This window comes from Actinoplanes missouriensis 431, from assembly GCF_000284295.1.
GTDB lineage: Bacteria > Actinomycetota > Actinomycetes > Mycobacteriales > Micromonosporaceae > Actinoplanes > Actinoplanes missouriensis.
Map to the genome: position 1 here is coordinate 3845430 of NC_017093.1, position 228136 is coordinate 4073565.

A 228136-nucleotide genomic window follows, 5' to 3' on the forward strand; every position below is an offset into this window, starting at 1 on the left:
CATGTGGTTCAGTCAACCTGGGTGATGTTGAGCCGCGGCGCGTCTCGGGGGACCACCATCACCATCACGACGGCCAGGATCGCCGCCACCACGCCGAGCAAGCCGAGCGCCGGGCGCAACCCGCCCACCGCCGCACCCACTCCGGTGATCAGGATCGGGGAGAAGAACTCACCGATGAACAGGGTGCCGGTCCACAATCCCGTACCCCGGCCTCGTTCTTCGAACGACAATCCGTTGGTCGCCCAGGTCAGCAGCGTGGGCAGCAACAACCCGGTGCCCGCGCCGGTCAGCACCGCGCCGATCGTGATCACCGGGACCGACGGCGTCGCCGCGATCACCAGGAATCCCGCCGCTGACAGTCCGAAAGCGATCGGCAGCAACGTCCGCGGAGTCTGCCCCGACAGCTTCGCGAACGAGCCGGCCGCCACGGCGGTGGCCAGCGACATCAGGGCACTCAGCGCGCCGATCGTGGCGGTCGCGGTCACGCCGACCTCGTCCAGCACGAACGACAGTTCGACGATCAGCGCGTAGAACACGACACCGCCGGCGAGCGTGACCAGGCACGGAACGCGCAGCTGACGCCATGGGATCGGCGGCAGCGCGGCGGACACGGCGGGGCGGGCCGGCTGCCAGATCAGCATCGCCATCGGGACGGCGAGCGCGACGGCCACCGTGTAGAGCCAGAACGGCGTCCGCCAGCCGGACGAGCCGAGGGCGCCGCCGAGACCGAGGAACACGGTCGCGGAGACCGACGCGAGCAGGGTCTGCATGCCCAGATAGCGGCTGCGGCGCGGGCCGGACCAGTAGTCGGCGATCAGCGTGGTGCAGCACGTCATGATCGCGGCCTCGCAGAGTCCGACCAGGACGCGGCTGCCGATGATCGCAGGGAGTGAGTCCAGGTAGAGCGGGGCGGTGCCGAAGATCGAATAGCCGACCATGGCGGCGACCAGCACCCGTTTGCGGTCGATGCGGTCGGCGATGAAGCCGGCGAACGGGGCGGTCAGGCCGATGATCAGGGCCGGCACGGTGAGGACGATCGGCACCAGCGCATCGGCGCCGGGGACGCCGGCGAAGTGGTCGGTCATCTGCGGCAGGACCGGCGCGATCAGCACGGCGCCGAGGACGGACAGGCAGCTGCCCGCGAGCAGGAGCACCAGCTGGGTGAGGCCGGCCTGACGTATGGGTGTGGAGGCGGTGAGAGACAAGGGAGAGCCTTCCGGTGGTCCAGGTCACACTCGGTGGCCCCGACTATGGGCGGCGCTCCCTCTCCGGCGGAAGAGCGATTCGCTGATGCCGGGCATCACTCAGAATGATGGCCACAGCAGATCGGCGGCTTCGATCATCAGCTGGCGGAACCACGCGTGCACCGGGTCGTTGGTGTTCATCGGGTTCCACCAGAACGACTCGTTGAGGGTGACCACGTCGAACGGGCACTCCAGGATGCGTACCCCGGCGATCGGCGCCATCAGCGTGGCCAATCGTTCCTGGATGACCGCGACGCGCCCGGTGCCGGCGACCAGGAACGGCATCTGCATGAACCCGTCGACGACCACGTCGACACGCGCTTCGATCCCGAGCATGCGCAACTGCCGGACCGCCGGGGCGAACGCGGTGGGGCGGTCGAAGAGGACGACCCACGGCATGTGCTTCAGCTGGACCAGGCTGAGCGATTCTTCGACCTGCGGGTTGTCTGCGGAGACGATGCAGACCCAGCGGTCCTCGTAGAGGTCCAGATGGGGCAGTCCGGTCACGAAACCGTACGGGATGATCAGGCCGTCGGCGGTGCGCAGCGTGTCGGCGGCATGGTCGACCGCGGTCGGGGTGGTCTGTTGCAGCCTCAAGCGTGCGCCCGGCGCCCGTTCGGCGAGCATGCGGGCGAGGATCGGCCCGAGGATGGCGGCGGCGTAGTCGGACGTGACGAGGGTGAACTCTCGATCCAATTCGGACGGGTCGACCTCGGTGGTGGAGTCGAAGACCCGGCGCACCCCGGCGAGCGCCGGACCGGTGAGCGCCGCGACCCTGCTGGCGAGCGGGGTCAGGTCGTACCGGTTACCGACCCGGACCAGCAGCGGGTCCCCGAAATGCCTGCGTAGCCGGCTGAGGGCGCCGCTCACCGCGGGCTGGCTGAGGCCGAGGAGCTCGGCGCTGCGGGTCACGTTGCGCTCGCGGAGGAGCGCGTCGAGGGTCACCAGCAGATTCAGGTCCAGGTTCGCGAGCATGCGGTCGACGGCCATCCGGCCACTATAAGCGTGACCAATGGCAGCCATCACCAAGTCGAGCTTCCCTGATACCCCTCGACGGCGGGACAGTGGTCGCCATCACAGCGGGAAACAGAGGGGAAACAGCCGTGCCTGCAGTTCGTAACGTACTGGTCGTCGGTGGCGGCGCGGCCGGTGCCGCGGCGGCGATCCTGCTCGCCGAGGGTGGCGTGGCGGTCGACCTGGTCGACGTGAAACCCGACGTCGCAGCCATCGGCTCCGGGATCACCCTGCAGGGCAACGCCCTGCGGGTGCTGCGCGAGCTGGGCGTCTGGGACAAGGTCAAAGCCGAGGGGTACGCGTTCGACACACTCGGCATCCGTGCCCCCGACCCGGCCGGCACCCTCGTCGCCGAGCTCACCGACATCCGCACCGGCGGCCCCGACCTGCCGGCCACGCTGGGCATGTACCGCCCGGCCCTGGCCCGCATCCTGATCGACCGCGCCACCGAGGCCGGGGTGAAGATCCACTTCAACCGGTGCCCGGAGAGTCTGGAGCAGGACGGCGACACGGTGCGCGTCACGTTCGCGGAGTCCGGTGAGGAGCAGCGTTACGACCTGGTGATCGGCGCCGACGGGATCCGCTCGTGGACCCGCCGCCGGCTCGGCATCGACTGCGAGCCGCAGCCGGTCGGCATGGGCATCTGGCGCACGTTCACAAAACGGCCGGCCAGTGTGACCCGGACCGACCTGATCTACGGCGGGCCCTGCTACATCGCCGGTTACTGCCCGACCGGCGAGGACACCCTCTACGCGTACCTGGTGGAGGCCGTGCAGGACCGGTTCCGCCTCGGCCCGGAGGAGTCGCTGGCCACGATGCGGGAGCTCTCGCTCGCCTACCACGGTCCGTGGGACGAGATCCGGGAGCAGCTGACCGATCCGGCTCGGGTCAACTACACCGCGTTCGAGAGCCATGTGCTGGACGGCCCCTGGCACCGGGGCCGGGTGGTGCTGATCGGCGACGCCGCCCACTCCTGCCCGCCCACCCTCGCGCAGGGCGCCGCGCAGGCCCTCGAGGACGCATCCGTGCTCTCCCAGCTGCTGCTGACCGCCGGCAGCGTCACCGACTCGCTCTGGTCCGACTTCACCGGCCGCCGCCTGCACCGGGCGAAGACCGTGGTCGAGGCCTCCCTGCAACTGGCCGCCTGGCAGCTCGCCCACGAGCGCGGCGACGTCCCGGGCCTGATGGCCCGCGTGTCCCAGCTCGTGGCCGACCCGGCCTGAAAGGAAACCGCAATGACGAACGACGAACGGCTCATCACGCACCTGCGGCACGTCGACCTGGCGGTGCCGGACTACGACAGGCAGCTCGAGTTCTACACCGACATGTGGGGCCTCGACGCCGAGACCAGCGACGAGGGCATCGCGTTCCTGGCCGCCGCCGGCTCACCCGAGCAGTACTCGGTGCGGCTGCGCAAGGCCGCCGAGAAGCGGCTCGACCTGATCGCTTTCGGCGCCGCGAACGAGACCGACGTGAACGCGCTGGCCGAGCGTCTGGGCCGGGCCGGCGTCACACTGGTCAGCGAGCCCGGCAAGCTCCAGACGCCCGGCGGCGGTTACGGCTTCCGGTTCTTCGACATCGACGGGCGGACCGTCGAGGTCTCCTGCGACGTCGCGGTCCGGCAGCACCGCCGGCTGGAGGAGGGCGAGTCCGTCCCGGTCAAGCTCTCCCACGTGGTGATCAACTCGCCGAACCCGGAGGCGACCGTCGCCTTCTACGACAAGCACCTGAACTTCGCGCTCTCGGACACCCTCATGCACCCGCGGATGGGCGAGATGATGTGGTTCCTGCGGACCAACCGCTGGCACCACAGCCTCGCCATCGCCCGCGGCCCGCACGTCTCCCTGCATCACGCGTCGTTCGAGATGCGCGGCATCGACGAGTACATGCGCGGCACCGGCCGGCTGCTGCGCGGCGGGGTGGAGAAGGTGTGGGGCCCGGGCCGGCACATGGCCGGAAACAACACCTTCAGCTACTTCCTCGACCCGCACGGCAACACGATCGAATACACGACCGAGCTGGAAGAACTCGACGAGGACAGCTGGCACCCGCACCTCTACGACTTCTCCGACCCGACCGTCAGCGATCAGTGGGGCACGGCGAACCCGATGAACGAGTTCGTCGCCAAGCAGTCCTTCAACGACGTCGACCGCGGCGTCTTCGTCGCCCCGCCGGTCTGAGCCGGGCGGCCGACGACCATGCGGATCGCACGCTTCCGTCATGCCGGAGAAATCAAGACCGGACAGATTCACCACCATGGGGTACGGGTCTTCGCGGGCTCCCCGGAGATCGGCTCGATCATCGCGGGCGGGATCGCCGAGGCGCACCGGCGGGAGGTCGCTCAGACCGTACCCCTGGAGGAAGTGCAGTTGCTGGCGCCGCTGCAGCCGAGCTCGATCCGCGATTTCGTCGCGTTCGAGGAGCACGTCGAGGGCGTGCGGCGCAGCGTGGACGGGTCCGCCGGAGTGCCCGACGCGTGGTACGACGCGCCGACGTTCTACTTCACCAACCCGCACGCGATCTACGGCCCGGGCGACGACGTCCCGTTCCCCGCGGCCTCGGTGGCCCGCGACTTCGAGCTCGAGGTCGCGGCGATCGCCGGACCGGACCGGTCGATCTTCGGCTACACGATCTTCAACGACTGGTCGGCACGGGACCTGCAGAGCCGGGAGATGCAGGTGCGTCTCGGCCCGGCCAAGGGCAAGGACTTCGCGAGCAGCCTCGGGCCGTGGATCGTGACGGCCGACGAGCTGGAGCCCTACCGGGACGCCGACGGCTTCCTCGATCTGTGGTGCACCGCCGCGGTCAACGGCGTCGAGGTGGGCCGTGACCTGCTCAGCAACATGGGCTGGACGTTCGAGGCGATGATCGCCTACGCGGGGCGGGACAGCCGGGTCGAGCCCGGCGACGTGCTCGGTTCCGGCACGGTCGGCAACGGCGGCTGTCTCGCCGAGCTGTGGGGCCGCAACGGCACGCAGGATCCGCCGCCGCTGACCGACGGTGACGTCGTGACGCTGACCGTCGAGGGGATCGGCAGCCTGACGAACCGCATCACTTCCGGAGCAGAGAACACAGGAATTCCGCGCGTCCGCCGCCGTGACCCGGCGCAAGCGCGAGCAGAGAGGCAGAGCTGAATGTTCGAGTACTTTCCCGGCAACTACGTCTGGAACCTGGGCGTCGTCGCCACCCTGAACAGCGGCGGCCTGATCGACGAGGTGGACCGCGCCTGCCGCCCGATCCGCGACCTCGCGGCGCAGGGCTCGGACGTCGGCACCAAGGAATTCATGGCCTCCTGGGCCGCCGTCGCCGAGGACCTCGCCACCCAGGCGGCGGCCGACGAGAAGGCCGGCCACCTGCGCACCGCCGGGCAGAAATATCAGCGGGCCACCAACTACCTGGCCCAGGCCGAGCGGATGCAGAGCGCCAAGTCGCCCGGGCGCAAGGCGTTCTACCAGCGGCTGCTCGACCTGCAGCAGAAGGCGTTCGACCTGATCGACCCGGACACCACCCGGGTGGCGATCCCGTTCGAGGGCACCCTGCTGCCGGCGTACTTCACGAAGGCCGGTCCGGCCGCGGCGCCGACGATCATCCTGTGGAACGGGCTGGACTCGACCAAGGAGCACATGTACTCGTCCGGGTTCGCCCACGAGATGGCCGCCCGTGGCATCAACACCCTGATGGTCGACTGCCCCGGCAGCGGTGAGGCACTGCGGTTCCTCGGCCTGACCAGCCGGGTGGAGACCGAGGACTGGGCCACGGCGTGCGTCGACTACCTGCTGACCAGGGACGACGTGCAACCGGAGAAGATCGGTCTGATCGGGTGGTCGCTCGGTGGTTACTACGCGCCGCGGGCGGCAGCGTTCGAGAAGCGGCTCGCCCTCTGCGTCGCCTGGGGCGCCAACCACGACTGGGGCGCCGTGCAGAAACGCCGCCTGGAGCGCGAGGGGGAGAACCCGGTCCCGCACTACTGGGACCACGTGCTCTGGGTCTGGGGCGAGACCGACCTCGACACGTTCATCAAGAAGGCCGAGGCGGTGAACCTGGACGGCGTCGTCGAGCAGATCACCGTGCCGTTCCTGATCGCCCACGGGGAGAACGACCGGCAGATCCCCCTGCAGTACGCGCATCGCTCTTACGAGCAGGCGGTCAACAGCCCTCAGCGCGAGCTGCGGATCTTCACGAAGGAGGAGGGTGGCGCCGAGCACATCGGGCTGGACCACTTCGCCCACGTGCAGACGTTCATCGCCGACTGGGTCGACGACGTCTTCCGCGGTGTGTCCCGGAGCCCGCATGTGTCAGGGAGCCCGCATGTGTCAGGGAGCCCGCGGTGATCGATCCCAAGGACCCGGAGGGCGCGATCGCGGCGGCCGCGAAACGCTGCTCCAACTGGGGGCGGTGGGGCGCCGACGACGTACAAGGAACCATGAACTTCCTGACGCCGGAGAAGCGCACGCAGGGCGCGCGGCTGGTGCGACGAGGGGTGTCGTTCTCGCTGTCGCAGAGCTTCGACGCGAACGGGCCGCAGAAAGGCTGGCGGCGGCGCACCAACCCGGTGCACACGATGCTGGACACCGGCACCGACGCGGTCACCGGCGTGCAGGGCTTCCCGCACGGGCTCGGCGGCGCCGACGACGTGATCGCGATGCCGCTGCAGTGCTCCACCCAGTGGGACGGGCTCGGGCACATCTTCGACCACGGCATGACCTGGAACGGCCGGCGCGCCGACAAGGTGGTGACCAGCCTCGGTGACGCCGTCACCGGGATCGAGACCGTCGCCGGCGTGATCGCCGGCCGGGGCGTCCTGCTCGACGTCGGCCGCGTCCTCGGCGAGGACGGCGAGCTTCCGGACGGTTTCGCGATCACGGAGGAGCATCTGCGGGCGACGATCGCCGCGCACGGTCTGGAGGTGGGAACCGGAGACATCGTTCTGGTGCGGACCGGGCAGCTCGCCCGGGTGCGCCGGAACGGCTGGGGCGACTACGCGGGTGGTCCCGCGCCGGGCCTGTCGTTCACCACGGCGGACTGGCTGCATCGCACCGAGATCGCCGCGATCGCCACCGACACCTGGGGTTTCGAGGTGCGGCCGAACGAGTTCGAGGAGGCTTTCCAACCGCTGCACCAGGTGGCGATCCCGCACATCGGGCTCTTCCTGGGCGAGATGTGGGATCTGGACGCGCTCGCGGCGGACTGCGCGCAGGACGGCGTCTACGAGTTCTGGCTGACCGCCGCCCCGCTGCCGATCACCGGCGCCGTGGGCTCCCCGGTCAACCCGATCGCGGTGAAATAGCCGGCGGCCGACTCGCCGCCGGCGCCGCTCGGTGGCGGCGCGTACCGCTTTACCGGCGGTGCCGCGTCGCTTCGCGGCTCGGCGGCGGCGCTCGGTGGCGGCGCGTGCCGCTTTGCCGGCAGTGCCGCGTCGCTTCGCCGCTCGGCGGCGGCTCTCCGGCACTGCCACGTAGGTGGCCGGGGAGGGGCGGGCAGCGCCCCTCCCCGGCCCGCGGAGATCAGGCGGTGGCGGCCGCCGGCTCCGCTGCCGGGCGACGTTTCGCCACCCAGCGTTCGAAGATCAGTGTGGTGAGGGGAGGGATGGAGGCGGCCAGGCCGAACAGGGTCCGCCAGAGCGACCACCGCTCGGAACGCGCCACCCACAGGGTCGCGGCCAGGTAGGCCACGAAGAGCGCGCCGTGCAGCCTGCCGAAGAACCAGACGCCGGCCTCGGTCGTGTGCGTGACGTGCTTCAGGTACATGCCCACCAGCAGGCCTGTCCACGAGAACGCCTCGGCGACCGCGGTGATCCTGAAGACCCGGAACGCTTGCACGTGTTTCCCCCTCGATTTCGGCGGTGCTGACCGTACGCGATCAAAGATGAGTGTTTGCTGGCAGTGGGGGTAATTCCCTTCGGAGCGATTTGTCAGCATTAAAGGGGGTTCCGTGCCGGACATCGTGGAAGTCATCAAGGAGCAGCATCGCCAGGTCGACGAGCTGCTGGAGGAGGCGACGCACGACGGCGTCGACAAGGCCTCGCTCCTGCACGAGGTGCACCGGATGCTGCTGCCGCACTCCGAGGCCGAGGAGGACTTCGTCTACCCGGCGATCCGCGACAAGGCGGCCGAAGCGGGCGAGGAGGTCGTCGACGGCGCGGTCGAGCATCACCAGATCGAGGAGATGCTGCAGAACCTGCTGCGCGGCAACCCGGACGCCCCCGGCTACGACGGCACGCTGGCCGCGATCATCGGCGAGCTGCGGCACCACGTCCAGGAGGAAGAGGAGGAACTGCTCCCCATCCTTCAGGACAGCCTCACCACCGAGGAGCGCGAGCAGATGGGCCGGCGGTTCCTGGAGGCGACCACCGCGAAACTGCCCGAGGAGGAGCACCACACGAAGAGCGAGCTCTACGACCTGGCCCGCGAACAGGAGATCCCCGGCCGTTCCACGATGACCAAGGAGGAGCTGGCGGAAGCCCTCGGCGACGGCTGACGCGGGTGCGGACGCCGGCACTGAGACCGGGATCGACGCCGCCGACGGGAAGCGGCATCGCGGGATGTCGACTGTCGCGCGCATGGTTGCGGCGATCATCCGATAATCGGGGGATGGCCGAGATCTCTGCGGAGCGGATGCGCCCGTGCCGCCGGTGTGGGCACCCGACCCGGGTGGACCGCATGATCCAGGGGTACGGGCGTAACTGCGCCACCCTGCTCGGACTGGTCGGCGGCACGGTCGACACCGGGCACTCCGGCCCCGACCTGCTCGATCTCCTGGGTCGCTCGCCGACGCCGGCCGAGCCGTTCGAACCCGAACCCGAACCCGAGGACGAGTGCGACGGCGGGGACCGCCCGGCCGACGCACCGGTCGCCAGCGGACGTTCCACGCGCTAGCGGACGGCGCCTCCACTCGCTAGCGGACGGCGACCCCGGCCAGGGTGAGGAACTGCGCCGGGTCGTCGACCTCCTCACCCGGATCCGGACGCCACGACGGGCCGAAGACGACGCCCGGATCGACGAGTGTCCAGCCCTCGAAGAGGCGTTCCATCTGTTCCCGGTCGCGGGGGACCAGTGACGCCCCGGTGCGGTTGTAGAGGTCGGCGACGCGGTCCAGCTCGGTCGGCTGGGCGCTCGCGGAGACGTGCGAGATCGCCAGCACGCTGCCCGGCACGGCGGCCTCCCGGTAGATCCGCAGCGCCTCGGTGAGCACCGGGCTGTCCGGGACGAAGTGCAGCACCGCGACCATCAGGATGCCCAGCGGGCGGCTCAGGTCCAGCAGTCCCCGTACGGCGGGATCGTCCAGCACCGGCGCCGGCTCGCGGACGTCACCGTGGACCACGACGAGCCGGGGATCGTCGCCGAGCAGGTGACGGGCGTAGATCACCGCGGTCGGGTCGATGTCGACGTAGACGACCCGTGCCTCCGGCGCCACCTGGTGCACGTTCTGCTCGGTGGGGATGCCGGAACCGATGTCGAGGAACTGGTCGACCCCGCGGGCGGTGGCGAACCGGACGGCGCGGCGCAGGAACGCCCGGTTGTGCCGGGCGATCATCGGGGTCTGCGGCAGCAGTTCGGCGGTGCGGGCGGCGACCGCGCGGTCGGAGGCGAAGTTGTGGGTGCCGCCGAGGAACACGTCGTAGATCCGTGCGCTGCTGGGCCGGTTCGGGTCGATGGGCGGCTCTGCCGTAGTGCTCACCACGCCACGATGCCCAGATCGCCCATCCTCATAACCGGAATATCCGTAAAAAGGTATTTTTAGGAGGGGAGGGAACGGTGGAGTTCCGCGAGATCCCGGGGCTCCTGCTCGACACCGCCCCGGACGCGATCGTCGTCAGCCGCTCGGACGGCACGATCACGCTGGCCAACCGCCGGGCGCACGACATGTTCGGCTATCCCGCCGGTGAGCTCGTCGGCCGTGCCGTCGACGACCTGGTTCCCGAGGACGCCCGGTCCCGGCATCCGGCACGGCGATCGGCGTACCTGGCCGGTGATCATCCTCCGCTGCGCCGGCTGCCGCTGCGCGGCCTGCGCCGCGACGGCAGCGTCTTCCCCGTCGAGATCTCCCTCTCCGCGGTCACCCCGGCCGGAGACGAGACGTACGTGACGTCGGTGCTCCGCGACGACACGGCGCAACGGGAGGCGGCCCGGACCAGGGCGCTTCTCGCCTCGGTCGTGCAGTCGTCACACGACGCGATCGTCACGACCGACCTGGACGGCGTGGTGCTCTCCTGGAATCCCGGCGCCGAGATGCTCTACGGGCACCCTGCCGCTGACATGATCGGCCGGACCGTCGACGTGATCATCCCGGACGAGCGGCGCAGCGACGAGGAGCAGATCCGGATGCTGGTCCGGCTCGGCGGGCGGGTCGACAGGTACCGCAGCACCCGGCTCACCGCGAAGAACGAGCAGATCTCGGTCTCCACGCTGATCTCGCCGCTGCTCGACGAGCGCGGCAACATGATCGGCACGACGACGATCACCCGGGACATCAGCGACCGGGAGCGGGCCGAGGCCCGGGTGCAGGCGATCCTCGACGCGGCGCCGGACGCGATGCTCGGCGTCGCCGAGTCCGGCGAGGTGGTGCTGGTCAACGCGGAGGCGGAGCGGCTCTTCGACCATCCCCGCTACGACCTGCTGCACATGCCGCTGCCGCTGCTGCTGCCGGACGGGTTGCCACCGGTCTCGGCCGTCCTGCGTACCGGCAGCGACAGCACGCCGCTGGACACCGAACGCGCCGGCGACACTCCCGCCGAGTACGGCGACCAGCGCTGGGCCACCCGGCGGGCGCTGCGCCGGGGCGGGGCGGAGCTGCCCGTCGACCTCGCCTGCAGCTCGCTGCACACCGACAGCGGCGTGGTGATCGTCGTGGTGGTCCGGGACATCACCGAGCGGCTCGCCGCCGAACAGGAGAGGCGGCGGCTGCGCGAGGAGGCCGAGCGGCAGCGCCTGGAGGCCCGGATGCAGCAGGCCCAGCGCCTGGAGAGCCTCGGCCAGCTGGCCGGCGGCATCGCCCACGACTTCAACAACCTGCTCGCGGTGATCCTCAACTACGCCTCGTTCATCGTCGAGGACGCCACCGGTACGCCGTCGGCGGCCGACGCCGAGCAGATCGCCCGGGCCGCCCGGCGGGGCAGCGACCTCACCCACCAGCTGCTCGCCTTCGCGCGCCGCGAGGTGATCCGTCCCCGCCCGCTGAACCTGAACGTCGTGGTCACCGAGGTGCACCAGATGCTGGAACGGTCGCTGGGCGAGCACATCGCGCTGACCGTGCGCACCACGGCCGGACTCCCGTCGGTGATGGCCGATCCCGGTCAGCTGGAACAGGTGCTGGTCAACCTGGCCGTCAACGCCCGCGACGCGATGCCCACCGGCGGCCGGCTCACCATCGACACCGCTCCGGTGCAGGTGGACGCCGAGTACGCCGCCCGGCTCGACCTGAGGATCGGCAGCTATGTGCGCCTGCGCGTCTCGGACACCGGCACCGGCATGCCGCGCGAGGTGATCGACAAGGCGTTCGAGCCGTTCTTCACGACCAAGCCCAGCGGGCAGGGCACCGGCCTGGGGCTGGCCACCGTCTACGGCATCATCACGCAGGCCGGCGGCACCGTGCGGATCTACTCCGAGTCCGGGATCGGGACCACGTTCACAATCCTGCTGCCGGCCACCGACATGGAGGCCCGCGAGGCGTCCCCGGAGGAAACGGCCGAGGAGCTGAGCGGGCACGGCGCGGTGGTCCTGGTGGTGGAGGACGAGGCGGCGCTGCGCGAGGTGACCAGCCGGATCCTGCGGCGCGGCGGCTACACGGTGCTGGTCGCGGGCAGCGGCGAGGAGGCGTTGCGGCTGGCCGCGGAGAACACCGTCGACGTGCTGCTCACCGACGTGATCATGCCGGGGATGCTGGGACGGGACCTGGCGAGCGCGGTGCACCGCAGCTCGCCGGGAACGAAGGTCCTCTTCATGTCCGGTTATGCCCAGCCGGTGCTGACCACGCACGGCACCCTGTCGGCGGACGTCCACCTGCTCGAGAAGCCATTCACGAGTGCCGAATTGATGCGAGCGCTGCACGACGAGCTTCAAGCCCGCCCCTGAGGGGTAGAGCGCTCGTCATGGCGTACCGGAAAGTGGCGACCGCGTTGCTCGCGGTGATCATCGGCCTGGACCCCGTCGGTGCCCGGCCCACGCAGGCGGCTCCCTCGGAGCCCGCCGGTCCGGCGCCCGGCGCGCCGGGCACGGACCAGCAGTATCTGCCGGCCGACAAGGCCGGCCTCCTGACGGCGACCGGGACACGCAGCAAGGTGTGGGTCACCCTGCAGCGCGGCGGCGGCATCGGGGAGATCTTCTACCCCGATCTGGGTACGCCCAGCGCCCGCGCCCTGCAGTTCCAGGTGACCGGCCCGTCCGGCGTCGCCCGGATGCCGCAGCCGTCCACGGAACTGACCAGCGACCGCAGCCTCTCCTACCGGCAGACGTGGGAGGACCCGGCCGGCCGGTGGCGGCTCGTCGCCGACTACACGGTCGACCCCGACGCCGCGGTGCTGCTGGTGAGGGTGCGGCTGAGCGGGCACGGGCACCGGCTCTACACGATCTACGACCCGGCGCTGAACAACAGTCGTGGTGGCGATTCCGGCCGCACCGAGGGCAACGCCTTGATCGCCACGGACGGGCCGGTGACCAGCGCGCTCGTCGCGAAGCCCGGGTTCACCGCGACGTCGAACGGCTTCGCCGGGACCAGTGACGGCTGGACCGACCTGGCCGACGGGCGGATGGACTGGCGGTACGCGTCCGCGTCGGCGGGCAACCTGGTGCAGACCGCTGCCGTGGCGCCGGAGTCCACGCTGGCACTCGGGTTCGGATCGTCGGCGCTTCGGGACGCTTCGGCCGTACTCCATCGGGGTTTTGCCGGTGTTGATCGGTCTTATGCGCGGGGATGGGGGAGTTATCTGCGGACGCTGAGCCGCCCGCCGTCCGTTGCTGATCGGCGGCTCTGGCGGGTGTCCGCGATGATCCTGGCGGCCAGCGAGGACAAGACGCATCGAGGCGCCTACATCGCCGCGCCGGCCGCGCCGTGGGCGTTCGGGCGCGACGATCCGTCCGGGCCCTACCACCTGGTCTGGGCGCGTGACCTCTACCAGATCGCCACCGGACTGCTCGCGGCCGGCGATCGCGCCGGCGCCGAGCGTGCCGTCGACTATCTCTTCGGGGTGCAGCAGAAGCCCGACGGGTCGTTCCCGCAGAACTCACGGCTCGACGGAACCCCGGTGTGGGAGGGGCTGCAGCTCGACGAGGTGGCGCTGCCGATCGTGCTGGCGTATCAGCTGAACCGCGCCTCGGCGTGGCCCGGCGTGAAGAGGGCCGCCGATTTCCTGACCGGTTATGACCAGGCGCCGAACAGTCCGCAGGACCGCTGGGAGAACCAGTCCGGATATTCGCCGGCCACCATCGCCGCGTCGATCGCCGGTCTGGTGTGCGCGGCGTCGATGGCGCGGGCACACGGCGACACGGCGAGCGCCGCGCGCTACGAGGCCACCGCCGACGCGTGGCAGAAGAACGTGAAGGCGTGGACGGTCACCAGCACCGGACCCTACTCGGACAAGCCCTACTTCCTGCGGCTGACCAAGGACGGCCAGCCGGACCGGGGCACCACCTACGACATCGGCGACAGCGGCCCGTCCGGTGTCGATCAGCGCCGGGTGGTCGATCCCGGCTTCCTGGAGCTGGTCCGGCTCGGCGTGCTGCCGGCCGGCGACCCGGTGTTCGCGGACAGCCTCGCCGTGGTGGACGAGCAGCTCGGGGTGCCGGTCCGGGGTGGGCTGTACTGGTACCGGGCCTCCTTCGACGGCTATGGCGAGAAGGCCGACGGCAGCCAGTGGGACTACCCGCTGCCGGCCGACTCGCGGATCACCCGTGGCCGATTGTGGCCGCTGCTGAACGGGGAGCGCGGTGAGTACGCGATAGCGGCCGGCTCGCTGCGGGAGGCGCGGCAGCAGCTGCGGCTGATGGCGCGGGCGGCCGGGCCGTCGCTGGTGCTGCCCGAGCAGGTGTGGGACCGGCAGCCGCCCTATCGGCCGGCCGGCACGCCGACCACCTCGGCCACGCCGCTGACCTGGACACACGCGCAGTATCTGCGGCTGGCGGGGAACGTGGCGGCCGGTCGGATCGTGGAGCAGCCGCGGGTGGTGGCGCAGCGATACCAGCGTTTGTCCTCAGGACAGCGCTGACAGGATGATCCCTAGGCAGCCGCAGCCCAGCAGCGTCACCGCGAGCACCAGCAGGGCCACCGCGGCGACCAGCCCCGGATAACGCTGCGGCGGCACACCCAGGTTGCCGTGCAGGAACGACAGCAGGGGCGCACGGTACTCCAGCTCGACCGTGCGCCCGGAGACCGCGAGCACCGTGGTCTCCGCAGCGCCGATCCGGGACGGCATCAGATAGGGCACGTGGACGTGCACGTGGTGCTGGCCGAGCGCCACCGACGTGACGACCCGGCCCCAGCTCGCCGGCACCGGCTGCCCGTCGATCTCCAGGACCGGGACGAACATGCCGAGCAGGAACGCCAGCGGTGCGTACCGCATCGTCACGGCGATCGCGGAACCGCCGTTACCGTGCGCCGTGTCGTCCGGCGGGAAGCCGGGCAGGACCGGTCGGTAGGGCGGTGCTTGCGTGGCCACGACGCAGGATAAGCCGGAAGGCGAAGGGCTTTCAATGTCCGATGTGGACCCCATGGCGGCGATGGATCTCGATAGAATGCCGTCCATGAACCCGAGCGTCGACGACCAGACCGTCTCTCCGGCCCGGCGATGGAACTACTGGCTCGGGGGCAAGGACCACTTCCAGGTCGACCGGGAGTCCGGCGACCGGATAGCCGCGGCGTACCCGGCGGTGCGCACCGCCGCCCAGCAGGGCCGCGCCTTCCACAACCGGGCCATCCGCTACCTCGCCGGCGAGGCCGGGATCCGGCAGTTCCTGGACATCGGTACCGGCCTGCCCGCGCCGGACAACACCCATGAGGTGGCCCAGTCGATCGACCCGGCGAGCCGGGTGGTCTACGTCGACAACGACCCGATGGTGCTCGCGCACGCCCGCGCCCTGATGACCGGCGGCACCACGACGTTCGTGCACGGCGATCTGAACGACCCGGGCGCGATCCTCGCCGCCGACGAGCTGCGCGACACGCTCGACCTCAGCCGGCCGGTGGCGATCCTGCTGATCGCCGTCCTGCACTTCATCCCGGACGACGACAAGGCCCGGGCCGTGGTCCGCGAGCTGGTCGACGCGGCGGCGCCCGGCAGTTACCTGGTGGCGACGAACTCCACCAAGGATTTCGTGCCGCCGCACGTCGCCGCGGTCTACGACCAGATGCTGGCCGCCGGGCACGTCGACGCCTGGCCGCGCGACAAGGACACGTTCGGGAGCTTCTTCGACGGCCTGGAGCTGGTCGATCCGGGCGCGGTGGCGATCAGCGAGTGGCGGCCCGACTCCGAGGACCGCCCGGCGGCCGCCGAGGTGTCGATGTACGGCGCGATCGGCCTCAAGTCCCGGTGATCCTCAGGCGCCCGTGATGTAGACCTTGCGCAGCGGCTCGTCGACGTGCCAGACGGTCTTCGTACCGGCGGCGAGCCGCACCAGGTCACCCGCTTTGATCGCGAACCTGGCGCCGTCCGCCAGCTCGATCACGCCATGCCCGGCAAGCAGCAGGAAAACTTCCTCCGCCTCGACGTCGCGGACCGATCCGGAACTCATCTCCCAGACGCCGACCTCGACGCCGGTGATCCCGGTGACCGAAACTGATCCCGTGGTCGGCGTCCCGCTGACGATCACCGCAGGGTCGGCGGGCTGATGCGGCACGAGTACCTCGGCCAGGGGAAACACGGCGACACGCTCCATGACGTTGCACCCTAGCCGTACCGTGGCTGTTCAGGTCTTTCAGGGTTTCTTCAGCCTCCATTGCTACTTTTCCGATCAAGCTGGATTTCCGAGCTGCCCGGTTGTCGGGGCTCTGTCGAAGCGGGAGTTGAACGTGGTCTTCAAGAAGTTGCTGGGCGCCCTCGGTGTTGGCGGGCCGAGCGTGGACACCGTGCTGTCCAACCCCAGCACCTACCCCGGCGCGCCCCTGACCGGTCAGGTCAACGTCGTCGGCGGCACTCAGGATGCCGACATCGAGCACATCACGCTCGGCCTGGTCACCCGCATGGAGGTCGAGGGCGGCGGCGGTGACTACTCGGCGGTCGCCGACTTCCACCGGCTCACCGTGAGCGGCCCGATGCGCCTCGCGGCCGGCCAGCAGCTCTCCATCCCGTTCCAGATCGACATGCCGTGGGAGACGCCGATCACCACGGTCTACGGCCAGACCCTGCGCGGCATGGTGATGGGTGTCCGCACCGAGGTCGCCATCGCCCGCGCCGTCGACAAGGGCGACCTGGACGCGGTGCACGTGCACCCGCTGCCCATCCAGCAGAAGATCCTGGACGCATTCTCCCAGCTCGGCTTCCGCTTCAAGTCCGCCGACCTGGAGCACGGCCAGATCTACGGCGTGCACCAGACGCTCCCGTTCTACCAGGAGATCGAGTTCTACCCGCCCCAGCAGTACGCGCACGGCATCAACGAGGTCGAGCTGACGTTCGTCACCAGCCCGCACTCCGTCGAGGTCGTCCTCGAGTTCGACAAGCGCGGCGGCCTCTTCACCCAGGGCCACGACACCTACGGCCGCTACACGGTCCAGCACCAGGACGCCGACACCACCGACTGGCGCGCCGTCGTCGACGGCTGGGTCCGCCAGGCCCTCGACAAGCGCAAGTCGATGCCGGGCTTCGGCGCGGGGGGCGGTTTCGGTCAGCCCGGCCATGGTCAGCCGGGTTATGGCCAGCCTGGTTATGGTCAGCCCGGTTATGGTCAGCCCGCCTACGGTGCGCCGGGTTACCCGCCGCCCGGTTACGGCCAGCCCGGTTATGGGCACGGTCCGGGTCACCACGGCCACTACCGCCAGGGTCCCGGTCACCACGGTCACTACCGTCGCGGCCACCACGGCGGCGGCATGGGCGGCATGGCGATGGGCGTCGCGGGCGGTCTGGCCGCGGGCTACGTCGCCGGCGAGGTCTTCGACGAGATCGGCGACGCCTTCGAGGGCGAAGAGTAAGTAGTCCGGAGCCGGGCGGGGGTCATCTCCCGCCCGGTTTCTTTTTCCGGGGTACGCGCGACACCGTCCCCAACCGCACCGGAACCGTCCCGCTGCCGCGGACACCTGACGCCCCTTCCGCCGGCGCATCCCGCCGCCGGCCCCGGCGTCCCGTCGCCGTCCTTCCCGGATCTTGGCAAACGCGGCGGTTGGGGCAGGAGTTGCCAAGATCGGGCGCGGGTCTGGCGGGAGTCAGAGCTCGGCCGGGGCGGACTGGCGCCTTGCCTCCGTCACGTCGGCCATGAGGGCGTCCCACCGGGGATCATCGCGGAAGCGGGCCATCCGGATGGACTGGGCGGAGCGGGCTGACGTGTACTCCCACCACGCTGCCACCCGGACCGGCCAGAGGCCCACGCGCATGGCGCCCGCCAGGAAACAGCGGTGTGCCAGCAGCGTGGCCGCCAGGATCTCGGCCTCCAGCTCGACATCCGGATCGTCGATCGCCTTGCCGAGCGCTCTCACGTCGCGGTGCATCTCGGCGTACGAGATGAGGTTCGGCATCGCGGGGACCAGCAGCTCGTCCTCGGGGTGCACGAGGTCGTCGGCGTAGGCCGGGATGAACACGACGTCGTCGACCGTGATGATGAGCGGGATCGACTCGTGCTTGCGGCGGAGGTCGACCTGGACGGCCGGGGCGCCGGTGGGCACGTGGACCCATTCGGCGTCGAGGACGTCGCGGAAAGCGAGGCGGACGGTGTCGCCGATCGCCGGCACGTGGACCGTGACCAGGCCGGGGCCGTAGGACACCTCGGTACCCGGCACCTCCTGGATCATCTCGGCGAGCTCGTCAGTGCGCATGGCCCTGGTTATACGCGGTTTAGCGTTTTCCCGCGACGACCCTGTGACACGGGTCGCGGCCACCCCGATTTGGCGTTGCGCCGGAGCCCTTGTAATGTTGTCCGAGCCGCCAGGGAGACGGGCGAGCGAGCGGGACTCGAAAGAGGCCCGGAGCGGCCGTCCTGGAGGAACCCAAGGACTTGATCACGACCCAACGTCGTGTAATGTTCCGTGGGTCGGTTTTCGCATTGTTGAATTCGTCGGCTGTGCAGTTTGCAAACAGGCGGATTTGACGGGGCGGAAAACGAAGCAGTAAAGTTGAGCAAGTGCCCCGGAGCGGAGCGCGAACAGCGCGAAGTAATGGTGTGCGGTTGTTCTTTGAGAACTCAACAGGGTGCTTGATAAGCCAGTGCCAATTATGGCAATACCCCGGCCTGTCTTCGGATGGGTTGGAGATTCCTTTGGCAACATATCATGTTGCTGGGAATCAGATTTTCCACAGATTTTGTTGGAGAGTTTGATCCTGGCTCAGGACGAACGCTGGCGGCGTGCTTAACACATGCAAGTCGAGCGGAAAGGCCCTTCGGGGTACTCGAGCGGCGAACGGGTGAGTAACACGTGAGTAACCTGCCCCGAACTTTGGGATAACCCTCGGAAACGGGGGCTAATACCGAATACGACACGCCTTCGCATGGGGTGCGTGTGGAAAGTTTTTCGGTTCGGGATGGACTCGCGGCCTATCAGCTTGTTGGTGGGGTAATGGCCTACCAAGGCGACGACGGGTAGCCGGCCTGAGAGGGCGACCGGCCACACTGGGACTGAGACACGGCCCAGACTCCTACGGGAGGCAGCAGTGGGGAATATTGCACAATGGGCGGAAGCCTGATGCAGCGACGCCGCGTGAGGGATGACGGCCTTCGGGTTGTAAACCTCTTTCAGCAGGGACGAAGCGCAAGTGACGGTACCTGCAGAAGAAGCGCCGGCCAACTACGTGCCAGCAGCCGCGGTAAGACGTAGGGCGCGAGCGTTGTCCGGATTTATTGGGCGTAAAGAGCTCGTAGGCGGCTTGTCGCGTCGAATGTGAAATCTCGGGGCTCAACTCCGAGCTTGCATTCGATACGGGCAGGCTAGAGTTCGGTAGGGGAGACTGGAATTCCTGGTGTAGCGGTGAAATGCGCAGATATCAGGAGGAACACCGGTGGCGAAGGCGGGTCTCTGGGCCGATACTGACGCTGAGGAGCGAAAGCGTGGGGAGCGAACAGGATTAGATACCCTGGTAGTCCACGCTGTAAACGTTGGGCGCTAGGTGTGGGGACCCTCTCCGGGTTTCTGCGCCGCAGCTAACGCATTAAGCGCCCCGCCTGGGGAGTACGGCCGCAAGGCTAAAACTCAAAGGAATTGACGGGGGCCCGCACAAGCGGCGGAGCATGCGGATTAATTCGATGCAACGCGAAGAACCTTACCTGGGTTTGACATCGCCGGAAAACTCGCAGAGATGTGGGGTCCTTCGGGGCCGGTGACAGGTGGTGCATGGCTGTCGTCAGCTCGTGTCGTGAGATGTTGGGTTAAGTCCCGCAACGAGCGCAACCCTCGTCCCATGTTGCCAGCATTCAGTTGGGGACTCATGGGAGACTGCCGGGGTCAACTCGGAGGAAGGTGGGGATGACGTCAAGTCATCATGCCCCTTATGTCCAGGGCTTCACGCATGCTACAATGGCCGGTACAAAGGGCTGCGATACCGTGAGGTGGAGCGAATCCCAAAAAGCCGGTCTCAGTTCGGATCGGGGTCTGCAACTCGACCCCGTGAAGTCGGAGTCGCTAGTAATCGCAGATCAGCAACGCTGCGGTGAATACGTTCCCGGGCCTTGTACACACCGCCCGTCACGTCACGAAAGTCGGCAACACCCGAAGCCGGTGGCCTAACCCGTAAGGGAGGGAGCCGTCGAAGGTGGGGCTGGCGATTGGGACGAAGTCGTAACAAGGTAGCCGTACCGGAAGGTGCGGCTGGATCACCTCCTTTCTAAGGAGCAACTCTTACCGAAAGGTAAGCAGTAGCCCGTACCGCCCGAATGTGGTGGTGGGGTGCTCATAGGCGGAGACACTGGTTAGCTGAAGCCGGCAACGGCCTGAATCCTCTAGTACACACGCTTTGCGTGCAGGAACGAGCTCGGGTGCGGCTGGTGGAAGCGATAAGCACCCTGTTGGGTATCTGAAAGAACAACCTTGCCGGCTGGGCCGGTGGTTGTTTTTCAATGCCAGGCATGACCTGGCGCTCCATACCGATTGCCTGAGGGCTTTGCTGGTGGTGCGCCTTGATGGTTGTGGGTTGGTCGTTGGTTGAGAATTGCACAGTGGACGCGAGCATCTTGTTTTCTGTGGTTAAGTTGTCAAGGGCGAACGGTGGATGCCTTGGCACCAGGAGCCGATGAAGGACGTGGGAGGCCGCGATAGGCCTGGGGGAGCTGCCAACCTAGCTGTGATCCCAGGGTGTCCGAATGGGGAAACCTGGCACGAGTCATGTCGTGTCATCCGCACCTGAATTCATAGGGTGTGTGAGGGGAACGCGGGGAAGTGAAACATCTCAGTACCCGTAGGAAGAGAAAACAACCGTGATTCCGTGAGTAGTGGCGAGCGAAAGCGGACGTAGCCTAAACCGAATTCGTGTCATACCTGTCAGGGGTTGCGTTTTCGGGGTTGTGGGACCTGCTTTGATGTGCTGACACGCATCTAAAGAGTTACAAAGTTATAGGTTAGTTGAACGGTGTGGGAAAGCCGGCCGTAGAGGGTGAGAGCCCCGTAAGCGAAAATCTATGACCTCTTTGCAGTGTTCCCGAGTAGCAGCGGACTCCTAGAATCTGCTGTGAATCTGCCAGGACCACCTGGTAAGGCTGAATACTTCCTGGTGACCGATAGCGGACAAGTACCGTGAGGGAATGGTGAAAAGTACCCCGGGAGGGGAGTGAAATAGTACCTGAAACCGTTCGCCTACAATCCGTCGGAGCCTTTAGGGGTGACGGCGTGCCTTTTGAAGAATGAGCCTGCGAGTTAGTGGCATGTGGCGAGGTTAACCCGTGTGGGGTAGCCGTAGCGAAAGCGAGTCTGAATAGGGCGTTTTTAGTCGCATGTTCTAGACCCGAAGCGGGGTGATCTAGCCATGGGCAGGTTGAAGCGTGGGTAAGACTACGTGGAGGACCGAACCCACCAACGTTGAAAAGTTGGGGGATGACCTGTGGTTAGGGGTGAAAGGCCAATCAAACTCCGTGATAGCTGGTTCTCCCCGAAATGCATTTAGGTGCAGCGTCGCGTGTTTCTTGCCGGAGGTAGAGCACTGGATGGTCTAGGGGGCCCACAAGCTTACTGAAATCAGCCAAACTCCGAATGCCGGTAAGTGAGAGCGCGGCAGTGAGACTGCGGGGGATAAGCTTCGTAGTCGAGAGGGAAACAGCCCAGATCGCCAGCTAAGGCCCCTAAGCGTGTGCTAAGTGGAAAAGGATGTGGGATCGCATGGACAACCAGGAGGTTGGCTTAGAAGCAGCCACCCTTTAAAGAGTGCGTAATAGCTCACTGGTCAAGTGGTTCCGCGCCGACAATGTAGCGGGGCTCAAGCACACCGCCGAAGCTGTGGCATTCACACATTAACTTCGCTCCAAGATTCGTCTTGGTGTGCAGGTGTGTGGATGGGTAGGGGAGCGTCGTGTTGCGGGTGAAGCGGCGGAGTGATCCAGCCGTGGACGCTACACGAGTGAGAATGCAGGCATGAGTAGCGAATGAAGGGTGAGAACCCCTTCCGCCGGATGACCAAGGGTTCCAGGGGCAGGCTAATCCGCCCTGGGTGAGTCGGGGCCTAAGGCGAGGCCGAGAGGCGTAGTCGATGGATAACGGGTTGATATTCCCGTACCCGCGTAGAAGCGCCAACGACGAACCTCATGATGCTAACCGCGCAAAGCCGGCAAGGACTTCGGTCTGCGTTGGTGGAGTCCGGGACCCTCGTGGGTAGTAGTTGAGCGATGGGGTGACGCAGGAAGGTAGATGAGCCCGGCCGGTGGTTGTGCCGGGGTAAGCGTGTAGGCCGTACCGTAGGCAAATCCGCGGTGCACATGGGCTGAGACGTGATGCCGAGCCGTTCTGGTGAAGTCATTGATCCTATGCTGCCGAGAAAAGCCTCTAGCGAGCTTCGAGCGGCCCGTACCCTAAACCGACACAGGTGGTCAGGTAGAGAATACCGAGGCGACGGGTGAACTGTGGTTAAGGAACTCGGCAAATTGCCCCCGTAACTTAGGGAGAAGGGGGGCCGGACGCGTGAAGCCCCTTGCGGGTGGAGCGTGGTATGGCCGCAGAGAGCAGGGGGAAGCGACTGTTTACTAAAAACACAGGTCCATGCGAAGTCGTAAGACGATGTATATGGACTGACGCCTGCCCGGTGCTGGAACGTTAAGGGGACCTGTTAGCCCGTGAGGGCGAAGCGGAGAACTTAAGCGCCAGTAAACGGCGGTGGTAACTATAACCATCCTAAGGTAGCGAAATTCCTTGTCGGGTAAGTTCCGACCTGCACGAATGGCGTAACGACTTCCCCACTGTCTCAACCACAGGCCCGGCGAAATTGCAGTACGAGTAAAGATGCTCGTTACGCGCGGCAGGACGGAAAGACCCCGGGACCTTTACTATAGCTTGACATTGGTATCCGAATTTAATTGTGTAGGATAGGTGGGAGCCGGTGAAGCTCGGACGCCAGTTCGGGTGGAGGCATTGTTGAAATACCACTCTGTTGGGTTTGGGTATCTAACTTGCGGCCCTGATCGGGTCGAGGGACAGTGTCTGGTGGGTAGTTTAACTGGGGCGGTTGCCTCCTAAAGGGTAACGGAGGCGCCCAAAGGTTCCCTCAGCCTGGTTGGCAATCAGGTGTTGAGTGTAAGTGCATAAGGGAGCTTGACTGTGAGACTGACGGGTCGAGCAGGGACGAAAGTCGGGACTAGTGATCCGGCACTTGCGTGTGGAAGCGGTGTCGCTCAACGGATAAAAGGTACCCCGGGGATAACAGGCTGATCTTCCCCAAGAGTCCATATCGACGGGATGGTTTGGCACCTCGATGTCGGCTCGTCGCATCCTGGGGCTGTAGCAGGTCCCAAGGGTTGGGCTGTTCGCCCATTAAAGCGGTACGCGAGCTGGGTTTAGAACGTCGTGAGACAGTTCGGTCCCTATCCGCCGTGCGCGTTGGATACTTGAGAAGGGCTGTCCCTAGTACGAGAGGACCGGGACGGACGAACCTCTGGTGTGCCAGTTGTTCTGCCAAGGGCACGGCTGGTTGGCTACGTTCGGAAGGGATAACCGCTGAAAGCATCTAAGCGGGAAGCCTGCTTCGAGATGAGGTATCCCACCACCTTGAGTGGGTAAGGCTCCCAGGAGACTACTGGGTTGATAGGCCGGAGATGTAAGCACGGTAACGTGTTGAGTTGACCGGTACTAATAGGCCGAGGGCTTAACCACTCTAAACATTGCGCTTGCGTCCACTGTGTGATTCACAGCAAACGAACAACCACCCCCGAGAGATCGGGGTTGCTGGTTTGTTCTGCTGAAGGCTGTTTCGGTGGTCATAGCGGTGGGGAAACGCCCGGTTACATTCCGAACCCGGTAGCTAAGCCCTCCAGCGCCGATGGTACTGCACTCGGGAGGGTGTGGGAGAGTAGGACGCCGCCGGACTCAACGTAGAAAAGGCCCACCCGGGCGACCGGGTGGGCCTTTTTCTGTTGGCCCAGGAAACCACCCCACGCAGGAAACAGGGCGTCAATCGGCGCGGGCCAGCACGATCGCCTGACCGTCACGTTCGTGTTTCCCGGGCTGACGCACCAGCCGGCACACCTCGTGCAGGCCGACCGACTCCGCGTGGGCCACCACCTCGTCCGCCGTGTAGTTGTGACGCGTCAGCTGGAGGTCGTAGCCGTAGACCCGGTACAGCTCGCCGACATCGCGGGTGCCCCGGCCGTACTGGAATCCGGCGAGCAGATGCCCACCCGGCTGCAGGACTCGCGCGGCCTCGGCGAAGATCCGGGCCTGGCCCTCGGGCGGCGTGTGGATGATCGAGTACCAGAGCATCACGCCGGCGAACGAGCCGCCCGGGAACGGAAGCTCAGCGAGCGGCGCCACCGTGAACGACAGGTCCGGATGATCGCGGCGGGCCATGGCGATCATGCCGGGCGACAGGTCGACGCCCTCGACGCGGCAGCCGCGATCGGCGAGATAGCGGCTCATCCGCCCCGCGCCGCACCCGGCGTCGAGCACACGATCGGTGCCGGACGCGAGGCGGGCGACTCCGGTGGGGACAGGAAGGGCGCCGTCGTCGGTGGCGGGACCCTCGGCCGGGACAGGGAGGTCGCCATCGTCGAGGGGCACCGAGCTGTCGAACCTCACAGCCGAGATGAAGGCATCGACCATGGCGAGGTCCAACGCTGATTCGACACGGGTGTCCGGCATGCGCGCCGCGTACTCCTCCGCCACGGTGTCGTAGGCGAGCCGCACTCCGCTGAGATCCACGATCGACATTGTGGCATCGATCGGGGGCGTGCTCCGGCCGTACCCCATCGGGTTTTTCTTGACAAGGGGAGCGGGGTTCGGCATAGAGGTGTGTACGGTGCCGACCAGTGCAGGGAGGGACGATGCGGATCAGTGACATTCTCCGAGTCAAGGGTGATCAGGTAGTCACGGTGCCACCGGAGACGCCGGTGGTGCGGCTGCTCGAAGTTCTCGCACAGCATCGGATCGGTGCGGTGGTGGTGTCGCGGGACGGCACGACGGTCGAGGGCATCGTCAGTGAGCGGGACATCGTGCGGGCGCTCGCCGTGCGCGGGGCCGACGTGCTGACGGAGCCGGTGAGCATGATCGCCACCACGCAGGTGCGGACCGTCGCGCCGGATGCGCAGCTGGAGGACGTCGAGCGGTTGATGACCGAGCGGCGGTTCCGGCACGTCCCGGTGGTGACCGACGGGGTGCTCAGTGGCGTGGTGAGCATCGGTGACGTGGTGAAGAACCGGATCGACGAGCTGGAGACCGAGCGCACGACGCTCGCCGAGTACATCACCGGCGAACGCTCTTGACCGCGATCCGGGCGGCTCGTGGGATCGAGTCGCCCGGATCACGGGAGAAAGAGACTGGATCGCGGGGAAAGGGACCGCCACCGCCCGGGCGGGCCGGGCGGTGGCGGGGTGGTGCCGCGGAGAAGACGCGGCGTCGGTGGATCAGCGGTGCAGGAGGGCGGCCAGCCGGTTGCGGGGGACGGCTGCCTTGGCGGCGGTGCGCCGGCGGCTCAGGACGACCGCGGCCACCGCGGCGCCGGCGATGGCGAGTAAGGACGCCGTCGTCGACTTTGGATTCTGGCGGGCGGTCGTCGTCGCCTTCGTCCGCGCGGTCGACACCGCCTGACGGGCGCGAGAGCGGCTCGCCATGTCTCCGTTGTCCGACGGCGCGCTGCTGAGCTTGGTGGTCTGGTCAGTGGTGGTCATCGCTCACCTCTCCAGGGATGCGTAGTCCGGGCTTATGTCGGCTTATGCCCCTCGTGCGTCACTCTCCAACCATCCGATGCGTTTCATTCACGCTCTGGAACCGACGCTAATCGGACAGTTAGCCACGCGGTGTCCATGACTTGACAGGTGGGCGCGCCAATCACCGGACCACGGCAATCACCGGACCACGGAGAGTGGGCCGCGCCGAGGCTCCTTGCTGAGCCGGTACGAGCGCGCCGCCCACACCACCAGCATGATCAGGGCGGTGTCGCGGACCGCCGCGAAGGTCGCCCAGCCGGCCGTGGCGGCCTCCGGGTCGATGATCTCGACCAGCACGACGCCCGCGACCGCGGCCACCGCCGCCGACGCGGCGAGCCGTCCGGTGACGGCGTTGCGCCGGCGGAACCGGTCACCGTGGCCGAGCCAGTAGCCGGGCAGCATCCGGTTCAGCATCATCATGAACAGCACGGCGGGGATGGTCCCGGCCACGGCGTAGGTGAGGGCTAGCAGCAGGCCGGCGCCGTGCAGCGTGGCCGCGACAGCCGTCGCCGTGGCCAGCATGATCACGTCGTAGCGGTGCCTGCCGAACCGGGACTGCGCGACCAGCCAGAGCGCGGCGATCGCCACCGCCGGCAGCATGATCGGGCTCAGCGCGAGCGGCCCGGCGGCAGCCCACGCGACGGTGGTGTACACGGCGGCGAACACGGCTGATCGGAGGGCGTAGTTCTGAATGTTCATCGGCCTGCCTGGGGGTGAAGGGCCTGGGGGTGAAGGGCCTGGGGGTGAAGGGCCTGGGGGCGAAGGAGGAGCGGGGGACGGTCCGATCGGCGTCACCCGTGCGGGGATGAGAACTTTCGAGCACGAGGACGGGTCAGGATTGGAGAAGCAAGGGACCACGGGACGGCTCTAGCCTGACTACCGTTGACGGCGCTGCCGAACGAGGGGACAGGATGAGCACCGAAACGCACGTAGCGGACAGTCACGATCTGATCCGTGTGCAGGGCGCCCGGGTGAACAACCTCAAGGACGTGAGCGTCGAGATTCCGAAACGGCGCCTGACCGTTTTCACCGGTGTCTCCGGGTCGGGCAAGAGCTCGCTGGTGTTCGGCACGATCGCGGCCGAGTCACAGCGGATGATCAACGAGACGTACAGCGCGTTCGTGCAGGGCTTCATGCCGACGCAGGCCCGGCCGGACGTGGACGTGCTGGACGGGCTGACCACCGCGATCATCGTGGACCAGGAGCGGATGGGCTCCGACCCGCGCTCGACGGTCGGCACCGCCACCGACGCTAACGCGATGCTGCGGATCCTGTTCAGCAGGCTCGGGCAGCCGCACATCGGCTCGTCGCAGGCCTTCTCGTTCAACGTGGCGTCGATCTCCGGCGCCGGGGCGGTCACCATCGAGAAGGGCGGGACCACCACCAAGGAGCGGCGCAGCTTCAGCGTCACCGGCGGGATGTGCCCGCGCTGCGAGGGCCGGGGTTCGGTGACCGACTTCGACCTCTCCGCGCTCTACGACGACAGCAAGTCGCTCAACGAGGGCGCCATGACCATCCCCGGTTACAGCATGGACGGCTGGTCCGGCCGGATCTTCCGGGGCTGCGGGTTCTTCGACCCGGACAAGCCGATCCGCGACTTCACCAAGAAGGAACTCGACGCCCTCCTCTACAAGGAGGCCACGAAGATCAAGGTTGACGGGATCAACCTGACGTACCTCGGTCTGATCCCGCAGATCCAGAAATCGTTCCTGGCCAAGGACGTGGAGGCGATGCAGCCGCACATCCGGGCCTTCGTGGAGCGCGCGATCACGTTCACCGCCTGCCCGGACTGCGACGGCACGCGGCTGTCCGCGCTGGCCCGATCCTCCAAGATCAAGGGGATCAGCATCGCGGACGCCTGCCGGATGCAGATCAGCGATCTCGCCGCCTGGGTGCGTGACCTGAACGAGCCGTCCGTGGCGCCGCTGCTCGGCAAACTGCGGCACACCCTGGAGTCGTTCGTCGAAATCGGTCTCGGGTATCTCTCGCTCGACAGGCCGTCGGGCACCCTCTCCGGGGGCGAGGCACAACGTACCAAGATGATCCGTCATCTCGGCTCGGCGCTCACCGACGTCACCTACGTCTTCGACGAGCCCACGATCGGGCTGCACCCGCACGACATCCAGCGGATGAACGAGCTGCTCCTGCGGCTGCGCGACAAGGGCAACACGGTGCTCGTGGTCGAGCACAAGCCGGAGGCGATCGCGATCGGCGACCGGGTGATCGATCTCGGTCCGGGCGCCGGCACGGCCGGCGGCGAGATCTGCTTCGAGGGTACGGTCGGCGAACTGCGCTCGAGCGACACCCTGACCGGCCGTCACCTGGATGACAGGGCACAGGTCAAGGAGAAGGTCCGTACCCCGACCGGCAAGCTGGAGATCCGCGGCGCCACCCGCCACAACCTGCGGGACGTCGACGTCGACGTGCCGCTCGGCGTGCTCGTGGTGGTCACCGGGGTCGCTGGATCGGGCAAGAGCTCGCTGATCCACGGCTCGATCCCGGCGAGCGCCGGTGTCGTGTCGGTCGACCAGGTCCCTATCCGGGGATCGCGGCGCAGCAACCCGGCCACGTACACCAGCATGCTGGAACCGATCCGCAAAGCGTTCGCCAAGGCGAACGGCGTCAAGCCGGCGCTGTTCAGCGCGAACTCGGAGGGTGCCTGCCCGACCTGCAACGGCAACGGCGTGATCTACACGGATCTGGCGATGATGGCCGGGGTGGCGACCCCGTGCGAGGAGTGCGAGGGCAAGCGGTTCCAGGCCGCGGTGCTGGAGTACAAGCTCGGCGGCAAGGACATCAGCGAGGTGCTCGGCATGTCGGTGACCGATGCCGAGGTGTTCTTCGGCGCCGGCGACGGCAAGGTGCCGGCCGCGCACGCGATCCTCAAGCGGCTGGTCGACGTCGGCCTCGGCTATCTGAGCCTGGGCCAGCCGCTCACCACGCTCTCCGGCGGCGAGCGGCAGCGGCTCAAGCTGGCCACGCACATGGCCGACAAGGGCGGCGTCTACGTGCTCGACGAGCCGACCACCGGCCTGCACCTGGCCGACGTGGAGAACCTGCTCGGCCTCCTGGACCGGCTCGTCGACGCGGGCAAGTCGGTGATCGTCATCGAGCACCACCAGGCGGTCATGGCCCACGCCGACTGGATCATCGACCTGGGCCCGGGCGCCGGCCACGACGGCGGCAAGGTCGTCTTCGAGGGGACGCCCGCCGACCTGATCGAGGACCGGTCCACGCTGACCGGAAAGCACCTGGCGGAGTACGTCGGCGCGGTCGCTAGCGTCTGATCATCGCGGCCTGGGTGAGGTATCGCAGGAGTGGGCGTAGCTCGGGTGGCACGGTCGGCTCGGCGACCGTGCCCCGCCAATGCCGTCCGCCGCACTGGATGGCCAGGTCGTAACGGACCAGGTCGGCGGCGCACGGTGCCATGATCTTGGCAGCCAGGCGGGTCAGGTCGAGGCAGCGGACGAGCTGGGTCAGTCGGCGGGCTTCGGGCTCGGGCAGGGTGGGGGAGTCCATCACGACGTGCAGGGATCGACCGGCGTAACCGCCCGATCGTCGTAGCTCGGCGCGCACGGGTTCGGTCACTGTTCCTCCTCAGGCGGCAACCATCGGATGCTGGGAACTCTGGCACCGACCCGACGTGGGCGCTGTCAGTTCTTGAACAGTGGGTCGTCCGCGCACGGCGACAGCACACCGGGGCGACGCTGCTGACCGGCTGGTCCGGCCGGCTGTCAGCGCGTCCGGACAAGCCGCTGACAGCACTGTTGACCAGCTCGGCTTGGCCGGCTGGTCAACAGTGCCGTCGCGTGCAGGTTTTGCCCGCGGTGAGCGCCAGCCGGCAACGGCGGGGCGGTGATCGGCGGCGGGGGCGGGTCAGGCCGTACCCCATGGTGGAAGGTCAGGCAGTGACGGGGATCAGGTGGGTGACGCGCTCGACCAGCTCGGCGGGCGCGACCGGCTTGATCAGGTAGCCCTCGGCGCCGACGACGCGCCCGAGCTCCATGTCGGACGGCGCGCCGGAGCCGCAGATGATCACGGGGATCTGGGCGGTCTCAGGGGACGAGTGCAGCTCGTAGCAGAAGCCGATGCCGTTCAGCTTGCGGGTCGTCACGTCCAGGACGATCAGGTGCGGCCGCTCGTTGACCGCCATCGACATCGCGGTCAGCCCGTTGTCGGTGACGAGGGCGCGGTAGCCGGCGGCCCGCAGCTCCTCGGCGATCCGCTCGCGGATCTCCTCGTCGTCCTCGACGACCAGCACCGTCGGCGGCTCCAGCGCAGCGGCCCAGTCCTCCACCCGCCAGGCGCCGGCCGCGTGGGCGTCGCTGAACGTGATCGTGGTGGTGGATGACTGCGGCATCTCGGCTCCTTCTCTCCTGGGACTCTGCAGATCGGCGGCGACGGGGTGAGCTGCAGGAATCCGGGCGTTGCGAAAGGGGAGCAGGGGGCGGTGGTGCGAGCCGGACGAGTTAGGTTAGGGTTGCCTAAACACGCCGGAACACGCGTGAACACGATGCCTGGGAGGCGACCGTGACCCAGACCGCCGTGCCTGTCACCGAGGCGCCCCCGTTCCGATTCTTCGAGGTCGAGGTGAGCCGGGTGGTCCGGCTGAGCCCGAACTTCGTGCGGGTGACGTTCACCGGCGCGGACCTGGACCGGTTCGCCGACAACGGGTTCGACCAGCGGATCAAGCTGATCCCGCCGCTCGACGACTCCGGTTTCCGGCACCTGCCGGACGGCCTGGACTGGTACACGCAGTGGCGCTGCCTCCCCGACGAGCAGCGCAACCCGATCCGCACCTACACCGCTCGCGCCGTGCGCCGGCACCTGCGCGAGGTCGATGTGGACATGGTGCTGCACGGGGTGAGCGGCCCGGCGTCGCGGTGGGCGGTCAACGCCCGGCCCGGCTCGCAGGCCCGGCTGATGGGCCCGAACGCCGACTTCACCGGCGTCTCCGGCGGCATCGACTTCCACCCGCCGGTGAACACCCGGCGGATCCTGCTCGGCGGCGACGAGACCGCGGTGCCGGCGATCGCCGCGATCCTGGAGCGGCTGCCCGCCGACGCGTGCGGCGAGGCCGTGCTCGAGGTTCCGGAGCACGGCGACCGGCTGGAGATCAGCGCGCCGGCCGGCTTCCGGGTGACCTGGCTGTCGCGGGACGGCGCGCCGCACGGCAGCGGCCTGATCCCGGAGATCGAGGCGGCGGCCCAGCGGCTGCTCGGCGACTGCACGAAGCCGGTGCGGACCGACCTCGAGGACATCGACGTCGACAACGACATCCTGTGGGAGGTGCCGGACGGCACCGAGACCACGATTGACGGCTTCTACGCCTGGCTGGCCGGCGAGGCCGCGGTGATCAAGACGCTGCGCCGCCACCTGGTGACCGGCTGCGGTGTGGACCGGCGCGCGGTCGCGTTCATGGGTTACTGGCGTCTCGGCAAGGCGGAGTGCTGACGAGGCTAGACGCGAAGTGCTGACAGCCTAGACGCGGAAGGCCGACACGACCTCGCGCAGCTCACCGGCCACGGTGGTCAGTTCGCTCACCGACGCCTCGGCCTCGCCCAGGGCCGAGGTCGTGGCGTGGGCGGCACTGGCGACCGCGTTGATGCTGCCGGCGATGTTGGAGCTGCCGTGGGCCGCCTCGCCGATGCTGCGGCTCATCTCGTTCGTCGTCGCGGTCTGCTCCTCGACGGCCGACGCGATGGTCACCTGGTAATCGTTGATCTCGGAGATGATCCGGGAGATCTCCTGGATGGCGACGACCGCGCTCGCCGTGTCGGCCTGGATGGCCTCGACCCGGCGGGCGATGTCCTCGGTGGCCCGGGCGGTCTCCTGAGCCAAATCCTTGACCTCGGACGCGACCACCGCGAAGCCCTTGCCGGACTCGCCGGCGCGGGCCGCCTCGATGGTGGCGTTGAGCGCCAGCAGGTTGGTCTGCTCGGCGATCGCGGTGATCGCCTTGACCACGTTGCCGATCTCCTCGGACGACGTGCCCAGCTTGGCGACCGTGTCGTTCGTCGTCTGCGCCACCCCGACCGCGCTGGAGGCGACCTGCGCGGCGCTGTTGGCGTTCTGCGAGATCTCCCGGATCGAGGCGCCCATCTGGTCGCTGCCGGCGGCCACCGATTGCACGCTCGCGGAGACCTCGCCGGCCGTGCCGGCGACCAGGTTGGCCTGCTCGGCGGCCTCGCGCGACTCGGCGTCCAGACGGGTGGTGATCGCCCGGAGCCGATCGGTGACGTCGCCGAGGACCTGAGCGCCGTGGGTGAGCTTGCGGACGCTGGTGGTCAGGCCGTCCCGGGCCCGGTTGGTGGCCTCGGCCATCTGGCCCAGCTCGTCGCGGGAGCGGACCTCGGCCGGCACGGTGAGGTCGCCGTCGGCCACGGCGCGCAGCGCCTGGGAGACCGTGGCCAGCTGCCGCTTGATCAGCTGCATCACGCCGAAGCCGACGAACGCCGCGATGACGAAGCCGATCACCAGTCCGGCCAGCACGACGTTGCGCGCCCGCTCGTACGACTCGGTGCCGTGCACGGCCATCGCGTCGGCGTCGGCCTCCTCGGTCGCCTGGAGGTCGTCCATGGTGGTGCTGATCGTCTCGTCCGAGGTGTTGAACGCGGAGAGGATCTGGTCGGCGGCGGGCATCGTGAAGCCGGCCGGCGGCGCCTGCCCGAAGATGACGACGGTGCTCAGCCCGCGGTGGTAGACGACCGCCTCGGAGAACGCCTGGAGCTTGGTCAGCCGGTCGGTGGCGCCGGACTTCGTAGCGATCTGCTCGTAGAGCGCCACCGCTTCGTCGATCTTGGTGGAGGCGTCCGCGGCGCCGTCCAGCCCGGCCTGTTTGAGATCGGCGCTGTTGCCGTTCGTCCCGGCGCTGTATTTCAGGGCGCTGCGGAAGTACTCGGTGAGCCCGCCGCGCATGTCGGCGATCTGCTCCATGCTGTCGACGTGCTGGTCCTTCATCTTCTGCAGGTCGTCGCGGAGGTCGGAGAGCCGGGTCAGCGCCACCAGCGTCACGCCGAGGGCCACCACGGCGACGCAGACGGCGGCGACCGTGCTCTTGATCAGCAGGCTGCGGTCACCGAGCAGCCGCTCCAGCAGCCCGCGCTTCACCGTCATGTCGTTCACGATAGGGCGACTTACCGGTCATTTGGCGCGATTGCTCAACCTGCCGGGGTAGAGCCCTGCACCAGCGCGATGCTGCACCGAGCGCGATGCAACAGATGGCGGCTGATCGACGGGCGCAGCGCCATCCGCAGCGCCCGTCGCACCCGTGCGCCGGCCACCACGAGCTGAGCGCCGGCCGCGGCCTCCGCGAGGACCTCGCCGGGCGGCCCGACCAGCACCTCGGTGGTGACCGGGACCGCCGGGAAACGGCGCCGCCAGCAGTCGACGATCTCCTGGAGCCGGCGGCGCTCGGCGGCGACCGCGTCCAGGTTGCGTTCGCAGAGCAGGTCGCGGCCGCCGTCCGGCACCGGCCAGCCGTGCACCGCGCGGACCCCGACGCCCCGGACCGCGGCCTGCTCGAACGCGAAGCCGAGCACGGTGGCCGCGGTGGGGGAGTCGTCGACGCCGGCCAGGACCGGGTCGGTGGCCCGTGGTTCGCCGCGGACCACGACGACCGGGCAGCGGGCGTGTGTGCTGACCGAGGCGGCGGTCGAGCCGAGCAGGGCGCGGACGCCGGAGTGCCGCGGGCCGCCGACCACCAGCAGGCCGGCGTCGGCGCCGCGCTGGGTGAGCGCCACCGCGGCGGTCCCGTGCTCGACCCGGGCCCGCACGCGGACCCCGGGGTGGGTGTCGGCGGCCGTCGCGATGGCGCGGCCCAGCATGTCGCCGACCGCGTCGTCGGTGTCCGCGTCCGGGTAGACCGCAGCGGCGGGCATCATCGCCGCCGCGGGGACATAGGTGGGCCATTCGTACGCGTAGAGCAGCTCGACGGGCGCGTCCGTGCGCGTCGCCTCGTCCAGTGCCCACCGGGCGGCCTTGCGGGCGTCCGGTGAGCCGTCGTAACCCACCACGATCCGCTGGTCGGGCACCGCGCCCACCTCCTCGGCGTTCCTACCCACGATCGTCGTGTCTGGACGACTCGTGGGCAAGGCCGAAAGTCCTAGCTCTCGAGGACCTTCAGGACAGCTTCCGCCACCCCGGTCGAGGAGGCGGGGTTCTGGCCGGTGACGAGGCGGCCGTCGGTGACGACGTGCGGCTGCCAGTCCTCGGCGCCGGTGTGCTTGCCGCCCTGCTTCTCCAGGGTGGTCTGCAGCAGGAACGGGACCACATCGGTCAGACCGACGGCGGCCTCCTCGGAGTTCGTGAACGCGGCGATGTTTTTGCCGGCCACGATCGGCGAGCCGTCGGAGAGCGTGATGCCGGCCAGTGCGGCCGGGCCGTGGCAGACCGCGGAGACCACGCCGCCGCGCTCGTAGAGCTCCCGGGCGAGCGCCGCCAGGTCCGGGTCGTTCGGGAAGTCGAACATGGCGCCGTGACCGCCGGCGAACAGGATCGCGTCGTAGTCGGCCTGGTTCACGTCGGCGAACCGCGGGGTGGCGCCGACCTTCGCCGTGACCTCGGCGTCCTCGGTGAACGCCTTCTGGATCGGGTCGGTCAGGTCCTCGCCGTCGACCGGCGGCTTGCCGCCCGCGACGCTGGCGAAGTCGACCGTGTAGCCGGCCTGCTTGAACACGTGCCACGGGTGGGCGGCCTCGGCCAGGTAGTAACCGGTCGGCCGGACTCCGGCCAGATCGCCGTGGCTGGTCAGTGCGATGAGAATCTTGCGCGTCGAAGTCATGTCCCGATCCTGCCTCCGTCCAGCCATCGGTGACCAAGAGAAAACCATGGGGTCCGCCATAGGATTCCTGATGTGTCCGACCGCGTTTCGCTCGACCTGCTGCACACCTTCCTGACCGTCCACCGGTCCGGGACGCTGACTCGCGCCGCCGAGGTGCTCGGGCTCTCCCAGCCCACCGTGACGGCGCAGATGCGCAGCCTGGAGGCGCAGCTCGGGCAGTCGCTGTTCGTCCGGGGCGCCCGCGGCGTGACGCCGACGCCGGCCGCCGACGATCTGGCGCGCCGGCTGGACGGGCCGCTGGACGCGCTCGCCGGGGTGGCCGGATCGCTGGGCGCCGAGCCGGAGCGCACCCTGCATCTGGGCGGACCGGCCGAGCTGATGACGGCCCGGGTGCTGCCCGCCCTGGCCGGGGTGATCGCCGCCGGGGTGAGCGTGCGGGCGCAGCTCGGCCTCGCCGACGACCTGCTCGCCGACCTGTCGGCCGGCCGGCTGGACATGGTGGTCAGCGCCATCCGGCCACGCCGCGCCGGGCTGCACGCGGAGCCGCTCTGCGACGAGGAGTTCGTGCTGGTCGGCGCATCCCAGGAGACCGACAAATCACGTTTGATGTCATATGCCGAGGATATGCCTATTGTTCGCCGCTGGTGGCGTCACGTGCTCGGCGCCCCGCCGCCGAGACGGGCCGTCCTCGTGGTGCCGGACCTGCGGGCGCTGCGGGCGGCAGCCATCGCCGGGATCGGGGCCACCGTGCTGCCCCGCTACCTGATCGCCGAGGACCTGCGGACCGGCGCCCTGGTCGACCTGCATCCCACCGACGACCCGCCGATCAACACGCTCTACCTGGCGACCCGCTCCGCCGTGCACGACGCGCCGCACGTGGCGGCCGCCCGGAAGGCGTTACTTGAGCAGGGGCGACTTTGGTGAGCCGGTGACCTCGGCCAGCCACGGCTCGACCACGTCGCCGAGCAGCGCGGCCAGCGCCGCCGCCGCGCCCGGGCTCAGTGGGGCGAACGCGTGCCGGGCCGCGTCCCGGGCCATCGCCATGGTCTGCCGCACCATCGTCCCGCCCTTGTCGGTCGGGCAGAGCCACACCCGCCGCCGGTCGCTGTCGTCGCGGGCCCGCTCGATCAGACCGGCCGCCTCCAGCCGGTCGGCGAGCGGGGTGATCGAGGACTGCTGGACGTGCAGCAGCCGGGCGAGCGCGCCGCCGGTCAGCCCCTCGTGCTCACCGAGGATGTAGAGCGCGAGCAGATCCATGGCCGGCATGCCGGCTTCGACCGCGGCCTCCTCCACCGCGTTCTGTACCAGGCGCCCGGCGTGCAGGACCAGGTAGCCGAGCTCGTATCCGCGGGGCGAGCGACCCAATGGCTGCGTCACGACTGCTTCATCGGCCGAAACATTCGGTGGCTGAAAGGTAACCGGGATCACTTGTCCGAGGTGCGGGATCGGAAACAAGGATTTGATCTTCGGTGGATAGCATTCCCGCGCCGCTGTCAGGGTTGTCCGGCCTCGATGCACTTTCGTCGATGTGCCGGATTTTTCTATTTTGGGAGACATGAGATGGCTGTCAAGGCCGAGTACCTCTGGGTCGACGGAACCCAGCCCACCGCCAAGCTGCGCTCCAAGACCAAGATCCTGGCCGACGGCGCCGAGCCCCCGATCTGGGGCTTCGACGGCTCCAGCACCAACCAGGCGCCCGGCGACAAGTCGGACTGCGTGCTCCAGCCGGTCTTCGTGTGTCCGGACCCGATCCGCGGCGGCAGCAACATCCTGGTCCTGTGCGAGGTCGAGCTGATCGACGGCACCCCGCACCCGACCAACACCCGCGCCCCGCTGCGCGCGGTCGCCGAGAAGTTCGCCGACCAGGAGGCGATCTTCGGCATCGAGCAGGAGTACACCTTCTTCAAGGACGGCCGCCCGCTCGGCTTCCCGGTCGGCGGCGGCTACCCCGCCCCGCAGGGTGGCTACTACTGCGGCGTCGGCGCGGACGAGGTCTTCGGCCGTGAGATCGTCGAGGAGCACATGGACGCCTGCCTCGCCGCCGGCCTCAACCTCTCCGGCATCAACGCCGAGGTCATGCCGGGTCAGTGGGAGTTCCAGATCGGCCCGGTCGCCGCGCCGCAGGTCGCCGACGAACTCTGGGTCGCCCGCTGGCTGCTCTACCGCATCGCCGAGGACCACGGCGTCTCCGCCACCCTCGACCCGAAGCCGGTCAAGGGCGACTGGAACGGCGCCGGCGCGCACACCAACTTCTCCACCAAGGCGATGCGCGAGAACTACGACGCGATCATCGCGGCCGCCGAGGCCCTGGGCAAGAAGCGCCAGGAGCACGTCGACGGTTACGGCGCCGGCATCGACCAGCGCCTCACCGGTCTGCACGAGACCGCCCCGTGGACCGAGTACAGCTACGGCGTCTCCGACCGTGGCGCCTCGGTGCGCATCCCGTGGCAGGTCGAGCGGGACGGCAAGGGTTACATCGAGGACCGCCGCCCGAACGCCAACGTCGACCCGTACGTGGTCACCCGCCTGCTGATCGACACGATCTGCACCGAGCTGGCCTGATCCACCGCGGACGCGCGGGGACGCTTGTCCCCGCGCGTTAGCCTCACCTGCGATGAGCTACGAGATCATTCCCGGTGACCCGGCATCCCCGGTGATCCTGCACGTCCCGCACGCCTCCCGTGAGCTGATCGATTCCGGTCTGCTGCTCGGCCCGGCCGAGGTCGCCGAGGAGCTGGACCACCTCACCGACGCTTACACCGACGTGATCGCCTCCCGCGCCGCCGGCGCGGCCGCCCGCCGCCCCTGGACGCTCGTCAACCGGCTGTCCCGGCTGGTCGTCGACCCGGAACGGTTCCCCGGCGACGAGGAGGAGATGCTCGCCTCCGGCATGGGGCCGGTCTACACCCACGGCCATGCCGGGCGACGCCTGCGTGACGCTGATCCGGTCCGCGACGCGGCACTGCTGACGAGCCATTTCCTTCCGTACGCCGAAGCGATGACCACCCTGGTCACCCGGCGGATGACCGCAACCGGACGTGCCGTGATCATCGACGTGCACTCGTACGCGACCGAGCCGCTGCCCTACGAGCTGCACGGCGACGGCCCGCGCCCGCCGGTCTGCCTCGGCACCGACGAGGCGCACACCCCGGACTGGCTGCGCGACGCCGCCGCCACGGTGTTCCCGGAGACCGGCGTGAACAGCCCGTTCGCCGGCTGCTACGTCCCGCTGGACTACTGGGGCCGGGACCGCGCGGTCTCCGCCCTGATGATCGAGATCCGCCGTGATCAGTACATGCGGGAACCCGGCGGCGAACCCGGCCCCGGCCTGGACCGGCTCGCCCGCTCGCTCGCCGCGCTCGTCGATGCGATCCCCTGAAGGGGTTGACGACGGGAGGGGCGTTCCGGTGGGCCGGGTGACATGATGTGAGCCGGCATGCTGTTACCACGTCAGAAAGGGGTGGCGGTCGATGGCGAAATTCGAGGCGCGCACGTCCGCCGAACCCGGCCGGATCACCGTGTCGCTCACCGGTGAGTGCGACCTCTCGGCCCGTGAGCAGCTGACCGCCCTCCTGCTGGACGCGCTCACCCGGGCGCCCGCGGTCTTCGTCGACATGGGCGGTCTGACCTTCCTCGACTCCAGCGGCGTGCACAGCCTGGTCACCGCGCATCACGCCGCCAAGAACACCGGCGGCCGGGTCTACGTGGTGAACGCGGCCGGCCCGGTCGCCGCGGTCCTGGACCTCACCGGTGTCGGCGCCCTGCTGAGCGCACCCGCCGAAGAGCGCCGCCATGCCTGACACCAGCGGACCCGGCCGAAGCCGGCCGGAGACGGGCGGGCCGGAGGCGGGCGTGTCCGGTGACCGGGACGGGATGTCCTACGCCGTCCCGGACGACCTGCGGGCCGTGCGGGCGTTCGTCACCGAGCGGGCACACGCCCTCGGGCTGGCCGAGGCCCGGATCGACCTGCTCACCCTGGCGGTCAGCGAGCTCACCACGAACACGCTGCAGCACACCACCGGCGGCGGCCACATCCGGGTCTGGGTGAGCGACGGCCGCCTGGTCTGCGACGTGGTCGACCAGGGGACCGAGCGACCGTTCGGCCGGGCGATGCCGGCCGCCGAAGCGGTCCGGGGCCGGGGACTGGCGATAGTCGAGCGGGTCTGCGACGCGGTCTACACCACCGTTGTCCCCGAGGGCACCCTGGTCCGGATCTGCCTCGATCTTTAGCAGGTCACGGCGTACACGCCGGAGAAGCGGACGCATCGCAGGCGCGCGGCGGAGCGCAACCCCGCGCCCGGCTTGCGGGAGACGCCCACCGAGCAGGTCGGGCCCGCGGAGCCGGCGCTGCGATGGGTGCGGAAACGCGAGCGCGGAGCCGGGGTGACGACCGCGGCGCTGGGGACCGGGCCGCTCAGGCCGGCACGCGGGGCAGGCGCGCCGCGGAGCAGTTCCTTGCGGGCCTCGTCGAGCAGGTCCGGCAGGGAGAGCCCGAGCGCGCGGCAGATCGCGGCGAGGACCTCCGACGAGGGTTCCTTGGTGCCGCGTTCCACTTCGGAGAGGTACGGCAGGGACACCCCCGCGGCCTCGGCGACATCCCGGAGTGTGCGGTCCTGAGCCTGACGGACCCGCCGCAGAACCGCTCCGATGACCCGGCGCAACAGTGCCATGTCCGTCTCCTCCGTGATGCGTCGCTGGGATCAGCTTAAGTGCCGCCGGCGCGTGGGGGTGCTACGGTGGTGCACAGCGGTTCCCGGTGCGGGCGTTCCCCAGCCCCCGGGTGATCAGCTTTCTTTCCTTCATCGGGCGCTCCGCGCCGGATCTCTCACACGGCCGTCGTCCGTGCCGCGCTCCCGCCGACCGGGACGCGGCGATGCGGCCGTACCCATCAAGGAGTCACCGCATGACCCAGACCGCCATCCGTCCGGCCCGCAGCCGGACCGACCCCACCACCACCACCACCACCGCGGTGGACGGCCTGCTCGACGTCGTCGACGACAAGGCCTGGATCCGCACGAACGGGTACCTCCCCGGACCGGGTGACATCCCGCTGCCGGCCGCCGAGGTGCGCCGCCACGGGCTGCGCCGCGGCCACCACGTGACAGGCGTGTTCCGGCACGAGGGCCGCAAACTCGTCACGCTCGACGGCCCCCAGGACCGCCCCGACTTCTACCGCCTCACCCCGCTGCACCCGGCCGAGCGCCTCCGCCTGGAGAACGGCGACCTCACCACCCGCGTCATCGACCTGGTCATGCCGATCGGCAAGGGTCAGCGGGCCCTGATCGTGGCGCCGCCGAAGGCCGGGAAGACCACCGTGCTGCGGCAGATCGCCGCCGGCATCAGCCACAACCACCCCGAGTGTCACCTCATGGTGCTGCTGGTCGGCGAGCGCCCCGAAGAGGTCACCGACATCCGCCGCACGGTCCGCGGCGAGGTGGTCGCGGCGACCTTCGATCACACGCCGCGCGAGCAGACCGCGATCGCCGAACTCGCCGTGGAACGCGCCAAACGCCTGGTCGAGAACGGTCAGGACGTCGTCCTGCTGATCGACTCGGTGACCCGGCTGGGCCGCGCCTACAACCTCGCCGCGCCGGGCCGCGGGCGCACCCTCTCCGGCGGCATGGACGCGTCCGCCCTGCATCCGCCGAAACAGCTGCTCGGCGCGGCCCGCAACATCGAGAACGGCGGCTCGCTGACCATCCTCGCGACGGCGCTCGTGGAGACCGGCTCGGCGATGGACGGCCTGATCCACGAGGAGCTCAAGAGCACCGGCAACGCGGACCTGAAACTCGATCGCGGGCTGGCCGAGGCCCGGATCTTCCCGGCGATCGACGTCGCCGCCAGCGGCACCCGGCACGACGAGGCGCTGCTGCCGGCCGGGGAGCTCGCCGTCGTGGCGCAGGTCCGGCGCGCGATCGCGGGTCAGCGCGACGGCATGGAACAGCTGCTGAAGCAGCTGCGGACCACCCCGAGCAACGCCGCCTTCCTGCACCGGATCCAGGCCTCCCTTCCGTACGCGTGACCGCCGCCCCTCTTTCGGCAGGCGCTACGCTGTGGCGATGGCGGTTGAGGCCGTGGTGCGCGAACTGCTCGCCGTGATCCCCGAGGGGTGCACCTGGCTCGTGCCCGTGTCCGAGACCGGGGAGATCTCCGACTTCCGGATCGCCGCGACCAGCGGCCATGCCGCCGACCTGCAGGGCCGTGGCACCCAGCGCATCAACGAGACGCTCAGCGTGCTCTACCCGTCCATGGTGGGCGGTCCGCTCTGGCAGCTCTACCTCGAGGTGATGCGCACCGGCGAGCCCGGCCGGCTCGACGAGTTCCGCTACGAGGAACGCCAGCCCGGCGTCGTCGCCGAGTCCCGTTTCGAGGTCAGCGTGAACCGGGTGCTGGGCGGCCTGCTCGTCTGGTGGCAGCGGGTCGACGAACACCAGCGCCGCCTCGAGCGCACCGAGCTGCTCGGCAGCCTCGGCTGGTCCGAGTACGACCTGTCCACCGGCCGCACCGACTGGTCACCCGGCATGTACCGGATCTTCGAACGGGATCCGGGTCTCGAACCGCTGACCCGCATCGCCCAGGCACAGGCGATGCTGCCCGAGGACCGGGGACTCGCCGAAGCCGCCTGGCAAACCCTGGACTCCGGCGCCACCTCGGACGTGACGGTCCGGTTCCGGGTCGGCGACGCCGTGAAGCACCTGCGGATCCTCTCCGACGTGGCCCGCGACGCGACCGGCACACCGGTGAAGATCTACGCGGTCGTCCAGGACGTCACCGCCCGCGTCGAGGTGCGCACCGAGATCGAATCGTTGAGTGACAAACTCCGTACCCGTGAATTGACCGCCCTGGCCGAGCACCGCCTCGCCGGACAGCTGCAACGCATGATCCAGCCGGTGCCGCAGGCGCCGTTCGCCCTCGACGGCCTGGAGGCGATGGTCAGCTACCTGCCGGCCGAGAGCACCGTGCAGGTCGGCGGCGACTGGTACCACGCGCAGACCCTCCCGGACGGCCTGGTCCTCCTCGCCATCGGCGACGTGGCAGGTCACGGCCTGGAGGCGGCGAGCGGCATGGCCCACCTGCGGTTCGGCCTGGTCGCGTGGCTGTCGATCGGCATCCGCGAGCCCGGGACCCTGCTGCGCCACCTGAACCGTCTCTGCACCCAGCTCGACATCACCGGCACCGCGCTGGTCGCCGTCTACGACCCGCGGACCCGCACGCTGTCGTGGGCGCGGGCCGGGCACGTGGCCCCGCTGCTGTCCCGCGACGGGGAGAGCACCGAGCTGGACCGGCCGCCGGGGTTGCTGCTGGGCGCCGAGCCGGAGGAGGAGTTCCCGGTGGCCAGCGCGCGGCTACAGGTCGATGATCTGGTGCTGTTCTACACGGACGGGCTGGTGGAACGCCGGACGGGCGGGCGGACGGCTGAGGTCCGCGGTCATCTCGCGGCCGTTTCGGCCGAGCCGGGCGCGGATCCGCTGACGCGGCTCCAGCGCCTGTTGTATGCGCCGAGCCCCGACGACGACACCTGCACATTGACGGTACGGGTCCTGGCCTGACCCCTTGTTCGCGTGTGGATCGCGGGCGCGATGCGCCGGGCCGCTGCCGCGAAGCCGGGGAGACCGCTGGCTGGGTGACACCGCAGGCGCGCTGTGGTGGGATACCGCGCATGGCCGAATCGCATGCGCCGGTGCTGGAAATGTTGTGGGAGGCGCACGACCCCGGCGACACGCTGGAGGGACGGTTCGGTTTCAGCGACGGTGAATCGGCCGGCCGATGGGTTGCCGGCATGCTCGACGAGCACTGGGGTGTCCGGGTCGATACCTGCGAGCGGATCGTGATGAGCGGTGGCAACGCTCTCGCCTGGGTCGGCACGCCGGCCGGCCGGATGCTCGCGAAATGGTCGGTGGTGCCCGATCGCTTCCCGCGGCTGGCGGCAGTCGCGTGCCTGACGAACTGGCTGGACGGCCAGGGTCTGCCGGTCTCGGCGCCCGTTCCGGCGCGGGACGGCCGCCTCCAGGTCGAGGCCGGTCACGTCTCGATGGGCCTGCAGCAGGTGATTGCGGGCGAGCTCCTCGACACCGCCGACCCCGCTCACGTGCGGGCCGCCGGCGCGCTCCTGTCCCGGCTGCAGTCGGCGTTGGCAGCCTGGCCGCATCCCGACCCGGATCCCGTCTCCACACACTCCGTTCCGGCCGAGCCGCTGGCGGCTCGGGTCATCGGCTGGCTCGACACGTGCGGCGACCATGTGCCGGCGGCCGTCCGCGACACCCTGCGTGCTCTGGTCGCCGCCGCGCCCGCCGGCCCGCTGCCGCGGCAGCTCCTGCATTCCGACTACCGGGCGGCCAACATCCTGTGCGTGGGAACCGACATCGTCGCGGTACTCGACTTCGAGGAGGCCCGGCGGGACCACCGGATCGTCGAGGCGGCTCGGTCGGCGGTCCTCCTCGGCACCCGTTACCACGACTGGGGCCCGGTGCCGGTTGAGGTGCACGCGCAGTTCCGCGCCGGCTATGAGTCCGTGCGACGGCTCAGCCCGGTGGAGGCGGCTTGGTGGGACATCGTGCTGCTCTGGCAGACTCTGACCTTCGTGCCGCCCGGCCCGGACCCGACTGGCTGGGGGGGGCGTCGGCGCTGAGCCAGCTGGATAGAGATTGAGGACCGGGTGAGCCGTTGCCGCGTTGGATCAGATGCGGCAGCCGATGTCCGCAGTGCCGCCGCCGTGCCGGGGCCGGTTGCCGACGTGCCGGGGCCCACGTGCCGGGCGCCGGCGGGTCAGGCGACGACGAGGACCGGGGTGCCGGGGGCTATCTGCTTCAGCAGGGCCTTCTGGGCCGCCGCCGGCATGCGGACGCAACCGTTCGAGACGCTGCGGCCGAAGGCGCTCTTCCGGGACCACGCGTGGATGGCCGTGTGCGCCCCGCGCAGGGACGCCGCGAGGTTCTCCTTCTTCTCCGGGACGGTTCCCAGCACCAACGCGTCGAGACCTTCGTAGACCGGGCCGTCGGTCGTGGTCGTACCCATGACGAAGGTTCTGCCGAGGGGTGTCGGGGTGGCCGAGGAGCCGACCGAGACGGTCCACGTCTGCTGTTCGGCGCCCTCGCGCAGCCAGGTGAGCCGGTGGTCGCTGAGGTCGACGACGATGTGGTCGCGCAGCGGCTCCGGGTCCCAGCCGCCGGTGGGCACCCAGCCGATCCGCCGGTTGGACGACGGGGCGAGCACCGCGACCCAGCCGTCGGCGCGGGCGACGATCGGCGCGACGACCGGCAGGCCGCTGATCTTCTTCGGCAGGTAGGCGCGGGGTTCGCCGCCGGGCGCGTCGTAGAGTGCCATCCTCTTCGCCGGGCGCAGCGCCTCGGAGGGGACCTCGAGGGTGCTGGCGCCGGGGTCCTCGGGCAGCCCGTCCGGACCGTCCGCATAGCTGATCACGGGGAGGTCGGCGGGCGGCTTCGCGGCGGGCGGAGGGGTGGCCGCGGCGCTGGGCGACGCGGCGGGGGGAGGGGACGCCGGACGGGCTCACCCAGGTGCCGGCGGCCGGGTCGGCGTCCTTGCCGCGGGCCAGCGCGACCGCCGCGCCGAAGGCGACGAGCAGCGCGGCCACCAGCAGAATCAGCAGGTAGCGGCGGTTCCGGCTCGGCGGCTGCGCAGGATACGGCTCGCTCGGCATCCGACCAGGGTAGCGGTACCGCGGATCACCCGTCCGGGGCGGCAGTAATTCTGGTAACTCCTACCTGTGCGACGGGGAATGCCGGGGATAGGGTGCAGGGATGCTGCGCAAGCTGGGATTCCTCACGATCGGGCTGTTCGACGAGGCCGATCCGCGCCGGGGGCACGAGTCGACGTTGGAGATCATCGAGCTGGGGGAGCGACTCGGCTTCGACAGCGCCTGGCTGCGCCACCGGCACCTGCAGTTCGGCATCTCCTCGCCGGTCGCGGTGCTGGCCGCCGCGACCCAGCGGACCAGCCGGATCGAGCTGGGCACCGCGGTCACCCCGCTCGGCTGGGAGAACCCGCTGCGCCTCGCCGAGGACCTGGCCACCGTCGACATCCTCTCCGGCGGCCGTCTCAACCCGGGCATCAGCGTCGGCCCGCCGATGAACTACGAGACGGTGAAGGACGCGCTCTACCCCGGCACGGACGAGGACTTCGGCTACGCGCGGGTGGAAAGACTTCTGGCATGCGTACGCGGTGATCAGGTCACCGACTTCCAGGGGACGGTCGGCTTCGAGCAGTTCTCGAACCGCGTCCAGCCGCACTCGCCGGGTCTCGCGTCCCGCCTCTGGTACGGCGGCGGCAGCCTGCGGTCCGCGCAGTGGGCCGGTGAGCACGGCATGAACTTCCTGACCAGCAGCGTGGTGAAGGCCGAGGGCGACGAGACCGACTTCGCGGAGATCCAGCTGTCGCACGTGCGCGCGTTCCGGGCCGCGCATCCGGACGGTGACGAGGCGCGGGTGTCGCAGGGACTCGTCGTGATTCCGACCGACAGCGCGACGCCGGAGCAGCGGGCGCGGTACGCCGCGTATGCGGAGCAGCGCCTGCCCCGTACCCGATCGCCGCAGGGACCGGCCCGGATGATGTTCGCACCCGACCTGGTCGGGTCATCCGCCCAGATCGCCGAATCCCTCGAGGCGCACGCCGCGTTCCGCGCGATCGACGAGGTGGCGTTCGCGTTGCCGTTCACCTTCGAGCATGACGACTATGTGCAAATCCTGACCGATATGGCCCAGAGCCTGGGCCCGGCGCTCGGGTGGAAGCCGGCGAGTTAGCCCATCCGGGCGAGGCGTGCCGCCAGACCGTCCACGAAGACGGTGAGGGCGAACTCGAAGCTGTCCCGGTCGACCGCGTCGGCGTGCTCGCGCAGGCGGTGCGCGTCGCCGAGCGCCGGGTACCGATCGAGGTAGACCTGCACGTCGTCGACGAAGCCGCGGGAGAACGAGCCCATCGCGGCGCCCACCACCAGATATTTCGTCGAGGCACCGATCATGGTGGCCTCCCGGGCCGGCCAGCCGGCGGCGACCAGCCCGCCGTGCACCGCGTCGGCCCGGCGCAGGGAGGCGTCGCGCTGGCCGGGCCCGTGTGCCAGGAACGGCACGATGTTCGGGTGCTCGGCGAGCGCCGCGCGGTAGGAACGCGCCCACCCGAGCAGGCCCTCCCGCCAGCCGGCCACGAAGCCGCCGGTCTCCACCTTTTCCATGATCTCGCTGGCGACGTCGTCGAGCAGCTGCTCCTTCGTCGGATAGTGGAAGTAGAGCGCCGGCGCGCTCACCCCGAGCGCGGTGGCCAGCTTGCGCATGCTCAGCCCCTCCAGGCCGTCCCGGTCGATGATCTCGAGCGCGGCCGCCCGGATGCCGGCCTGGCTCAGCAGGGGAGTGGTCGGCCGGGGCATATGAGGTCCTTTCGCGAAGCTGCCTAACGGTGTTAAGTTAGCACCCGTCCAGAAACCTGACAGCGTTAGTTTTACGGCATTTCCGGGAGGCGTCGTGGACCTCGGTCTCACCCAGGAGCAGGAACAGTTCCGCGACCTCGCCCGTGACTGGGTGGATCGCGAGGTGGTCCCGCACGTCACGGAGTGGGATCGCGCCGAGCAGGTCGATCTGAAGATCGTCGGCAAGCTCGCCGATCTGGGATTTCTCGGTCTCGGGATCGCCGAGGAGTTCGGCGGCTCAGGCGGCGACTTCCTCTCCTACATCCTGATGATGGAGGAGCTCGGGCGCGGCGACACCTCGGTTCGCGGGATCGTCTCGGTCTCGCTCGGCCTGGTCGCGAAGAGCATTCAGGCCTACGGCACGGATGCGCAGAAGCGACAGTGGCTGCCCGGCATGTGTGCCGGGGACACACTGGGCTGTTTCGGTCTCACCGAGCCCGGGACCGGCTCCGACGCGGGGTCACTGACCACCCGGGCGGTGCGCGACGGCGACGACTGGCTGATCACCGGCGAGAAGATCTTCATCACGAACGGCACGTGGGCCGGCGTGGTGCTGGTCTTCGCCCGTACCGGAGGGCCTGGGCCGAAAGGGATCACCGCCTTCCTGGTTCCCGCCGACGCGCCGGGCCTGACCCGGCGGGAGATCAAGGGGAAGCTCGGCCTGCGCGGTCAGGCGACCGCCGAGATCAATTTCGATGGGGTACGGGTGAGCGACGCCAACCGCCTCGGCCGGGAGGGCGGCGGCTTCAAGATCGCGATGTCCGCCCTGGACAAGGGGCGGATCGCCGTCGCGTCCGGTTCGGTCGGCCTGGCCCGCGGCTGCCTCGAGGCGGCCGTCGCCTACGCCCAGGAGCGCACCCAGTTCGGCAAACCGATCGCGTCGTACCAGCTCGTGCAGGAGATGCTCGCCGACATGGCCGTGGAGACCGACGCCGCCCGGCTGCTGGTGTGGCGGGCCGCCGACCTGGTCGACCGGGGCCGCACGTTCGGCACCGAGGCGTCGATGGCGAAGCTGTTCGCCACCGAGTCCGCGGTGAAGGCCGCCAACCAGGCCATCCAGGTGTTCGGGGGGTACGGCTACGTCGACGAGTTCCCGGTCGGCAAGGCCATGCGCGACGCCCGCGTCACCACGCTCTACGAAGGCACCAGCCAGATCCAGAAACTGCTCATCGGCCGTGCGCTGACCGGGATCAGCGCGTTCTGAGGGAGATCGTTGTGAGTCGGGTAGCCATCGTCACCGGCGCCGCGCGGGGAATCGGCGCGGCCACCGCGCGGCAGTTCGCCTCGGAGGGGGCGGCGGTCGCGGTCCTTGATCTGGGAGACACCTCCGAGGTGGTCGAGCAGATCCGGTCCTCCGGCGGCACCGCCGTGTCCTTCTCCTGCGACGTGTCCGACGAGGCGCAGGTGGATTCGGTGATCGACAAGATCGCCGCCGAGCTGGGCAGCGTCGACGTGCTGGTGAACAACGCCGGGGTCCTGCGCGACAACCTGCTGCACAAGATGTCCGCCTCGGACTGGGACATCGTGATGAACGTGCACCTGCGCGGCGCGTTCCTGTGCAGCCGGGCGGCGCAGCGCCACATGGTGCCGCAGCGCTCCGGCAAGATCGTCAACACGTCGAGCGTGTCCGCCCTGGGCAATCGCGGACAGGCGAACTACGCTGCGGCCAAGGCCGGTATTCAGGGACTGACCCGGACCCTGGCGATGGAGCTCGGCCCGTTCGGGATCAATGTGAACGCGGTGGCGCCCGGTTTCATCGTCACCGAGATGACCGACGCGACGGCGGCCCGGGTCGGCGTCGCCGCCGCTGACATGCAGGCCAAGGCCGCCGAGATCACCCCGCTGCGCCGGGTCGGCCAGCCGTCCGACATCGCCTCCGTCGTCGCCTTTCTGGCCAGTGACGCGGCATCGTTCATCACCGGGCAGACCATCTACGTCGACGGCGGACGCCGCCTCTAACCCCGTACCCCTTGATTGGATCTTGAAATATGCGTCGCTCAGTTTTCAACGAGGACCACGAGGCGTTCCGGCAGACGCTGCGGACGTTCATCGAGGCCGAGGTGGTTCCGTACTACGACCAGTGGTTCGTGGCCGGCGAGGTCCCGCGCGAGCTCTACAAGAAGCTCGCCGAGCTGGGCCTCTTCGGCATCGAGGTGCCGGAGGAGTACGGCGGCGCCGGCATCGACTCGTTCAAGTTCGCCGCCATCCAGACCGAGGAGACGACCCGCGCCGGCGTCTCGTTCGGCGCGTCCGGGGCGCACGTCGCGCTCTGCCTGCCGTACCTTCTGGATCTCGGCACCGAGGAGCAGAAGCGGCGCTGGCTGCCGGATTTCGTCAGCGGCGACGCGATGTACGCGATCGCGATGACCGAGCCCGGCACCGGCAGCGACCTGGCCGGCATGAGCACGACCGCCCGTCTCTCCGACGACGGCACGCACTACGTGCTGAACGGCGCGAAGACGTTCATCACCGGTGGCGTCAACGCCGACAAGGTGATCGTCTGCGCCCGGACGTCGCCCGCCAAGCCCGACGACCGCCGCTTCGGCATCTCGCTGCTCGTGGTGGACACCAAGGCGCCCGGGTACTCGGTGGGCCGCAAGCTCGACAAACTCGGGCTGCGCACGTCGGACACCGCCGAACTGGCCTTCGTCGACGTCAAGGTGCCGGTCGAGGATCTGCTCGGCGAGGAGAACAAGGGCTTCTCCTACCTCGGCAAGAACCTGCCGAAGGAGCGCCTGTCGATCGCCTACGGCGCGTACGCGCAGGCCGCTGCCGCCGTCCGGTTCGCCAAGCAGTACGTGCAGGAGCGCAAGGTCTTCGGCCAGCCGGTCGCCACGTTCCAGAACACCAAGTTCGAGCTGGCCGCCTGCCAGGCCGAGGTGGACGCCGCGCAGGCGGTCGCCGACCGGGCCCTGGAGGCGCTCGACGCGGGTGAGCTCACCGCGGCCGAGGCGGCGTCGGCGAAACTGTTCTGCACCGAGGTGGCGCACCGGGTGATCGACCGTTGCCTGCAGCTGCACGGCGGGTACGGCTTCATCAACGAGTACCCGATCGCCCGCCTCTACGCCGACAACCGGGTCAATCGAATCTACGGCGGCACCTCCGAGGTGATGAAAATGATCATCGCGAAGGACATGGGCCTCTGAGTCATCCCTCGCAGGGGAGTGTTTTCTTGGGATGTATCGATGCTCGTCACTTTCCGCCTAGGGTCGGGGCCATTCCCCTCCCAGGCAGAAAGGACCCTCGATGCGCTCCGTTCCCCGGGTGCTCCTCGCGCTCGCGGTCGCCGTGGTCGGCCTCTTCGGGCCGGCTTCGGCGGCTTCGGCGGGCCCGTCCGACGAACCCTCCGTCGGGCCGCTCGTCGTCGGCGGCCAGCCCGCCAGCGAGAACTACTCCTTCATGGTCTACGTCTCCGGCTGCACCGGTTCCCTGATCAAGGCGAACTGGGCGGTCACCGCCAAACACTGCCCCACCCCCTCTTCGGTACGGGTGGGAAGCGTCAACCGGAGCAGCGGCGGCACCGTCGTCTCCGTCGTGCGAGCCGTCAACCACCCCCGGATCGACGTCAAGCTGCTCCAGCTCGGCTCCTCGGTGAGTTACGCACCGGCGCCGATCCCGACGGCGTCCGGCGCGGTCGGCACCGCCACCCGGATCATCGGCTGGGGGCAGACCTGCCCGCGGCGCGGATGCGGTTCCACCCCGCTCGTCGCCAACGAGCTGAACACGTCGATCGTGGCGGACAGCAGGTGCTCCGGCATCGACGCCGCGTACGAGATCTGCACCAACAACACCAACGGCAACTCCGGCGCCTGCTACGGCGACTCCGGTGGGCCGCAGGTCCGGTCGGTCAGCGGCCGCTGGGCGCTGATCGGCGTGACCAGCCGGGCCGGCAACAACAGCTCGACCTGTGCGACGGCGCCGTCCATCTACGGTGACCTGCCGTCCATCCGTACCTGGGTGAACACGCAGGTCGGCGGGCTGCCCGCCTGATTACACAGCGGGGTTGGGCGGGGTTGCCCGCCTGATCCCGCGGCGGGGTCGGGCGGGCCGGCCGCCTGATCCGCCGGCGGACCGGGCCGGTGCGGCAGACCGCGCCGGCCCGGTGCCGATACGCTGCCGTTCATGGCTCTCCTGCACAAGGCAACGATCACCCCGTCGAAACTCGAACTGCTCACCGCCTGGCTGCCCGGCCGGCCCTGGCAGGACGGCCCGATCGGTGCGGACCTGACCAGGGTGGCCGCCGCCCGCTTCGACGACCCGGACGGCGAGGTCGGCATCGAGACCATGCTGGTCCGCTCCGGCGACGGGCCGGTCCTGCACGTGCCGCTGACCTACCGCGGCGCCCCGCTCGACGGTGCCGAGCAGCACCTGATCGGCACCTGTGAGCACTCGGTGCTCGGCACCCGCTGGGTCTACGACGCCACCGGCGACCCGGTCTATGTCGCCGCGCTGGTCGAGGTGATCCGCTCGGGCGGCGGCGCGGCCGTCGAGGAGCTCGAGATCGACGGCGGGCGGGTCACCCGGGAGACCGATCTGACGCTGACCGGCAGCGGCGCCGAGGTCCCGCCGGCCGGCGCGATCACCGGGCACACCGACGGCGACCCCACCCTGATCACCGCCGGTCCGCTCACGCTGCACGTGAACCGGCTCCCGCTGATCGTCGTGGACCCCACCGACGACGGCGTGCTGACCGCCTGCTGGAGTGGGCAGGAGACGCCGGTGGTGCTGGCCCACCTCACCACCCACCCGGCCTGACCGGGCTCGGCTTCACCAGGCTCGGCGAGGCGGCCGGCGCCGCCGGCCGCTCGTCGCTCGCCGGCGCCCGCGTCAGAGGGCCTCGTCGGCCTTGCGCGCCGCGATCAGCACCGGATCCCACACCGGGGCGTAGGGCGGCGCGTACCCCAGATCCAATGCGGTCATCTCGGTGACCGTCATCCGGTTCCACACGGCCACCGCGAACGCGTCGATGCGTTTCGCGGCCTCGGCCCGGCCGACGATCTGGGCGCCGAGCAGCAGTCCGCTGTCCTTCTCGGCGATCACCTTCACGGTCATCGGGACGGCGCCGGGCATGTAGCCGGCCCGGTTCGTCGACTCGACGGTGGCCGTCACGTAGCGGAAGCCGGCGGCGTCGGCCTCCTTCGAGGACAGCCCGGTGCGGGCCACCTCCAGGTCGCAGATCTTGGTGATGCCGGTGCCCACGATGCCGGGGAACGTGGCGTACCCGCCGCCGAGGTTGATCCCGGCGACCCGGCCTTGTTTGTTCGCGTGCGTGCCGAGCGGGACGTGCACCTGACGGCCGCTCACCCGGTTGAGCACCTGCGTGCAGTCGCCGGCCGCCCAGACGCCCTCGACGGTTCCCTTCGGTCCGGTCACCCGCTGGCGCAGGTCGGTGGCGAGGCCGCCGGTGACGCCGAGCGGGATGCCCGCGGCTTCGGCGAGCGCGGTGTTCGGGCGGACGCCGAGTCCGAGGATGACCACGTCGGCGGGGATCGTGCCGGCGTCGGTGACGACCGCGCGGATCTGATCTTTCTCGGTCTCCAGGGCCTTGACCGTCACGCCGGTGCGCAGCTCTATGCCGAGGTTCTCGATGGACTTCGCGACGAGCGCGCCCATGTCCGGGTCCACGGTCGACATCGGTTGCGGTGACTGCTCGACGAGGGTGACCTTGAGGTCGCGCCAGATCAGGGCTTCGGCCATCTCCACCCCGATGTACCCGGCGCCGATCACGACGGCGGAGCGCACACGCACCGAGGAGAGCCACTCCTGCACGGCCGCGCCGTCGCCGAGGGTCTGCACGCCGAAGACGCCCGCGACGGGGCCGGCGGCCCACGGCGGACGGGTCGGGACGGCGCCGGCCGCGTACACCAGCTCGTCGAACCCCTCGGTGAACTCCCGTTCGGCGGTCCGCACCGCCACCCGTCGCGCTGCCAGATCGATTCCGGTCACCTCGTGGCCGGTGCGCACGTCGATCCCGCTCTGCTGGAAGGCCGCCGGGTCGCGGGCGATCAGCGAGTCCGGGCCGTCGACCATGCCGCCGACCCAGTACGGGATTCCGCACGCCGAGTACGACGTGAAGTCCCCCCGCTCGAACGCGAGGATCTCCAGCTCGCCGGGTCCGCGCCGTTTCCGGGCTTGCGACGCCGCCGACATCCCCGCCGCATCACCACCGATGACGATCAGTCGCACCCGTCCATTCTGCCCCGCGCGCGGAAACCTGGACGCCGGCACCACCGTGTTACGGAGGGATTTCCGGAAAGCTGCCGGTACCGGTTGCCTGTCACATCAGCCGGGATCTATGGTGACCCCACCGCAAGCAAAGCCCGTAGTCCCCTCGCGCAGCACTGTCGAAGCGCTTCGACAAACGCTCTTCGAAGCGCCCTCTCGCCATGCCTTCCCACGACGGAGACCCTCATGCGAAAACGCGGCCTAGCCCTGCTCGCCGCAGCCCTGCTGGCAGCACCTCTGGCATCCACCCCGGCCCACGCCGCCGACCCCGGATACCCCTTCCGTGACCCCGCCCTCCCGCTCGAGACCCGCGTCGACGACCTGGTCGGCCGGCTCACCCTGGACGAGAAGATCTCCCTGTTGCACCAGTACCAGCCCGCCATCCCACGACTCGGCCTCGGCGTGTTCAAGTCCGGCACCGAGGCGCTGCACGGCGTCGCCTGGTCGAACAGCTACACCCGGAACGGCGCGAAGATCGACGCCACGGCCACGGTCTTCCCGCAGGCGGTCGGCCTCGCCAGCACCTGGGACCAGGAGCTGCTGACCCGGGTCGGCGCGGCGGTCGGCGACGAGCTGCGCGGGTTCCACGCGCAGGACCCGGTCGTCTGGGGACTCAACACCTGGGCGCCGGTCGTCAACCTGCTCCGCGACCCACGCTGGGGACGCAACGAGGAGGGGTACTCCGAGGACCCGCTGCTCTCCGGGGCGGTGGCAACGGCGTACGGGAAAGGGTTGCAGGGTCCCGACCCGGACCACCTGAAGACCGCGCCCACGCTGAAGCACTACGCCGCGTACAACAACGAGACCAAACGCGACGTGACCTCGTCGAACGTGCCGCAGCGGGTGCTCAACGAGTATGACCGGGCGCCCTTCAAGGCAGCTCTGGAGAACGACGCCGCGACGGGCGTGATGGCGTCCTACAACCTGATCAACGGGCGGCCCGCGACCGTGGACCGGGACCTGGAGACGATCGTCCGGGACTGGTCCGACCGGCGGCTCTACAACGTCAGCGACGCCTGGGCGCCGACCAACCTGACCGGCTCGCAGGCCTATTACGCGACCCAGGCCGAGGCGAACGCCGCGATCCTCAAGGCCGGGCTGGACAGTTTCACGGTCAACGACACGAACGCCGCGCCGACCGTGACCGCGATCAACGAGGCGCTCCAGCAGCGACTGCTCACCGAGGCGGAGATCGACGAGTCGGTCGGCAACGCGCTGAGCATCCGGTTCCGGCTCGGCGAATTCGACCCGGACGGCGGTCCGCACGCCGACATCACCCCGGACGTGATCGACAGCCCGGCGCACCGGGCCCTGGCCCGCGAGACCGCCGCCGAGGCGGCCGTGCTCCTCAAGAACGACAGGAGCCTGCTGCCGCTCAAGCCCGGCGGTGACGTCGCGGTGGTCGGCCCGCTCGCCGACAAGCTCTACAGCGACTGGTACGGCGGGCAGCTCCCCTACGAGGTGACGGTCCTCGACGGCGTCCGGGAACGGGCGAAAGCCGTCACCACCAGCGCCGGCGCCGACCGGATCGCGCTGAAGGAGATCACCACCGGCCGTTACCTCACCGCCACCGACGGCCCGGCCGGCCTCGGCACGACGACGGCCACGACCGCCGCCCAGTTCGACAGCGTGGACTGGGGCGACGGCGTGTCCACGCTGCGCAGCGCCGCCAACGGCAAGCTGCTCGGTTACAACTGGGGGCCGTTCGTCACGGTCGAGGACGACCCGACCGGCTGGTACGTCCAGCAGCAGTTCAGGGTCGAGGAACAGCCGGACGGCACGGTCGTGCTGCGTTACGCCGGTTACGAGACGCAGGAGTCCTGGTTCGGCGCGAACACCTACGTCACGGTGGGTGCGGACGGCAACCTCGCGCTCGGCGCGGCGGACGCGGCGGGTGCGGCCCGGTTCGACAAGACGGTGATCAAGGACGGCGTCCGGGAGGCGGCGGACGCGGCGCGGCGGAGCCGGACCGCGGTGGTGGTCGTGGGCACGGATCCGTTCGTCGCCGGCCGTGAGGTGCACGACCGCACGTCGCTGGGCCTCGGCGAACGCCAGGAGGACCTGATCGAGGCGGTCCGCCGGGCCAACCCGAACACCGTGGTGGTGCTGCAGAGCAGTTACCCCCAGTCGATCACCTGGGCGCAGCGGCACGTGCCCGGCATCCTCTGGACCACCCACGCCGGCGCGGAGACCGGCCACGCGGTCGCCGACGTGCTTTTCGGCGCGGTGAACCCGTCGGGCCGGCTCACCCAGACCTGGCCGCGCTCGGAGAGCCGGCTACCGGAGGACCTCAACCAGTACGACATCGTCAAGACCGGGCAGACCTACCTGTACAGCGACGAGAAGCCGCTCTATTCGTTCGGCCACGGTCTCTCGTACACGAAATTCCGCTACGGCTCGCCGACGGTGAAGAACGGCCGGGTCAGCGTGACGGTCACCAACACCGGCAGCCGCGCCGGGGACGAGGTCGTGCAGCTTTACACCCGCCAGCGCACCTCGCGGGACGTGACGCCGCGGCGGCAGCTGCGCGGTTTCCAGAAGGTGCACCTCGGACCCGGCCGGTCGGCGACCGTCACCCTGGACCTGGACCGGAACGATCTGGCCCGCTGGGACGTCACCCGGCAGCGCTGGGTGGTCGAGAACTCGGTGCACGACATCCTCCTCGGCTCCTCGTCGAGCGACATCCGGGCGCGGGCCACGCTCGCGGTGCGGGGCGAGACGATCCCGGCACGGGCCCTCACTGAAGAGACGCGGTCGGAGACGTTCGACGATTACCAGGGCGTCCGTCTTCTTGACGAGACCAAGGAACGAGGCACGGTCGTGGGCGCGAGCGCGGCCGGCGACTGGATCGCGTTCAAGGACGCCGCGCTGCGCGGCGGCCGGACCCTCACGGTCCGGGCGTCCGGCGCCGGCACCGTCGAGGTCCGGCTGGGTTCGCCCTCCGGGCGCCTGCTGGGCACGGCCACGGTGAGCGACACCGGCGGCATCTACCGGTACGTGTCGGCGACCGCCCCGCTGACGCCGGCGACCGGCCGTCACGACGTCTACCTGGTGCCCAGCCCCGGCCTGCGCCTGGCGACGTTCAGCATCACCTGACCCACCCCGCGTGTGGAGTTGGGGCGCATTCCGCATTGCGCACCCGAACTCCACACGCGGGGACGGCGACCGCGTATCAGTAGGATTCGACGAGGGGAGCGGTCTTGGCGAAAGACCGGGCGACTTGGGGAGGCGCAGTGCCGACGATCAACGATGTCGCCCGAGCAGCAGGGGTCTCGCCCAGCACGGTGTCCTACGTTCTCAGCGGCCGCCGCCCGATCTCGGCGGAGACCCGCGCCCGGGTCCAGGCCGCGATCGCCGAGCTCGGCTTCCACCCGCACGCCGGCGCCCGCGCGCTGGCCAGCAGCAAGACCAACGTGCTGGCGCTCGTCGCGCCGCTGCGGGTGGACGTCAACGTGCCGGTCATCATGCAGTTCGCGACGGCGGTGGTGACCGCTGCCCGCGCGCACAACCACGACGTGCTGCTGCTGACCAAGGACGAGGGCACCGCCGGGCTGGAGCGCGTCGCGCACAGCACGATGGTGGACGCGTTGATACTGATGGACCTGGAGCGCGACGACCTGCGGATCCCGGCGCTGCGCCGGCTCAAGCAGCCGTCGGTGCTGATCGGCCTGCCCGCCGATCACACCGGGATCGCCTGCGTGGACCTGGACTTCGCGGCGGCGGCCCGGCTGGCGCTGGAGCACCTGGCCGGGCACGGTCACCGCCGGATCGGCCTGGTCGGCCCGTCCCCGGCGGTCTACAAGCGGCAGACGACGTACGCGGACCGGTTTCTGAGCGGCTTCCTGGAGGCGTCGGCGGAACTGGACCTGCGCACCGTCACGCACCCGTGCGAGCCGGGCGCGGCGGGTGTCCGGGACGCCCTCGCCGACATCGACGCCCAGCTGCCGGACCTGACCGCCCTGGTGGTGCACAACGAGGAGGCGCTCCGCCCGCTGCTCGACCTGTTGCACGCGAGCGGCCGCCGGGTTCCGGAGGACATCTCGATCGTGGCGATCTGCCCGCAGGACGTGGCGGTCAGCATGCCGGTCGACCTCACATCGATCGACATCCCTGCCCATGACGTGGGCACGCTGGCCGTGGAGACCGCGATGCGGTTGCTCGACGGCCGCACGGTGGAGTACACGCGCCTGCTCGCGCCTCGTCTCGTGGAGCGCCGGAGCTGCCGGGAAATCTCCCCGTCACACCGTTGACATGAATGGCGCTCGTTCCCTAGCGTCTCCCGCAAGGCCGTTGTCGAAGCGTTTCGACGCGACATCGTCGAAGCGCTTCGACGATCGGCCTCCTGAACCCGCAGACCCAGTCCCCCTGGGAGGACCTGTGTTCAAATCCCGAGCCGTCGCCGCCGTCCTGCTGGCGACGTCCCTGACTCTTGCAGCCTGCGGCGGCGGCGACAGCGCCGACGAGGGCGCCGATGCGAAGACCCTGACCCTCTGGCACTACGAGGGCCCCACCAGCGCGATGGGCATCGCCTGGAACAAGGCGATCGAGCTCTTCAAGTCCAGCCACCCCGGCGTCGAGGTGAAGTTCGAGGAGAAGGGCTTCGAACAGATCCAGCAGAACGCCCAGATGATCCTCAACTCGGACAGCGCGCCCGACATCATGGAGTACAACAAGGGGAACGCGACCGCCGGCCTGCTCTCCAAGCAGGGCCTGCTCACCGACCTGAGCGACGAGGCGACGAAGCGCGGCTGGGACACCAAGCTCAGCCCGAGCCTGCAGACCACCGCGAAGTACGACGAAGACGGCATCATGGGCAGCGGCAAGTTCTACGGCGTGCCCAACTACGGCGAGTACGTCATGGTCTATTACAACAAGGACCTGTTCGACAAGTACAAGCTCGCGGTGCCGACCACGCTGGACGAGTTCACCACCGTGATGGACACGTTCGTCCAGAACAAGGTGACCCCGCTCGCGGTCGGCGGCGCGGAGTACCCGGCCCAGCAGATCTTCTACGAGCTGGCGCTGTCGAAGGCGGACCGCGCGTTCGTCGACGACTACCAGCTCTACAAGAACAAGGTCGACTTCAAGGGGCCGCAGCTCACCTACGGCGCCCAGACGTTCGCCGACTGGGTGGGCAAGGGCTACATCAGCAAGGACTCGGCCGGGATCAAGGCCGAGGACATGGGCGTCTCGTTCACCCAGGGCAAGTTCCCGATCCTGATCTCGGGCAGCTGGTGGTACGGCCGCTTCGGCGAGGAGATCAAGAACTTCGAGTGGGGCAGCTTCCTCTTCCCCGGCAACACCCTGCACCCGGGCTCCAGCGGCAACCTCTGGGTGGTCCCGGAGAAGAGCAAGGCGAAGGCCCTGGCGTACGACTTCATCGACATCACCATGTCGCCGGAGGTGCAGGCGCTGCTCGGCAACTCGGGCGGGGTCCCGGTCGCGGCCGACCCGTCGCAGATCACCGATCCGAAGAACAAGGAGCTGGTCGAGACGTTCAACAAGATCTCGACCGGCGACGGGCTCGCGTTCTACCCGGACTGGCCCGCCCCCGGCTACTACGACGTGCTGGTCGCCGGCGTGCAGGGACTGATCAACGGGTCGAAGAAGCCCGACGCGTTCCTCGACGAGATCGCCAAGCCGTACCAGGAGAACCTGGCCGATCTGGGCAAATGATCCAGGCGCGGGCGGTGGGTGACCACCGCCCGCCTCGCGGAAGGAATCGGCCTTGGCCACCAAGACCAAGAGCCGCGGGTACGCGCTCTACCTGATCCCCGGTGTGCTCGCCTCACTCGCGGTGATCGTCGTGCCGCTCGTCATGACGGTCTATGTCAGCTTCACCAAGTGGACCGGTGTGGGCAGCCCGCGCTGGGTCGGCTTCGACAACTACACCCGGCTCTTCTCCGACACGCTCTTCTGGCAGTCGTTCGGGCACATCGGGCTGCTCATCCTCGCCATGGCGGTGGTGCCGACGCTGCTCGGGCTGGTCCTGGCGGCGGTCCTGTTCGACTACGTCGCCAAGCACTTCGGTGACCGCTGGGCCGGCGCGCTGCGCTCCGGCTACTACCTTCCGCAGGTGCTGCCGGTCGCGGTGACGGGCATCGTCTGGGGCTGGATCCTGCACCCGGACTACGGCGCCCTCAACAAGATCTTCGAGTCGATCGGGCTGGGCGGGCTCACCCGCAACTGGCTCGGCGACCCGGACTACGCGCTGTACAGCGTGATGGCGGTGATGATCTGGTTCCAGCTGGGATACCCGGTCGTCATGTTCATGTCCGGCCTGTCGCGGATCAACCCGGAGCTCTACGAGGCGGCCGACCTCGACGGGGCGAGCTGGTGGCAGCGGTTCCGCAAGATCACGGTCTACATGATCCGTCCCGAGTTCTACGTCGTGCTGATCACCACCACGATCGCCGCATTGAAGATCTTCGGTCAGGTCTTCGTGCTCACCCGCGGCGGCCCGAGCAACGCCACCCTCGTGCCGTCCTACTTCGCCTACAAGAACTTCTTCGAAAAAGCCCAGGTCGGGTACGGGTCCGCGATCTCCACGGTGCTGACCGTGCTGATCGTGGTGCTCGCCTTCGTGTTCCTGCGGCTGCAGCACCGGGCGGAGGACGCGAAATGACCGTCACGGCCGAACGAACGCCGGTGAAGACCGCCGCGCCGCAGGCCGCCAAGCGGCGCAACCCGGTGCGGTTCGCGGTGCTCGCCGCGCTGGTCGTCCTGCTCCTGCTCATGGTCGGACCGCTGCTCGTGGTCGCGGTCAACGCGGTGAAGAGCCCGGCCGACTACGCCGGGAGCGGCCCGCTGTCGATCCCCACGAGCCTCTACTGGGACGGGATCGTCGACTTCTGGAACCGGGTCGATTTCGGGCAGAAGCTCTGGAACAGCTTCATCACCAGCCTGGTCGTCGCGGTGCTCGGCGTGGGCTTGAGCATCCTGAACGCGTACGCGCTCGGCATCGGCCGGGTGAAGGGGCGGATCTGGTTCCTGGTGTTCTTCCTGGTCGCCAACCTGTTGCCGCAGGAGGTGCTGGTCTACCCGCTGTACTACATCGGCAAGGAGATCGGCCTCTACGACAACCTGATCTCGATCATCATCATCTTCACCGTCATCCAGAGCGCGTTCGGCACGTACCTGCTGACCTCGGTCTACGCGGAGTTCCCGCGCGAGCTGCTGGACGCGGCCTCGGTCGACGGCGCCGGGAAGTGGCGGACGCTGTGGCGGGTCGTCGTCCCGGTCAGCCGGCCCACCCTCGCCGTGCTCTTCACGTTCTTCTTCATCTGGACGTGGAACGAGTTCTTCCTGCCGCTGATCTTCCTGATCTCCAACGACAACCAGACCGTCCCGGTGGCGCTCGGCGTCCTCCAGGGCGACCGGATGATGGACGCCACGACGACCAGCGCTTCCGCGTTGATCGGCATCCTCCCGGCGATGCTCTTCTTCCTCCTCTTCCAGCGGACCCTCACGCGCGGCATCGCCGCCGGTGCCATCAAATGATCGTTTGCAAAGGACACTCATGAAGTTCACCGACGGCTACTGGCGCAAGCGGGACGGGCTGACCGTCCTGCACCCCGCGCACTACCTGGACAGCACGACCGGTCCGGACTCGCTCACCGTCTACGCCGCGGTGCGACCGGTCCGGCAGCGCGGGGACACGCTCAACGCGCCGCTGATCACGGTCACTCTCACCGCGCCGGCGCCGGACGTCATCCGGGTCACCATCGACCACTTCCAGGGCGGCGTGGCGAAATATCCGAACTTTTCGCTCACCGAGGAGCCGGTCGACGTGGCCGTCGACGCCGTCTCGCTCACCTCGGGCGCGCTGACCGCGCAGTTCCGCGACGGCGAGGAGTGGGGACTCGATTTCCTCGCCGGCGGCAAGCGGATCACCGGCAGCGGCTGGAAGGGGATGGGCGTCGTCGACACCCTCGACGGGGGTCACTACGTCCACGAGCAGCTCGACCTGGGCGTGGGGGAGACCGTCTACGGGCTCGGCGAGCGCTTCGGCCCGCTGGTCAAGAACGGTCAGAGCATCGACGTCTGGAACGAGGACGGCGGGACCAGCAGCGAGCAGGCGTACAAGAACGTCCCGTTCTACTTCACCACCGGCGGGTACGGCGTCCTCGTCGACCACCCCGGCAAGGTCTCCTTCGAGGTCGCCTCGGAGATGGTGTCCCGCACCCAGTTCAGCGTCGCCGGGCAGAGCCTGTCCTACCTGGTCATCCACGGTCCGACGCCGGCCGACGTGATCCGCAGGTACACCGCGCTGACCGGCCGTCCCGCGCTGCCGCCGGCCTGGTCGTTCGGTCTCTGGCTGAGCACGTCGTTCACCACCTCGTACGACGAGGACACCGTGAACAAGTTCATCGACGGGATGGCCGAGCGGGACCTGCCGCTAAGCGTGTTCCACTTCGACACGTTCTGGATGCGGGAGTTCTCCTGGTGCGACTTCGAGTGGGACACCAGGACGTTCCCGGACCCGCCGGGGATGCTGAAACGGCTCGCCGGCCGAGGGTTGAAGGTGTGCCTCTGGATCAACCCGTACATCGCGCAGCGGTCGCCGCTCTTCGCCGAGGCGCGCGAGAAGGGCTTCCTGGTCCGGCGTGCCAACGGCGACGTCTTCCAGTGGGACCTGTGGCAGGCCGGGATGGGTCTGGTCGACTTCACCAATCCCGGCGCGCGGGAGTGGTACGCGGACAAGCTGCGGTACCTGGCCCAGATGGGTGTGGACGCCTTCAAGTCCGACTTCGGGGAGCGGGTCCCGACCGACGTCGTCTGGCATGACGGCTCCGACCCGGAACGGATGCACAACTACTACACGCAGATCTACAACCAGGTCGTCTTCGACGTGCTGCGTGAGGTCAAGGGCGAGGGCGAGGCCGTGCTCTTCGCCCGCTCCGCCACGGTCGGCGGCCAGCAGTTCCCGGTGCACTGGGGCGGCGACAACTCCAGCACGTACGAATCGATGGCGGAGAGCCTGCGCGGCGGCCTGTCGCTGATGTCATCCGGCTTCGGCTTCTGGAGCCACGACATCGGCGGTTTCGAGGGCATGCCCGATCCGGCGGTGTTCAAGCGGTGGGTCGCCTTCGGGCTGCTCTCCTCGCACAGCCGGCTGCACGGCAGCACCTCCTACCGGGTGCCGTGGAACTTCGACGAGGAGTCCTCGGACGTCCTGCGGACCTTCACCCACCTGAAGTACCGCCTCATGCCGTACCTGTTCGCCGCCGCCCGCGAGGCGCACGAGACGGGCCTGCCGGTGATGCGCCCGATGGTCCTCGGCTTCCCGGACGACCCGGCCACCGCCTACCTGGACCGGCAGTACCTGCTCGGCCCGGACCTGCTGGTGGCCCCGGTCTTCAGCACCTCCGGCGAGGTCCGCTACTACGTCCCGGCCGGACGCTGGACGAACTTCCGCACCGGCGAGGTCGTCGAGGGGCCGCGCTGGGTCACCGAGACACACGGCTTCGACAGCGTCCCCCTGCTGGGCCGCCCCGGCGCGGTCATCCCGATCGGCGCCCGGACCGACCGTCCCGACTACGACTACCGCGACGGCGTGACATTGAGGCTCTTCGAGCCCATTGCCGAGGGTACGGGGTCAGCAACGGTCCCCGGCCCGTCCGGCGAGACCACCACGTTCACGATCGAGCGCAGCGGCACGACGGTGACCGTCTCCCGCACCGGCGATCCGCTCCCGTGGAACGTCCAGTGGGGGACCGAGGTGCTGGAGGTCCCCGCCGGCCAGGACAGCTGCGCTCTCACCGTCGAGTAGCAGCCCGGCTGACCGGCGGCGTCCACGAGCCGCCGCCGGTCACCGGACTATTCCCGGTGCCGTTCCTGCGCCTGCGCGACCCGGAGGGCCTGCTCACGGACAGCCCGGTCCTGCGGGTCCGAGCTCAGCTCGAGAGCCTCCTCCGCCGCGGTGACCGCCTCCCGGACGGCCGCCGGATCCCCCGTCCTACGGTGCAGCAGCACGAGCAGGCCGGACAGGTACGTCAGATTCTCGCCGCGCTGCTGCTGGTCCGGGGCCGACCCCACCGCGTACCGGGCGGGTGCCACCGCCTGAGCGAGCACCCCGGCGTCGTCGAGCTTGTCGCCCTTGACCTTGAGGGACGTCGAGAGGCCGACGTACGCCTGAGCCCGCTTCGGCGACTCGATGGCGGAACACAGGCCGTACCAGTGGGCCGCCTCGTCGAGGAGTTCCAGGCGCCCCGACAGGTTGCCGAGTTCGCGCAGGGCGGCGCCCAGCTCGATCAGGGCCGCCGGTCGCAGCCGATGCCCCGGCGGGATGTTCTGCCCCGCGCTGCGCAGCACCTCGACCGCTTCGACCAGCGCGCCCCGGTCGTTGGTCGCCAGATGTCGCTTCAGCAGCGCCTGACCGAGCAGGACCGACAGCCGGCGCCAGACCTCGATGTCCTTCTCGGCACGAACGAGTGCCCGCCCCTCGGTGATCGTGCGGTCGAGATCGGCGAGATCTTTGGTCTGCTCGTACCGTTGAACGCACTCCACCATCCTCGCCAGCGCGTCGGGAGCGGCCGCCTGCTGCTGCGGCGGCGGATCGTATCGCGTGGTGTCCGGTGCCGCGTCGTTCCTGCGCCGGGTGACGAACGCGGCCAGCCCTCCGCCGACGAGCAGCACGAACAGCAGGCAGGCCGCATCGGCGCCGATGGCGAACGACAATCCCAGAAGCACGACGAGCGACACGATGCCGATGAGGCGGTACAGCCACACATTGAGTGGTCTCGTCTCATTGCCGGTCGCCAGCATGATCCCTTTGTGCGCCAGCATGGCTCCCATGCTGGGCACCTCGACGAAGATGAAAAACAAGATCGGGAATGGCGCCATGTCTCCGAGACCTCGTTCCGCGATGGGCGTCTCAGGTCGTCTGGGCACCATACCCACGAGGCCGGTCGCCGGCAGGTCAGCGAAGTCGAAGACCGGAGCGAGGACGTGTAAACAAGCAAAGGCCGCGAGTCCTGCGTTTCCGCAGCCAACCGTCCACAATTCCGCCCGGCTCACTCACTCCGTTCCGGCCGCTGTCGCCCTCTGCTAAGTTACCTGCGGGTAACTTTCTCGGGAGGGCAATCATGACCACGCTGGAGCGACACGGCGACGTCTTCATCCTCGACCTCGGCGACGGTGAGAACCGTTTCCACCCCGACTGGATCGCCGCGGTCAACGGGCACCTCGACGAGGTCGTCAAGGCCGGCAATCCGGCGGCGCTGGTCACCACCGCGACCGGCAAGTTCTTCTCGAACGGGCTGGACCTGGACTGGCTCGGCAGCAGCGGCGCGGACTTCGGTGACTACGTGGCCGACGTGCACGCGCTCTTCGCCCGGGTGCTCGCGCTGCCGGTGATCACCGTGGCGGCGCTGCAGGGGCACACGTTCGCGGCCGGCGCGATGCTGTCGCTGGCTCACGACTTCCGGGTGATGCGCGCCGACCGCGGCTTCTGGTGCCTGCCGGAGGTGGACATCCAGATCCCGTTCAGCCGGGGCATGTCGGCGCTGATCCAGGCCCGCCTCACGCCGCAGGTCGCGCACGAGGCGATGACCACCGGCCGGCGGTACGGCGGCGCCGACGCCCAGGCCGCCGGCATCGTCGACCGGGCGCTGAGCGAGGAGGCGGTCCGGGCCGCGGCGGTCGAGATCGCCGAGGCGAACACGGCGAAGGCCGGTCAGACCCTTTCCACGATCAAGGAGCGGATGTACGCGCCGGCGCTGGACGTCCTCCGCGACCGGGCCACCGCGCTGACGTAGCGGGCAGTCCGTCCGTGGCCCAGCCGGCCAGGGACGGATTGAGGTGCAAAGCCTCCGGGTCGACCCGGAACGCCGCCAGATCCTGGTAGAAGTCTTTGCATGGGGAGTTCGCCCGGGCCGGCGCCGGCACGGTCGCCGCGAGCAGTGGGCCGCGACCGTCTCGGCGGGCTTCCCGGCATATCGGGCACGACTTTAACGTGACCTTCATTTTGCGGTCGACGCTTCCGGTCCGAGTCGGTGGGTAACGTGCCCTGGAGAGGCGGGACCAAAGACCCGTGCTCAGTAGATCTTGGACAGATACGTTGATCGTGACAAGTCAGGACTCTGGCGACATCACTCGGGAGGAATGACCGTGACCGCCGTTTCGGAGAACCGAGCCAGCGCGCTCGACCATGACGAACTCGTGCGCAAGCTGGCGGCACCGGACGATAACGAGGTCGCGGGCCTCGACGCCTGGTGGCGGGCGAACAACTACCTGACCATCGGTCAGATCTACCTTCAGGGCAATCCGCTGCTGAAGGAGCCGCTCACCACCGAGCACATCAAACCCCGCCTGCTCGGACACTGGGGCACCAGCCCCGGCCTGTCGTTCATCTACGCCCACGTCTCGCGTCTGATCAAGATGACCGGGCAGCAGGCGATCTACCTCGCCGGTCCCGGGCACGGCGGACCCGCCCTGGTGGCCGCCGGCTACCTCGAGGGCACGTACTCCGAGGTCTACCCGAAGGTCGGCCAGGACGAGGCGGGCCTGCTGCGCCTGTTCCGCCAGTTCTCCAGCCCCGGCGGCATCCCCTCGCACGTGTCGGTGACCACCCCCGGCTCGATCCACGAGGGCGGCGAACTCGGCTACGTGCTGGTCCACGCGTTCGGCTCGGTGATGGACAACCCCGACCTGCTCAGCATCGCGGTGGTCGGCGACGGCGAGGCCGAGACCGGCCCCCTCGAAGGCTCCTGGAAGGGCATCTCCTTCATCAACCCGGCGCACGACGGCGCCGTGCTGCCGATCCTGCACCTCAACGGCGCCAAGATCGCCGGCCCCACCGTGCTGGCCCGCAAGGACCCGGCGGAGGTCCGCAAACTTCTCGAGGGCCACGGGTACGAGGTGATCGAGGTCGGCGGGGACGACCTGCCCGGCATGCACCACCGGTTCGCCCAGGCGCTCGCCGACTCCTGGGGCAAGATCCGCGCCATCCAGACCGCGGCGCGCAGCGGTGACTGGGACGGCAAGCGCCCGCATTGGCCGCTGATCGTGCTGCGGACGCCGAAGGGCTGGACCGGACCCGAGAAGATCGACGGCATCACGGTGACCGGCACCTGGCGGTCGCACCAGGTTCCGCTCTCCGGCGTGCGGGGCAACGAGGACCACCTGCGGGAACTGGAGACGTGGCTCCGCTCGTACCGTCCGGAAGAGCTTTTCGACGCCGCCGGCGCACCGGTTCAGATGATCAAGGATCTGGCGCCCGACGGTGACCTGCGGATGAGCGCGAGCCCGCACGCGAACGGCGGCGTGCTCACCCGCGACCTGGACCTGCCGGACTTCCGTGACTACGCGGTCGACGTGAAGCGGCCGGCGCAGGGGCGGGCCGAGTCGACCCGCAAGCTCGGCGAGATGATGCGCGACATCTACGCGCGCAACGCCGACCGGTTCCGGCTGTTCTGCCCGGACGAGACGAACAGCAACCGGCTCGGCGCGGTCTTCGAGGTCTCCGACCGTGGCTTCATGGAGTCGGTCACCCCGGACGACGTGAAGATCAGCAACGAGGGCCGGGTCATGGAGGTGCTCTCCGAGCACAACTGCCACGGCTGGCTGGAGGGTTACAACCTCACCGGGCGGCACGGCATGTTCGCCACCTACGAGGCGTTCGCCATGGTCAGCGCGTCGCAGACGATCCAGCACGGCAAGTGGCTGCAGGAGGCCAAGCACCTGGAGTGGCGTGCCAAGGTCCCGAGCCTGAACATCCTGCTCACCTCGACGGCCTGGCGCAACGACCACAACGGCTTCTCGCACCAGGGCCCCGGCCTGATCCAGAACGTGCTGACCCAGCGCGGCGACGTGGCCCGGGTCTACCTGCCGCCGGACGCGAACACCCTGCTCTCGGTCGCCGACCACTGCTTCCGGTCCCGGTCGTACATCAACCTGATCGTGATCGACAAGCAGCCGCAGCTGCAGTGGCTCGACATGGACCAGGCGATCGAGCACTGCCGCCAGGGCGCCGGCGTCTGGGAGTGGGCCGGCACCGACGACGGCGCCACCGACCCGGACATCGTCCTGGCCTGCGCCGGTGACGTGGTCACGATGGAGACCGTGGCGGCCGCGCAGATCCTCAAGCAGAAGCTGCCCAACCTGAAGGTCCGCGTCGTCAACGTGGTCGACCTGATGACGCTGCCGCGCCCGAAGGACCACCCGCACGGCATGAGCGAGACGCTGTTCCGGGAACTCTTCACCGATCACGTCGACGTGGTCTTCTCGTTCCACGGATACCCGGGCGCCATTCACCAGCTGGTGCACGGCCGGCCGGACGCCGACCGGTTCCGGGTGCGCGGCTTCATCGAGCAGGGCACCACGACCACCCCGTTCGACATGACCGTGCGCAACCGGGCGTCCCGCTACCACCTGGTGATGGACGCGATCAACAACGCGCGGCGCCTGCCGACCGGGGCCACCGAGCTCAAGGCCTGGTGCGAGGCGCAGCTGGAGCGCCACGAGCGGTACGTCGTGGAGAACCTGGAGGACATGCCCGAGGTGCGGGACTGGTCCCTGGGGGACTGGGCCGAGCACTGATCAGTTGATCTTGTGAGTGGGATATTCCACTCCGGAGTGCGCGACTCTGCGCGTTTCCGGGGTGGAATTCTCACATTCACGCGCGTAAGCGCACCTGCTCTCCTAAGAATCTTTTGCAATGACATGTCTCACCCTTTTAATCAACGGCCGGGTTAAGCGAAAGTGAGGGGAGCACAACACCCGTCGCTCGACGATGAGGAAGGGGACCCCTCTATGGCCGCCACGCTGAGCCCTTGGCCGACGACCCGGCAGGGCGCGAAGGACCACGCGGTAATCACCCTGCAGTTCCTGTTGCTGGCCCACGGTCACACCGTCACGGTGGACGGCGTGTTCGGGGCGCAGACCGGTGACGCGGTCCGCGCGTTCCAGTGGGCGAAGGGCATGCCCGACAACGGCGTGGTCTGCCCGGCGACATGGGAGGCGCTGATCGTCGAGGTGCGTCCGGGCGCGCAGGGGAGCGCGGTCCGCGGATTGCAGCAGGAATTCGCCACCGAGGTGGACGGGGTCTACGGTCCCGAGACCGAGAAGGCGATCCGAGCGTTCCAGCAGAGAGCGGCGATTCCGGCGGACGGGGTGGTCGGGGCCACGACGTGGCAGGCCCTGGTCGGCGGGGCGAACACTGTGGAGTTGCAGCAGGCGGCCTGACCGACCCGCGCCCGACTTGCGGATCTTGGCAAGCGCTGCCCACCAGGGACCAGCGGTTGCCAAGATTGCGCCTGAAGGGGGCGGCGGCAGGGCGGTGCGGTGCCGTGGCCGCGCTGCGGCGCGGCGAGGCGGCTACTGGCGGGGGCGGCGGGAGGCGAGCGCGGCCACCGGATCGAAGCCGAACGGGAGTTCCAACCGGTGGGACTCCATCAGCGCGCGGTCCGAGAGCAACTCCACCGTGGAGCCGTCCGCCACCAGCCGGCCGTCGTCGAGGATCACCGCCCGCGGGCACAGCTCCAGCGCATACGGCAGGTCGTGGGTCACCATCAGCACCGTGACCGGCAGCGACTCCAGGATCTCCGCCAGCTCGCGGCGGCTGGCCGGGTCGAGGTTGGACGACGGCTCGTCGAGGACCAGGATCTCCGGGCGCATCGCCAGGACCGTGGCGACCGCGACCCGGCGGCGCTGGCCGAACGACAGGTGATGCGGCACCTTGTCGCGGTGCGCGGACATGCCCACCGCCGCGAGCGCTTCGTCGACGCGGTCGGCGAGTTCGGTACCCCGTACCCCCATGTTCGACGGACCGAAAGCGACGTCCTCCGCGACCGTGGGCATGAAGAGCTGGTCGTCCGGATCCTGGAAGACTATGCCGACCCGGCGGCGGATCTCGGCGATCGCAGCGCGGTCACCGGGGGTGACCGGCAGTCCGGAGATCTTCACGCGCCCGGCGCCGCCGTGCAGGATGCCGTTGAGGTGCAGGACCAGCGTGGTCTTCCCGGCGCCGTTCGGCCCGAGCAGCGCGACGCGCTCCCCCTGCGCGAGACGAAGATCAACCCCGCGGAGCGCTTCGCGCCCATCAGGGTACGAGAAATGCAGTCCCGTGATCAGCAGAGCGTCCACGTCGATCATGTTAAGTCCCGATGGTTGAAGCCCGACCCGGTGGCCCGTGCGGCGCCGGCCGCCCGGTCAGGTCAAGTCCCGATGGTTGAAGCTCGACCCGGTGGCCCGTGCGGCGCTAGCCGCCCGGGTCGGACCGTGCGGCGCCAAGCCGCCCGGTCAGGTTATGACGAGGCCCGCGACGGCGATCCCGGCGGCCGCCATCGGCAGAGTCGCGCTGACCGCCCACTCCCGCAGCACTGCGGGCTCCCCGGTGGTCTGCGGCAGGCGGCCGGTGTAGCCGCGGGACAGCATCGCCAGGTAGACCCGCTCGCCGCGCTCGTAGGAACGCAGGAACAGCGCGCCGACCCCGACCGCGAACGCCTTGACCTGCCAGAGGAAGCGCGGGTCGTAGCCGCGGGAGAGCCGGGCGATCCGCATCCGCCGCGCGTCGTCGGCGAGCACGTCGATGTAGCGCAGCATGAACGTCATGATCTGGGTGAAGACCGGTGGGGTGCGCAGCCGGTCCAGGCCGAGGACCAGGTCACGCATCGTGGTGGTGGCGGCGAGCAGCAGCGAGGCGAGGACGCCGAGGGTGCCTTTCGCGAAGATGTTCCACGCGCCGTAGAGGCCGTCGACCGAGAGCGACAGGCCGTGCCAGTCGATCCGCTCGCCGTGCCCGGCCAGCGGAAGCGCGATCGCGAGCAGCACGAACGGCAGCTCGATGGTGGCGCGTTTGGCGAGCCAGAGAGCGGGCACCCGGGCCAGGACCGCGACCGCGGCGATCAGCAGCGCGTAGCCGCCGAACGCCGCGAACTCGGTGCGCGGGGTGACCACCACGACGACGGTGAACAGGACCACCGCGACGATCTTCACCTCGGGGGAGAGACGGTGCAGCGGGCTGTCCCGGTCGAGGTGGAGCGGGTGGGCGTGCCCCGCGCTCATTCCGTGCGGGTCCCGGCGTCCGGAGCGGAAGCGTCCGGAGCCGCGGTGGAGGCGGCTGTGCCCGGCGCCGCGGTGGACGCGGCTGTGCCCGGCGTCGCGGTGGAGGCAGGGGCACCGGCGGGCCGGCGCCGGAGCAGCCAGAACAGGCCGCCGCCGATACCGAAGGTGATCAGCACGCCGAGGATGCCGGAGAGGCCTGTCGACACGTACTCGTTGTCGATGCCCTTGATCCCGTAGTCGGCGAGCGGGCTGTCGCCCAGCTGGTGCTCGCCCTCCTGCTGGGCCATGCAGGTGCCGCCGGTGATCTCGTCGTCGGCGTTGAACGTGCAGCCCTCACGGGCGGCGTAGTCCAGGCCGTCGGGGCTGCCGGAGGCGAAACTGGACACGACGCCGGCGAGCAGCAGGGCGACGAGCAGGCCGCCCGCGAGGAACCAGCCGAGCTTCTTGTTCATGCGGGGACCGCCTCGGTCTTGGCAGCGCGGAAGTGCCGGAGGGCGTAGACCAGGTCGGGGCGGACCCGGGCGACTGTCACGACGGTGGTGGCGGCGATCAGACCCTCACCGATGCCGATCAGCACGTGCACGCCGGCCATCGTGCCGGCGATCGCGCCGATCGACAGCTCGGTGGTGCCGCCCAGCGCGTACTCCAGGACGAAGCCCATCGAGGCGACGACGACGCCGACGACCGAGGCGATGAACGCGGTGGCGCCGAGCCCGCCGGGGTTGCGCGGCAGGATCCGCAGCAGCGCGGCGACCAGCAGGTACGCCGCTGCGGTGCCGATCAGCGCCATGTTCGTGATGTTCAGCCCGATCGCGGTGAGGCCGCCGTCGGCGAAGAGCAGGCACTGCACGATCAGCACCGTCGCGACGCAGAGCGCGCCGACCCACGGGCCGACCAGGATGACGGCGAGGGTGCCGCCGAGCAGGTGGCCGGAGACACCCGGCAGCACCTGGAAGTTGAGCATCTGCACGGCGAAGATGAACGCGGCGACCAGCCCGGCCATCGGCGCGAGCCGGTCGTCCAGGTCGGTCTTGGCCTTCGCGACGCAGAGTGCCAGGCCCGCGACCGCGACGACCAGGAAGATCGCCGAGACGGGGCCGTTGATGATCCCGTTGGCGATGTGCATCGCCTGTGTGTCCATGGGCGAAGCATATTGGTACAACCCTGTTATTGCATATGCCTGGCAACTAGCTGAGTGGTGATCTTCACGTCGCGATCACGGTGCTGACGTCGCGGCGCGGCGAGGGGTGGCCTGGACGCCCGTACCCGATGCGGATCGCCATCTGCGGGAAGCCGGTCCGGCCGAGCGAGCGGCGCAGCTGGTCACGCGCCGGGATCACCTCGATCGGCTGGGAGATCAGCGACGCGGCCAGCCCGGCGTCGGTGAGCGTGAGCAGCACGTTCTGCAGCGCCTGCCCGGCGACCACCTGGTCCAGCCGCCGGTCGCCCGCGGTGCCGAGGATGCCGATCAGCGGCTCCGGCTCGTAGTCGCGGCCCGGTCCACGTCGGCGCTGCGCGAACGCCCGCTGCGGGATCAGGTCCTGCGGCTCGCCGACCGGGGCGCCGACCGCCACCGGCATGCCGTCCGGCGCGTCCTCGGTGTCCGTCCAGGTGATCAGCTCGGCCTGGTAGCGCAGGTCGCGGCGGAGCACCCGGTCGGCGCTGTGCGCGATCTCCGAGAAGCCGGTCAGCGCGGTCATCCCGACCAGCAGGTCCAGCCAGGCGTTCTCGGACTGGGCCGCCTCGATCAGCCGAATCCGCACGTCGGCGGGGACCGGGTCGGGCCAGAACGGGTCCCGGTTGCTGTGCCGGTGCTCGATCGCGGCGTGCCTGTCACGCTCGGCGTAGGTAGGCGGCCGCTCCCGTCCCGGTGTCAGCCGGGCGATCACCTCGGGGTCGTCCGGCGGCAGCAGGCGCACCTCCGCCGGGGTGCCCGCCCAGGCCAGGGCGAGCCGGGCGTTCAGGGTGGCCGCCCCGCAGGCCAGCCGCAGCGCCCAGCCGCTGCGGTCGGCCACCTCGAGTTGCCGTTTCTCGTCCGCCAGCACCTCGATCGCGCCGTCGCGCAGGCGGAACGCCCACGGCTGGGTGTTGTGCATCGAGGGGGCCATGATCGCGGCTGCGGCTGCCCGCCGCAGGTCCGACTCGTCGTAGCGCGTCATCCTCCTACGGTCGCGCGCCGGGCCGCCCTTCGTTAAGGGGCAAAGGTCCCGAGCGGGACGCGCCAGGTGACCAGAGTCCCGCCGCCGGGCCGCGGTCCGGCCTCGAAGGAGCCGCCGAGATCGTGGGCGCGCTCGCCCATGTTCACCACGCCGCCCCGGGCCAGCGCCGGGTCCATGCCGACCCCGTCGTCCTCCACCTGCAGGATCAGCTCCCCGTCGGCGACCCGCACGGACACCCGCACGTCGGTGGCGCCGGCGTGCCGGGCCACGTTCGACAGGGCCTCGCGCAGCACCGCGGTCAGTTCCGGCACCACGTCGTCCGGCACCGCGCTCTCCACCGGCCCGGACGTCTCCAGGCTGGGCCGGAAGCCGAGCGTGGCGGCCGCGTCGTCGACGGTGTCGCGCAGATCGTTGCGCAGGGTGGCGCCGATCGGGGCGCGCAGCTCGAAGATCGAGCGGCGGATGTCGCGGATCGTGGCGTCCAGATCGTCGACGGCCGCGTTGATCCGCTTGGCGATGTCCGCGCGGACCGACGGGCCGGAGGCGGCCTGCAACTGCATGCCCGTCGCGAAGAGCCGCTGGATCACCACGTCGTGCAGGTCCCGGGCGATCCGCTCGCGATCCTCCAGAACGGCGAGCAGCTCGCGTTCCTCCTGGGCGCGGGCGCGTTCCAGGGCGAGGGCGGCCTGGCCGGCGAACGTGGAGAGCAGGACCGCGTCGTCGGCGTCGGCGCGGCTGACGATCAGCACGCCCTGCGGCATGTCCCGGCCGGCGAGCGGCGCGGCGAGGGCCGGGCCGGCCGGCACCGGGCAGGGCCACTCGGCGGCGGCCCGCAGATCGTCGAGCAGACCGTGGGGGAAGCTGTCGAAGTCACCGGCGAGCATCTGCCCGGCCAGGTCCGCGCACGCCGGGTCGGCGCCGTCGGCCACCTCGATGGTGAACCGGGCGTTCTCCTCGTCGTAGAGCAGGACCAGGACGAGCTCGGCGTCGGCGACCTCGCGGGCCCGGCGGGCGATCAGGCGCAGCGCCTCGGTGCGCCGGACCGTGCCGAGCAGCACGCCGGTGATCTCGGCGGTCGCCTCCAGCCAGCGCTGCCGGCGCTGGGCGACCTCGTAGAGCCGGGCGTTGTCGATCGCGACGCTCGCGGCGGCGGCGAGCGCCACCACGATCTCCTCGTCGTCCTCGCTGAACTCGTCGGCCCCGCGTTTCTCGGCGAGGTAGAGGTTGCCGAAGATCTGCTCACGGGTCCGGACCGGCACGCCGAGGAAGCTGTGCATCGGCGGGTGGTTCGGCGGGAACCCGTACGAATTGGGGTGTTTGGTGATGTCCGGCAGCCGGACCGGCTGCGGGTCGGTGATCAGCAGGCCGAGGACGCCCCGGCCGTGCGGCAGGTCGCCGATCTTCGCGTGCGCTTCCGGCGGGATGCCGTGCGTGACGAAGTCGGAGAGGTGGTCGCGGCCCGGCGCGAGCACGCCGAGAGCGCCGTAGCGGGCGTCGGCGAGCGCGCAGGCCGCCTGCACGATCCGCGCCAGCGTGCTGTTCAGATCGAGGTCGGTGCCGATGCCGACGACCGCGTCGAGCAGGGCACGCAGGCGCTCCCGGCTGGTGACGATGTCGCCGACCCGGTTCTGCATCTCCTGCAGCAACGCGTCGAGGCGGACCCGGGAGAGAGGGCTCAGGCCGAGCGAGGGGGTCGAGGCGTCGGACACGGACCCGAGGTTACCGCCGTGGCTGGACCTCACCGCGCCCCGGCCCCCTCGTGAAACAGGGCCCGACGGCGGCGCGGGACCTATGGCCCTAGGTGTTCGGGCCACCCGGGCGATAGAAATAAGACATGATCCGAGTCTTCCTCCTCGACGACCACGAAGTCGTCCGCCGCGGCCTCGTCGACCTCCTCCAGGCGGGCGGCGACATCGAGGTGATCGGCGAGTCCGGCTCCGCGCGTGAGGCGGCCGCGCGGATTCCGGCGCTCCGCCCCGACGTGGCGGTTCTCGACGCCCGGCTGCCGGACGGCAACGGCATCGACGTCTGCCGCGACGTCCGGGCCGTCGACTCGTCGATCAAGGGACTGATCCTGACCTCGTACGAGGACGACGAGGCCCTGTTCGCCGCGATCATGGCGGGCGCCTCCGGTTACGTGCTGAAGCAGATCCGCGGCACCGACCTGGTGGACGCGGTGCGCCGGGTCGCGGGCGGCCAGTCGCTGCTCGACCCGCAGGTCACCCAGCGGGTGCTGGAGCGGATCCGCAACGGCGTGGAGCAGCCGCGCGAGCTGGCGTCGCTGACCGACCAGGAGCGGCGGATCCTGGAGCACGTGGCCGAGGGCCTGACCAACCGGGAGATCGCGACGCGGATGTTCCTGGCCGAGAAGACCGTGAAGAACTACGTGTCGAGCCTGCTGGCGAAGCTCGGTCTGGAGCGGCGCACGCAGGCCGCCGTGCTCGCCACCAAGCTGCTCGGGGACCACAGCCACTAGGTTTCGCATGGGGTGTCCCCGGGGTACTGTCCGGCCGCACATCGGCGATTTCCCGGGGTTCTGTGTATGAGTGTGTTGACCGCCCATCTCGACGTTCCACTGGACCACAGCGCTCCCGGCGCGGCCCGGCGAGCGATGACAGCGGTCCTCTCCGGCTGGGGCTTCCGCGATCCGGACTGGCTGGACGAGGCCTCGGTCGTGGTGAGTGAGCTGGTCACGAATGCGGTCCGGCACGGCGGAGGCTGCGTCGAGCTGCAGGTGGAGGCCCACGAGTCCGCCGTCGTCGTCTCGGTGGCGGACGGCTCGTCGGTGGTGCCCCGGCGTCGCGACCCGGACGGGGTCGGCGGCCGGGGCATCGCGCTGATCGAGGCGCTCTCCGCCGGGTGGTCGGTGGAGAACTACAAGGGCGGCAAGCGGGTACGTGTGGAGCTGAACCCGCCGGTCACACCCTGAACCCGCCGGTCACACCCTGAACCGGTTGGCCGCGTCGCGCAACCGGTCGGCGAGCAGCTGCACGTCCTCCGCGGTCCGCGCGGCAAGTCCGACCGCCTCCCGGCTGGACGCGGTGCTGTGCGCGACGCTGGCGATGTTGTTCGCGATGTCGGTGACGCCGGCCGCCGCCTCGCCGACTCCCCGGTTCATCTCGGCGGTGGTGGCGCTCTGCTCCTCGACCGCGGACGCGATGGTGGTCTGGAACTCGCTGATCTGCTCGATGATCCGGCTGATCTCGTCGATCGCGGTGACGGCCTGATCGGTGTCGTGCTGGATCGCCTCGACCCGGCGGGAGATGTCCTCGGTGGCCCGCGCGGTCTCCTGCGCGAGGTCCTTCACCTCGGACGCGACGACGGCGAAGCCCTTGCCCATCTCGCCGGCGCGGGCCGCCTCGATGGTGGCGTTCAGCGCGAGCAGGTTGGTCTGCTCGGCGATCGCGGTGATCGTCTTGATCACGTCGCCGATCTGCGCGGACGACTCGCCGAGCCGGTTGATCGTGGAGCTGGTGGCGGAGGCGGCGCCGACCGCCTCGGAGGCGACCCGCGCGGCGTCGGCGGCGTTGCGGGAGATCTCGCTGATCGCCGCGCCCATCTCGGTGGAGCCGGCGGCGACCGTGTTGACGTTGCCGGAGACCCCGGCGGCGCCGGTGGCGGCGAGCCCGGCCTGCTGGTCGGCCTCCGCGATGGCCGCGTCGATCTGCGTGCTGACCTGGCGCATGGTCTGGGAGGCGGCGGTCAGCTGGCCACCGTTGTCGAGGATCTCCACGACCGTCGCGCGGACGCCGGCGACCGCATCGTCCACGGCCCGGCCCATCTCGGCCATCTCGTCGCTGCCGGCGCTGTCGACGCGGACCGTGAGATCGCCGGCGGCCATCCCGCGCAGCGCGCCGACCAGGCGGGTCACCGGCACGACCACGCTGCGGGTCACCGCGATCGAGAAGATCACCGCGGCGATCACGGCCAGAACGAAGACCACGATCATCACGGTACGCAGGGAGGAGGCCTCCGCCCGGGCGTCCGTGGCTGCCGTGTCCGCCCGGGCGGTGACCGACGTGACCAGGCTGTTCGTGCCCTCCACGATCTTGAAATAGGTCTCGTAGCCGGCGCCCAGGATGAGCGCGTTCGCCTCCTTGACCTTGTTGGCGTTGAAGAGCGCGACGACTTGCTCGTCGGTGGCCATGTAGTCGTCCCACATGCCGGAGAGGTCGTCGAAGATCGCTCGCTCGTCGTCGGTCATGGCGCCGGTGTCGGTCGCGGCGAGAACCTTCTTCAGCGAGGCGACCGAGTTCAGGAAGCCGGCCCGGTTCGCGCTGGAGTCCTGCACGGCCTCCTTCGGGCTGAGCAGAAAGGCGTCCCAGGCGTACGCGATCTGCCACCCGGAGACGTCCGCGTTGTAGAACTTCTGCTCGTCGACCTGGTGCATCAGCCCCTGCAGCTCGTGCAGCTCGGCGATCGAGTCCCGCTGCCGGGACAGCCCGACCGCGCCGATGCCGACGGCGACGCCCAGCAGCACGAGCACCACGGCGAAGGCGACCCCGAGCCGCCCGGCCAGCCGAAGCCGTCGCAAGATCGCCATGCCGTCCCTCTCCCGCCTCGAACAGGCTGTCGACAGCCCATTCGGCAGGTTCCGGGCGGGACTGAGTGACAACGGGATCAGGGCGACAACGGGATCAGGCGGGCAGAACCATCCGGACCGTCGTTCCGCGATCGGCGCCGGGGGAGGTGATGGCGAACGAGCCGTCGTGCGCCCGCATGATCCGATCGACGATGCTGAGTCCCAGTCCTACCCCGGGAACGGCCTGCTGCTGGGCGTGCCGGCCGCGGTAGAAGCGGGCCGTCACGTGCGGCAGCTCGTCGGTGGGGATGCCCGCGCCCTGGTCGGCGACCTCGAGCCCGGTGTCGAGCACCCGGACGGTGACCGTCGTGCCGGCCGGGCTGAACAGGACGGCGTTGCGGATCAGCTGCTCGGCGGCCTGGCTCAGCCGGGTGAAGTCGCCGGACACCCGTACCCTCCGGTCGGTCGTCTCGACCGCGATGCGCACGTCGCGTTGCGTGGCCTCGGCCCGGCAGGCGGCCGCGCCCGCCTCGGCGACCGCGACCAGGTCGGTGCCGCCCCGCAACAGCGGCAGGGGAGTGGCCTCGGGACGGGTGCCGGCCAGCAGGTGGTCGACCATCCGGACCAGGCGTTCGCCGTTGCGCCGGATCGGGTCGATCATCTTCCGGTACGGCTCCAGCTCCTCGTTGTCGACGAGCAGCTCCAGATAGCCCTGGATCGTGGTGACCGGCGTGCGCAGCTCGTGCGAGACGCTCGCGACGAAGTCCTCCTCGCGGCCGACCGCCCGGGACAGCTCGTCGCCGACCTCGGTCAGCAGCAGCCGGGTGCGGATCGCGGCGAGGTGCCCGGCGGCCTGCCCGGCCATCGTGGTGAGCAGCTCCAGCCGCTTCTCGTCGATGTTCCGCGGCTTGTCGTCGACCACGCACACGGTGCCCAGCAGGTGCCCGTCCTCGTCGATCAGCGGGACGCCGGCGTAGAACCGGATGTGCGGCGGACCGCTGACGTTCGACCAGGTGCTGAACAGGGGGTGTTCCCGCGTGTCCGGGACGACCAGCGGCGCGCCGGTGCTGACCACCTCACGACAGAAGGAGGTGGCGAGCGGCTCCTGACCCTCGGGCAGGCCGGTGTTGCCGGCGAGCCACTGGCGGTCCCCGCCGACCAGCGTGACAGCGGACATCGGGGTCTCGAAGAGGGCGGCGGCGAGCCGGGTCAGCTCGTCGAGCACCACCGGGCGCGGGGCGTCGAACAGGCGGTAGCTGTGCACCGCCGTCAGTCGGGCGTCGTCGCCGGGTGTGCTCACGTGGTCATCCGTTTCTCCAGGCCGCGGTGGCGGCGCTCCGTCGGGACGTGGCATGGAGTTCGGCTGTCCGCCACCCGCGCTTGAGGAGTTCCGGGCGAACACTTAGTGGATCTTCACGGGTGGCGATAAGTCCTGCGTAGGACACCGCCGCAGGCAAGTGAGGGATCGGATGGGGACCGAGGGGAAGCCCGTCGTGCTGCTCGTCGACGACGAGGAGGCCGTGCTGCAGACGCTCGCGCTGCAACTGGGACCGGACCACACGCTGCTCACCGCCTCGAACGGCGCCGACGCGCTGCGGATGCTCGCCGAGAACGGCCCGGTCGCGGCGGTGGTCAGCGACATGCGGATGCCGAACATGGACGGTATCGAGCTGCTGCGCCGGGTCCAGGTCGAGTACCCGGACACCATCCGGGTGCTGCACACCGGGCACGGCGACATCGACACGGCGATCGCCGCGATCAACTCCGGCGGCGTCTACCGTTACCTGCCGAAGCCGGCCGGCACCGGGGAGCTGCGCAGCATCGTCGGCGACGCGGTGGCCCGGCACGGTCAGGCGATGGCCGAGCGGGAGTTGCTCGACAAGACCCTGCGCACCAGCGTCCAGGCGCTCTTCGGCTGCCTCGAGCTGGCCAGCCCGGTGGCGTTCGCCCGGGCCGGCCGGATCCGCGCCCTGGTCGCCGAGCTCTGTCATGAGCTGCAGCTCGACGGGCTCTGGGAGATCGAGGTGGCCGCGATGGCGTCGCAGCTCGGCGCGGTGACCGTGCCGCCGGCAGTGCTCAAGAAGCTGGACCGGGGCGTGCCGCTGGGCCCGGACGAGCAGGCCATGGTCACCGCGATGCCCCGAGCCGCGGTCCGCCTGCTGCGCGACATCCCGATGCTGCACGACGTGGTCGCGATGGCGGAGGGCCTGGCCGGTGAGCCGGAGCCGGAGAGCGGGCGCTCGGCGCTTGTCGAGGCCGGGATCAGCGTGATCCGGACGGCCATCGAGTACGAGATCGTCGAGTCCCGTTCGGCGAACTCGGCGACCGCGATCGGGGTCCTCGAGGAGCGCGGCGACGGCGCGCCGCACGTGCTCGCCGCGCTGCGCCGGATCAAGGGCGTCCGGGCGCACCAGGAGGTGGTGAAGTCGCTGCGGATCATGGAGCTGGAGGTCGGGATGCGCCTGGCCGAGGACGTCGTGGCCCTCAACGGCCTGGTGCTGATCGGCCGGGGGACCGTGGCGACCGAGGTGATGCTGGACCGGCTCGCCAACTTCGCCCGGGTCGTCGATATCGTGGAGCCGGTCCTGGCGGCCGTGCCGGACTTTCACCGGTACCTGGTCCGGCGCTCCTCGTAGGCGTCCGCCACCTCGGTGACCGCCCGCAGGACCGCGGCGGTCTCGGCGCGCAGCATCTCGGCGGTGGCCACCGGGTCGGGCCGCACACCGGCCCGGGCGTCCTGCTCGATGCTCGCGCAGAGCGCCGACAGGCCGGCCGCGCCGATGTTGGCGGCCGACCCCTTCAGTGCGTGCGCACGGTCCCGGAGATCCTCGGAGCCGCTGGACAACAACGTGATCACCTGCTCGGCGGCCTCCGGCGCCCGCACCGCGAACGCCCGCAGCAGCCGGACCAGCAGAGCGAGCTCGTCCGGTCCGGGCTCACCGCCGGTGACGTCGTCCAGACGGGCCCGGACCGCCGTCACCCGGGCATCGTGGTCCGGGGGCGCGATGCTTCCCATGAAGACCATGGTGCGCCGCGTCCCCGGTTCCACGCCGGGTTTTTCAGGCTCCCCAGCTGGCCTGCGTGCCACCGGCGCGGTCGGTGGCGGCCTTCTGCGCGTACCCGGAGGCCAGGAAGGCCGCCACCGGATCGCGCGGCAGGCCCCGCTCCTCGCGCCGGTCAGCGAGGGCCGTGCGGACGTCGGTCTCGTAGGCGTCCATCAGGATCGCGTTCGCGCCCAGCACGTCGCCGTCGCGCTGCGCCACGGCCAGCGCCTCCTGGTCGATGAGCAGCGCCTTGGCGAGCGCCTGCTCGACGTTGAGCACCGAGCGGATCTGACCGGGGATCTTCTCCTCGATGTTGTGGCACTGGTCGAGCATGAAGTTGACCTTGGATTCCGGCCGGTGCGCGCCGGCCGCCACGATCTCCGACATGATCCGGAAGAGCTGGAACGGGTCGGCCGAGCCCACGATCAGGTCGTCGTCGGCGTAGAAGCGGGAGTTGAAGTCGAACGCGCCGAGCCGGTTCTGCCGCAGCAGCTGCATCACGATGAACTCGATGTTCGTGCTCGGCGCGTGGTGACCGGTGTCGAGCACGACGGTGGCCTGCTCGCCGAGGGCCAGGCAGTGCAGCAGCGAGGTGCCCCAGTCCGGGATGTCCATGCTGTAGAAGGCCGGCTCGAACAGCTTGTACTCCAGCAGCATCCGCTGGTCCGGGTCAAGAGCGTCGTAGATCGCGCGGAGCGACTCGGCGAGCCTCTCCTGGCGGCCGCGCAGCGAGTCCTGACCGGGATAGTTCAGGCCGTCCGGCAGCCACACCTTGATGTCGGTGGAGCCGGTCTGGCGCATCACGTCCAGGCACTGCAGGTGGTGGTCGACGGCCTTACGGCGTACCGCCGGGTCGGGGTTGCAGAGCGACCCGAGGCGGTAGTCGTCCTCCTGGAAGAGGTTCGAGTTGACCGCGCCGATCGTGACGCCGTTCTCCTCGGCGTGCCTGCGCAGGTCGGACCAGTCGTCGACCAGGTCCCACGGGATGTGCAGGGAGACCCGCGGCGCGAGGCCGGTGAGACGGTTGACCTCCGCGGCGTCCGAGATCTTCTCGTACGGGTTCCGCGGCACGCCCTTCGTGGTGAAGACCTTGAAGCGCGTTCCCGAGTTTCCGTACGCCCAGCTCGGGACCTCGATGCTGAAATCATTGAGACCGTCGAGGTTCATTGCGCCCCTCCATATTTCCGGTTGGTGAGCCCGTTCAGCAGTGCCGCGAAGACGAGGACCGCGCCCAGGGCGAGTAGCTGGTACTGCGAGCCCTCGTTGCCGACGAAGGCGAGCAGGATGCCGGCGTTGAGCCAGACGATGAGAAGGGTGGCGAGCACCACGCCGGCGACCCGGCCGATGCCGCCGGTGATCGCCACGCCGCCGAGGACGGCGATGGTGATCGCGGGCAGGGCCATGCCGTTGCCGGAGACGCCGGCGTCCGGGCGGGCCGAGGCGAACTGCGCCACGGTCACCACGGCGACCAGGCCGGAGATCAGGCCCGCGTAGACGTACGCCTTGAAGCGCGTGTCCCGGACCGGCAGACCGGCCCAGCGGGCGGCCACGTCGTTGGTGCCGATGCCGTAGAGGCGGCGGCCGTACGCGGTCCGCGCCAGCAGCAGCCACACCGCGACCACGGTGGGCAGCAGGAACGTGAAGATGCCCAGCGGCACGTCCGGGATGTACTGCCCGATGATCGGCAGCTCGACCGACTTGCTCAGCGAGAAGAGATCCTGGATCGGCGCGGTGCTGATCGGCTGCTGGTTGTTGATCACGATGGCGATCGACTTGAAGGCGTAGAAGGTCGCCAGGGTCGCGATCAGGGCCGGGAATCCGATGTAGGAGACCAGGAACCCGTTGATCGCGCCGCAGAGCGCGCCGAAGCCGGCCGTCGCGATGATCGCCATCCAGAGCGGCCAGCCCCACTCGCCGTACGCGAATCCGAAGACCATGCCGGCCAGGCTGACGATCGCCCCGACGCTCAGGTCGATGCCGCCGCGCCCGGAGAGGATCACCAGCATCTCGGCGAGGCCGAGCATCGCGAGCGGGACCGCGTTGATCAGCGAGGCCGACATGTAGTCGAAGTCGTAGGGGGCGGTCAGGTAGCCACCGGCGTCGTTGATGAAGAACGTGACGACGACGATGACGATCAGTACGGCGAGCAGCGGGATACGCTGCGTCAGGAAAAGACGCGTGATATCCGTTTTCTCGCGCTTTTCTACGGTAGCTGCCGTCATCGGGACCTCCGTGCACGAGCCCGCAGCAGGTCGGCGCCGACCGCCACGATGATGAAGATGCCGACGAACAGGTCGGAGAGCTGCGAGCGCCAGCCCAACTGGGTGACACCGGACGACACGGTCTGCACCAGCAGCGCGCCGAGCAGGGTGCCGAGCACCGAGCCCCGGCCGCCCATGATCGAGGTGCCGCCGATGACCACCGCGGCGATCACCGCCAGCTCCTTGCCGGAGCCGACCGACTGGTCCAGCGTGGACGTGCCCTGGGCGATCACGAAACAGGACGCCAGGCCGACCAGCAGACCGGTGATCACGTAGGCGAGCAGCACCCGGCGCTGGACGCGGACACCGGCGAGCCGGGCCGCCTGGGCGTCGCCACCGATCGCGTAGAAGTGCCGGCCGCCCGCGGTGTGCCGCAGGTACCACCAGCAGGCCGCGGTGATCAGGATGGTGACCAGGAACGCGTGCGGCACGCCGAGCGTGCGCCCGTCCTCGCCGCGGCCGAAGAAGCCCAGCGTGGCGGGGATCCCGTTGACCGTCCCGGAGCCGAAGATCTGCAGGCCGAGGAACATGAAGATGTTCGCCGTGCCGAACGTGATGATGATGGCGTGCACCCGGCCGTAGGCGATCAGCACGCCGTTGATCAGGCCCAGCACCCCGCCGGAGAGCAGCGAGATCAGCACCGCGACGCCGAGGCTGACGTCCGAGCTGACAAGCGTCTTCGCCGTGATCACCGAGCAGACCATGATGGCGCCGCCGACCGAGACGTCGATGCCGCCCGTGATGATCACGATCGTCATGCCGACGCCGACCAGGGCGATCGGCGCGGTCGCCACCAGCAGCGGCTGGATCGAGCCGGCGGTCAGGAACGCCGGGGTGCTGACCGCGAGAGCGGCCCAGAGCACCGCGATCACGCCGACCAGGACGATCTCCTGGCCGGTGATCGGGTTCGTCAGGACCCTCGGCTTGGTCCTCTCCGTCACGAGGGTCATTCGCTTCCTCCCGCGGCCGCCGCCAGCAGGTCGACCTGCTTGGCGTCCGGACCGAACTCCTCCGTCGTGGTGCCGCCGCGGACCACCTGGATGCGGTCGGCGATGCGCAGCGCCTCCGGCAGGTCCGAGGTCACCACGAGAACCGCGGTGCCCTCCTCGGCCAGCTCCGTGATCAGCCGGTGGATCTCCTCCTTGGCGCCGACGTCGACACCCTGGGTCGGCTCGGCGAGGATCAGCACCTTCGGACGCTCCACCAGCTGCCTGGCCAGCACCACCTTCTGCGCGTTGCCGCCGGACATCGCGCTGATCGGCTGGCGCTCGTGCGGGGTGCGCACGGCGAGCCGCTTGATCATGTCGAGCGCGACGACCTTCTCCCGGCCCCGGTCGACGAAGACGCCGAGCTTGGAGAGGAGCTTGAGGTGGCCGGCCGAGATGTTGAACGCGATCGACTGAAAGCCGAACATGCCCTCGACCTTGCGGTTGGCGGGCAGCAGGGCGATCCCCAGCTTCTGCGCGTGCTCCGGGCTCCTCGGGCTCTGCGCTGTTCCGTTGATCTTGATCGTGCCGCTGGTCGCCCGCTCGATGCCGTAGCAGCTCGCCGCGATCTCCGAGACGCCGCTGCCGACCAGGCCGTAGAGCGCCACGATCTCGCCCGCCCGGACCTGCACGTCGACGTCGCGGAACTTGCCGGTCCGGGTGAGACCCTGCAGCTCCAGCACGGCCGGTCCCTCCGGGACCTCCCGGTGCGGCCGGTCGTCGGAGAGCTCCTCGCCCACCATCAGGTGAGCGATCTGCCGCACGCTCAATTCACCGATCGGGTACGTCCCGATGGTCCGCCCGTCCCGCATGACCGTCACCTCGTCGGCGATGCGGAACAACTCGTCCAGCCGGTGCGAGATGTAGATGACGCTCACCCCGGAGGCGGTCAGCCGCCGGACCACGGTGAACAGCGTCTCGATCTCGGCGTCGGTGAGGATCGCCGACGGCTCGTCGAGGATCAGCACCTTCGCGTCGCCGGAGAGCGCCTTCGCGATCGACACCTGCTGCTGCTCGGCGATCGAGAGGTCGCCGACCGTGGCCGTCGCGTACTTCGCCGGCAGGCCGAGCAGTTCGAGCAGCTCGACCACCTTGGCGTTCTGCGCGGCCCAGTCGACCTTTTTGAGAAAGCCGCTTCGCTGCTCCTTGCCGAGGAAGATGTTCTCGGCGACGGTGAGCTCGGGGAAGAGCTGCGGCTCCTGGTAGACGGTCGCGATGCCGAGGGCTATCGCGTCCGTCGTGGAGCCGATCCTCACCGGGCGCCCGTCCCACTCGATCTCGCCGGTGTCGGACTGCTCGGCCCCGGCGACGATCTTGATCATCGTGGACTTGCCGGCGCCGTTCTCACCGACGAGCGCGTGCACCTGGCCGGCTCGTACGGTGAGATCAGCGTGCTGGATGGCCCGGACCGCGCCGAACCGCTTGGAGACAGCAGTCAGGCGCAGCCGGGGCGTTTCGTTTTCCTGGGTCATCGGCTCAGTAGTTGAACTGGTCGACGTTCTTGTCGGTGATCGCGAGCGCCGGGCCGAGGAGCAGCATCTTGTCGGCCTCGGTGTAGGCGACCGCGGACAGGTCGCTGGAGACGTTGTTGGTGGCCGCGAACGGCTTGCCCTGCGCGAGCTGCGCGCCGGCCCACGCGGTCAGGTAGCCCAGGTTCTCCACGTCCCAGAGGATCGCGGCGGTCGACGACTTGTCGGTCAGGTACGGCTTCATCGACTGCGGCGTGCCCAGGCCCACCGTGAAGACCTTGCCGATCTTGCCGGCGTCCTTGACCGCCTGCGCCACACCCGGCGCGGACGAGGTGCACTCGCCGACCAGGCCGGTCAGGTCCGGGTGCGCGTTCATCAGGTCGGTCGCCATCTGCGTCGCCTTCGCCTGGTCCTCACCGGCGTAGACGATGTCGACGATCTCGGCCTCCGGGTACTTCTCCTTCGTGTACGCCTTCTGCACCTCGATCCAGGAGTTCAGGTTCTCGGCGGTCTGGCCGCAGGAGACGATCGCGTACTTGCCCTTGCCGCCCATCGCGGTGAGCAGCGAGTCGGTGAGGCCCTGGCCGATGCCCTCGGCGGTCGCCTGGTTCACGAACACCTCGCGGACGCTGGACGGCGCGTCGGTGTCGGCGGTCGCCACGTGGATGCCGGCGTCCTTGGCCTGCTGCAGCAGCGGCGCCATGCTGTCCGGGTCGTTCGGCGCCACGATCAGCGCGTCGACCTTCTGCTGGATGTAGGAGCGGACGATGTCGGCCTGCGCGGCCGCGTCCGCCTGGGTCGGACCCTGGTAGAGCCACTCGACGTTGCCGAGCGCGGCGGCCGCCTCCTTGCCGCCGGCGTTCATCGCCTCGAAGTAGGGGACACCCTGAAGCTTCGGGACGAAGGCGACCTTGTATGTTTTGTCGCCGCTCGCGTCGCCGCCGGCGGCAGTGTCGTCGTTCTTTTTGGTGCACCCGGTGAGAGCCAGTGCGGCAGTCGCGGTGAGCGCGACGGCGGCAGTGAACCGAGGACGCATGACGCCTCCAATGAAGGACATTCTTGAAACGTTCTAGCTGGGGTGTGACTCACGTTACGATCCTGTTAGAGCTGGGTCAAGAGTTGAGTGCGGATGCGCTTGGAACCTGTGATGTCCGCGTGACGAGCCGAGCTCAGGGGATGGGTGAGACGTTTCAAAGAATGGGTGTCCGGCACCGGCTTCTCGGCGCTGCTCCCGCGCTGGCTCCCGGCGCTGCTCCCGCGCTGGCTCCCGGCGCCGCACCCCGGGCTGGCTCCCGGCGCTGTTTTCCGCGTTGGCTCCCGGCGCTGGGCCGGGCAGCACTGAGCCCCAGCCGGTCTTGCTTCGGCTGGGGCTCACGAGACGTTGCGACTCGGCGTGCCTTGACGACTAGCGCGGTTTGACGACTCAGCGTGCCTTCCGGATCAGCACCACACCGGCTGCCGCGGCAGCGACCGCGGCGCCGAGCAGAGCGTACCGCTGCGGTTCCGCACCCACCCTCCGCGGAACCGATCCGATCGCCGCCCGCGCCTGCTCGGCCGCCTCGGCGACGCCTTCGGCAACGTGTGTGCTGGTCTCGGCGGCCCCCTGGCGCACCCGGCCGGGCACGTCCGCCTTCGCGGCCAGGGCCGCGGCGGTCTCGCCCATCTCGGTCCGGGTCCGTGCGATCTCGTCCTTCAATTCCCGGGTACGGCGGGAAGGGTCCCCCTCGTCACCGGCGGAGTCCCGGGCCGTGTCGCGGGCCGTGTCCCGCTTGCCGTCCGCGCCGCTGCCGTCGCTGCCGGCCTTGCCGTCCGCGCCGCTGCCGGTCTTGCTGTCCGCGCCGTTGCCGGTCTTGCTGTCCGCGCCGTTGCCGGTCTTGCTGTCCGCGCCGTTGCCAGTCTTGCCGTCGGCGCCGCTGCCGGCCTTGGTGTCGGCTGTCGTCTTCGGGAGCGGCGTGGAACCCGTCGTCCCGATCTTCGCGGGTTCGGCGGGCTTCCCGGTCGTAGCCGCCGATGCCGTGGCGCCACCCTTGGCGGCCTCGGTCACGGGCTCCGGTTTGGCTGCCGCGGTGGTGTCCGTTTCCGGTTTGCCAGGGGCGCCTGCGGTGGCCGTACCCAGGGAAGTGGGGTTGGCCGGTTTGCGGCCGGTTCCCGGTGGGGCGTCGCCGCGGGCCGGCTTCGCGGGACCCGGACCGGTCCGATTCTGATTAGGCGGCGGCGCCGGCTTGGGGCCGCCCGGCTTGGAACTGTGCTGCTTCGCGTTCCGCCCCTGCGCCGGACGCGCGGTGGCGTTCACGCTCCCGGACCCGGCCGGCCGCGGCGACGGCTTGCCACTCGCGGCGGGCGGATTCGACGACGCGCCGTGCGTGGGTGTCGGCGTCCCCGGACTGTGCTGCCGCGAACCCGGCTTGTCGTCGCTCATGAGTGCCTCCCGTTACGGGCCGCCGTCATCAGCGCGTCGACGTCCCGGCGGCCGCTCTCCATCGCCTGCTCCGGCGACGGTGGCACGGCCTGCTGCACCTCTTTCTTCCCGATCAGCGCGGCGACCCCGGCGCCCGCGAAGAGCACCACCGTCACGATCAGGGCGGCCGCCCACACCGGCATGACCAGCGCGAGCGCGGCGCCGATGGTGACGAACAGGGCACCGAGGCCGTATGCCGCGATCACCCCGGCCCCGCCGAGCAGCCCCGCGCCCTTGCCGGCCTTCTTGCCCTTCTCGACCATCTCGATGCGGGCGAGAGCGAGCTCGTCCCGGACCAGCGTGGTCACCTGTTCGCTGAGCCGGCTGACCAGTTCAGCGGTAGACGCCTGTTCGGTTCGTGCGTCTGTGTGGGTCATCGTCCCCTCCGTCCTGCACGTTTCTCCCGGCAGTTGACGTACCCCTGCGAATCCCGACTAATCGCCCTTGCCCTGGTCAGAGGGGTCGCTGCGCTGGGGTGATCGTTATCGGGGGGCGGTCAGCCTAGATTCCTAGGATGCTCAGGGGTGATCCGGAGCCCAGCCCGAGACGGCCAGCGGCGTGGATGGGGCCACACGGAACATCGGCGCCGCTTGGATGGGGTCACACGGAAGGCCGGTGCCGCATCGATGGGGCCACACGCAACGCCTGCGTGGCGATCCATCAACGCCAGAGCAGGGACGAGAGCACACGAACCGTTTCGGTGTGACTTCATCACGGCCGGCGTGAACGTCGGTGCGCCGCCGCCCCCACGCCACACCGCATCATGAGCCGCCACCCGGACACAAGCCCACCGTGACCCACCGTGACCCGCCTTGTCGCTCACCACCCGAACTGGAGATCAACTGAGGCTGAGTGGCATTGCGGCTCCCCGAGCCGTAGCCGGGGCAGGCTGGACCGGCGTGATCACCGTGTTCGGCTACGGCCCGGATTCGCGAGCCGTCGCTGGGGCAGGCTGGACCGGTGTGATCACCGTGTTCGGCTCCGGCCCGGGCTCGCGAGCCGTCGCTGGCGCAGGCTATACCGGCTTGATCACCGCCCAGATGCACTGCCTGTCAGGCGGCGGGGGACCAGGAAGCGATCACGAGGTCGCGGAGTTCGGCGTGGGTCGCGGCGTCGGCGGCCACCAGCAGGCCGCCCGGTCCGGTGTGCAAGGGCTGGCCCTGAACGCCGGTGACCACGCAGCCGGCCGCCTCGCAGATCGCGATGGCGGCGGCGAAGTGGACGCTCTCCCGCACGCTGCCGTAGGTCACGTAGGACGCCCGCTGACCCGTCGCCACCCACACCAGCGCGAGCGTCGTCGAGAGGACCCGGGGCCGGAACCGTTCGGTGAACCCGGGCGCGGACAGCAGGCGCGCGGGGTGACTGTCGAACGGCGGGTCCAGGTTCACGTCGACCAGCGCGGAATCGGGGGAGGGGGTCAGGGGGTGGTCGTGGCGGTCACGGCGTACCCGGGAAAATTGTCCTCCGGTCCAGAAGGTCTCGCCGGTGAAGGGGTCGGCTGATGCGGCCGCGCGGGCGGAGCCGGCGTCGTGGAGGGCTACGTTGACGGCTACCAGTGGGTTGCGGGCCGCGTAGTTGAGGATTCCGCACAGCGGGTCCACCAGCCAGCGCCGGCGGGCGGCCGCGGGGCCGGTTGATCCGCTCTCCTCGCCGGTGATCGCGTCGTCGGGGCGGTGTTCGCGCAGCACGGCGAGGATCGCCTGCTCGGCGGCGATGTCCGCCTCGGTCGCGAAGTCGCCGCCGCCCTTGTCGACCCGGCCGAGCGCATTGCCGTAACGCGCCCGCACGACGGCGGCTCCCGCCTCGGCAGCGGCAATGGCGACTTCATGATCATCAATAGGCATGCCGCCACCGTAAACACGCCCGTCAATCCCGTCGGTGGATGCTGCTTGGCGGCGCGCCAACCGCAGTGTGTGGCTTCGGGGGTGCGGAGCGTGCCTGAAGTCGACGCGCTCGCGTGGTGCGGGGGGCGTCCGGCTTGAGGTGCGGGTGGATCTCTGGGCGGGGCGGTTTTGGTGTCGGCGGGGCGGGCGGCACAATGAGCAACGCGGCAGGGGCAGCAACCTAGAGTCCTAGGATGGCCTAAGGGCTGTGCGGGGCGTCTCGGGCAGCCCGGCGACGGTCGATGCGGCGAGTTCGGAAAGAATCAGCCCGCGCCGGTAGTGGCAGCGTCGGGCCGGTGCCGTGCGGGCGATCAGCCGTAACCGGGCCGAGCATGAGCGGGATGTGCACTGGGCAGGTTTGGACGGGCCGGTGTGCACGGGGCCGGTGTGCACGGGTGGGAGCGCGCACGTGCGCAGAGCGGGACGGCGCGGGCAGGCTCAGGCGACGACGGCCTGAACGGGGAAAGGCCCGGGCGGCGCTCATCGCCCTGGCAGCACGGGCAGGGCGGGCAGAAACAGGCAGGGCAGGAACGGGCACGGCGGGCGGGAACGGGCACGGCGGGCAAGAACAGGTAAGGCGGGCGCGCGTCGCCCGGGCAGGAACGGGCGGAAGCGGGCGGGATGCTGCCCGGTGGAGTGACTAGCGGGCCGGGGACGGTCCGGGCGGGCGGGGCCATGGACGGCCTGCGACACGCGGGCCGTGGGCGGCCTACGTTGGGGACGCTCGCGGAAAGGGTAAGACGGAACCTATGCCCGATGCGCCGACGATCCTTGCCGGACGGTACCGGCTGGGCGAACTGCTGGGTCGTGGCGGTATGGGCGCGGTGCGCCTGGCCCGCGACGAGACGCTGGAACGCGATGTCGCGATCAAGGAGATCGACCAGCCGCCCGGTGAGGAGGGTGGCGCCGCGGCGCGGCGGACCCTGCGGGAGGCGCGCGCGGCGGCCCGGCTCAGCCATCCGGCGGTGGTTCAGGTGTACGACGTTCTGCAGCTGGACGGGCGCACCTGGATCGTCATGGAGTACGTGCCGTCCCGCTCGCTGAAGCAGGTGATCAGCGAGGACGGTCCGGTGGATCCGGGACGTGCCGCGCGGATCGGGCTGGAGCTGCTCGGGGCGCTGCGGGCCGCGCACCGCAACGGCGTGGAGCACCGGGACGTGAAGCCGGCGAACGTGCTGCTCGCCGACGACGGGCGGGTGATGCTGACCGACTTCGGCATCGCTGCCATGGACGACGACTCGGTGATCAGCCGGTCCGACGTGGTGGTGGGCTCGCCGCACTTCATGGCGCCGGAACGCGCCCGGCTCGGTGTCAGCGGGCCGGAGGCGGACCTGTGGTCGCTGGGCGCGACGCTGTACGCGGCGGTGGAGGGCCACTCGCCGTACGAGCGGTCGTCGACGATGGCCACGCTGACCGCTCTCGCCACCGAGGAGCCGGAGCCGCCCGCGCATGCCGGGCCGCTGCGGCCGGTGCTCGACGGGCTGCTCCGCAAGGATCCGAAGCAGCGGATCGGGATCGAGGAGGCCGAGCGCCTGATCCGGGCGAGTGTCGAGGAGACGGGAGCTCTACCCGTACCCACGGAGGAGGAAGCGCGACCGGCGACGGCCTCGCGCATACCCGCTCAGCGCACCGCGCCTCTGCCCGGTGAGGTGCCGGATGACGTGCGCCGGCGCAATCCGCGGTTGCTGGCGGCGCTCGCCGCTGTGGTGCTGGTGGCGCTGGCCGGGCTGGCGTTCGTGCTGACCCGGCCGGACGCGGAGAACACGGCGCAGCGGGATCCGCAGCCGAGCACGACGACCACGACCACGACGGGTGCGCAGGGCGCGAACCCGCCGGCCGCGACAGGTGGCGCCACGACCACCGCGGTGCCGTCGGCGAGCAGCGCGCCGGCGTCCGCCTCCCCGTCACCGTCGGCGGCGTCCTCGGCGAGCAGCAGCGCGGCGGGTGGGCGTCCGCAGCTTCCCGCGGGGTGGAAGAACTACACGGATGCGACGGGTTTCTCCGTGTACGTGCCGGAGGGCTGGAAGAAGTCGGAACGCGGGACGATGGTGTACTTCCGCGGGGACGGCCGGGTTCTCGGCATCGACCAGACCGACGAGCCGAAGTCGAACCCGGTGAAGGATTGGGAGAACCAGTCGCAGTACCGGGTGTCGCGCGGCGACTTCCCGAACTACGACGAGATCAAGATCGACCCGGTGAAGTACTTCCGCAAGGCGGCGGACTGGGAGTTCACGTTCACCCGGAGCGGCACGCGGGTGCACGTCAACAACCGGGGTGCGGTCGTGGCGGACGACAAGGCGTATGGCTTCTACTGGGAGACCAAGGACTCGGAGTGGAACGCGGCCCGCAAGGACCTGCAGCTGGTCTTCGACAGCTTCGTCCCGGCGAAGTGAGTCAACGGCCGAGCAGACCGGTGGTGTTTATCGAAAGCGGGAAGGCTGATCCGAGCTCAGGGTCTCGCCGGATTCCGCGGTCGCATGCGGGTGGTAGCGGCCGCCGGTCAATCGGAAGAGATCCGACCCGACGATGCTGTCTGCCCCAGGCGGATGGGCCGACCCACAACGCGCCCTCGATGAGGTCGACCCGGCTGACCGTTTCGCCGAGCGCCAGGTACTCCTCCGCAGTCCAGAGCATCGGATGATCCAGCGGGGAGAACGACATCGCTCAGAGGTCCAGAAGGTTGTCGACATCGATCGTCGCCGGAAACGGCTCGGTAAGGATCAGGCTCGTTCCACTGGTCGCTACCGCGTCCTCGAGGTACTTGTCACCGTCCAGACGGAACAGCCTCAGGGTGAGCGACTCGTAGTCGGCCATGTCGGGTTCGATCAGCAGGTACCACTCGATCTTCGCGGCAGCGTAGAGCTCCTTCTTCAACAGCCGGTCCGTCGCTGCGTTGCCCGGTGAGGTGATCTCGCTGACCAGCAGGACATCGGAGGCCTCGGCGACCGTGATGACCCGGGGGCCTCGGGTGACGATGAGGTCGGGGCGGAGGATGCGACCCGGTGCCAGGCGGACGTCGAGGTCCTGTCGCACCCGAAGGCCGGCGGGTCGTGCCGTGGGTCGGAGTGCCTCGCGGAGTTGACCGCTGATGTCCTGGTGCGGTCCGTTGGCTGAGGGGGTCACCCAGAGGCTCCCATCGACGAGCTCGATCCGGCTGTTGGTCTCGCCGAGCGCGAAGTAATCCTCCTCGGTCCACGGCCCGGGGTGATCCAGCAGCGTTTCCTCGCTCATAGGCAGAGTGTCGCATGCGCTCATGCCCACGACCGTCTCACGACTAGATGGCGTGGGTCAACGGGGGATTCCCGGGGTTGCCGCTCGGGCGGCGCGTGCGAGCTGGGCGGACACCTCCTCGTGGCCGTCCGCCACCAGGCCCACTGTCACCCTCAGGTGGGGCTCGGCGGCCGGGCCGACCGCGAACGCCGTGCCCGCCGCCGCGCCGATGCCCGCGGTCGCGAGGCTCAGCAGCGCGGCCTGTTCGTCCTGGACCGGCAGCCAGACGTTCAGGCCCTCGCCGGGCGGCAGCGTGATGCCGTGGGCGGCCAGGCCGGAGGTGATCAGGTGGCGCCGGCGGGCGTACTCGTCGCGGGCGGCCCGGACCGCCCGGACCGAGGCCGGGTCGGTGAGCAGGGAGAGCAGCAGGTGTTGCAGCAGGCGGCTGGTCCAGCCCTGGCCGAGCAGCCGGCGTTCCAGGATCGGGTCGAGGACGGTTGCCGGGCCGCTGACGGCCGCGAGCCGCAGGTCCGGGCCGTGTGACTTGGAGAAGCTGCGGACGTGGACGACCTGGCGGGGCAGGTGCGCGCCGAGCGAGCGGAGCGGTCCGGCGGACAGGTCGCCCGCGGAGTCGTCCTCCACGACGTACACCTGGGGGTGGCCGGAGAGGACCGCCGCGAGTGCGTGGGCCCGCGAGGGTGACCACGACGCGCCGGTGGGGTTGAGGGCGCGTGGTTGCAGGAAGACGGCGGCCGGGCGGCGGGCGAGGGCCGCGCCGAGTTGGTCCGGGAGCATGCCGCTGGCGTCCGTGCCGACGCCGATCACGGAGACGCCGAGGACTTCGAGCAGGTCCAGCAGGGGCGGGAAGCAGGGGTTCTCCACCACCGCGAGGTCACCGAGGCGCAGCAGGGCGGAGGCGACCTGGTCGACGGCGTCCATCGCGCCGTCGAAGACCGCAAGACGATCGATCGGGTACGGCCACCGCTCCCGCAGAAGCGTGCCCAGCTCCGGCAGCACCGGCTCGTCGAGATAGCTGGTCGGCGCGGGGGAGAGCCCGTGCAGGGCGGGGATCGGCGGCAGCAGCGCCGGATCGGGCACCCCGGTGGAGAGGTCGAGGCCGAACCCGGACGTGCCGCGCAGCGCCGCGCGGTAGCGGCCGGGACCGCCGGTGCCGGCCGTGGCGACGACCGTGCCGCGCCTGCCGTCCGTCCGGATGGTGCCGGAGCGGCGCAGCAGCTGCCAGGCTGCGTTGACCGTGCTGGGGGAGAGGTGCAGCTCGGCGGCGACCCGGCGGACCGGGGGGAGTTTGACGCCGGGGGCGAGGGCGCCGTCGCCGACGGCTCGGCTTACCGCTTCCGCGAGGCCGCGGGCGCTGGGATCGAGCAGGCGTTCCATCACCGCGTTGAGCACTTTGTGACAGTACATTTCAAGCATTGTTCGGTCCAGGGTCGTCACATAATCTCTGGCCCATGAGTCACATTGCGCACTGGGTCAGCGGTTCGGAAACGCCGGGGACGTCCGGCCGGGTGGGACCGGTCTTCAACCCGGCCACGGGCGAGCAGATCGCCACGGTCGACCTCGCCTCGAAGGCGGAGGTCGACGCGGTCGTCGCGGTGGCCGCCGCGGCCGCGAAACAGTGGCGGGCGGCGTCGCTGTCGAAGCGCTCGGCCGTCCTCTTCAAGTTCCGCGAGCTGCTCGCGGCGCACTCCGGCGAGCTGGCGAGGATCGTCACCACCGAGCACGGCAAGGTGCTCGCCGACGCGGCCGGGGAGATCGCCCGCGGCCTGGAGAACGTCGAGTTCGCCACCGGCATCCCGAACCTGATGAAGGGCAGCTTCTCGGAGCAGGCCGCGACCGGCGTGGACGTGTACTCGATCCGCCAGCCGCTCGGTGTGGTCGCCGGCATCACCCCGTTCAACTTCCCGGCGATGGTGCCGCTCTGGATGTGCGCCACCGCGATCGCCGCGGGCAACGCGTTCGTGCTCAAGCCGAGCGAGAAGGACCCGTCGGCGTCGCTCTTCCTGGCCCGGCTCTGGAAGGAGGCCGGCCTGCCGGACGGCGTCTTCAACGTGGTGCACGGCGACAAGGAGGCGGTCGACGCGATCCTGCTGAACCCGGAGATCGCCGCGGTCAGTTTCGTCGGCTCCACCCCGATCGCGAAGTACATCTACGAGACCGGCACCGCACAGGGCAAGCGGGTGCAGGCCCTCGGCGGCGCGAAGAACCACATGATCGTGCTGCCGGACGCCGAGCTGGACGCGGCGGCGGACGCGGCGATCAGCGCGGGATACGGCGCCGCCGGTGAGCGGTGCATGGCGATCTCGGTGGTGGTGGCCGTGGGGGACATCGCGGATCCGCTGGTGGACGCCATCGCGGCCCGTATCCCGAAGATCAAGATCGGCGACGGGGCGGACCCGGCGTCGGAGATGGGTCCGCTGATCAGCGCGCAGCACCGGGACAAGGTCGCGGGTTACGTGGCGGCAGGCGCATCCGAAGGTGCCACGGTCGTCGCGGACGGCCGCGAAACCACCGACATTTCGGACAAGGGCTTCTTCCTCGGCGCCACCCTGCTCGACAACGTCACCCCGGAGATGACCGTCTACACCGACGAGATCTTCGGCCCGGTGCTCAGCGTGGTCCGCGTCGGCACCTACGCCGAGGCCGTCCAGCTGGTCAACGACAACGAGTACGGCAACGGCACCGCGATCTTCACGCGGGACGGCGGCGCGGCCCGGCAGTTCCAGTTCGACGTCAACGCCGGCATGGTCGGCGTGAACGTCCCGATCCCGGTGCCGGTCGCCTACTACTCGTTCGGCGGCTGGAAGGCGTCGCTCTTCGGCGACACCCACATGTACGGCCCGGACGGCATCCACTTCTTCACCCGCAGCAAGGTCGTCACGTCGCGCTGGCCCGACCCGGGGACTTCGTCGATCGACCTCGGCTTCCCGCAGACTCGATAAGGATCAGCACGTGACCAACGAGGCTCAGGTACGCGCGGACGACCGCGCCCACGTCTTCCACTCCTGGTCCGCTCAGGGCCTGATCGACCCGCTGCCGATCGAGAAGGCGCTGGGCAGCCACTTCTGGGACTACACCGGCAAGAAGTATCTGGACTTCTCGTCGCAGCTCGTCAACATCAACATCGGGCACCAGCACCCGCGGCTGGTCGCGGCCATCCAGGAGCAGGCCGCGAAGCTCTGCACGATCCAGCCGGCCTTCGCCAACGACAAGCGCGGCGAGGCGGCCCGGATGATCGCCGAGGTCGCGCCGGACGGCCTGAACAAGGTCTTCTTCACCAACGGCGGCGCCGAGGCCAACGAGAACGCGATCCGGATGGCCCGGCTGCACACCGGCCGCCACAAGGTGCTCTCCACCTACCGCAGCTATCATGGCTCGACCGCGACCGCGATCACCGCGACCGGCGACCCGCGGCGCTGGCCGAACGAGCCGGTCGCGATCGGGGTCGTGCACTTCTGGGGACCGTACCCGTACCGGTCGCCGTTCTTCTCCGCGAACGAGCAGCAGGAGTCCGAGCGCGCCCTGCAGCACCTGCGCGACACGATCGTCTTCGAGGGCCCGGGCACGATCGCCGCGATCCTGATCGAGACGGTGGTCGGGACGAACGGCATCCTGGTCCCGCCGCCCGGCTACCTGGCCGGCGTCCGGGCGATCTGCGACGAGTTCGGCATCGTCTTCATCGCCGACGAGGTGATGGCGGGCTTCGGCCGGTGCGGCGAGTGGTTCGCGATCGACAGGTGGGGCGTCACGCCGGACCTGATCACGTTCGCCAAGGGCGTGAACTCCGGGTACCTGCCGCTCGGTGGCGTGATCATCTCGGACGCGATCGCCGAGACGTTCCGGGAGCGGCCGTTCCCCGGTGGCCTGACCTACTCCGGTCACCCCCTCGCGGCGGCGTCCGCGGTGGCGAGCATGCAGATCTTCAAGGAGGAGGGGGTCATCGAGCACGCCCGGATGCTGGGCGAGGACGTGATCGGCCCGGCTCTCTCCGAGATCGCCGCGAAGCACCCGAGCGTGGGCGAGGTTCGCGGACTGGGCGTGTTCTGGGCGGTCGAGCTCGTCAAGAATGAGGACAAGACGCCACTTGTCCCGTTCAATGCGGCCGGAAAAGACGCGGCGCCCATGAACGCGGTCGCCGCCGCCTGCAAGGAACGCGGCCTCTGGCCCTTCGTCCACTTCAACCGGATCCACGTCGTGCCCCCGTGCACGACCAGCGTGGACGAGGTTCGGGAGGGCCTCGCGATCCTGGATGAGGCGCTGACCGCGGCGGATGGTTACACCACCGGGTGAACCCCGGATTACGTCGTCTGAACCGGGGTCAAAGTTCTGATTCCGTTTCAGGCTTGGAAATTACTTCGGATTCCCTTGCCCCTCAATGCACCGGTGTGGAATGGTCTCGCCAGTCGGAGGTGAGATCCCCGGCACACCATGAACCGGAAGGCTCCATCTTTCGTGAGTACCGTGCTGCGCAACTTCGTCGGCGGGTCCTACAGCGACACCGCCGACGGGATCACCACGCCGGTCATCGACCCCAGCACCGGGGAAGCCTACGCGCAGGCGCCGGTCTCCTCGCCACGGGACGTCGAGCGGGCGGTGGCCTCGGCCGCCGAGGGTTTCGAGGTGTGGCGGGACAGCACCCCCGCCGAGCGGCAGCGGGCGCTGCTGCGGATCGCGGACGCGGTCGAGGCGCGGGCCGAGGAGATCATCGCGGCCGAGTGCCGTAACACCGGCAAGCCGGTCGCGGCGACCCGCCAGGAGGAGATGGCGCCGATCCTGGACGAGCTGCGCTTCTTCGCCGGCGCGGCGCGCATCCTGGAGGGCAAGTCGGCGGGGGAGTACCTGCGCGACCACACCTCGTTCGTGCGGCGTGAGCCGATCGGCGTGGTCGCGCAGATCGCCCCCTGGAACTATCCGATGGTGATGGCCGTCTGGAAGTTCGCCCCGGCGATCGCGGCCGGCAACGCGGTGGTGCTCAAGCCGTCGGACACCACGCCGGTGAGCACGCTGCTGCTCGCCGAGATCGCCGCCGAGTTCCTGCCGCCGGGCGTGCTCAACGTGGTCTGCGGCGACCGGGACACCGGCCGCGCGCTGGTCGCGCACCCGACCCCGCAGCTGGTGTCGATCACCGGTTCCACCCGGGCCGGCATGGAGGTCGCCGCGTCGGCCGCGCCCGACCTGAAGAAGGTGCACCTGGAGCTCGGCGGCAAGGCGCCGGTCGTGGTCTTCGACGATGTCGACATCGAGGCCACCGCGGCCGCGATCGCCGGTGCCGGCTTCTTCAACGCCGGGCAGGACTGCACGGCGGCCACCCGGGTGCTGGTGCACGAGCGGATCGCCGCCGACTTCACCGCCGCCCTCGCGGCCGCGGCGAGGGCCACGAAGGCCGGTCCGCCGTCGGACACCGAGGCGTACTTCGGCCCGGTCAACAACGCGAACCAGCTGGACCGGGTCACCGGTTTCCTGGGCCGCACCCCGGATCACGCGGACGTGGTGGCCGGCGGCAACCGGATCGGTGACCGTGGGTACTTCCTCGAGCCGACCGTCGTGACCGGACTGCGCCAGCAGGATGAGATGATCCAGGACGAGATCTTCGGGCCGGTCATCACGGTGCAGAGTTTCACGGACGAGCAGCAGGCGGTCCGCTGGGCCAACGACGTCCGGTTCGGTCTCAGCGCCAGTGTCTGGACCCAGAACCACGGCCGGGCGATGCGGGTCTCCCGCCGGCTCGACTTCGGCGCGGTGTGGATCAACACGCACCTGCCGTTCGTCTCCGAGATGCCGCACGGCGGCTACGGTCACTCCGGTTACGGCAAGGACCTTTCCCTGTACGGCTTCGAGGAGTACACCCGGATCAAGCACGTCATGAGTTTCAACGGCTGATCCGGTCACCACCGATTCGATAAAACCGCCCCGCCTTGAGGTGATAGATGACCACTTCTCCCCCGCACCACGCCACGAGCGCGCCGACCGGCGACGGTCAGCGCGCCGGGCACCCGGCGATCGAGTTCGCCGGCGTGCGCAAGGACTACCTGTCGCACGGTGAGGCGGTGCCGGCCGTCAAGAGCCTGGACCTGGCGATCGGACAGGGGGAGTTCTTCTCGCTGCTCGGCCCCTCCGGCTGCGGCAAGACCACCACCATGCGGATGATCGCGGGCTTCGAGGAGCCCACCGCCGGCAAGGTGTTCCTGGACGGTCAGGACGTCACCGGCGTCGCGCCGAACAAGCGCGACGTCAACATGGTCTTCCAGTCGTACGCGCTCTTCCCGCACCTGAACGTGCTGCAGAACGTGGCGTTCGGGCTGGAGCGCAAGAAGGTGGCCAAGAGCGAGATCCGCCGGCGGGTCGGCGAGATCCTCGAGATCGTCTCGCTGACCGGGATGGAGAAGCGGCAGCCCAAGGAGATGTCCGGCGGCCAGCAGCAGCGTGTGGCGCTGGCCCGGGCGCTGGTGAACCACCCGCGGGCGCTGCTGCTCGACGAGCCGCTCGGCGCGCTCGACCTGAAACTGCGCCAGCAGATGCAGGTGGAGCTCAAGCGGATCCAGCGCGAGGTCGGCATCACCTTCGTCTACGTCACGCACGACCAGGGCGAGGCGCTGACGATGTCGGACCGGATCGCGGTCATGAACGGCGGCCTGATCGAGCAGCTGGGCTCGCCGCGGGCCATCTACGAGCGCCCGGCGAGCCGGTTCGTGGCCGGCTTCATCGGCACCTCCAATCTCATCGACGGCCAGGTCAGCTGGGTCGAGAACGGCCTCGGGGTGATCGACCTGGGGTCGGGGGAGCGGGTCCTGATGCCGCTGCCGGCGAGTGTGGCGGCCGGCCGGGCCATCGAGGTCTCGGTGCGCCCGGAGAAGATCGACCTGCACCGCTCGGCGCCGCACGCGCCCGGCCTCAGCGTCGTCTCCGGCACGGTCTCCGAGGTCGTCTACCACGGCACATCGACGAACTACACAGTGGCGACCACCGCTGGATCAGACTTCGTGGTGTTCGATCAGAATGCACACGATGCCGAGGACGTCGCCTCGCGCGGCGAGCGTGTCTTCCTCACCTGGGCCCCGCAGCACTCGTACCCGATCGGAGTCTGAAGTTGTTCCCCACCAATAAGCCGGACCCCTCCGTCCTCCGGGGCATGACGCAGCGGCGGTTCGGCCGCCGCGACGCGATGCGCCTCGGCGGGATGTCGGCGATGGGCGCTTTCCTCGCCGCGTGTGGCGTCGAGGGGCAGGGCAAGCCGCAGGCCAGCGTCGCCCCCGACGCGGTCGCCAAGTTCTGGAACGGCAAGGTCAAGAACGGCACCGTCGATTTCGCGAACTGGCCGCTCTACATGGACCCGAAGAGGCCGGAACTCAAGAAGTTCACCGCGAAGACCGGCATCAAGATCAACTCGTACGACGAGGTCATCCAGGAGATGGGGCCCTGGTTCGCCAAGGTCCAGCCGCAGCTGTCCGCCGGGCAGTCGATCGGCTACGACCTCATGGTGATCACCAACTCGATCCAGTTCGGCCAGTTCCGCGACGCCGGTTTCCTGGCGCCGCTGGACCACTCGAAGCTGCCGAACTACGTGGCGAACGCGGCGAAGTCGTACTCCCAGTCGGCCTACGACATGGGCAACGTCTTCAGCATCCCGTGGGCCTCCGGCATCACCGGCATCGCCTACGACGAGAAGAAGACCGGCCGGCCGATCACCAAGCTCGCCGACCTGTGGGACCCGGCGTTCAAGGGCAAGGTCGGCATGTTCCGCGACCTGCAGGAGCTCGGCAACTTCGGCCTGCTCGCGGCCGGTATCAAGCCCGGCGAGTCGGGCGAGGCCGAGTGGAAGAAGGCCGCCGCCAAGCTGCGCGAGCAGAAGGACGCCGGCATCGTCCGCCAGTACTACGACCAGACCTACATCGACGCGCTCGGCAAGGGCGAGGTCTGGATCACCCAGGCGTGGTCCGGTGACATCTTCCAGAAGAACGTCTCCGACGGCACGGACTTCAAGTTCGTGGTCCCCGAGGAGGGCGGCACGATCTGGACCGACAACATGACCATCCCGATCACGGCGGCCAACCCGGTCGACGCGATCACGCTGATGGACTTCTTCTACGAGGTGGAGAACGCCGCCACCCTCGCCGAGTACATCAACTACGTGTGCCCGGTGCCGGGCGCGCAGGCCGTGATGAAGAAGCACGCGGCCGAGGCCTCCGGCGAGGACAAGGAGTACCTGACCTCGGTGGCCGAGAGCCCGCTGGTCTTCCCGAGCGAGGCCGATTACGCGAAGCTGCACTATTACGTCGACTTCAACACGGCTGAGGAGCAGCAGGACTTCAGCAAGATCTTCGACCCGATCGTGCTGGGCTGAGCCATGGGCCGGGTAAAACGTACACTCGCGCCCTACCTGCTCGTGCTGCCCGGCGGGTTGTGGCTCCTGATGTTCTTCGCGGTGCCGATGGCCACCATGCTGTCGCTGTCGCTGCAGGAGGGCGACATCGTCAACGGGTACGTCTTCACGGGTCACTGGCAGACCTACGTCGAGGCGATCTCTGATTACCAGACCCAGTTGATCCGCTCGCTGGTGTACGGCGTCATCGCCACGATCATCCTGATCGTGCTGGCGTTCCCGGCCGCGTACTGGATCGCCTTCTACGGCGGCAAGCGGAAGGCGACCTATCTCTTCCTGCTGCTGTTGCCGTTCTTCGTCTCGTTCGTGCTGCGCACCATCTCGTGGCGGCTGATCCTGACCGACGACGGCTTCCTGCTCAGCCCGCTCAAGGACGTGGGTCTCCTCCCGGAGAACTTCCACATCCTCGGCACGTCGGCCGCGGTGATCGGCGGCCTGGTCTACAACTTCCTGCCCTTCATGGTGCTGCCGATCTACGTGGCCCTGGAGCGCATCGACCCGCGGGTGGTCGAGGCGGCGCGGGACCTGTACGCCACGCCGATCACCGCGTTCCGCAAGGTGATCCTCCCGCTCGCCCTGCCCGGCGTCTTCGCCGGCGTGCTGATGACGTTCATCCCGGTCAGCTCGGACTACGTGAACTCCGAGGTGCTGGGCAGCTCGTCGACCACGATGATCGGGCAGGTCATCCAGAGCCAGTACCTGTCCAGCTCCAACTATCCGACCGCCTCGGCGCTCTCCTTCACCCTGATGGCGGTGCTGCTGGTCGGCGTCTTCTCCTACGCCAGGGCGCTCGGCACCGAGGACGTCATGAAGGTGGCGACCCGATGACTCAGGTTTCGACGGCGACGCCCCTGGAAACACCGCCGACCCGGACGGTCACGGTCCGCAAGAGGTTCGGCGGGGTGCAGTTCATGCACGCCTACACCTGGCTGATCATCCTCTGGCTGGTCCTGCCGATCTTCGTGATGATCCTGTTCGGGTTCAACAACCCGAGCGGGCGCTACAACCAGACCTGGCAGGGCTTCACGCTGAAGTGGTATCGGGAGCTGTTCGCCCTCGACGACCTCACCTCGGCGCTGGTCCTGTCGCTGGTCATCGCGGTCGCCGCCTCGATCGTCTCGACGGCGCTCGGCACCGGCATCGGGTACGCGCTGGGCCGCTACCAGTTCCGCGGCTCCGGCAGCATGAACCTGATCATGTTCGCCACGATGAGCTCCCCGGAGCTGGTGATGGGCGCGTCGCTGCTGACGCTCTTCGTCTCGCTCGGCATCGGCCTGGGCCCGGTGACGATCACGATCGCGCACGTCATGTTCTCCATCTCGTTCGTCGCGACGGTGATCCGGGCCCGGGTGATCACCCTGGACCGGTCCATCGAGGAGGCAGCCGCCGATCTCGGCGCGAACGCGTGGACGACGTTCTGGAAGGTCACCTTCCCGATCATCCTGCCGGCGGTCTTCTCCGGCTTCATGCTCGCGTTCGCCCTCTCCGTGGACGACTTCGTGGTCACCAACTTCACCGCGGGCACCAGCATCACGTTCCCGCTGTGGATCTGGGGCGCCACCCGGGTCGGCCTCCCGCCGCAGGTCAACGTGATGGGCACGCTCATCTTCGCGACAGGCGTGCTGATCGCCGTGATCACCAACATCCGGTCCCGGCCGAAGAAGCAGAAGATCTGAGCGGTACTCGCGCGCAGGGAGGCGCCATCCGGCCGGGTGCCGGGTGGCGCCTTCCCGCATGGGTACGGTCCGAGCCGTCGCCCGGTCGAAACGGCGCGGAAATAGTGGTTGCTGGTCTTGTGCGCAACGGATTCCGTAGGCAGGATCACTTGTAACAGTAGTAACTAGTGGCGTGCAGGAGAACAACGTGACAGACCTACCAGCCGACGTGGACGCTCTCTCCGCGACCGCCCGTGACCACCTGTGGATGCACTTCACCCGCCTCTCCGCGTACCAGAACGCACCGGTGCCGGTGATCACCCGCGGCGACGGCTGCTATGTCTGGGACGCCACCGGGAAGCGCTACCTGGACGGTCTCTCCGCCCTGTTCGTCGTCCAGACCGGCCACGGCCGCCAGGAGCTCGCCGACGCCGCCGCGAAGCAGGCCGCCGAGCTGGCGTACTTCCCGATCTGGTCCTATGCGCACCCCAAGGCGATCGAGCTGGCCGGCCGGCTCGCCGACCTCGCCCCCGGCGACCTGAACCGGGTCTTCTTCACCACCGGTGGCTCGGAGGCCGTGGAGAGCGCCTGGAAGCTGGCCCGCTCCTACTTCAAGCGCGTCGGCAAGCCGCTGAAGACCAAGGTCATCTCTCGCGCGATCGCGTACCACGGCAGCTCGATGGGCGCCCTGTCGATCACCGGCATCCCGCCGTTCAAGCAGGACTTCGAGCCGCTGATCCCGAGCACCATGCGGGTGCCGAACACCAACTACTACCGGCGCCCCGACGAGAACATGACGCCGGAGCAGTTCGGCATCTGGGCCGCCGACCGCATCGCCGAGATGATCGAGTTCGAGGGCCCGGACACCGTCGCCGCCGTCTACCTGGAGCCGGTGCAGAACGCCGGCGGCTGCTTCCCGCCGCCGCCCGGGTACTTCCAGCGGGTCCGCGAGATCTGCGACCGCTACGACGTGCTGCTCGTCTCCGACGAGGTGATCTGCGCCTTCGGCCGACTCGGCGAGACCTTCGGCGCCGACAGGTACGGGTACCAGCCCGACATCATCACCGTCGCGAAGGGCCTGACCTCCGGGTACGTGCCGCTCGGCGCGATGATCGCCTCGGACCGCCTGGCCGAGCCGTTCCTGGACGGCGCCAACTGGTTCGCCCACGGCATCACCTACGGCGGCCACCCGGTCGGCGCCGCGGTCGCGCTCGCCAACCTGGACATCATGGAGCGTGAGGGTCTCAACCAGCACGTCACCACGAACAGCCCGCTGTTCCGCTCGCACCTGGAGAAACTGCTCGACCTGCCGATCGTCGGCGACGTCCGCGGCGACGGGTACTTCTTCGGCATCGAGCTGGTCAAGGACAAGGCCACCAAGGAGACGTTCGACGCCGACGAGTCGGAGCGGCTGCTGCGCGGCTTCCTGTCCGGCGCGCTGTTCGACGCGGGCCTCTACTGCCGCGCCGACGACCGGGGCGACCCGGTGATCCAGCTGGCCCCGCCGCTGACCGCGACCGAGACCCAGTTCGCCGAGATCGAGCAGATCATCCGCGGCGTGCTGGTCGAGGCGCAGAAGCTTCTCTGACCCCGTTTCCCCCGGAGCTCGCCGGTGACTACCCGTCGCCGGCGAGCTCTTTCATGATCTTCTCGACGTCGCCGCGCAGCATGTCGCGCATCTCCTGCTCGGTGGCCGACCAGCCGGCGGGCTCGGTCACGAAGCCCGAGTAGTGGTAGGAGAGAACCAGGGCGCCGTCGCGGACCACGTACTTGAACACGCTCAGGTCCTGCGGGCTCCACGGCTTGCTGTCGTCGTGCCAGCGCCTCAGATAGGCCGCCTCGCCGAGATCGTCCAGCTCGTCGACCGTACCGTCGGCGGTCTTGAATTGATCGAACTTGGTGGTGGCCGCCGCGGCGTCCGGGAACACCTCGGCGTAGAGCAGCAACGTGACGCTGCCGTTGGCATAGACCAGCTCACACTGCCCGTTGGCCGGGTCGGACGTCTGTTTCGGCGGCTCCGGGATGCGGGCCTGCACCTGGTTCTGCGCGATCAGCTCGCAGACGTCGCCCTCGATCCGGTAGTCCGGGGGATCGTCCGAGCAGCCCGCCAGCAGCGCAGACGCCAGCAGGAGCGTGATCACGGCACGGCGGGCGGTCGACGGCATGCCCGCGATCGTGGCACATGATCACCACTCGCGCGTCCCCTCGCTGGCTCGGCGGGGTCGTGATCGCGGTGAACGGGCAGAAATCCTGTATACCCGCCCGGCGCGTCGGGCGCAGGGGCATGCTGAGTTCAGGACCGTTTGATGGAGTCGAGATGCCCGTTTTGCTGATCGCCGAGGACGACGAGGACATCGCGCTGGTTCTGACCAGGGTGTTCAAGCGTGCCGGGATGACGGTGCTGCGTGCGGCGGACGGCCAGGCCGCGCTGGAGCTCATCGTGGAGCACCATCCGGACGTGGTCGTCACCGACCTGGGCATGCCCCGGATGGACGGCTGGGAGCTGATCGCCGCGGTCCGCTCCCGTCCCGAGGTGGCCGACACCCCGATCGCGATCCTCAGCGGTCACCTGCGCCCGGGCGACCCTCGGGCCGGCACCGCGCAGTGCTGCGCGATCCTGCTCAAGCCGTGCCCGAACGACCAGCTGCTCGCCACCGTGCGGGAGCTGCTCGCGATCGGCCCGCACGACCACGACAGCAGCGAGTCCCGCTGCCCAGCCGAAATGCCAGTTTCAGTCTGAGATAAGGGGGTATGCGAGTAGATGGCCCGCTGTCCGCGGGCCTTGCTCGGGCTCGCTCTCCGCGGGGCTTGCTCGGCTCGCTGAGAGCAGGCTGATCATGGTGATGCTGGACGCGGCGGTGCTCGCGAATCCGGTGCGGCTGCGGGCGGTGGAACGCGCTCTTCGCACCCTGCAGGGCCGGGCCGCGCGGGCCGACGACATCGCGCTGCTCGCCGCCCGCCTGCTCGACGCCCCGATGGCCGCCGTCACGCTGGTCGGCAACGACGAGGAGCACTTCCTCGGCATGCACGGGCTGCCCGAGGAGTTCCAGCAGACCCGGCGGGCGCCACTGGAGTACTCGGTCTGCAAGTACGTGGTCTGCGCCGACCATGTGATGCTCTCCCGGAACATGAGCGCCGAGCCCGACGAGGCGCTGCGCCATCACGCGATAGTCCGGGAGTACGGGATCCGCGCCTTCGTGAGCGTCCCGGTCCACAACGACGACGACCGGCCGATCGGCTCGGTCACCGTGCTGGACCGCCGCACCCGCGACTGGACCGGCGAGCAGGTCGACATGCTGGTGACGATCGCCGAAACCCTGATCGTCACCGCGCCGACCGCCGTCGCCGGGCTCGACGAGGGCGCGTTCCTCGGCGCGTTGCTGCAGAGCCTCGACGCCGGTGTGGTCGCCTGCGACGCGGCCGGCCGGGTGGTCTTCGCGAACCGGGCCATGCGGGAACTGCGCGGCCTGCCGCTGGACGGCCCGTTGCCCGACGACTACGAGGACAGCGCGGTCGCCGTGCTGACCACCCCCGACGAGCGGTCGATGCCGTGGGAGCAGACCCCGCTGATCCGTGCCCTGCACGGCGAAACGGTGATCAACGAGGACGTGCACGTGCACGTGCCGGGCCACCGCTGCCGGGTCTCGGCCACCACGGCCCGCCCGATCATCGGCGCCGGCGGCCGGCTCGTCGGCGCCGTCGCCGTCGCGCACGAGGCCACCGCGCTGCGCCGGGCCGAGAAGTTCCGGGCCTGCCACCTTGCCGTCGAACAGGTCCTGAAACGCTCCTGGTCGGCGGCCGAGGCGGCGCCCGACGTGCTGCGGGCGGTCACCGGCGCGCTGGGCTGGCCGGCCGCCGAGCTGTTCCTGGTCGACGACGCCACCGGCGTGCTGGAGGCGGTCGGCCACTGGGACGCCTCCGGATTCGACCCCGACGACTTCTTCGGGCACAGCCCGGTGCCCGGCGAGGGCATCACCGGGCGGGCCTGGCAGACCGGGCGGGCGATCTGGGTGCCGGACATCGCGCTCAGCCCCGAACTGCGCAGCGCCCACGAACGGGAACGGGTCGAGATCTGCCTGCGGCGTGGCGTGCGCACCGCCCTGGCCGTGCCGGTCCGCGACGGCGGGACGCTGTTCGGCGTGCTCACCTGCTACGCCGGCACCCAGGAGTACGAGCCCGACCTGCTCACCGTGCTGCTCGACGGGGTCGCCGCGCAGATCGGCGGCTTCGTCTCCCGGCGCCGCGCCCAGGAACTGAGCCGCCAGCTGGCCCGCGCCCAGAGCGACTTCGTCGACCTGGTCGGGCACGAGCTGCGCACCCCGCTCACCTCGATCACCGCGAACGCGACAATCCTCGCCGAGGAATCCGCCGGGCTCGACGCCGACGGCCGCCAGATGGCCACCGTGATCGCCCGCAACGCCGCCGCCCTGCAGCGCATCGCCGACACCCTGCTCGACCTGGCCGGCCTGGACTCCGGGCACCTCGGGCTCGACCTGCGCCGGGTCGACCTCGCCGCCCTGGTGGCCGAGGCGTGCACCCGCGCCCGCCGCGGCGCCGACCGCCTCACCCTGATCACCGAGCTACCCGCCGAACTGCACCTGCTCGCCGACCCGGAACGCCTCCGGCAGATGGCCGACGACCTGCTGTCGAACGCCGTCCGCTACAGCCCGCCCGGCGCCTCCGTGCACGTCACCGTACGGGCGGAGGGCCAGATGGCGAACCTGTGCATCACCGACACCGGCATCGGGACACCGGCCGATGAGCGGGCGCGCGTCTTCGACCGGTTCTACCGGGGGAGCAATGTGCGCCATCAGGGGACGACGGGGAGCGGTCTGGGGCTGAGCTTGGCGCGGGCGATCGTGCTGCTGCACGGCGGCACGATCCGCCTGGAGGAGAACCGTCCCACGGGAACGGTCGTCGACGTCCGCCTTCCCCTGGCCGGCCCACCCACCACCTGAAGTCACCGGCGGCTTTTCGCTCGCGCAGCCGGCTCCAGCCGCCGGCGCGATCCTGGCAGACCGGGCGATCCTGGCAGACCGGGCCTACCAGGGCGAGGCTTTTCGCCTTGATCAGTGCCGCAAGCCAAGCCCGAGCACACGGTGACCGCTGGGCATGGTGAGAGCACAGCGTGGTCGCCGGGGTGGGGGCACACGGTGGGCGCCGGGCGCGGTGAGAGGGCACCGTGGCCGGTGGTGGCGGGCCGCAGCTGGCGGATGTGCTGCGGCCGTGAGCGGGCGGGTGTGCTGCAGCCGCGAGCGAGCAAGCGGGCGGGCGGGAGAGGGCGGGTCCGGCGTCAGGCTGCTCTTCGTGTCAGGCCGCGGGTCGGCGGTCCCAGGCGTCCAGCAGCGCCGTTGCGCGCAACCCGACGTTGATGCCCAGCCAGCGGGCGGGCTCCGGCTCCCAGCGCCGCGAGCGGTGACCCACCCACGGCAGGCCGGTCCGCTCGGTCGACTCGCCGCGGATCAGGTCGGCGAGGGTACGCCCGCCGAGGTTGGCCGCCGCGACCCCGTCACCGACGTACCCGCCGGACCAGCCGATGCCGTCGCGCAGGCCGACCGACGGCATCCAGTCGCGGGGGATGCCGAGGGGGCCGCCCCAGCGGTACGCGATGGGCGGGTCGATGTCGAACAGCTCACCCAGGGTGCGCCGCAGCGCCTCGAAGACCTGCGGCACCCGGTCGTACTCGGGCCGGATCTTGGAGCCGAAGTGGTAGGGCGCGCCTCGCCCGCCGAAGGCGAGACGGTCGTCGGCCGTACGCTGGCCGTAGATGACCATGCGCCGTTCGTCGGTGAAGGTCTCCCGCCGGGCCAGGCCGACCCGTTCCCAGAACGCGGCCGGCAGCGGCTCGGTCGCGATCATCAGGCTGTAGACCGGCGCGAGCCGGCGGCGGTGCCCGGCCAGCGCGGCCGTGTATCCCTCCAGCGCGCGGACCACGGTGCCGGCGCGTACCGTGCCGTGGTCGGTGACGACCGTGCCGCGGCTGATCCGCAGCGCCCGGGTGCCCTCGTGGATCGTGACGCCGAGCCGCTCGGCGGCGGACGCCAGGCCGCGGGCCAGTTTCGCCGGGTGCAGCGCCGCGCAGTGCTCGCTGTAGATGCCGCCGAGCACGTCGTTGGCGCCGCAGATGGCCCGCGCCTCGTCCGCGCCGACGAAACCCGGCGCCGACCGGGCCCGCCGCAGCTGCGCCGGGCTGCGGACCAGCGAGATCGTGCCGCCCTTGGCGTAGTCGCAGTCGATGCCCTCGGCCGCGGCGACCCGGCCCACCTCGTCGACGGCGTCGCCGAGCGCGATGTGCATGGCCGCGGCCCGCTCGCCGCCGTACCGGCGGGCCAGTTTCTCCTCGGCGACCGGGAACAGCCCGGACGCCCAGCCGCCGTTGCGGCCGGACGCGCCGAACCCGCAGTACTCCGCCTCCAGCACGACGATCGACAGCGTGGGGTCGGCCTTCGCCAGGTAGTACGCGGTCCAGAGGCCGGTGTATCCGCCGCCGACGATCGCCACGTCCGCGGTGCGGTCACCGGGCAGGGCGGGGCGGCGGTCCAGTGGGCCGAGGGAGTCGAGCCAGAACGAGGGGCTGGTGGCGCTCAATTTAACGTGTTCCCCAGGCGTAGGTCTGTTTGGCGAGTTTCAGGTACATGAAGGTGTCGGCCTCGGTGACGCCCTTGACCGTGCGGATCTTCTCGTTGAGCAGGTCCAGCAGGTGCTCGTCGTCGGTGCAGACCAGCTCGACGAGCAGGTCGTAGCGTCCCGCGCAGATCACCACGTAGTCGACCTCGGGGATGGCGGCGATCTCGTCGGCGATCTGCCGCAGGTCGCCGGTGACGCGCAGGCCGACCATCGCCTGCCGGGCGAAGCCCAGGGTCAGCGGGTCGGTCACGGCCACTATCTGCATGAGGTCGTTGTCGAGCAGACGCTGCACCCGCTGGCGCACCGCCGCCTCGGAGAGGCCGATCGTCTTCGCGAGCGTCGCGTAGGACATCCGGCCGTCGCGCTGTAGATGCTCGATGATCTGCTTGTTGATCTCGTCCAGAGCCACGTCGGTCACTACGCGATTCTTGCCTGCGGAGATTGGCGAGAGCAAAGTGACCGAGCCTTTCGGGGGAGTGGTCCCGGCGCCCACGCACAGGTGAGCGCCGGGAACAGGTCAACTCAGGGCGGACCGCAGGATCTCGATACCGCGCCCGAGGTCCTCATCGGAGATCACCAGCGGCGGCAGGAACCGCAGCACGTTGCCGTAGGTGCCGCAGGTCAGCGTGAGCAGCCCGGCCTCGTGACAGGCCTTGGACACCGCGGCGGTCCGCACCGGGTCCGGCTCCAGCCCGCCCGGCTGCACCAGCTCGATCGCGATCATCGCGCCCCGACCGCGCACCTCGGCGATGCCGGGATCCGTCTCGGCCAGCGAGCGCAGCGCCGGGACCAGCACCGACTCGATGTGCCGCGCGGAGGCGGCCAGGTCGAGCTCGCGCATCGTCTCGATCGCGGCGAGCGCGGCGGCGCAGGCCACCGGGTTGCCGCCGTAGGTGCCGCCGAGCCCGCCGGCGTGCACCGCGTCCATCAGCTCGGCCCGGCCGGTCACGGCGGCGATCGGCAGCCCGCCGCCCATCCCCTTGGCCGTGGTGATCAGATCCGGCTCGACGCCCTCGTCCGCACAGGCGAACCACGATCCGGTACGGGCGAACCCGGTCTGGATCTCGTCGGCGATGAAGACGACCCCGTTGTGCTTCGCCCACGCCGCCAGCGCCGGCAGGAAGCCCCGGGCCGGCACCACGAACCCGCCCTCGCCCTGGATCGGCTCGATCAGCACGGCGGCCACGTTGTCCGCGCCGACCTGCTTCTCGATCACGTCGATCGCCCGGCGGGCCGCCTCCGCGCCGTCCAGGCCGCCGTCGCGCAGCGGGTAGGACATCGGCGCCCGGTAGACCTCCGGGGCGAACGGCCCGAACCGGTGCTTGTACGGCATGTTCTTCGCGGTCAGCGCCATGGTCAGGTTGGTCCGGCCGTGGTACGCGTGGTCGAACACCACGACCGCCTGCCGCCCGGTGGCGTGCCGTGCGATCTTGACGGCGTTCTCCACGGCCTCGGCGCCGGAGTTGAACAGCGCCGCCCGCTTCTCGAACGCGCCGGGGGTCAGCGCGATCAGCTGCTCGCAGACCGCCACGTACGACTCGTAGGGCGCGACCATGAAGCAGGTGTGCGTGAACCGCTCGACCTGCTGGCGGACCGCCTCAACGACGCGCGGCGCGGCGTTGCCCACGTTGGTGACCGCGATGCCGGACGCGAAGTCGATCCACTCCCGGCCGTCCACGTCGGTCAGCGTGCCGCCGCCGGCGTGGTCGATGTAGGAGGAGATGGTGGATCCGACGCCGCGGGCCACTGCCGCGAGCCGCCGCTTGTGCAGTTCTTCGGACGACGAGGAGGAGGACATGGCTCAGGCTCCGACGTTGTGCATGACGTGCTTGATACGGGTGTAGTCCTCCAACCCGTACACGGAAAGGTCCTTGCCGTGCCCGGAGTGCTTGAAACCGCCGTGCGGCATCTCGGCGACCAGCGGGATGTGGCAGTTGACCCAGACGCAGCCGAAGTCCAGCTTCTGCGTCATCCGCATGGCGGTGCCGTGGTCCTTGGTCCAGACGCTGGAGGCCAGCGCGTACTCGACGCCGTTGGCGTAGGCGAGCGCCTCGTCCTCCCCGGTGAACTTCTGGACCGTGATGACCGGGCCGAACACCTCGTTCTGGATGATCTCGTCGGTCTGCTGGAGGCCGGAGACCACGGTGGGCGACCAGAAGTAGCCGCGCTCGCCGACCCGCGCGCCACCGGCCTGCAGCACCGCGTGGTCCGGCAACCGGTCGATGAACCCGGCGACCCGGGCCAGCTGGCCGGCGTTGTTGACCGGGCCGTAGAGCACGTCCTCGTCGTCCGGCGCGCCGGTGCGGATCCCCTTGGCCTGCTCGGCCAGCGCCGCCACGAACTCGTCGTAGACGCCGGCCTGCACCAGCACACGGGTCGCGGCCGTGCAGTCCTGACCGGCGTTGAAGTAGCCCGCCTCGGCGATCGACGCGGCGGCGGCCGCCACGTCGGCGTCGTCGAAGACCACGACCGGGGCCTTGCCGCCCAGCTCCAGGTGGGTGCGCTTGAGGTCGGCGGCGGCCGAGCCGGCCACCTCCATGCCGGCCCGGACCGAGCCGGTGATCGACACCATCTGCGGGGTCCTGTGCTCGACCAGGGCGCGGCCGGTGCCGCGGTCGCCGAGGACCACGTTGAAGACGCCGGCCGGGAAGAACTCGGCGGCGATCTCGGCCAGCTTCACCGTGGTGACCGGGGTGGTGTCGGACGGCTTGAGCACCACCGCGTTGCCCGCGGCGAGCGCCGGCGCGATCTTCCAGACCGCCATCAGCAGCGGGTAGTTCCAGGGCGTGACCTGCGCGCAGACGCCGATCGGCTCGCGCCGCACGTAGCTCTCGAAGCCGTTCATGTACTGCCCGGCGGAGCGGCCCTCGAGCAGGCGGGCGGCGCCGGCGAAGAAGCGGATCTGGTCGATCGCCGGTGGCAGCTCCTCGCTGGCGGTCAGGCCGAGCGGCTTGCCGGTGTTCTGCGACTCGAGGGAGACCAGTTCGTCGGCGCGCGCCTCGATCGCGTCGGCGAACTTGAGCAGCGCCCGCTGCCGGTCGCTCGGTGTGGTGGCGCGCCAGTCCTCGAACGCGGTCGCGGCGGCCTGCATGGCCCGATCGACGTCCTCGGGCCCGGAGACGGGCGCCGACGCGAACACCTCGCCGGTCGACGGGTCGATCAGATCCTCGTAGCGTCCCTCGGCGGGCGCGACGGCCTCGCCGGCGACGAAGTTGTGCAGAACCGTCTTGGCGCTCATCCGGCCTCCAGCTGTGGTATCAGTGCATGCGGCCCCATCTTTTCCGCTGAATCCGTGGCGAACAAGAGGGTTCAGAGATTTTTCCGTACCGGAAACAGGCGCGCTATGGATGGCGCCGCAGCGCGAGGACCGCCACGTCGTCGGCGGGCTGGTCCACGCCCGCATCCGCCATGACGGTAACGCACACGTCTTCCGCAGGGGCCGCCCGAACCGTGCCGGTCAGCCGGTCGAGCCCGATGTCGATCACCTGATCGCGGCGCTCGACGAGGCCGTCGGTGTAGCAGAGCAGCACCGCGCCGGGCACCAGCGCCAGCGTGCTGCTGCGCCGGGAGCGCGCGTGCCGGCCCACGCCGAGCGGCGGGTCCACGATGCAGTCGGCGAGCATGGCCGGCCGGCCCGGCACGGCGACGACCGGGCGCAGGTGCCCGGCCGAGGAGAGCACCACCCGGTCGCGCGACGGGCTCACCATCACGTAGAGCGCGGTGGTCAGGCTGCCCGCCTCGAAGTGCTGGACCTTGCGGTCCAGCAGGGTCAGCGCCTGCGCCGGGTCGTCGCAGATCATCGCGTACGCCCGGAGCGCGCTGCGGATCCGTCCCATCACCACCGCCGAGGCGAGCCCGTGACCCGACACGTCGCCGATCACCACGCCGAGCCAGCCGGAGGGGAGCAGGAAGACGTCGTACCAGTCGCCGCCGACCCCGGCCGCGTGGCCCGGCACGTAGCGTGCGGCCAGCTCGACGCCGGGCACCTCGGGCAGCCGCGCCGGCAGCAGGCTGCGCTGCAGTGCCAGCGCGGCCTGCTGCTCCAGCTTCGCGGAGCGGATCCGCCCGGCGAGCCCGGCCCGGTCGGCGACGAGTTCGAGCAGGGCCACGTCGTCGTCGCTGAAGTCGCGCCGGCTCAGCGAGCCGATGTGCAGCACGCCGATCAGGTCGGCGCCGGCCACGATCGGCACGCCGAGCAGCGAGCGGATCCCCTTCTCCAGCAGCAGCGGGTTGACCACGTCGCCCTCGGTCACGTCGGGCAGGCGCACCGGCCGGCGGGTGGCCGCGATCCGCCCGGCGAACCCCTGCCCGACCGCGACCCGGAAGCCCTCCCGGACCTCCTCCTCCAAACCCTTCGCCGCGGTCGCGACGAGCTGCCGCGCGTGCTCGTCGAGCAGCAGGATCGCCGCGGTGTCCACGTCGAGCAGGTCGCGCACCCGGTCCAGCAGCTCGTCGAGCAGATCGGAGACGTCGAGCCGGGACAGCGTCGCATCGGTGACCGCCTCGAGACGGCGCAGCCGCTCGTCGTCGTTGATGCGTCGGGGCACACCGAAAGCCTAGTGTTCACCGTGGTCCGCGCGATGCGGCAACCCGTCACGAATCAGCGGGACGCACCTCCGCCCCGGTGATCAGCTGCCGCCCCGGTCCGGCCTCGCGGATCGCGCCGGTGAGCTCGACGGATCCCGCGCAGGGCAGCTCGCCGGCCGAGACGCCGACGGAAATCCGCAGCTCACCGGGTTCCACGATGCGCCGCATCCGGGCGCCGGTGAACGCGGTGCGGTCGGTGTGCACGGTGAACACCACGTCGGCGGCCGCGCCCGGCGCCAGCTCGACCCGCTGGAAGCCGGTCAGCTGTTTCACCGGACGGGTGACCTCGGCGACCGGGTCGGTGAGGTAGAGCTGGACCACCTCGGCCCCGGCCCGGTCCCCGGTGTTGGTGACCCGCACGGTCGCGGTGAACGCGCCGTCGGTCGGCACCCGCGCCTCGCTGAGCCGCAGATCGTCCACCGTGAACGTGGTGTAGGAGCGGCCGTGACCGAACGGGAACAGCGGCGTCGGGTCCAGGTTGCTGGTGCCGGTGTGCACCACGCCGAGGCGCGGCTGCAGGTAGGTGCCCGGCTGCCCGCCCGGGTGCCGGGGGATCTGCACCGGGAGCTTGCCGCTGGGCTGGACCCGGCCGGAGAGCACCCCGGCGATCGCGGCGGCGCCCTCCTCGCCCGGCATGAACGCCTGGACCAGCGCGGCCGCGCGACCGGCGACCTCACCGAGCGCGTACGGCCGGCCGGAGACCACCACCACGACGACCGGCTTGCCGGTGGCGAGCAGCGCGCCGAGCAGCTCGGACTGCACGCCGGGCAGTCGCAGGTCCGCGGCGTCGCAGCCCTCGCCGGAGGTGCCCGCGCCGAACAGCCCGGCCAGGTCACCGACGAAGGCCACCGTCACGTCGGTCTCCTCGGCCGCGGCCACCGCCCCGGCGAAACCGGAACGGTCCGGGTCGCTGACGTGACAGCCGGCCGCGTACACGATGGCGCCGGCGCCGAACTCGGCCTCCATCGCCTCGCGCGGGGTGGGCAGCGCGATGCCCGCGTCCACCCCCGGATAGCGCGGCAGGACGTGGTTGGGAAAGGCATAGCAGCCCAGGAGGGTACGGGCGTCGTCCGCGCACGGGCCGACCACGGCGATCCGGGCGGGCATTGCGGTCTTGGTGGGCATTGCGGTCCCGGTGGGCATTGCGGTCTCGGTGGGCATGGCGAGCGGCAGCACCGTGCCCGGGTCGAGCAGCACGATCGAGCGTTCGGCGATGTCCCGGGCGAGCGCGCGGTTGGCGGCCGAGTCCAGGTCGACGGTGGACGCGCCGGCCACGGCGGCCTCCGGCGTCCAGTCCGCGTCGAGCAGGCCCAGCTCCGCCTTCTGGGTGAGCAGGCGGCGGGCGGCGCGGTCGACCAGACTCTCGGGGACCTCGCCGGACCGTACCCGGGAAATGAGCTCGTCGCCGTAACCGATGGTGTCCGGAAGCTCCACGTCGATGCCCGCCTCGAGCGCGCGGACGCCGGCGCCGCCGGCGTCCGCGGCGATCCCGTGGTTCATCGCCAGGAACGGGACCGCCCAGTAGTCCGAGACGACCGTGCCGGTGAAGCCCCACTCGTCGCGCAGCAGGTCGGTGAGCAGCCACGGGTCGGCGCCGGCCGGCACGCCGTCGATGTCGGAGTAGGAGTTCATCACCGAGCCGGCGCCGCCACCGTTGCGGCTGACCGGGGCGATCGCGGTCTCGAACGGCGGCAGGATCACGTCGAGCAGCTCGCGGCGGCCCATCGGCACCGGGCCGTGGTTGCGGGCGCCGCGGGAGGCGCTGTATCCGGCGAAGTGCTTCAGCGTGGCGATCACCCCGGCGCTCTGCAGGCCGCGCACGTAGGCGGCGCCGACCAGCGACACCAGGTACGGGTCCTCGCCGATCGCCTCCTCGACCCGGCCCCAGCGGTAGTCGCGGACCACGTCGAGCACCGGGGAGAGTCCCTGCTGGACGCCGAGCGCCGCCATGTCCCGCCCGATCGCCGCGGCCATCCGCTCGATCAGGTCCGGGTCGAACGTCGCTCCCCACGCGGTGGCCGACGGATAGACGGTGGCGCCGTGCGCGGTGAAACCGGTGAGGCACTCCTCGTGGACGATCGCCGGGATGCCGAGCCGGGACGAGGCCATCACGATCCGCTGCTGGCGGACCAGTTCGGCGGCGCCCTCGGCGACGGTCACCGGGTAGCTGCCGTAGACGCGGGTGAGGTGACCGAGACCGTGCCGGCTCGCGTCCTCGAGGGCGGCTCCGGTCGAGAACTCGTCCTCCATCGGTGCCACATTGTGATTCGTTTCCGGTTCCGGGCCGGCCGCTCCGGTGGCACCTTTGTCCTTGCCGAGCCAGCGGCTGCCGAGTTGCGCAACTTTTTCTTCCAGGCTCATCTCCGCGAGCAGCAACTCCACACGCTGGGCTATCGGGAGCCCAGGGTCGCGCCAGGGCTGATTCGGCTGATCTGTTGTCAAGGAAATCCTCCGAAACTTTCAGTTTCTGCGGTTCAGCGGCGCGGGGGTCCTGCCGCGGCTTTCGACGGTGCGCCGACGATGCCTACTCTCGCGCTGTGAGCACTGTTACGGCAAGGGTCTTGACACCTGTGACGGCGAAACCCTACGTTAACGAAACCTCGCGTCAAGTTGCGGCGGGTACCCGAAACTTTCGAAACTTAACCGGTTCGGAGAAATCGGCGCCCGCCATCGCCATATCGCCAGCCGTGCCCCGACGCGGCTTCTTCGAATACGGAGACCAGCGTGAAACGCAGGAATTTCTTGACCCTCTCCGCCGGAGCCGCGGCGGGTGCCGCCCTCGCCGCGTGTGGCAGTTCCGGTCCCTCCGAGAGCACCACCGGCACCGGTTCCGGCGCCGAGGCGAGCTACTGGTTCCTCAGCGGCCCACCCGGTGAGCCGATCCGCCAGGGCGCGGTCGACCGGTTCAACAAGGCGAACTCCGGCGGCCAGATCAAGGTCACCACGTTCCAGAACGACGCCTACAAGGACAAGCTGAAGACCGCGCTCGGCGCCGGCCAGGCCCCCAGCATCATCTGGGGCTGGGGCGGCGGCGGCCTCAAGAGCTACGTCGACAACAACCAGGTCGACGACCTCACCGACTGGTTCGCGCAGAACGCCGCGGTCAAGGACCGGCTCTTCCCGGCCTCGTTCGGCCCGGCCACGATCAACGACAAGATCTACGCGATGCCGTGCGAGACGGTCCAGCCGATCGTCATGTTCTACAACAAAGAGGTCTTCGAGAAGAACAAGCTCACCCCGCCGGAGACCTGGGGCCAGGTGATGGAGCTGGTGCCGAAGCTGAACGCGGCCGGCGTCGCGCCGTTCTCGCTCGGCGGCCAGTCCCGCTGGACCAACATGATGTGGCTGGAGTTCCTCTTCGACCGCATCGGCGGACCCGAGGTGTTCCAGGCCGTCTTCGACGGCGAGGCCAACGCGTGGAACAACCCGGCGTCGCTCAAGGGCCTCACCGAGATCCAGAACCTGATCAAGGCGAACGGCTTCGTCAAGGGCTTCTCCTCGATCACCGCCGACTCCAACGCCGACCAGGCGCTGCTCTACCGGGGCAAGGCGGCCATGATGCTGCACGGCTCCTGGTCCTACGGCATCATCTCGGCCGAGGGCGGCAGCTTCATCAAGGACGGCAAGCTCGGCTACATGAGCTTCCCGACCGTCGAGGGCGGCACCGGCGACCCGAGCAACACCGTCGGCAACGCCGGCCAGTTCCTCTCGATCTACTCGAAGGCCAGTGACGCGCAGAAGGAGACCGCGAAGAACTTCTTCAAGAGCCTCCTCGACGACACCGAGCAGCAGGGCTGGATCGAGACCGGTGGCGTGCCGATCGTCAAGGGCGCGGACGCCAAGCTCGCCGCCTCGCCGGACAAGGACTTCCTGAACTTCATCTACCAGGTGTCCAGCAACGCGAAGTACTTCGGCCAGTCCTGGGACCAGGCGCTGAGCCCGACGGCCGCCGAGACGCTACTCGACAACATCGCGAAGCTGTTCCAGATGCAGATCTCCCCGCAGCAGTTCGCCGACAACATGAACCAGGTCATCGGCAAATGACGATCGCTCCGCCCGTAGTGCACACCGCTCCGCCTGCCGCGTCCAGCGGCGGGCGGAGCGGTTCCGTCACCTGGATGGCGTGGCCGGCCGTGGTCGCGTTCGTGGCGTTCGGGGTCGTACCCCTGATCGGTGTTCTGCTCCTGAGCTTCACCTCGTGGAACCGGCTGAGCCAGGACATCCCGTTCACCGGCCTGGACAGCTGGCGCACCGTGCTCAGCGACCCGCAGCTGCCGCACGCCCTCTGGGTCACCTTCCTGATCATGGCGCTCTCCTGGCTGTTCCAGACGCCGATCTCGCTGCTGCTCGGCGTCTTCATCGCCGCACAGAAGCGGTACCGGTCGGTGCTCGCCGTGCTCTTCTTCATCCCGCTGCTGCTCAGCCAGGCCGCCATCTCGATCACCTACAAGGCGCTGCTGGACCCGAACTTCGGTCTCGGCGCCGGCCTCGGGTTCGAGTTCCTCCAGCAGGACTGGCTCGGTGACAGCACGCTGGCGCTCTGCGTCGTGGTGTTCGTGGTGTCCTGGCAGTTCATCCCGTTCCACACGCTGATCTACCAGGGCGGCATCCGGCAGATCCCGGCGTCGATGTACGAGGCCGCCCAGATTGACGGGGCGAACCGGGTACGGCAGTTCTTCAGCATCACGCTGCCGCAGCTCAAGTACACGATCATCACGTCGTCGACGCTGATGGTGGTCGGCTCGCTGACGTTCTTCGACCTGATCTGGGTGCTCACCGCCGGCGGCCCCGGCGACGCGACCCGGGCGCTGGCCGTCGACATGTACCAGCGCGGTTTCAAGGCCGACCTGATGGGCCCGGCCAGCGCCATCGCGGTGATCCTGGTCCTCGTCGGCCTGGCGCTCGCGCTCGGCCTGCGCCGGCTGGGCGGCCGGGACGCGTCGGCGAGCCAGCTCGAGGGGGTCTGAGGATGACGACTCTGATGGACAAACGGGACGTGTCTCGCACCGAGCGTGCCGCCCCCCGGAAGAAGCGCGGCCTCGGTCTGCGTCACTACAACTACCTGGGCGGCCTGGGCGGCTGGCTCTGGCTGATCGTCGTGCTGCTGCCGATCTACTGGATCGTCATCACCAGCTTCAAGCTGCAGTCCGACTACTACGCCACCAACCCGCTGGTGCCGCCGTCGAACCCGACGCTGGAGAACTACCGGTTCGTGCTGGAGAACGACTTCGTCCGGTACTTCGTCAACAGCGTGATCGTCACCGTCGGGGCGGTCGGACCGGCCGTGCTGGTGTCGTTCATGGCGGCGTACGCGATTGTCCGCGGCAGCGCGGCGAGCCGGTTCCTGCGCGGGGTCAACGGCCTGTTCCTGATGGGCCTGGCCATCCCGCTCCAGGCGGTGATCATCCCGATCTACCTGCTCATCATCAAACTGCAGATGTACGACACGCTCGGCGCGATCATCCTGCCGTCGCTCGCGTTCGCGATCCCGCTCTCCGTGCTCGTCCTCGGCAACTTCGTCCGTGACGTGCCGAAGGAGCTCTTCGAGTCGATGCGGATGGACGGCGCCACCGAGTGGGGCACACTGTGGCGGCTCGCCTTCCCGCTGACCCGCCCCGCCCTGGTGACGGTCACCATCTACCAGGGACTGACCGTGTGGAACGGCTTCATCCTGCCGCTGATCCTGACCCAGACCCCGGAACAGCGCACGCTGCCGCTGGCGCTCTGGAGTTTCCAGGGTCAGTACAGCGTGAACATCCCGGCCGTGCTCGCCTCGGTTGTGCTCACCACACTGCCGATCCTGACGCTCTACATCATCGGGCGCCGGCAGCTGCTCAGTGGTCTAACCGCGGGTTTCTCCAAGTGAGGCCGTGCTCTCTCGCACCATCAACTTGGTGACCAGCTCCACCCGGGGAGTCTCGATGGTCTCGCCGCGCGACAACCGCAGGACGGTGCGCGCGGCGAGCGCCCCCATCTCAGCGAGCGGCTGCCGGACCGTGGTGAGCGGGGGAGAGGCCCACCGCGACTCCGGCAGGTCGTCGAACCCGACCACGCTGAGCTGATCCGGCACCCGCAGCCCGCGCCGCCGCGCCGCCTCGCACGCGCCGAGCGCCATCAAGTCGCTGGACGCGAAGATCGCGGTCGGCGGGTTCTCCAGCCCGAGCAGCTTGTTCGCGGCCGCGAACCCGGACTCGTGCCGGAAGTCGCCGGTCTCGATCAGCTCCTCCTCGGCCCGCAGCCCGGCCGCCTCCAGGGCCGCGCGGTACCCGTCCAGCCGGGCCCGGCTGCAGAGCAGATCCTTCGGCCCGGCGACGAACCCGATCCGCCGGTGCCCCAGCGACAGCAGATGATCGGTGGCGGTCCGCCCGCCGGACCAGTTCGTCGCACCGATCGTCGGCACGTCCGCGGCCGCCCCACCCGCCGGATCGATGATCACCACGGGCACCTTGAGCCGGTGCAGCTCGGCGTGGATCGGCTCGGCCACGTCCGAGGTCACGAAGATGACGCCGTCCGACGCGCGCGCCCGCAGGTTCTGCAGCCACTGCCGGGCGGCGGTCGTCCGGTGATGAACCTGGGACACGACGGTGCCGACCCCGGCCGCGTGGCTGACGTCCTCCACGCCGCGGATCAACTCGAGCGCCCACGGGCTGTCCAGATCGTTGAAGACCAGGTCGACGAGCCGGGCCCGGCCGGAATGCCGAGAGTTGCGGGGCCGATAGTCGTGCTCGCGGAGAAGCCGCTCGATCAGCTCCCGGGTCTGCGGCGACACGTCGGAGCGACCGTTGAGCACGCGGGACACCGTCGGAACCGACACACCGGCGGCTTCCGCGATGGCCGCGATGGTCACACGTTGCCTGGCCATGGCCATGGGAGCGCTCCTTACGGCCGGGCGCTGCCCGCTGCAACTTCCGGTCCCGGCATCGAAATCATGCCACGCCGCGTCCGCGCACTCCACCGCCCCGTCCGCGCGTTGTCATCGCACCGCCATCTTGAGCGATGAGTCGTTGTCGAGCAGCTTCTTCCTCATCTGGTCGGCCTGGAGTCCGCTGAGCCGACCGGGGGCGATGCCCGACCACCGCCGCCTCTGCGCAGATGGCCCTCACCAGCGGCAACGACCTGCTCTATCGGGACTACCGCGGCGACGGACAACTCGTCTTGGTCATGCCGCAGCGGGTCATCGCTGATGACGAGCGAGGGGCGCTGACCTGGCGGCCGATCGGCACACCATGGCTGTGCCGCCGGACCACCGACACGTTCGACCACGCCCTCGATATCGTGGTAACCCCGGACCGGCAGTGGCGCTGGAAAGATGAGCACGAATACCTCGAACGCGCCGGACATCCCGACTACTGGACCGTTGAACAGGCCGCCGATATCCGGGCCGAAGGCGATTGCGTCACTCGAGACATCAATGCCGCTGCGTTCCCGTTCGACGGCACATGGTGCGACTTCCGCCCCGACGTAACCTGGGTATCGCCTACCCTGCCGCACACAGGATGGGACCGGCCCCGCGTCAGCTAAACGCCCGAGCGGTGACTTCGAAGGGTGACTAGCCTTCGGCAAGTTCAGGAAAGGCTGCACGAGTATCGGCGAACGCCTGCTGATATCCGTCTCGGCCATAGACGAAGGCGAGACCTACGAGCACTTCCAGAACCGCGGCGAGCGAGTCGTCCAACGCCGAGCGGAACACGGTGCTGGCCGCCCAATCCTCCGGCGATTCCTCATAGTCACCGTCCGGAGGCACCGGCACGGACGTCCGAGCCGGCGGCGAACGGTGAAACAACAGGTTGATGTGGGCGGGTTCGTCGAACGGCGCGGGAACACGCTCCCCACGACGCAGCGCGGCGACCGCGGGAGCGAAGTCAGGCCGGTCGATCAATCCAGTTTGCTCAAGGCATCGCAACGAAGCCCAGGCGGCGACCCGGCGGTGCACCTGGTCGGGGAGTTGCGACAGCGTGAACTCAAGGTCGATGTCCAGCTTCGAAATCAGCGGCAAGGCGAGGCCTTCGACCTCACGCAGACGTTTGTTCGGCACGCGGTCGCCCCAGCGGTCACCAACTTCGGCGTCATCCCATTCGTGCAGGTCATCCTCGCCGGCCTGTGCGTGACCATCGGCCGGCCGGTGCCTGTGGTGCCACGCCGCCCATGAGGTGGACTCTTTCACGATGCGGTCCGGTGCGAGAGGTGCTGGCCAGAACTGCAGCAGGTACGAGGAGTCCGGGGCATCCTCGGAAACGTCAGCGCCGTCTACGCCGCGCACGTTGTATCGGACCATGTAGGCGCCGGGCGGTAGCGCGAGCCGATAGAGATCACCGTCGCCGATCTCGAGGTGAACCTCTCCGTGAGCCGGCCGGAACAGCGCTTCCACGATCTCGTCCCAGGCATCGTCAACCGGCGGTTCGCCATCGTGCAGCTCCACCCGTAACGGAACCCATCCAGTGTGCGTGGCCATCCGCAACTCAAGTTGCCCCGGAACCGCGGCACCGCAGAGTCCGTTCTCCTGACCGAGCCACGCCGCGCCCGAATCGACCGGTTCGTCGCCGCTGAAGACCGACCCCATCCCATAGGTGACGAACAGCCGAGGTTCGTCCAACAGAACCTTCGTGAGCATCGGCAACAACCTTGCCACCTGCGATTCCTGGCCGTTGGCAATCAGAGGAACAAGCAACCCACAGACCGATCAAACTAAGATCAATCACTCTCCGTGGGACAGAACCGAGTTCGGGAGCCAGATATACGCGACTTCCGATGCCACGCCTGTTAGCACCGCCTGAGGTCTCTCGGAGCACGGACGCGCGGAACTGTCCAGGAGAGTGCACAGCTCCATGGCTCAAATCGCTTGCGGCTGTCCGCCTCCGGCGGTGACCGTGGCGACTGTGATAGATCGGACTGATGCCCCGCAGCTGCTATCCACCCTCTCTTCAGAGCACCGGGACCTACTCGCGGGCTTGGTGCGTCGCCACGAAGCGGACTACGGAGAGGATTTTGTGGGACTGGTCTTGTCCGGCTCGGCAGGTCGCGGCATGGCGACGGAGAGGTCCGATCTCGATGTCTTCACCGTGCTCGCCGACACCGGCGGACGTGGGCCCCAGACGAGCCGTTCCGCGGAACTGGACGAGACCATCGTTGCGATCTCTGACCTCGAGCGGGTGCCGTCATTCGGCACTGAGGGATGGTGGTACCGCTGGTCGTTCGCTTGGGCCCCGGTGCTGTTGGATCGCACCGAAGGGCGATTGGCATCGGCGCTTCATCGGCAAGCCTCGGTCACCGCTGACGAAGCCGAATCAATTCTCGTCGAGCATGACCGGCTCGACGGCTGGCTCAATTTCGCCTATCGCACTCTCAAGAACGACCGCGACGGACGCTCGCTGGAACGACGCTTGGACGCCGCCGAGTCGATCCCTTGGCTCCTGGATGTCATCTTCACGCTGGAAGGACGTGTGCGCCCCTACCACAAGTACCTTCCCTGGGAACTCCGCCAGCACCCCCTTACCCTCTGGCCCGCCGAGGAACTGATCGCCTTGCTGACCGCCACCCTGGATGGTGACCCATCGGCGATCCGAGCGACTTTTCAGCGTGTCGAAACGTCGTGTGCTGCCTTCGACAGTCAGGTCGCGATCCCCGTCCTCACCCCGATCATCGAAAGCTGGGGCGACGCGTTGCAGATTCTGAGGCACTGAAACCACGTGGCCCTGGCGCCTGCGCTCGTGACTTGCGTCTTCCGGGGCCATCAACCGCTGCATGGTTGTCCACGCATGGCTCATGTGTGTCAACACGTGGCTGAATCGGGCGCCGACCGGGGGAGTGCGCCGAGTGGGGTTGAGCCGCCGGGCCGGTGTCCGCGATCTTGTCCGATAGGTTGGCAGCATGAGCATGCGTTTCGGGGTTTTCGTCCCCCAGGGCTGGCGCAACGATCTGGACGAGATCGCGGACCCGGTCGAGCAGTACGAGGCAATGACACAGGTGGCGAAACTCGCCGACGCCGGCCCGTGGGATTCCGTGTGGGTGTACGACCATTTCCACACGTTCCCCGAGCCCACGATGAACACCACGTTCGAGGCGTGGACGGTCAGCGCCACGCTGGCCCGCGACACCAGCCGCGTCAACATCGGGCAGATGGTCGGCTGCAACGGTTATCGGCACCCGGCGCTCTATGCCAAAATGGCGTCCACCGTGGATGTGGCAAGTCGCGGCCGCCTTTACGCCGGTCTCGGCGCCGGGTGGTACGAGCACGAGTGGAAAGCCTACGGATACGTTTGGTCCGAGGTCCCCGAGCGGATGGCCGCATTCCGCGAGGCCGTGCAGATCGTGCACAAGATGTGGACCGAGGACCGGCCCGTCTTCACCGGCAAGCACTACCACATCGACCAGCCCATCAACGAGCCGAAGGGCGTCCGCAAACCGCATCCGTCGTTCTGGCTCGGCGGCGGCGGCGAAAAGGTGACGCTCAAACTGGTCGCGCAATACGCCGACGGCTGCAACCTGGGCAACGGCGACCCCGAGGTGATCGCCCAGAAACTGGCGGTCCTGCGCCGGCACTGCGACAATCTCGGCCGCGATTACGACCGCATCAACAAGTCGACCAGCCTGAATCTGACGCTGAACGACACGACCGCCGACATCAAACGCAAGGTCGAGCAGATCGCCGGGGCCGGCGCCGATTACGTCATCGTCTACTTCCCCCGGGTGGCCTACGACCACGAGCCACTGCTCCGCTTCGCCGAAGAGGTCGTTCCGCAATTCTCATAAAACCATTTCCGGTACGCGTGACAGAAGTCCCCGAGAAGCCGCGCGGCCATTCCGCCCACGCCGGGCCGTCCGGCGAGTTTCGCTATCGGTGCAGGGGCACGCCCGCGACCCCCTGCCACGCCGGGCCGCAGCGCGGCCCCGGGCAGGGGCCGGGGCGTCGGACGGCGGCACCGTGTGGCGGGTGCGTCACGTCTGGGGTGGAAGCGCCTCACTCGCCGGATAGACTTGCGTCTGCGCCTCACCGATTGTGTGAGGCGTTTCGCATGTTGACCAGGTGAGGGTGGACTGATTTTGGGTAGGCGGCGCCGATGCGGATAGCTGTGCTCGACGTCGGATCCCAGGCGGTCAACCTCGTCGTCGGCCGGAGTGGTTCCGGGCCGGACGCCAAGACGGTGCACTCCTGGAAGCTGCGGACCCGCGTCGCCACCTGCATCGCGCCGGACGGCACCATCGACACGGACGGCCGGGCGCGGGTCGCTGCCGCGGTCGCCGAGGCGTCGAAGTACGCGCGGCAGGCCGGCGTCGAGGAGATCTTCGCGTTCGGGACGGCGGCGATCCGTGACTGCGCGAACCGGGATCGGGTGCTCGACCAGATCGAGAGTGAGTCCGGGATCCGGCTCGGGGTGCTCTCCGGGGTCGAGGAGGCCGAGCTGACGTTCCTGGCGGCGCGCAGCTGGCTGGGTCCGAAGGCGGGGCGGATGCTGCTGCTCGACATCGGCGGCGGCACACTCGAGGTCGCGTCCGGCAAGGCCCAGCTGCCCGAGTCGGCGTTGTCGCTGCCGCTCGGCGCCGGCCGGATGACCAGGGAGTTCCTGCTCGACGGGGATCCGCCGTCGAGTGCCGCGGTGCGACGCCTGCGCCGGCACGTGCGGGACCAGATCCGCGAGGTGATCGTGCCCGGTGACTGGCCGGAGCCGCGTACGGTGGTGGCCGCGTCCCGGACGTTCTATCAGCTGGCCCGCCTCACCGGGGCCGCTCCGATGCGGCACGGCGCACGTCAGTCGCGGCACGTGCAGCGCAAGCCGCTGCGGAAGTGGATCGAGCGGCTGTCCCGCCTGCCGAGCGCCGAGCGGCAGCGCCTGCCGGGCGTGTCGCCGCACCGCGCGCACCAGATCCTGGCCGGGGCGATCATCGCCTACGAGCTGCTCACCGCGTTCGGCGAGAGCAGCGCCCGGATCTGCCCGTGGGGTCTGCGCGAGGGCATCCTGCTGCGCCGCCTGACGGACGAGTCCTGGTCGGCCGGCGGCGCGTCGTGGTGGCCGGCCCCGTGGTCCGCCCGCTGCCTCACGCCGGCGTAAAAGCAGCGCCAAACGGAGAAACCGCCCGAACCAACCCGGCGACAGCCCCGCCACGATTCCTACTTATCCTAGCGAGTATGGACTGTTGCACCCCGTCGGCCGGAAGGCCGTCCACCCCCGTCGCCGCACCACCGCCCGGCTCCGGCGACCACCGGATCGAGCAGGTCTCCGTGCCCGCGCAGACCTTCGCGATGGGTGACGCCCACGGCGACGGGGCACCCGGCGACGGCGAGCAGCCGGTCCACGACGTCCGCGTCCCCGCGTTCACCATCGACGCCACGTCGGTGACGGTCGCCGACTTCCGGTCCTTCGTCACCGCGACCGGTTACCGCACGGACGCCGAGCAGTACGGCTGGTCCGCCGTCTTCCACCTCGCGCTGACCGACCCCGATCAGGTGATCGGCCAGATGCAGGGCACCCCGTGGTGGCTGGGCGTCGAGGGCGCCGACTGGGCACACCCGGGCGGCCCCTCCGATGTGGCCGCCGACGACCACCCGGCCGTGCACGTGAGCTGGAACGACGCTCAGGCGTACTGCGCGTGGGCGGGCCGCCGCCTGCCGTCCGAGGCGGAGTGGGAGTGCGCTGCCCGGGCCGGGCTGCCGTCGCGGCGATACCCGTGGGGCGACGAGCTGCCGGCCGCCGGTCACGCGCTCAACATCTGGCAGGGCAGCTTCCCGGCCGTGAACACCGCCGCGGACGGGTTCGTCACGACCGCCCCGGTGCGGACGTTCCAGCCCAACGGGTACGGCCTGTGGCAGCCGGTCGGCAACGTCTGGGAGTGGGTCGCCGACTGGTTCTCGCCGGCGTACTACGCCGCAGCGCCGGTCGAGGACCCGCAGGGACCGCCGGACGGCACCGCGAGGGTGATCCGCGGCGGCTCCTACCTGTGCCACGACTCGTACTGCAACCGCTACCGCAACGCCGCCCGATCGTCGAACACGCCGGACTCCTCGACCGGCAACACGGGCTTCCGCACCGCCTCGAGAAAATCTTGAGGAAACGGTTGGCACTCACCCCCGTACAGTGCTAAAAAATGTCTTGTCGCCACAGGTCAGAGAGCTGTCGGAGGGCCCGGCAGCTGTGTGTGAGGAGGTGGATCCGTGGTGCTGACGTTTGATCCTTTCCGTGATTTCGACCGGCTCGCCGGGCAGATGCTGAGCGCGCCCGTCGCGGGTGCGGCCGCCACCGCGATGCCGATGGACCTCTACCGCTCCGGCGACCACTTCGTCCTGCACTGCGACCTCGCGGGCATCGACCCGGGCTCGGTGGCGGTGGATGTCGACGGCCGGGTGCTGACCATCCGGGCCGAGCGGTCCGCGCGTACCGACGCCGACGTGCAGTGGGTCCGCAGGGAGCGGGTCACCGGCACCTTCGAGCGCCGTCTCACGCTGGGCGAGGGTCTCGACCTCGACAAGATCTCGGCCACCTGGCAGGACGGCGTCCTCACCCTGACGATCCCGGTGGCCGAGGCGGCCAAACCGCGCCGCATCGAGATCACCACCGGCCGGGCGCCCGCCCTCGAGGGCGTCACCACCAGCTGATTTCCCCCGCACATGATCGGGCCGGCGGTGCGCCGGCCCGATCGTCGTCTATATCGGAGGGATAACGGTCTGCGGCGGCGGGACAGACGGGAGCCGCGCGCGGCGTGAGGCTGTCCTCAGAGGACGACACGGGGGAGCGCTGCCGCATGTTCAGAATCGTCGCCGGGGCCGTGCGGTTCCGTGCGGCGCAGGCCCTCACGCTGCTGATCCTGACCGCCCTGCCGGCCACGGTCGCCGCCGCCGCGCCCTGGTACGTGCGGCTCGCCGACGCCCGGACCGCGGAGGCGGCGATCGGCGCGGTGCCGGCCGGCGACCGCATGGTCACGGTGCATCAGGCCGGCGACGGCTCGGCCGGCGATCCGGTCCTCGCGCTCGACGCGTTCCGCGACGCCGTCGCCTCCGCCCTGCCGATGCCGGGCGCGCAGCCGGTTCTCGGGCTGGCCCTGCGCAGCACGATCGACATCCCGGGTGGCGGCAGGGACCAGGTGGGGGTCGTCTCCCGGGACGGGTTCTGCGATCAGGTCCGGCTGGCCGGGCGTTGCCCGGCACAGGCCGGGGAGGGGGCGCTCTCCACGGAGACCGCACGCCGATTGGGGGTACGGGCGGACGACCGCGTCACCGTGCGGGCCAACCCGGAGTCCGCCCCCGAGCCGATCACGGTGACCGGGATCTACCAGCTCGCCGACCCGTCCGCCGGATACTGGGCGGACCCGCTGTTCCGGGCCGGGAGCGGCCTCGACCCGATCTTCACGGTCCCCGCGACGTTCTCCGGCGGTGCGCTCGGCCCGCCGACGCTGGCCTGGGCCGCCGAGCTGCCCGTGCCGCTGCTGCGCGGCGACGACGGATACGACCTCGGCGAGGTGGTGGAATCGGCGGGCGGGTTCTCGGTCACCGACCCGACCGGTCCGCTGCGGGCGGCGTTGTCCGGGGAACGCGAACGGCTGGTCCGCGGCGTCCTGCTGGCCGTGGTGCCGGTGCTGCTGCTGGCCTGGTTCGCGATCGGTCTCGCCGGGCGCTACACCGCGCGGGACCGCCGCCGGGACGCCGGTCTGCTGAGGCTGCGCGGCGTCACCCGCACCCGCCTGCACGCCCTGCTGGCCTGCCAGGAGACCCCGGCCGTCCTCGGCGGCGCCCTGCTCGGCCTGATCGCCGGCCCGGTCGCCGCCACCCTGCTCACCGGCACTCCACCGACCCTCGACCAGGCACCGGCGGGAATGACGGGCGCGGCGAGCGCCGGGCAGGGGGCCTGGGACGCGGGCGCCGCGCTGCTCTCCGCCGGCGCGGCCGCCACCGTCGCCGTCGTCACCCTGCTCACGCTGCTCGTCGCGGATCTCGCGCTGGCCCGCGCTCCGGTCGCCACGCTGCTGCGGCGGGTCACGCCGGCCCGGCGTGGCTGGGCGGCCGGCCTGGTCGACGTCCTGCTCGTCACGGTCGCGGTGGCGGCCGCGTACCAGGCGCGCTCGCCCAGCCCGGACGCCGGTGTCGGCGCTCTCGCTCCGGCGGCGGTCGCGGTCGCCGTCGCGGTGCTGCTGGCCCGCCTGATCGCCCGGGCAGCCGACCGGGGCGGCGGCGCCGCGCTGCGGTCCGGGCGCCTCGGCGCCGGCCTCACCCTGGTCCGGATGTCGCGGCAGCCCGGCGCTGATCGGCTGTTCGCGCTGACCGCCGCGGCGGTGGCGCTGCTCGCGGTGGCCCTCGGCGCGGCCGGCGCGTCCCGGGCGGCACGCCTCGACCGGGCCGCCGCCGAGCTGGGCGCCGACCGGGTGCTGACCGTGCGCGCCGCGAACTGGACCGCCCTGACCCACGCCGTGCGGGTGGCCGACCCGTCCGGCCGGTACGCGGCCGCCGCCGTGATCGACCGCGGTGGCAACCCGCCTCTGCTCGCCGTCGACGCCACCCGCGCCCCGGCGGTCGCCGCCTGGCGCCCCGAGTACGGTCCGGAGCCCGTCCCGCAGCGGGCCACCACCGAGCCGCTGCGGGTCGACGGCGCCCGCCTCGCGGTCCGGCTGGACAACGGCCGCGCGATCGCCGCCTCCCTCGAGGCGGTCCTGCGTGCCGAGGACACCGGTGCCACCGTTCGGGTGCCGTTCGGCCGGATCCCGCCCGGCGAGCACACCGTCACCGCCGGGGTGACCGGCTGCGCGGCCGGCTGCCGCCTGGTCCGCTGGGAGCTGCCCACCCTGCCCGGCCCGGACGGCGCCCCCGACCGCGCGCCGGTCACCCTGCACGAGCTCCGGCAGCGCGGCCCGGACCGGACCCTGCTCACCCCGGCCGCGTTCGCGGACAGCACCCGCTGGCGCACCGCCGTCGGCGGCGCCGGCCTGGAGCTGGCCGGCGGACCGGACGGCCTGGCCCTCGCGGCCGCTCCCGGCGAGGGCGGCGGCACCAGCCGGGACACCGTGTACGCCGCCGACACCGCCCTGCCGCTCGCCGTCTCCCTGGCCGGCCCGGCGCCGGCCACCTGGCGCTTCGACGAGTCCCGCCTGGAACCGGCCGGTGTCGGCGCGGTCCCGGTCCGGGTCACCGCCACCCCGGCGGTGCTGCCGGTCCTCGGCGTGACGGGCGTCCTGGCCGACCTGAACGCCCTGCGCCTGGTGGCCGGCGACGCGGCGCCGGGCGGGGTGACCCAGGTTTGGCTGGCCCCGGACGCGCCGGAGTCCGTGGTGGACGCGCTGCGCGGAGCCGGTCTCACCCTGCTCGCCGACGACTCGGTTCGCGAGCGGGCCGGCCGCCTGCCCGCCCGTGGCGCCACCGCCGCCGGACCGTTCGCCCTGCTCACCGCCGTTGTCGGGGTGCTCGTGGCGGCGGCGGTCACGGCGGTCGCCGCCGCCGTCGACCGGGAACCGCGCCGGGTCATGCTGCGAGCGCTGCGCGCCCAGGGGCTGTCCCGCCGGACCGCGGCGGCGACCCGGAACACCGGCACCGCGGCGATCGCGCTCTCCGGGGCGGGCGGCGGGGTGCTCGCCGCGATGCTGGCGCGGTGGGTGACCGGGATACCGGATTCGCTCTTCACGGACGGCTGGCGGCTTCTCGCCGTACCGGAGATGCTGGGTCCTGTTCCGCTGCTGACCGCCGGGCTGGCGGCGCTCCTGGTGCTCGCCGTGACCGGCTGGACGGCGGCCCGATGATCGCGCTGGTGCTGACCATGGTGTGGGCCCGGCGCGGGCAGGCGGTCGTGCTGGCCCTGCTCACCGCGCTGGCGGTCGCCCCGGCGGTGGCCGCGCCGGCCTACGTGCGCGCCGCTGACCGGGTCGTCGCGGCCGGTGAGGCTGCCGCCGCCGACCTGCCGGAACGAACCGTCACGATCGGGTTCACCGAGAACGCCGGGCAGATCGGCGATCCGGCCACCGACGGCGGCGGCCAGGTCAACCTGTCGTCGACCGGCGGCGCGCTGGTCTCGCTGCCCGGTTTCGACTACGTCTACGCCGCCGAGTACCCGACCGTCGGCATCGAGCGGGACGACCGGTACCGCACCCGGCTGGTCTACCGGCAGGACGCCTGCGCCCACCTGCGGATGGTGACCGGGCGCTGCCTGATCGGCGCCGGTGACGTCGTGCTCGGCGAGCAGACCGCGGCCCGGCTCGGCCTGGCCGCCGGTGACTCGATCGCGCTGAGCTCCGCGACGTTCGTCGCCGATCCCGAGTTCCAGATGTACGTGGCGGACGGCGCCCCGAAACGGCTCTTCGTGGCCGGGATCTATACGGTTCCCGAGCCGGCCGCCCTCTACTGGGGACGGCAGGGCTACTTCGCCGCGGATCCCGGTGACCGGCCCGGCGAGCCGGCGTTCGTCGGCCTGGGCTCGATGTCCACGATGCAGCGCCGCAACGTGCAGGTCACCATCGACGGCTCGGCCGGGCCGGGCGCGATGGGCGTGGACCGGCTGCCGGCCGTGCGCGCGGCTCTGGACCAGCTGCACCGCGACGTCGCGGACCTGGGCGGCGGCCTGACGCTGACCACCGCGATGCCGGCCCTGATGCACCGCATCGACGCCGGCCGGGAGGCGGTCCGGGCCATGGTCCCGGTCCCCGCCCTCGCGCTGATCCTGCTCGCCTGCCTGACCCTGTTCCTGGTCGTCGGCTACGGCGCCGAGGCCCGCCGCCCGGAAGCCGCGGTGATCGCGCTGCGCGGCGCCCGCTGGTGGCATCGCTGGTGGCTGGCGACCGGGGAGAGCCTGGTCGCCGTCCTGGCCGGTGCGCTGGCCGGCGTCGTGGGCGGCCAGCTGCTGGTCACGGCGGCCGTCGCGGTGCGCTATCCGGGGGTGGGGGCGGATCCGGATCCGGCGTCGCTGAGGTACGCGCCGCTGGCCCTGGCCGCCGCCGCGCTGACCGTGGTGCTGGCGCAGCGCCGCCCGCTGCTGCGTCCGGTCGCCACGCTGCTGCGCCGGGCGCCGCGTCCCGGCCGGGCCGCCGGGCTGCTCACCGACGTGCTGGTCGCCGCCCTGGCCGCGGCGGCCGTGGCCCAGCTGCTCGCCGGCGGTGGCGTGGCCGGGGCCGGGGCGGCGGCGCCGGCGCTGGTGATGGTGGCGGGCGCGCTGCTGGTGGCCCGGGCGCTCGGCCCGCTCGTCGCGCGGTTCGGGCGGCGGTCGATCACGCGGGGCCGGCTCGGCAGCGGGCTCGCCGGGTACCAGCTGTCCCGGCAGCCGAGGTCGGTGACGGTCTTCGCGGTGCTCGTCGCGTCGGTGGCGGTGAGCGGGTACGCCGCGTGCGCGGCCGACGTGGCGTCCCGCGGCCGGCAGCTGCAGGCCGGCCTCGGCACCGGCGCCGACCGGGTGCTGACCGTGGCGCCGATCGGGCGGACCCGGCTGATGAACGCGGTCCGCGCCGTGGACCCGGACGGCGTCCGGGCGATGGCCGTGGTCCCGATCGTCACGCCGGAGAGCGAGCGCCCGGCCCTGGCCGTCGACACCACCCGGCTCGCCGCGGTCGCGGCGTGGCCGTCCGGATCGGACCCGGCGCGGGTCGCGGCGTCGCTGCGCCCACCGGCGCCGGACCCGGTGGTGCTGCGCGGCGCCGACGTGGCCCTGGACCTGACCGCCGCCGAGTTCCGGGCCGGCAAGGCGGTCAGCCTGGACGCGGTGCTCACCCCGCTCGGCGGCGAGCCGGACGTCGTCACGCCGATGGGGGTGCTCCGGGACGGGCGGCACACCTACCGCCAGCGGCTGCCGCAGTGCATGGCCGGCTGCCGGCTGAACGCGCTGAAGATCGCCGGTGGCGCCGCGGTCCTCGACGTGACCGGGGTGATCACCCTGCACGGGCCGGCCGCGGGCGGCGGCGATCCGGCCCGGTGGCGGTCCTCGCCGGGCGGCGAGCTGTCGGCCGGCCCGGACGGGCTGCGGATCGCGCTCACCGGTCTGGAGGGCCTGCCCGAGGGGGTGATCGTGCAGCCGGTCAGCACGCCCTACCCGCTGCCGGTGGCGATCGCGGGCGGCGGGCGGCCAGGCACGATCACCGGCCTGGACTACCGGAACATCCCGATCACGATCGCCGCCCGGCTGCCCGCGCTGCCGTCCGCCGGGAGCCCCGCCGTCCTGGTCGACCTGGAGTACGCGGACCGGCTCGCCGCCGACGGCGCCGCGGCGACCGGCGCGCAGGTCTGGCTGTCGGCCTCGGCGCCGGACGACATCGTCGCCCGGCTGAGCGACCAGGGGGTGAAGGTGGTCGGCGACGTCCGCGCCGAGCAGTTGGCGCGGCGGCTGGACCGGCAGGGACCGGCCGTCGCGATCGGCTACTTCGTGCTAGTCGCGGTGCTGGTCGCCGGCCTGGCGGCGGGGGTGCTGGTGCTCACGGCGGCGGTCGACCGGCAGCGCCGGGCCGAGGACCTGGCGGCGCTGCGGGTGCAGGGGCTCGGTCGCCGGGAGGCCCGGGGCGCGGTGCTCTGGGCGTACCCGTGGATGGTGGTGCTCGCGGTGGTCGCCGGGACGGCGGTCGCGCTCGGAGGGTGGGCATTGACCGGCTGGGCGCTGCCGCTCGCCGGGCTGGAGCCGCCCCCGCTGCCGTTCCCCGGACGGCCCGGCGTCGCCCCGCTGGCGCTGACCGCCGGCACGCTGCTGATCGTGCTGCTCGGCGCGGCGATCCCGGCGGCCCGGGGAGTGCTGCGCCAACTCCGATGAACGCGCGCCCCCGACCAGGAGGCCGGGGGCGCGGTCGTCGCTTCACCTGTCAGAGCGTCAGGAGCCTGTCAGAGCGTCAGAGCCTGTCAGAGCGTCAGGAACCCTGGGAGGATGCGGCCGGCTTGAGCAGCGGCATCCGCTCCCAGGCCCGGTGCTTGCCGAGCGCGGCGGCGAGCTGCTCCGCGTACGCCTTACCGGCGTCAGCGCTGCGCAGGATGCCCGGGGCCGCCGGGTCGATCCCGGCCGTGAGCAGCAGCTGCTCGCCGTCACCCCAGGCGCCGATCGCCTTCGCGTGCCGGAACGCCTCCTGCAGCAGCACCGTGGCCTGCAGGTCGACGAGCTTGCCGGCGCCACCGGCGATGACGATCGCGTCGAACTCCACCGACCGCGCGGTCTGGAACGTCCGCTCGACGATCTCCTTGCCGTCCAGGATCCCGCCGATCGGGGCGATCACCCGCAGCACCACGCCGTGCGCCTTCATCGCGGTGCGCAGCGAGTCGATCCCGTCCAGGTCGGCGCCCGGACCGGCGATCACGCCGACGATCCGGCCGGTGATCGGCCAGACCCGGTCGGTGACCTGGGCGAGCGCCGGGGACGGCACGACCTCGGCGGGCGTGGTGTCCTGCGGCGCGGGCAGGCCGAGACCGGCGGCGACCTTGGCGGTCAGGCCGGCGTCCACCTTGGCGAGGACGGTCAGCATCCGCTCCCGGATCGGCGTCTCGTAGCACTTGCCGAGCTCGAACGTGAACGCCTCGACCATGTGCTCCTGCTCCACCGGGCTGAGGCTGTGGTAGAAGAGCGCGGCCTGGGAGTAGTGGTCGGCGTAGCTGGCCGGGTTCTCCCGGATCTTCTCGCCCTTGACCGGCTTCGGCAGGTGGACGTAGGCGCCCTTGTCCGGCGGGGTGGCCTCCGGCGCCGCGCCGTTGCCGAGACTCGTCGGCAGGTAGGGGGCGATGCCGCGGTGCACCACGCTCTGGTGCATGCCGTCGCGCAGGTTGTCGTTGACCGGCGCGTGCGGCCGGTTGATCGGCAGCTGGTTGAAGTTCGGCCCGCCCAGCCGGCTCAGCTGGGTGTCCAGGTAGGAGAAGAGCCGCGCCTGCAGCAGCGGGTCGTTGGTGACCTCGATGCCGGGGACCAGGTTGCCCATGTGGAAGGCGATCTGCTCGGTCTCGGCGTGGAAGTTGTCGGTGTTGCGGTTCAGCACGAGCTTGCCGATCGGCTGCACCGGCGCCAGCTCCTCCGGCACGATCTTCGTCGGGTCGAGCAGGTCGATGCCCTGGAACGTCTCGTCCGGGGTGTCCGGCATGACCTGGACGCCCAGCTCGTACTCGAAGAACAGGCCGGCGTCGATCGAGTCGGTCAGGTCGCGGCGGTGGAAGTCCGGGTCGACACCCGCGGCGATCTGCGCCTCCTCCCACGCGAGGGAGTGCACGCCCGCCACCGGCTTCCAGTGGAACTTGACGAGGGCCGTCTCGCCGGCCGCGTTGACCAGGCGGAACGTGTGGACGCCGAAGCCCTCCATGGTCCGGTACGACCGGGGGATGGCCCGGTCCGACATCGCCCACATCACGTGGTGGGTGGCCTCGGTGTGCAGCGAGACGAAGTCCCAGAACGTGTCGTGCGCGGTCTGCGCCTGCGGGATCTCCCGGTCCGGGTGCCACTTCGCGGCGTGGATCAGGTCCGGGAACTTGATGCCGTCCTGGATGAAGAAGACCGGCATGTTGTTGCCGACCAGGTCGAAGTTGCCCTCGTCGGTGTAGAACTTGGTCGCGAACCCGCGCGTGTCACGCACGGTGTCGGCGGACCCGCGGGAGCCGAGGACCGTGGAGAACCGCACGAAGACCTCGGTCTGCTTGTTCTTCTCGGCGAGGAAGCCGGCCCGGGTGATGGAGGCGGCGTTGCCGTACGCGGTGAACACCCCGTAGGCGCCGGTGCCACGCGCGTGCACCACCCGCTCGGGGATCCGCTCGTGGTCGAAATGGGTGATCTTCTCGCGGAGGTGGAAGTCCTCCATCAGGGTCGGTCCCCGCGTGCCGGCCTTGAGGGAGTGATCGGTGTCCGGCAGCCGCACACCCTGACCGCTCGTCAGGTACTCGCCGGTCTGCAGGCCGCGTTCGGGCGCGAGCGAGGCCTTCAGGGGCGTCGAGTCGGCAGGGTCGAGCGCGGCCGGGCTGGGAAGTGTCGGTTCAGGCATCGCTCTCTCTTTCCGGGCGTCCGTATGTGATCGCGATGCCCTGCATACCCACGAAAAACCGGACGGAACGTCTGCGTAGGGTCGAGATTCATGAAACCGCAACTGCTGACCGCGTGGGCCGGGCACTGGACCGGTGACGGCACCGGCGTGACCGTGATCCTCCCGCCGCCGGGCACCGTCGGTTCCGGCGAGGTGCGCGGCGGAGCCCCCGCCACCAGGGAGTTCGCCCTGCTCGACCCGATCCGGACGGTCGACCGGGTGGACGCCGTGGTGCTCTCCGGCGGCTCCGCGTTCGGCCTCTCCGCCGCCGACGGCGTGATGGAGGTGCTGCGCGCCCGCGGCCTGGGCTTTCCCACCCCGCTCGGCCCGGTCCCCATCGTCGTCGGTATGTCGATCTTCGACGCCTCGGTCGCGGCCACGCCACCCACCGCGTCGGCCGGCCGCGATGCCGCGCTCGCCGCCTTCCGCGGCGACACATTCACATCGGGTACGGTCGGAGCAGGCGCCGGCGCAACATCCGGCAAATGGCGGGGCGGCGTGGCGCCCGGCGGTCTCGGCGTGGCACACGGCCGCTGCGGCGACGCGTCGATAGCGGTGGTGGCCGTGGCGAACCCGTGGGGCGACGTGATCGGCGCCGACGGCAGTCCGCTGTTCGTCACCGGCGGAGGCGGCGAGCCGGTGTCCGACCCGTTCGGCATGACCAACACGACGATCGCGGTGGTGCTGACCGATGCGGCCCTGACCAAGACGGAGTGCCAGTTGCTGGCGCAGAGCGGGCACACGGGTTTCGCGAGGGCGTTGTACCCGGCCCATTCGCGCTTCGACGGCGACGCGGTGGTGGCCCTCTCCACCGGCGATCTGACAGCCGACCTGGACATGCTGAGAGTGGTGGCGGCCGACGTGACAGCAGCCGCCATCCGCGCGGCCGCCGACCGTTGACGACCCCGGCGGCGCCACGGGCCGGTCCGCCGGAACGGGGCACCGTACGATCTGGGAGCGCGGGCGATGTTCCACCCATGCTCCTCGCCTTTCTGCTGATCGTTCCGGTGCTCTGCGTCCTGAGCGGAGCGGTGTTCCGGCGGACTGTTCCCGGCTCATCGGGATGGCGGCCGGCCTCCGAACAGTCCCGGCTGGCCTTCGGCGGGTCGGCGGGGTCCGGTGGCGCCGGACCACTGACGGGGCCGGCGGCGGGCCGCGCCGGACCGCGCCCGTCAGGTGCGCAGAGCCACGGGACGGATTAAGTGCGGTTGGTGAGGCGGTGCGCGTACCCGTTCTGATAGTCATTAATGATGTTGGTTGACTTCGCCGCGCCGGTCGCGGCCTCACCGGCCGAGGCAGAGACGGCCGCCGTGTCGGCGGAGCAGGTCGGCTATGACGGATTCTTGGCGGCCGAGACCAAGCACGACGTCTTCACGACGCTCGCCCTCGTCGCGCGCGCGACCTCCCAGATCAGCCTGCAGAGCGCGATCGCCGTCGCTTTCGCCCGGAACCCGATGAATGTCGCGGTCCTCGCCAACGATCTCCAGCTGATCAGCGAGGGCCGGTTCCGGCTCGGGCTCGGGTCGCAGGTCAAACCACACATCGAGCGACGCTTCGCGATGCCGTGGAGCCGCCCGGCCGCGCGGATGGAGGAGTTCGTGGGCGCGCTGCGAGCGATCTGGCACTCGTGGGCGACCGGCGACCGGCTGATGTTCCGCGGCGAGTTCTACAAGCACACGCTGATGACCGACTTCTTCAACCCGGGACCGAATCCGTTCGGCAATCCGCCGGTCGAGGTCGCGGCGGTCGGCGAGCGGATGATCACGACGGCCGGGCGCGTGGCGGATGGTCTGCTCGTGCACCCGCTGACCAGTCCGGCATATCTGCGGGGGCGGATCCTGCCGTGTCTTCGCGACGCGCGCGGTGGCAGCCTCGACGGGTTCACCCTGCAGATGAGCGCCATGGTGGTGCTCGGCGCGGACCCGGCAGCGCGGGCCCGCGCCGAGCAGGCGGTACGCGGGCAGATCGCCTTCTACGCGTCCACTCCGGCCTACCGTCCCGTGCTCGAGCTGCACGGATGGGGCGATCTCGCGGACCGGCTCACCGCGCTGTCACGGCGCCAGCAGTGGGGGGAGATGGCCGCGGAGATCACCGACGACGTGCTCGACGCGTTCGCGGTGGCGGGCGACGCGGCAGCGGTGGCCGCCGGCTTGAAGGACCGCTTCGGTACGGCGATTGATCGCGTTTCGCTGTATACGCCGTACGAGGCGGACCGCTACCAGATCGCCGCCGTCCGATCCGCCATCCGCGCGTGAGCCGCCGGCGACCCTAATCGCGCGTGACGTCGATCGAATCCACCCGGTCCGGATAGAACGCCACGTGATTGGTGATCGGCGCGACCGCGTCATACGGCGCGGTGTACTCCCAGATCGCATCCACCGACTTCTCCCCGCCGGCCGGGATCGAGTAGTACCCGGCCTCACCCTTGTACGGGCAGTAACTCGTCGTCGCGGTCCGCTCCAGCAGGGACTGATCCACGTCGGTCAGCGGCACATACCGCACCGGCGGATAGTTCGCCTCCTGCACCAGCAGCGCGTTGCGGGTGTCGGCGACCACCTTGCCGGCGACCGTCACGACGACCCGGTCGGTGCTGGGCTTGATCGTGATCGGGTGGTCCGGTCCTGGCTGCAGCCGCGGCTTCCCGGTCATGGCTTTCCCCTCTCGTCGATGCTGTTCGAGCCTATTACGCTGATCTTGTGTCGACCCCCGCGATCGAAGCCGCAGCCGCCGCCGGAATCCCCCACGAGGTGGTCCGTCACGGGCCGGTGAGCAGCGTCGAGGAGGCCGCCCGGGTGCAGGGTGTCGAGGTCCGTGACCTGGTCAAGACGCTTGTCGTGCGCCGGGCCGAGGGCGAGTACCTGTTCGTGCTCGTCCCCGGCGACCGGTCGATCTCGTGGCCGAAACTGCGCACCCTGCTCGGTGTGAACCGGCTCTCCATGCCGGACGCCGCGACCGCCAAGGACGCCACCGGTTACGAGCGCGGCACGATCACGCCGTTCGGCTCGGCGACGGCGTGGCCGGTGATCGCCGACGAACGCACCCGGGGGCGGACGATCAGCCTCGGCGCGGGGGAGCGCGGCCTGGGACTGCGGGTCGCGGCTGACGCCGCGATCAAAGCCCTTTCCGGTACGTTCGCCGACGTCACCGATTAGCCCTTGAGCGCTGCCGCTCAGCCCTTGAGCGCTGCCGCGACGGCGTCGGACAGCGGCGTCACCGGGCGGCCGATCAGCTTCGCCAGGTCGTCGCTGCCGGTGTCCAGGTGTCCGTCGACGATCAGGCCGTCGGTCTCCGCGAGCATCTGCGCGTAGCCGTCCGGCAGACCCGCGCCGACCAGCACCTTCTGATACTCGGCGACCGGCAGGTTCTGGTACGACACCGGCTTGCCGCTCTGCTTCGCCACCTCGGCGGCCAGCTCGGACATGGTGAACGGCTCGCCGCCCAGCTCGTAGACGCCAGGGTTGCCGGCGAGCAGCACCGCAGCCGCCGCCTCGGCGTAGTCGGCCCGGGTGGCGGCGGCGATCCGGCCGTCGCCGGCGCTGCCCGCGATGGCGCCGGTGGCGAGCGCCCCGGCGATGCTGCCCGCGTAGTTCTCGGTGTACCAGCCGTTGCGCAGCAGCGCGTGCGGGATGCCCGTCGCGGCCAGCTTCTCCTCGGTGCCCTTGTGCTCGGGGGCGAGGCCGAGCGGGCTGCTGCCGGCGCGCAGCAGGCTGGTGTAGGCCACGAAGCCGACGCCGGCTGCCTTCGCCGCGTCGATCACGGCGGTGTGCTGCGGGAGCCGCTTGCCCACCTCGTTGCCGGAGATCAGCAGGAGCCGGTCGACGCCTGCGAACGCGGCGGCCAGGGTCTCCGGCCGGTCGTAGTCGGCCTCGCGCACCTGCACGCCGCGCGCCGCGAGGTCGGCGGCCTTGGCGGTGTCGCGCACCGTGGCGACGATGTCGCGGGGGGTGGCGCCCCGCGCGATCAGCGCGTCGACGACGAGGCGGCCGAGGTGGCCGGTGGCACCGGTGACGGCGATGGTGGTCATGGGGAGCTCCTTCTGGGTGAGTGCTGCGTTGAAGCATGCACTAACTTTTTGAAAGTGCCAACTCCGAGACGGTATCGTCTTTCTCATGAGCGACCCGGTTGATGACCTGATCCCGAGCGTCTTCGCCCGTGACTGCGCGTCCCGGGGCGTGCTGACCGACGTGACCGGCCGCTGGGGCACCCTCGCTCTCGCCGCCCTGCACGAGGGGTCGTTCCGATTCAACGCGCTGCGCCGCAAGGTCGACGGCGTGAGCGAGAAGATGCTCGCCCAGACGCTTCAGTCGCTGGAACGCGACGGCCTGGTCCGGCGCGAGGTGCAGGCCACCATCCCGCCGCGGGTGGAGTACAGCCTGACCGATCTCGGACAACGCGTCGCCGCCCAGCTGGTAAACCTGATCGAACTGCTGGAGGGTGAGATCAACACCATGCGAGCGGCGCAGGAACAGTACGACGAGCTGAGATAAGTTTCGGTCGTGAGCACTTCTATTCAGACCGACGTCCCGCCCTCCGGCACCGGCTGCGCCGAGTGTCTCGAGACCGGCGGATGGTGGTTCCATCTGCGCCGATGCGCCGAGTGCGGCCACATCGGCTGCTGCGACACCTCGCCGTCCCAGCACGCCACGGCCCACTACCGGAGCACCGGGCACCCGATCATCCAGTCCTTCGAGCCGGGAGAGGACTGGTTCTGGGACTACGCGACCGAGGAGGCCGGCAGCGGTCCCGAGCTCGCCCCGCCGACCAGCCGGCCCGAGTCGCAGACGGTCCCCGGACCGGCCGAGGCGGTTCCGGCGGATTGGCGCAGCAAGATCCATCGGTGACGTAGGATCAGATCGTCTGCTTTCGAACTTCCTGTTCTCCGAAACTTCAGCCCTCAGATGCATCCGTGCGTGGCCGATGGAACGTGCGTCGGACCATGGATGGAGGGCAGATGCGCGGCTTACAGAACATCGGCACAGCCAAGAGGCTTGGTGCCATCGTCGCCACGGGCGCCATCGCCCTCGGGGCGATGGCAACGATCACGTTGACCGGCCAGGACAGGCTGGCCGACCAAGCCGAGGAGATCCGCAGCCTGGAAGCCGGCCTCGCCGCGCTCAACCACCTGAACAACAGGCAGAGCGAGCTCAAGGTCGACGCGTACCGGTCCGCCCTCGGGCACGACGTCAGCGGTGACGTGAAGGACGACGTGCAGTCGGCCGTCGAGGCCGCCGACGCGGTGGTCACGTCCGGTCTGCCGTCGTCCATCGTGACCGAGTTCAATGGCTACCGAGGCGACTTCGACGACTTCAACACGTTCATCAGCGAGTTCGTGACGGCCGGTGTGGCCGACCCGTCCTCGGTGGTGAACCGCACCGACGAGATCGCCGAGCGCAACGACACGACCGACGGCGAGCTGGACAAGCTGACCGAGACGGTGGAGACCCAGGTCGAGGCGCAGAAGGCCGAGATGGCCAGCACCAAGTCGTCGGTCCGGAACACCGCGATCATCGTGGCGCTCCTCGCGCTGGCCCTGCTGATCGGCATGGCGGTCCCGATGGTCCGCTCGATCCTGAACCCGATCCGCAAGCTCGGCGTCGTGATCGACGCCCTGGACCGGGGTGACCTCACCGTGCGCAGCGGCATCACCAGCCGCGACGAGCTCGGCACGATGGCCGCCGGCCTGGACCGATCGCTCGACAAGGTGCAGACCTCGATGCAGACCATCGCCAAGGACGCCGACAAGCTGGCGACCGCGTCGACCCAGCTCGCCGCCGTGTCCGGCCAGATCGCCGACGCCGTCGACAACACCGACCGGCAGAGCAGCTCGGCCACCGTCGAGGCCGACGAGATCTCCCGCAACGTGCAGACCGTCGCCGCCGGCTCCGAGGAGATGGGCCTGTCGATCCGCGAGATCTCCCGCAACGCGGCCGACGCCGCCCAGGTCGCCTCCATCGCGGTCTCCGAGGCCGCTTCCGCCTCCGAGGCCATCCGCAAGCTCGGCGAGTCGTCCGCCGAGATCGGCAACGTCATCAAGCTCATCACCAGCATCGCCGAGCAGACCAACCTGCTCGCCCTCAACGCCACCATCGAGGCCGCGCGGGCCGGCGACGCCGGCAAGGGCTTCGCGGTCGTCGCCTCCGAGGTCAAGGACCTGGCCCAGGAGACCGCCCGCGCCACCGAGGACATCGGCTCCCGGGTGAACGCCATCCAGCAGGACACCGGTGGCGCGGTCGAGGTCATCAACCGCATCTCCGAGGTCATCGCCCAGATCAACGACTTCCAGACCACGATCGCCTCGGCGGTCGAGGAGCAGACCGCCACCACCGGCGAGATGGCCCGCAGCATCGCCGAGGTGGCCGCCGGCTCCAGCCGGATCGCTGCCAACATCAGCGACGTCTCGTCGGCGAGCGCGGCCACCGTCGGTGGCGTCGCGCAGACCCGCGAGGCCAGCGAGGAGGTCTCGCGCACCGCTGAGGAACTGCGCGGCCTGGTCGGCGCGTTCAAGTTCTAATTCTTCCGGTACGGAGTAAGAGCCGGTCGCCCGTCAGGGCGGCCGGCTCTTTTCTCATACCGTCGTCCGCTCTGCCGATGAGGGGCGTATGCGGACCGCGATCGACGACTCACTCCGGTCCCGTCGCCGCACCATCGAGACCGCCGCCCTGGTGTCCCGCAGCATCGGACTGATCTACACGATCGTCTACGTGGCCGGGGTCGGCAGCTGGGCACCCCCGCACATCAGCTCGGGGATGCAGGTCGTCTGCTGGCTCGGCATCGCCGCGATGTCCACGGCGAACGTGCTCGCCTGGTTCGGGCGCCGCCGGCCGCAGTCCCGCTGGTACTCCCCGTTCAGCGCCGTGCAGATCGCCCTCGACACGCTCACCATCGTGGCGTTCGTGGTCGTCTCCACGCGCGAGACCTCGCAGGCCACCTGGCCGTTGCTCGGCCTCACCATCACGATCGCCGCGATCCGGCACCGCCTGCTCGGTGCCGTGCTGGTCTACCTGGTGACGACCGTGGCGTTCGCCGTGATGGCGCCGGAATCGGCTCGGCACGACATCGCCTTCGTCGCCGGCATCGACCTGATGCTCGCCGTGATCACCGGAACCCAGTCGACCGCCTTCTCCCGGCAGCTCCTCACGTTGCAGGAGACCCGGCAGGCGCTGCACCACCAGGCCCACCACGACGCGCTGACGGGTCTGCCCAACCGCAGCCAGCTCGCCGAGTACGCGGCGTCGCGCTCCGGGCAGCCGATGGCCGTGCTGCTGCTCGACCTGAACGGGTTCAAGCAGGTGAACGATCATCATGGGCACGCGGCGGGGGATCAGCTGCTGCACGAGGTCGGTGTGCGGCTGCGTGGGGCGCTGGGCGCCGGGGGCCTGGCGGATGATCTCTCCGACGACGGCCGCGGCGATCTCGCCGGGCGTCTCGGGGGCGACGAGTTCCTGGTGCTGCTCCCGGACGCGGACGCGGACCGGGCCGCGCAGGTGGCCGGCCGCATCCGCGAGGCGATCCGCCGCCCGATCCGCATCGCCGGGGACCGCGAGGTGACCGTGGGGGTGAGCATCGGCGTGGCCCTGCGCCCGGCCGGTGCCGACACGACTCTCGACACGCTGACCGCAGAGGCAGACGGCGAGATGTACCAGGAGAAACGCGCCCGCAACCTGGCCGCCTGACCGCTCCCGGGTGCGCCACTCGACCCGTAGCCGGCGCAGGTTTCCCGTACACCTGGCTTGAGTTGATCTCGGCTTGGGCCAGGTGCGGCTATCGGTGGGCTGTCGGGCGGCTACTTCCAGCTGGTCAGCACCTCGGACACGGTGGTCTCCTGCGGCGCGCTCGGAACCGCCGCCGGCGTGCGGGCGAAACGCGGCGCCGGCGCGGGCTGGCGTACCCCGTTCACCTCCACGAACGTTCCGCGGATCGCGTTGTGCGGGTGCTCCGCCGCTTCGGCCGGGGTGAGCACCGGGCTCACGCAGGCGTCCAGCTCAGCGAAGACCGCTGCCCACTCGTCCCGGGTCCGCGTCGCGAACCGCTCGGTGAAGATCCGCCGCAGCTCCGGCCACTCGGACCGGTTCATCTGGGCCGGCAGATTCGCCTCGGCGAGTCCCAGCCCTTGCAGCAGAGCCGCGTAGAACTGCGGTTCCAGCGCGCCGACCGCGAGATAGCCGCCGTCCGACGCCCGATACGTGTCGTAGAACGGCGCCCCGCCGTCGAGCAGGTTCTCCCCGCGCCCGCCCCGCCACATGCCGCCCGCGATCATGCCGTGCAGGAACGTCATGAGCAGCGCCGACCCGTCCACCATCGCGGCGTCCACGACCTGACCCCGCTGAGAGCGCTCCCGTTCGTGCAGGGCGGCCAGGATGCCGACGGCCAGCAGCATGCCGCCACCGGCAAAATCGGCCAGCAGGTTGATCGGCGCGTGCGGGGGCTGCCCGGGCCTGCCCAACGGTTCGAGGGCGCCGGCGATGGCCAGGTAGTCGATGTCGTGTCCCGCGGCAGCGGCCAGCGGACCGGTCTGGCCCCAGCCGGTCATCCGCCCGTACACCAGTCGGGGGTTGAGCTCGAGGCAGGCGTCGGGGCCGAAGCCGAGACGCTCGGCGACCCCCGGCCGGTAGCCCTCGACCAGGACATCTGCCTGTGCGATGAGGCTGAGCAGCGCTTCGCGTCCCTCGTCGCTCTTGAGGTCGAGCGTGACGACGCGGCGGCTGCGCTGCAGCGGACCGGGCAGTCCGGTTCCGCCCGGGCGGTCGACCAGGACGACGTCGGCGCCGAGGTCGGCGAGGATCATGCAGCCGAACGGGCCGGGGGCGAGGCCGGCGAGTTCGACGACCTTGATTCCGTGCAATGGCCCTTCACGGTCAGAGGACACGCGCGATCAGCTCCCTCATGATCTCGTTCGTGCCGCCGTAGATCTTCTGGACCCGAGCGTCCGCATACATCTTGGCGATCGGGTACTCGGTGGTGTACCCGTAGCCGCCGAAAATCTGCAGGCAGCGGTCGACGACCTCGCACTGGCCCTCGGTGAGATAGAGCTTCGCCATGGCGGCGGTCGCCACGTCCAGCTCACCACGCCCGTGGCGCTGGATGCAGTCATCCAGAAAGATCCGAGATGCCCGGGTACGGGTGGCGCAGTCGGCCAGCACCATCCGGGTGTTCTGGTGACCCAGCAGCGGCTTGCCGAACGCGTGACGCTCCTTGGCGTACGCGGTCGCCAGCTCCACCGCACGCTGCATCGCGGCGACCGCGCCCACGGCGATGACCAGGCGCTCCTGGGGGAGCTGCTGCATCATCTGGATGAAGCCGAGGTTTTCCGCGCCGCCCAGCAGGTTGGCGGCCGGCACCCGCATCTCATCGAAGAACAGCTCTGCCGTGTCGTTGGAGTGCAGGCCGATCTTCTCGATCGTGCGGCCCCGGCGGAAGCCCTCCGGCTCGTTCCGCAGGTCGCAGATCAGCAGCGAGATGCCATGGGCTTTAGCGGACTGATCGGTCTTCACCGCCAGGACCAATAAGTCCGCCAGATACCCATTGGTGATGAAGGTTTTGGAGCCGGTGACCAGGTAGTCGTCGCCATTACGGACCGCACGGGTCCGTATCGCCTGCACGTCCGAACCGCCGTCCGGCTCGGTCATCCCGATGGCGCCGATCAGCTCGCCGCTGACCAGACCGGGCAGCCACTGCTGTTTCTGCTCGTCCGTCCCGTAATGCCTGATGTATCCCGTGACGATGCCGCTGTGCACGGCGATCCCGAGGCTACCCTCGCCGGCCAGAGTCTGTTCGTGCAACAGCACGGCTTCGTGGGTGAAGTCGCCGCCTCCGCCGCCGTACTGTTCCGGCACCGAGAGGCCGAGCAGGCCGAGCTCGCCGGCGCGCAGGTAGTGCTCGCGGTCCGGGTGGCCCTGCTTCTCGAGGCGGCCGGCATGCGGGACCACCTCCTTGGTGAAGAAGGTGCGGGCCAGCTCGGCAAGGTCATCGTGTTCCGGCTTGCGCCACGGCTCGGTGTAGCCGTCCAGTCCAGGCGTCGACATCGATACACTCTCGATCGCTATTGGCGATGTGTCAACAAGCGACGTATGAATTGTTCAGATTCATCTGCACACCCGATCAACCGTTGATTAATCACCTCGACGCGATCGTGTTGACTGATCAACCCATCGATGCAGCCAACATCGCAGGCCGCGATGAATCGACGTGACGCGGTGACGGTGCCAGGTGATGTGACCAGAGGTGACGTAGTGTCACGAGGTGCATGTCGAGGCGAGCCGCCGCCGGCGGATGGAACCGGACACCCGTCGAGGTGAGATTTTGACGGTCGCTGTCCGGTTGTTCGGGCGGCGTCCCTATTCGGACGTTTCGACAACAGATGTGGCTCGTGCGGCCGGAGTGGCCCGTGGTCTCGTCAACCACTATTTCGGGACGAAAAAGGACCTGTACCTCGAAGTCGTCCGCATCATGTTGACGGTGCCCGCCGTGGCACTGGAGCAGATTCCGCGGGACGAACCGCTTGAACAACGTGTTGACGCGATCGTCAACTGGTTCCTCGACGTCGTCTCCCGGCACAGCACGTCATGGCTTGCGGCTGTCAACGCCGGCGGCATGGCCGGTGATGCTCAAGTTGACGCAGTGATCGCTGAGGCCATCGATGTCGCTGCGGACGATGTGCTCGATGCGGTCGGACTGGGCGATGGGGCCAGTGAAGCCTTACGGGGCATGGCGCGGTCATACGTGGGGCTGGCGGTGTTCACGGGACGCGAGTGGCTGCAGCGCGGTGTGTTGAGCCGCGAACAGGTCCACGCGTTGCTGGCGACCACCCTGCTGACCTTGGTGGAACAGGTGTTCCCGCAAGCGCGCTGACGGACCGTGCAGTCCGGACCATCCGTTCCCGCGTGCGGACTGGACATCGCGGGTGGACCGGCGGAATGTCGGTGCATGGCGAACTATCGGGAGGCATACACCCGCAGCATCACCGATCCGGACGGTTTCTGGCGCGACGCGGCAAGCGCCATTGACTGGGAACGATCACCCGACAAGATCCTTGACGACACTGAGGCGCCGATCTTCCGGTGGTTCTCCGACGGGACGCTCAACACCTGCTGGAACGCTCTGGACCGGCATGTCGAGACGCGCGGGGACCAGCCTGCCCTCATCTACGACAGTCCGGTCACGACAGTGGTGCGCTCGTACACGTACCGGGAAATGCGCGACCAGGTGGCGCTCTTCGCCGGCGCCTTGCGCCGCATCGGGGTCGAGGCGGGCGATCGGGTCGTCATCTACATGGCGATGGTGCCGGAAGCGGTCGTCGCCATGCTGGCCTGTGCCCGGATCGGCGCGGTCCACTCTGTCGTGTTCGGTGGTTTCGGCGCCCGGGAACTGGCAGCCCGCATCGACGACGCGCGTCCGAAAGTGATCGTCGCATCGTCGGGCGGGATCGAAGCGGGAAGAATCGTCGCCTACCAGTCCATGCTGGATGCGGCGTGTGATGAGGCGACCCATGTCGCCGAGCGGCGGATCATCCTGCAGCGCCCGCAGGCGCCGTTCGACCTCAGGGACGGCGACCTCACCTGGGAGGACGCCCTCGACGGCGCGGAACCGGCCGGCTGCGTGCCGGTGCGCGCCACCGATCCGCTCTACATCCTCTACACCTCCGGCACCACCGGGCGCCCCAAGGGCGTGGTCCGCGACAACGGCGGCCACGCGGTGGCCCTGCGCTGGTCGATGGAGAACATCTTCGGCGTCCGCCCCGGCGACGTCTTCTGGGCCGCCTCGGACGTCGGCTGGGTGGTCGGGCACTCCTACATCGTCTATGCGCCGCTGCTCACCGGAGCCACCACGATCCTGTACGAGGGCAAACCCGTCGCCACCCCGGACGCCGGCGCGTTCTGGCGGGTCGCCGAACAGCACCGGGTGTCCGTGCTGTTCACCGCGCCGACCGCGATCCGGGCGATCCGCCGCGAGGACCCGGACGGCAGGCTGACGGCGGGGCGCGACCTGAGCGACCTGCGGCTGCTGTTCCTCGCGGGGGAGCGGCTGGACCCGCCGACGTACACCTGGGCGGGTGATCTTCTCGGCATCCCGGTGATCGACAACTGGTGGCAGACCGAGACCGGCTGGCCGATCGCGGCCAGCCCGCGCGGCATCGAGGAGCTGCCGACGCGGCCGGGCTCGCCGTCGGTGCCGATGCCCGGATATCGGGTACGGGTCGTTGACTCCACCGGCGCGGACGTGCCGGCCGGGCAGGAGGGCTCGATCGTGATCGGGTTGCCGCTGCCGCCCGGCTGCCTGCCGACGCTCTGGGGTGACGACGAGCGGTTCGTGCGTTCCTACCTGTCGACGTTCCAGGGCAACTATCTGACCGGCGACGGCGGCCGCTTTGACGACGACGGATATCTGTACGTGCTGGGCCGCACCGACGACGTGATCAACGTGGCGGGTCACCGGCTGTCGACGGGCTCGATGGAGGAGGTGCTGTCCGCGCATCCGGCGGTCGCGGAGTGTGCCGTGATCGGCGTCAGTGACCCGTTGAAGGGTCAGGTGCCCCGCGGCCTGGTCGTGGCGAAAGCCGGCGTGACAGTGGATCCGGCGGAGCTGGTCGCGTTCGTCCGGGAGCGGATCGGCGCGGTGGCCGCGTTGCGCCGGGTGGACGTCGTGACGGCGCTGCCGAAGACCCGCTCCGGCAAGATCCTGCGCGGCACGATGCGGGGGATCGCGGACGGGCGCGACGAGGCGGTCCCCTCCACGATCGAGAACCCGGACGTGCTGGACGCCTTGCGCCCGGTCCTGCGCCGTCAACATTGACGGGCCAATCAATATTGCCTGGGCATCAACCTTGCCGGCTCATCAACCTTGCCGGCTCATCAACCTTGCCGGCTCATCAACCTTGACGGCTCATCAACCTTGACGGGGCGTCAACGTTGAAGGGGCGGTGTGCGGCGCCGACGGTGACCGGGGAGCCGGCGCCGCACACCGGGTCAATGGGTGGAACCGTTCGGCCCGTACGCGGTGAAGAACTTGTCCCGGAAAGCGTTCATCGGCCACACCGGCGCGTCCGTCGCCGGCTTGAGCCCGTCGGTCCAGCCCCAGCTGTCGATCCGCTTGAGCACCGCCGGATCCTTGGCGACCACCGTGATCGGCACGTCATGGCTGGCGTTCTCACCGGAGATCACCTTGGACGGCTGATGATCACCGAGGAACACCAGCACGAGGTTGTCATCGCCGTACGTCTTGACCCAGTCAACAAGTGTCGTCAGCGTGTATTGAATTGACTTGCCGTACTCGGCGCGGACCTTCGACGTGCTGCCCCAGATGTCAGCCTTCTTCGTGCCGTTCGCGACGATCCCGTCATAGACCGACCCGTCGCCCACCTTCTCCCAGTCCATGAACGACGGGATCGGCGCCCACGGCGTATGACTGGACACCAGCGGCATCTCCACCATGAGCGGCTGCCGGCCGGGCTTCGCGTACTCCAGTTCGGTGAACTTCTTCAACGTGTACTGATCGGGCATCGGCGCCCAGCTGAACTTCGGCCCCTGGTATCCGAGGTTCCGGCTGTCCCAGACCCGGTTGTAGCCGTAGAACTTCCCCTCCGGCCAGGCCCGGGTCGCACCAGGCATCACGCTCACGGTGTCCCATTGGGCACCCCGGAACGCGCTGGTCAGCGTGAGCCGGTCACTCGCGGTCAGGTTCCGGTACCGGCTCTGGTTGTTGATCCACAGGCCGGAGAGCAGCGTCGAGTGGGCGAGCCAGCTGCCGCCGCCGAAGGTCGGTGACGTGAGCCAGCCGCTGCGCGCCGCGAAGCCGGCCGCGGTGAGCTGTGCGGTGCCGCTGTCCAGGACGGCGTCGACGCCGGGGGCCAGCTCGGGGGATTCGACAGCGTTGCGTCCGTAGCTCTCCACGAAGGTGAAGATGACGTCCTTGCCGGCCAGGCCGGTGAGCATCCGGTCGGCGGGGGTGTTCTTGAACGGGTCGTTCTTGATCTCTTTGGCGAAGGCGGCGCTGTTGGCGATGCCGGCCTTGGCCTGCCGGGCCCGGTCGTAGGCGTACGTCACGCTGCTGCGGGCCGCGATCGGCACCTTCGGGACGACCTGCACCCCCACCAGGAAGGCGGCGATCCAGGCGGCGGCGATACCGCTCGCGGTGTACGCGGAGATCCGCCGATGCCGCCCGATCAGCGACGTCACCCGCAGGACCGCCCAGGTGGTGAGGCTGAGCACGGCGATCGGCAGCAGCACGACGGCGGCGATCGCCCCGTACGCGGAGGCTTGGCCGTAGGAGTCGCGGATGAAGCCGTACGTGTCGTCGAAGAGGATCCAGTCGAGGACCGGGTCGAACGGGCGGTTGAGGATCTCGAACCAGCCCATGTCCAGGGATTTCTCGACGATCAGCCAGCCGAGGGCGAGGCCGGCGACGGTGGCGAGGATGCGGCGGGGGCGGCGTGGCACCGCGATCAGCAGCGCGATGCCGAGGGCGGCCTCGATCGGGATGCGGGCGAAGCCGCCGACGGTGAGCCGTTTGAGCACGTTCGGATAGACGAGTGCGGCGAAGACGATGACGCAGGCCAGGACGGTCAGGGCCAGCTGGAAACGCGGGTGGCCGAGCAGCCGACGTACCCGATGGGGCTCTTTCGGCGGCGAGGCCGCAGCTGAAAGATCCGAGGCCTCAGCTGAAAGATCCGAGGCAGGCGCTGAAAGATCCGAGGCGGGCGCGGTCTCCGAGGGGATCTCGGAGTCGGAAGCGGGCGGATCGGCGAGGTCTGTCGGCTGCACGTCATGGGGAACGGACAGCCCGCCGCGATGGTTCAAAACCGGTCTCACCCCTTGCGTATCTCCTAGTTTAGCTATAGGAATAATGGCCTACGGCGTAACTGGAGGTTCCCGCATGACACTGCAATTGGCTGTCGCCTTGGACGGGGACTCGTTCGCCGCCGCCGACTGGGTCGGCTGGGCGCGGCAGGCTGACGAGGCACTGCTCGACTTCGTGACCTTCGACGACCGGTTCGGGCGACGCGGGCCGGACGCCGTGCTGACCGCGGCCCGGGTCGCCCCGCTGACCCGCCACGTCGGGCTGGTCCCGGTCGCCACCACCACGCACACCGAGCCGTTTCACCTGTCCACGGCCCTGGCCACCCTCGACTACGCGAGCCGGGGCCGGGCCGGCTGGCAGGTGCGGATCTCCGGCGATCCGGCCGAGGCGGCGCTGCTCGGCCGGCGGCCGCCGCTCGGCGCCGACGAGCTGTTCGAGGAGGCCGTGGACGTGGTCGAGGTGGTGCGCCGGCTCTGGGACAGCTGGCAGGACGACGCGATCATCAAGGACGTCGCAACCGGGCGGTTCATCGACCGGGACCGGCTGCACTACATCGCGTTCGACGGCAGGTACTTCTCGGTGAAGGGCCCGTCGATCGTGCCGCGGCCGCCGCAGGGCCAGCCGGTGGTGGCCGCCCTCGCGCACGGCCCGGCGGCCTGGCAGTTCGCGGGCACGGCGGCCGATCTGGTGTTCATCACGCCGGCCGACGCCGGCGACGCCGCGAAGATCAAGTCCAGGCTGGACCCGGAACTGAAGGTGTTCGCGGACATCGCGGTGTTCTTCGGACCGGGCGCGGCGCCGTCCGACGCGGCCGTCTTCACCGGTACGGTGCCGCAGCTCGCTGACCTGATCGGCGCCTGGGCCGGGTCCGGCATCGACGGCATCCGTCTGCGGCCCGGCCTGCTCGGCCGTGACCTCGGCGAGATCACCCGGGAGCTGGTGCCGGAGTTGCGCCGCCGCAGCCTGTTCGCGCCGTCGGCCGCCGTTACCCTGCGCGAGCGTCTGGGCCTGCCGGTCGCGATCAACCGTTACGAGCGGCCCGCTGCCTCCGGCGGCGCCGAGGGCGCCCCGCGCCCGGAGGGAGTCCCCGTTGCCTAAGCAGATCATCCTCGCCGCGCACTTCCCGGGCGTGAACAACACGACGGTCTGGAGTGACAGCCGCTCCGGCAGCCAGATCGAGTTCGACTCCTTCGAACACCTGGCCCGGACCGCCGAGCGCGGCAGGTTCGACTTCTTCTTCCTCGCCGAGGGCCTCCGCCTGCGCGAGCAACGGGGGCTCATCCACGACCTGGACGTGGTCGGCCGGCCGGACACGCTGACGGTCCTGGCCGCCCTCGCCGCGGTCACCACCCACCTGGGCCTGGCCGGGACGCTGAACGCCACCTATCACGAGCCCTACGAGCTGGCCCGGCAGCTCGCCACCCTGGACCACCTGTCCGGCGGGCGAGCCGCGTGGAACGTGGTCACCTCGCCGGGGGCGTTCTTCGGGGAGAACTTCCGGCGCGGCGGGTTCCTCGACCATGCGGACCGGTACGTCCGGGCCGCCGAGTTCATCGAGGCCGCGCGGACGCTGTGGGACAGCGACGGCGGGGATTTCTCGATCACGTCGTCGCAGTTCGGCATCGCCGGCCGCTTCGGGGTCCCGCGCAGCCCGCAGGGGCACCCGGTCGTGCTCCAGGCCGGCGACTCCGAGGGCGGCCGCGAGCTGGCCGCCCGGCACGCCGACGCGATCTTCTCCCGGCACCATCAGCTGGAGGACGCGCGGGTCTTCTACCGCGACGTCAAGCAGCGGGTGATCAGACACGGTCGCGACCCCGACAGCCTGAAGATCATTCCGGGCGTCTCGTACGTGCTCGGGGACAGCGACGCCGACGCCCAGGAGAAGGCGCACCACATCCGCCGTCAGCAGGTCAGCCCGCAGACGGCCATCCTGCTGCTGGAGCAGCTCTGGAACCGGGACCTCTCCGGCTACGACGCGGACGGGCCGCTGCCCGAGATCGACCCGCGGCTGGACGAGGACGACACGATCATCAAGGGCCGGGCCGGCATGTACCCGGACCGGCTGGCGACCGCCGCCGAGTGGCGGGCGCTCGCCGAGGCCAAGAAGCTGTCGATCCGCGACCTGATCATCGAGGTGACCGGGCGGCAGAACTTCATCGGCACGCCCGCGCGGGTCGCCGAGCAGCTCGACGAGTACGTCCAGACCGGCGCCTGCGACGGCTTCATCCTGGTTCCGCATCTGACCCCGGCCGGCCTGGACGACTTCGTGGACCAGGTGGTCCCGCTGCTGCAGGAGCGCGGGGTCGTCCGGACCGAGTATTCCGGCGGCACCCTGCGCGACAACCTCGGCCTTGCGAAAGGACGGTAAGCCACCATGTCCGTTCCCCTCTCCGTCCTCGACCTGTCGCCGCTCGTCTCCGGGGACGACGGCCCCGCCGACGCCCTGCGCCGGACCCTCGACCTGGCCCGCAACGCCGAACAGTTCGGCTACCACCGGTACTGGGTCGCCGAGCACCACTTCACCCCCGGCGTCGCCAGCTCCCAGCCGGCGCTGTTGCTCGGCCAGATCGCGGCCGTCACCGACAACATCCGCCTCGGCTCCGGCGCGGTGCAGACCGGCCACCAGACCGCACTGACCATCGTGGAGCAGTTCGGTCTGCTCGACGCCCTCTACCCGGGCCGCTTCGACCTCGGCATCGGCCGCTCCGGCCAGGCCAAGAACGAGGTGCTGCGGGAGGAGGCGAAGCACGCCGAGCCGCAGGAGGAACGGATCGTCGACGGCCTGCTCATCCCGAAGCCGTTCTCCTGGGCCCCGATCTTCGCCTCCCAGCGGACCGCCCTCGCATCGAGCCTGCTCACCCTGCCCGGAGCGTCGTCACTGCCGCTGAACGAGGTCCTCGACCAGATCGTCGCGCTGCTCGCCGGACCGGTCGGCGACGGCGAGGGCAACGAGGTGACCGCGGTGCCCGGCGCCGGCGCCGACCTCGAGGTGTGGCTGCTCGGCTCCAGCGGCGGCGAGAGCGCCCGGACGGCCGGCGCCCGGGGACTGCCGTTCGCCGCGAACTATCACGTCGCACCGGCCAAGGTCCTCGAGGCCGCTGACGCGTACCGGGAGAGCTTTGTGCCCTCGGCGACGCTGAGCGCGCCGCGCCTGATGGTCTCGGCCGACGTCCTGGTCGCGGAGGACGACGAGACGGCGCGGCGCCTGGCGGCGCCGTTCGCCAGGTGGGTGCACAGCATCCGGACCGGGTTCGGCGCGGTGCCGTTCCCCAGCATCGAGGAGGCCGACGGGTACGCCTGGACGGCCGAAGCCCGTGCGCTGGTGGCCGACCGGGTCGACACGCAGTTCGTCGGCTCGCCGCAGACGGTAGCCGAACGGCTGCGCACCCTGCAGCGGGTGACCGGCGCCGACGAACTGCTGATCACGACGATCGCCCACCGGCACGCCGATCGGGTCCGCTCCTACGAGCTGCTGGCCAAGGAGTGGCACGGCTAGACTCTGTTTCCAGGAAGGCTTAGACGGTCAGCACGATCTTCCCGCGGGTCCGGCCGGTCTCCAGCGCCCGGTGCGCCTCACCGGCCCGGTCCAGCGGAAAGACCTCGGCCACCTCGACCCGCACCACACCGGCGTCGATCAGCCGGCCGATCTCGGCGAGAGCCGGGCCGTCCGACTCCACCAGGAACGGGATCGCCGACTTCCCGGACCGTCCCGCCGCCTCGACGATGCTGCCCGCCACCCCGGACGGCACCGCGATCAGCAGACCGCCGGGCGTCAGGGTCTCCAGCGACCGCAGCCCGGTCTCCTCGTCGCCGACCAGGTCGATCACGAGATCCACGTCGCGGACGGCGTCCTCGAACCGCACGGCGGTGTAGTCCACCACCTCGTCGGCGCCGATCGACCGCAGCCACGCGTGCTTCCCGGACCGGGCGGTCCCGATCACGTGGGCGCCGAGGTGCTTGGCGAACTGCACCGCGAAGTGCCCCACCCCGCCGGCCGCGGCGTGGATGAGCACGCGCTGACCGGGCTTGACCGTGGTGGCGGCGGTCAGCGCCTGCCACGCCGTCAGCGCCGCGAGCGGCACCGCCGCGGACGCCTCATGACTGATCGACAGCGGTCGCCGAGCGAAGTGACGTGACGGCGCCGTCACGTATTCGGCGTAGCCGCCGGCTTGCCGCGGGAACCACGGCATCCCGTAGACCTCGTCGCCCGGCTTCAGCGTGTGCACGCCGAATCCGACAGCCTCGACGACGCCCGACACGTCCCAGCCCAGGATGAACGGCGGCTCCCCGAGCACGCCCGCCATTCCACCGCCCTCGCGCGTCTTCACGTCGACCGGGTTGAGGCCCGCCGCGACGACGCGGACGAGGACCTCGGTGGGCAGTGGCTCCGGCCGTGGCACCTCGGCCACCTGGAGAACCTCGGCGCCGCCGAACCGCTGCTGGGTGATCGCTCGCATGACAGTGAACCTCTCTCTCGTGACAACGCGCTGAAGCTATCCCCGAGGTGGTAGTTACCCGCAAGAGCTACTACTATCCGAAGGGAAGTAAGGAGCTCACGACCATGCCGACCGCCTGTGCCACCGGTCATCACGACCACCATGACGTCTACGCCCAGCTGTGCCCCTGCCGGCACCTGCTCGACCTGATCGCCAACAAGTGGACCACCCTCGCGGTCGGCGCCCTGGAGGACGGGCCGCAGCGCTTCGGCGTCCTGCAGCGCACGCTCGAGGGCGTCAGCCCGAAAGTGCTCACCCAGACGCTGCGCCGCATGGAGGAGGCCGGCCTGGTCACCAGGACGGTCTACCCGGCGGTGCCGCTGCACGTGGAGTACGAGCTGACCGAGGTCGGTCACAGCCTCAACGTGCCGTTGCGAGCCTTGCGCCACTGGGCCGAGAACCATCTCGACGAGACCCGGGTCGTTTCCCCCGGATGATTGACGGATCCGGATCCTGCCCGGCTGCCGGGCCGGACCACGCCACCATCAGCGTGTGGAGTTACGGCAGCTGAGCTACGTGGAGGCGGTGGCCCGTTACGGCGGGTTCACCCGGGCGGCCGAACGACTGCACGTCGCCCAGTCCGCGGTGTCCGCCCAGATCAAGGCCCTGGAGGCGGAGCTCGGGCTGGCGCTGTTCGCCCGTACCACCCGGCGGGTGGCGCTGACCCCGGCGGGGGAGCTGTTCGTGGCGCGGGCGCGGCGCGTCCTCGCCGAACTCGACGGCGCGCGGACCGAGATCCACGAGATCACGTCGGTGGTGCACGGCCGGGTCAGCATCGGGGCGACGGCGGCGCTCGGACCGTACGATCTGCCGCAGGCCCTGACCCGCTTCCGTGACCGCTTCCCCGGGATCGCGGTGCGCCTGCGCAGCGGCCTGGTGACCGGCCTGCTCGGCGCGCTCGACGAGGGTGAGCTGGACCTGGTGGTCGGCCCGGTGCACGCCGATCTCCCGCCGCGGTTCGACGCGCTGCCGCTCGCCGACGAACACCTGCTGCTCGCCCTCCCGATCGGCCACGCGCTGTCCCGCGCCGGCCGGCTGACGCTGGGCGAGGCGCGCGACGAGCCGTTCGTCAGCCTGCCGCCGGGCAGCGGGCTGCGCTGGATCCTGGAGGACGCGGCCCGCTCGGCGGGTTTCACGCCCCGGGTCGAGTTCGAGACCGCGAGCCCGGCCGGCATCCGCGATCTCGTGGCGGCCGGACTCGGCGTGGGATTGTTGTCGAAATCGGTCGCCGAGGCGCCGGGGCCGGCCATCACGATCCGCAGCCTGCACCCGGCGCCCGTTCATCCGCCGATCGGCGTGATGCACTCCCGGGACCGGCCGCTGAGCCCGGCCGCCCAGTCCTGCCGGCACCATCTCGTCGAGGTGGCGGGCCTCCAGCCCGACCCGTCGCACCGCCCCGACCCCACCGAAGAGCCTCTGTGACCCGGTCCGTCCCGGGCCTTCTCAGCTCAGCCGGCGGTACGCCGTGAAATCCGTCTGCTTCCGCAGCTCGAATCCGATCGACTCATACAGCCGGATCGCCGTGACGTTGGCCGCCGACGTGTGCAGGAACGGCGTCTCCCCGCGCTCCCGGATCCCGGCCGCCACCGCCCGGACCAGCCGCGTCGCCAGCCCCCGGCCCCGATGAGCCGGATCCGTGCAGACCGCGCTGATCTCCGTCCATCCGGCCGGGTGCAGGCGCTCCCCGGCCATCGCGATCAACGCGCCCGCGGGGGAACGCAGCCCCAGATAGGCGCCCAGCTCCACGGTCCGCCGCAGATAGGGCCCGGGCCGGGTCCGCTCGATCAGATCGAGGATCTCCGGCACGTCCCCGGCGCCGAGCCGGTACGCGTCCGGCGACGGCGACGCCCGCAGCGCCACGTCGACCAGCTGGACACCGGGAATGCTCCCGGCGACCTCCCAGCCCCGGTACGCGACCCCGCCCGCCCCGGCGATCGTCACCGCCGCACCCGGCTCGACCAGCGCGGTCAGGTCGTCCCACGCCTGCGGATCCGCCGGATCGGCGAGCGCGTGGAAGGGCGCGACGTCGGACTGGTAGCGCGCCGCCTGCCCGTGGAGCACCGCGAACCGTGCGTGCGCTCCGGCAAGCGACGACCACGCCGGGTTGTCCAGGACGGACGCGACGACCGCGCCCGTCACTTGCCCTCGATCGGCAGGCCGGGTGGGTTCACCTCAGCGGCGGTGACACCCTCGTTCGTGAGGTTCCACCGCTGAAGGATCTTCGTGTAGTCCCCGGACGCGATCAGCTTGTCGAGCGCCGCCGCGTACGCCTTGACCAGCCCGTTGTCCTTCTTGGTGGTCAACGCGATGAGCCCTTGCAGGCCGGCGCCCGCGCCGGAGTAGGTGCCGACGATCTCGGTCTGCCCGGTGGTCGCGACGTGGTAGGCAGCCGACGGGTTCGGGCCCAGGTAGAGGTCGATCTGCCCCGAGCCGAGCGCCAGATAGGTCGCCTGGTTGGTCTGGTAGTACTTGATCTCCACCGGCGCGAGGCCCGCCTTCTTCACCTCGTCCGCCCACTCGACCAGGATCTTCTCCTGATTGGTCCCGGAGCCGACCGCGACCTTCTTGCCGGCGATGTCGGCGGGCTTCGTGACGGTCAGCCCGGAGCCCTTCTTGGCGAGCCAGCCCAGGTCGTCCTTGCGGTAGCTGACGAAGTCGTACTTGAGTTTGCGCTCCTCGGTGACCGTGATGTTGGAGGCGCCGAGCTGGTACTTGCCCGAGTCCAGGCCGATGAACAGGTTCTCCCAGGAGGTGTTCTCCAGGACCGGTTCCAGGCCGAGGGTGCTGGCGATCGCGACCGCGATGTCCGGCTCGTTGCCGATCAGCGTCTTGTTGTCCGAGGCGGCGAACGCGAGCGGCGGGAATCCGGAGCCGGCCGCGCCGACGCCGATCACCAGCTTGCCGCTCTTCGCGACGTCGGGTGGCAGCAGCGCAGCGGCCGCGTCGTCCTTGGGTGGCGTGATCCGGTTCTGCTCCGGGCTGTCGTTGAACGTGACGGTGGTCGCGGCCGAGGCGTCACCGGCCGCGGGAACCACGGCCTGCTCCTCCTCGGGCGCGGCGCAGGCGGCAAGGCTCAAGGTCACAGCGGCAAGAGCCAAGACCCATCTGGTACGCATGAAAGAGCTCCGTTCTCAGGAAAGGACCTTGGACAGGAATGCCCGGGTCCGGTCGTGCCGTGGGTTGTCGAGTACCTGCGCGGGTGGTCCCTGCTCGACGATCTGGCCCTCGTCCATGAAGATCACGTTGTCGGCCGCCTCCCGGGCGAAGCCGATCTCGTGAGTCACCACGATCATCGTGGTGCCGGCACGGGCCAGGTCGCGCAGCACGTCGAGGACTTCGCCGACGAGCTCCGGGTCGAGCGCGGACGTCGGCTCGTCGAAGAGGATCAGCTGGGGTTCCAGGGCGAGGGCGCGCGCGATCGCCACCCGCTGCTGTTGACCGCCGGAGAGCTGCCGAGGGTATGCGTCCGACTTGTCGGACAGGCCCACTCGATCGAGCAGCTCACGGCTCCGCTCGTACACCAGGGATTTGGGTCTGCCCTGTGCGGAGACGGGCGCCTCGGCGACGTTCTCGAGCGCGGTCAGATGCGGGAAGAGGTTGAAGTTCTGAAAGACGAAGCCGATCCCGGCCCGCTGCTTGAGGATCTGGCGTTCGCTCAGTTCGTGAAGCTTGCTGCCCGACTGGCGATACCCGATCAACTCGCCGCCGACCCGGACGAGTCCACGATCGACTTTCTCAAGATGATTGATCGAGCGCAGCAACGTTGACTTGCCGGATCCGGACGGCCCGAGGATGACGGTGACGGTCCCGGCAAGTGCAGTCAGGTCAACACCACGCAACACGTGCAGTGAGCCGAACGACTTGTGAACACCGGTCACTTCAACAACGGGTCTGCTCAACCCGTCAACGCGACTCAACCCGTCAACGCGACTCGACACGTCAACGCGACTCGACACGTCAACGCGACTCGACACGTCAACGCGACTCAATCCGTCAACATGCGCGTCGGGGCTGGTCAGCTTGTCGATGTTGGTCATCGGGACAGCACCGCCTTGAGCCGCTGGAACGGGGTGGGCGGGAGCGTTCGCACGGCGCCTCGGGCGAAGTAGCGCTCGGTGTAGTACTGCAGGATCGACAGGGCGGCCGTGAGGATCACGTACCAGACCGTGGCGACCATGAGCAGCGGCACGACACGGCCGCTGCGTCCGTAGATGACCTGGACTTGATAGAACAGCTCGCCGATCGCCAGGACGTACACGATTGACGTGCTTTTCAACAGGTTGACCAGGAGGTTCGCGGCGTTGGGGAGGATCGCGCGCATCGCCTGCGGGACCACGATCGTGAAGAACTGGCGGCGCTTCGGGATGCCCAGCGCGGCGGCGGCCTCGTGCTGACCCTGATCGACCGAGAGCAGGCCGGCCCGGATGATCTCGCCGGCGAAGGCGGCCTCGTGCAGGGCCAATCCCAGCAGCGCCGCGCCGAACGGGCTGATCAGGTCGGCCGTGGCGAACGACCAGCCCGGCCCGAACGGGATGCCGATCTGCAGCCGGTCGTAGAGGTACCCGAGGTTCGCCCAGAACAGCAGCTGCACGAGCAGCGGCACGCTGCGGAACACCCAGATGTAACCCCAGCTGACCGTGGAGAGCACCGGATTCTTCGACAGCCGCATCGCCGCGAGCGGAATGCCGCCGAGGAAACCGAGGATCGCGCCGGCGACGGTCAGCTGCAGCGTGACCAGCAGCGCCTCCATCACCGACTTCTCCAGGAAGTATCCGGCGAAGGTGCTCCAGTCCCAGCCGGGGTTGGTGGCCAGGCCGTGCACGAACTGGGCGAGCAGCACGACAACCAGTGCGGTGCCGGCCCACCGCCACCGGTGGCGGGCCGGCACCACGGTCAGGATGTCGTCGTCGGCCGGTGGGCCGGCGTTCTTGGGCTGGATGGGAGTCAGGACACTCACGAGGACCTCCGTGGTTCAGTGCCGCAACGCTAAGCAGCGCCGGGCATTACCCACAAGTCCTACCGGGTGTATATGTTTAAAGAGGTGGTTACACGGTCACGCCTTCTTCACGACCACCTTCGTGCCGGAGGCCTTCACCGTGTACGCCGTGGTCTTCCGGGTCCACGGATTCGTCGCCTGCACCTTGACGCCACCGGTGACGTTGCTGACCTTGACGGCCACCGCGGCGGACCGGTTGTGGGCGGTGACGTTCTTGCGGATCACCGTACGCAGGGCGGTGACCTTGACCTTCTTGCCCTTGGCGGCCTTGCGGGCGGCGGTCGCGCCGGAATTCGCCACGGTGCGCACCACGGCGTCCATGCTCAGGTACGCCACACCCGTCGCCAGCGCCGCCGAGCCGATCGTCGCCGACGCGGCCGGCAGTGTCACCGCCTGCGGCCCGTACGCGTAGGCGAGCGTCACCTCGGACGCCCCGTCCTCGCCCTCCAACTCGGCGTGCGCCCCGGTCAGCGCCCCGGTGGCGTCGACGTTGAGCGTGACGAACGCGCCCTCCTGGTCGACCGCCGTGTAGTCGGCCGTCCCGTCGGCGTGGGCGACCCGGGTGGCCGCGTCGGTGAACTCGGCGGCCACGCTCTGCGGGCTCTGCGCGTTCTCCGCCACGTGCGCGGCCAGCGTCAGTTTCGGGTCAGCGGTGAACGCGTACTTCACCGCCGTCCGTTTCATCATCTTCAGCGCGGCCACCTGCTCGGGGTCGCCGACCGACTCGTAGACGCCCCGGCCGGCGGCGGCGAACGTGGTCACCGACCCGTACCCGGCGGTGGTGAACGTGTCGGTGAAAAGGCCCTTGATCGGGTCGACCACGGTGGTCGACGTGCCGCTGAACGAGCCGATCGTGCCCGGGGCGTCGACCGCGTACTTCTGGTCGGCCCGCCATCCGCCCGCGCCGGCCGTGGTGGAGGCTGCAGCCACCTGCTTCATGGCCGCGGCCATCTCGGCGGCGCTCAACGTCGTGGTCGTGTCGGCGGCGCCCGAAGCCGTGGCGGCGACCGGGGACTGCGGAGACGCGTGCGCGGCGCTCGGGGCCACGATCAGGCCGGCGGCGACCGAGGCGGCGGCGAGCAGGACGGCGGGCCGGGTGAGAACGGGCATGCGGCAACCTCGGGCGTCGACGGGTTCAGGCGCCGCAGTGATCGGCTGCCGAGCGGGCGAGGTGAGGGATTCGTCAGAAGCCGCCGCCGGTGAAGCCGGAGTCACCTCCGCCCCGGGTGTCGTCGGTGTTCATGATGTTCCGGGCCCAGGTGTCGTCCGGGCGTTTCCCGCCGCGGGTCGGCGGCGGGGTGCCCGGTGCCCGGCGGCTGCGGCGCAGATCGCGGGCGAACAGCAGGATGATCACGAGAATCGTCACGATGGCCGCGGCCAGGGCGGCCCAGAGAAGCCACTGCACGCCCTCGACGGTAGAAACCGTCCGCCACGGGTAATCAGCTGATCATGAGCGATCTCAACCCTGACAACTTTGCCGAGTTCACCACGCAGGACGGGCCGGGTTCGCCGGAGAGCGACGAGGAGCGACTCAGCCCTCCGCCGGAGCAGGAGGCGCACGGCGGCAGCATGGCGCCGGGTCTGGTCGACGACACCGGCGCCCGTACCGCCGAGGACTTCCCGGGCGAACGCGACCTGTAGGACCGTCTCGGGAGGGGAGCCGGGCTGCGACGTGCGGGCGGACGACATCGGGACCGCGCCTCGCCCCGGCCCTCCTTCTCGACACGGGGCCCGATCCTGCGTTCGTGTCGGGCGGCCACCCCAGAAGATCGATCATCCCCGAATCGGCTGCCGTTGATGAGGGTATGGCAGGCTTCATGGGCTTCATGGGGTGGATCAATCTGGTCATGTCACTGATCGGCGCGTGCTCGTTGTGCCTCGGCATCCGGGCGTTGGCCACGGGCAAGCTGCCGCGACGGCTGTCGGAGCAGTACAGAGACCCCGTCGCCGGGGGCAGGTACCTGGTCGGCTTCGGACTGTTCTGCCTGTTGCAGGTCGTCGGCTACCTCGGGGTCGAGTTCGGTCTCTTCGGCAGCCTCGTCCGAGGGGCGATCGTCGTGCTGGCCTTCGTCCTCGCCGCCGTCACGGTCCTTCTCCACCGGCGCCGTCGCGATGTGACATCGAGGCCGTGACACGCCAGGCAGGCGGATGCCCTGTTGCGCGCTGACGGGCCGGGCGCCACGCCGGCCGGTCGACGGCCGCCGGTGCCGGCCGTCGACGTCGCGCCGTGGCTACGCCCGGATGTTCACCGCTTGCGGCCGACCGCGCCGTACTCGTCGACGGCGCGTGCCTCGTCGCCGGTGGCGCCCGCGTCCGGGCGCCACTCGGCGCACGGCACCAGACCCGGCTCGAGCACCTCCAGGCCCTCCAGGAAGCGGCTGATCTGGTCCGGGTGGCGCAGGTTGTAGCTGAGCGGCGCGTTCGCGTTCCACACCCCGATGGCTTCCTCGAACGCCGGCCCGTCGATCACGTTGGTGCCGTCCGCGGTGACCAGGTAGCTGCCGGAGGGGAGCCCGTCGAGCAGCGCGCGGACGATCGAGACTGCCTGGTCCAGGTCGGGCACGTGTCCGAGAATGTTCATCAGGATCAGGCCGACCGGCTGGTCCAGGTCGAGGGTGCCGCGGGCCGCCTCGAGGATCGCGCGCGGGTCGTGGAGGCTGGCGTCGACGTACTCGGTGCGGCCCTCGGCCGTGCCGGTCAGCAGGGCCCGCGCGTGGACGAGGACCAGCGGGTCGTTGTCCACGTAGACGATCTTGCAGTCGGCGGCGGCGGCCTGCGCCACCTGGTGGGTGTTCTCCGCGGTCGGCATGCCGGTGCCGATGTCCAGGAACTGCTTGACGCCCTTGTCGGTGACCAGGTGGGTGACGGCCCGCTTCAGGAACGCCCGGGACTGCCGGGCCACCACCGCGATGTCCGGGTACAGGTTCGCGAAGTCGTCACCGACCTGCCGGTCCACCTGGTAGTTGTCCTTGCCGCCCAGCCAGTAGTTCCACACCCGTGCGGAGTGCGGGACTGAGGTGTCGAGCTTGGCGTCGTTGTCGGTCATCTCCGGCTCCCTGGACGTCGGTGACGCAGAGCATAGCCGGGTCCGATAAGGACAGTGGTGCCAGTCGGTCTACCGGGGGAGAACGACCGCCTAGGCCCTACACCTCCGCGGTGAGGAGATCTTCGAGTACGGAGAGACCGCGCTGCTCCGCGGTGGCCCACGGGCTCAGTCCCGTCCCGAGATCACCGAGCGCCTCCTCGATCCGCTGCTCGTCCCGGTCGGCGAGGGCCTCCACGAGCAGTAGGGTCCGTTCGCGCGCCGTCCCCGCGTACCCCCGCCGCAGCTCGCCGATCGCCCGGCGCAAGCCGGCCCCGGCCTCCGGTTCGGCGGCGACCAGCGCGGCCAGGAAGAACCGCCCGATCTCCACCTCGGCGTCCCACCGGCGTAGCAGCCGGGGGAGACCCGCCATGACGGCCTGCCGGGCCGCGACCGCGTCCGGGGACTCCTCGAGCGGCCGTCCGAAGGCGTGCTCGCGGTCGGCGGTCGAGCAGAGGTACCGCCGCCCGACCGTGGAGATCATGAAAAGGTCGAGATAGACCCAGGCGCGGGCCTGGTCGCCGAGACGCTCGTCGAGGGCCAGGGCGACGAAGTCCGGCACCGTCCCGGCGGTGTGGGCGTAGACCGTGCCCTGATGCATGGCCGCGTTGAACAGCTCGCCGAGCAGGTCGCCGGAGTCGGCCGGCTCGTCGTCGTCCTCCTCCCACGGCTCGTCGTCACCGGCCAGCGCCTCCATGATCGCTGCCAGCTCGGCCGCCTCGTCCGGCGTCTCCCGGTAGGCGAGCGGCGCCGGCGGTACGACGGTGGGGCCCGGCGGGACGACGGCCGGTCGCCGGCGGGCGGCCTCGTCGGCGCTGAGCTCGTGCACCAGTCCTTCGCGGTTGAAGAACCGGGACAGACCCTCGATCTTGCCGCCGCCCGGACCGGCCGTCACGCCGCCGTGGTGGCGGGCGATCTGACGGACCGCGGCCGTCTCGGCGCCGGCGGGGGCCGGCTCGGTGGTGACCACGCTGTAGACGTCCCACCAGCCGGCGAACTCGGGCCGATGGGTGTCGGTGCTGAAGTGCCCGACGGCGCGGACCGCGACCAGCCAGTGCCCGCGGTCCGCCAGCTGGTCGGCCACCGCGCGGGCGGCGGACTCGGTGGGCAGGGTCAGCGAGTACGAGGAGACCATCATGATCGCATCCAAACACAGTGCGGGCGTGACACGTCCCCCGTCCGTGTCACGCCCGCGTTCTTCCCGCCCACCCCCACCGTCCTGGGGTGGCCGGAAGCCTCAGTCCTGGATGGACCACCAGACGGTGGTGTCCGGCGGCAGCACCACGTTGTCCGCGGTCCCGTCGAGGGCGCCGCTGGACAGCAGCAGCTCGCCGGGACGGCCGACCGCGACCGGCTGGCCGCTCATGTTGACCGTGCAGCGGAACACCGGCCGGCCCTCGACCGCCCGCTCGAACGCGAGCACCCCGTCCGGTGCCGGCACCCAGCGCAGGTTGTCGGTCGGGGCGAGCGCCGGCATGCCGCGGCGCACCGCGAGCGCGGCCCGGTACAGCTCCAGCGTCGAGCCGGGCACGCCCTCCTGCGCGGCGACGCTGAGCTGCGCCCACGAGTCCGGCTGCGGCAGCCAGCTGCCGCCGCCGTCGGGTCCGAAGCCGTACGGCGCCTCGGTCCCGCTCCACGGGATCGGCACCCGGCAGCCGTCGCGGTAACCGTCCTGGCCGGTGGCGCGGTGGAACGCCGGGTCCTGGCGCACCTCCGGCGGCAGGTCCACGACCTCGGGCAGGCCGAGCTCCTCGCCCTGGTACAGGTAGGCGGAGCCGGGCAGCGCCAGCATCAGCGCGGACGCGGCGCGGGCCCGGCGCAGGCCGGCGACCGGGTCGACGGCGGTGGGGCGGCGACCGGCCACCTCACCGTCACCGGTCTGCAGCAGCCGGTTGCTGTGCCGTACGACGTCGTGGTTGGAGAGCGTCCACGTGGTGGGGGCGCCCACGACCCGCATCGCCGCCAGCGAGTCGTCGATCATCTGCTGCTGGGCGGGGACGTTCCACGCCGTACCCAGATAGCTGAAGTTGAAGGCCTGGTGCAGCTCGTCGTCGCGGACGTAGTCGGCGACCCGGGCCAGGGTCGGCGCCCACGCCTCGGCCACGGCGATCCGCTCGCCCGGGTACTCGTCGAGGATCTTGCGCCACTCGCGGTAGATCTCGTGCACGCCGTCCCGGTCGAAGCAGGGGCTCTCGCCGACGCCCAGCAGGTGCCACTCGGCCGCGTGGCCGACGTCCGGCAGGCCGTCCTCCTTGACCAGGCCGTGCGCCACGTCCACCCGGAAGCCGTCGACGCCCAGGTCCAGCCAGAACCGCAGGATCGTCTTGAACTCGTCGCGGACCGCCGGGTGCTCCCAGTTGAAGTCCGGCTGCTCGGGGGCGAACAGGTGCAGGTACCACTCGCCGTCCTCGACGCGCGTCCACGCCGGGCCACCGAAGATCGACGGCCAGTCGTTCGGCGGCAGCTCGCCGTTCTCACCCTTGCCGGGGCGGAAGTGGTAGCGGTCGCGGAACGGCGAGCCGGGACCCTCGGCGATCGCCCGCTTGAACCACTCGTGCTGGTCGGAGGAGTGGTTCGGCACCAGGTCGACGATCACGCGCAGGTCGAGCTCGTGCGCGCCGGCGATCAGCTTCTCGGCGTCCGCGACGGTGCCGAAGATCGGGTCGACCGTGCGGTAGTCGGAGACGTCGTAACCGGCGTCGGCCTGCGGGGACGAGTAGAAGGGGGAGAGCCAGACCGCGTCGACGCCCAGGTCCCGCAGGTACGGCAACCGGCTCAGGATGCCGGGCAGGTCGCCGATGCCGTCGCCGTTGGAGTCGGCGAAGCTGCGCGGGTAGATCTGGTAGATGACCGCGTTGCGCCACCAGGATGCGGGCGGCGCCTCCACGGCGGGCGGTGCGATCAGTTGATCTGTCATGACGACGAACGCTAGCAGGTTACTAACACGTGTTACATAGCCGGACGGCTGCTTTCTTTCAGCAAGTTCTTGCAGGGCTGCCTTATGCCGGTTTTGCGGTGGAATCCCGGATGATCAACGAGGTGCCCAGCATCTGGTGGGGATGCTGGTCCTCACCCCGAATTGCCGAGATCAGGAAGTCTGCGGCGATCCGTCCCTTGGTCACGATCGGCTGCCGCACCGTGGTCAGCCGCGGCCGGAACCAGGCCGACTCGGCGAGGTCGTCGAATCCGGTCACGGAGACCGCGGAGGGGACGTCGACCGCAAGTTCTTGCAAGGCATCCACGGCACCGTAGGCGAGCACGTCGGAGAGCGCCACGATGGCCGTCGGCGGGTCCGGCTGCGCCATCAGATCCTGCGTCGCCCGGTAGCCGTCGGTGCGGGTCACCGGGACCTCGGCCAGGCGCACATCGCTCAGGTCCAGACCGAAATCGGCCAGCGCGTCGCTGATCCCCGCCAGCCGCCGGGCCAGCGGACCTCGATAGCCGCGCTCGGACACCCGCGGCCCCGGATCGATGCTCAGCACCGCGAGCCGCCGGTGACCGAGCTCCAGCAGGTACCGGGCCACCTCACCGGCGCCGCCCCGGTCGTCCACCTCGACGCTCGGCGCCCCCTCGTGCCGGTCGCTGTCGATCAGCACGAACGGGATGCCGCGCCGATCCAATTCGGCCACCTCACCCCGGTCGACCTCCAGCCCGCAGACGATGAAACCGTCCACCGCGGCGTACGGGATGGCCTTGAGCACCGAGTCCTGCAGCGGCGGGGTGAGCAGCAGCGTGTACCCCTCGCGGTCGCAGACCTGTCCGGCGCCCATCAGGAATCGGGAGTAGTACGGGTTCTCCATCACCTGGGCAAGACGCTGCGGAAACAGCACCCCGATCGAGTTCGTCGTGCCGGCCTGCAGCATCCGCCCCAGCGTGCTCGGCCGATACCCGAGATCCTCGGCCACGCTCAGGATCCGCTCCCGCGTGGCCGCCGCGATCCGCTGCGGATTGTTGAACGCGAACGACACCGCCGAACGCGAGACACCAGCGGCCGCTGCCACATCACTGGACGTGGGCTTCCTCGACCGCATGAGCGCTCCCTAGGTTCGGCGACCACCATAACTTTCGGTCAAAACTCCTATTGGGTACGGGGTAACCGCCGCTCACCGAGGAAGCCGCCGATCACTTCGCTGATCTCCGCCGGTGGCGTGGCGAGGCATCGAGCGAGCCCTCCGGCGTCCGTGGTCTTCCGATATCCCCGGCCGAGAAACTCTTGGAATACCGCCCGTAGTATCTCTTCACCCGGCGCGAGGGTCACCCAGTCGATCTCCCAGCGCGCCCCGATAGCCGCTTCGACCTCGAGCCATGCCTGCCTGATCTGTCCTTCCAGCTTCTGCCGGTCGGGCACCCTCGTCAGCACGGCCTCGACCGGGTCGCCAGCAGTCTGTACCCGCTTGACCAGTCGGCTCCGCTCCCGATCATCGACGAGCCGTACGACGTCGAGCCGGGCCACGACCGACTTGATGATCACCGTTCGCCGCAGGTCCCCGGCGGCCTGGCGCAGGGCGTGAGCGATCGGCGCGGGATCCCACTGCTTGCCGAGCTCGGCGAAGTAGACGGCCAGCGTTTCCGGGTTCAGCAGATAGTTCTCGATCTCGCGGCGCTCCAGCACGTGGACCGCGGGCACCGATCGCAGCTTCGTGACGGCGTCGTCGTCGAGTTCATCGCGGTCCCGCAGGTAGAGGATCGGTCGCTCGACCCGGTCAGCGGCCCGGATCCACTCGTCGAGCATGCCCGCGAACCGCGCATTGCGACCGCCCTGACCGATGATCACCACGTTACGCGGGTCTTCGAGCAGTTCCGGGAACCACGCAGCGAGGACGTCCCGATCACTCGGTCCCTCGACGAGCAGGATCCGCTCGGCGGACAGGACGTCGCTGGACCGGACGCCGAGCGCTGCCAGCACGTCACCCAGCCCGGACTCGGCCTTCTCGATCGAGGATTCACCACCGGACCGGCGCAGCAAATAGGTATCGGCGTGCTGGCTGTCCAGGAAGATCGGTGAGTGGGTGGTCAGAGCAAAGACCCGATCGCTGGACCACCGGCGGAACAGGCCGAGCATGGCTCGCTGGGCGGCCGGATGCAGGGCGGTCTCCGGCTCCTCGATCGCGACGAACGTAGCGGCCGGCTGCGCGATGCCGATGACTGCAGCCAGAAGTACCTGCTCGACGCCGGTTCCCAGGTCGCCCCGCCGTCGGTGCTCACTTCGACCGTGCGGATCGGGGCGTGCGCCGAAGTGGACTATCGGGACAGCGGGCTGTCCCAGGGTGCCGATGACATGTTTCAGTTGCGCCGGCCGAACCGGTCGACCTCGTTCGGGCCAATGCCAGGTCTTCGGTCTACCCCCGAGTACGCGGCTACTGTTCTTGAGACGGCTGGACGTCTGCGGGGCCGCCGGGCGATGGGAGGTGCTCCCGGCCGCCGGCATGCGCGCGCCGACATCCTGCTCGATCATGCAATTGGGTGAGTGAGGCCTGCTAGACGACCACCACGGGCACATCGTGCCCGCCGTACAACTCCGGGATCCGGGTCACGATCGCCGCGTTCAATGCCCGTGCCTCCGTCACCACCTGCCCCACCATCTGCGGGCCCGTCAAGGTCGGCTGCATCGGATGATGCTCCAACCGGGCTGCCGCGATAACCCCCGCATCCAGGGCGCCGTGACCGGTCAGGTCCAGTACGGTCAGGCCGGGGAAGCGGAAGAAGTGATGCCACATCGACGGTGCCGCCCGTAACGCTGCCTGCGCCTCCAGGACTGCGGTGGCGGGCAGCGCCACCAAAGCTACGCCCGCCTCGGCGTCGTTGAGCATCCGCATGACCTGCGGGTTGCCGGCGAACAACTCCACCATCGCCGACGCATCAAGGATGCGAGGGGATCGGAAGGAGGTCACGCGGGAGACTGCTGCCGGCGCCGCACCATCGCCTCCACCTGGGCGTCACCATCATCCATCCACCGCTGGTAGGCGGCTTCTTCCTCAGGCGTGAACGGCTTGGGGTCGGGGATGCCGAGAATCCGCGCCCAGCGGACGCTGGCGGGCAGCCGGGTCGGCTGCTGCTGGTCGGTCATGGCATTCAGGTTAGCGTCGGCGGGGTTTCCGGCAAGTCCTCGTTCACCTGCAGGAGGTGCTCCATCAGGGCGGCAGGGCAATCGTCGTTCCAGATCATCGAGATGGCTGCTATCAAAGAGTGCCGGTGTCGGTGGGCTCGTCAGTCAGGGGCACGCTCAAGAGGGGCGATCACGAAGAACTGGCAGATCACCTGATCGCGTTCAACACGGTAATGGCACTGCACACCGCGGTGGCCCTCGCCTTTGTCGGGCAGGATGATGTCCGCAACCCACGCGAAGCGCACGCCCGGCTGCCCGGGTACGGCCCGGCCCCGGCGCCGCGGTTCGACCGCGAGGCTGGGCCACCATGCCCGCACCTTGGCAACAACGGCCGGAGGGGGATGTTCCTCCTGCTCCCACGCTTTGAGTTTCGGTTCGAACAGGTGCAGCCTGGGGTCCGTGCCGGGGTCACGAATGTCGGTCACACATCCCCCTCCATGAAGGTCAGTCGGGATTCCGTCCCGCCCACAGCGATTCGGCGAACGCCGATTCGGCGCGGTTTGGCCTTTCGTCGTCAGGGTCGTCGGTTTCGTCGGGTCGCCGGAACCAGTCGCGTAGGTGCGCCCACTCGATACGGGCGCCGGCGCCGGGCTTGGTTGCCGCCTGCCAGGGCTGCGATGCCTGGATGAGCGTTCGCAGGTCGGCGGGGCTCAGTGCGGCGTACCGCTCGACGACGTAGCCGATCGAGTCGAGCTGGGCGGTGTCGGTGGGGGCGCCGGTCGAGGCGCCGGGTGCGTCTTCGACGGCGACGCCGCGGTCGGTGGCATATATGGGTTCGGCGAACAGGGGTTCGTCGTGGGTTGCCAGGTGGTGGCCCTGGGCGAAGAACAGGAGGAGCTGTTTCTTGCCGAGTCGCAGGCCGGGCCGTTCGAGCTCTATGGCCGTGATGACGGAGTTGGCGCTGGTGGTCATCGGCGCAACGTAGCGAGACGTTAGCGCGTGGTCCATCCCCTCAGCCGGTGACGAAGTCGGCATGATCGTTGAAGGCGTCACAGCGATCATGTGCGCCTCCTCAGCGTTGGTGGCTGAACTCAATACATCACGAAAAGTATCGATGTCGTGACGTTGGGTGTGTCGGATCTGGGACTCCTCGGGCATGGTCATGATTTCTCCATCTGTAAGCCGGCAGGGTTGCGGTCAGTTGCCGCTCCCGGCCTTCCCGGCATGAGGGCGTTGCTCCTCGACCTCCGCCGGTGCGCCTGCTCCCTGGAGACTTGCTCCGGAGTCGGATCCGGCTACCTGGCATGGCTGGCAGCGAACCCTGACGGCTACGTGTTCAATTCCGATCCGAACTGGAACCCGCACTCGTTGACGTCGTACCGGGCGGGCTGCCCCTTCATCCAGGGAGTGCCTGCGAGCTGCTGGCCATACTCCATGGTTCCTATGGATTAGATAGAACTCGTGGGTAGCCTGATGCCCATGGACTTCCACTGGTTTCTGCCCACCAACGGCGACTCCCGGGACATCGTCGGCGGCGGCCACGGCGTGCCGGTCGGCGCGGCCGGCGGGGTGCGCCCGCTGACCATCGGATACCTCGGGCAGATCGCGCGCAGCGCCGAGCAGCTCGGCTTCGTCGGCGCGCTCACCCCGACCGGCGCCTGGTGCGAGGACGCCTGGCTGACCACCGCGATGCTCACCGAGGCCACCGAGCGGCTCAAATTCCTCGTCGCGTTCCGGCCCGGCCTGATCTCGCCGACCCTGGCGGCCCAGATGGCCTCGACGTTCCAGCGCCTCTCCGGCGGGCGGCTGCTGCTCAACGTGGTCACCGGCGGGGAATCGCACGAGCAGCGGCAGTTCGGCGACTTCCTGGACAAGGACGCCCGCTACGCGCGCACCGGCGAGTTCCTGAGCATCGTCAACCGGCTGCTGCGCGGTGAGACGGTCACGCACGCGGGGGAGCACCTGCGGGTCGAGAACGCGGTGCTGTCACGCGTTCCGCAGACACGTCCGGCCATCTACTTCGGCGGATCGTCCCCGGCGGCCGGGCCGGTCGCGGCCGAGCACGCCGACGTCTATCTGACGTGGGGCGAGCCACCGGCGAAGGTGGCGGAGAAACTGGCCTGGATTCGCACCCTCAAGCCGGACATGCGCTTCGGCATCCGGCTGCACGTGATCACCCGGGACACCGCCGAGCAGGCCTGGGCCGAGGCGGACCGGCTGCTGCAGAACGTCTCCGCGCAGGACATCGCCACGGTGCAGGCCGGGCTGAACCGCAGCGAGTCCGTCGGCCAGCGCCGGATGCTGGAACTGCACGGCGGCAACCGCGACGGCCTGGTCGTCTCGCCCAATCTCTGGGCCGGTGTCGGCCTGGTCCGCGGCGGCGCCGGAACCGCTCTGGTCGGCAGTCACGCCGAGGTCGCCGACCGGATCGAGGAGTACGCCGCGCTCGGCATCGACGAGTTCATCCTCTCCGGCTATCCGCACCTGGAGGAGGCGTACTGGTTCGGCGAGGGGGTGCTGCCCGAACTGCGCCGGCGCGGGCTCTGGAGCCACCCGGCCGGGGACCGGGGCACGTCGGCCGGCGCCATCCCGTTCGCCGGCGTGCCCATCCCGACGCCGTCATAGAAAGACGCCGTCATAGAAAGACGCGGTCATAGAAAGACGCGGTCATGAGAAAACGACCCGGACGCCATCCACGAGCGTCCGGGCCGTTTCGGTCCTGCTCAGCTGTCGGCGTGCTCGCCGATCTTGGTGCGGTCCTTCGAGTCCCAGTCGTGGCGGGGCTTGTGCGGCTCGTTGCCGCTCTCGCCGCCCTTCACGGCCTTGGCCTGCGGGCGGCCCGGCCACCAGAACTTGTCCCCGGTCAGCGTCGCCAGCGCGGGCACCAGCACGGTCCGCACCAGCAGGGTGTCCAGCAGGACGCCGATGCCGACGATGATGCCGATCTGGGTGAGGGTCACCACCGGCAGCACGCCCAGCACCGCGAACACGGCCGCGAGCAGGATGCCCGCGCTGGTGATGACGGCGCCCGTCACCGCGAGGGCGTGGACCATGCCCTCCCTCGTACCCCGGGCCGGGGTCTCCTCTTTCGCCCTGGTCACCAGGAAGATGTTGTAGTCGACGCCGAGCGCCACCAGGAAGAGGAACGCGAACAGGGGAACCGAGTTGTCCAGCGCGGGGTAGTCGAGCACGTGCCGGAACAGCCACGAGCCGGCGCCGAGCGACGCCATGAAGCTGAGCACCACGGTCGCCATCAGCAGCACCGGCGCGACGAGCGCCCGCAGCAGCAGGACCAGCACCACGAACACCACGCCCAGGATCACCGGGACGATCGTCTTGAGGTCGTGGCGGGCAGCGTCGCGGGTGTCCAGCGCGGTCGCCACGGTGCCGCCGACGAGGGCCTCGCCGTCCAGGTTCTCCCGCAGGTCACGGATGGTCTGGAAGGCCTCGGCGGTGTCCGGCGCGGCCTGCAGGACGGCGCTGATGCTGGCCAGGTCGCCGTTCTGCTCGGCGACCCGGGCCTGCACGACGCCCGGCGTCTCGGAGACGGTCTTCAGCACCTGCTCGGCCTTGGCCGGCTCGGTGAGCACCGTGGCCGGACCGGCGGCGCCGGCCGGGAAGTACTTGCTGAGCGTCTCCAGGCCCTGCACCGACTCGGCCTCGACCCGGAACTGCTCGGTCTGCGACAGGCCCACCTTCGTGCCGAGCGCGCCGAGGGAGAGGATCCCCAGGACGACGATGGAGAAGGCGGTGACCGCGACCGGGCGCTTCACGACGGCCCGGCCGACCTTGCCCCAGAGGCCGCGCTCGTTCTCCGCACCCTCCTGGCCGACCCGCGGGATGAACGGCCAGAACAGCTTGCGGCCGCAGATGACCAGCGCGGCCGGGAGCACGACCAGGGCGAACAGCGCGGCGATGGCCACACCGACGGCCGCGGTCACGCCGAGCGCGGCGTTGCTCTTGAGGCTCGCCAGCAGCAGCGTGAGCAGGGCCAGGAAGACCGTGCCGGAGCTGGCCAGGATCGCCGGGCCGGCACCGCGCAGGGCGACCCGCATGGCCTCGAAGCGGTCCTCGTACCTGTGCAGCTCCTCGCGGTACCGCGAGATCAGCAGCAGCGCGTAGTTGGTGCCGGCGCCGAACACCAGCACCGTCACGATGCCCGTGGTCGACCCGTTGATCGCCAGGTCGGTGTGCTGCGAGAAGAGCGCGATGGCCTTCGCCGCGAGCTGGTCGGCGAAACCGACCACGAACAGCGGGACGATCCAGAGGATCGGGCTGCGGTACGTGACGAGCAGCAGGATCGTCACCACCACGACGGTGACGATCAGCAGGCGGGTGTTCGCCCCGCTGAAGCTGTCCGACAGGTCGGCGCTGAATCCGGCGCCGCCGGTGACCTGCGCGGTGACGCCGGCCGGGAGCCCGGCCTTGGCCTTGTCCCGCAGCTCGGTCACGGCGGTGATGGTCTCGTCCGCGTTGCCGGTGGCGGCCAGCGGGACGGTGATGATCGCGGCCTTACGGTCCTCGGACAGGATCGGCTGACCCAGCTCCTTCACCGAGGAGAGGTCGGCGTCGGTGAGCGCCTCCCCACCCTTGGCGATCACGATCAGGGCCGGGTTCGTCCGACCGGAAGGCAGTTCCTTCTGCAGCTGCGCGACCTTGGTCGACTCGGCGGAGGACGGCAGCGACGAGGTGGGGTCGTTGTCCGTGGTCGTCGAGCCGGCGAAGGCAAGAATCGCCCCGCCGATGACGAGGGCCAGCAACAGCGTTGCCCATGCCCTTCTCATGAAACCTCCAAGACTGAGAATCTTTACAATCGAGATTGTTCACGACGAAGCACGGATCTGCAACACTTACCCCCGTGGAGGGATCTGAGACCGCCGAACGCCAGCGGTTACGCAGGGCGCTTGTCGACCTGCTGAACACGTACAGCAGTGAGGCACAGCACATCGGGCACGCGTTCGCGAACCGCAACCATCTGCACGCCACCGACATGCACGCGCTGCTGGCCGTGATGCACGCCGAGCGTCACGGGACCCCGCTCACCCCGGGCAAACTGGGGGAGGCGATCGGTCTGACCTCGGGTGCCACCACGGCCCTGATCGACAGGCTGGAGAAAGGCGGGCACCTGCGCCGGAGCCGGGAGAGCACGGACCGGCGCGTGGTCCACCTGCGCTACGGCGACGCGGGGATGTCGCTGGCGATGGCCTTCTTCACACCGCTGCGCCCGCACACCGACGCCGTGATGGATCAGTTCAGCGTCGACGAGCTGCAGGTCATCGAGAAGTTCCTGAACGGGATGACCGGCGCCCTCGTCGAGTACCGGGACGAACTGCGCGGCCGGTGAGGCTCACCGGGCCAGGCCGGCGTACCGGCCACCCTGGTCCAGCAATGACTCGTGGGTGCCGGACTCCAGGATCCGGCCGTGGTCGATCACCGCGATCTGGTCGGCGTCGCGGACCGTCGACAGCCGGTGCGCGATGGTCACCGTGGTCCGGCCCACCGCGAGCGCGTCGAACGCCCGCTGCACGGCCCGTTCGGTCTCGGTGTCGAGCGCGCTCGTCGCCTCGTCCAGAACCAGGATCCGTGGATCCCGCAACAGGGTACGAGCGATCGCGATGCGCTGTTTCTCGCCGCCGGAGAACCGATGCCCGCGTGAGCCGACCATCGTGTCGTAACCGTCCGGCAGATTCGCGATCAGGTCGTGGATCTGCGCGGCGCGGGCCGCCGTGACGATCTCCTCGTCGCTGGCGTCCGGTTTCGCGTACCGCAGGTTCTCCCGGATGGTGGTGTGCAGCAGATACGTCTCCTGGCTGACCACACCGACGATGCTCGCCAGGTCCGCGAGGGACAGATCGCGCAGGTCGACACCGTCGATCGTCACCCGGCCCGACGTCGGGTCGTGCAGGCGGGCGATCAGCGACGCGATGGTGCTCTTGCCCGAGCCGGTCTCGCCGACGAGCGCCACCGACGAACCCGCCGGGACGTCCAGGCTCACACCGGCCAGGGCGGCTGTCTCGCTGTCCCCGTACACGAAAGTGACGTCCTCGAAGCGCAGGTGGCCCCGCACGTGCTCGATTCGCACGGGCCTGGCCGGCTCCTCGACCTCGACCGGAAGGTCGAGATATTCGAAGATGCGCTGGAACAGCGCGAGCGAGGACGTGAGCGTGACGCCGACGTCGAGCAGGCTCATCAGCGGCCGGAACAGGCCGGCCTGCAGCCCGGTGAACGCGACGAGGGTGCCGATGCTCATCGTGCTGAACGGCAGTCCCGCGGCGAGATAGATGGCCGCCGGGATGGCCGCGAAGACGATGTTCATGGTCGCCATCCGCCAGCGTCCGGCCAGTTCGGAGCGGAGCTCCAGGTCGATCAGCCGGTGCGACGACTCGGTGAAACGGGCGATCTGCGCGTCGCCGGCGCCCATCGTCTTGCTCAGCTGAATGCCGCTGATCGACAGGCCCTCGTCGATGATGACGTTGAGTTCCGCCAGTTCGCGCTGCCGCTGCGCGGTGATGGCCTGCCGCATCCGCGCGACACGCCTGGTCCAGTAGACGGCCGGCGGCAGCGCCACCAGCGAGACCAGGGTCAGCTGCCAGGAGAGGGCGGCCATCGCGACGAGCGTGGCGATGACGGTGGTGGCATTCGACGCGATCGAACCGGCGGTCGACGTGACCACCTGCTGCATGCCGCCGATGTCGTTGGTGATGCGGGACTGCACCTCGCCGGTGCGGGTGCGGGTGAAGAAACCGACCGACTGCCGCTGCAGATGGGCGAAGACGTCGGTGCGCAGCCGGTGCATGACGCGCTGGCCGACCCGGGTGGAGATCCACGTCTGCACCACGCCGAGCGCGGAGGTGGCGGCGGCGACCGCGACCATTCCGGCGACCAGCCAGACCAGCAGGGTGAGGTTGTCGTCCGGCAGCGCGACGTCGATGATCTCGCGCAGCAGGAACGGGGACACCATCGCGAGAACCGACGAGATCACGATGACGCCGACAACGACGGCGAGCTGCCGCCGGTGCCCGATGAACAAGGCGCCGATCCGGCGCAGGGAGACGGCGCGTGCTTGCGCCTTCTCCGCGGGGGTCACGGTCCGTGCCGCCCGCCCTGGGCGTTCCGCCAAATTCTTTTCCTCTCGAACAGGGATCCTGAGGTTACCTCAACATGAGGGTACAACCGCAACCGCTGTTACGTTGTTCCCGTGCATGAAGGTCAGGATGAGAGCCTGTTCGAGGTGTTCTGGGCGGTCGCCCGGCGCCTGCGCCACGGGACGCGGGTGGCGCTGGAGCCGTGGAACGTCACCCCGTCGCAGTCCCGGGCGATAGCCGTCCTGTCCCGGCACGGCGAGATGCGGCTCAGCGCCCTCGCCGAGCACCTGCGGATCGCGCCGCGCTCGGCCACCGAGGTGGTCGACGACCTGCAGGAGCGGGGCCTCGTGTCGCGCAGCCCGGACCCGGCCGACCGGCGGGCGACGCTGGTGACGCTGACCGAGCAGGGGGCGGCGACGGCGACGGCGATCCACCGGGCGCGGGCGGAGGAGGGGGAGCGGCTGTTCGCGGCGCTGGACCCCGAGGATCGCGCCCAGCTGTCCCGGATCCTGCGCATCCTCCGGGACTGACCGTGGAAAAGCCGCGAGACCCGGCCCGGGGGGTGGCAGGGTCTCGCGGCCTTCCGGGGAGAATCAGGTCAAAGCGGGCCGGGCGAGCCGCGCCACCAGCGCGAACATCCCCGCCGAGCACAGCAACGTCAGATATAGCCCGTCCGGAACGGTCACCAGGTTCATCAGATCGAGCGCCCCCACACCGAGCAGCGCCGTGAAGAACCACACGAACGACACCCGCATCACATAGGCGAAGGCGTCCCGCGCCGCCCCGGGCCGCCGCGCGCCGCCCGGGCGCACCCGCAACGACTCCGCGAACACGTCGGCCGCCTCGGCCAGCGACGGCGCGTCGATCACCCCGCGCAGGGCGGTCTCGAAGCGCGCCAGCGTCTCCCGCGCGCCACGGTGCGCAGGCTCCAGGATCAGCGCCCGGTCCACGGCCTCCCGCGCGGTCAGCGGACGCCCGGCCGCGAACAACGCGAGCCCGTAGGTGACGTGCAGATCCGCGTCGTACCCGGCCAGCTCCACCGCCACCTGCAGGTTCGCCACCGCGTCGGCGATCCGGCCGTCCGCCAGCTGCGCCCGGCCGAGCAGGTCGTGCAGCCGCGGGTTGCCCGGATCCTGCCGGCACGCCGACACCGCGGTGGCGATCGCCTCGTCGTGCTCACCGGCCGCCGTGCAGGATCGGCTGATCCAGTAGAGCGACTCGGTGCCGTCGGGGTCCTGCTGCCAAGCCGCCCACGCGGCACGCATCGCACCCCGCGCGTCGCCGAGGTCCAGCCGCGCCCGGGCCATTCGGTGCCAGGCGGCGACGTCCTCCGGCTCGCGCCCGACATGGGGCGCGAGCAGGTCCACGACGTCGCCGGCCCGTCCGCGGGCAAGCAGGGTGTCGGCCTCGTCCAGGATCGAGGATCCGGCGGGCGGGTCGAGAAGCGGCTGCTGCGTCACGCCGCCCTATTCGGTCGCGACACCCCCGACTTACGGCTCAGGCGCGTTGCACTCCGGTTGCCCCTTTTCCGGTACGCGGATCCCCGCCCCCAGAAGCGATTCCCCGTCCCCGGGTTTCCCGGTTCTGGCGAACCCGGTCCGGCGCGACCCGCCGCCGGCACCGGCGGGAGGTCAGCTCCACCCCCGTACCCGGTGAACGCGTGCCGTTTTCGGATAGCTCCCGGACGGCGGGCCGATCTCGAACAGATCGATGAGCAGGAACAGCGGATATCCCGGCGCCTGCGGCAGTTTCCGGACGACCCGGCCCTCGCAGCCGATGACCGTTCCGTCCGGTCCCCAGGCCGCGGTCCAGGTGTGCGGCGCGGCGGCCGAGAACGGAATCGTCACCTCGGCCATATCCGTCGTGAGCCGGTCGTCGGCATGGGCTTTGATCCCGCTGCGGGCGACCGTCGCCTCCGCCGTGACAGCCGACGCGTCGATTTCGAAGAGACAGATCTCCCCGGCGTCGCGGGCCGACAGATGTTCTGTTCCGACGAGCCACGCGGCGAGCATGCAGTTCTCGTCGAGGCTCGCGGAAACCGTCACCTCGACCCGGCCGGCGGACGGCGCCCAGAGCAGTTCCGTCGCCGTGGCGGTGCGGATCTCCAGCCCGTCGGGCCGGTGCCGGTGGGTGCCCGCGTGACTGCCCGTCTGGATGTTGGAGACCCGCAGCGGCGCGTCCTCCGGCCGCCAATCCGGCTGGTCAGCGTCGATGCGAAGACGCAGGCCGTGGGCGTCGAGGTCGTAGCGTGCCCGCGACCGGTCCGGCGTGGTCCAGTGTGGCAGGTAGTGATCGACCCACCGTTGCGGGCTCAGTCCGGAGCCGCGGAAATCGTCGGCGAAATCGGGCTCGCGATTCACTTCGCGAATTTCTCGAAGTGCACGACCTCGTCGAGCGGGCGCCGTTTCGGCTCGGACCAGCGGCCCTTGGTCGGGAATCCGAGCGGGATCAGCGCCATGGTGAGCGCGTCGTCGGGCAGGCCGAGCGCCCTGCGCACGTCCTCCTCGTGGCTGATGTGCAGCGTGGTGAGCGTGGCGCCGATGCCGTAGGCGCGGGCCGCCAGGATGAGGTGCTGGACAGCGCCGTAGATGGACGATCCGAGCCGCGGGTTGGTCGATTTCCCGGCGCCCAGCAAGACCGGGAAAATCCACACCGGAGCCTCCTCGATGTGGTTGGCCAGGTGCTCGGCCGCGAGGAAGCTGGCCTTGCTCATCGGGCCGCCGTCCGGCGCGTTGAGAATCTCGTCGCGCCGTGACCCGTAATGGCGTTCCCAGCCCTCTCGGTACCACGCGGCGATCTGTTGTTTCGTCGCCTCTTCGCGCACGACGATCCAGGTCCAGAACTGCCCGTTGCCGGCCGACGGCCCGCGGATCGCGGCGTCCAGGATCGCGCGGATCACATCGTCCGGGATGGGCTCGGTCGAGAGGAATCGCCGGGCCGGGGTGGAATGCAGCGCCGTCAGCAGCGGCAGATCTTCAGGGGTCATGCCGGCAGCCTACGGTTCGGTGTGCCGCGCACCACGTGATAGGCGGCGATTCCGGTAAGCCACGCCAGTCCGGCCACGAAGAACGGCGGCCAGAAGAACGGGCCGAACGTGTAGAGGACGACCAGGACCAGGGGAATCCAGGTGAGACGGAACGGCCACCAGGGCAGCCACGGAACAGCCAGAAAGAGCACCGCCGCGATGACGGTGGATATGCCGTAGTTGACGCATTCGTACACCACGAGTGCGGCCAGGAACAGCCCAGCCATCGCCCAGCCCACTCGTGGAGCGTCCACAGATCCGACGGTATCGACGCCCGCGAAATCCGCCCGTCACGTGGGCGATTCGCCCGCGTATCGACCACTCGGCCGGTACCGCAACGGTCGATCCGCGTATTCTTCCAGCGCGTGCGCGAGCCAGCCCGCGGTCCGCGCCACCGCGAAGATCGCCTCACCGGCGTCCGCCGGCATGCCGTAACTCAAGGTGAGCGCGGCGAGCGCCAGGTCGATGTTGGGCAACACCCCCGACCGGGTACGCATCGTCGCGGCCAGTTGCTCGGCGGTCTCCACGGCGGGGCCCTTCAACAGGGCGAACAGCGCCGTGGCACGCGGGTCGCCCCCTGGATAGAGCGGATGACCGAACCCCGCGACGGCGCCGCTCGACGGCGCCGCCCGCAGCCGGTGCGAGATCGTCGCGACCGGGTCGATCATCGCGTCCGCGAGCATCGGATACGCCAGCGCGCTCGCCGCGCCGTGCAACGGCCCGTCGAGGGCGGCCAGTCCGGCGCTGACGACCGCGTACGGGTGGGCGCGCGTGGACGCCGCGATCCGGGCAGTCAGGGTCGACGCGGCGATGTCGTGGTCGGCGAGCAGCACGAGAGCCGCGCTCAGCGCACGCAGCGACGCCGTGGTCGGGCTCTCCGGGGTGAGCCGGTACCAGAGCGCCTCGACCAGCGGCATCGGCTTGCCCGGCGGGGCGGCGCGGAGCGGCAACGCGTGCACCATCGTCGACATCAGCTGCCGCCCGGTCGCCACGACGGCGGCGGGGGAGGTGTCGAAGCGCAGCGGGTCGGCGGCGGCGACGGCGGCGACCGTGACGCGCAGCCGGTCGGTGAGCCGGGCGCTGTGCGGCAGCGGCTCGGTCGCCCGGTGCGCGAGGTGCAGCATGTCCCGGTTGATCGGGAACGGCGCGCTGTCGTAGTCGCCGGTCCAGAGCAGCGCCGACACGGCCTCGAACTCCTCCGTGGTGGCGAGCACGACGGCGTCGCGCCCTCGGTAGTACAGCTGACCGTCCTTGATCAGCGTGATGGCGGTCTGGATCGTCGGGGTGGTCGTGCGTTTACGGGAGGCTTCGAACGCCTCGACGTCCGCCCGGGCGAACAGGCTGCCCTTGCCGTCCGCGTTGCGGATGCTGGTCAGCTGGCCGCGACTCACGTACGCGTACAGGGTGGGGATCTTGACGCCGAGCCGCTCAGCGACTTCCTCGGTCGTCATCAGTTGATGGGGATGGCTCATGTCTCGCAGGTTCTCCCATGTGAGGGCGCCGCTGCCACGCGAAGTTCAGGGCTGTGGATAACCGGCCCGGACTGGGCCTGTGAGCGGGCCTTTCAGTGGGCCCGTCAGCTGTTTCGAAATCTTGTGCGCATCCTCTCATGTTGACTGGATCAACATTGACATCAAATCGCGTTGATTTCAGATTGAAGTCATGTTGACTGTCAATCCAGGGCTTGCCGGTGTCGTCGCGTTCGACACCCAGATAGCGGAACCGGACCGGGACGGCGGCTCGCTGCGGTATCGCGGCGTCGACATCCGCTCGCTCGCCGGTCATGTCTCGTTCGGCGACGTGTGGGGTCTTCTCGTCGACGGCGACCTCAACCGTCCGCTGCCGTCCGCCGACGCGTCGTCAATACCCGTCAACACCGGCGACCTTCGTGTTGACGTGCAAGCCGCCGTGTCAATGTTGACGCCGCGTTGGGGCGCCGGTCAATTGATCGACATCAGCGCTGAGCAGGCACGTGACGACCTGGCCCGCGCGTCGGCGAGCGTGCTGTCATACGTCGCCCAAGCCGCTCGCGGCGTTGATCGTCCGGTCGTGCCGCAGCATCGTGTCGACGCGGGCCGCAGCGCTACCGAACAGTTCTTGATCCGCTGGCAGGGCGATCCGGACCCGCGTCACGTCGTCGCGATCGATCGCTACTGGATCTGTGCGGCCGAGCACGGCATGAACGCCTCCACGTTCACGGCTCGGGTCGTCGCCAGCACCGGCGCCGACGCGCCGGCCTGTCTGTCGGCTGCCATGGCCGCGCTCTCCGGTCCACTGCACGGCGGCGCGCCGTCACGGGCACTCGGGATGATCGAAGCAGTCGAGTCCGGGATCGACGCGCGAAAGTACGTCAAGCGGGTGCTCGACAGCGGCCGGCGGCTGATGGGATTCGGTCACGCGATCTACCGTGCCGAGGACCCGCGAGCCCGCATCCTGCGCGACGCGGCCCGGGAACTCGACGCGCCACGGTACGAGGTGGCCCGTGAACTGGAGATCGCCGCGCTGACGGAACTGCGGGAGCGCAAGCCCGACCGGGTTCTCGAGACCAACGTCGAGTTTTGGGCCGCCGTGATCCTCGACTTCGCGGGCGTCCCCGCCGACATGTTCACCGCGATGTTCACGTGTGCGCGCACTGCCGGTTGGAGCGCGCACATCCTGGAGCAGAAGGCGCTCGCCAAAATCATCCGCCCGTCGGCCGACTATGTCGGGCCGGCCGAACGGGACGCTTCCGCGGTCCACGGCTGGCAGGCCGCCCTCGCCCGCAACGCCGCACCCGCCCCGGCGGCGTGATGCGCCCGCAACGCCGCATCCGCCCCGGCGGCGTGATGCGCCCGCGACGCCGCATCCGCCCCGGCGGCGTGATGCGCCCGTCCGGCAGGGCCTGCCGCGGTGGGCGAGCGGACGGGCGCGAACGGTCAACACGTGCACACAGTGTCCGACTTGACCGTTCTGCCCGCATCTAACGAAGCATCATAGCGTTTATCGGGTCAAAAGCCGCCGCGCACTGCGGCTCGGCGAACGTGAGACGCGGAAGGCGCTTGATGGCTGTCACCCCGCGGGCACCCGGTGACCCGCATCCTTATCCGGACGACGCCACCCAGGTGGTTCAGCGCGACGCTTTCGCGCTGAACGGCCCGCAGTGGGACGCACCGGCGCCCGGCACTTCCGGACCTGCGGGAACCGGCCGCCACCCCGATCCACAGCCGACCGGCTCCGGTACGGGACCGGTCGGAGCGATGGACGTGACGATGGTCATGCCGAGGCTTGACCGGCCGCGGTGGCGGGCTGTCGAACCGGGCGACCTGGAGCGGGTCGCGAAGCGGCGGCGGAACCGGCGGGTGGCGAGCACCGCGCTCGCCGCCACCGGGCTGATCGCGGTGGTCTCGGCGGCGTTCACGGTGCTGGACACCGAACCCGGTGACCCGACGTTCGCCGTGGCCGTTCCCACGGTCGTGGCCACGGGAATGTCGCCGAGCGCCGAGCCCTCGGAGCTTCCCCCGCTGCGGACGGTCACGGCCGGGCCGGTGGACAGCCCCGACGGGACGCCGTCGCCTGATCCGGATCAGTCGTCGGCGGCTCCGGGGCACTCGCCGAGCAGTCGCGCCGGAGCTCGCCGTACCGCGCAGGCACCGCCGGCCGGTCGCCGGGCGACGCGGGCGACCGTGGCGCCTACCGCGACCGTGGACCCGGACGAGACCGAGGTGAGCATCTCGTCCCCGCAGGACGGTGAGACCGTCGGCGACAGCGTCACGGTCAGCGGCGAGTCGCGGGCGCCCGACGGGTATCAGGTCTGGCTGCTGACCCGTTCCGGTCAGAGCGGGACGTGGCAGGTGGCGGGTGGGTGCGGCGAGCAGCGGCACTTCGTCTGCGATCCGGTCAGCCTGGACAGCAGCGAGGACACCCACCACCTGGCGGTGATCGTCACCGACGACGCGAACGAGCCCAGCGCCAGTCTCGCCCGCGACGAGGTGACGGTGCACCGGCCGGAGAGCTGACGAACCGGCCCGGGCCCACGAACCCGCCACCGGCTACGAGACGGCCACCCTCGCCAGCATCGGGCGGACCAGCTCGGCGAACTCGTCCGGGCGCTCGATCTGCGGCATGTGCCCGGTGTTGCCGAACAGGTGGGACTGGGCGTGCGGGAACGCGGCCCGGGCGGCCGCCAGGTGCGCGCACGGCAGGATCACGTCCCGGTCACCCCACATGATCATCGTGGGTCTGGGGTGGGCGGCGACGCGTTCCAGCAGCGCGGTCCGCCACGACGCGGCCACACCGCGGAACCCGCCGAGCGCCTTGGCGACCTCCAGGTAGACCGGGGCGAAATCGGGCTGGCGGGCCACCTTGATGGCCATCTCGATCCGCTCCGGGGTGACCAGCGAGCGGTCGGCGAAGAGTTGCCGTTCCACCCGCGGCGCGGTTCGCGGATCGATCCGGGACAGCAGCCGGCGGCCGAGGCCGGGCACGGCGAGCAGCCGCAGCGCGAACGTCACCTCCTTGCCGAAGCCGGCGCTGTTCACCAGGGTCAGCGTCGACACCCGGGCCGGAGTGGACGCCAGCATGGTCATCGAGACCGCGCCGCCGAGCGAGTTGCCCATCAGGTGCACGGATCCGAGCCCGAGCTCGTCGAGCGTCGCCCACACGCCGTCCGCGAGGACGTCCAAGGTCGTCGGCGCGGGCATGCGCTGGGAGAGGCCGAAGCCGGGCATGTCGAGGCTGATCACGCGGTACCGGTCGTCGAAGCGGTCATGCTGCAGCGACCAGTCCTCGAGGCTGCGGCCGATGCCGTGCAGCATCACCACGGCAGGGGCGTCGGACGGGCCGGTCTCGTGGACGCGGATGCGCGTACCCCGTACCCCCAGGAATCTCATCGCCGGACCACCGGCCGAGCGGAACCGGACCGCGACGCGGACGCCGTGGTCAGCGTGCGCATGATCCGTGCGTGGCCGACCGGCAGGAGCCGGGCCAGGATGTCCGGGATCTTCGCACTCGTGGAGATCAGCAGGCGCGCCTGCCGCGACGCGATCGCCCGCAGGATCTGCTCCGCGGCCTTGTCGGGGGGAAAGCTGAGCAACGCGGCGAAGAGCTTGCGGTTGGGTTCGATCTCCTTCTCCGGTACGGATACGCCTACCAGCGCGCTCTCGGCGATCCGGGTTCGAATGCCGCCGGGGTGCACGGTCGTCACGCCGATCCCGTTCTCGGCGAGTTCGGCGCGCAACGATTCGCTCAACCCGCGCAGCGCGAACTTGCTGGCGCTGTACGCGGATTGACCAGGTGGAGCGATCAACCCGAACAGACTTGACACGTTGACTAGATGCGATCCAGTCGAGAGGGCCGGCAGCAAGGCGTGGGTGAGCAGCATCGGCGCCCGGAAGTTCACGTTCATGACGGTCTCGAACTGCTCGACCGAGACCTGGTCGAAGCGGCCGCCGAGCGCGATCCCGGCGTTGTTGATCAGCAGGCCGACCCGCGGGTGATCGGCGAGGATGCCGGCTGCCAGGGCCTCCACGGTGGACCGGTCGGCGAGGTCGGCAACGACGGTCCGCACGGCGAGACCGGGATGGGCGCCGCGGATCCGGTCGGCGACCGGCGTGAGGCGTGCCTCGTCGACGTCGACCAGGACCAGGTCGCTCCCGCGCGCGGCCAGGCCGTAGGCGAGGTGTTCGCCGATGCCGCTGGCGGCGCCGGTGAGCACGGCGGTCTGTCCGGCGAAGCGGTAGGGCTTCATGAGGCCACCTTCTCAGGAACGGGCGCGTGGGTGAAGGTCATGTCGCGGGTGACGTCGGCGCGCGGGGTGGCGACGACGTCGCGCAGGTAGTTCTGCCGGACGATCCACGGATCACGGTCGCCCTGCCGGGGGAACTTGTCGAGAGCCCGCTGGACGTACCCGGAGGAGAGGTCGATCAGCGGGCGTCCGCTGCGCGCCGGGGCGGTCGGTGTGGCCGTCGCGTAGCGGTGCCGGGCCATGTGGTCGAGCAGTTTCAGCACGTACCTGTGGGAGAGGTCGGCGCGCAGCGTCCAGGAAGCGTTGGTGTACCCGATGCAGTAGGCGAAGTTCGGCACGCCGCTGAGCATCAGCCCGCGATAGGCCGCATGCTGTCCGATGTTGATCGGTTCGCCGTCGACCGCGAGCTGGACACCGCCGACCGGCAGCAGCGACAGCCCGGTCGCCGAGACGACCACGTCGGCCTCCACGATCGTGCCGGACCTGAGCCGGATGCCCTCCGGCACGAACGTGTCGATGTGGTCGGTCACCACCGACGCCCGGCCCTCGCTGATCACCTGGAAGAGGTCACCGGACGGGATCACGCAGAGCCGCTGGTCCCAGGGGTCGTAGCGGGGCTTGAAGTGCTCATCCACGTACTCGGGATTTTTCAGATATCGCACCGCCATGCCGCGCAGCGCCCGCCGGACCAGCTGCGGCCGCCGCCGCGCGAGCTGGTAGAAACCCTGCGTGAGCAGGATGTTCTTGGCGCGGGCGACCCGGTTCGCCGCCTTCGGCGGCAGAGCCTTCCGGGCCAGGTCGGCGATCACGTCGCGGTTCGGCAGAGCCGTCAGGTACGAGGGGGAGCGCTGGAGCATCGTGACGTGCGCCGCGTCGGCGGCCATGGCGGGCACCAGGGTGACGGCGGTGGCTCCGCTGCCGATCACGACGACCCGCTTGCCGGTGTAGTCCAGGTCCTCCGGCCAGAACTGCGGGTGCACGAGGGTCCCGGTGAAGTCCGACAATCCGGCGAAGTCGGGCTGGTGACCCTCGGTGTAGCTGTAGTAGCCGGCGCAGCCGTAGAGGAAGGCGCAGGTCAGGACGGATCCGTCGGCCGTGCGCACGGTCCAGCGGGAGTCCGTGCTCGACCAGTCGGCGCGCACGACACGCTGGTCGAAGCGGATGTGCCGGGTGATCCCGGCCTCGGCAGCGGTCTCCTCGATGTAGCGGCGGATCTTGTCCCCGGAGGCCAGGGACTCCGGCTCCCGCCACGGGCGGAAGGGGTAGCTCAGCGTGTACATGTCCGAATCGGATCTCACGCCCGGATAGCGGAACAGGTCCCAGGTGCCGCCGATGGCGCTGCGGGCCTCCAGGATCGCGTAGGTGTCGCCGGGGCGCTGGTCCTGGAGTCGCCAGGCAGCGCCGATCCCGGACAGCCCGGCGCCGATGATCAGGACGTCGAAGTGCTCGGTCATGCGGTCCTCCCGAACCAGGGCGGCGTGCCGGTGCCGGAGATCCGTACCCCGCCCCAAGGGTCGGGTTCGCTCAGCTTGACCGGGGTCTCTCTGCGGTCGACGACGATGACGGCTTTCCGGAGGCCGCTGCCGACCCGGTCGCGGAGCACGTCGTCGGGGTTGGTGCGGCCGGCCCAGCGGAAGCGGCCCTCGATCGGCTCGAAGCGTGCGGACATCCGGACGTCGACCGTGATCGTTCCGTCGTCGAGGCGGAGTGTGGCCGGTCCGCGGTACTCCTCGTCGTCACCACCAACGGAATAGTCAACATTGACTGAGCCGCTCGTGTCGACGGCGTTGCTGGTGTTGACTGGACCGCTCGTGTTGACGGCGTTGCTGATGTTGACTGGGCCGCTCTCGTTGACGGGGTCGTCAATGTTGACTGGGTCGTCGGTTGTCACTCGGCCTCCGTCCACTGGTGTGCGGCCAGTCCACCGGGTAGATCGGCGGCGCGTTGCATGCCGGCGATGCCGCCCCAGAGGAACGTCGTCAAGTACTCGCAGAGCGCCTCCCGGCTGATCGGCTGCTGCTGCCGCAGCCACCAGTCACCGACCGACTGGACGTAGCCGACCACCCCGTAAGCCCACGGGAGCGCGGCGCCCGAGTCGAGCCCGCGAGCACGCAGCCGGTCGCCGAAGATCCGGGCGAGGCCGCTGGCCACGGTGTCCATCACGTCGGCGACCACGTCACGGTGCCGGGCGATGTCCGGCTGGTGCACGACGAACCGGTACAGGTTCAGGTCGCCCTCGATCTGCGCCAGATAGACGTCGATGACCGCGGCGACGATCGCCCGGTCCTCCCGGAGACCGGCGACGGCCGGGACCATCGCCTCCAGGATGATCTCACCGGCCTGCTGGCCGACCGCGAGCCACAGCTCCGATTTGTCGGCGAAGTACCGGTAGAGCACCGGCTTGCTGACCCCGGCGTGCGCGGCGATGGCCTCCATGCCGATGTCCGGCCCGTGCAGCCGGATCGCCTCGATCGCCGCGGTGGTCAGCTCGGCCCGGCGTTGCTCGCGATGGTTGTCCCAGCGACCGCGACGGCCATCGCCACGCTTCGATGGGGGATTGACGGGTGGTGTGGCCGAGTTCATAGTACAAGAAGTAACTGTTACCGCCGGTAACGTCAAGACCCGTCGGAGGGCCCATGACCACCGTGACTCCGCCCGACCGCGATCGCACCGCCACCCGGCTGCTCCGCTCGTCCGCGGAGCACTCCTACGACCCCGAGGTCGAGATCGACTGGGACGCGCCGTTCGTGCCCGGCAAGTTCTTCGTGCCGCCGCACCGGTCCAGCCTCTACGGGACGGCGCTCTGGGACCGGATGACCGAGGAGCAGCGCATCGAGCTCACCAAACACGAGGTCGCGAGCATCGCCGGCCTCGGCGTCTGGTTCGAGACGATCCTCATGCAGCTGCTCATCCGCGACTACTTCAAACAGGACCCGACCGCGGCCCACGCGCAGTACGCGCTCACCGAGATCGGCGACGAGTGCCGTCACTCGGTGATGTTCGGCCGGATGATCGCCCGCCTGGGCGCCCCGGTCTACCAGCCGGACGGCTTCAACCAGTGGCTCGGCAAGTGGATCGCACACACCGGCAGCGGCCCGCGCATGTTCGCCGCCATCCTGATCGCCGAGGAGATCCTCGACACCCTGCAGCGCGAGGCGATGGCCGACGAGAACGTGCAGCCTCTGGTGCGGATGGTGTCCCGCATTCACGTCGTCGAAGAGGCACGGCACGTCCGGTACGCCCGGGAGGAACTCGCCCGCCAGATCCGGCTGGCCGGAAAGGGCCGTCTCGCGTTCGACAAGCTGGTGATCGGCCGGGCCGCGTATCTGACCGGCACCCGGCTGGTCGACCCGCGCGTCTACCGGGCCGTCGGCATCGAGCCGGAGGAGGGGCGGCGGGCGGCTCGTGCCAACCCGTACTTCCGGGAGACCATGCGATGGGCCGGCGAGCGCGTGGTGACGTACCTTGATGATCTTGGTCTGATCGGTGGGCCGGGGGCGGCACTCTGGCGTGCCTCGGGGCTGCTCGCGCGCTGATCATTGGGACGCCCCGGGGGTCGGTCCCGGGGGTTGGAGAGGGCCCGCGGACTGGGGAGTCGCGGGCCCTTTCTCCGGCTTCGCGTATCTCCTATGGCTCGGATATGGTATCGGCCATGAGCAACATGAACAGGCGAGCCGGACTCGCGTACCACACCCCGACCGGCCTGTTCTGGGTGGCGCTGACCGGGCTGTACGCCGTGATCACCTGGTGGGGCGTGGCGCGGGCGCACATGGCGGTGACCGCCACGGCCGACACGGTGCTGTTCATCGGGGCCGGACTGTGCTGCTTCGTCGCGGTGATGGACGCCGAGGACGCCTGGAGCAACTTCCGCCGGCAGAAGAGGCTCGCCGTGATCTGCGGGATGCTGCTGGGGGTGTCGCTCGCCGCCGGGCTGGTCCTCGGCTGGTGGGCCGCCGCCTGACGCGACGGCCTGGCCGCTCCCGAGCGTGGCGAGTCCGGGTGCGCCGCGCGCTTGTCAGCCGGGGTGCGCCGCGCGCTTGTCAGTCCGGGCCCGAACTCAACACGCCGGCTCAGCGCTGAGTGCCGGCCGGTCCGGCTGGTGCGCAGTGCTGTCGCGCACAGCGCCGGCTGGTGCACAGTGCTGTCGGAACGTCCCGGGACAGCACTGGGAACCAGCTCGCGCCGGCCGGCTGGCTCCCAGTGTTCTCCGAGGGCCGGTCAGACGACACTGAGCGCCAGCCGACCCCGCGAAGTTCCACGATCCACGGCTCCGGCTCCGGCTCCGGCCAGGGCCAGAGCCAGGGCTCTAGGGCTAGGGCTACGGCTGCCGGGGGAGCGGGTAGCTTTCCGCCACCCGGTGTGAGCGCATCGACGCTGTCCGTCAGAGGAGTGATGGAGGTCGCTGGGGTGCGGGACGGTTGCGGGCTGGTTGCCGATGGCCGGACGACGGACGGCTGATCACCGCGCTACCCGGGTGGCTCGGGAACGGACGGTCGGCCGGTGGGCGGGGCCTCCCGGGGCGTGTGAGATGGGCGCGACGCAACACACGAGCGCGGCGCGGCGCGGCGTCACGTGCGAGCGCGTCACCACATGCGAGCGCGGCGCCACGTGTGAGTGCCACGTCCAATACCACCAACCGGGAGCAGCTGTGATCGACGAGGCCTTGGTCGCCTACAACGCCGGCCGGGTGGACGGGGCCGCGGGCTTCCGGGACCCGCAGGTCGCCGAGGACCCCGAGCTGGGCGCCGACTACCGGATCGGGCTGCTCGACGGGCGCATCGCCGCCTTCCACCTGATGGCCGAGGTGCGCCGGATTCTGGGAGTGCGAGGATCACTCTTCGAGCACCCCGACGAATCCTGAACGACCCCGCCCGGGTCACGTTCATGAGCGAATCCTCACAACCGCCGGTGTGAGGCAAGTGACCGGCCGTTATTCTCGCGGAAACATGACATTGCCGGTCCCGAAATCAGGTCTTAGGACTCTTGCGGCGAGGCGCGATTTCCACCGGGCCACGGCACGGCCCGGTGGGGAGGATGCACGGCGGCACAGGATGGGGACCGGATGACCGAGGGCGCACTGGCGGGCTTCACCGTGGCGGTGACCGCGGAACGACGCCGGAGCGAGATGGCGGCTCTGCTGGAACGGCGCGGCGCACGTGTGGTGAGCGCACCGGCGATCACCATCATCCCGCTGGTCGACGACGACGCGTTGCGGGCGGCGACCGAGGCGTGCATCGGCCTGGAGCCGCATCTCGTGGTGGCGACGACCGGGTTCGGGTTCCGTGGGTGGCTGGAGGCGGCCGAGGGCTGGGGCCTGGCGGAGCCGCTGCGGGCGGCGATGCGGAACGCGAAGATCATCGCGCGCGGGCCGAAGCCGTGTGGCGCGATCCGGGCGGCGGGGCTCACCGAGGACTGGGCGGCCAAGACCGAGGCGTCCGAGGAAGTGCTGGAACGGTTGCTCAGCGACGGTGTGGCCGGCCGGCGGATCGTGGTGCAGGAGCACGGTGAGCCGCAGACCGAGTTCGTCGACGCGCTGCGTAACGCCGGCGCGGCGGTGGTCGAGGTGCCGGTCTACCGCTGGGCGATGCCGCCGGACGTGGCGCCGGTGCGCCGGATGGCCGAGCAGGTGGCGGCCGGGCAGATCGACGCGGTGACGTTCACCAGCGCGCCGGCGGTGAAGGCGTTCCTGCGGATCGCGCAGGACGCGAACGCCGACGTGGGCGCCGCGTTCGCGAGCTCGACGCTCGCCGCCTGCGTCGGGCCGGTCACGGCCGCGCCGCTCGTCGAGCGGGACATCCCGGTGATCACCCCGGAGCGGTACCGGCTGGGCGCGCTGATCAAGACGGTCACCGACGAGTTGCCCCGGCGGGCGGTCCGGCTGCGGGTGGCGGGTTCCACCCTGGAGGTACGGGGTCACGCGGTCCTGATCGACGACGCCTTCCACGCCCTGGCGCCCGCCGCGATGGCGATCCTGGTGTCGCTGGCCCGGCGGCCCGGCGTCGTGGTGTCGAAGGAGCAGCTGGCCGACGCGCTGCCGCGGGGCAACGACGGGCACGCGGTGGACGTGGCGGTGGCCCGGCTGCGGGCGGCGCTCGGCTCCGGCAAACACATCGAGACCGTGATCAAGCGCGGCTACCGGCTGCGCGTCGACGAAGCGGCGTAACGACGCCGCCCTGCAAGTACAAGTAACAGCGTCGCCCGCAAGTAAAAAGACAACGAATCCACCGGACTGCGACGACGCCGCCGGAACACCACGGGACGCCTCTCCCCGGCGTACCCGAAATGCCTGATGTCTTTGCCGGGCTGAATCCGCACGAGACTCAAGGAGAACCACGTGACCGAAACACTCATCGCTGTCGCCCACGGCACCCGTTCGCCCTCGGGGCGGCGGCAGATCGAGGATCTGGCCCGTGCGGTGGCGCGGCGCCGGCCCGGCCTCGACGTCCGGCTCTGCTACGTCGACGTGCAGGAACCCAAGGTGCCCGATGTCGTCGCGGCGGCGAGGAGCAACGGCGAGAACGCCGTCGTCGTCCCCCTGCTGCTCTCCTGCGGATACCACGTCCGGGTGGACATCGCGGAGGCCGTCGCGGGGACGGGTTTCCCGGTGGCCGGCCCGCTCGGACCGGATGCGATCCTGCTGGACAGCATGGCGCGCACCCTGCCGGATGCCGACGCGGTGGTTCTCGCGGCGGCCGGCTCCTCGGATCCGCTGTGGCGTGCCGATGTGGAGAACGTCGCGGCCCGGCTGAACGCGGAGATCGGTTACACGTCGGGGAGCGGGCCGCGTGTGGCGGACGTCGTCGCGCGGCTGCGGCAGGACGGCGCGAGGACGGTCGGCGTCGCCGCCTACCTGCTCGCGGACGGGCTGTTCTACCGCTCTCTGCACGGCTCGGGGGCGGATGCGGTGACGCCGCCGCTGTGCCACGACGCGGCGGTCGTCGATCTGATCCTGCGGCGCTGCGATGAGGCGAGGACGGGCGCGCGGCTCACAACGCTGGCCGGAGCGTTGTAGGGAATTCCTGACAACAGCGTCACCGCAACGCGTCTTCGGGGTTAACGGGCGGCCGAAAAGCTACTTCCAGTAACGGCGGAACAGCCGCGGCGGGAAGGACTCAACTCGATGACTCAGCGACTTGTCGTCATCGGCAACGGCATGGCGGGCGCGCGGACGGTCGAGGAGATCCTCGCCCGGAACGGCGACTTCACCGTGACGATGTTCGGTGACGAGCCGTACGGCAACTACAACCGGATCATGCTCTCCAACCTCCTCGCGGGGGTGGAGACCGAGGAGGGCATCTTCCTCAACGACCTCTCCTGGTACCAGGAGAACGGGATCACCCTGAACGCCGGGGTGAAGATCGCGAGAATCGACAAAGATTCCAAGATCGTCATTGCGGAAGACGGCAGCGCAACCCCCTACGACAAGCTGATCATCGCGACCGGCAGCTATTCGTGGACGCCGCCGATGAAGAACGTGCACAACCCGAAGCGCGGCTACCACCAGGGCGTCTTCGCGTTCCGCACGCTCGACGACACCCGCGGCATGATCCGTTATGCCCGGGACCACGAGCGCGCCGTGGTGATCGGCGGCGGCCTGCTCGGCCTGGAGGCGGCCCGCGGCCTGCAGAACCACGTCAGCCACGTGACCCTGCTGCACGCCATGGGCCACCTGATGGAGCGGCAGCTCGACCCGAAGGCCGGGGCGATGCTGCAGGCCAGCGTCGAGGGCAAGCTCGGTATCGAGGTGGTCACCAACGCGATGACCACCGAGATCCTCGGCAAGGACCGGGTCACCGGGGTGAAGCTCGCCGACGGCCGGGTCATCGACTGCGACGTGGTGGTGATCGCCGCCGGCATCCGGCCGAACACCGAGATGGTGGCGAACAGCGGCCTGCCGGTCGAGCGTGGCATCGTGGTCGACGACCAGATGCGGGTCGAGGGCGAGCAGGACATCTACTCGGTCGGGGAGTGCGCCCAGCACCGCGGCAACCTCTACGGCCTGGTCGCGCCGCTGTGGGACCAGGCGAAGGTGCTGGCCGACCACATCACCGGTACGACCGAGGTGGCGTACACCGGCTCGAAGCTGCACACCAAGCTGAAGGTCGCCGGCATCGACGTCGCCTCGATGGGCCTGATCGCCCCGGAGCACGACACCGACGAGGTGGTCGTCTACAACGAGCCCAAGAAGGGCGTCTACAAGCAACTGATCATTCGCGACGACGTGCTGGTCGGCGCGGTGCTGGTCGGCGACAACAGCAAGGCGGCGTCGCTGATCCAGGCGTTCGACCGGGGGACCCCGCTGCCCGAGGAACGCGCCGGGCTGATCTTCGACCTCGGCGGCGCGGTCGAGGAGTCCGCCGAGGACATGCCCGACGACGCGCAGGTCTGCAACTGCAACGGCGTCAGCAAGGGCGCGATCTGCGGCGCCGTCGCGGACGGCTGCAAGACCGTCAGCGGCGTGATGGACAAGACCCGGGCCGGCAAGGGCTGCGGCACCTGCAAGCCGCTGGTCCAGCGGATCGTCGAATGGGCCAACGGTGGCGCGGCCGAGGAGGACCCGGCGGCGTCCTGGTACGTCCCCGGCGTCCCGATGCCGAAGCCGGAGCTGATGGCGGCGATCCGCAAGTACGAGCTGAAGAGCGTCTCCAGCGTCTTCGACACGCTCGTTCCGGGCGCCCAGCACGACGCGAAGAGCAAGATGGGCCTCGCCTCCCTGCTCAAGATGATGTGGGCCGACGAGTACGTCGACGAGCGCGACGCCCGGTTCATCAACGACCGGGTGCACGGCAACATCCAGCGCGACGGCACGTTCTCGGTGGTCCCGCAGATGAAGGGCGGCGTCACCACCCCGGCCCAGCTCCGCAAGATCGCCGAGGTGGCCGAGAAGTACGACGTGCCGATGGTGAAACTCACCGGCGGCCAGCGGATCGACCTGCTCGGCGTGCCGAAGGAGAAGCTGCCGGCCATGTGGGCGGACCTGGACATGCCGTCCGGCTACGCGTACGCGAAGAGCTTCCGCACCGTGAAGACGTGTGTCGGCTCGGACTTCTGCCGGTTCGGCGTCGGCGACTCGACCGCGCTGGGCATCGCCCTCGAGGAGCGGTACCAGGGTCTGGAGGGCCCCGGCAAGATGAAACTCGCGGTCACCGGATGCCCGCGGAACTGCGCCGAGGCGTACGTGAAGGACCTGGGTGTCGTCGCGATCGACGGCGGCAGGTGGGAGATCTACGTCGGCGGCGCGGCCGGCGCCCACATCCGCAAGGGTGACCTGCTCACCACGGTGGACTCGCCGGAAGAGGTGATCCGCCTGACCGGCCGGTTCCTGCAGTACTACCGGGAGAACGCCAACTGGCTGGAGCGGACGTACTCGTTCGTGCCGCGGATCGGCGTCGACCGGATCCGGGAGATCGTCGTCGAGGACTCCGACGGGATCGCCGCCGCCTTGGACGCCGCCGTCGAGGAAGCCGTGCAGGCCTACAAGGACCCCTGGAAGGAGCGAGCCGAGCCGGCCACGCCCGGCCAGTTCCGTACCTCCCTCCCCCTGACCGTTCTCCCTCAGGTTCCGGTGCGCTCATGACTATCTCTGCCATTGAAAAGACGGTTATCGGCTCTATCGACGACATCCCGCTCGGTGAGGGACGCACCTTCACCGTCGAGGACGAAATGATCGCGGTCTTCCGCCTGCGTGACGGCTCCCTGCGCGCGGTGTCGGCGGTCTGCCCCCACAAAGGCGGCCCGCTCGCGGATGGGCAGATCGACAACAGGGTCGTCGTCTGCCCGCTCCACCTGTTCTCCTGGGACCTCGCCACCGGGTGTTCCCAGTCCGGCCAGCCCCCGATCACCGTCTACCCGGTCCGGGTGGATGGCGATCTGATCGTTCTGGGAGAATAAATGACGCTTTTGTCGGAAAGGCCGGAAGTCAAGGCCTCTCTCAAGGGTCGCTGGATCGACGACTGGCGTCCCGAGGACCGCGAGTTCTGGGACAACGGCGGCTCGGCGATCGCCAAGCGCAACCTGATCATCTCGATCTTCTCCGAGCACATCGGCTTCTCGGTATGGACGCTGTGGTCCGTGCTGGTGCTGTTCCTCGGACCCGCCTACGGCATCGACCCGGCACAGAAGTTCCTGCTCACCGCGGTTCCGGCCCTGGTCGGCGCGGGACTGCGGATCCCGTACACGTTCGCGGTGGCGAAGTTCGGCGGCCGCAACTGGACGGTGATCAGCGCCTCGCTGCTGCTCATTCCCTCGATCGCGGCGGCCTTCCTGATCAAGCCGGGTGTCTCGTTCGAGACGCTCCTGCTGCTCGGTGCGCTGGCCGGCGTCGGCGGCGGCAACTTCGCCTCCTCGATGGCGAACATCAACGCGTTCTACCCGGACCGGCTCAAGGGCTGGGCGCTCGGTATCAACGCCGGCGGCGGCAACCTCGGCGTCGCGGTCGCCCAGCTGGTCGGCCTCGTCGTCCTGGCGACCTTCGGAGCGGACAGCCCCGGCATCGTGGCCGGCATCTACATCCCGTTCATCGTGATCGCCGCGGTCGCCTCGGCGCTCTGGATGGACAACCTCTCCCAGGCCCGCAACGAGAAGCACGGGATGCGCGACGCCGCCCGGGAGACGCACACCTGGATCATGTCGCTGCTCTACATCGGCACGTTCGGCTCGTTCATCGGCTTCGGCTTCGCGTTCGGCCAGGTGCTGCAGGTGCAGTTCGCCGAGCAGTTCAACACCCCGATCAAGGCCGCGTACCTGACGTTCCTCGGCCCGCTGCTCGGCTCGCTGATCCGCCCGCTCGGCGGCGCTCTCGCCGACCGTCTCGGTGGCGCCCGCGTCACGTTCGTCAACTTCATCGCGATGGCGATCGGCGCCTCGATCGTGCTGGTCGCGGCGCAGCAGCGATCCCTGCCGCTCTACCTGGTCGGATTCATCTCGCTCTTCATCCTCAGCGGCCTCGGCAACGGGTCCACGTACAAGATGATCCCGGCGATCTTCCGCCAGAAGTACGCCGGCGACGAGCATCAGAGCCGCCGCATCTCCGGGGCGGTCATCGGCATCGCCGGCGCGATCGGCGCGGTCGGTGGCGTGCTGGTCAACCTCGCGTTCCGCCAGTCCTTCCTCACCTACAAGGACGCCGACGCCGCGTACATCGCGTTCATCGCCTTCTACGCCCTCTGTGTCCTGGTCACCTGGGCGGTCTACCTCCGCCCGTCGGCACGCACGAAGATCGCCGTCTGACTCACCCTCTCCCGGCCCGGCCGCGCTCACCGCGCCCGGGCCTTTTCCATGGGGTACGGGGGAGAGCGTCCCCGCCACGCATTCATCGAGATCGCAAGATCACTCGATCGTGGTCGCGTGTCGGCAGGCTGTCATCGGGATCGATCATAAAATCGTGTTTGTCCGATATAGCCCTTTCTTGTGGAAAGGTGATCCCATGAACAAGTTGACACGCGCGCTCGTCGTCACGGGCGTGGCCGTGGCAACCGGCGCGACCATGGCCGCGAGCCCGGCGGCGGCGTCCCCGTCCTCCGGTACTTCGGCGTCCGGCTCGTCGGCCCAGGTCTCGAAGCCGGCGGCGCAGCAGCAGGAGCACCGGCGCAGGGACCGGATCTACGACTACTACCGCAGCCCGCGGACCTGTCACCGGGTCGGCCGCGCCGGCGTCTGGCAGGAGCGCTGGGACCGGTACCGCTGCATCCCGGTCGGCGGATTCCACCGTGGCGGGTGGGCCCTCAAGGTCTACTTCGGCTGGGACCACGACCACGATTTCCGCGGTCCCGGTGGCCCGGGTGGCTTCCGTGGCGCGGGTGGTCCGGGTGGCCCCGGCGGCTTCTCCGATTTCGACGACGACGGCGGTTTCCGGCGGGGCTAATCTCCCGTGCCCGGCGAGGGCCGCACCGCTTCCCGGCGTGCGGCCCTCGGCCGTGTCCCGGAGCGTTTGCGTGGGCGGCGGACAGGGATCACACAGCGTATGCCCAAGGTGCCCTCCTAGCGTGACGCTGCGGTTCGTGCGGGCCGCCGGGGGAGCCGGGCGGCCGGGATGCCTCCGTGTGCTCGGTGGGAGGCGTCATGGGCGAAAACGGACCGGTCGAGACTGGGCCGGTCGAGACTGGGCCGGTCGAGACGGGGCCGGTCGAGAGAAAGCGCGACCGCTACTTCGATCTCCTGCGCGTGCTGGCGATCATCCGCGTGTCGGTGTTCCACATGTTCCCCTACGCGCTGCTCGAGCTGGCGTTTCCCTCGATGGGCGTGATGTTCGCCCTGGCCGGCTCGCTCTTGGCGAATTCCCTTGATCGCTCGCCCTCGGCGATCACGGTGATTCGCGGACGCCTTCGGCGCCTGCTGCCGGCCTACTGGGTCCTCGCGGCGGTGCTGGTTCCGGCGATGTTCCTGTACGGGTGGGAGCAGCGCCCGCCGCTCTGGCACCTCGTCGCGTGGATCGTGCCGTTCGTCGACCCGCCGTCCAGCAGTTTCGGGCTGCAGGCCGCCGAGGTGCTCTGGTACCTGGTGACATACCTCTGGCTGGTGGCGCTCTCGCCGATCATGATCTGGATCTACCGCAAGGCGCGGCTCGCCGCGATCGTGGCGCCGATCCTCGTGCTGCTGGCGCTGAGCATCCACCCGATCTGGCCGGCGAACGAGAACTACCAGGAGGTGGCGACGAACATCCTGATGTACGCGTCCTGCTGGATGATCGGGTTCGCACATCGGGACGGTTCGCTGAAGAGGATTCCGGGACTGCTGGTCACGGTGCTCGGGGCGGCTCTCGTCACGGGTGCCCTCGCGTGGAGCGGGGCGCACCCGGACGCCGGCGGGATCAAGGAGATCCCGGTGGCGTACGCCGTCTACAACGCCGGTTTCGTGCTGTTCCTGCTGCGCTGGTCGCCGGGCATGACGTGGCTGACGAAGCGGCGCGGCCTCGACGGCTGGGTCGCGATGATCAACGCGCGGGCCGTGACGATCTATCTGTGGAACAACATCGCGATCGCGCTCTGCTACCCGGTCGGCGACGCCCTCGAGGTGTGGCGGCTCGGCAGGTTCTTCGAGGTCGGGTACGTGACGATCGCGCTGGTCCTGCTCGTCAACGCGGTGCTGATCTTCGGCTGGGTGGAGGATCTCGCGGCGCGCAAGAGGTTGCGGTTCGTGCCGTGGCCCGCGCCCGCCGCCGTCACCGGCGTCACGGCGGCGACGTCGAAGCCCGATCTCACCGCGACGGTGGTGGCGCCGATGCCGCTGCAGCCGGTCCCGCCGCGGCAGACCCGGCCGGGTGCGCCGAGTGGGCGTGCCGCGGTGCCGGCAGGACCGGGCAGGCGTCCGGCCGGTCCTGGGGCTCCGGCCGGGCCTGGAGTTCCGGCTGGGTCTGGGGCTCCGGGCGGGCCGGGGGTTTCCAGCGGGCCGGTGGTGGTGCCGGTGGGAGGCCCGCCTCGTCGGCGCTGACCTGCCAGCAGTACCGGATTCCGTGCTCGATGAGGGCACGGTGGCCGCGCGCCACGGACCGGCGGTTTCCCCTCGCGATCGGGAAGCCGCCGGTCCGGTCCGCGGAGAGGGCCAGAAGAACGGCGTGCGCCGGGTCCACACCGGGCAGTGCCGGCCAGATCGCCGACACCGTCGAGTCGAGCGTGTGATCACGGTCGCCGCCCAGGACCAGAACCGACGTGCCCGAGCCGTCCAGGGGGAACGGCGGTGGCGCGGGCAGATCCTCCCGGAGCATCGGCCAGAGATCCTCGACGAGGCCCGGCACGTCGAACACGCTGCGGAAATCCATCCCCTTCGGCCGGTGACGCGCCGCCGCGGCAGTGGTGACGCCGTCGAACAGGTAACCCCGCTGCCGGGCGAGCTCGGCCGGAGTCTCCGCGGCGTGCACCACGTTGGCGAACATGCCGAGCGCGTGCCGGGACCGCAGCCGCCGCTTGACCCGGCGCGCTCCCTCGAACGCGTCGTCGCCGCTGACCAGCAGCGCCTCGGACGGGCCGGTGGTCAGATAACGGTCCAGGAACGCGCGGGCCAGCACGTGACCGTCGTCGGTGTACTCCGACCAGAGGAACCTGGTGTCGGCGGGGGAGAGAACCATCGTCTGCCGTCGCTCGATCCGCAGGCCTGCCTCGATGATCGCCTCCTCGGCCTCGCCGGTCAGGCCGAGTCGCAGGCAGTCGGGCTTGAGCAGGAGAAAGGCCGTTATCGCTGGCTCCTCGGTCGGCGGTCGCGGACTTCCATGGTAGGGACCGCCCGGTGTCAATCCGGTGGCGGCGCGGTGGTGGCCCGGGTGACGAGCGTCGCGGGCAGCCGCTCGCCGGGGGAGCGCGCGCCGGTCAGCACCTCGACCGCGCGAACGCCCTTGCCGATGAGCGGCTGCCGGACCGTGGTCAGTGGCGGATCGGTGCGGTTCGCCTCGGGGACGTCGTCGAAGCCGATCACCGAGACGTCCCCGGGCACGTCATAACCCAGGGTCTCCGCCGTACGCAGGAAGCCCCGCGCCAGTTCGTCGGTCATCGCCAGCACCGCCGTCACCCGGTCGGGGCCGGCCAGCAGGGCACGGGCGGCCGGGACGGCGTGCTCCGGGGCGCCGCCGCCGCACTCCCAGATCACCGGGGTGTCCCCGAGGACCGATCGATAGCCGGCGAGGCGCTCGCCGGCGACCTGGTAGGTGGTGGCGGCCAGCCGCGCGGCGTCCACCGGCCCCCGGCGGTCTCCCGGGGTGAGGCGGTCGACGAGCACGGCGACCCGGCGATGTCCCAGGTCGCGCAGGTGCTGGGCGGCCTGTGCGGCGCCGCCCCGGTCGTCGACGCCGAGATACATCCAGTCGTCACCGTGCGGGGGCGCGGGCTCGTCGACGACCACGAGCGGGATGTCGCGGCGACGGGCCGCCTGGAAGCCGGGATGCCCGGCGGAGACCGAGTAGACGATGAAGCCGTCGACCAGCGCGGTGCGGGCGGCCAGTTCCGGGTCGCCGCCCGCCTGCGGGCCGGGCAGCAGGGTGAGCGCCAGCGCGGAGGTCTGCCCGGCGCGGGCCACGCCCTGCAGGAAGAGTTGTGCGGCCGGGTCGGTCAGCGCGTGGGCGAGGTCCTCGTCGAACAGCACGCCGAGCGCGCCGGCCTGGCGGCGCACCAGTCCGGCGGCGAGGGGGTCGGGTCCCTGGTAGCCCATCTGCTCAGCGGCGCCGAGGATCCGCAGACGGAGCTGGTCGGAGAGTTTCTCCGGGCGGTTGTACGCGTTCGACACGGTCGTGTGGGAGACGCCGAGCGCCTTCGCGACGTCGCGCAGAGTTACCGCCATGGTCGCGGAGTTTACCGGTAAACTGGCCGTGTTTACCGGTAAACAAGGAGGCGGACATGGCGCATGTCGCGGTATTGCTGGCTTTCGCTGCCAACGGTGTGCTGTTCGGGACGTGGACCCCGCGGATCCCCTCGGTCCAGGCCGGACTGGGCCTCGACGACGGCCGGCTCGGGCTCGCGCTGCTCGCACCCGCGCTCGGCTCGGTCGGCTCGATGCTGCTCACCGGCGTGCTCGTGCAGCGGTTCGGGGCGGGCCGGGTGATGGGGTGCGCGCTCGTCGGGTTCTCGGTGACGCTGCCGCTGATCGGCGTGGCGCCGTCACTGTGGTGGCTGTTCGCGGCACTGCTGGTCTGGGGTGCGGCGATGGGTTCGCTCGACGTGTCGATGAATGCGGCCGGGCTGGGCGTTCAGCGGGAGCTCGGGCGGCCCGTGCTGTCCGGGTTTCACGCGGCGTTCAGCGCGGGCGGGCTGGTGGGGGCGCTTGCCGGGTCGCTGGCGGCCGGGGCTGGTGTGCCGGTCGGGGTGCACCTGGCCGTGGCCGGGGCGCTCGGGTTGGCGGTGACCGCGGTGGTGGCCCGGATCCCGGTGCCCGATCCGGCGGTTCCCGAGGCGGGCGCGCCCGCTCCCGAAGCGCCGCCGGGGCCCGGGCCCGCCGGTATCGGGCGCGTTGTCGGGCCACTGCTGCGGAACCGGGCGCTGGCCCTGCTCGCGCTGCTGGCCTTCGCCGGACTGCTCGCCGAAGGTGCCGCCGCCGACTGGAGCGCGGTCTACCTCACCGGTTCCCTCGGTGCATCCGCCGGGCTGGCCGGCGCCGGATTCGTGGCATTCAGCGTGACCATGACAGCCGGCCGGCTGGTCGGTGATCGGGTGGTCGCCACGTTCGGACCGGTGCGCACCGTCCGGGTAGCCGCCGCGACCGCCGCCCTGACACTCGCCGCGGCGCTGCTGGCCGGCCAGACCTGGGCCGCACTCGCCGGGTTCGCCGTGCTGGGCGCCGGTCTCGCCGTCCTCGTCCCGGTGATCTTCACAGCCGCGGCGGAGCGGACCACCACGCCGGCAACCGCCGTCGCCGGCGTCTCCACCTGCGGGTACCTCGGCTTCATCGCCGGTCCCCCACTGATCGGCGGCTTCGCCTCGCTGACCAGTCTGAGCGCGGCATTGTGGCTGGTGGTGGCGCTGACAGCGGTGGTGGCCCTGCTGGCTCCGGTCACCCACACCGCCGCCCGCACGCCACGACCCGCCCCCAGCCGTAGCCCAGCCCGCTGATCAAGCGGGTTCTGCCCGCGCTGTCTACGGCTCGCGCGGCCGGACCGGAACTGAAGCATGTGATCAAGCCGGTCCCAGCCGGCGGCGGCGGCGCGTGTGCTCGGCCACCCCCACGGCACGCCGCTCTGTGCGCGCCCACCCCTGTGGGTTAGGCTCGCCTAACTCACAGGGAACAGGACAGAGATGGCACAGCCGGAATCGCTGGCGGAGTTGCTCAACGGACGCCGGGCGGCAGTCGACGCCTCCCTGCCACCGATCGGTTTCGTGGCCGGCTATCTGATCGGCGGCCCGGCTCTCGGCGAGCGCGGGGCGATCTGGGCCGGCACCGGAGCGGCGATACTGGTCGCCCTCGCGCTCTCCGCGTGGCGGCTGAAGCGGGGCGACAAACCCCGCGCCGTCGTGATCGGCCTGCTCGGTGTCTGCGTGGCGGCGCTGATCGCGCTCTACACCGGCCGCGCCGAGGACTTCTTCCTGATCCAGTTGTTCAGCAACGCGGCCAGCGCCCTGGCCTGGGTCGTCAGCATCGTGATCTGCTGGCCGCTGCTCGGCCTGGTCGTCGGGGGCGTGCTCAAGCAGCGGACCCGCTGGCGGCGTGACCCGGCGCTGGTCCGGGCGTACTCCCGGGGAAGCTGGGTCTGGGTCTGCCAGTACCTGATCCGGGTCGCCGTGTTCCTGCCGCTCTACCAGTCCGGCCGGGCGGCGGAGCTCGGCATCGCCCGGGTGGCGCTGAGCTGGCCCCTCGTCGCGGCCTGTCTCGCGGTGAGCTGGTGGGTGATCCAGCGGAGCCTGCCGCCGGGCCATCCGGGATTGCGGCACCCTCGGGACGGGGAACTCCTGCGCAATGAGAAACAGGGAGTCTCCTGACGTGGCAGGCGACAACTCGGCGAAACTGGCCGTTCTGATCGACGCGGACAACGCCCAGGCGGCCATCGTGGACGGCCTGCTCGCCGAGGTCGCGAAATACGGGACCGCGCACGTGAAGCGGGCCTACGGCGACTGGACCGGCACGAGCCTGCGCAGCTGGAAGGATCAGCTGCTGGCGCAGTCGATCCAGCCGATCCAGCAGTTCTCCTACACGGTCGGCAAGAACGCCACCGACTCCGCGATGATCATCGACGCGATGGACCTGCTCTACAGTGGCCGGTTCGACGGGTTCTGCATCGTCTCCAGCGACAGCGACTTCACCCGGCTGGCGTCGCGGATCCGGGAGTCCGGGCTGACCGTCTACGGGTTCGGCGAGCGCAAGACCCCGAAACCGTTCGTGGCGGCCTGCGACAAGTTCATCTACACGGAGAACCTGGTGGAGCCGGCCGAGGCCGTGCCGGTGATCGGCGAGCCGGCCGCGGCGCCCGCGCCGAGCGTGTCCCAGTTGCGCGGCGACTCCACCCTGATGAACCTGATCCGGGCCGCGGTGGAGGCCGCGTCCGGTGACGACGGCTGGGCGCCGCTCGCCGGGGTCGGCCAGATCATCACGAAGCAGCGGTCCGACTTCGACCCGCGCACGTACGGGTACGCGAAGCTGGGCAGCCTGGTCGGCGCGATCGGGCTGTTCGAGGTGGAGCGGCGCGACACCGGGGACGGTAAGCCGGCGGTGATCTGGGTCAGAGACCGGAGGCGGCGTTACAAGACGTCGGCCGATTGAGTTTCTGCTGGTAGAGACGGGCGTCGGCGACGGCGTACAGGCTGTCGAAGTCGCTCGCCCTCGTCGACGTCCGCCGCCGGGTCGGCGCGATGCGCATGGGTACGGGCGTACGCCACCTGTTCCGGGGTCGGCGCTCGCCGGACGTGGCGTGATTTGTCCTGGTAGAGCCGCTTGTCAGCGACGATCGACACGCAGCTCCCGCCCCGCCCAGGCGAGCAGATCGTCGCCGGCCTGGTGGCCGTGCGCGTCGTTGACGCTCTTGAAGTGGTCGAGGTCGAGCAGGACCAGCGTGAGGGGCGTGCCGGCGCGCCGGGCCGCGGCCAGTGCGGCGGCGGTCCGCTCGTCGAAGCCGCGCCGGTTGAGGCAGCCGGTCAGCGGGTCGGTGCGGGAGGTGTGCGACAGGCGGCGGCGCAGCGACGCGAGGACCGCCGAGTGCCGGAGGCAGAGCACCGCCGCGGACCCGTAGGCGAGCGCGTGGACCAGCGGATATCCGGGCGGGGCCGGGTCGCCGTAGACGATCAGGATGCCGTACGCGACGGCGCTGACCGCGGAGAGCCAGAGGAACGCCCGGGGCGGCACGGTGATCGCCAGGAACACCGCGGAGGCGGGTACCAGCGCGCCCAGCGGACCGGCGACACCGCCGTCGAGCAGGCCGAGGACCGTGTCGCCGGCCAGGTTCACGATGCCGGTGACCAGCAGCGGGATCCGCCACCGGCGGGACGCGGACATGCGGGCCGAGGCCAGCCAGCCGCCGGTCGCCGAGACCAGCATGACCAGCACCACGGCCAGCATCGCGCTGCGGTGCTCCCGGTCCCAGGTACCCGCCAGATAGGCGGCGCAGAGCAGCGCCGGGATGAAGCCGTAGGCGGCGGCGACCCGGATCGCCCGCCGGCGCCACTGGTTCATGTGCCTTCCGATCGGCTGTCAGAGGGGTGACATGAGGGTTGCGGCGGCCCTGTACCGTCTGCTCCGCGCCGCGAGCGCATCAGAGATCATCATTGCCGGGCGCGGTGCCCGGCTCGGGGAAGAGGGACCGTGAAGCGACCCATACTGGCGGCGGCCGCAGTGGTCCTGCTGGCCGGCTGCACGTCGGAGGACGGCGGGCCGCAGACGCCCGGCCTGGAGGAACGCGGCACCGTCCTGACCACCGTGCAGCCCACCCGGCAGGACCTCACGAACCAGATCAGCCTGGCCGGCAAGGTCGCCATCAACCCGATCTTCGGGGTGGTCGCGCCGATCGCCGGCGAGGTGCGGTACGTGCAGCGCAAGCCGTCCACGAAGCCGGCCGAGGAGCCGCTCTGGGTCGCGACGGTGTGGCGCAACGGCCAGCCGCGCGAGGTGACCATCCCGACCGGTTCGATGATGGCCGGCCGGCTGATGGAGGACCGCTCCTCGGTCGCCAAGGGCATGCCGGTGGTGTCCGCCCGGCACGGCGGCTACGGCATCGTGGCGGAGATCGACAGCGCGCAGGCGTACCGGATCTCGGGTGCCGTCTCGAGCGTGACCGGCCAGATCAAGAACGGTCCCGGCCCGTTCAAGTGCAAGCCGAAGGGCACCATCGCGGCGCTGCCGGCCGGCACGGTCCCGGAACCGCCCGCCCCGACCAAACCCACCTCCGGTCCCTCCGGCGCGCCGGTGCCGCCCGTCGAGGCCGAGCAGACGCAGGAGGACGCCCCGGCCGGCACGGAGGCGACCGGCCTGCAGCTGGTCTGCACCCCGCCGGACACCGTCAAGCTGATCAACGGCGCCGAGGTGACCCTCGACGTGGTCACCGGCAAGGCCAAGGACGCGCTGGTGCTGCCGGTCGAGGCGGTCGCCGGCACCCAGGGCAAGGGCAAGGTCGACATCGTCGACGCCAACCAGAACCGCAAGACCGTGGACGTGACCCTGGGCCTCACCGACGGCAAGGTCATCCAGATCAAGAAGGGCCTGACCGGCGACGAGACCATCGCCATCCCGGGACCGAACCTGCCGACCGCCGAGGCGGAGCCGGGTCAGGGGCAGGGCGGATGAACCAGCCTCTGATCGAGCTCTCCGGCATCACCCGCGTGCTGAAGGGGCAGGAGGAGCCCCGGACCATCCTCGACGGCGTCGGCCTGACCGTGCACGCCGGCGAGAGCGTCGCCATCGTCGGCCGCTCCGGCTCCGGCAAGAGCACCCTGCTGAGCATTCTCGGTCTGTTCGACCGGCCGGACTCCGGGCAGTACCTTCTCGAGGGCACCGACATCAGCCGGCTGCCCGAGCGCAAGGCGGCCCGGCTGCGCAGCTCGCACTTCGGGTTCGTCTTCCAGCGGTTCTTCCTGCTCAAGCACCTGACCGCCGCGCAGAACGTGGCGATGGCGCTGGTCAACGGCCAGGGCTGGCTGCCCCGCCGGCAGCGCCGCATCCGGGTGCTGCAGGCGCTCGACCAGGTCGGCATCGCGCACCTGGCGAAGAGCCGCCCGGTCAAGATGTCCGGCGGCGAGCAGCAGCGGGTGGCGATCGCCCGGGCCTTGGTACGGGACCCGCGGGTGCTCCTGGCCGACGAGCCGACCGGCGCCCTGGACACCGAGACCGGCGCCGCCGTGATCGACGCGCTCTCCGCGGCGACCCATCGCGGCTGCGCCCTGATCCTGGTCACCCACGACCGCGACCACGCCGCCCGGATGGGCCGCACGATGAACCTGGTCGACGGCGTGCTCACCGAACGGGTACTGGTATGAGGCGCCTCTCCGGCCGGTTCCGGTCGTCCCTGATCATCGGCATCCAGGGCATCCGGGCCCGCAAACTGCGCACCCTGCTCTCGATGATCAGCCTGTTCCTCGGCGTGCTCGCGGTGGTGACCGTGCAGGCGGCCGCCGGCATCGCCGAACGCGCCCAGATGGCCGGCCTGGAGATGCAGAACGGCTACGACGGCACGGTCGTCGTCGACGTCATGCCGCACGAGAAGGCCCCGGGCATCGTGACCGAGACCGTGGCCGGCCGGGACGACACGGTCACCATGATCGGCTTGCAGGCGATCATCGGGGAGCCGGGCGTCAGCCCGATCAACCCGGGCGCTGCCCCGTTCGACCAGGGCAGCTGGGGCAGCACCGAGATCTGCGACAACGTCGGCAACTGCGTGCCCGGGCCGCCCACCGGCGAGGCGATCGAGGTGGTGCTCACCGCGGTCTCCGGCGACATGCTGAAGTTCCGGCCGCTGCGCGCGGTCTCCGGCCAGTGGCTGGACTTCGCCACGGTCCCGGCGATGGCGCCCCGCCTGGTCGTCAACGAGGAGGCCGCCAAGGGCTTCAACGAGCACCACGTACCCGCCGAGATGCGGATGCGCGGCGCGAAGGCCAACGTCACCCCGCAGATCGTCGGCGTCGTCGAGGACGGCGACATGCAGCCGCGCGCCTACGTCCGGCAGGACGAGCTGACCAACTGGATCCCGGCGAACAAGCTGGTCGACCCGAACTTCGGCGGGCAGTTCACCGTGATGACGTCGCAGGGCAGCCCGGTCGAGCAGGTGCTCACCGCGAAGCTGAAGGCGGCCGGCGCGGAGTCGTACAGCCGGGTCGTCGAGTCCCGCAAGGAGATGGAGAAGGAGCTGCGGCTGATGCGGCTGGTCTTCCTCTCGATGGCCGGGCTGGTGCTGCTGATCGGCGTGGCCGGCATCCTCAACGTCGGCCTCGCCACGGTCGGCGAACGCGTCGAGGAGTTCGCGCTGCGCCGCGCGGTCGGCACGCCCCGGGCGCTGCTGGCCGGGATCGTGCTGGCCGAGACGATGCTGACCGGCCTGCTCACCGCGGCTGCCGCGATCGGCGCCGGGGTGGCCGGGCTCAAGGTCCTCTCGATGTTCCTGGGCGACTCCGAGCCGCTGCTGGCGAACGTGCAGTTCCCCTGGGACGCCGGGGTGGCCGGCATCATCGCCGGGCTGATCGCGGGCGTGCTGGGCGGTTTCGTGCCGGCGGTCCGCGCGGCGGGCATCCCGATCGCCACGGTCATGCGCGCCTGAGGTCTAGCTAAGTTAATCAGGAATCATCTATCTTTGCTGCGTGGACACTCTCTATGCGCGCATCGGTGGGGGACCGGCGGTGGGGGCGGCGGTCGACGCCCTCTATCGGGCGCTGCTCAGTGACGACCGTCTGAACGGGTACTTCGCCGGCATCGACCTGGACCGGCTCAAGCGGCACATGGGCGCGCTGCTGAGCCAGGTCCTGGGCGGGCCGGCGAACTACACCGGGCGTGCCCTGCGGGCGGCGCATGCCCGGCTCGCGGTCAGCCAGGCGCACTTCGACCTGGTCGGGGCCTATCTGGTCGGCGTCCTGGCCGGACTCGACGTGGACGACGAGGTGCTCGCCGCGGTCCGCAAGGTGCTCGCCGGGGTGTCAGCCGACATCGTGGGCTGACACCTTCGCCCGGGCTCACGGTGTGCTCGTGTCTCTGCTGGCCGCGCGCTCACGGTGTGCTGGTGTCTCTGCTGGCCGCGCGCTCACCGTGTGCTGGTGTCTCGGCTGGCCGCGCGCTCACCGTGTGCCCGCGTCACTGGACGCCCAGCACTCGGTGCCCGACCGCGATCGACTCGCCGGTGATCGTCGCGGCGTGCGCCGAGACCAGGTAGGTGACCAGCGCCGCCACCTGCTCCGGAGTGGAGTCGCCGCCGCTGGCCGGCTCGATGGTGGCGCGCGGCTCCCGGGTCACGACGGCCGGGTTCACCACGTTGATCGTCACGCCACTGCCGGCATAGGCGTCGGCGAGCGCCTTCGACGCCGTGATCACGGCGCTGTTGCGGACCGACCCCAGCACGGTACGGGTGATGAACGCGTTCTGCCCGCTGATGTTGACCACTCGCCCGAAGCCCCGCTCCCGCATCCCCGGCAGCACCGCCTCCATCGTGCGCAGATAGCCGATGGTCTTCGCGTCGACCGCGTCCAGGATCTGCTCCGGGTCGTGATCGAGCGCCGGGTCCAGGGTGTGCGCCGGCGGGGCGGCCGCGTTCACCAGGATGTCGATGTCGCGGATCGCGCCCACCGCGGCGCGCACCGTGGCCCGGTCGCGGTTGTCGAGGGTGACGAAGCCCGGCCGGTCGCCGAGTTCCGCCGCCGCCCGGGCGAGCCGCTCGGCGTCCCGGCCCGCGAGGATCACCCCGGCACCCTCGCTGAGCAGCGCCGATGCGACGGCCCGCCCGATCAGTCCACTGCCGCCGACGATCAACGCGGTGCGTCCCGCGATCCCGAGATCCATGCCGCTGATTCGACCACACGGTGATCGGGTAGTGACACTTCACGAGTGTGAACCGCTGAACAGTACGGACCGACAACCGAGCACCGGGGAGCAGCTGATGACAGTCCATTCCTCGCAGGCACCCGCCGTCGCCCGCCGGGTCGTCTCCGCGCTGCTCTGGGCGGCGCTCGCGGTGATCGTGGTGATCGCGGCCGGCAACGTCTGGGCCGCGCTGGGCTCGGGTGACCCGGTGATGGCCGTGGTCGCCGTCGTGGCGGGACTCGCGCCGATCCTGCTCGCCGTCCTCGTCCGCCGCCACGACTGACGGTATGTTGCTCCGGTGAAGCGCACCGCCCTGATCACCGGAGCGTCCTCGGGCATCGGCCTGGCCACCGCCCGCGCCCTCGCCGCCCGTGGCTACCGGGTCATCGGCACCAGCCGCGATCCGGCCGCGCTGGCCGAGACGCAGCGTGCCCCCGGCGTGGAGTACGTGCCGCTGGACCTGACCGACGACGACTCGATCGAGGCGCTCGCCGGCCTGCTCTCCGGCGTGGACGTGCTGGTCAACAACGCCGGGGAGAGTCAGTCCGGCCCGCTGGAGGAGTTGCCGTCCGACGCGCTGCGCCGGCTGTTCCAGATCAACGTGCTCGGCGCGGTCCGGCTCACCCAGCTGGCGCTGCCGGGCATGCGCGAGCGCCGCCACGGCCGGGTCGTCATGATCGGCTCGATGCTCGCGTCGTTCCCGCTCGCCTACCGCTCGTCCTATGTGGCGACCAAGGCGGCGATCAGGGGGTTCAGCGACGGGGCACGGCACGAGTGCTCGCCGTACGGGGTGTGGCTCACCACCGTCGAACCCGGCTCGATCAACACCGGGATCAGCGAGCGGCGGACCAGATACATCGCGCCGGACTCCCCGCACCGCGCGGAGTTCGACCGGATGCTGACCGCGCTGAACCGCAACGAGAGCGCCGGCATCACCGCCGACCGGGTCGCCGCGACGGTGCTGAAGGCGATCGATGCATCCCGGCCCAAGCCGCTCTACGCGGTCGGCAGCAACGCGCCGCTGGTGTTCGCGCTGCGCCGGATCATCCCGGCGACGCTGGCCGAGAAGGTCACACACCGCAAGCATGACCTGTCTCGATAGGATCACGGTCATGTCGATCGATACGCAGGCCGGCCCGACCCGTTGGTGGAACCGCGGTGGCTGAGGCCGGGACCGCAGCGCCCGCGCGGCGTGAACGCGACATCACCGGCTGGCTGATCACCCCGGTCGCCACGCTGGTCCTCGCGCCGCCGCTCACCATGATCCTCGGGATGGTGCTGCTGAACGGCGACAGCGCCCCGGCGATCTGTCACGACGTCGCGGTCGCCAACGGGTGCGAGGAGCTCACCCTCGGGCTGATCGGCGAGCACGTGGTCGTCTTCAGTCTGCTCTGGCTGGCGCTGTGGGCGCTGCCGTGGTGGCTGTCGCTGCGCCGGGTCCGCACGATCGTGGCCGTCGTCGCGGCGGTCGTGCTGCTGGCGATCCCGATCCGGATGGCCGGCGCCGACGACAGCGGCACCGCCGCGCCGGGGACGGCCCATACCGCCCGCTGACTCAAGCGCCGCCGCGCTGGGGGCCACCTACACCACCCGATGACTCAGAGGACGGCGCGGAACTCGGGCCAGGTTCCCCAGAACCGCTCCACCTCTTCGATGATCGGCTGCAGGGCGCTGGCGACCTCGCGGGGTACCGGCGTGCCGTCGTCCCAGCACGGCGCGGATGGCAGGTAGTAGAGGCCGCCGCGCACACCCGGCTCCACACCGAGCGTGATCACGTGACCGTCGAGTTCGAACTGCCGGGCGAACCGTCCGTGGCTGCGCAGGATCGCGCCACTGTGGTGTTGTGCCTCCTGGCGATGCAGTTCCCGGACCGTCATGACTCCTCCTCGGTGAACGGGGTGTGACCCCGGTAACAGTGGATACGCCGTGACCCTGTCAGCCGTTCACTACTGTGCGTAGCTATCGACGGAACTTGACTCCACCCGTCATACTCGCCCGGGTGCGGAGAAAGATCTTGATCGTGGCCGTCGCCGCAGCGATCGGCGCTCTTGCCCTGACCGGTCTCGTCCGGCCCTGGCGGGACGCGCCCGGCGACGTCGTGCCCGGTGATCTGGAACTGCCCTGGATGTGGCAGGCCACCGTCGGCATGGACGCGCCCGGCCGCGCGTCGATCCTGGCCGGCGGGGACACCCTCGGCTTCCGGGGCACCGACCTCTTCGACGCCGAAGGCAAGATCGCCGTGGTGGGCCGCGGCGGCGACTACCGCATGCTGCTGCACGGCGGCTGGGACACGGTCGCGGCGGGCGAGGACGTGCTGCTCTCCCCGGACGGCCGCCGCGTCGTGCGCCCGCCGGTCGATCAGGACAGTCTCGAGGTGATCGACCTGGAGAGCGGGCGGAGCACGTTCTACCCGCCGCCGGACTTCGCGGCCCCGCCGTCCTCCACCCAGGCGCCGGGATGGTCCGGGCCGGTCGCGTGGGCGCCGGACGGCAAGTCGGTGCTCGCCGAGGTCTACGCCGGCGACGACACCCACCTGGCGCTGCTCGACCTGGAGACGCGCGCCGTCCAGCCGATCGGCGAGCGCATCCTGCACTGGCAGCGGCGGACCGCCTCCCGGGCCGCGTTCGCTCCGGACGGCGGGCATCTCGCGATCTCGGCGGGGAATCAGGTGAGGCTCGTCGACCGTACCGGAAAGATGGTGTGGGCCGCCGACCTCGGCGACCGCGCCTATCTCGCCGGCGCCGGCGCGTTCACCCCCGACGGCTCCAAGATCGCGATCGCGGAGCTGGCCGGTTGCCTCGACGACTGCGACGCGGAAGCGCTCGCCGCCCGCAGCTGGACGGTCAGCTACCTCGACGCCGCCACCGGCAAGCCCGCCCCCGGGCCGTCCCTGGCCGCCGTCACCGGCAGCGCGATCCGGGCGCTCGGCTGGAGTCAGGGTCGTGACCTGGTGATCCTGCGCTACGAGCCGGAGGACGACGCCTACCGCGAGGCCCGCGCCGACGCCGCCCTGACCGAGTGGAACGACACCGGCTGGCAGGAGACCGCCCACATCACGCTGCTCGCCCTGCCCCCGTCCGGAACCGCCCGCACCCTGCTCGACCCGCCGGACGGCGTCCTCACCATGGACGTCTCCCAGGACCTCCTCCAGGCCGGCAGCTTCGGCGGCCCGACACCGGCGGCCGACCCGTTCCCGGCGCGCCCCATCATCTGGTGGACCCTGGCCCCCCTCGCCTGCCTGGCCGTCATCCTGACGCCCGCATTCTTCGCGGTCCGCCGGCGGCTCTCTTCCCGGTACGCCTGACCGCCCTCACGGTGGCGGCCGGCGCACCCGATCGGCTTCCGCGTGCGCCGGCCGCCCTGCCGCAGGAGGACGCCGGCCCCGCCGGCGCCTTGACAGTTCACATTCGACACAGGTTAATGGAAACACTGTTTCGGAGAGCGTTACGACCTTCTGGAGGTCCCGTGTCTCTGTCCCTGCGCCGTGCCCTAGCGGCGCTGGCCCTCACCGCCGCCACCCTCGTCGCCACCCCGCAGGCAGCCTCCGCGGCCGCCGCCGAGGTGGACGGCGAGATCTCCGTCCCGTGCTGGATCCACACCTACACACCGGACGCCGACTGGTATTTCCCCGCCACCACCAGCCCGAAGGCGCTCGTCTACCTGCAGCACGGCTTCTCCCGCTCGAACAACAACGTCGCCGACCTGGCCCGCGAGTATCAGGCGGCCGGCTTCCTCGTCTTCGCCCCGACGCTGCCGTCGGCCGACATCTACGGCTGCACGGTCAACAATCTCGGCAACAACACGGTGTTCCTGAAGAGCGTCGCCGGCTGGATCGGGACCGCGACCGATCCGAACGGCGCGCTCGCGAAGAGCTACGCCGCGGCGGCCAGGGCCGCCGGTCGCTCCGGCAGCACGCTGCCGGCCAGCTACGTCCTGGCCGGTCACTCGGCCGGCGGCGAGGCGGTCACCTATCTCGCCGATTCCCTGCGTACGGCCTACCCGAGCGCCTTCGCCGGCCTGAAGTACGTGCAGCTGCTCGACCCGGTGAAGTCCATCTTCGGCAGCAACATGGCGACCGGCCTGGCCGGGATCGCCGGGACCGGGCTGCCGATCCGTACCATCTCGTCGCCGCCGTATCTGGCGAACAGCAACGCGAGCGGAACCGTGCAGCTCACCACCGACCTGGACCGCGACTTCCTCGGGGTCCGGCTCACCACCGGCTCGCACTGTGACGCGGAGGGCTCGAGCACCAACGTCCTCTGCACGCTGACCGCCGGCACCTCGAAGGCGGCCAACGTGGCGGCCCTGCAGACCCTCGCCGTGAACTGGACGGCGGACGCGGTGGACGGCGTCACGACCGCTACCTATTACCCGGGCGGCGCCTATTACCAGAGCCTGCTCACCGGCGGCACGATCGTGACACTCAGCGGGAACTGACCAAAAACCGCCCGGCCGGTTAATCGCCCGCCGACCGGGCATCCCGTTACCATGACGAGTGAGATGAACGAGTTCGCCGTGGTCACCGGCGCGTCCAGCGGGATCGGCTATGAGCTGGCCCGCCAGTTCGCCGAGCACGGGTACGACCTGCTGATCACCGCCGAGGACACCGGGATCGACGACGCCGCGACCGACCTGCGACGCGACGGCGGCCACCAGACGGTCACCGCGGTCCGGGCGGACCTGGCCACCTTCGACGGGGTGGAGCAGCTCTACGCCGCGATCCTGGAGACCGGCCGCCCGGTCGACGCGCTCGCCCTGAACGCCGGGCGCGGGATCGGCGGCGACTTCACCCGGCAGACCGACCTGGAGGACGAGCTGAACGTGATCGACGTGAACATCACGTCGACCGTCCACCTGGCGAAGCGGGTGCTGCCCGACATGGTGGCCCGCGGTTCCGGCCAGGTGCTGTTCACCTCGTCGATCGCCTCCGAGATGCCCGGCACCTACCAGGCCGTCTACAACGCGTCGAAGTCGTTCGTCCAGTCGTTCGCCGAGGCCCTGCGTGCCGAACTGGAGGACACCGGCGTCTCGGTGACGTCGCTGATGCCCGGCCCGACCGACACCAACTTCTTCCACCGCGCCGAGATGGACGACACCCGGGTCGGCGCGAGCAAGAAGGACGACCCGGCGCTTGTCGCGAAGCAGGGCTTCGAGGCGATGATCAAGGAGAAGGAGAAGGTCGTCGCCGGCTCCTGGAAGACCAAGGCCCAGGGCGCCGGCTCCAAGGTCATGCCGGACCGCCTGAAGGCCGCCATGCACAGCAAGATGGCCGAACCGGGCTCGGCGAAGTCCTAGACCAGGCAGACATCCGGAAGCAGGAACCACCGGAGCTTCTCGAACGCCGGCGGCAGGCCGGGGTGAAAACCATCATCGGGTACGGGCGCAGCGCTCAGGATCGACTGAGCCTCCACCAGATATCCGGCGAGGTCGGCCTCGGCGGTGGACGGATCGGCGACGGGCGCGACGGGCGGCATCGTGACGGTGCCGTCCGCGTCCAGCCGCAGGTCCGCCAGGTGGACCGCGGGACGGGTGTGGCGCAGGTGGGTCCACCGGCCGGTACGCGGGTCGAACCGGTACTGCGGGAGCAGCCGGGCGCCGTACCGGGCGATCAGCAGCACCGCCTCGATCAGGTAATCGGCGGTGGCGTCCGCGATGAAGTAGTTGAAGTTGAGCCGGCTCCAGCCCGGCTTGATCCCCTCCCAGCCGCCGACGATCTCGCCACGGAACTCCCGGGAGTGCGACTCGTCGATGCCGAGCAGCCGGTGCCCGTACGGGCCGGCGCATGAGCACCCGCTGCGCGCCTGCACCCCGAAGAGGTCGTTGAGCAGGGCCGCCACGAAGTTGTGGTGCAGGTGGCGCTCGCCGGCCCGGATCTGGAAGGAGACGATCGAGAGCCGGTCGGCGTCCGGGTCGCCGAGGATCTCGATGGCCGGCTCGGCGCGCCAGCGCTCACGGGCGCGCCGCCAGAGGGCGCGTTCCCGTCCCTCGATCAGGTCGGTGCCGACGGCCTCCTTGACCGCGAAGACCAGGCCGGCCCGGATCGACTCGACGATCGCCGGGGTGCCGCCCTCCTCCCGGGCGACCGGGTCGGAGAGGTAGCGGTGGCCGGACGGGTCGACGTACGCCACGGTCCCGCCGCCGGGGATCACCGGCACCCGGTTGGTCAGCAGCCTTCGGTCCACCACCAGCACGCCGGGCGTCTGCGGTCCACCGGCGAACTTGTGCGGGGAGAGGAAGACGGCGTCCTTGTCGTCCATGGTGATCGGCACGTACGGCCCGGCTGCCGCGTAGTCCCAGACCGACAGGGCGCCGTGCTCGCGCAGCACCCGGGAGACCGCAGCGGTGTCGGTGCGGATACCCGTCACGTTGGAGGCGGCGGAGAAGCTGCCGACCCGCAACGGCCGGTCCGCGTAGGCCAGCAGCGCCGCGCGCAACGCGTCCAGGTCGACGTGCCCGGTGTGGTCGGACTCGATCTCGACGACGTCGGCGATCGACTCCCGCCACGGCAGCTCGTTGGAATGGTGCTCGTAGGGCCCGACGAAGACGACCGGGCGGTCCGCCGCCGGAATGTGGGCGCTCAGACCGTACCCGTCGTCGAGGTTCTCCGGGATGCGCAGGCCGAGGATGCCGACCAGCTTGGCCACCGCCGCCGTCGCCCCGGACCCGCAGAAGATCACGACATGGTCGGGGCCGGCGTTGACGCTGCGGTGGATGATCGAGCGCGCCTCCTCGCGCAGCGCCCCGGTCTGCGCGCCGGTCGCGGACGCCTCGGTGTGCGTGTTGGCGTAGCGGGTCAGCACCTGGTCGCGGATGAAGTCCTCGATGAAGTCGAGGGCCTGCCCGGAGGCGGTGTAGTCGGCGTACGTGATCCGCCGCGGCCCGAACGGCCCGTCCAGCACCTGCCCGGTGCCGGCCAGCCCGTCCCGGATTCGTTCCAGCATCCCCATGGCTACGTCCTCTCCTCGCAGGGCGGACGTTACCCGGTTTCGCGCCGGACGTTAACGCCCGTTCAGGCGGAGTGACGCGGGATCAGGGTGGGTTCGTAGATCACCGAGGTGACCCGGGCCGACGGATCGTCGATGCTGGTCAGCAGCAGCCGGGCGGCCTCGGCGGACATGTCCTCCAGCGGGTGCCGGACCGTGGTGAGCGCCGGGCGGGCGGCGAGCGCGGCGCTGCTGTCGTCGAATCCGACCACCGCCACGTCGTCCGGCACCCGCCGGCCGGCGTCGCGGAGCACCAGCAGCGCGCCGAGGGCCATCAGGTCGTTCGCCACGAAGACGCCGTCGGTCCCCGGGTGGTCGGCGAGCAGCGTCCGCATCGCCGCCGATCCGCTCTCCTGGGTGAGGTTGCCCGCGGCGGAGGGCACCCAGGCGTGCCCGTGGCGGGCCATCGCGCGGCGGAATCCGGAGATCCGGTCGGCGCTCGCCGGCACCTCGGGCGGACCGGTGATCAGCGCCGGCCGGCGGCACCCGCGATCGGCCAGGCGGGCGGCGGCCAGCTCGGCGCCGGCCGAGTTGTCCAGGTCGACGTAGCTGACCGGGACCGGCTCGGCGGGCCGGCCGATCAGCACGGCCGGGATGCCGGCCTCGGCGAGCAGGCGGGGCAGCGGGTCGCGGGCCGGCAGGGAGAGCACCACGGCGCCGTCGGCCTGGCCGTTGCGCAGGTCGCCGACGAGCCGCTTGTGCCCGTCGGCGCCGACCATCTGCAGGGCCAGCTGCACACCGGCCGGGCGCAGCACGCTCATCAGCCCGCCGACGACCCGCCCGAAATAGGGATCGCTGAAGAACCGGCTCATGAACGGGTCGTCGTCGTGGGTCTCGGAGTCGGAGACGACCAGGGCGACCGTGCCGGTGCGGCGGGTCACCAGGGAGCGGGCCAGCCTGTTCGGCACGTACCCGGTCTGGTCGACAGCCGTCCACACCTGCCGGTGGAGCTCGGGATCGACGTTGCGGATGCCGTTGATGACGCGGGAGACGGTTGCGCGCGAGACACCCGCCACGCGGGCCACGTCCTCGAGCGTGGGCAGCCGGTGACTCTGCATGACCGCAGTTATAGCACGCGGAGAGCGCTTTCCGGGGACCCGTCTCCGGGCCGCCGGAGCCCGGTTCCGGAACCGGGAAGTCATTGACGGGTGTGATATCGGAGCCCACGATGGGAAAGCGCTCTCCAAGTCTCCGATCCGCTCTCATCCCCGAGGAGACACCGTGCGACAACGAATCCTGGCGCCCCTCGGCGTCACCGTCCTGGCGGCCGCACTGCTGGTCGCCGCCAACCAGTCCGCGCAGGCCGCGGACACCCTGCTCTCCCAGGGGCGGCCCGCCCTCGCCTCCTCCGTGGAGAACGGCGAAGCACCGGCCGTCGCCGCCGTCGATGGCCGTCCCGACACCCGCTGGGGCAGCCAGTGGGCCGATCCGCAGTGGATCCGCGTCGACCTCGGCGCCACCGCGGCGATCACCCGCGTCGTCCTGCACTGGGAGACGGCCTACGCGAAGGCGTACCAGATCCAGACCTCGGCCGACGGTGCCGCCTGGACCACGATCCTGTCCAGGACCGGCGGCGCGGGCGGGACCGAGACGCTCACGGTGAGCGGATCCGGGCGTTACGTCCGGCTGCTCGGGACGCAGCGCGGCACCGGCTACGGTTACTCGCTGTTCGAGTTCCAGGTCTTCGGGACGTCCTCGGCCACCCCGCAACCCACCGACGGGCCGGGGTACGTCCACGCCAGTCCACCGGTCACCGGTGTCGTGCCGTCCACCGCGACCCCGCCGGCCCAGAACCCGCCGGTCACCCATCGTGAGTTCCAGGCGAACTGCTCGGTGAGCCGGACCAACCTGAACGACGACCCGATCGTCTTCCCGCGGCTGCCCGGCGCCTCGCACTCGCACACCTTCATGGGCAACCGCACCACGAACGCGAACTCGACCCTGGAGACCCTGCAGGCCGGAGGCACGTCGTGCATCACGCCCGGTGACAAGACCGGCTACTGGATGCCGACGCTTCTCAACGGCGACCAGGCGGTCCAGCCGGACGGCCCGCAGGTCATCTACTACAAGAGCGGCGTGATCGACTACCGCAGTGTGCGGCCGTTCCCGCCGGGCCTGCGCTACGTGGTCGGCAGCCCGGCCGCCACGCTCGACGAGTTCCGCTACGCCCCCGGTGCGGTCGAGGGCTTCGAGTGCGGCAACAGCGCGTTCAACTGGGACATCCCGGCGACCTGCCCGGCCGGCACCCAGCTGAACGTCCGCTACGCGGCGCCGAGCTGCTGGAACGGTCTCCATCTGGACACGCCCGACCACAAGAGCCACATGTCGTACCCGGTCAACGGGGTCTGCCCGGCCTCACACCCGGTCGCCGTGCCGATGATCGAGTTCAAGATGGCGTGGCCGGTCAGCGGGAACATGTCGGCGGTGCGGTTCTCCAGTGGACGCGGATATTCGTTCCACTACGACGTCTACAACGTCTGGGATCCGCCGACGCTCGCCGCGCTGGTGCGGCACTGCATCAACGGCGGCCTGCAGTGCAATCCGCGCGGATTCGACCTGTACAAGCCGGAGCGCGGTGCCGCGCTGAACGAGAACTACGAATTGCCGTAACAGTTGTCATGGGGGCCCGGAATGCCGGGTCCCCATTTTTTCCAGAGCGTATTCCGCGGTGGCCTTCATGGTGTTCGCGACCGTGACGACCTGCTGCGGGCTGCCGTTTTTCAGCAGCGAGCCGATCAGGTTCAGGCACTGCCGCAGGTGGGCCTCGAGGTGGCCGCGGATCAGCGCGTCGAAGGCGGCGCCGGTGGTCGCGGCCGCCTCGGTGATCTGCTCGGGCATCACCATGCCGGGCATCGGCATGCCCTGGTGCGGGTTCCCGGCGGGGAGTCCCGCAGCGTCGTGGAGTTCGCGCAGGGCCGCCAGTTCCTTGTGGGTACGGGTCCTGACCTGCTCTGTCAGCTCCCGCAGGGCGGGGCTGGCCGTGCGTGAGGGGGTCAGGTCGAGCAGGGGGAGGAGTTGCTCGTCCATGGCGATGCTGATCTCGATCCACGCGGAGTCGGTGGTGGAGAACGCGGGCGAGGGCGGCGTGGTGAGCGTGGCCGAGCTCGGCGGCGTGGTGGCGGACATGCCCGGCGGCGTGGTCGCCGACGTGCCCGGCGGCTTTTCCGGGTGCTCGGCGCAGGCGGCGAGAGCGGAAGTGAGGGTTACCGCGAGAAATGCCCGGCGATTGATCGGCACCCGCGCAGTGTCCAGTTCCGGAACCGTCGATGTCAATGCTTTCTATTGACGACCGGCAACATCGGCGAAACAATCGCGGCACTTGGAGAGCGCTTTCCCTGCCCCTTCCTGAATTGGTGCGATCATGAGTAAACGGCTGCCCCTTCTCATCGCGCTCGTCGCCACACTCCTCGGATCGGCGGCGGTCACCCCGGCGCGTGCCGCCGCCGTCCCGCAGTCCCGTGCCGCCGCCGTCCTGCAGTCCCGTGCCGCGGACGTTCTGCTGTCCCAGGGGCGGCCCGCCCTCGCGTCGTCACAGGAGGGCGACGCCTGGGCCGCCGCCAACGCCGTCGACGGCGACGCCGGGACCCGGTGGTCGAGCCGGTTCGCCGATCCCGCCACCGCCGACAAACAGTGGATCAGGGTCGACCTCGGCGCGGTCACCACGGTCACCAGGGTGGTCCTGCAGTGGGAGGGCGCGTACGGAAAATCGTACGAAATCCAGACCTCGAACGACGGCAGCACCTGGACCACGATCAAGGCCGTCGGCAATGGTGCCGGAGGCGCCGAGACGCACGACGTCACCGGGAGCGGGCGTTATGTCCGGCTGAACGCGACAGCGCGGGGGACCGGGTACGGCTACTCGCTCTGGGAGTTCCAGGTGTTCGGGGGCACCACACCGGCCCAGGACACGTTCACCACGGTCTGGAGCGACACGTTCGACGGGCCCGCGAACACCGGCCCGAGCAGCGCGAACTGGCTGACGCGGACCGGCACGCAGTACCCGGGTGGCGCCGCGAACTGGGGGACCGGCTCGGTCGAGACGGCCAGCGACGCGACGGCGAACGTCGCCCTCGACGGCTCCGGCAAGCTGGCGATCACGGCGATCCGTGACGGCGGCGGCAGGTGGACGTCGGGACGCATCGAGACGCAGCGCAGTGATTTCACGCCGCAGCGCGGTGAGCAGCTGAAGTTCCGCGCGGTGCTGAAACAGCCGAGCGTGGCGAACGGTCTCGGATACTGGCCGGGATTCCGGGCCACGGGTGCGGCGTACCGGGGGAACTACACGAACTGGCCCGGTGTCGGCGAGACCGACATCATGACCGACGTGAACGGGCGCGGGCAGCTCGCGCAGACGCTGCACTGCGGGACGGCGCCGGGCGGGGTCTGCAACGAGTACGACGGGCGGACGTCCGGATTCGCGAGTTGCGACGGCTGTCAGAGCGGCTATCACGAGTACACGCAGGTCATCGACCGGACGAAGACCGACGAGGAGATCAGGTTCTATCTCGACGGGCGGCAGACGTGGGTGGTCCGCGAGTCGCAGGTCGGTGTGGCGGCGTGGCAGGCGGCCGTGCATCACGGGTTCTATCTGCGGCTCGATCTGGCGATCGGCGGGTCGTTGTCGAACGCGCTCAACAACGGACGGACGACGCCGGTGGCGGGAACGACGTCGGGTGGGGTGCTCAGTGTTGACGAGGTGTCGGTATCGAAGAGCTCGGCAGTGCCCATCAAGGTTGAGCCGGTCATGGTTGATCCGCCGGTGCCGGCCGGTCCCAGCGTCGTCAAGGTGACGGGCACGCCCGGCGACTGGCAGTTGACTGTCAACGGTTCGCCGTGGGTGGTCAACGGGTTGACATATGGACCGCCACAGAATGCAGCTGACGGATACATACGAGATCTCGTCAACATGGGCGTCAACACGATCCGCATCTGGGGACCGGACGCCGCGACGCCGGCGCTGCTCGACACCGCGGCACGTCACGGCGTCAAGGTCGTCGTCGGGTTGTGGCTCAATCACGGTGCCGACTATGTCAACGACACCGCGTACAAGACCGCGGTGAAAGCCGAGATCGTCGCCAAGGTCAACGAGCTCAAGGGACGGCAGGGTGTCCTGCTCTGGGATGTCGGCAACGAGGTCATCCTGGAGATGCAGAACTACGGGTTGACGGCCGAGGTCGTCGAGGCGCGACGGGTCGCGTACGCCAAGTTCGTCAACGAGATCGCGGTGGCGATCCACGCGGCCGACCCGAACCACCCGGTCACGTCGACGGACGCGTACACGCACGCCTGGACGTACTACAAGCCGCACGCGCCGGCGCTCGATCTGCTCGCGGTCAACTCGTACGGGGCGATCGACACGGTCAAGCGTGACTGGATCGCCGGCGGCTACACCAAGCCGTACATCCTCACCGAGGGTGGACCGGCGGGGGAGTGGGAGGTGCCGGGTGACGTGAACGGGGTGCCGTCCGAGCCGTCCGACCTGGCCAAGAAGGCGGCCTATCAGCACAGCTGGAACGCGATCAAGGGGCATCCCGGGGTGGCGCTCGGCGCGACGCTGTTCCACTACGGCCTGGAGAATGACTTCGGCGGCGTCTGGCTGAACACGACGACCGGCGGATGGCGGCGGCTGGGCTATCACGCGGTGCGGTCCGCCTACACCGGGCAGGACGCGCCGAACACGTCTCCGGAGATCACCGCGATGTCGGTGAGTGATCAGACGTCGGTGCCGGCGGGGGGAACGTTCACCGTCAACGTGACCGCCGCTGATCCGCAGGGCGATCTTCTTCGCTACAACCTGATGGCCAGTGACAAGCACATCACCGGCAATCGCGGGCTCAGCCATCTGACGTTCACCCCGACCGGATCAGGATCTTTCACGGTACGGGCGCCGGAGGCGCTCGGCGTCTGGAAGGTCTACGTCTACGTGTACGACGGGCACGGCAACGTGGGTATCGAGCAGCGCTCGTTCCGCGTCGTCCCGCCGGCCGCTCCCGGTGTCGATCTGTCCCGTGGCAAGGCCGTCAGCGCGTCGAGTCATCAACCGACCGGGGCGAACGGGCCGCAGTTGCCGTCGTATGCCGTCGACGGTGATTACGGCACGCGATGGGCGAGTGAATGGGTCGACACGGCGTGGCTGCAGGTGGATCTCGGCTCGGTGCAGTCGTTCAACAGGGTGCGTCTGGCGTGGGAGACGGCGTACGCGTCGGCGTACACGATCCAGGTGTCCGACGACGGGGTGAACTTCCGGACAATCCACATCCAGTCAAGTAGTGATGGTGGATTCGACGAGTTGACTGTATCGGCGTCAAGTCGATACGTCCGCGTCAACATGACGGGTCGCGCGACGGCGTGGGGCTACTCGCTCTACGAGTTCGGCGTCTATCGCACGTGACGCTCGCGGCATGAGGGCGCTCGTAGGTTCCGGAACCTGCGGGCGCTCCGCGTCACCCGTATCGCAATGACCTGGCCCTATGCCATTGACGCTACCCGTGAAAGCGCTTCCCGGGCATTTCCCGAGCATTGACAGCCTTCACCGCCCGGTTCACAGTGACCACCAAGAGAGCGCTTTCACGCACCGTTCCCCCCATCCCCGAGGAGTCCCGCATGCGTCGCCTCTTACTGCCCGCCGCCCTCACCGGCCTGCTCACCGCGTTCCTCGTCGTCCCCGCGGCCGTCCCCGCAGCAGCCGCCGAAGTCCTCGTCTCGCAGAACAAGCCCGCCACCGCCTCGTCCAGCGAATGGGCCGGCACCCCCGCCGCCGCCGCGGTCGACGGCGACAACGGCACCCGCTGGTCCAGCGCGTTCGCCGCCACCCAGTGGTTCCAGGTCGATCTGGGCGCGTCCACCGCGGTCAGCCGGGTCGCGATCAACTGGGAGGCGGCCTACGCGAAGGCCTTCACCCTGCAACTCTCCGACAACGGCACGACCTGGACGAACGCCTACGCCACGACCACGGCCACCGGCGGTCGGCAGAGCATCCCGCTCAGCGGAACCGCCCGCTATGTCCGGCTCAACCTGACCCAGCGAGCCCTGGAGGCGTACGGATACTCCTTCTGGGAGTTCCAGGTCTACGCCGGTTCGACGACTACTCCGGGCGGCGGTGGCCTGCTGTCGTACGCGAAACCTGCCCGCGCCTCGTCCGAGCAGAACGACCCGCAGTGCAACCCGTGCACCGCCGACAAGGCGTTCGACAACGACCCGGCCAGCCGCTGGGCGACCAGTCCCACCACCGGCTGGGTCGACCCCGGCTGGATCCAGGTCGACCTGGGTGCCACCGCCCAGATCAGCCAGGTGGTGCTCCAGTGGGACCCGGCGTACGCCCGCGCGTACCAGATCCAGGTCTCCGGGGACGGCACCACCTGGTCGACCATCTATGCCACGACCACCGGTGACGGGTTGAAGGACGTCGTCAATGCAAGCGGTACGGGCCGCTACGTGCGGATGTACGGCACCGCCCGCAGCAGCACCTACGGATACTCCCTCTGGGAGTTCAGCGTCTACGGCACCGGTGGTAGCCCGGCCGCGCCGCCCGCCAAGCCGGCCGACCCGGTCTTCCCGGCGGCCCGGCTGGTCTTCGCCGACGAGTTCAACGGCGCGGCCGGCAGCAAGCCGGACACCGCCAAGTGGACGTACGACCCGGGCGTACCGCAGAACGGCGAGGTGCAGTACTACACGCCGAACAGTGAGAACGCCTCGATGAACGGCACCGGTCAGCTCGTCGTCGAGGCGCGCCGGCAGGACTACCAGGGCCGGCAGTACACCTCGCACCGGATGAACACGAGCACCACGTTCCACGTCCAGTACGGCCGGATCGAGGCGCGGATCAAGGTGCCGAAGGGCAACGGGCTGTGGCCGGCGTTCTGGATGATGGGCGAGGACTTCCTGCAGGGCCGGCCGTGGCCGTACAACGGCGAGATCGACATCATGGAGGTCCTCGGCCGCAACACCAGCGAGGCGTACTCGACGCTGCACGCGCCGGCCTACAACGGCGCCGGGGGGTACGGCCAGAGGTACGCCACGGCCGACCTGTCCCAGGACTTCCACACGTGGGCCGCCGAGTGGGACAGCAAGGGCATCCGGTTCTTCCTCGACAATGCCCTGGTCTTCACCGCGGACAAGGAGACCGTGGAGAACACGCGTGGCCCGTGGATCTACGACCACAAGTTCTACCTGATCCTCAACCTGGCCGTCGGCGGTGACTTCCCGGGGCCGATCGACACGACGACCCCGTTCCCGTCCCGGATGCTCGTCGACTACGTGCGGGTGTACCAATGAGGCGCCTGCCCGCCCGGCCACCGGTGATCGTGCGGAAGCCGCGGCACGTCATGCGGAGTCCGATCATCAAGTGCGGGACCGGCGGGCGCCCCTGAGAGATAGCCTCATCACTGGTGCAAAAGGGGCCTTTCAGATTGTTGGGTACAGGGCCGCGAGCAGCGGCCCGCCAGGCCGGCGTCCTGATCATGGTCGCCGGCCTGCTCGCCCTGCTCGGCATCCTGAACGATCCCGGTCACGCCGACCGCCTCGTGATCGTCGCGATCTGTGACTTCGTCCTCGCCGCCGTTGCGCTGTCCCTACCCTGGACCGGCCTGCAACCGGCGCTCATCGGAGTGGCCGGATTCGCCGTCATCGGCATCTCCACCTGGTCCTTCGGCGGAGTCGCCACCGGAACCGGACCCTTCCTGGTGCTCCTCTACGCATGGGCGGCGCTGCACTTCCCGCGCTGGATCCTGCTCGCCTACCTGGTGCCGGCGACCCTCGCCTACCTCGTGCCCCTGATCATCACCGGTCAGCCGCCGATGGTGATCGGCAGCGCGTCCGTGCTGATGCCGATCGCGATCACGGTGGCGCTGCTGATCGAGGCGCAGGCCCGGCACCTGCGCGACGACCGGGAGCGGCTGGCCCGCATCGAACAGTGGCGCTCCGGCATGGTCAGCACCCTCGCGCACGACATCCGGGGCCCGCTCAGCATCGTCCGCAACGTTCTCGAGGAACTCCAGTTCACCGTCACCCCGGACGACCAGAAGATGCTCGACGCGGCGCTGCGGCAGACCGACCGGATGTCCCGCCTCGCCGACGGCCTGCTCGACCTCGACCGCATCGACAGCTCCGGCCACCTCAGGCTCGACCGCGCCACGCACCCGGCGACCGCCCTGGTGAAGGACGCGCTCACCTACGTCCGGGCCGACGCCGACATCCGGTTCGACATCGATGAAACCCTTCTTCTGTACGTCGACAAGCAGCGCTTCGAGCAGATCCTGCTGAACCTGGTGACGAACGCCCTGCGGTACGGCAAGCCACCGGTGATCGTCCGGATCACCCGCACCGGCACGGCCGACCGTCTCGAGGTCCGCGACCACGGGCCGGGCATCCCGGACGAGCTGCGGACCCGGCTGTTCGGCCAGTTCGCGGTCGGTGGCCCGCAGGGCGTCGGGCTCGGCCTGTGGATCGTGCGGCAGCTCGCGGAGGCGCACGGCGGCACCGCTGTCGCCGAGGCGCGCGACCCCGGGGTGGCGATGGTGGTCGAGTTTCCCCTACAACAGACTCCATGATCTCGCGACCGCGGCAGCCGACGATGGACCAGGTGGCGGCCGCGGCCGGGGTCTCCCGGGCCACCGTCTCCCGCGTCATGAACAACGCGGCCTCGGTGGCCCCCGCGATCCGCGAGGCCGTCCAGCGAGCGATCGCCGAGACGGGGTACGTTCCGAACGTCGCCGCCCGCAGCCTGGTGACCCGCCGTTCCAACTCGGTGGCTCTGGTGATCAGCGAACCGGACCGCCCCGACGACCACTCGTTCCTCAACCGGATCTTCACCGACCCGTACTTCGGCCGGGTGACCGCGGGCGCGACGGGTGACCTGCGCCCGCACGACGTACACCTGGTGGTGGTTCCCACCGACGTGGCGGATCATCACCAGGTGGTTCGCTACCTGCGGCAGGGCCACGTCGACGGCGTCCTGCTGATCAGCAGCAACGAGCACGACCCGTTGCCGGCGCAGGTGCACGCGCTGGGCATCCCGGCGGTGCTGTCGTCGCGCCCGGCCGGCCCGCTGCCGGTCAGCTACGTCGACGTCGACCAGCGGCGCGGTGCCGGGCTCGCCGCCGCGCACCTGCTCTCCCGGGGCTGCCGCCGGCTGGCCACGATCAACGGTCCGCTCGACATCCCGGCCGGCTCGGAACGCCTGGAGGGCTTCCGGGCTCACCTGGCCGATCCCGCGATCCCTGACGTGACCGGCATCCCCGCCGTGACCGGCATCCCCGCGGCGACCGGCCACTTCACCCGCGCCGGTGGGGAGGCCGCCGCGCACGCGCTGCTCGACGCGCACCCGTCGATCGACGGGCTGTTCGTGGCGAGTGACCTGATGGCCGAGGGCGCGCTGCGGGCCGTCCAGGACCGCGGCCGCCGGGTGCCGCAGGACATCGCCGTGGTGGGGTTCGACGATTCGAGCGCGGCGCTGGAGTGCCGCCCGCTGCTGACCACGGTCCGCCAGCCGGTCGAGGAGATGGCCGCCGAGATGGCCGAGCTGCTGCTGGCCCACATCGCCACACCCACCCGTTCCCCCCGGTCGGTGATCTTTCAGCCCACCCTGGTGATCCGGCAGTCCGCGTGAAGCCGGTCGACTACGCGGGGGAGTGGCTCGCCAGTGCGGCCGCGACCCGCCCCACCTGCTCCGCGGGCAGCCCGGCCAGGTTGATCCGGCCGGACGGGAGGCCGTAGATCCCGTGCTCCACCCGTAACCGCTCCATCCGCTCCGCCCCGAGCGGCAACCGCAGGAACATCCCCCGCTGCTCCCGCAACCCGTCGAAGCCGGTCCGATCCGCCAGCTCGTCGCGCAGCCGCCCGAGCCGCCGCCGCATCGACTCCAGCTCGTCGCGCCAGCACGCCGTCAACGCCGGATCGGACAGGATCTCCGCGACGATCATCGCCCCGTGCGCCGGCGGCTGCGAGTAGCTGACCCGCGCGATGTGCTCCAGCGACCCGCGCGCCTGCGCATCCCCGCCGACCACCAGCGCCGCGCCCACCCGCTCGCTGTACAACCCCCACGCCTTCGACCCGCTCACCGCCACCACCGCATACGGCACCGTCGCGAGCAGCAGCCGCATCCCGGCGAGATCCTCCTCGAGCCCGTCCCCGAGACCGAAATACGCCTGGTCGATGAAGGGCACCACGCCGCGCCGCGCGAGCGTCTCACCGAGGGCGGCCCACTCGTCCAGCGCCATCTGCCGCCCGGTCGGGTTGTGGCAGCACCCCTGGATCAGCAGCACATCACCGGCCCGCGCGGACGACACGGCGTCGAGCGTCGATGCAACCGGGTGCGTGACGACGCGCAGGCCGGCCGCCGCCATGATCCCGGGGTGGTTCACGTAAGCGGGCACGCCGAGGTGAACTGTCCGATCCGGCCCGGTCTGGGCGAGCAACTCGGCCAGCAGCCGCAGCGCTCCGGTCCCGGCCACGGTCTGCACGGCCACGGTCCGGTCCACAAGCGTGCGGTCGTTCAGCAGCAGTTCGGTCAGTGATGCCGCGAACCGCAGGTCACCGGACGGACCGACGTACCCCTTGGACGGTGATCGTTGCGCCAGGCGCAACTCCGCGGCACGGACCGCGCGCATCACCGGGCTCGCGCCGCTATCGTCGCGGTAGACGCCGACGATCAGGTCGAGCCGCCCGGGCCGCGGATCATCGGCGCACGCCGCCGTGAGCTGCCACAACGGGTCGGCGGTCAGCAGCATGAGGGGTTCCTCCGGTGGGGATCAGCGGGAACAGGACGACGCCTGCCACGATCAGCACGAGGCTGATCAGCGTCGATGGGGTGATCGGCTCGCCGAGCAGCGGCACGGCGACGATCGTGGTGAGGACCGGGGCGAGCGCGCCGAGGCAGGAGGCCAGGCGCGGGCCGAGCCGGCGGATCGCGATCGAGTAGCAGAGCGCGGCGACCACGCCGACGCCGGCGCCCTGCACGACGACATAGACAAGGGTGTCCGTGTTCAGGGTGAGGTGCGACTCGGTCAGTCCGGAACCGATCAGGGCTGCCGTGATCAGCGCGGAGGGCACGCAGAGCACCAGCGCCGCACCGATCGGATCGAGCCGGGTCACCCGCAGCGCGATCGTGTAGACGCTCCAGATCAGCCCCGCGAGCAGCAGCACGGCGATCCCGGCGCCGGTGCGCCCGGACACCGACGCCGCGACACCGACGACGATCACCCCGAGCGCGGCGGCTTGCGCTCGCCGGATCTTGAGACCCCACATCCGGTACGCGATGACGGCCACGAACATCGGCACCACGCCGGGGATGACGAGCCCGACGAGGGCGGCGCTGGTGAGGCGTCCGCCCAGTGCGGAGACCGCGAAGTACGGCAGTCCCGCCCCGGCACAGAGCGCCACGATCACCGCCGGCCGCTCACCGGACAACGACCGTAGTGTCCGGGGGATCCACGGCGACAACAGCACCACCGGAGTAGTGAAGCGAATCAGCGCCACGTCCGTGGTGGTCAGCGACGACGCCCCGATGCCGCGGATGCTGAGCGCGAACCCGGCCCAGACCACGACGGTCGCCGCCATCGCCGCGAACCCGCTCCACCTCGTCATGAGCTGGAACATTACGGAGGCAGCCGCGGCAGCCGATTGCTAATTCGTGCGCTGCCGACCGTACCTTTGGCAGAATCTTCCAATGCTTGACGACATCGACCGCCGGATCCTGCTCGAACTCCAGCGCGACGGCCGGATCAGCAACCAGGAGCTCGCCGACCGGGTCGGGCTCTCGCCGTCGCCCTGTCTGCGCCGCGTCCGGATCCTCGAGGAGGCCGGGGTGATCGCCGGGTACCGGGCGGTGATCGACCAGGAGGCGGTCGGCCTGCCGATCACCGCGTTCGTCCGGATCACCCTGGAGTCGCACGGCCAGGAGATCGTCGAGCGGGTGGAGGACGAGATCCGCGGCGTGCCCGAGATCGTCGAGGCCTACCTGCTCGCCGGTGACCAGGACTACCTGCTGAAGATCACGGTCGGCTCGTTCACCTCGTACGAGGACTTCGTCCGCACCCGCCTGCGCACCATCCCCGGGCTGGCCTCGATCGAGACCACCTTCGCGTTCGGCGTCACCAAGACCGTCTCGCCCCTGCCGATCCGGCCCTGAGGGCACACCGCGCACCGACCGGAATCGCGCCGCAGCGGTTAGTCTTCCCGCATGGAGCAGGACACCAGTTCGAAGCTCAGCCTCGACGAGATCCACACCCGGATGGGCATGATCGTCACGGCCGAGGGCAAGGCGCGTGCCCGCCGCCGCCTGCGGGAGACGGCCGCGGCCCGCGATCACGACGCCCGCGCCGCCTTGATCATGCGCCTGCGCACCGGTCAGGCGTGACCCGGGCGCGCACCGTCCGGCTGGTGCTCGACACCACCGCGGTCGCCTCCTGGGTGCGCGGCTCGATCGCCGTCGGTGAGATCCTCGCGGAGATCAACGACGAGCACGGCGTGGCGGTCATCCCGGTGTGGTGCCTGGTCGAGGCCGGCCACGAGACCGCGATGATCGATCGGGGCCGGCTCGACCTGCTGCTCGCCCATCCCGCGACGGTGGTGATCGCCGATGACGCCGACGACTGGGAGATGCTGGTCGGGCTCCGGGCGCTGACCGGCCGGGCGGACTGCGCGTCGGCGGCGTGGCTGGCGCTGGAGCTCGACGTGGACGTGATGACCCGGCACCCGGGGTGGTACGAGAAGGTGGACGGCGGCCGGCTCGTCCTGGAGATCGAGGACTGACGACGGCGGGCTCGCCGCGGCCGGACGCTCCGATTAGGATCTTTCGGGTGACGCTGGAGAAGTTCGACACGGGCGTGGCCCACCCGGCCCGCCGCTACAACTACTGGCTCGGCGGCAAGGACAACTTCGCCGCTGACCGGGAGTCGGGGGACCTGCTCGCGAAGTCGTACCCGGCGGCCCGGATCGCCGCGCGGGCGAACCGCGCGTTCCTGCGCCGGGCCGTCGGCTACCTCGCGGCCGAGGCCGGGATCCGGCAGTTCCTCGACATCGGCACCGGGCTGCCGACCGCCGACAACACGCACGAGGTCGCGCAGCGGATCGCCCCGGAGAGCCGGATCGTCTACGCCGACAACGACCCGATGGTGATGGCGCACGCCCGCGCGCTGCTGACCAGCTCGCCGGCGGGGGAGACCCGCTACATCGAGG

General features: G+C 70.1%; 206 protein-coding genes, 3 rRNA genes and 4 pseudogenes (1 of these 213 running past the window's edge). 120 read left to right on the top strand and 93 right to left on the bottom strand.

The annotated features are described in order from the left end of the window. Positions 1 to 8: 8 nt before the first annotated feature. Together AMIS_RS18080 and AMIS_RS18085 are read right to left on the bottom strand one after the other, a co-directional pair. Complete coding sequence (locus AMIS_RS18080; RefSeq protein ID WP_014443791.1) at positions 9 to 1205, bottom strand: MFS transporter; 1197 nt, start codon at positions 1203 to 1205, stop codon at positions 9 to 11. Positions 1206 to 1304: 99 nt separating this feature from the next. Next, positions 1305 to 2234 carry a LysR family transcriptional regulator gene (locus AMIS_RS18085; protein WP_014443792.1) on the bottom strand — a complete coding sequence of 310 codons (930 nt, stop codon included), beginning with the start codon at positions 2232 to 2234 and terminating at the stop codon, positions 1305 to 1307. A gap of 113 nt (positions 2235 to 2347) precedes the next feature. Between AMIS_RS18085 and AMIS_RS18090 the strand changes: the two genes are divergently transcribed. The 5 genes from AMIS_RS18090 to AMIS_RS18110 are packed head-to-tail and all read left to right on the top strand — an operon-like array spanning position 2348 to position 7545. Then, the gene (locus AMIS_RS18090; RefSeq protein ID WP_014443793.1) at positions 2348 to 3481 is read left to right on the top strand and encodes an FAD-dependent monooxygenase; all 1134 of its coding nucleotides are present in this window, start codon (positions 2348 to 2350) and stop codon (positions 3479 to 3481) included. 12 nt (positions 3482 to 3493) lie between these two features. Further along, entirely contained in the window at positions 3494 to 4438 is a 945-nt protein-coding gene (locus AMIS_RS18095) for a VOC family protein (protein WP_014443794.1), read from the top strand. Between the two features lie 18 nt (positions 4439 to 4456). Further along, complete coding sequence (locus AMIS_RS18100) at positions 4457 to 5392, top strand: fumarylacetoacetate hydrolase family protein (RefSeq protein ID WP_014443795.1); 936 nt, start codon at positions 4457 to 4459, stop codon at positions 5390 to 5392. Continuing rightward, positions 5393 to 6589 (top strand): alpha/beta hydrolase family protein, encoded by a 1197-nt coding sequence (locus AMIS_RS18105; protein ID WP_014443796.1) that lies wholly within the window; start codon positions 5393 to 5395, stop codon positions 6587 to 6589. It begins immediately after the preceding gene. Next, a complete protein-coding gene (locus AMIS_RS18110; RefSeq protein WP_014443797.1) occupies positions 6586 to 7545 on the top strand; it encodes a cyclase family protein in 960 nt (319 codons plus the stop codon). Before AMIS_RS18105 ends, AMIS_RS18110 begins: the two co-directional genes overlap by 4 nt. Positions 7546 to 7762: 217 nt before the next feature. On the opposite strand, the gene AMIS_RS18115 is transcribed toward AMIS_RS18110, so the two are convergent. Then, a complete protein-coding gene (locus AMIS_RS18115) occupies positions 7763 to 8077 on the bottom strand; it encodes a DUF3817 domain-containing protein (protein ID WP_014443798.1) in 315 nt (104 codons plus the stop codon). A gap of 112 nt (positions 8078 to 8189) precedes the next feature. Here AMIS_RS18115 and AMIS_RS18120 point away from each other — a divergent pair, with 112 nt between their 5' ends. Next, complete coding sequence (locus AMIS_RS18120; protein ID WP_014443799.1) at positions 8190 to 8735, top strand: hemerythrin domain-containing protein; 546 nt, start codon at positions 8190 to 8192, stop codon at positions 8733 to 8735. A gap of 113 nt (positions 8736 to 8848) precedes the next feature. Next, positions 8849 to 9133, top strand: coding sequence for a hypothetical protein (locus tag AMIS_RS18125; RefSeq protein ID WP_014443800.1), 285 nt, complete (start codon positions 8849 to 8851; stop codon positions 9131 to 9133). Between the two features lie 19 nt (positions 9134 to 9152). Here AMIS_RS18125 and AMIS_RS18130 read toward each other — a convergent pair whose 3' ends face one another. Continuing rightward, positions 9153 to 9935, bottom strand: a complete 783-nt coding sequence (locus AMIS_RS18130) for an SAM-dependent methyltransferase (RefSeq protein ID WP_172666600.1) — start codon at positions 9933 to 9935, stop codon at positions 9153 to 9155. 77 nt (positions 9936 to 10012) lie between these two features. Here AMIS_RS18130 and AMIS_RS18135 point away from each other — a divergent pair, with 77 nt between their 5' ends. Then, positions 10013 to 12328, top strand: coding sequence for a PAS domain S-box protein (locus AMIS_RS18135; protein WP_014443802.1), 2316 nt, complete (start codon positions 10013 to 10015; stop codon positions 12326 to 12328). Positions 12329 to 12345: 17 nt separating this feature from the next. Further along, positions 12346 to 14457 (top strand): glycoside hydrolase family 15 protein, encoded by a 2112-nt coding sequence (locus AMIS_RS18140; RefSeq protein ID WP_014443803.1) that lies wholly within the window; start codon positions 12346 to 12348, stop codon positions 14455 to 14457. Here AMIS_RS18140 and AMIS_RS18145 read toward each other — a convergent pair. Further along, positions 14443 to 14907, bottom strand: a complete 465-nt coding sequence (locus AMIS_RS18145; RefSeq protein ID WP_014443804.1) for a hypothetical protein — start codon at positions 14905 to 14907, stop codon at positions 14443 to 14445. The two genes, AMIS_RS18140 and AMIS_RS18145, sit on opposite strands and share 15 nt — an antisense overlap. Positions 14908 to 14992: 85 nt before the next feature. On the opposite strand from AMIS_RS18145, the gene AMIS_RS18150 reads away from it, so the two are divergent. After that, the gene (locus AMIS_RS18150) at positions 14993 to 15781 is read left to right on the top strand and encodes an SAM-dependent methyltransferase (protein ID WP_041830994.1); all 789 of its coding nucleotides are present in this window, start codon (positions 14993 to 14995) and stop codon (positions 15779 to 15781) included. Between the two features lie 3 nt (positions 15782 to 15784). Here the strand turns inward: AMIS_RS18150 and AMIS_RS18155 are convergent, their stop codons facing one another. Then, a complete protein-coding gene (locus tag AMIS_RS18155; RefSeq protein ID WP_014443806.1) occupies positions 15785 to 16123 on the bottom strand; it encodes a cupin domain-containing protein in 339 nt (112 codons plus the stop codon). 133 nt (positions 16124 to 16256) lie between these two features. Here AMIS_RS18155 and AMIS_RS18160 point away from each other — a divergent pair, with 133 nt between their 5' ends. Further along, on the top strand, positions 16257 to 17372 hold the full coding sequence (locus tag AMIS_RS18160) for a sporulation protein (protein WP_014443807.1): 1116 nt from the start codon (positions 16257 to 16259) through the stop codon (positions 17370 to 17372). A 231-nt stretch (positions 17373 to 17603) separates the two neighbouring features. On the opposite strand, the gene AMIS_RS18165 is transcribed toward AMIS_RS18160, so the two are convergent. Continuing rightward, positions 17604 to 18209, bottom strand: a complete 606-nt coding sequence (locus tag AMIS_RS18165; RefSeq protein WP_014443808.1) for a hypothetical protein — start codon at positions 18207 to 18209, stop codon at positions 17604 to 17606. A 484-nt stretch (positions 18210 to 18693) separates the two neighbouring features. Between AMIS_RS18165 and AMIS_RS18170 the strand changes: the two genes are divergently transcribed. The 3 genes from AMIS_RS18170 (at position 18694) to rrf (ending at position 23885) form a co-directional block, all read left to right on the top strand. Continuing rightward, a 16S ribosomal RNA gene (locus AMIS_RS18170) occupies positions 18694 to 20208 on the top strand. Between the two features lie 357 nt (positions 20209 to 20565). Further along, positions 20566 to 23672: ribosomal RNA gene (locus AMIS_RS18175) — 23S ribosomal RNA — on the top strand. A gap of 96 nt (positions 23673 to 23768) precedes the next feature. Next, positions 23769 to 23885: ribosomal RNA gene (gene rrf, locus AMIS_RS18180) — 5S ribosomal RNA — on the top strand. The 16S, 23S and 5S rRNA genes sit together here, the layout of an rRNA operon. Before the next feature lie 84 nt (positions 23886 to 23969). Here rrf and AMIS_RS18185 read toward each other — a convergent pair. Next, positions 23970 to 24725, bottom strand: a complete 756-nt coding sequence (locus AMIS_RS18185) for a class I SAM-dependent methyltransferase (protein WP_041829877.1) — start codon at positions 24723 to 24725, stop codon at positions 23970 to 23972. A 113-nt stretch (positions 24726 to 24838) separates the two neighbouring features. Between AMIS_RS18185 and AMIS_RS18190 the strand changes: the two genes are divergently transcribed. Next, positions 24839 to 25276, top strand: coding sequence for a CBS domain-containing protein (locus AMIS_RS18190; protein ID WP_014443810.1), 438 nt, complete (start codon positions 24839 to 24841; stop codon positions 25274 to 25276). A gap of 141 nt (positions 25277 to 25417) precedes the next feature. Here AMIS_RS18190 and AMIS_RS18195 read toward each other — a convergent pair whose 3' ends face one another. Both AMIS_RS18195 and AMIS_RS18200 read right to left on the bottom strand, forming a co-directional pair. Further along, on the bottom strand, positions 25418 to 25681 hold the full coding sequence (locus AMIS_RS18195) for a hypothetical protein (RefSeq protein ID WP_014443811.1): 264 nt from the start codon (positions 25679 to 25681) through the stop codon (positions 25418 to 25420). A 177-nt stretch (positions 25682 to 25858) separates the two neighbouring features. Continuing rightward, complete coding sequence (locus AMIS_RS18200) at positions 25859 to 26419, bottom strand: hypothetical protein (protein WP_014443812.1); 561 nt, start codon at positions 26417 to 26419, stop codon at positions 25859 to 25861. Positions 26420 to 26631: 212 nt separating this feature from the next. On the opposite strand from AMIS_RS18200, the gene AMIS_RS18205 reads away from it, so the two are divergent. Next, positions 26632 to 29007, top strand: a complete 2376-nt coding sequence (locus AMIS_RS18205) for an ATP-binding cassette domain-containing protein (protein ID WP_014443813.1) — start codon at positions 26632 to 26634, stop codon at positions 29005 to 29007. Here AMIS_RS18205 and AMIS_RS18210 read toward each other — a convergent pair. Further along, positions 28997 to 29308 carry a protealysin inhibitor emfourin gene (locus AMIS_RS18210; protein WP_051042051.1) on the bottom strand — a complete coding sequence of 104 codons (312 nt, stop codon included), beginning with the start codon at positions 29306 to 29308 and terminating at the stop codon, positions 28997 to 28999. The genes AMIS_RS18205 and AMIS_RS18210 overlap by 11 nt on opposite strands. A 313-nt stretch (positions 29309 to 29621) precedes the next feature. Further along, complete coding sequence (locus AMIS_RS18215; RefSeq protein WP_014443815.1) at positions 29622 to 30080, bottom strand: response regulator transcription factor; 459 nt, start codon at positions 30078 to 30080, stop codon at positions 29622 to 29624. Positions 30081 to 30250: 170 nt separating this feature from the next. On the opposite strand from AMIS_RS18215, the gene AMIS_RS18220 reads away from it, so the two are divergent. After that, positions 30251 to 31174, top strand: a complete 924-nt coding sequence (locus AMIS_RS18220; protein ID WP_014443816.1) for a siderophore-interacting protein — start codon at positions 30251 to 30253, stop codon at positions 31172 to 31174. 27 nt (positions 31175 to 31201) lie between these two features. Here the strand turns inward: AMIS_RS18220 and AMIS_RS18225 are convergent, their stop codons facing one another. The 3 genes from AMIS_RS18225 to AMIS_RS18235 are packed head-to-tail and all read right to left on the bottom strand — an operon-like array spanning position 31202 to position 34502. Continuing rightward, positions 31202 to 32836, bottom strand: coding sequence for a methyl-accepting chemotaxis protein (locus AMIS_RS18225; protein ID WP_014443817.1), 1635 nt, complete (start codon positions 32834 to 32836; stop codon positions 31202 to 31204). Positions 32837 to 32880: 44 nt separating this feature from the next. Continuing rightward, positions 32881 to 33783, bottom strand: coding sequence for a universal stress protein (locus AMIS_RS18230; protein WP_014443818.1), 903 nt, complete (start codon positions 33781 to 33783; stop codon positions 32881 to 32883). Between the two features lie 41 nt (positions 33784 to 33824). Continuing rightward, the gene (locus tag AMIS_RS18235) at positions 33825 to 34502 is read right to left on the bottom strand and encodes a type 1 glutamine amidotransferase domain-containing protein (protein WP_014443819.1); all 678 of its coding nucleotides are present in this window, start codon (positions 34500 to 34502) and stop codon (positions 33825 to 33827) included. Positions 34503 to 34574: 72 nt separating this feature from the next. Here AMIS_RS18235 and AMIS_RS18240 point away from each other — a divergent pair, with 72 nt between their 5' ends. Further along, positions 34575 to 35426 carry a LysR family transcriptional regulator gene (locus AMIS_RS18240; RefSeq protein WP_014443820.1) on the top strand — a complete coding sequence of 284 codons (852 nt, stop codon included), beginning with the start codon at positions 34575 to 34577 and terminating at the stop codon, positions 35424 to 35426. Here the strand turns inward: AMIS_RS18240 and AMIS_RS40635 are convergent. After that, positions 35400 to 35879: a MarR family winged helix-turn-helix transcriptional regulator gene (locus AMIS_RS40635; protein ID WP_172666601.1), complete on the bottom strand. Its 480-nt coding sequence runs from the start codon at positions 35877 to 35879 to the stop codon at positions 35400 to 35402. The two genes, AMIS_RS18240 and AMIS_RS40635, sit on opposite strands and share 27 nt — an antisense overlap. Positions 35880 to 36062: 183 nt before the next feature. Between AMIS_RS40635 and glnII the strand changes: the two genes are divergently transcribed. From glnII to AMIS_RS18265, 4 genes are all read left to right on the top strand, one after another. Then, positions 36063 to 37064: a glutamine synthetase gene (glnII, locus tag AMIS_RS18250; protein ID WP_014443822.1), complete on the top strand. Its 1002-nt coding sequence runs from the start codon at positions 36063 to 36065 to the stop codon at positions 37062 to 37064. Positions 37065 to 37116: 52 nt separating this feature from the next. Continuing rightward, positions 37117 to 37881: an N-formylglutamate amidohydrolase gene (locus tag AMIS_RS18255; RefSeq protein WP_014443823.1), complete on the top strand. Its 765-nt coding sequence runs from the start codon at positions 37117 to 37119 to the stop codon at positions 37879 to 37881. A gap of 91 nt (positions 37882 to 37972) precedes the next feature. After that, a complete protein-coding gene (locus tag AMIS_RS18260; RefSeq protein ID WP_014443824.1) occupies positions 37973 to 38302 on the top strand; it encodes an STAS domain-containing protein in 330 nt (109 codons plus the stop codon). Further along, on the top strand, positions 38295 to 38732 hold the full coding sequence (locus tag AMIS_RS18265; protein WP_014443825.1) for an ATP-binding protein: 438 nt from the start codon (positions 38295 to 38297) through the stop codon (positions 38730 to 38732). The genes AMIS_RS18260 and AMIS_RS18265 overlap by 8 nt, the downstream gene beginning before the upstream one ends. A gap of 211 nt (positions 38733 to 38943) precedes the next feature. Here AMIS_RS18265 and AMIS_RS44145 read toward each other — a convergent pair. Beyond that, positions 38944 to 39172, bottom strand: a pseudogene (locus tag AMIS_RS44145) (helix-turn-helix domain-containing protein); the annotation flags it as partial. A gap of 233 nt (positions 39173 to 39405) precedes the next feature. Between AMIS_RS44145 and rho the strand changes: the two are divergent. From rho to AMIS_RS18285, 3 genes and pseudogenes are all read left to right on the top strand, one after another. Further along, positions 39406 to 40524, top strand: a complete 1119-nt coding sequence (rho, locus tag AMIS_RS18275) for a transcription termination factor Rho (RefSeq protein ID WP_014443827.1) — start codon at positions 39406 to 39408, stop codon at positions 40522 to 40524. A 37-nt stretch (positions 40525 to 40561) separates the two neighbouring features. Beyond that, on the top strand, positions 40562 to 42052 hold the full coding sequence (locus AMIS_RS18280) for a PP2C family protein-serine/threonine phosphatase (RefSeq protein ID WP_014443828.1): 1491 nt from the start codon (positions 40562 to 40564) through the stop codon (positions 42050 to 42052). 110 nt (positions 42053 to 42162) lie between these two features. Next, positions 42163 to 43151, top strand: a pseudogene (locus AMIS_RS18285) (phosphotransferase). A 117-nt stretch (positions 43152 to 43268) separates the two neighbouring features. Here AMIS_RS18285 and AMIS_RS18290 read toward each other — a convergent pair. Continuing rightward, positions 43269 to 43922 carry a L,D-transpeptidase gene (locus tag AMIS_RS18290; RefSeq protein ID WP_014443830.1) on the bottom strand — a complete coding sequence of 218 codons (654 nt, stop codon included), beginning with the start codon at positions 43920 to 43922 and terminating at the stop codon, positions 43269 to 43271. 338 nt (positions 43923 to 44260) lie between these two features. On the opposite strand from AMIS_RS18290, the gene AMIS_RS18295 reads away from it, so the two are divergent. Then, positions 44261 to 45259: an LLM class flavin-dependent oxidoreductase gene (locus AMIS_RS18295; RefSeq protein ID WP_014443831.1), complete on the top strand. Its 999-nt coding sequence runs from the start codon at positions 44261 to 44263 to the stop codon at positions 45257 to 45259. On the opposite strand, the gene AMIS_RS18300 is transcribed toward AMIS_RS18295, so the two are convergent. Further along, a complete protein-coding gene (locus AMIS_RS18300; protein ID WP_014443832.1) occupies positions 45256 to 45879 on the bottom strand; it encodes a TetR/AcrR family transcriptional regulator in 624 nt (207 codons plus the stop codon). The genes AMIS_RS18295 and AMIS_RS18300 overlap by 4 nt on opposite strands. A 94-nt stretch (positions 45880 to 45973) precedes the next feature. Here AMIS_RS18300 and AMIS_RS18305 point away from each other — a divergent pair, with 94 nt between their 5' ends. From AMIS_RS18305 to AMIS_RS18325, 5 genes are all read left to right on the top strand, one after another. After that, complete coding sequence (locus AMIS_RS18305; protein WP_014443833.1) at positions 45974 to 47122, top strand: acyl-CoA dehydrogenase family protein; 1149 nt, start codon at positions 45974 to 45976, stop codon at positions 47120 to 47122. Positions 47123 to 47133: 11 nt separating this feature from the next. Continuing rightward, positions 47134 to 47877, top strand: a complete 744-nt coding sequence (fabG, locus tag AMIS_RS18310) for a 3-oxoacyl-ACP reductase FabG (RefSeq protein ID WP_014443834.1) — start codon at positions 47134 to 47136, stop codon at positions 47875 to 47877. Between the two features lie 29 nt (positions 47878 to 47906). Continuing rightward, positions 47907 to 49064 carry an acyl-CoA dehydrogenase family protein gene (locus AMIS_RS18315; RefSeq protein WP_014443835.1) on the top strand — a complete coding sequence of 386 codons (1158 nt, stop codon included), beginning with the start codon at positions 47907 to 47909 and terminating at the stop codon, positions 49062 to 49064. Positions 49065 to 49164: 100 nt separating this feature from the next. Continuing rightward, positions 49165 to 49908, top strand: a complete 744-nt coding sequence (locus tag AMIS_RS18320; protein WP_014443836.1) for a S1 family peptidase — start codon at positions 49165 to 49167, stop codon at positions 49906 to 49908. 132 nt (positions 49909 to 50040) lie between these two features. Next, entirely contained in the window at positions 50041 to 50673 is a 633-nt protein-coding gene (locus tag AMIS_RS18325) for a CG0192-related protein (RefSeq protein ID WP_014443837.1), read from the top strand. Between the two features lie 72 nt (positions 50674 to 50745). On the opposite strand, the gene AMIS_RS18330 is transcribed toward AMIS_RS18325, so the two are convergent. Further along, entirely contained in the window at positions 50746 to 52104 is a 1359-nt protein-coding gene (locus tag AMIS_RS18330; protein WP_014443838.1) for an FAD-dependent oxidoreductase, read from the bottom strand. 225 nt (positions 52105 to 52329) lie between these two features. On the opposite strand from AMIS_RS18330, the gene AMIS_RS18335 reads away from it, so the two are divergent. From AMIS_RS18335 to yicI, 6 genes are all read left to right on the top strand, one after another. Next, positions 52330 to 55239: a glycoside hydrolase family 3 protein gene (locus AMIS_RS18335; protein ID WP_014443839.1), complete on the top strand. Its 2910-nt coding sequence runs from the start codon at positions 52330 to 52332 to the stop codon at positions 55237 to 55239. 137 nt (positions 55240 to 55376) lie between these two features. After that, positions 55377 to 56393: a LacI family DNA-binding transcriptional regulator gene (locus tag AMIS_RS18340; protein ID WP_014443840.1), complete on the top strand. Its 1017-nt coding sequence runs from the start codon at positions 55377 to 55379 to the stop codon at positions 56391 to 56393. A gap of 127 nt (positions 56394 to 56520) precedes the next feature. Further along, entirely contained in the window at positions 56521 to 57819 is a 1299-nt protein-coding gene (locus AMIS_RS18345; RefSeq protein WP_014443841.1) for an ABC transporter substrate-binding protein, read from the top strand. A gap of 52 nt (positions 57820 to 57871) precedes the next feature. Next, positions 57872 to 58768 carry a carbohydrate ABC transporter permease gene (locus AMIS_RS18350; RefSeq protein ID WP_014443842.1) on the top strand — a complete coding sequence of 299 codons (897 nt, stop codon included), beginning with the start codon at positions 57872 to 57874 and terminating at the stop codon, positions 58766 to 58768. Next, positions 58765 to 59643, top strand: coding sequence for a carbohydrate ABC transporter permease (locus AMIS_RS18355; protein ID WP_014443843.1), 879 nt, complete (start codon positions 58765 to 58767; stop codon positions 59641 to 59643). The genes AMIS_RS18350 and AMIS_RS18355 overlap by 4 nt, the downstream gene beginning before the upstream one ends. Positions 59644 to 59662: 19 nt before the next feature. Further along, complete coding sequence (gene yicI, locus AMIS_RS18360; RefSeq protein WP_014443844.1) at positions 59663 to 61915, top strand: alpha-xylosidase; 2253 nt, start codon at positions 59663 to 59665, stop codon at positions 61913 to 61915. 47 nt (positions 61916 to 61962) lie between these two features. Here yicI and AMIS_RS18365 read toward each other — a convergent pair whose 3' ends face one another. Continuing rightward, positions 61963 to 62931: a tetratricopeptide repeat protein gene (locus AMIS_RS18365; protein WP_157434923.1), complete on the bottom strand. Its 969-nt coding sequence runs from the start codon at positions 62929 to 62931 to the stop codon at positions 61963 to 61965. Between the two features lie 299 nt (positions 62932 to 63230). Here AMIS_RS18365 and AMIS_RS18370 point away from each other — a divergent pair, with 299 nt between their 5' ends. The 3 genes from AMIS_RS18370 (at position 63231) to AMIS_RS18380 (ending at position 67329) form a co-directional block, all read left to right on the top strand. Continuing rightward, entirely contained in the window at positions 63231 to 63902 is a 672-nt protein-coding gene (locus tag AMIS_RS18370) for an enoyl-CoA hydratase-related protein (protein WP_014443846.1), read from the top strand. Positions 63903 to 64248: 346 nt separating this feature from the next. After that, complete coding sequence (locus tag AMIS_RS18375) at positions 64249 to 66684, top strand: phosphoketolase family protein (RefSeq protein ID WP_014443847.1); 2436 nt, start codon at positions 64249 to 64251, stop codon at positions 66682 to 66684. Positions 66685 to 66897: 213 nt separating this feature from the next. After that, a complete protein-coding gene (locus tag AMIS_RS18380; protein ID WP_014443848.1) occupies positions 66898 to 67329 on the top strand; it encodes a peptidoglycan-binding domain-containing protein in 432 nt (143 codons plus the stop codon). Positions 67330 to 67461: 132 nt separating this feature from the next. Here the strand turns inward: AMIS_RS18380 and AMIS_RS18385 are convergent, their stop codons facing one another. From AMIS_RS18385 to AMIS_RS18410, 6 genes are all read right to left on the bottom strand, one after another. Beyond that, positions 67462 to 68238 (bottom strand): energy-coupling factor ABC transporter ATP-binding protein, encoded by a 777-nt coding sequence (locus AMIS_RS18385; protein ID WP_014443849.1) that lies wholly within the window; start codon positions 68236 to 68238, stop codon positions 67462 to 67464. A 147-nt stretch (positions 68239 to 68385) separates the two neighbouring features. Continuing rightward, entirely contained in the window at positions 68386 to 69150 is a 765-nt protein-coding gene (gene cbiQ, locus AMIS_RS18390) for a cobalt ECF transporter T component CbiQ (protein WP_014443850.1), read from the bottom strand. Beyond that, positions 69147 to 69602 carry a PDGLE domain-containing protein gene (locus AMIS_RS18395; RefSeq protein WP_014443851.1) on the bottom strand — a complete coding sequence of 152 codons (456 nt, stop codon included), beginning with the start codon at positions 69600 to 69602 and terminating at the stop codon, positions 69147 to 69149. The genes cbiQ and AMIS_RS18395 overlap by 4 nt, the downstream gene beginning before the upstream one ends. After that, positions 69599 to 70291 carry an energy-coupling factor ABC transporter permease gene (locus AMIS_RS18400; protein WP_014443852.1) on the bottom strand — a complete coding sequence of 231 codons (693 nt, stop codon included), beginning with the start codon at positions 70289 to 70291 and terminating at the stop codon, positions 69599 to 69601. The genes AMIS_RS18395 and AMIS_RS18400 overlap by 4 nt, the downstream gene beginning before the upstream one ends. Before the next feature lie 64 nt (positions 70292 to 70355). Beyond that, positions 70356 to 71309 carry an Acg family FMN-binding oxidoreductase gene (locus AMIS_RS18405; protein WP_014443853.1) on the bottom strand — a complete coding sequence of 318 codons (954 nt, stop codon included), beginning with the start codon at positions 71307 to 71309 and terminating at the stop codon, positions 70356 to 70358. A gap of 32 nt (positions 71310 to 71341) precedes the next feature. Next, entirely contained in the window at positions 71342 to 72943 is a 1602-nt protein-coding gene (locus AMIS_RS18410; protein ID WP_083888812.1) for a GAF domain-containing sensor histidine kinase, read from the bottom strand. A gap of 200 nt (positions 72944 to 73143) precedes the next feature. On the opposite strand from AMIS_RS18410, the gene AMIS_RS18415 reads away from it, so the two are divergent. After that, positions 73144 to 73785: a response regulator gene (locus AMIS_RS18415; RefSeq protein ID WP_014443855.1), complete on the top strand. Its 642-nt coding sequence runs from the start codon at positions 73144 to 73146 to the stop codon at positions 73783 to 73785. Positions 73786 to 73851: 66 nt separating this feature from the next. Further along, on the top strand, positions 73852 to 74238 hold the full coding sequence (locus AMIS_RS18420; RefSeq protein ID WP_014443856.1) for an ATP-binding protein: 387 nt from the start codon (positions 73852 to 73854) through the stop codon (positions 74236 to 74238). Positions 74239 to 74247: 9 nt separating this feature from the next. On the opposite strand, the gene AMIS_RS18425 is transcribed toward AMIS_RS18420, so the two are convergent. After that, a complete protein-coding gene (locus tag AMIS_RS18425; RefSeq protein ID WP_014443857.1) occupies positions 74248 to 75852 on the bottom strand; it encodes a methyl-accepting chemotaxis protein in 1605 nt (534 codons plus the stop codon). Between the two features lie 94 nt (positions 75853 to 75946). Next, positions 75947 to 77131, bottom strand: a complete 1185-nt coding sequence (locus AMIS_RS18430) for a GAF domain-containing sensor histidine kinase (protein ID WP_014443858.1) — start codon at positions 77129 to 77131, stop codon at positions 75947 to 75949. A gap of 169 nt (positions 77132 to 77300) precedes the next feature. Here AMIS_RS18430 and AMIS_RS18435 point away from each other — a divergent pair, with 169 nt between their 5' ends. Then, the gene (locus AMIS_RS18435; protein ID WP_014443859.1) at positions 77301 to 78467 is read left to right on the top strand and encodes a response regulator; all 1167 of its coding nucleotides are present in this window, start codon (positions 77301 to 77303) and stop codon (positions 78465 to 78467) included. Here AMIS_RS18435 and AMIS_RS18440 read toward each other — a convergent pair. Genes AMIS_RS18440 through AMIS_RS18465 form a run of 6 tightly spaced genes read right to left on the bottom strand, consistent with a single transcriptional unit; the run spans position 78437 to position 84627 of the window. Continuing rightward, positions 78437 to 78847, bottom strand: a complete 411-nt coding sequence (locus AMIS_RS18440) for an Hpt domain-containing protein (RefSeq protein ID WP_197538037.1) — start codon at positions 78845 to 78847, stop codon at positions 78437 to 78439. The two genes, AMIS_RS18435 and AMIS_RS18440, sit on opposite strands and share 31 nt — an antisense overlap. A gap of 43 nt (positions 78848 to 78890) precedes the next feature. Further along, complete coding sequence (gene rhaI, locus AMIS_RS18445) at positions 78891 to 80042, bottom strand: L-rhamnose isomerase (RefSeq protein ID WP_014443861.1); 1152 nt, start codon at positions 80040 to 80042, stop codon at positions 78891 to 78893. Further along, positions 80039 to 81097 carry an ABC transporter permease gene (locus tag AMIS_RS18450; protein WP_014443862.1) on the bottom strand — a complete coding sequence of 353 codons (1059 nt, stop codon included), beginning with the start codon at positions 81095 to 81097 and terminating at the stop codon, positions 80039 to 80041. The genes rhaI and AMIS_RS18450 overlap by 4 nt, the downstream gene beginning before the upstream one ends. After that, a complete protein-coding gene (locus AMIS_RS18455) occupies positions 81094 to 82086 on the bottom strand; it encodes an ABC transporter permease (protein WP_014443863.1) in 993 nt (330 codons plus the stop codon). The genes AMIS_RS18450 and AMIS_RS18455 overlap by 4 nt, the downstream gene beginning before the upstream one ends. Next, positions 82083 to 83594, bottom strand: a complete 1512-nt coding sequence (locus AMIS_RS18460) for a sugar ABC transporter ATP-binding protein (protein ID WP_014443864.1) — start codon at positions 83592 to 83594, stop codon at positions 82083 to 82085. Before AMIS_RS18460 ends, AMIS_RS18455 begins: the two co-directional genes overlap by 4 nt. Before the next feature lie 4 nt (positions 83595 to 83598). After that, positions 83599 to 84627, bottom strand: coding sequence for an autoinducer 2 ABC transporter substrate-binding protein (locus tag AMIS_RS18465; protein ID WP_041829881.1), 1029 nt, complete (start codon positions 84625 to 84627; stop codon positions 83599 to 83601). A gap of 144 nt (positions 84628 to 84771) precedes the next feature. Here AMIS_RS18465 and AMIS_RS42755 point away from each other — a divergent pair, with 144 nt between their 5' ends. Further along, positions 84772 to 84933 carry a hypothetical protein gene (locus AMIS_RS42755; RefSeq protein ID WP_157434924.1) on the top strand — a complete coding sequence of 54 codons (162 nt, stop codon included), beginning with the start codon at positions 84772 to 84774 and terminating at the stop codon, positions 84931 to 84933. Between the two features lie 81 nt (positions 84934 to 85014). Here the strand turns inward: AMIS_RS42755 and AMIS_RS42760 are convergent, their stop codons facing one another. The 3 genes from AMIS_RS42760 to AMIS_RS18480 all read right to left on the bottom strand — a co-directional run bounded on the left by AMIS_RS42760 (position 85015) and on the right by AMIS_RS18480 (position 87893). Then, entirely contained in the window at positions 85015 to 86010 is a 996-nt protein-coding gene (locus AMIS_RS42760) for a DUF3618 domain-containing protein (protein WP_157434925.1), read from the bottom strand. Continuing rightward, positions 86007 to 86426 (bottom strand): phage holin family protein, encoded by a 420-nt coding sequence (locus AMIS_RS18475; protein ID WP_014443867.1) that lies wholly within the window; start codon positions 86424 to 86426, stop codon positions 86007 to 86009. The genes AMIS_RS42760 and AMIS_RS18475 overlap by 4 nt, the downstream gene beginning before the upstream one ends. Before the next feature lie 675 nt (positions 86427 to 87101). After that, positions 87102 to 87893, bottom strand: a complete 792-nt coding sequence (locus tag AMIS_RS18480; RefSeq protein WP_014443868.1) for an inositol monophosphatase family protein — start codon at positions 87891 to 87893, stop codon at positions 87102 to 87104. 788 nt (positions 87894 to 88681) lie between these two features. Between AMIS_RS18480 and AMIS_RS18485 the strand changes: the two genes are divergently transcribed. Further along, a complete protein-coding gene (locus tag AMIS_RS18485; RefSeq protein WP_014443869.1) occupies positions 88682 to 90325 on the top strand; it encodes a serine/threonine-protein kinase in 1644 nt (547 codons plus the stop codon). Positions 90326 to 90596: 271 nt separating this feature from the next. On the opposite strand, the gene AMIS_RS18490 is transcribed toward AMIS_RS18485, so the two are convergent. Together AMIS_RS18490 and AMIS_RS18495 are read right to left on the bottom strand one after the other, a co-directional pair. Beyond that, positions 90597 to 91163, bottom strand: a complete 567-nt coding sequence (locus AMIS_RS18490; RefSeq protein ID WP_041829882.1) for a Uma2 family endonuclease — start codon at positions 91161 to 91163, stop codon at positions 90597 to 90599. 57 nt (positions 91164 to 91220) lie between these two features. Beyond that, positions 91221 to 92567 (bottom strand): aminotransferase class I/II-fold pyridoxal phosphate-dependent enzyme, encoded by a 1347-nt coding sequence (locus tag AMIS_RS18495; protein ID WP_231859339.1) that lies wholly within the window; start codon positions 92565 to 92567, stop codon positions 91221 to 91223. A 44-nt stretch (positions 92568 to 92611) separates the two neighbouring features. Between AMIS_RS18495 and AMIS_RS18500 the strand changes: the two genes are divergently transcribed. From AMIS_RS18500 to AMIS_RS18535, 8 genes are all read left to right on the top strand, one after another. Then, positions 92612 to 94102: a CoA-acylating methylmalonate-semialdehyde dehydrogenase gene (locus AMIS_RS18500; protein ID WP_041829883.1), complete on the top strand. Its 1491-nt coding sequence runs from the start codon at positions 92612 to 92614 to the stop codon at positions 94100 to 94102. A 10-nt stretch (positions 94103 to 94112) separates the two neighbouring features. Then, positions 94113 to 95450: an aspartate aminotransferase family protein gene (locus tag AMIS_RS18505; protein WP_014443873.1), complete on the top strand. Its 1338-nt coding sequence runs from the start codon at positions 94113 to 94115 to the stop codon at positions 95448 to 95450. A gap of 138 nt (positions 95451 to 95588) precedes the next feature. Continuing rightward, a complete protein-coding gene (locus AMIS_RS18510) occupies positions 95589 to 97040 on the top strand; it encodes a gamma-aminobutyraldehyde dehydrogenase (protein ID WP_014443874.1) in 1452 nt (483 codons plus the stop codon). A 47-nt stretch (positions 97041 to 97087) separates the two neighbouring features. Beyond that, positions 97088 to 98245: an ABC transporter ATP-binding protein gene (locus AMIS_RS18515; protein WP_014443875.1), complete on the top strand. Its 1158-nt coding sequence runs from the start codon at positions 97088 to 97090 to the stop codon at positions 98243 to 98245. Between the two features lie 44 nt (positions 98246 to 98289). Further along, positions 98290 to 99501, top strand: a complete 1212-nt coding sequence (locus AMIS_RS18520; RefSeq protein ID WP_014443876.1) for a polyamine ABC transporter substrate-binding protein — start codon at positions 98290 to 98292, stop codon at positions 99499 to 99501. Between the two features lie 3 nt (positions 99502 to 99504). Further along, entirely contained in the window at positions 99505 to 100368 is an 864-nt protein-coding gene (locus AMIS_RS18525) for an ABC transporter permease (protein ID WP_014443877.1), read from the top strand. Then, a complete protein-coding gene (locus AMIS_RS18530) occupies positions 100365 to 101216 on the top strand; it encodes an ABC transporter permease (protein ID WP_014443878.1) in 852 nt (283 codons plus the stop codon). The genes AMIS_RS18525 and AMIS_RS18530 overlap by 4 nt, the downstream gene beginning before the upstream one ends. A 187-nt stretch (positions 101217 to 101403) precedes the next feature. Next, on the top strand, positions 101404 to 102783 hold the full coding sequence (locus tag AMIS_RS18535) for an aspartate aminotransferase family protein (RefSeq protein ID WP_041831003.1): 1380 nt from the start codon (positions 101404 to 101406) through the stop codon (positions 102781 to 102783). 28 nt (positions 102784 to 102811) lie between these two features. On the opposite strand, the gene AMIS_RS18540 is transcribed toward AMIS_RS18535, so the two are convergent. Further along, a complete protein-coding gene (locus tag AMIS_RS18540) occupies positions 102812 to 103360 on the bottom strand; it encodes a hypothetical protein (RefSeq protein WP_014443880.1) in 549 nt (182 codons plus the stop codon). Between the two features lie 152 nt (positions 103361 to 103512). On the opposite strand from AMIS_RS18540, the gene AMIS_RS18545 reads away from it, so the two are divergent. Together AMIS_RS18545 and AMIS_RS18550 are read left to right on the top strand one after the other, a co-directional pair. Continuing rightward, positions 103513 to 103935: a response regulator gene (locus tag AMIS_RS18545; protein WP_041829886.1), complete on the top strand. Its 423-nt coding sequence runs from the start codon at positions 103513 to 103515 to the stop codon at positions 103933 to 103935. Between the two features lie 97 nt (positions 103936 to 104032). Continuing rightward, complete coding sequence (locus tag AMIS_RS18550; protein WP_014443882.1) at positions 104033 to 106153, top strand: ATP-binding protein; 2121 nt, start codon at positions 104033 to 104035, stop codon at positions 106151 to 106153. Between the two features lie 352 nt (positions 106154 to 106505). Here AMIS_RS18550 and AMIS_RS18555 read toward each other — a convergent pair whose 3' ends face one another. The 6 genes from AMIS_RS18555 to AMIS_RS18580 form a co-directional block, all read right to left on the bottom strand. Continuing rightward, positions 106506 to 107783: an NAD(P)/FAD-dependent oxidoreductase gene (locus AMIS_RS18555; RefSeq protein WP_014443883.1), complete on the bottom strand. Its 1278-nt coding sequence runs from the start codon at positions 107781 to 107783 to the stop codon at positions 106506 to 106508. A 1-nt stretch (position 107784) separates the two neighbouring features. Continuing rightward, positions 107785 to 108240 (bottom strand): Lrp/AsnC family transcriptional regulator, encoded by a 456-nt coding sequence (locus AMIS_RS18560; RefSeq protein WP_197538038.1) that lies wholly within the window; start codon positions 108238 to 108240, stop codon positions 107785 to 107787. 99 nt (positions 108241 to 108339) lie between these two features. Next, on the bottom strand, positions 108340 to 109620 hold the full coding sequence (gene gabT / locus AMIS_RS18565) for a 4-aminobutyrate--2-oxoglutarate transaminase (RefSeq protein ID WP_014443885.1): 1281 nt from the start codon (positions 109618 to 109620) through the stop codon (positions 108340 to 108342). A gap of 3 nt (positions 109621 to 109623) precedes the next feature. Beyond that, a complete protein-coding gene (locus tag AMIS_RS18570; protein ID WP_014443886.1) occupies positions 109624 to 111060 on the bottom strand; it encodes a gamma-aminobutyraldehyde dehydrogenase in 1437 nt (478 codons plus the stop codon). Positions 111061 to 111163: 103 nt separating this feature from the next. Beyond that, positions 111164 to 112369 carry a PP2C family protein-serine/threonine phosphatase gene (locus tag AMIS_RS18575; protein ID WP_014443887.1) on the bottom strand — a complete coding sequence of 402 codons (1206 nt, stop codon included), beginning with the start codon at positions 112367 to 112369 and terminating at the stop codon, positions 111164 to 111166. Between the two features lie 46 nt (positions 112370 to 112415). After that, entirely contained in the window at positions 112416 to 114791 is a 2376-nt protein-coding gene (locus AMIS_RS18580) for a glycoside hydrolase family 3 N-terminal domain-containing protein (protein WP_231859340.1), read from the bottom strand. Between the two features lie 342 nt (positions 114792 to 115133). On the opposite strand from AMIS_RS18580, the gene AMIS_RS18585 reads away from it, so the two are divergent. From AMIS_RS18585 to AMIS_RS18595, 3 genes are read left to right on the top strand one after another with little or no spacing between them, the layout of a single operon-like run. After that, positions 115134 to 116453 (top strand): extracellular solute-binding protein, encoded by a 1320-nt coding sequence (locus tag AMIS_RS18585; RefSeq protein WP_014443889.1) that lies wholly within the window; start codon positions 115134 to 115136, stop codon positions 116451 to 116453. After that, a complete protein-coding gene (locus tag AMIS_RS18590) occupies positions 116450 to 117376 on the top strand; it encodes a carbohydrate ABC transporter permease (RefSeq protein WP_014443890.1) in 927 nt (308 codons plus the stop codon). Before AMIS_RS18585 ends, AMIS_RS18590 begins: the two co-directional genes overlap by 4 nt. Positions 117377 to 117378: 2 nt before the next feature. Then, positions 117379 to 118275 carry a carbohydrate ABC transporter permease gene (locus AMIS_RS18595; RefSeq protein ID WP_014443891.1) on the top strand — a complete coding sequence of 299 codons (897 nt, stop codon included), beginning with the start codon at positions 117379 to 117381 and terminating at the stop codon, positions 118273 to 118275. Here AMIS_RS18595 and AMIS_RS18600 read toward each other — a convergent pair. After that, positions 118252 to 119271: a LacI family DNA-binding transcriptional regulator gene (locus tag AMIS_RS18600; protein ID WP_014443892.1), complete on the bottom strand. Its 1020-nt coding sequence runs from the start codon at positions 119269 to 119271 to the stop codon at positions 118252 to 118254. The two genes, AMIS_RS18595 and AMIS_RS18600, sit on opposite strands and share 24 nt — an antisense overlap. Positions 119272 to 119501: 230 nt before the next feature. Here AMIS_RS18600 and AMIS_RS40645 point away from each other — a divergent pair, with 230 nt between their 5' ends. Then, a complete protein-coding gene (locus AMIS_RS40645; protein WP_014443893.1) occupies positions 119502 to 119930 on the top strand; it encodes a DUF402 domain-containing protein in 429 nt (142 codons plus the stop codon). Positions 119931 to 119958: 28 nt separating this feature from the next. Here the strand turns inward: AMIS_RS40645 and AMIS_RS40650 are convergent, their stop codons facing one another. Continuing rightward, entirely contained in the window at positions 119959 to 121020 is a 1062-nt protein-coding gene (locus AMIS_RS40650; RefSeq protein ID WP_014443894.1) for a hypothetical protein, read from the bottom strand. 376 nt (positions 121021 to 121396) lie between these two features. Between AMIS_RS40650 and AMIS_RS18615 the strand changes: the two genes are divergently transcribed. The 7 genes from AMIS_RS18615 (at position 121397) to AMIS_RS18645 (ending at position 132103) form a co-directional block, all read left to right on the top strand. Next, positions 121397 to 122089: a tropomyosin gene (locus AMIS_RS18615; protein WP_157434926.1), complete on the top strand. Its 693-nt coding sequence runs from the start codon at positions 121397 to 121399 to the stop codon at positions 122087 to 122089. 187 nt (positions 122090 to 122276) lie between these two features. Then, positions 122277 to 123158, top strand: coding sequence for an LLM class F420-dependent oxidoreductase (locus tag AMIS_RS18620; RefSeq protein WP_014443896.1), 882 nt, complete (start codon positions 122277 to 122279; stop codon positions 123156 to 123158). A gap of 308 nt (positions 123159 to 123466) precedes the next feature. Beyond that, positions 123467 to 124456, top strand: a complete 990-nt coding sequence (locus AMIS_RS18625) for a Ppx/GppA phosphatase family protein (RefSeq protein ID WP_014443897.1) — start codon at positions 123467 to 123469, stop codon at positions 124454 to 124456. A 77-nt stretch (positions 124457 to 124533) separates the two neighbouring features. Then, positions 124534 to 125451 carry a formylglycine-generating enzyme family protein gene (locus AMIS_RS18630; protein ID WP_014443898.1) on the top strand — a complete coding sequence of 306 codons (918 nt, stop codon included), beginning with the start codon at positions 124534 to 124536 and terminating at the stop codon, positions 125449 to 125451. Between the two features lie 105 nt (positions 125452 to 125556). Next, entirely contained in the window at positions 125557 to 125997 is a 441-nt protein-coding gene (locus AMIS_RS18635; protein WP_014443899.1) for an Hsp20/alpha crystallin family protein, read from the top strand. Positions 125998 to 126143: 146 nt separating this feature from the next. Then, the gene (locus AMIS_RS18640) at positions 126144 to 129122 is read left to right on the top strand and encodes a hypothetical protein (RefSeq protein WP_014443900.1); all 2979 of its coding nucleotides are present in this window, start codon (positions 126144 to 126146) and stop codon (positions 129120 to 129122) included. Beyond that, entirely contained in the window at positions 129119 to 132103 is a 2985-nt protein-coding gene (locus AMIS_RS18645; RefSeq protein ID WP_014443901.1) for an FtsX-like permease family protein, read from the top strand. The genes AMIS_RS18640 and AMIS_RS18645 overlap by 4 nt, the downstream gene beginning before the upstream one ends. 94 nt (positions 132104 to 132197) lie before the next feature. Here the strand turns inward: AMIS_RS18645 and AMIS_RS18650 are convergent. Then, positions 132198 to 134315: pseudogene (locus AMIS_RS18650) on the bottom strand (catalase); the annotation flags it as partial. A 72-nt stretch (positions 134316 to 134387) separates the two neighbouring features. Here AMIS_RS18650 and AMIS_RS18655 point away from each other — a divergent pair. After that, positions 134388 to 135236 (top strand): P1 family peptidase, encoded by an 849-nt coding sequence (locus AMIS_RS18655; RefSeq protein WP_014443903.1) that lies wholly within the window; start codon positions 134388 to 134390, stop codon positions 135234 to 135236. A 350-nt stretch (positions 135237 to 135586) separates the two neighbouring features. Continuing rightward, positions 135587 to 136591: a TIGR03617 family F420-dependent LLM class oxidoreductase gene (locus tag AMIS_RS18660; protein ID WP_041831008.1), complete on the top strand. Its 1005-nt coding sequence runs from the start codon at positions 135587 to 135589 to the stop codon at positions 136589 to 136591. A gap of 13 nt (positions 136592 to 136604) precedes the next feature. Here the strand turns inward: AMIS_RS18660 and AMIS_RS18665 are convergent, their stop codons facing one another. Beyond that, a complete protein-coding gene (locus tag AMIS_RS18665; protein ID WP_014443905.1) occupies positions 136605 to 136985 on the bottom strand; it encodes a DUF427 domain-containing protein in 381 nt (126 codons plus the stop codon). 47 nt (positions 136986 to 137032) lie between these two features. On the opposite strand from AMIS_RS18665, the gene AMIS_RS18670 reads away from it, so the two are divergent. After that, positions 137033 to 137488 (top strand): aminoacyl-tRNA deacylase, encoded by a 456-nt coding sequence (locus AMIS_RS18670; RefSeq protein ID WP_014443906.1) that lies wholly within the window; start codon positions 137033 to 137035, stop codon positions 137486 to 137488. A gap of 17 nt (positions 137489 to 137505) precedes the next feature. Here AMIS_RS18670 and AMIS_RS18675 read toward each other — a convergent pair whose 3' ends face one another. Further along, positions 137506 to 138360 carry an SDR family oxidoreductase gene (locus AMIS_RS18675; protein WP_014443907.1) on the bottom strand — a complete coding sequence of 285 codons (855 nt, stop codon included), beginning with the start codon at positions 138358 to 138360 and terminating at the stop codon, positions 137506 to 137508. Between the two features lie 85 nt (positions 138361 to 138445). Between AMIS_RS18675 and AMIS_RS18680 the strand changes: the two genes are divergently transcribed. From AMIS_RS18680 to AMIS_RS40655, 4 genes are all read left to right on the top strand, one after another. Further along, entirely contained in the window at positions 138446 to 138823 is a 378-nt protein-coding gene (locus tag AMIS_RS18680; RefSeq protein WP_014443908.1) for a winged helix-turn-helix transcriptional regulator, read from the top strand. Between the two features lie 9 nt (positions 138824 to 138832). Further along, positions 138833 to 139177, top strand: a complete 345-nt coding sequence (locus tag AMIS_RS18685; protein ID WP_014443909.1) for a UBP-type zinc finger domain-containing protein — start codon at positions 138833 to 138835, stop codon at positions 139175 to 139177. A 110-nt stretch (positions 139178 to 139287) separates the two neighbouring features. After that, on the top strand, positions 139288 to 140847 hold the full coding sequence (locus tag AMIS_RS18690) for a methyl-accepting chemotaxis protein (RefSeq protein ID WP_041829891.1): 1560 nt from the start codon (positions 139288 to 139290) through the stop codon (positions 140845 to 140847). 88 nt (positions 140848 to 140935) lie between these two features. Continuing rightward, on the top strand, positions 140936 to 142009 hold the full coding sequence (locus tag AMIS_RS40655) for a GGDEF domain-containing protein (protein WP_014443911.1): 1074 nt from the start codon (positions 140936 to 140938) through the stop codon (positions 142007 to 142009). A 110-nt stretch (positions 142010 to 142119) separates the two neighbouring features. On the opposite strand, the gene AMIS_RS18700 is transcribed toward AMIS_RS40655, so the two are convergent. Together AMIS_RS18700 and AMIS_RS18705 are read right to left on the bottom strand one after the other, a co-directional pair. Continuing rightward, complete coding sequence (locus AMIS_RS18700; protein ID WP_014443912.1) at positions 142120 to 143202, bottom strand: CaiB/BaiF CoA transferase family protein; 1083 nt, start codon at positions 143200 to 143202, stop codon at positions 142120 to 142122. Next, positions 143192 to 144358: an acyl-CoA dehydrogenase family protein gene (locus tag AMIS_RS18705; RefSeq protein ID WP_014443913.1), complete on the bottom strand. Its 1167-nt coding sequence runs from the start codon at positions 144356 to 144358 to the stop codon at positions 143192 to 143194. The genes AMIS_RS18700 and AMIS_RS18705 overlap by 11 nt, the downstream gene beginning before the upstream one ends. A 217-nt stretch (positions 144359 to 144575) precedes the next feature. Between AMIS_RS18705 and AMIS_RS18710 the strand changes: the two genes are divergently transcribed. Beyond that, entirely contained in the window at positions 144576 to 145184 is a 609-nt protein-coding gene (locus tag AMIS_RS18710; protein WP_014443914.1) for a TetR/AcrR family transcriptional regulator, read from the top strand. A gap of 75 nt (positions 145185 to 145259) precedes the next feature. Beyond that, positions 145260 to 147125 carry an AMP-binding protein gene (locus AMIS_RS18715; protein ID WP_014443915.1) on the top strand — a complete coding sequence of 622 codons (1866 nt, stop codon included), beginning with the start codon at positions 145260 to 145262 and terminating at the stop codon, positions 147123 to 147125. A gap of 173 nt (positions 147126 to 147298) precedes the next feature. Here AMIS_RS18715 and AMIS_RS18720 read toward each other — a convergent pair whose 3' ends face one another. Next, on the bottom strand, positions 147299 to 149140 hold the full coding sequence (locus AMIS_RS18720) for an alkaline phosphatase family protein (RefSeq protein ID WP_231859341.1): 1842 nt from the start codon (positions 149138 to 149140) through the stop codon (positions 147299 to 147301). Between the two features lie 64 nt (positions 149141 to 149204). Here AMIS_RS18720 and AMIS_RS18725 point away from each other — a divergent pair, with 64 nt between their 5' ends. Genes AMIS_RS18725 through AMIS_RS18735 form a run of 3 tightly spaced genes read left to right on the top strand, consistent with a single transcriptional unit; the run spans position 149205 to position 152625 of the window. Further along, positions 149205 to 150227 (top strand): LLM class flavin-dependent oxidoreductase, encoded by a 1023-nt coding sequence (locus tag AMIS_RS18725; RefSeq protein WP_014443917.1) that lies wholly within the window; start codon positions 149205 to 149207, stop codon positions 150225 to 150227. After that, positions 150220 to 151497 (top strand): LLM class flavin-dependent oxidoreductase, encoded by a 1278-nt coding sequence (locus tag AMIS_RS18730; RefSeq protein WP_014443918.1) that lies wholly within the window; start codon positions 150220 to 150222, stop codon positions 151495 to 151497. Before AMIS_RS18725 ends, AMIS_RS18730 begins: the two co-directional genes overlap by 8 nt. A 6-nt stretch (positions 151498 to 151503) precedes the next feature. Further along, entirely contained in the window at positions 151504 to 152625 is a 1122-nt protein-coding gene (locus AMIS_RS18735) for an LLM class flavin-dependent oxidoreductase (RefSeq protein WP_014443919.1), read from the top strand. 19 nt (positions 152626 to 152644) lie between these two features. Here AMIS_RS18735 and AMIS_RS18740 read toward each other — a convergent pair whose 3' ends face one another. Then, the gene (locus tag AMIS_RS18740) at positions 152645 to 153586 is read right to left on the bottom strand and encodes an NADP-dependent oxidoreductase (protein WP_014443920.1); all 942 of its coding nucleotides are present in this window, start codon (positions 153584 to 153586) and stop codon (positions 152645 to 152647) included. A 104-nt stretch (positions 153587 to 153690) separates the two neighbouring features. On the opposite strand from AMIS_RS18740, the gene AMIS_RS18745 reads away from it, so the two are divergent. Together AMIS_RS18745 and AMIS_RS18750 are read left to right on the top strand one after the other, a co-directional pair. Beyond that, complete coding sequence (locus tag AMIS_RS18745) at positions 153691 to 154062, top strand: winged helix-turn-helix transcriptional regulator (protein WP_014443921.1); 372 nt, start codon at positions 153691 to 153693, stop codon at positions 154060 to 154062. A 55-nt stretch (positions 154063 to 154117) separates the two neighbouring features. Next, on the top strand, positions 154118 to 155047 hold the full coding sequence (locus AMIS_RS18750) for a LysR family transcriptional regulator (protein ID WP_014443922.1): 930 nt from the start codon (positions 154118 to 154120) through the stop codon (positions 155045 to 155047). Between the two features lie 21 nt (positions 155048 to 155068). On the opposite strand, the gene AMIS_RS18755 is transcribed toward AMIS_RS18750, so the two are convergent. From AMIS_RS18755 to AMIS_RS18780, 6 genes are all read right to left on the bottom strand, one after another. After that, positions 155069 to 155764, bottom strand: a complete 696-nt coding sequence (locus AMIS_RS18755) for a GNAT family N-acetyltransferase (protein ID WP_014443923.1) — start codon at positions 155762 to 155764, stop codon at positions 155069 to 155071. Next, positions 155761 to 156741, bottom strand: coding sequence for an ABC transporter substrate-binding protein (locus AMIS_RS18760; protein ID WP_014443924.1), 981 nt, complete (start codon positions 156739 to 156741; stop codon positions 155761 to 155763). The genes AMIS_RS18755 and AMIS_RS18760 overlap by 4 nt, the downstream gene beginning before the upstream one ends. A 15-nt stretch (positions 156742 to 156756) precedes the next feature. After that, on the bottom strand, positions 156757 to 157524 hold the full coding sequence (locus AMIS_RS18765) for an amino acid ABC transporter ATP-binding protein (RefSeq protein WP_041829892.1): 768 nt from the start codon (positions 157522 to 157524) through the stop codon (positions 156757 to 156759). A 134-nt stretch (positions 157525 to 157658) separates the two neighbouring features. After that, positions 157659 to 158582, bottom strand: a complete 924-nt coding sequence (locus AMIS_RS18770) for an amino acid ABC transporter permease (RefSeq protein ID WP_014443926.1) — start codon at positions 158580 to 158582, stop codon at positions 157659 to 157661. 96 nt (positions 158583 to 158678) lie between these two features. After that, positions 158679 to 159731 (bottom strand): hypothetical protein, encoded by a 1053-nt coding sequence (locus AMIS_RS18775; protein WP_014443927.1) that lies wholly within the window; start codon positions 159729 to 159731, stop codon positions 158679 to 158681. Positions 159732 to 159804: 73 nt separating this feature from the next. Continuing rightward, positions 159805 to 160026: a hypothetical protein gene (locus AMIS_RS18780; protein WP_014443928.1), complete on the bottom strand. Its 222-nt coding sequence runs from the start codon at positions 160024 to 160026 to the stop codon at positions 159805 to 159807. A 44-nt stretch (positions 160027 to 160070) separates the two neighbouring features. Here AMIS_RS18780 and AMIS_RS18785 point away from each other — a divergent pair, with 44 nt between their 5' ends. Continuing rightward, complete coding sequence (locus tag AMIS_RS18785) at positions 160071 to 160262, top strand: hypothetical protein (protein WP_014443929.1); 192 nt, start codon at positions 160071 to 160073, stop codon at positions 160260 to 160262. Positions 160263 to 160366: 104 nt separating this feature from the next. Continuing rightward, positions 160367 to 160753, top strand: a complete 387-nt coding sequence (locus AMIS_RS18790) for a hypothetical protein (protein WP_157434927.1) — start codon at positions 160367 to 160369, stop codon at positions 160751 to 160753. 113 nt (positions 160754 to 160866) lie between these two features. Here the strand turns inward: AMIS_RS18790 and AMIS_RS18795 are convergent, their stop codons facing one another. From AMIS_RS18795 to AMIS_RS18840, 9 genes are all read right to left on the bottom strand, one after another. Continuing rightward, positions 160867 to 161667, bottom strand: a complete 801-nt coding sequence (locus tag AMIS_RS18795; protein ID WP_014443931.1) for an SAM-dependent methyltransferase — start codon at positions 161665 to 161667, stop codon at positions 160867 to 160869. A gap of 97 nt (positions 161668 to 161764) precedes the next feature. Next, positions 161765 to 162841: a hypothetical protein gene (locus tag AMIS_RS18800; RefSeq protein WP_014443932.1), complete on the bottom strand. Its 1077-nt coding sequence runs from the start codon at positions 162839 to 162841 to the stop codon at positions 161765 to 161767. Positions 162842 to 162940: 99 nt separating this feature from the next. Continuing rightward, positions 162941 to 164620, bottom strand: coding sequence for a glycoside hydrolase family 13 protein (locus tag AMIS_RS18805; RefSeq protein ID WP_014443933.1), 1680 nt, complete (start codon positions 164618 to 164620; stop codon positions 162941 to 162943). 82 nt (positions 164621 to 164702) lie between these two features. Continuing rightward, positions 164703 to 165734 (bottom strand): LacI family DNA-binding transcriptional regulator, encoded by a 1032-nt coding sequence (locus AMIS_RS18810; RefSeq protein ID WP_014443934.1) that lies wholly within the window; start codon positions 165732 to 165734, stop codon positions 164703 to 164705. Positions 165735 to 165781: 47 nt separating this feature from the next. After that, entirely contained in the window at positions 165782 to 167158 is a 1377-nt protein-coding gene (locus AMIS_RS18815) for an ATP-dependent nuclease (RefSeq protein WP_172666604.1), read from the bottom strand. A gap of 22 nt (positions 167159 to 167180) precedes the next feature. Continuing rightward, positions 167181 to 167594 (bottom strand): hypothetical protein, encoded by a 414-nt coding sequence (locus AMIS_RS18825; protein WP_014443936.1) that lies wholly within the window; start codon positions 167592 to 167594, stop codon positions 167181 to 167183. After that, the gene (locus AMIS_RS18830; protein ID WP_014443937.1) at positions 167591 to 167770 is read right to left on the bottom strand and encodes a hypothetical protein; all 180 of its coding nucleotides are present in this window, start codon (positions 167768 to 167770) and stop codon (positions 167591 to 167593) included. The genes AMIS_RS18825 and AMIS_RS18830 overlap by 4 nt, the downstream gene beginning before the upstream one ends. A gap of 140 nt (positions 167771 to 167910) precedes the next feature. Continuing rightward, positions 167911 to 168234, bottom strand: a complete 324-nt coding sequence (locus tag AMIS_RS18835; RefSeq protein ID WP_014443939.1) for a hypothetical protein — start codon at positions 168232 to 168234, stop codon at positions 167911 to 167913. Between the two features lie 19 nt (positions 168235 to 168253). Next, entirely contained in the window at positions 168254 to 168913 is a 660-nt protein-coding gene (locus AMIS_RS18840; protein ID WP_041829894.1) for a Panacea domain-containing protein, read from the bottom strand. A 309-nt stretch (positions 168914 to 169222) separates the two neighbouring features. Between AMIS_RS18840 and AMIS_RS18845 the strand changes: the two genes are divergently transcribed. Then, positions 169223 to 170374: an LLM class flavin-dependent oxidoreductase gene (locus tag AMIS_RS18845; protein WP_014443942.1), complete on the top strand. Its 1152-nt coding sequence runs from the start codon at positions 169223 to 169225 to the stop codon at positions 170372 to 170374. A gap of 98 nt (positions 170375 to 170472) precedes the next feature. Here the strand turns inward: AMIS_RS18845 and AMIS_RS18850 are convergent, their stop codons facing one another. Further along, on the bottom strand, positions 170473 to 172533 hold the full coding sequence (locus tag AMIS_RS18850; protein WP_014443943.1) for an MMPL family transporter: 2061 nt from the start codon (positions 172531 to 172533) through the stop codon (positions 170473 to 170475). Between the two features lie 74 nt (positions 172534 to 172607). On the opposite strand from AMIS_RS18850, the gene AMIS_RS18855 reads away from it, so the two are divergent. Continuing rightward, entirely contained in the window at positions 172608 to 173093 is a 486-nt protein-coding gene (locus AMIS_RS18855) for a MarR family winged helix-turn-helix transcriptional regulator (RefSeq protein WP_014443944.1), read from the top strand. A 3-nt stretch (positions 173094 to 173096) separates the two neighbouring features. Here AMIS_RS18855 and AMIS_RS18860 read toward each other — a convergent pair whose 3' ends face one another. Further along, on the bottom strand, positions 173097 to 174836 hold the full coding sequence (locus tag AMIS_RS18860) for an ABC transporter ATP-binding protein (RefSeq protein ID WP_014443945.1): 1740 nt from the start codon (positions 174834 to 174836) through the stop codon (positions 173097 to 173099). A gap of 111 nt (positions 174837 to 174947) precedes the next feature. Between AMIS_RS18860 and AMIS_RS18865 the strand changes: the two genes are divergently transcribed. Then, complete coding sequence (locus tag AMIS_RS18865; RefSeq protein WP_014443946.1) at positions 174948 to 175364, top strand: MarR family winged helix-turn-helix transcriptional regulator; 417 nt, start codon at positions 174948 to 174950, stop codon at positions 175362 to 175364. A gap of 63 nt (positions 175365 to 175427) precedes the next feature. On the opposite strand, the gene AMIS_RS18870 is transcribed toward AMIS_RS18865, so the two are convergent. The 5 genes from AMIS_RS18870 to AMIS_RS18890 all read right to left on the bottom strand — a co-directional run bounded on the left by AMIS_RS18870 (position 175428) and on the right by AMIS_RS18890 (position 179310). Then, positions 175428 to 176294 carry a tetratricopeptide repeat protein gene (locus tag AMIS_RS18870; protein ID WP_014443947.1) on the bottom strand — a complete coding sequence of 289 codons (867 nt, stop codon included), beginning with the start codon at positions 176292 to 176294 and terminating at the stop codon, positions 175428 to 175430. Between the two features lie 171 nt (positions 176295 to 176465). After that, positions 176466 to 177194, bottom strand: a complete 729-nt coding sequence (locus AMIS_RS18875) for a LamG domain-containing protein (protein WP_014443948.1) — start codon at positions 177192 to 177194, stop codon at positions 176466 to 176468. Next, entirely contained in the window at positions 177191 to 177820 is a 630-nt protein-coding gene (locus AMIS_RS18880; protein WP_014443949.1) for a nitroreductase family protein, read from the bottom strand. Before AMIS_RS18880 ends, AMIS_RS18875 begins: the two co-directional genes overlap by 4 nt. Continuing rightward, positions 177817 to 178113, bottom strand: a complete 297-nt coding sequence (locus AMIS_RS18885) for a hypothetical protein (RefSeq protein ID WP_157434929.1) — start codon at positions 178111 to 178113, stop codon at positions 177817 to 177819. Before AMIS_RS18885 ends, AMIS_RS18880 begins: the two co-directional genes overlap by 4 nt. 36 nt (positions 178114 to 178149) lie before the next feature. After that, positions 178150 to 179310 carry a citrate synthase gene (locus tag AMIS_RS18890; RefSeq protein WP_231859342.1) on the bottom strand — a complete coding sequence of 387 codons (1161 nt, stop codon included), beginning with the start codon at positions 179308 to 179310 and terminating at the stop codon, positions 178150 to 178152. Positions 179311 to 179521: 211 nt separating this feature from the next. Between AMIS_RS18890 and AMIS_RS18895 the strand changes: the two genes are divergently transcribed. Continuing rightward, a complete protein-coding gene (locus tag AMIS_RS18895; protein WP_014443952.1) occupies positions 179522 to 180649 on the top strand; it encodes a citrate synthase 2 in 1128 nt (375 codons plus the stop codon). 251 nt (positions 180650 to 180900) lie between these two features. Further along, positions 180901 to 181854 carry a hypothetical protein gene (locus tag AMIS_RS18900; protein WP_041829897.1) on the top strand — a complete coding sequence of 318 codons (954 nt, stop codon included), beginning with the start codon at positions 180901 to 180903 and terminating at the stop codon, positions 181852 to 181854. Between the two features lie 33 nt (positions 181855 to 181887). On the opposite strand, the gene AMIS_RS18905 is transcribed toward AMIS_RS18900, so the two are convergent. From AMIS_RS18905 to AMIS_RS18925, 5 genes are read right to left on the bottom strand one after another with little or no spacing between them, the layout of a single operon-like run. Beyond that, on the bottom strand, positions 181888 to 182727 hold the full coding sequence (locus tag AMIS_RS18905) for an alpha/beta fold hydrolase (RefSeq protein WP_014443954.1): 840 nt from the start codon (positions 182725 to 182727) through the stop codon (positions 181888 to 181890). Further along, positions 182724 to 183584: an SDR family NAD(P)-dependent oxidoreductase gene (locus tag AMIS_RS18910; RefSeq protein ID WP_014443955.1), complete on the bottom strand. Its 861-nt coding sequence runs from the start codon at positions 183582 to 183584 to the stop codon at positions 182724 to 182726. The genes AMIS_RS18905 and AMIS_RS18910 overlap by 4 nt, the downstream gene beginning before the upstream one ends. Further along, positions 183581 to 185035 (bottom strand): flavin-containing monooxygenase, encoded by a 1455-nt coding sequence (locus tag AMIS_RS18915; protein WP_014443956.1) that lies wholly within the window; start codon positions 185033 to 185035, stop codon positions 183581 to 183583. Before AMIS_RS18915 ends, AMIS_RS18910 begins: the two co-directional genes overlap by 4 nt. Next, the gene (locus tag AMIS_RS41740) at positions 185032 to 185472 is read right to left on the bottom strand and encodes a DUF4873 domain-containing protein (protein WP_014443957.1); all 441 of its coding nucleotides are present in this window, start codon (positions 185470 to 185472) and stop codon (positions 185032 to 185034) included. The genes AMIS_RS18915 and AMIS_RS41740 overlap by 4 nt, the downstream gene beginning before the upstream one ends. Continuing rightward, a complete protein-coding gene (locus AMIS_RS18925) occupies positions 185469 to 186164 on the bottom strand; it encodes a TetR family transcriptional regulator (RefSeq protein ID WP_014443958.1) in 696 nt (231 codons plus the stop codon). Before AMIS_RS18925 ends, AMIS_RS41740 begins: the two co-directional genes overlap by 4 nt. A gap of 53 nt (positions 186165 to 186217) precedes the next feature. Between AMIS_RS18925 and AMIS_RS18930 the strand changes: the two genes are divergently transcribed. The 10 genes from AMIS_RS18930 to AMIS_RS18975 all read left to right on the top strand — a co-directional run bounded on the left by AMIS_RS18930 (position 186218) and on the right by AMIS_RS18975 (position 197009). Further along, positions 186218 to 187117, top strand: coding sequence for an AurF N-oxygenase family protein (locus tag AMIS_RS18930; protein WP_014443959.1), 900 nt, complete (start codon positions 186218 to 186220; stop codon positions 187115 to 187117). A gap of 116 nt (positions 187118 to 187233) precedes the next feature. Next, positions 187234 to 187542 carry a hypothetical protein gene (locus AMIS_RS18935; RefSeq protein WP_041829898.1) on the top strand — a complete coding sequence of 103 codons (309 nt, stop codon included), beginning with the start codon at positions 187234 to 187236 and terminating at the stop codon, positions 187540 to 187542. A gap of 687 nt (positions 187543 to 188229) precedes the next feature. Continuing rightward, positions 188230 to 188442 (top strand): hypothetical protein, encoded by a 213-nt coding sequence (locus tag AMIS_RS18940; RefSeq protein WP_231859343.1) that lies wholly within the window; start codon positions 188230 to 188232, stop codon positions 188440 to 188442. A gap of 201 nt (positions 188443 to 188643) precedes the next feature. Further along, positions 188644 to 189744 carry a uroporphyrinogen-III synthase gene (locus AMIS_RS18945; protein ID WP_014443962.1) on the top strand — a complete coding sequence of 367 codons (1101 nt, stop codon included), beginning with the start codon at positions 188644 to 188646 and terminating at the stop codon, positions 189742 to 189744. Between the two features lie 171 nt (positions 189745 to 189915). Then, on the top strand, positions 189916 to 190593 hold the full coding sequence (locus AMIS_RS18950; RefSeq protein ID WP_014443963.1) for a sirohydrochlorin chelatase: 678 nt from the start codon (positions 189916 to 189918) through the stop codon (positions 190591 to 190593). Positions 190594 to 190701: 108 nt separating this feature from the next. Then, positions 190702 to 193158 (top strand): nitrite reductase large subunit NirB, encoded by a 2457-nt coding sequence (gene nirB, locus AMIS_RS18955; RefSeq protein WP_014443964.1) that lies wholly within the window; start codon positions 190702 to 190704, stop codon positions 193156 to 193158. Next, positions 193155 to 193472, top strand: coding sequence for a Rieske (2Fe-2S) protein (locus tag AMIS_RS18960; RefSeq protein WP_014443965.1), 318 nt, complete (start codon positions 193155 to 193157; stop codon positions 193470 to 193472). The genes nirB and AMIS_RS18960 overlap by 4 nt, the downstream gene beginning before the upstream one ends. After that, positions 193473 to 194810 carry a nitrate/nitrite transporter gene (locus tag AMIS_RS18965; protein ID WP_014443966.1) on the top strand — a complete coding sequence of 446 codons (1338 nt, stop codon included), beginning with the start codon at positions 193473 to 193475 and terminating at the stop codon, positions 194808 to 194810. A gap of 196 nt (positions 194811 to 195006) precedes the next feature. Then, entirely contained in the window at positions 195007 to 195444 is a 438-nt protein-coding gene (locus AMIS_RS18970; protein WP_014443967.1) for a hypothetical protein, read from the top strand. 197 nt (positions 195445 to 195641) lie between these two features. Next, positions 195642 to 197009: an acyltransferase family protein gene (locus AMIS_RS18975; protein ID WP_014443968.1), complete on the top strand. Its 1368-nt coding sequence runs from the start codon at positions 195642 to 195644 to the stop codon at positions 197007 to 197009. Positions 197010 to 197391: 382 nt separating this feature from the next. Here AMIS_RS18975 and AMIS_RS44150 read toward each other — a convergent pair. Next, a pseudogene (locus AMIS_RS44150) lies at positions 197392 to 197808 on the bottom strand (nucleoside-diphosphate kinase); the annotation flags it as partial. Next, positions 197805 to 198845 (bottom strand): LacI family DNA-binding transcriptional regulator, encoded by a 1041-nt coding sequence (locus AMIS_RS18980; RefSeq protein WP_014443970.1) that lies wholly within the window; start codon positions 198843 to 198845, stop codon positions 197805 to 197807. The gene AMIS_RS18980 and the pseudogene AMIS_RS44150, both read right to left, overlap by 4 nt. Before the next feature lie 56 nt (positions 198846 to 198901). Here AMIS_RS18980 and AMIS_RS18985 point away from each other — a divergent pair, with 56 nt between their 5' ends. From AMIS_RS18985 to AMIS_RS18995, 3 genes are all read left to right on the top strand, one after another. Then, positions 198902 to 200110 carry an MFS transporter gene (locus AMIS_RS18985; RefSeq protein ID WP_014443971.1) on the top strand — a complete coding sequence of 403 codons (1209 nt, stop codon included), beginning with the start codon at positions 198902 to 198904 and terminating at the stop codon, positions 200108 to 200110. 183 nt (positions 200111 to 200293) lie between these two features. Continuing rightward, positions 200294 to 200974 carry a DUF3159 domain-containing protein gene (locus tag AMIS_RS18990; protein WP_014443972.1) on the top strand — a complete coding sequence of 227 codons (681 nt, stop codon included), beginning with the start codon at positions 200294 to 200296 and terminating at the stop codon, positions 200972 to 200974. A gap of 1 nt (position 200975) precedes the next feature. Then, a complete protein-coding gene (locus AMIS_RS18995; protein ID WP_014443973.1) occupies positions 200976 to 201752 on the top strand; it encodes an NYN domain-containing protein in 777 nt (258 codons plus the stop codon). A 174-nt stretch (positions 201753 to 201926) separates the two neighbouring features. Here the strand turns inward: AMIS_RS18995 and AMIS_RS19000 are convergent, their stop codons facing one another. Further along, positions 201927 to 202658 carry a GGDEF domain-containing protein gene (locus tag AMIS_RS19000; protein WP_014443974.1) on the bottom strand — a complete coding sequence of 244 codons (732 nt, stop codon included), beginning with the start codon at positions 202656 to 202658 and terminating at the stop codon, positions 201927 to 201929. A 129-nt stretch (positions 202659 to 202787) separates the two neighbouring features. Between AMIS_RS19000 and AMIS_RS19005 the strand changes: the two genes are divergently transcribed. From AMIS_RS19005 to AMIS_RS19020, 4 genes are read left to right on the top strand one after another with little or no spacing between them, the layout of a single operon-like run. Then, on the top strand, positions 202788 to 203765 hold the full coding sequence (locus AMIS_RS19005; protein ID WP_014443975.1) for an efflux RND transporter periplasmic adaptor subunit: 978 nt from the start codon (positions 202788 to 202790) through the stop codon (positions 203763 to 203765). Continuing rightward, positions 203762 to 204454, top strand: coding sequence for an ABC transporter ATP-binding protein (locus tag AMIS_RS19010; protein WP_014443976.1), 693 nt, complete (start codon positions 203762 to 203764; stop codon positions 204452 to 204454). The genes AMIS_RS19005 and AMIS_RS19010 overlap by 4 nt, the downstream gene beginning before the upstream one ends. Next, entirely contained in the window at positions 204451 to 205728 is a 1278-nt protein-coding gene (locus tag AMIS_RS19015; protein ID WP_014443977.1) for an ABC transporter permease, read from the top strand. The genes AMIS_RS19010 and AMIS_RS19015 overlap by 4 nt, the downstream gene beginning before the upstream one ends. A gap of 40 nt (positions 205729 to 205768) precedes the next feature. Next, positions 205769 to 206122, top strand: a complete 354-nt coding sequence (locus AMIS_RS19020; RefSeq protein WP_051042060.1) for a group I truncated hemoglobin — start codon at positions 205769 to 205771, stop codon at positions 206120 to 206122. A gap of 133 nt (positions 206123 to 206255) precedes the next feature. Here AMIS_RS19020 and AMIS_RS19025 read toward each other — a convergent pair whose 3' ends face one another. After that, a complete protein-coding gene (locus AMIS_RS19025; RefSeq protein WP_014443979.1) occupies positions 206256 to 206957 on the bottom strand; it encodes an SDR family NAD(P)-dependent oxidoreductase in 702 nt (233 codons plus the stop codon). 97 nt (positions 206958 to 207054) lie between these two features. Between AMIS_RS19025 and AMIS_RS19030 the strand changes: the two genes are divergently transcribed. The 3 genes from AMIS_RS19030 to AMIS_RS19040 are packed head-to-tail and all read left to right on the top strand — an operon-like array spanning position 207055 to position 208532. After that, positions 207055 to 207261 (top strand): hypothetical protein, encoded by a 207-nt coding sequence (locus AMIS_RS19030; RefSeq protein WP_014443980.1) that lies wholly within the window; start codon positions 207055 to 207057, stop codon positions 207259 to 207261. A gap of 15 nt (positions 207262 to 207276) precedes the next feature. After that, on the top strand, positions 207277 to 208080 hold the full coding sequence (locus AMIS_RS19035; protein ID WP_014443981.1) for an SDR family oxidoreductase: 804 nt from the start codon (positions 207277 to 207279) through the stop codon (positions 208078 to 208080). A 56-nt stretch (positions 208081 to 208136) separates the two neighbouring features. Beyond that, positions 208137 to 208532 (top strand): hypothetical protein, encoded by a 396-nt coding sequence (locus tag AMIS_RS19040; RefSeq protein ID WP_014443982.1) that lies wholly within the window; start codon positions 208137 to 208139, stop codon positions 208530 to 208532. 44 nt (positions 208533 to 208576) lie between these two features. On the opposite strand, the gene AMIS_RS19045 is transcribed toward AMIS_RS19040, so the two are convergent. Further along, on the bottom strand, positions 208577 to 208855 hold the full coding sequence (locus AMIS_RS19045; protein WP_014443983.1) for a hypothetical protein: 279 nt from the start codon (positions 208853 to 208855) through the stop codon (positions 208577 to 208579). 122 nt (positions 208856 to 208977) lie between these two features. On the opposite strand from AMIS_RS19045, the gene AMIS_RS19050 reads away from it, so the two are divergent. From AMIS_RS19050 to AMIS_RS19060, 3 genes are all read left to right on the top strand, one after another. Further along, positions 208978 to 210282, top strand: coding sequence for a WD40 repeat domain-containing protein (locus tag AMIS_RS19050; protein ID WP_014443984.1), 1305 nt, complete (start codon positions 208978 to 208980; stop codon positions 210280 to 210282). Positions 210283 to 210443: 161 nt separating this feature from the next. After that, a complete protein-coding gene (locus AMIS_RS19055) occupies positions 210444 to 211415 on the top strand; it encodes an alpha/beta fold hydrolase (protein ID WP_014443985.1) in 972 nt (323 codons plus the stop codon). Positions 211416 to 211466: 51 nt separating this feature from the next. After that, a complete protein-coding gene (locus AMIS_RS19060; protein ID WP_014443986.1) occupies positions 211467 to 212273 on the top strand; it encodes an SDR family NAD(P)-dependent oxidoreductase in 807 nt (268 codons plus the stop codon). On the opposite strand, the gene AMIS_RS19065 is transcribed toward AMIS_RS19060, so the two are convergent. Both AMIS_RS19065 and AMIS_RS19070 read right to left on the bottom strand, forming a co-directional pair. Further along, complete coding sequence (locus AMIS_RS19065; RefSeq protein WP_014443987.1) at positions 212270 to 213925, bottom strand: aminotransferase class V-fold PLP-dependent enzyme; 1656 nt, start codon at positions 213923 to 213925, stop codon at positions 212270 to 212272. The two genes, AMIS_RS19060 and AMIS_RS19065, sit on opposite strands and share 4 nt — an antisense overlap. A gap of 62 nt (positions 213926 to 213987) precedes the next feature. Further along, complete coding sequence (locus tag AMIS_RS19070; RefSeq protein WP_014443988.1) at positions 213988 to 215019, bottom strand: LacI family DNA-binding transcriptional regulator; 1032 nt, start codon at positions 215017 to 215019, stop codon at positions 213988 to 213990. Between the two features lie 163 nt (positions 215020 to 215182). Here AMIS_RS19070 and AMIS_RS19075 point away from each other — a divergent pair, with 163 nt between their 5' ends. Then, complete coding sequence (locus tag AMIS_RS19075; RefSeq protein ID WP_014443989.1) at positions 215183 to 216571, top strand: DUF1996 domain-containing protein; 1389 nt, start codon at positions 215183 to 215185, stop codon at positions 216569 to 216571. A 6-nt stretch (positions 216572 to 216577) separates the two neighbouring features. Here the strand turns inward: AMIS_RS19075 and AMIS_RS19080 are convergent, their stop codons facing one another. Then, positions 216578 to 216988 carry a DUF305 domain-containing protein gene (locus AMIS_RS19080; protein WP_014443990.1) on the bottom strand — a complete coding sequence of 137 codons (411 nt, stop codon included), beginning with the start codon at positions 216986 to 216988 and terminating at the stop codon, positions 216578 to 216580. Between AMIS_RS19080 and AMIS_RS43400 the strand changes: the two genes are divergently transcribed. From AMIS_RS43400 to AMIS_RS19100, 5 genes are all read left to right on the top strand, one after another. Further along, positions 216987 to 217247 carry a hypothetical protein gene (locus tag AMIS_RS43400; protein WP_014443991.1) on the top strand — a complete coding sequence of 87 codons (261 nt, stop codon included), beginning with the start codon at positions 216987 to 216989 and terminating at the stop codon, positions 217245 to 217247. The two genes, AMIS_RS19080 and AMIS_RS43400, sit on opposite strands and share 2 nt — an antisense overlap. Before the next feature lie 75 nt (positions 217248 to 217322). Beyond that, positions 217323 to 220352, top strand: coding sequence for a discoidin domain-containing protein (locus AMIS_RS19085; RefSeq protein ID WP_014443992.1), 3030 nt, complete (start codon positions 217323 to 217325; stop codon positions 220350 to 220352). A gap of 212 nt (positions 220353 to 220564) precedes the next feature. Next, positions 220565 to 222235 (top strand): discoidin domain-containing protein, encoded by a 1671-nt coding sequence (locus AMIS_RS19090; protein WP_014443993.1) that lies wholly within the window; start codon positions 220565 to 220567, stop codon positions 222233 to 222235. Between the two features lie 134 nt (positions 222236 to 222369). Beyond that, positions 222370 to 223509, top strand: coding sequence for a sensor histidine kinase (locus tag AMIS_RS19095; RefSeq protein ID WP_231859344.1), 1140 nt, complete (start codon positions 222370 to 222372; stop codon positions 223507 to 223509). Next, complete coding sequence (locus tag AMIS_RS19100) at positions 223506 to 224567, top strand: LacI family DNA-binding transcriptional regulator (RefSeq protein WP_014443995.1); 1062 nt, start codon at positions 223506 to 223508, stop codon at positions 224565 to 224567. Before AMIS_RS19095 ends, AMIS_RS19100 begins: the two co-directional genes overlap by 4 nt. 10 nt (positions 224568 to 224577) lie before the next feature. Here AMIS_RS19100 and AMIS_RS19105 read toward each other — a convergent pair whose 3' ends face one another. Continuing rightward, positions 224578 to 225687 carry an aminotransferase class I/II-fold pyridoxal phosphate-dependent enzyme gene (locus tag AMIS_RS19105; protein ID WP_014443996.1) on the bottom strand — a complete coding sequence of 370 codons (1110 nt, stop codon included), beginning with the start codon at positions 225685 to 225687 and terminating at the stop codon, positions 224578 to 224580. Continuing rightward, a complete protein-coding gene (locus AMIS_RS19110; RefSeq protein ID WP_197538039.1) occupies positions 225635 to 226543 on the bottom strand; it encodes a DMT family transporter in 909 nt (302 codons plus the stop codon). The genes AMIS_RS19105 and AMIS_RS19110 overlap by 53 nt, the downstream gene beginning before the upstream one ends. Positions 226544 to 226625: 82 nt before the next feature. On the opposite strand from AMIS_RS19110, the gene AMIS_RS19115 reads away from it, so the two are divergent. The 4 genes in view from AMIS_RS19115 to AMIS_RS19125 are tightly spaced (at most 51 nt apart) and all read left to right on the top strand, a layout consistent with a single transcriptional unit that may run on beyond the window. Continuing rightward, entirely contained in the window at positions 226626 to 227087 is a 462-nt protein-coding gene (locus AMIS_RS19115; protein ID WP_014443998.1) for an Lrp/AsnC family transcriptional regulator, read from the top strand. A gap of 51 nt (positions 227088 to 227138) precedes the next feature. Then, complete coding sequence (locus AMIS_RS43405) at positions 227139 to 227315, top strand: hypothetical protein (RefSeq protein ID WP_014443999.1); 177 nt, start codon at positions 227139 to 227141, stop codon at positions 227313 to 227315. Beyond that, positions 227312 to 227710, top strand: coding sequence for a hypothetical protein (locus AMIS_RS19120; protein ID WP_014444000.1), 399 nt, complete (start codon positions 227312 to 227314; stop codon positions 227708 to 227710). The genes AMIS_RS43405 and AMIS_RS19120 overlap by 4 nt, the downstream gene beginning before the upstream one ends. A gap of 47 nt (positions 227711 to 227757) precedes the next feature. Next, positions 227758 to 228136: the 5' portion of an SAM-dependent methyltransferase gene (locus AMIS_RS19125; protein WP_014444001.1), read on the top strand. 416 nt of this gene lie beyond the right edge of the window; 379 of the gene's 795 nt are visible here — the first part of the coding sequence; the start codon lies at positions 227758 to 227760; its stop codon lies off the right edge, out of view.

Bases quoted from the DNA above. Each gene is read 5' to 3' on its own strand.
- AMIS_RS18215 (WP_014443815.1), bottom strand. From the start codon at position 30,080: ATGCCGCAGTCATCCACCACCACGATCACGTTCAGCGACGCCCACGCG.
- AMIS_RS18420 (WP_014443856.1), top strand. From the start codon at position 73,852: ATGAGTGTGTTGACCGCCCATCTCGACGTTCCACTGGACCACAGCGCT.
- AMIS_RS18845 (WP_014443942.1), top strand. From the start codon at position 169,223: ATGCCCATGGACTTCCACTGGTTTCTGCCCACCAACGGCGACTCCCGG.
- AMIS_RS18660 (WP_041831008.1), top strand. From the start codon at position 135,587: ATGTTGGTTGACTTCGCCGCGCCGGTCGCGGCCTCACCGGCCGAGGCA.
- AMIS_RS18140 (WP_014443803.1), top strand. From the start codon at position 12,346: ATGGCGTACCGGAAAGTGGCGACCGCGTTGCTCGCGGTGATCATCGGC.
- AMIS_RS18440 (WP_197538037.1), bottom strand. From the start codon at position 78,847: ATGGGAAGCATCGCGCCCCCGGACCACGATGCCCGGGTGACGGCGGTC.
- rhaI (WP_014443861.1), bottom strand. From the start codon at position 80,042: ATGAACCTCGACGGTCTCAATGATTTCAGCATCGAGGTCCCGAGCTGG.
- yicI (WP_014443844.1), top strand. From the start codon at position 59,663: ATGAAGTTCACCGACGGCTACTGGCGCAAGCGGGACGGGCTGACCGTC.
- AMIS_RS18620 (WP_014443896.1), top strand. From the start codon at position 122,277: ATGAGCATGCGTTTCGGGGTTTTCGTCCCCCAGGGCTGGCGCAACGAT.
- AMIS_RS18375 (WP_014443847.1), top strand. From the start codon at position 64,249: ATGACCGTGACCGCCGTTTCGGAGAACCGAGCCAGCGCGCTCGACCAT.
- AMIS_RS18960 (WP_014443965.1), top strand. From the start codon at position 193,155: ATGACTATCTCTGCCATTGAAAAGACGGTTATCGGCTCTATCGACGAC.
- AMIS_RS18480 (WP_014443868.1), bottom strand. From the start codon at position 87,893: ATGCCTATTGATGATCATGAAGTCGCCATTGCCGCTGCCGAGGCGGGA.
- AMIS_RS18980 (WP_014443970.1), bottom strand. From the start codon at position 198,845: ATGGCGGTAACTCTGCGCGACGTCGCGAAGGCGCTCGGCGTCTCCCAC.
- AMIS_RS18715 (WP_014443915.1), top strand. From the start codon at position 145,260: ATGGCGAACTATCGGGAGGCATACACCCGCAGCATCACCGATCCGGAC.
- AMIS_RS18205 (WP_014443813.1), top strand. From the start codon at position 26,632: ATGAGCACCGAAACGCACGTAGCGGACAGTCACGATCTGATCCGTGTG.
- AMIS_RS18485 (WP_014443869.1), top strand. From the start codon at position 88,682: ATGCCCGATGCGCCGACGATCCTTGCCGGACGGTACCGGCTGGGCGAA.
- AMIS_RS19000 (WP_014443974.1), bottom strand. From the start codon at position 202,658: ATGAACCAGTGGCGCCGGCGGGCGATCCGGGTCGCCGCCGCCTACGGC.
- AMIS_RS18935 (WP_041829898.1), top strand. From the start codon at position 187,234: ATGAGCAACATGAACAGGCGAGCCGGACTCGCGTACCACACCCCGACC.
- AMIS_RS18795 (WP_014443931.1), bottom strand. From the start codon at position 161,667: ATGACCGACAACGACGCCAAGCTCGACACCTCAGTCCCGCACTCCGCA.
- AMIS_RS18380 (WP_014443848.1), top strand. From the start codon at position 66,898: ATGGCCGCCACGCTGAGCCCTTGGCCGACGACCCGGCAGGGCGCGAAG.
- glnII (WP_014443822.1), top strand. From the start codon at position 36,063: ATGGCTGTCAAGGCCGAGTACCTCTGGGTCGACGGAACCCAGCCCACC.
- AMIS_RS18985 (WP_014443971.1), top strand. From the start codon at position 198,902: ATGGCGCATGTCGCGGTATTGCTGGCTTTCGCTGCCAACGGTGTGCTG.
- AMIS_RS43400 (WP_014443991.1), top strand. From the start codon at position 216,987: ATGGCGATGCTGATCTCGATCCACGCGGAGTCGGTGGTGGAGAACGCG.
- AMIS_RS18320 (WP_014443836.1), top strand. From the start codon at position 49,165: ATGCGCTCCGTTCCCCGGGTGCTCCTCGCGCTCGCGGTCGCCGTGGTC.
- AMIS_RS18545 (WP_041829886.1), top strand. From the start codon at position 103,513: ATGCCCGTTTTGCTGATCGCCGAGGACGACGAGGACATCGCGCTGGTT.
- AMIS_RS18295 (WP_014443831.1), top strand. From the start codon at position 44,261: ATGCTGCGCAAGCTGGGATTCCTCACGATCGGGCTGTTCGACGAGGCC.
- AMIS_RS18355 (WP_014443843.1), top strand. From the start codon at position 58,765: ATGACCGTCACGGCCGAACGAACGCCGGTGAAGACCGCCGCGCCGCAG.
- AMIS_RS18745 (WP_014443921.1), top strand. From the start codon at position 153,691: ATGCCGACCGCCTGTGCCACCGGTCATCACGACCACCATGACGTCTAC.
- AMIS_RS19090 (WP_014443993.1), top strand. From the start codon at position 220,565: ATGCGTCGCCTCTTACTGCCCGCCGCCCTCACCGGCCTGCTCACCGCG.
- AMIS_RS18185 (WP_041829877.1), bottom strand. From the start codon at position 24,725: ATGTCGATCGTGGATCTCAGCGGAGTGCGGCTCGCCTACGACACCGTG.
- AMIS_RS18665 (WP_014443905.1), bottom strand. From the start codon at position 136,985: ATGACCGGGAAGCCGCGGCTGCAGCCAGGACCGGACCACCCGATCACG.
- AMIS_RS19025 (WP_014443979.1), bottom strand. From the start codon at position 206,957: ATGGATCTCGGGATCGCGGGACGCACCGCGTTGATCGTCGGCGGCAGT.
- AMIS_RS18165 (WP_014443808.1), bottom strand. From the start codon at position 18,209: ATGCGCACTGACGAGCTCGCCGAGATGATCCAGGAGGTGCCGGGTACC.
- AMIS_RS19080 (WP_014443990.1), bottom strand. From the start codon at position 216,988: ATGGACGAGCAACTCCTCCCCCTGCTCGACCTGACCCCCTCACGCACG.
- AMIS_RS19085 (WP_014443992.1), top strand. From the start codon at position 217,323: ATGAGTAAACGGCTGCCCCTTCTCATCGCGCTCGTCGCCACACTCCTC.
- AMIS_RS19060 (WP_014443986.1), top strand. From the start codon at position 211,467: ATGACGAGTGAGATGAACGAGTTCGCCGTGGTCACCGGCGCGTCCAGC.
- AMIS_RS18915 (WP_014443956.1), bottom strand. From the start codon at position 185,035: ATGACCGAGCACTTCGACGTCCTGATCATCGGCGCCGGGCTGTCCGGG.
- AMIS_RS18590 (WP_014443890.1), top strand. From the start codon at position 116,450: ATGACGATCGCTCCGCCCGTAGTGCACACCGCTCCGCCTGCCGCGTCC.
- AMIS_RS18965 (WP_014443966.1), top strand. From the start codon at position 193,473: ATGACGCTTTTGTCGGAAAGGCCGGAAGTCAAGGCCTCTCTCAAGGGT.
- AMIS_RS19100 (WP_014443995.1), top strand. From the start codon at position 223,506: ATGATCTCGCGACCGCGGCAGCCGACGATGGACCAGGTGGCGGCCGCG.
- AMIS_RS18525 (WP_014443877.1), top strand. From the start codon at position 99,505: ATGGGCCGGGTAAAACGTACACTCGCGCCCTACCTGCTCGTGCTGCCC.
- AMIS_RS18515 (WP_014443875.1), top strand. From the start codon at position 97,088: ATGACCACTTCTCCCCCGCACCACGCCACGAGCGCGCCGACCGGCGAC.
- AMIS_RS18490 (WP_041829882.1), bottom strand. From the start codon at position 91,163: ATGAGCGAGGAAACGCTGCTGGATCACCCCGGGCCGTGGACCGAGGAG.
- AMIS_RS18970 (WP_014443967.1), top strand. From the start codon at position 195,007: ATGAACAAGTTGACACGCGCGCTCGTCGTCACGGGCGTGGCCGTGGCA.
- AMIS_RS18335 (WP_014443839.1), top strand. From the start codon at position 52,330: ATGCGAAAACGCGGCCTAGCCCTGCTCGCCGCAGCCCTGCTGGCAGCA.
- AMIS_RS18740 (WP_014443920.1), bottom strand. From the start codon at position 153,586: ATGCGAGCGATCACCCAGCAGCGGTTCGGCGGCGCCGAGGTTCTCCAG.
- rho (WP_014443827.1), top strand. From the start codon at position 39,406: ATGACCCAGACCGCCATCCGTCCGGCCCGCAGCCGGACCGACCCCACC.
- AMIS_RS18465 (WP_041829881.1), bottom strand. From the start codon at position 84,627: ATGCGTCCTCGGTTCACTGCCGCCGTCGCGCTCACCGCGACTGCCGCA.
- AMIS_RS18280 (WP_014443828.1), top strand. From the start codon at position 40,562: ATGGCGGTTGAGGCCGTGGTGCGCGAACTGCTCGCCGTGATCCCCGAG.
- AMIS_RS18460 (WP_014443864.1), bottom strand. From the start codon at position 83,594: ATGACCCAGGAAAACGAAACGCCCCGGCTGCGCCTGACTGCTGTCTCC.
- AMIS_RS18905 (WP_014443954.1), bottom strand. From the start codon at position 182,727: ATGAGATTCCTGGGGGTACGGGGTACGCGCATCCGCGTCCACGAGACC.
- AMIS_RS18930 (WP_014443959.1), top strand. From the start codon at position 186,218: ATGACCACCGTGACTCCGCCCGACCGCGATCGCACCGCCACCCGGCTG.
- AMIS_RS19115 (WP_014443998.1), top strand. From the start codon at position 226,626: ATGCTTGACGACATCGACCGCCGGATCCTGCTCGAACTCCAGCGCGAC.
- AMIS_RS18830 (WP_014443937.1), bottom strand. From the start codon at position 167,770: ATGACCGACCAGCAGCAGCCGACCCGGCTGCCCGCCAGCGTCCGCTGG.
- AMIS_RS18255 (WP_014443823.1), top strand. From the start codon at position 37,117: ATGAGCTACGAGATCATTCCCGGTGACCCGGCATCCCCGGTGATCCTG.
- AMIS_RS18925 (WP_014443958.1), bottom strand. From the start codon at position 186,164: ATGAACTCGGCCACACCACCCGTCAATCCCCCATCGAAGCGTGGCGAT.
- AMIS_RS18500 (WP_041829883.1), top strand. From the start codon at position 92,612: ATGAGTCACATTGCGCACTGGGTCAGCGGTTCGGAAACGCCGGGGACG.
- AMIS_RS19010 (WP_014443976.1), top strand. From the start codon at position 203,762: ATGAACCAGCCTCTGATCGAGCTCTCCGGCATCACCCGCGTGCTGAAG.
- AMIS_RS18810 (WP_014443934.1), bottom strand. From the start codon at position 165,734: ATGCGGTCGAGGAAGCCCACGTCCAGTGATGTGGCAGCGGCCGCTGGT.
- AMIS_RS18760 (WP_014443924.1), bottom strand. From the start codon at position 156,741: ATGCGTACCAGATGGGTCTTGGCTCTTGCCGCTGTGACCTTGAGCCTT.
- AMIS_RS18105 (WP_014443796.1), top strand. From the start codon at position 5,393: ATGTTCGAGTACTTTCCCGGCAACTACGTCTGGAACCTGGGCGTCGTC.
- AMIS_RS18405 (WP_014443853.1), bottom strand. From the start codon at position 71,309: ATGACGCGCTACGACGAGTCGGACCTGCGGCGGGCAGCCGCAGCCGCG.
- AMIS_RS18495 (WP_231859339.1), bottom strand. From the start codon at position 92,567: ATGTACTGTCACAAAGTGCTCAACGCGGTGATGGAACGCCTGCTCGAT.
- AMIS_RS18550 (WP_014443882.1), top strand. From the start codon at position 104,033: ATGGTGATGCTGGACGCGGCGGTGCTCGCGAATCCGGTGCGGCTGCGG.
- AMIS_RS18235 (WP_014443819.1), bottom strand. From the start codon at position 34,502: ATGACTTCGACGCGCAAGATTCTCATCGCACTGACCAGCCACGGCGAT.
- AMIS_RS18530 (WP_014443878.1), top strand. From the start codon at position 100,365: ATGACTCAGGTTTCGACGGCGACGCCCCTGGAAACACCGCCGACCCGG.
- AMIS_RS18815 (WP_172666604.1), bottom strand. From the start codon at position 167,158: ATGATCGAGCAGGATGTCGGCGCGCGCATGCCGGCGGCCGGGAGCACC.
- AMIS_RS40650 (WP_014443894.1), bottom strand. From the start codon at position 121,020: ATGCTCACGAAGGTTCTGTTGGACGAACCTCGGCTGTTCGTCACCTAT.
- AMIS_RS18805 (WP_014443933.1), bottom strand. From the start codon at position 164,620: ATGACAGATCAACTGATCGCACCGCCCGCCGTGGAGGCGCCGCCCGCA.
- AMIS_RS18880 (WP_014443949.1), bottom strand. From the start codon at position 177,820: ATGACCCCTGAAGATCTGCCGCTGCTGACGGCGCTGCATTCCACCCCG.
- AMIS_RS19105 (WP_014443996.1), bottom strand. From the start codon at position 225,687: ATGCTGCTGACCGCCGACCCGTTGTGGCAGCTCACGGCGGCGTGCGCC.
- AMIS_RS18595 (WP_014443891.1), top strand. From the start codon at position 117,379: ATGACGACTCTGATGGACAAACGGGACGTGTCTCGCACCGAGCGTGCC.
- AMIS_RS18690 (WP_041829891.1), top strand. From the start codon at position 139,288: ATGCGCGGCTTACAGAACATCGGCACAGCCAAGAGGCTTGGTGCCATC.
- AMIS_RS18325 (WP_014443837.1), top strand. From the start codon at position 50,041: ATGGCTCTCCTGCACAAGGCAACGATCACCCCGTCGAAACTCGAACTG.
- AMIS_RS18410 (WP_083888812.1), bottom strand. From the start codon at position 72,943: ATGCAGAACCGGGTCGGCGACATCGTCACCAGCCGGGAGCGCCTGCGT.
- gabT (WP_014443885.1), bottom strand. From the start codon at position 109,620: ATGTCCTCCTCCTCGTCGTCCGAAGAACTGCACAAGCGGCGGCTCGCG.
- AMIS_RS18190 (WP_014443810.1), top strand. From the start codon at position 24,839: ATGCGGATCAGTGACATTCTCCGAGTCAAGGGTGATCAGGTAGTCACG.
- AMIS_RS40655 (WP_014443911.1), top strand. From the start codon at position 140,936: ATGCGGACCGCGATCGACGACTCACTCCGGTCCCGTCGCCGCACCATC.
- AMIS_RS18260 (WP_014443824.1), top strand. From the start codon at position 37,973: ATGGCGAAATTCGAGGCGCGCACGTCCGCCGAACCCGGCCGGATCACC.
- AMIS_RS18775 (WP_014443927.1), bottom strand. From the start codon at position 159,731: ATGCCCGTTCTCACCCGGCCCGCCGTCCTGCTCGCCGCCGCCTCGGTC.
- AMIS_RS18975 (WP_014443968.1), top strand. From the start codon at position 195,642: ATGGGCGAAAACGGACCGGTCGAGACTGGGCCGGTCGAGACTGGGCCG.
- AMIS_RS40645 (WP_014443893.1), top strand. From the start codon at position 119,502: ATGGCCCTCACCAGCGGCAACGACCTGCTCTATCGGGACTACCGCGGC.
- AMIS_RS18735 (WP_014443919.1), top strand. From the start codon at position 151,504: ATGTCCGTTCCCCTCTCCGTCCTCGACCTGTCGCCGCTCGTCTCCGGG.
- AMIS_RS18195 (WP_014443811.1), bottom strand. From the start codon at position 25,681: ATGACCACCACTGACCAGACCACCAAGCTCAGCAGCGCGCCGTCGGAC.
- AMIS_RS18675 (WP_014443907.1), bottom strand. From the start codon at position 138,360: ATGACCACCATCGCCGTCACCGGTGCCACCGGCCACCTCGGCCGCCTC.
- AMIS_RS18520 (WP_014443876.1), top strand. From the start codon at position 98,290: ATGACGCAGCGGCGGTTCGGCCGCCGCGACGCGATGCGCCTCGGCGGG.
- AMIS_RS42760 (WP_157434925.1), bottom strand. From the start codon at position 86,010: ATGAGCGACGACAAGCCGGGTTCGCGGCAGCACAGTCCGGGGACGCCG.
- AMIS_RS19110 (WP_197538039.1), bottom strand. From the start codon at position 226,543: ATGACGAGGTGGAGCGGGTTCGCGGCGATGGCGGCGACCGTCGTGGTC.
- AMIS_RS18475 (WP_014443867.1), bottom strand. From the start codon at position 86,426: ATGACCCACACAGACGCACGAACCGAACAGGCGTCTACCGCTGAACTG.
- AMIS_RS19015 (WP_014443977.1), top strand. From the start codon at position 204,451: ATGAGGCGCCTCTCCGGCCGGTTCCGGTCGTCCCTGATCATCGGCATC.
- AMIS_RS18840 (WP_041829894.1), bottom strand. From the start codon at position 168,913: ATGACCATGCCCGAGGAGTCCCAGATCCGACACACCCAACGTCACGAC.
- AMIS_RS18510 (WP_014443874.1), top strand. From the start codon at position 95,589: ATGAACCGGAAGGCTCCATCTTTCGTGAGTACCGTGCTGCGCAACTTC.
- AMIS_RS18850 (WP_014443943.1), bottom strand. From the start codon at position 172,533: ATGAGAAGGGCATGGGCAACGCTGTTGCTGGCCCTCGTCATCGGCGGG.
- AMIS_RS18455 (WP_014443863.1), bottom strand. From the start codon at position 82,086: ATGACCCTCGTGACGGAGAGGACCAAGCCGAGGGTCCTGACGAACCCG.
- AMIS_RS18640 (WP_014443900.1), top strand. From the start codon at position 126,144: ATGTTCAGAATCGTCGCCGGGGCCGTGCGGTTCCGTGCGGCGCAGGCC.
- AMIS_RS18785 (WP_014443929.1), top strand. From the start codon at position 160,071: ATGAGCGATCTCAACCCTGACAACTTTGCCGAGTTCACCACGCAGGAC.
- AMIS_RS18655 (WP_014443903.1), top strand. From the start codon at position 134,388: ATGAAACCGCAACTGCTGACCGCGTGGGCCGGGCACTGGACCGGTGAC.
- AMIS_RS18150 (WP_041830994.1), top strand. From the start codon at position 14,993: ATGAACCCGAGCGTCGACGACCAGACCGTCTCTCCGGCCCGGCGATGG.
- AMIS_RS18400 (WP_014443852.1), bottom strand. From the start codon at position 70,291: ATGGACACACAGGCGATGCACATCGCCAACGGGATCATCAACGGCCCC.
- AMIS_RS19070 (WP_014443988.1), bottom strand. From the start codon at position 215,019: ATGCAGAGTCACCGGCTGCCCACGCTCGAGGACGTGGCCCGCGTGGCG.
- AMIS_RS18425 (WP_014443857.1), bottom strand. From the start codon at position 75,852: ATGGCGATCTTGCGACGGCTTCGGCTGGCCGGGCGGCTCGGGGTCGCC.
- AMIS_RS18625 (WP_014443897.1), top strand. From the start codon at position 123,467: ATGCGGATAGCTGTGCTCGACGTCGGATCCCAGGCGGTCAACCTCGTC.
- AMIS_RS18990 (WP_014443972.1), top strand. From the start codon at position 200,294: ATGGCACAGCCGGAATCGCTGGCGGAGTTGCTCAACGGACGCCGGGCG.
- AMIS_RS18155 (WP_014443806.1), bottom strand. From the start codon at position 16,123: ATGGAGCGTGTCGCCGTGTTTCCCCTGGCCGAGGTACTCGTGCCGCAT.
- AMIS_RS18265 (WP_014443825.1), top strand. From the start codon at position 38,295: ATGCCTGACACCAGCGGACCCGGCCGAAGCCGGCCGGAGACGGGCGGG.
- AMIS_RS43405 (WP_014443999.1), top strand. From the start codon at position 227,139: ATGGAGCAGGACACCAGTTCGAAGCTCAGCCTCGACGAGATCCACACC.
- AMIS_RS18225 (WP_014443817.1), bottom strand. From the start codon at position 32,836: ATGACGGTGAAGCGCGGGCTGCTGGAGCGGCTGCTCGGTGACCGCAGC.
- AMIS_RS18570 (WP_014443886.1), bottom strand. From the start codon at position 111,060: ATGAGCGCCAAGACGGTTCTGCACAACTTCGTCGCCGGCGAGGCCGTC.
- AMIS_RS18900 (WP_041829897.1), top strand. From the start codon at position 180,901: ATGGCTGTCACCCCGCGGGCACCCGGTGACCCGCATCCTTATCCGGAC.
- AMIS_RS18365 (WP_157434923.1), bottom strand. From the start codon at position 62,931: ATGCTGGCGCACAAAGGGATCATGCTGGCGACCGGCAATGAGACGAGA.
- AMIS_RS18200 (WP_014443812.1), bottom strand. From the start codon at position 26,419: ATGAACATTCAGAACTACGCCCTCCGATCAGCCGTGTTCGCCGCCGTG.
- AMIS_RS18645 (WP_014443901.1), top strand. From the start codon at position 129,119: ATGATCGCGCTGGTGCTGACCATGGTGTGGGCCCGGCGCGGGCAGGCG.
- AMIS_RS18095 (WP_014443794.1), top strand. From the start codon at position 3,494: ATGACGAACGACGAACGGCTCATCACGCACCTGCGGCACGTCGACCTG.
- AMIS_RS18705 (WP_014443913.1), bottom strand. From the start codon at position 144,358: ATGTCGACGCCTGGACTGGACGGCTACACCGAGCCGTGGCGCAAGCCG.
- AMIS_RS18085 (WP_014443792.1), bottom strand. From the start codon at position 2,234: ATGGCCGTCGACCGCATGCTCGCGAACCTGGACCTGAATCTGCTGGTG.
- AMIS_RS18300 (WP_014443832.1), bottom strand. From the start codon at position 45,879: ATGCCCCGGCCGACCACTCCCCTGCTGAGCCAGGCCGGCATCCGGGCG.
- AMIS_RS18435 (WP_014443859.1), top strand. From the start codon at position 77,301: ATGGGGACCGAGGGGAAGCCCGTCGTGCTGCTCGTCGACGACGAGGAG.
- AMIS_RS18415 (WP_014443855.1), top strand. From the start codon at position 73,144: ATGATCCGAGTCTTCCTCCTCGACGACCACGAAGTCGTCCGCCGCGGC.
- AMIS_RS18395 (WP_014443851.1), bottom strand. From the start codon at position 69,602: ATGAACAAGAAGCTCGGCTGGTTCCTCGCGGGCGGCCTGCTCGTCGCC.
- AMIS_RS18910 (WP_014443955.1), bottom strand. From the start codon at position 183,584: ATGAAGCCCTACCGCTTCGCCGGACAGACCGCCGTGCTCACCGGCGCC.
- AMIS_RS18890 (WP_231859342.1), bottom strand. From the start codon at position 179,310: ATGACGACCGAGGAAGTCGCTGAGCGGCTCGGCGTCAAGATCCCCACC.
- AMIS_RS18100 (WP_014443795.1), top strand. From the start codon at position 4,457: ATGCGGATCGCACGCTTCCGTCATGCCGGAGAAATCAAGACCGGACAG.
- AMIS_RS18895 (WP_014443952.1), top strand. From the start codon at position 179,522: ATGTTGACTGTCAATCCAGGGCTTGCCGGTGTCGTCGCGTTCGACACC.
- cbiQ (WP_014443850.1), bottom strand. From the start codon at position 69,150: ATGAGCGCGGGGCACGCCCACCCGCTCCACCTCGACCGGGACAGCCCG.
- AMIS_RS18725 (WP_014443917.1), top strand. From the start codon at position 149,205: ATGACACTGCAATTGGCTGTCGCCTTGGACGGGGACTCGTTCGCCGCC.
- AMIS_RS18125 (WP_014443800.1), top strand. From the start codon at position 8,849: ATGGCCGAGATCTCTGCGGAGCGGATGCGCCCGTGCCGCCGGTGTGGG.
- AMIS_RS18945 (WP_014443962.1), top strand. From the start codon at position 188,644: ATGACCGAGGGCGCACTGGCGGGCTTCACCGTGGCGGTGACCGCGGAA.
- AMIS_RS18385 (WP_014443849.1), bottom strand. From the start codon at position 68,238: ATGATCGACGTGGACGCTCTGCTGATCACGGGACTGCATTTCTCGTAC.
- AMIS_RS19030 (WP_014443980.1), top strand. From the start codon at position 207,055: ATGACAGTCCATTCCTCGCAGGCACCCGCCGTCGCCCGCCGGGTCGTC.
- AMIS_RS18540 (WP_014443880.1), bottom strand. From the start codon at position 103,360: ATGCCGTCGACCGCCCGCCGTGCCGTGATCACGCTCCTGCTGGCGTCT.
- AMIS_RS19065 (WP_014443987.1), bottom strand. From the start codon at position 213,925: ATGGGGATGCTGGAACGAATCCGGGACGGGCTGGCCGGCACCGGGCAG.
- AMIS_RS18450 (WP_014443862.1), bottom strand. From the start codon at position 81,097: ATGACGGCAGCTACCGTAGAAAAGCGCGAGAAAACGGATATCACGCGT.
- AMIS_RS18680 (WP_014443908.1), top strand. From the start codon at position 138,446: ATGAGCGACCCGGTTGATGACCTGATCCCGAGCGTCTTCGCCCGTGAC.
- AMIS_RS18800 (WP_014443932.1), bottom strand. From the start codon at position 162,841: ATGATGGTCTCCTCGTACTCGCTGACCCTGCCCACCGAGTCCGCCGCC.
- AMIS_RS19045 (WP_014443983.1), bottom strand. From the start codon at position 208,855: ATGACGGTCCGGGAACTGCATCGCCAGGAGGCACAACACCACAGTGGC.
- AMIS_RS18370 (WP_014443846.1), top strand. From the start codon at position 63,231: ATGACCACGCTGGAGCGACACGGCGACGTCTTCATCCTCGACCTCGGC.
- nirB (WP_014443964.1), top strand. From the start codon at position 190,702: ATGACTCAGCGACTTGTCGTCATCGGCAACGGCATGGCGGGCGCGCGG.
- AMIS_RS18315 (WP_014443835.1), top strand. From the start codon at position 47,907: ATGCGTCGCTCAGTTTTCAACGAGGACCACGAGGCGTTCCGGCAGACG.
- AMIS_RS18600 (WP_014443892.1), bottom strand. From the start codon at position 119,271: ATGGCCAGGCAACGTGTGACCATCGCGGCCATCGCGGAAGCCGCCGGT.
- AMIS_RS18630 (WP_014443898.1), top strand. From the start codon at position 124,534: ATGGACTGTTGCACCCCGTCGGCCGGAAGGCCGTCCACCCCCGTCGCC.